The organism is Herbaspirillum sp. Sphag64 (assembly GCF_014192645.1).
GTDB lineage: Bacteria > Pseudomonadota > Gammaproteobacteria > Burkholderiales > Burkholderiaceae_D > Herbaspirillum.
The window spans coordinates 57672-288357 of sequence record NZ_JACHYE010000004.1 but is presented as its reverse complement, the minus strand read 5'-3'; the positions used below and the strand labels follow the sequence as shown (position 1 = coordinate 288357).

Here is a 230686-nt window from a genome sequence, read left to right as displayed (position 1 = left end):
CTGTCTGCGTAATCCAGCGACCATCCACGGCATCTGTGAAGACTATCGTGCCAGTGCCAGCATTGACCTGGAGCATGAGCGCGCCGATCTGGCGGCAGGCAACAAGATCAACTGTGACATGCGCGTCTATTGGGGCAAGCAAGGCGTGATCGAACAGTGTTTTGATCCACTGGTGGAATGGCAGCGCCTGGCCAGAAAAGTCACCGGCCATGCGCTCGACTGCGGCCACTACGTTCCTGAAGAAGCGCCGGAAGCCTTGCTGGCAGAAGTGCTGCCATTTTTTGCTGACTGAATGGCTGCCTGAGCGCGACGTGCGCTGCGCTTACGCGCCCAGATCAATACGCCCGTCACACTCAGCACAGCCACTGTAAGGCCCATCAAGGAAATAAGAATACGTCCTGGCAGCCCCAGAATGCGTCCCGAATGCAAGGGAAACTGGGCCTGCAAAAACAGGTCGCCAGCACTCCCTGTTCCCGGAATTTTACTGCCCACGAGTTGCCCGTTGCGCGCATCAAAATACAGCCACGCATTGCCCAGACCGGCATCACCGTGATCGTTGCCGAGCTCGAAAAATCCAACACCATACAAGCCCGCTGCGGAGGAATAAAAAATCCCGCCAACGGGCAAACGCCAGCCACGTCGCTGCCGCTCGCGCTCTGCCAGTTCAACAATCTGCTCGCGACTTAATGACGCCACCTCGGCAGATGCGCCCGGAGGATGCGCAAATGGATCCGGAGATAAGGTAGAAAAGACCTGCAACAGAGGGCGAACTACTGGCCGCTCGAGATTCATCGACACCGATGTCACAGCAAGGATCAGTAGCAAGATCCAACACCAGACACCGCCGGAACGATGCAGATCAAAATTGAGCTTGTGTCCCCCTGCCTGCCAGCGAAACGCCAATGATTTGCGCCAGCTACGCCAGTTGGGAAACGAGAGCCACAAGGCCACCAGACAATCGACTGCCCACAACAAGCCGATGATTCCCATCAGCCAGATACCAATTTCAATGCCACCAGCCTGCGGCAAAAACATCGTGTAATGCAGCTTGTAGAGAAATGGCAGCAGGTTTTCCCGGCGCAGAGACAATTCACCCCAGGTACGTTGCCCCTGTATTTCCCCCGTGACCGGATCAACCGCAATCTGGTTGAAACCCAGTACAGCAGGCAAGCCTGTCTGCGGATCAGTGCGCCCCTCCACCATCATGCTGCTGGTATGACCTGGCTCTGTCTGGGTCAGCACATAGGTCACCCGCATCTGCGGATGGGCGGCCTCAAGCTGATTCGCCAAGGTCAGTCCAGGCAAGACTGGCCCCGGCAACTGCTGCCCGGCACTCCGTGCCTGAAACAACTGCGGATTGAGCAAGGCATCAAGCTCGTGATCCCAGGAGATGATGGCGCCGGTCAGTCCAGCGATGAACAAAAATAACGCCGCACTCAAGCCAAACCAGCGGTGCATGATCACCAGCAATGGACGCAGCATCTTCATCACCGACCCGCCTAGTACTTCCAGTTGATGGAAACGCTGCCGTTGATCGGCGCACCGTAATAAGCCTGTGACCAATACAGGCTGGAGAGGTATTTCTTGTTGGTGACGTTGTTCAGATTGGCACTGACGCTGACACTTTTACTGATGTCATAGTGCACCATCAGATTGAGCAAGGCGTAAGCCGGCTGCACGGTCGTGACGGTCGTACTTTGCGTGTACCGGGTCTCACCCTGCCAGTTCAGGCTGGCACCGACCTTCATCTTTTCCATCCACGGTAATTGATAGGTGGTTGCCATCCGCACTAGCTGATGCGGCACATAGGTACGGGCATCCTGTCCCTGATCGTTCTTGATGGTCATCGTGGTATAGCCAATGCTGCCCTGCCAGCCCTTGCCCAGTTCACCTGAGAGCTCCATTTCAAGCCCTTCGGAATGGGCATTGATGCCGGTGTAATAGGCAGTGGCACCAACGTAACCGGCTTGTTCGGCGGCATTGTTCTGCTCGACCCGGAACACGGCAATGGACGCATTCAACTTGCGATCAAAGAGCTCACTCTTGAGGCCGGTTTCGTAACTCTTGCCGGTCACAGGTGCCAGCGTCGCGCCGCTTGCATTCCTCTGATATTGCGGGCTGAAGATACCCGCATAGCTGGCATAGGCCGACAGATTTTTGGTCAGGTCGTAGACCAGCCCTGCATAGGGCGTGGTATCGCTGGCACTGGTCTGGTGGCTGACACCGTAGGCAATGCCGCTGCTATTCGCATTGGTGTAATTAAAGCCCAGCAAGAGCTTGAGGTTATCGGCCAGATTCAAACGGGTTGCGGCATAGACGGTCTGGCGACGGTCGGTATAGCTGCTGCCATCGATAGAAGCGTCGAAGCTTGGTTCCGCATAGCTGCCATCGAAGGCACCAGTCGCACTCAAGGCAATACCGGATTGCCCATAGTGCGAGATGTCATCCAGCGTCGAGCGCGACCAGCCGACACCCAGACTCAGATCGTGCTCACGGCCTGCCAATGTGTATTTACCAGTGACATTGCTATCAATGACGGTTTGCCGGTTTTCACTGTTATACAACGAGGGATAGCTATACAAGCCCAGTCCGGTACTCTGATTGGGTGTGCCATACACGTAGAACAGCGCACTATCGGAAGTCAGCTGGTTGCAGCCGAGCGTCGTCTTCCAGCTCCAGTCATTGGCCAGCTTATGCTTTACCTCGACGAAGCTGCGTTGCTCCTCCGTGTTGAAATAAGACCAATCCGCCGAGGTACTCGTACCCACACCATAATTGGTCGGATTGCCATTGGTGTAATACAGCGGCAACGCCCCCCACATGGCACCGGTCGATTTGTTTTTCTGATAGCTGTAGCCAAGCGTGAGCAGCGTATCGTCACTCAGATTAGCCTCTACCACACCATAGAATCCGGTCTTGCTGGGACGATAACGGTCGAGATAGGAATTGCCATCCTGCTGCATCACCACCAACCGTCCTGCAACTGTCCCAGCACTATTAAGTGGACCTGAAATATCAGCATCCAGCCGCCGCGTGTTCCACGAGCCATAGGTCAAGCCCACCGAGGATTCAACGTCATACGTCGGACGCTTTCGGACAAAATTCACGGTCGCAGAGGGATTCCCGGTGGACGACATCAACCCATTGGCACCACGCACGACTTCGATCCGGTCGTACATCGCCGTGTCGATATCGCCATACTGGTTGCCAAAAGTGAGCGGCACACCAACACCATCGAACTGGAAATTGGTGATATCGAAACCACGCGCCGTGTAATAGGTGCGATCGGTTTCCACCTTCTCCACGGTCACGCCAGTGGTATTGGTCAACACCTCATTAATGTTGCTCTGGTGAAAGTCGTCCATCTTGGCCCGCGTGACCACGGTCACCGACTGCGGTGTCTCACGCAACGACATCTCCATCCGGGTGGCGGCGGTACTGTCATTGACTGTATAGGCACGGGTTTTCTCGGTAGGTTGTTGTTGCTCACTGGTCCCTTGCACAGAAATTTCTGGCAAGGCGGTATCCGCTGCTGCCTGCTGAGCCAATGCTGGCGTGACAGTCGCCGCAACAGTCGCTGACAACACCATCAGCAAAGCCAGACGTAAAGGCTTCAAAGGAAACGAAGAACAGGCGAGGTGTAGTGGTGTCGATTCAACGTAATGACGGCGCAATGGCAGCGCAGGAAGACTAGGCATTTCTGGATCCGTAAGCAGTCGTAAAAGGGTGAAAATGTTTCGTTACAACACTAAAGGCTACGGATAATAATGCGAATGATTATTAATTGCAAATGATAATGATTCTATTTAAATGAAGAAAAATAGACTCTTGTTCCTGATGCCATCGCAACAATACCGAGCCAATAGAGACCGGGCGTCACATATGGATATGCAATTTCCTTCGTTCCAGAACATCCCGTGGATGCCTATAGTGTTTGACTCTCACGGCATACCGCCCGAACCCGTTGCTGAAGATTTCGTATGCGCCCTTCCCGATTATTGGACAGCCTTTTTTCTCCTGTTATACCGCTGCTCACGGCAATCCTGCTGATCATGGTCAGTAACCAGGCCCGCGCCGATGCCACCCTCGACAAAATCCATCAACGCGGCAAAATCATTGTCGGCGTGCTGCTCGACGGCACCTATGGATCGATTGACCCGGCCACCCGCAAACCTCAGGGATACAGCGTCGAACTTGCCGAAAGCCTTGCTAAACATCTGGGCGTAACTCTGGAAACGGTTGCCGTCGTACCGCCCAACCGGGTGCAGTTTCTGCAGCAAGGCAAAGTCGACGCGCTTATCGCCAGCATGCAATACACCAAGGAACGCGCCGAGATCCTCAGCTACGTGCCGACACCATTTGAAGAAATCGGTGGCTCCGCCATGGTACGCAAAGACAGTGGCATCAAGAACTGGAGCGATCTGCGCGGCAAACCCGTCTGCGTCTCGCAAGGCAGTAACTACAGCAAACCACTGATCGAACAATACGGTGCCGAGGTCAAGGGTTTCAAAGGCATGCCCGAAGCGCTGCTCGGCCTGCGCGGTGGTAACTGCGTCGCCTCGGTGCATGTCACGCCCGGCATTCAGTCGCGCCTGCGTAACGATGCCGCCGAATGGAAGGACTACGAGTCGCCCATGCCGGTGCAACTGATTCCCTCACCGTCTGTGATCTGGGTGCGCAAAGGCGAAACCGATACCGTTGCCGCCTTTGACAACATTGTGCAGGACTGGCACCGCAGCGGCTTTCTGATCAACGAAGGCAACCAGCACAACATGCCACCCTCAGCCTTTTTGCTGAGCCAGCACGACAAATTCAAGAACCTCGTCCAATCCAAGCAATGACGCAACAAACACCACGCCAGATGCATCTGGGCCTCTTCCTGCAAGGCGCAGGGCATCACGTCGCAGGCTGGCGCCATCCCGATGCCGACTCCGGGAGCGAAAATCTGGCCCTGCTGCAACGCGCAGCACAGACTGCCGAACGCGCCAAATTTGATATGGTCTTTCTGGCCGATGGTTTAACCAGCGGTGCCGACGCCCATCCGTCGTTTGCGGTGCGCATCGAGCCACTCTGTCTGCTCTCGGCGCTGGCGATGGGCACTACCCACATCGGTCTCGCGGCAACTGCCTCCACGACCTACAGCGAGCCGTTTCACATTGCCCGTGCATTTGCCTCGCTTGATCATTTGAGCAATGGCCGCGCAGCGTGGAATGTGGTTACCACCTCCTACGACAAATCAGCCGCCAACTTCACACGCGGCAATCACCCTGCACATGAACAACGCTATGCCATGGCAGGCGAGTTTGTCGATGTCGTCAGAGGATTGTGGGATAGCTGGCAAGACGGCGCAGTACTGCGCGATAAAAGCAGTGGCGTCTATTTCGATGCCAGCAAGGTTCATGCACTCAATCATCAAGGTCCTTTCTTCTCGATTCGTGGCCCGCTCAATGTTTCACGCGCACCGCAAGGACATCCGGTCCTGATTCAGGCAGGTTCTTCCAGCGATGGTCAGGAACTGGCGGCACGCACGGCCGAGATTGTCTTCACGGCGCAGCAGACGCTGGAATCAGCGCAGGCTTTTTATCGTGATCTCAAATCGCGCTTGAGAAAATATGGCCGGCAACCGGAGCACTTGCATGTGATGCCGGGCATTTTCCCGGTCATCGGCAGTAGCGAACAGGAAGCACAAGATAAATATGCGCAGTTGCAAAGCTGGGTCGATACCACGGGTGAATTATCGCCGGGCGCGCTGGCATTGCTGTCAGACCGTCTTGGTCATGACATCTCTGGTTATCCACTGGATGGTCCCTTGCCAGACTTGCCTGAATCAAATCAAAACAAGAGTCGCGCCAAGCTACTCACTGATCTGGCGCGGCGCGACAATCTGACACTGCGTCAGCTCTATCACGTGGTCGCTGGCGCACGTGGTCATCGTATCGTCTGCGGCACGCCAGTGCAGGTGGCGGATGCATTGGAAGAGTGGTTTCTGAAGGACGCTGCCGATGGCTTCAACATCATGCCGCCCTACTTTCCGACTGGGCTGGATGAGTTTGTGGAATTGGTCGTACCGGAGTTGCAGCGCCGTGGCTTGTTCCGTACCGAGTATCAAGGACGCACGTTGCGTGCGCATCTGGGACTGACAGTGCCAGCGAATCGCTACGATTGATCAGACTTTCCGTCGAGCTTCAGAAACAGGTCACGATCCGGCGAAAAATTGGCATACAGTGGCAGCAAGGCACCACCGATGGCACGCGCATCCGAGCCAATGGTGCCGGCCAGCAAACGGGGGCGGTTGACACCTTCCCAGTTGTAATAACCGAGCGCGGTTTCCACCTCAACCAGCAATCTGTCGAGCAGACTACGGTCACAAGAGCCATCAATGATGATCTCACCGAGATCGAGCAAGCATGCCGTGCTATTGATGGCCAGTGCAATCGCGCGCGCAGCATCGTCAAGCCAGGCTAAAGTGTGCGTCAGCCAAGGCACTTGCAAGGCACGCGCATCGCCGCAGGCTGTTTCATCCAGACCAGTGGCACTGAACAATTGCTCCAGCTTGAACAGGGAAGCATCACTAAGCAACTGCTCTGGTGCAGTGTCACGACCATTTTTCGCCAGCCCCAGCGGAATCGAGGCCAACGCGCCGGCATTGCCATGCAGGCCGCCACGCAGATGGCTATCAATCACCAATCCACCGCCGATGAAGGTATCAATGAAGATGTACAGATAGGTTCGGATGCTGCGACCTCGGCCTGCCACCAACTCGGCAACACAGGCAGCAGCGGTATCCTTGGCAAACTCCACCGGCAAATCCGTCATGGCTTGTACCTGCCGGCGAATATCCAGGTGATTCCATTTGTCGGCCTGCTCAGGAACAATGCCAAGCTGCTTTTGCCAGCCACCTAGGCGCAACGGTGCTGCAATTCCAATGCCACTCAAACGCTGCACGCGCGCAGGTCCAAGTCGAAGATACATGCTGTCAAGCTGCCGCTCGATTTCTGCAAACAGGGTATCGGGATCAGGAAATGGATACGACACCGATGCCCGTTCACGCGGCTGACCAACGAAGTCCAGAAGCAATATATCCATGCTTCTGCGACCAATTTTGATACCAATCGAGAATGCTCCCTCCGGGTTGAGCGCAATCGGCACTGACGGCTGCCCCACCTTACCGCGTAATGGCGGCAACTTGACGACTAGTTGTTCCTCCAGCAAACGATTGATGATCAGCGATACCGTCTGCGTACTCAGATTTGTCAGTCGCGCCAGATCCGCCTTGGGCATGCTGCCGTGAAAGCGTATCGCCTGCAACACCACGCGCTCATTGAACTGGCCCATACCGAGCTGGTTCGAGCCGCGCGGTCTGAGCCAGTTGCTGTTCGCTTCGGTGGCAACGCTATCCATCGGTTCCATATTGACTGTACTGCCGGTTAAGCAGCAGCCTCCTCTGCGAGGATGACGCCTTTTTTAAAGATGAAGTTGGCATAGGGTTGCATTTCGCCGGTTTGCACGATCACGTAAGCCTGCTTGACACGCTCATAAAAACTGAACCGCTCCATCGCCTCGCACTGCTCCGGCTGCGCGACGTCATTGTCTTTTAGCAAATTCACAATCGAGGTTTGTAAACCGGTCAGATAACCTGACGCCGTATTGCACACCTTCATATACGCCACCGGTTGTGCCACGGCAGCATCCAGCGGAAAGACGCTCAGCACAGCCTGACAGGCACGATGCAAATCATTCCCCGGCAAGCGGATAATCGGCTTGCCGCGCCCCAGTGAAGCTGCCGTAAAATTGGCATCCACCACCGCGACTTCATCGCCATGCCCCATCTCGCACAATACCTTGAGCAAGTCGGGCGACAACAGCGGATCGATTCCTTTAAGCATGCGCGTTCTCCGGTAAGTCCTGCGGATTCTTGGCCCCGGTCATGACTGCCACGGTATCCGACATACTGATCGTTTTAGGATTCACTACCGCCACGCGCTTGCCGAGACGTTGGATGTGAATACGATCAGCGATTTCAAACACATGTGGCATGTTATGGCTGATCAGGATGACCGACAAGCCGCGATCGCGTACCCGGCGAATCAGCTCCAGCACCATATTGCCCTCCTTCACGCCGAGTGCAGCAGTTGGCTCATCCAGAATCACCACATGCTTGGCAAAAGCCGTGCTACGCGCTACCGCGACACCCTGACGCTGGCCACCAGATAAGGTTTCGACAGCCTGACTCATGGAGCGAATGCCGATTTTAAGATCCTGCATGTGACGAATCGCCTCGGACAACATCTTCTTTTTATCAGTCAGCCGGAATAGCTTACCGAGCAAACCCGGCTTTAATATTTCGCGTCCCAAAAACAGGTTTTCCGCAATTGTCATTGCCGGTGCCACTGCCAAGTCCTGATAGACCGTCTCGATTCCATGCGCACGCGCATCGATCGGTGAGCTGAAATGGACCGCTTTGCCAGCTAGCAGCAATTGCCCCGCATCGGGAATCACGGCACCTGACAACGCCTTGATCAGCGATGATTTACCGGCACCGTTATCGCCAATTACCGCCAGAATTTCGCCAGCGCGCAACTCAAAGTCAGCACCATCCAGTGCCGTGACCTGACCATAACGTTTGACCAGACCGCGCGCCTGAAAAATGATCTCAGTAGTGGTTGTCATCTCTCAGCCCTTTTTATGTGTCAGTTGATCGGTAGCGACAGCAAGAATCACCAGTACGCCCGTGACCAGGACCTGAAATACCGACGGTACGCCCATCAAGGTCAGGCCATTGCGAAACACACCCACAATCAAGACACCAATCAAGGTACCAGTAACGGAACCGCGTCCACCGAACAGGCTTGTGCCACCCAGCACAACGGCGGTAATACTATCGAGATTTTCGGTCTGTCCAGATTGCGGATCACCCACCCCCATGCGCGCCACCGACAGCAGTGACGCCACGCCATACAGCAAGCCCGCCAACATATAGACCTTGACCAGCACACGATCCGTTGCGATCCCGGTCAGACGCGCCGCCTCGCGGTTATTACCTACCGCATAGATATGCCGTCCGGGCGCGGTATTGCGCAGATAAAACCAGACCAGCGCATACAACGCCAGCATCAGCAAGGTACCAAAGGTGATACTGGTTTGACCAAACTGAAAGGTATTACCCAGAAACTGCAAAGTCTCCGGCAGATCAGTCACCGTTTGCGCACCCGAATACAGTTGCGTAATGGCAAAGACGATATTCATCGTGCCCAATGTCACAATGAACGACGGTAGCTTGATCTTGGTCACCAGCACGCCATTGACCAGTCCGATCAAAGTGCAGGCCAGCAAGCCGCAAGCGACTGCCAGATAAGGATGCAAGCCCAGCTCGGTAGCAAATTTACTGATGATGATGGAGCCCAGCGCCATCGCCATCCCACAGGACAGATCAATCCCGGCAGTCAGAATGATCAACGTTTGTCCGATGGCAATCACACCGACCACCATGACTTGTTGCAGGATCAGCGAAAAATTCTGGCCGCTGAAAAAATGTGACGACTGGGTAGCAAAGAAGAAGCATGCCGCCAGCAATGCCACTAATGGCCCCAGCGACGACATCGGGGGCAGACGATCAGAGGGGAATTTCATGAAGAGGTCTCGCGGTAGATTCAGCAAAGGGAGTGGCCGCCTGCCAAGGCAGCAACACTCCGGTTTCAATCTTATTTTTTACCCCAGCAGGCATCGAGGCCGAACTGAGTGTCTTTGCTGGTAACGTCTTTTTGTGGATGGTCCGTAATCAGGGTCACGCCGGTATCCACATAACCACTGATCTTTGTCCCGTTTTTGGCGTAGTTGACGCCGGCGTCCACACCGAGCGCAGCCATCTTCAACGGATATTGTTGCGAGGTTGCCGCAATCATGCCCGCCTTCACGTTACGCACACCTTCGCAGCCACCGTCAACGGACACGATCATCACGCTCTTTTCTTTGCCGGCTGCCTTAAGCGCCTTGTATGCACCAGCGGCGGCAGGCTCGTTGATGGCATAGACCAGATTGATATCGGGATTCTTTTGCAGACAGTTTTCCATCGCGGTCTGGCCTTTCGCCTGATCGCCATAGCTATCCTGCATGCAGACCAGCGCCGGGTCGCCCTTCTTCACACCGACCCCCTGCAGGAAGCCATCATGGCGCGCGATACCGACCGGATGTCCTGGAAACAGATCTAGTGTCGCAATCTTCAGTGGCTTGTTGCCCAGGCTGGCCTTGGCATACTGACCGATCAAGATGCCAGCCTTCAGATTGTCGGTAGCAAACAAGGCATCGGCAGCTTCTTGCGGATCAGTCGGGCTGTCCAGCGTAATCACCATCACACCTTGAGCGCGCGCCTTCTTGAGCGACGGCACGATGGCTTTGGAATCGCTAGGGGTAATCAAAATGGTTTTGGCACCGGCGGCGATCATGTTTTCAATGGCGGTGACCTGACCGGCATTGTCGCCATCGGATTTACCTGCAGCAGTCAGCAGTTTGGCACCTTTGAGTCTTGCGGCTTCTTGTGCGCCTTCCTTCATCTTGACGAAAAAGGGATTGGTATCGGTTTTGGTGATCAGGCCGATGATGGGCTGGTCGGCTGCTGCAGCAACTGAAGCAGCGGATGCAACCGCTGCCAGCATTGCCAGCGCAATGCAGTTTTTCAATGTCATGGATGTCTCCTCCGGTTAACAGGCGTGAGATCAAGCCATAAATTACCTGCAAGCAACGCCGTGATTGATTTTTTTCGTGCTCTGGCACCGGGCGCTGCTGACTTGATCTCGGATCAAAATATATGCCGCGCCAATTAATAAATCAAGTTGTTTTATTAATTAAGGTATAAACGGTGCCCAATACAAACAGCGCCCGGCAAGAGGCGCTGCTACAAATCGGGCTTGGGCGTGCGGTTATGCCGGTTCACTCTTCACTTCAATCTCTTCTACCTGCCGCCGCGCTTCATCGCGCAACAAACCTGCACAGGTAACAGCGAGTCGCATCAGTTGATCAGCATGGACGATGCCGACGGCGGGTGGTGCGGTCTCGCCTTTGAGATCCTCTGCATGCTGGCAGACGTCGCCATACTCGCAATAGTAAAGCGTAGAAAAGCATCACACCTGATAGGCACTGCGCCGTTACTGATGCTCAGTAATCGCATAAGGATTGTTGAAATTGATCGTTGTTCAAATGTCAGCCAATTCGCATACTTTGCACAGGTACGTAACTCTGCGCACCGCTGAACCGAGATAGGAACTGACGATGAAAATTACAAAAAAATTATTCAGTGCGGCCGTGGGCGCACTTTTGCTGGCTGGCACAGTCAGCGCCATCGCTGCCGACAAGACCGTTGTGGTCGGTTATCAAACCGATGCCTTGCCTTCCTCGCTGGCCATTGCCAACGGTGACTTTGAAAAGGCAACCGGCACCAAGATTGACTTCCGTAAATTCAACTCCGGTGCAGACGTGATCGCCGCTATCGCTGGCGGTGACGTGCAAGTCGGCTACGTCGGTTCGAGCCCGTTTGCCGCTGCCGCATCGCGCGGTCTGGATGTCAAGGCGTTCTATCTGGCTTCCATCTCCGGTACCGACGAAGCATTGGTCGTACGTAACGGCTCCGGCATCAATGGTCTGGGTGACCTCAAGGGCAAGAAGCTCGCTGCAGCACCGGTTTCGACCGACCATTATCAATTGCTGGCATTGATCAAGAACCAGGGCCTGACTGAAAAAGATGTCCACATCTTTGCCATTCCCCAACCAGAAATCGTCGCAGCCTATAACCGTGGCGATATCGACGGTGGCTTCGTCTGGGACCCGGCACTGACTGAACTGAAAAAAGGCGGCAAGGTATTGGTAACCTCGAAAGATGTCGCCGAAAAAGGTGCACCAACCTTTTCCGCATGGATCGCTACCGGCACCTTTGCCAAGGAACATCCTGAATTTCTGAAGGCTTTTAGCAGCGTCGTGGATAAAGAAACCAAGTCCTTCATCAACGACAAGGCGGCATGGAGCAAAGATAGCGAGAACGCCAAGCAATTGGCAAAGCTGCTCGGTGGTACCCCTGCTGATCAAGCTGCGGGCCTTCAGAACCTGAACCTGGTGCCAGTCACAGCACAAGCATCCGATATCTGGTTGGGTGGCGGTGAAAACTCCGGTATTGCAAAGATCCTCAAGGAAACCTCGGCTTTTCTGAAGGAGCAAAAGAAGATTTCTGACGTCCTGCCCAGCTATGCGTCATTCGTGACACCAACAGCGGTATCGTCACTGAAATAAGTAGCACAGTCACCCCAACCGACCGCCGTGCCGATAGGAACCTATCGCACGGCGCTTGCATTTTCTGGAGCAAAGAGACAAAGCGATGTTGAAAGTAGATAACGCCAGCGTATTTTTTTCCGCGCGCGACGGCCAGGTCGTCCATGCCCTGGACCGGGTGTCGCTGGATATTCCTAACGGTAGTTTTGTGGTCGCATTGGGCACATCCGGCTGCGGCAAATCCACCTTGCTCAATGCCATGGCAGGCTTTTTACCACTCTCCGAAGGAAGTATCACGCTCGATGGCGTACCGGTCACACAACCTGGTGCCGAACGCGGTGTGGTGTTTCAGAAGGACAGTTTGCTGCCCTGGAAATCCGTACTGGAAAATGTCGCACTAGGGCTGAAATTTGCCGGCCTCTCCAAAAGCGAACGCAACGAGCGGGCGCAAGAGCTGCTGCGCTTGGTTGGCCTGCAAGACTTTGCCCACTCGGCTCCCTATGAACTCTCCGGCGGTATGCGCCAACGTGTTGGTCTGGCACGGGCATTGGCCCCGGACCCGACAATTTTATTGATGGATGAGCCCTTTGGCGCACTCGACAGCATGACCCGCGAACAGATGCAGGAGCTGCTGGTATCGGTGTGGGCACGCACCGGAAAGCAGGTATTTTTTATCACCCACTCCATCGAAGAGGCACTCTTCCTTGGCACGCAAGTGATCGTCATGTCGCCACGCCCGGGCCGTATTGTGGCGCGCTTTGAACCAGACTTTGTGCGCCGCTTTGCCGCCGAACGCGATGCCCGTGCCATCAAAACCTTGCCCGCCTTTGCCGAATTGCGCGAAGAGATTCGCGCCATTGTTCACCAAACCGAAGACCTTGTGACACTATGACCGAACAAGCCCAATCCCTACCCCTGCTGCATCAGGCCGAGTCCAGCGCCGGCTCGCAGCAAACGTTATCGACGTCGCCCAAGCTGGTCAACATGCGCAGCTTTGGCATTGGCGAAGGTTCCACCGCGGCGATCAGTGCGGTCGCAGGCATCGCTATTCTGACGCTGTGGTGGCTGCTCTCGCAAACCGGCTGGGTATCCCATCTATTTCTGCCGACACCAGCCGAGGTGCTCACGATTGCGCAGAGTATCTGGGAAGATGGTTATGCCAATGCGACCCTGTGGGAGCACGTCTCAGCGAGCCTGCTCAGAATTCTGTCGGCTGCCGGGATTGCTGTTGTGCTCGGCATCCCCGTGGGCTTGCTGATGGGATTGAACCGCTGGGTCAAGGGTGTACTCGATACCCCAATCGAGTTTTACTGGCCATTGCCACCGCTGGCTTATTTACCCTTGATGATTATCTGGCTAGGTATCGGCGAAGCCTCCAAGATTACCCTGCTGACCTTGGCCATGTTTGCCCCGATCGTGCTCTCGGCGCAGGCAGGTGTGCGCTCGTTACCGCAAGAGCGGGTCAACGCAGCGCTGTCGCTGGGTGCAACGCGCTGGCAATTGCTAACGGAAGTCGTCTTGCCCTCGGCCTTGCCAGAAATTCTCACTGGCATCCGTATTGCACTGGGTGTCGGCTGGAGCACACTGGTGGCAGCTGAACTGATCGCCGCCAATCAGGGCATCGGCTTCATGATCATGTCGGCCTCACATTTTCTGGCCACCGATGCGGTGTTCGTCGGCATCGCCGTGATCGCCGCGTGCGCGTTTGCGTTCAGCTACGGGATGCGCTTGCTGGAGCGAGCGCTGGTTCCCTGGAAAGGGAAAAGCTAGGGCTGGCGCGTAGTCAATCGTGAAGGCAAAAAACCTCGCTATTACAAGGCGAGGTTTTTTTGTTATCTGATGCCGGGAGCAAACTTAACGCTCACCACCCACCAAACCGCTCCCACACCTGTAACTCATTCCCCACCGCTGGCAGCACGACATACCGTTGATGCTGCGCCCCGGTGGCACAAGCGTGATTGGGCACAATCCGCAACTGTGACCCAATCGGGAATTTCTGCGCGATATTGGTCTGCGCTTGACCATCCCATTGCAGTACGCCGTGCTCCTGATTGGCCTGCGTGAACGCCAACTCCGGAATCACCTTGCCAGCAACATCGCACACCATGCCGTAACCGAAATCGTGCTCCTGCTTCTGTGTGCCACGGTCACGGCTCATCGCCATCCAGCCACCGTCCGTAATAATCCAGCCGTTCGCTGGACGATGACCGATCACTGTGCACAGTACACTGAGAGCGATGTCTTCCTTGCTGCAGATACCCACACCCGCCATCACCAGATCAAAGAAAACATAAACACCGGCACGCACCTCGGTCACGCCGGGCAGAGACGTCGCGCTCAATGCCGTCGGCGTCGAGCCGATACTGACGACTTCACACGGGTAGCCAGCCGCACGCAGGTTTTCTGCCGCCAGCACACAAAGTGAACGTTCTTGCTCCGCCATGGCGACCAGTGCTTCGGGAGTACGTAGGTCATAGGAGCTACCGGCATGAGTCAGTACGCCTTTAAACCGCGCGCCCTGCTTGCCATCGTTTTGCAATGTAGAGGCTACCTGCAGCAGCAAGGGATCAGCGGGTTCAATACCGGAGCGATGGCCGTCAGTATCGACCTCGATGAGCACCTCATAGCAAACACCATTGGCACGACCATGCTGGCTCAGCATCTCGGCAGCGGCAACCGATTCCACCAATAAGGTCAGATGCAACCCGGCACGCAATAGTTGTAAGGCATGCTCAAGCTTGTTTGGCACCATCGCCACGGCGTAAAGAATGTCGTTGAAGCCTTGGCCGAAAAATTCTTCCGCTTCCTTCAGCGTCGATACAGTAATACCTGTCGCACCAGCGGCAAGCTGCCGCCGCGCGACTTCGGGACATTTACTGGTTTTGACATGCGGGCGGAAAGCCACACCCAAACTGTTCATGCGTGTTTGCATGCGCACGATATTGCGCTGCATTGTTTGCTCGTCGAGCAGTAGCAGCGGCGTTTCCAGTGTTGGCAGGGATTGCCATGTTAAAGCAGCATACATGATGGTCTCAATCGATCAAAAAATTACCAGGGCCATGCAACGTCGATACCAACGCCGCTAGCAAGGGCACGTTGGTAGATAAGACGGGCGACCGTTAAGTCTTGCAGCGCCAGCCCGGTCATGTCGAACAGGGTAATGTCGTCCGGCTGGCGCTGCAGTTGAACTGCACCACGTAACAAATCACCAATCTCGTGGCAAGGTGTTTCGGGCGCCCATTGCGTCTCGCCAATCTGTCGCGCCTGAATGGCGTCATCGACTACCAGCCGCACCCGAGGCAAGACGCCCTCTGGTAACTCGCGCTTGCCTTTGGTGTCGGTACCGACGCAATTCAGGTGGGTTCCCGGCTGAATCGCAGCAACGTGAAATAGCGCTCCCAAACCAGGTGTTGTGGTAACCACAATCTGGCTGGAGGCCACGGCGGCATCGGCATCAGTGGCGTGCTGCAGGCTGACTTGGTCGCGGAACAAGGCTTCAAAGCTAGCGCTGGGTTGGTGATCGGCACTGAGGTAAAGCACCTTACGAATATCAGGCCGGACCTGCAACGCATAACGCAGCTGCGCACGCGCCTGCACACCTGTGCCAAACACGCACAGCTGACTGACATGCTCTGGTGCCATCTGTTGCAGACCGATAGCCCCCGCTGCGCCGGTACGCGCCGTGGTAATGGCATTACCATCGATGATGCATTGCGGACGACCCGTCGCTGGATTGACCAGCATGATCGTGGCTTGATGTGGCTCGCTGCCGAGGGTGCGATTGTCTGGCCAGAAACCAGCGGCCTTGAAGCCGAGCAGACTATCGATCTGCACATCACCGGCCTTGATACCGAAGATACCGCCAGTGGCAAGCTTCTCGCGGATGACAGGGAATACCCGGCCCTTGCCTTCGCTGTGCAACAGAAAGGCATCGCGTACGGCTTGCAAGACATCGTTCGGTTGCAGGAAGGACGCCACGACATCGGCGTTGAGCAATAGCAAGCGAGCGTTATTTGACATAGGTATAGACCGAGGCGCGTGACACGCCGAGATGTTCGGCGATGATTTCCATCGACCGGCGTACTTCCAGCAAACCGGACTCTTTGAGTTCTTGCAGCAGTTGCTTGCGTTCGCGCGTTTTGAGGGTGCGCGGCGAACTGGCCAGTCTGGCGGCAAACTGATCAATGCGGGCGCGAATCGCATCGGCACCTGCCGGATCGAGTGACTCGCCGGGTTTCTTGGCAGAGTCGATTGCCAGGAACTGGTTCATGGCATTCTGAAAACCATGGAATAAGGTCAGATCAACATTCATGCACAAGGCGGCAATGTAATTGCCGCTCGTATCCTTGATACCAATCGAGGTACTTTTGACCTGCCGGCCATCGGCAAACTTGTTGGGATAATTGGCAATGATCTGATCAAAATCAGGATCGATGATGCGTGCCAGACCAAGCTCGGTCGCTGGCTGGCCGATATCACGCTGCGACAGGTTATTGTGAATGGCCAATACCGCATGCTTTGGGTCCAGCAGATCATGCACCACCACTTCGCAAAACGGCGCAAAGGTCTGACCGAGGCCATCGGCAATCTGCTTCACCTGTTCCAGCAACTGGAGTTGTTCGGTGCTCTTTTTCATCGTGTTCGTAACATTCAAGCCAGTAATTGCGACAAAACCGGCAAATCCACATTACCACCACTGACAATCACGCCAACGCGCTTGCCTGCAATCGGATAGGCCTGTTGCAGCGCGGCTGCCGCCCCCAGACAACCGGTTGGCTCAACCACGATTTTCATGCGCTCGGCAAAGAACTTCATGGTGCTAATTAACTGTGCATCATCAACGGTGACGATGTCTTTGACATGCTGCTGAAAGATCGGGAAATTATGTTCGCCCACGTGGGTGACCTTGGCACCGTCAGCGATCGTGTCCGGCACCGGAATATGAATGATCTTGCCGGCACGGAAGGATTGCTGGCCATCATTGCCCAGCGCAGGCTCGACACCAATCACTTCACATTGCGGCGACGCCCCCGAGGCGGCCAGTGCCGAACCTGCCAGCAAACCGCCACCGCCAAGACAGACCAGCAACACATCAAGCTGCCCCACTTCTTCAAACAGTTCCAGCGCTGCGGTGCCTTGGCCACAGATGACATCTGGATGATCGTAGGACGGAATCAGCGTCATGCCGCGACGCTCAGCCAGATCGCGCCCGATCGCTTCGCGATCTTCGGTGTAGCGGTTATAGGTTTGCACTTCCGCACCATATTCGCGGGTGGCCGTGATCTTGGTCTGCGGCGCATCGTGCGGCATCAGCACCAGCGCCGGGATGTTCAGCAGGCGCGAGGCCAAACCGATGGCTTGGGCATGATTGCCAGATGAAAAAGACACCACGCCAGCCTTGCGCTGCGCTTCGGTGAATTGCGACAGCGCATTGTAGGCACCACGAAACTTGAAGGCACCGACGCGCTGAAAGTTTTCACATTTGAAAAACAGTTCCGCACCGGCAAGGGCATTGGCGGTCTTGGAGGTCAGTACTGGAGTGCGATGGGCAACACCGGCGATACGCTTGGCGGCGTCTTGAATATGGCGGAACTGGAGAGGTGAGGCGACGGTCATGATGTGCTCCGGAATGACTGATCGAGAAATCAGAGGGTGAGATGGCTTTGATATGGATAATTTATCCATTTCTGGATAAAAAATCAAATTAAATTCCATATTCAGACAAATCGTCCAGAACGATCTGATCATACAGCAATAAAAAACTCTGCAAATCAATGACTTGCAGAGTTTCTGCCGCAACGGTCACAGCAGTGGCAATGGCTCAGTCAGAGACAGGAGGCTTCGCGTCTGCTTTGGCATTGGATACCCGTGTTTGGCTTGGCGCCAGCACCAACCATACTGCCAGCGCAATCAGACCGCCGCCTTCCAGATGCGCCAGTGTGACCTGCTCCCCGAGAAACAGAAATCCCCAAAGCACGCCAAAGGGAGGAATCAGAAAAGTTACCGTCAGTGACTTCACTGGGCCGATATCCGCGATCAAACGGAAGTAGAGAATATAGGCAAACGCTGTACAAAAAACCCCGACCCCAAGCACCGCCAGCCAGACATGCATATCGCCCCACGACGCCATCGGTGCGATCAATGCCGCGCCACCAAAGATCGGTGCCAGAAAAACGGTAGCACCAATCTGGCTACCAAAAGCTACCAATTTGGCGTCTAGCCCACCCTTTTCCGAAATCCAGCGCTTGGTCAAAAATCCAGCCGTGCCGTAGCAAGCCGTTGCTACCAGACAGGCCAATGCCCCCAGAACCACGGTGCTGCTAATGGTGACCGGACCGGTTGCGGTCAACAGGCTGACACCGGCAAGACCGGCAATGACCCCGCCGATTTTCTTGCCGCTGAGGGTTTCCTGAAAGAAGAGGTAACCGATCACCACCCCCATCAACGGGGTCGTCGCATTGAAGATGGCCGAATAACCGGCAGGCAGCAGCTTGGCTGCCAGGCAATACATCAAAAAGGGAATGCCGGAATTGATCACGCCCAACAGCATCGTCGACTTGAACTTGCCCTTGAAGACCCACGTTGTGCGCATCAATGCCAACAATACGGCCAGCCCGATGGCACCAAACAAGACCCGGAAGAATGCCGTCGGCAACGCCCCCAGCACCGGTGCTGCAATCCGCATGAGCAAGAAGCTTGCTCCCCAGATCGCCGCTAGTAGAACCAGTCTTGCATAGTCTGCCACCCGCATCCTTTTCTCCTTAAGTTGTTTATCGATTCACCATGCTGATGATCGGTAGCATGGATTAAACGCTGCTTCTCAGGAATTCTCAATCCATTTATTGCTTTCAAATCAAGCCTGTCTTGCAAAACTGCAAAGGAATCCACACTCCTTCCACACTAGGCGGATCAAGGCCCACCTTCACTGGTAAGATCGAGAATCTAGCGTCACGCAACGGCACAATTACCATTCGCTCTACGCGCGTTGACTCGCACTATTCTCAAGCAATAACAACAGACAGCGACTACATCGCCCGCTGCTTCTAAAGGACAAACATGGCCGTCAGCGTTTTCGATATCTTCAAAATTGGCATTGGCCCCTCCAGCTCGCATACCGTTGGCCCCATGCGCGCAGCCTTGATGTTTGCAAACCATCTGCAAGACGAAAACAAACTCGCTGACGTCCACACCATCCGCATTGCCCTCTATGGCTCACTGGGCGCCACCGGCAAAGGGCATGGTACCGATAAAGGCGTCATCCTTGGCCTGATGGGCCATGCGCCGGATAGCATCGATCCTGATCTCGCCAATGGCTACCTTGTGGACATGCGCCAGAGCAGCACCTTACGCATTCTTGATCAGCATCCGGTGCGTTTTACGGAGAAAGAACACATTCTCTTCTACCGCCGCGAAGCCATGGCAGAACACCCAAATGGCATGAAATTCGAAGCCCTTGATGCGCAACAGCAGGTAGTAGCTGCGAAAGCCTACCTGTCTGTCGGCGGTGGTTTCGTCGTCACTGCCGGCGCACCCAACACACAGGTGATGGCAGCTGCACAGCAATTACCCTATGGCTTCAAGACTGGCGACGAGTTATTGGCCATCTGCGCCAGTCACAACATGACGGTCGCGCAGATCATGCTGGAAAATGAGAAGACCTGGCGCAGCGCCGACGACATTCGCAGCCAGCTTTTGCATATTTGGAGCGTCATGCAAGCCTGTGTGGACCGCGGCTGCCACTCCAGCGATCCGATGCCCGGCCCGCTCAAGGTCCGTCGTCGTGCGCCCGATCTGCTTCAGCAACTGAGCAAACGCGGTGAGCGCGGCCTTGCTGATCCCTTATCCGTACTGGACTGGCTGAACCTGTACGCCATGGCCGTCAATGAAGAGAACGCCTGTGGTGGCCGTGTCGTGACAGCACCAACCAATGGTGCCGCCGGCATTATCCCGGCGGTGCTGCATTACTACGACCGTTTCTGTCCGGGTGCCAATGAAGATGGCATTGTGGAGTTTTTACTGACTGCCGGTGCGATTGGCATTCTCTACAAACTCAACGCTTCCATCTCCGGTGCCGAGGTTGGCTGCCAGGGTGAAGTCGGCGTTGCCTGTTCGATGGCTGCAGGGGCATTGTGCGCCGTCACAGGTGGTTCGGTAGCGCAGGTCGAGAACGCTGCCGAGATCGGCATGGAACATAATCTCGGTCTCACCTGCGATCCCGTCGGCGGCTTGGTGCAGATTCCCTGCATAGAACGCAACGCCATGGGTGCCACCAAAGCCGTCACCGCTGCCCGTATGGCATTGCGTGGTAATGGGCAACATTTTGTCTCACTCGATTCGGTCATCAAGACCATGAAGGAAACCGGCGCCGACATGAAGACCAAGTACAAGGAAACCTCACGCGGCGGGCTGGCGGTGAATATCGTTGAGTGTTGATGACATTGGTGCCATTGGTACCGACAAGAGATACAGCAATGAACATCCTCGTCATTTCCGGCAGCCGGTATAAAGCAGTGAAACTGCAACAAGCAGTAAAGACCTGCTAATGCCTATTGGCTTACGTCGTATTACCATGCTGGCGCTGTGTTAATCAGCCACATAATATGACTATAGATAATCCCTTATGTGCCTTAAAGAACTATCTATAGCACTAAAAAATCATGCCAAAGAAACTCATCTCCACATCTGACAAGTATCCAACTCTAGTACTGGAACGCTGTAGGCTCTGGGGTGAGGTCATCAAATCGCAACGCCTGACACAACGCATCACGGGAGCCGAACTTTGTCAGCGTGCGCAAATTTCCAAAAACACACTGGGGCGCATCGAACGCGGCGATCCTGCTGCTGCCATTGGTGCCTATCTATCGGTATTGAATGTGCTCGGAATGCTATCGGTACTAGTGCCAACACCACCAGCAACAGCTTTGCCTGAACTGATCACGGATGCACGTGGCCGTGCTCGGCGGGTAAGACATCCAACACTGGAACGGTCCATAACGATGACTATTTCTAAGACATTCGACTAGTGTGTCTACGTCTATAGGCTATAGACGGCATTGAACGCTATACATTGCTCAGAAAGTTAAGTGACAGTCCAATTTTTTGCAATTTGGGCTGCCGCTTTCTTTATATGATCAGCTAAGAAAACTATTGGTATTACGTTACCGGATAAGCCTCATGCGTGAAGTTTCCGCTCTCCCTGCTTGAACCAGGCATTCACGATTTTATTTCTCTCGACCTCGTAAATGCAGATCACCTCGATCTCCCCTGGTCCCTCAGGGAAGGTTCGCGTCACGGTTTCGTAATCAACCATCATGTTGCCGACTACGATACGGTTGTGAAGACTTCCATAGAGATTCGACTCCTTGAAGCGCTCAATATGTCGCTCACAAATCGCAGCAATACCATCGGCAACAAGCGTGGAGGGGAAGACATAATATTTACAGTCATCCGCCCACCACGTCATAAAGCTGTCGATATCACGCGCGTTTAGGCTTCAAGCTGCTTCTGCAAGATCCTCCACCTGCCGCCTTGCCTCATCACGCAACAACCCTGCTGATGCAATCGCCATCCGCATCAATTGATCGGCTTGCACTACGCCGACTACCGGGGTGGCTGGTGTATCTGCATCGGCATCCTCATTGGCCGCACGCTCAAGTGCACTGGCGTACACAATTTGCAGACAGGCGTGAATGCCTGCTGAAACATCGAGTGTGGTTTCCAGAAGATTGCCGTAGAGGCTACCCTGCAACTCGCCGTCGACCCAATGAAAATCCTGATGGATCGTGGAGTCTGCTGCGCGTGTGGATGTGTCTGCGGATGTATCTGATGAAGTGTCGTTGGTGCTGGCGGAACTGCTGTCGTTGTCGATCATGGAGCCTCCGTTAAGGTACACAAGTGAAGTACCGGCCAGCTCCTCAACATGACGAGGGTGGCGGGCACAAGACAGGGTTGACAGACCGGGAACCATACCAGAACCGGCACACCCGAAGGTGTCCCTGCCAAGGCCCGCCATAGAGACGTGCGAAAGCAGGGCGAAAAAAACGCGTCACAAAGACGCGGCCTTTCGCCGGTACGATTCACAGGCTGTCAAACCTGATCCCATTCTTTTTTAGGGATGCGTTCAGAATACCGTTCGATAAAACGATGGTCAACGTTTATTGCCCAATTACATGTCTTCGCTGATTCTTGCTGTTCCTCGGACGACCTAGCCGGGGGTGGCCCGGCAGCCACTCACTTTTCTTGCTTCGCCAAGAAAAGTAAGCAAAAGAAGGCGACCGCAATTTACGTCGCCCCTTCGGGGTTCCCGGCACCGTGCCGCATCAATCGGGACCGATGCAAACTCGCTTCGCTCAGACAAGCATCGATCTTCTTCCGATTGCTGCAACACAGTACCGGCGACTCCACATGCGGGATTCCCAAACCGCTCGCTTCGCATCGCGCTGACGAATGCACGCAAATTCAGACTTGGCATTCACGCTAAAAAACACAGCGAAAAATCTCACAATAAATACTGTCGCATACCGCCCTACCAAGGCAATGCGTAGCGAGCCGGCAAAAAGAATTCCGCATGTGGAGTCGCCGCTGATGCGCTGCGGCAATTGGAAAAAGAGAAGCGCTTGTCTGAGCGTAGCGAGTTGTGCGCTTCTCCCGATTGACGTGGTGCAGCGGCGGGCCCCCCGCAGGGGCGACGTAAGTTGCGGTCGCCTTCTTTTGCTTACTTTTCTTGGCGAAGCAAGAAAAGTGAGTGGCTGCCGGGCCACCCCCGGCTAGGTCGTCCGAAGAACAGCAAGAATCAGCGAAGAAAGAGCAATCCAACGCTAACAAGCTCACCATGAGCTAAAAAGGGACATCTCTACTGAGCGCAACCACGAATATTGCCAAATAACCATTTTTGAGTACCGCACCTGATTTACCAAAACTTGATACGATCTGCCCTGCTCAAGTGCGGCCGAATATCCATCATCCGCATCCACCGTATGCACGAACCCAAGGGAGAACACATGAAGACCAAAGCAGCCGTCGCATGGAAAGCAGGCGCACCACTGACCATTGAAGAAGTTGATCTCGCCGGCCCGCGTACCGGTGAAGTGCTGGTCGAAATCAAGGCCACCGGCATCTGCCATACCGACTACTACACCCTCTCCGGCGCCGATCCGGAAGGCTTGTTCCCAGCCATTCTCGGCCACGAAGGTGCGGGTGTGGTTCTCGAAGTTGGACCTGGCGTGAAGAGCCTGAAGAAAGATGACCACGTCATCCCGCTCTACACACCCGAATGCCGCGAATGCAAATTCTGCCTCTCGCAAAAGACCAATCTGTGTCAGGCCATCCGCTCGACCCAAGGCCGTGGCTTGATGCCAGACGCCACCAGCCGCTTCTCGCTGGATGGCAAGCCGCTGTTCCATTACATGGGAACCTCAACGTTTTCCAACTACATCGTGGTGCCTGAAATCGCCCTCGCAAAAATTCGCGAAGACGCCCCCTTCGATAAGGTTTGCTACATCGGCTGTGGCGTGACCACAGGCGTCGGCGCGGTGCTGTTCACCGCCAAGGTGGAAGCTGGTGCCAACGTGGTCGTGTTTGGTCTGGGCGGGATCGGCTTGAACGTGATTCAGGCAGCGCGTATGGTCGGTGCCAACAAGATCATCGGCGTTGACCTGAATCCGGGCCGTGAAGCAATGGCACGCAAATTTGGCATGACCCATTTCATCAATCCCAAGGATGTTCCGAATGTCGTCGATGCCATCATTGGCCTGACCGACGGCGGTGCCGACTACAGCTTCGAATGTATCGGCAACACCACCACCATGCGTCAATCGCTGGAATGCTGTCACAAGGGCTGGGGCCAGTCGATCATCATCGGCGTCGCTGCTGCCGGGCAGGAAATCAGCACCCGCCCGTTCCAGCTGGTAACCGGCCGGGTCTGGAAGGGTTCTGCCTTCGGCGGTGCACGTGGTCGGACCGATGTCCCAAAGATTGTCGACTGGTACATGGAAGGCAAGCTCAACATCGACGACCTGATCACCCACAAGCTGCCGCTGGAGCGGATCAATGAAGGTTTTGATCTGATGAAGAGTGGCGAGTCCATCCGTTCTGTCGTCGAGTTCTGATATGGCCATCGAACTGCTCAGTGAACACGCCTGCTTTGGTGGCGTGCAACAGTTTTACCAGCATCACTCCACTGAAATCGGCCTGCCGATGCGCTTCTCGGTCTTTGTGCCACCGCAGGCGGCACAGGGCAAGGTACCGGTGCTGTTCTATCTGGCCGGGTTGACCTGTACTGAAGAAACCTTTGTCATCAAGGCTGGCGCGCAACGCGTAGCTGCAGAACTGGGGATCATGCTGGTGTCGCCCGACACCAGCCCGCGCGGGGCGAATATCGTCGGCGAAAGTGACTCCTGGGACTTCGGCGTGGCCGCGGGATTCTATGTCGATGCAACCCAAGCACCATGGAGTAGCCACTACCGGATGGAGTCGTATGTTACAGGTGAACTGCGACAACTGGTATTGCAGCAGTTTGCAGCGAATCAGGAGCGTATCGGGATCTTTGGCCATTCGATGGGTGGGCATGGCGCATTGACACTGGCATTGCGCCATCGCGATCTGTACCACTCCGTCTCGGCATTTGCACCGATTGCGGCACCGTCGCAATGCCCCTGGGGTGAAAAGGCTTTCAGTCATTATCTCGGCAACGACAAGGCAGTATGGCAGCAGCATGATGCCAGCGCGCTGATGCGCAACCTGCAGCGGCCGTTCCCCAAGGGGATTTTGATTGATCAGGGCCTGAGTGATAAATTCCTCGCGGAGCAACTGCTCCCGGAGGAATTTGAATCAGCCTGTGTGGCGGCTGCCCAGCCACTGCGCCTGCGACGGCATGCAGGTTACGATCATGGGTATTACTTCATCTCCAGCTTCATGGAGGATCACCTGCGGTTTCATGCAGAGGTGTTGGGTTAGGTTAAAGGGAGATTACTGTCTGCAGCATGACCAATGTGGTCTCGCATGGCAGGTTAGTAATCCCTCAAAATACGCTGCAACTCGGTCGTACTGCATTCGCGATTCAGACTGAGTGCCACCATCATCAGGATGCGGGCCTTATGCGCAATCTGGTCTCCGACCACCAACCAATCGTAGGCGTCATCGGGTTGCGCACCATTGCGCACGACCACGCCACTACCTGTGCGTGAAGCGCGCACAATATGGATACCGCGGTTGCGCGCCTGCCGCAGGCTATCCACCAGCGATTGGGCAACATTACCGTTGCCAGTACCAGCGTAGATGATCGCGCTGACGCCACCATCGATCATGGCCTTGATCAAGCCTGGGCGCACGCCACCGTGGGCATACACCACACCAACTTCGGGTAGCGTGGCGATCTGTTCTATCGACCAGTCTGTGTGGACTGTATGCGGTCGCACAGGCGCGCGGTAGAACAATGCCTCACCCTCCACCACTACACCCAACGGACCGTACGGCGAGCTGAAGGCTTCCAGTTTGAAGGTATTTTGCTTGGAGACGTCGCGTGCGGTATGAATCTCGTCGTTGCAGACCAGTAGCGTCCCTTTGCCACGTGCCTTGGGGCTGGAGGCAACTACGATGGCGTTATACAGATTCAATGGACCGTCACCACTGAGTGCCGAGGGCGGCCGCATGGCGCCGACGAATACCACGGGCTTGTCGCTGTCGAGCGTGAGATGCAAAAAGTAAGCGGTCTCTTCCATGGTGTCGGTGCCATGCGTGATGACGATGCCGTCAACGTCATCACGCTTGAGCAAGGCAGAGACACGCTTTGCCAGCGTTAGCAATTGCTGGCTGCCAAAGTTTTCAGAACCCATCTGAAACAGTTGCTCAGCACCAATATGCGCAATCTCTGAGGCGGCTTCGACACTGGCAAGAATCTCTTCAATCGGTAACACCGAGCAATCGTAGGCCGATGCATTTACGGTGCTTTCACCGCGTCCAGCAATAGTGCCGCCGGTGCCGATGAGTACGATATGCGGTTTATGGTGGGTGATCGTCATGGGAGAGCAATGATCCGATTCATGGGAGGTCTCGACATTGTTTAATTACCGACGCGGCGCAGATCACGACGCAGACGCTTTTCCAGCAGCCGTGCCAGCATCGACAACGGCCACGCCACGGCGAAATAAAACAGACCAGCCAGGATGAAAATCTGTAGTGGCAGAAATGATTCCGAAGCAATCGCCTTTGCCGCTAGCATCAACTCATCAGTGGCAATGAGCGCACATAAGGAGGTATCCTTGAGGAGCGAAACGAAGGTGATCATCAGCGGTGGCAACATGCTGCGTGCCGCTTGCGGTAGCAGAATGTGCAGCATTGCCGCACGCGGTGTCATCCCGGTTGCAAGCGCTGCCTCACGCTGCCCGTGATGCAGGGCAGTAAGGCTGCCACGTACGATTTCAGCAATGTAGGCGCTTCCGATCAGCCCCAATCCCAGTACGCCAGCATCGAAGCCACGCAAGGTAATCCCCAGCGGTGGCAAGCCGAAATAAAGTGATAACAACAGCGCCAGTAAAGGAATTGCCCGCATCACCTGGACCAATGCCATGGCAGGAGACCGAACCCAGCGACGTCGGTTCATCAGCGCCGCAGCAAGTAAGCTTCCGAGTAGTAAGGCAAGCAAGAAACCCAGTATCGATAGCGCTGCGGTTGTCCTGACACCTGCCATGAGACGTGGCATCCAATCGGCCAGGTAGTCTTGATAGTGCAACATAAATTCAAGCATCACACCCTCCTCCAACGACGTTCATGCCGTAATACACCTGCACCGATAGGCAAGATCATCACGATATAAATCAGGATTACCGCGAGGTAGATCAGTGAGGTATCGAAGGTCGATGTCACCAGATTGCGCGCAAAGAACATGATTTCCGGTGCGGCAATAGCCGAGGCTATCGAAGTGTCCTTTACCAGTTGTGCCGCGTAGTTGCTGAGCGGCCCGAGCGTGTTGCGCAACACTTGCGGCAGCATGATGTAGCGCCAGTTCTGGAACGGCGTCATGCCGATTGCCAGCGCTGCCTCGCTCTGTCCAACGTGTAGTGAACGAAACCCTGCCTGAAACACGTCTGCCAAGACGGCTGTCCCGATCATACCAAGACCGATGATGGCGGCGCTCATGGCGCCCAGCCGGATGCCCACGGCCGGTAAGCCGAAGTACAGAATAAACACGTGTGCCAGTGCGGGGACATTGCGCAACCATTCACCATAGGCAGAGATCAACCACTTGAGCCAGCGTGATCGGGCGAAGGTGGCGGCAGTACCTACGAGCAGGCCGCCGATACCAGCAACCACAAACGCCCCCACGGCTATCTGCAAGGCGGTCCATGCGCCGGAGATGAGTAGCGGCAGAATGTGTAGCAGCCGTATGCTGACAAGCTCATTCATACCGTAGCTCCCTGCAGATCGTAGCCGCTCTCGAGTTGTCCGAGAAAGCAGCGAGTGCGCTCATGTTGGGGATGGTCAATCACCTGCTGTGGCGTACCCTGCTCGATGATCTTGCCACCATCCATGAAAATCACGCGATCGGCAACTTCGCGGGCAAAGCGGATTTCATGCGTGACCAGAATCATGGAGCGATCTTCCTGCGCCAGCGTTTTGATCACATTGAGAACCTCGCCAACAAGTTCAGGATCAAGTGCGGAAGTGGGCTCATCGAACAGGATCACCTTGGGCTGCTGCGCGAGTGCCCGGGCGATGGCCACGCGTTGCTGCTGTCCACCGGAGAGGCGATCGGGATAGGCATCTGCCTTGTGACGCATTTGTACTTTGTCGAGCATGGCATCAGCCAGTTCGTATGCTTGTTCACGTGACAGGCCACGTACCTTCATCGGGCCGATGGCGACATTGTCACGTACCGTGAGATGAGGCCAGAGATAAAAAAGCTGAAACACCATGGCAATTTCCTGACGTTGTGGTGCCAGTTCGGTGTCATTCATACGACGCAGGCTACCGTCACGCAGCTTCTTTTCACCGATGATTTCTTGCTCAAGATAAATGTGACCGATGCTCGGCAGTTCCAGATAATTGATGCAGCGCAGGCAGGTCGATTTACCGGAGCCGCTAGGACCGATGATGGCAACTGTCTCCCGTCGCATCAGGTCGAAGGAAATACCTTTGAGGATTTCCACATTTCCGTATTGCTTGTGCAGGTTATCGACCCGCAACAGTGGCATGTTCATGATAGTGAACTCATGGAGATCTTGCCGGTATCCGCCCACACAGGGCGCGCGGACACCTGACTTTTATTGTGATTGTGATCGCGATGACGGATGTCAGGCGGCGCTTATTGGCAGGTTGGCAAGGACCAGTTGGCAGGTCGGTCAACGCCGGCACGGAAATTCTTGCCGTCCGGCTTGTACCAGACATCCTGCGTGAGGCCGTAGCGTGCGCCGATTTTCTTCAACTCGCAGCTCTTCCATAACTTGGCGATTTCGCCGTTGACGGCTTGCAGCAACGAGGGGTTATCCTTGTTGATGCCGAACACCACCTGCCCCAGACCGGTCAGCAAGGGATAGTCAGGATTGTTGTCACTGAAGGCATTGAAATGCAGCTTCCATTGCGGATTGCGCGAGATCGCGTATTGCATGACTGGCGGATCGCCGATGACCGCATCAATACGGCCAGCAATCAGGTCGCGCACAGCGGCGTCTGAAGTATCGTAAAGGGACAGTTGCAGACCGGAGATCTTGCGTAGTTCAGGAATAAAGGAAAAGCCGGTGATGGTGCCCACCTTTTTGTTTTCCAGATCGGATAGCCGTGTCCAGTTAGTGCCGGCAGTTTGCGTGATGCCATTCTTGAAATACATGATAGGATCGGTCAGCAGCATGATCCGGGAGCGCTGCTCAGTCCAGCCCATGGTGCCCCCCATGATGTCGACCCGTTTCGATTGCACCGAGGCGATGGTGGCAGACCACTCCATCAAAGCCGGGCGGATCTTCAACTTCAGGGCATCGGCACTTTGCTGCAGCACTTCGCCATCGAATCCAACCATCTTCCCGTCCTGGTAACCGGTGCCAGGCATATCGCCGGTGAAGGCAATGCCCAGCGTGCCGGCGTCGATAGTGTTGGCCGTCTGTGCTGAAGCCACCGCCATGGCTGCACAACTGAGCATACAGACCATCAGTCTACTTGTGAACTTGATCTTCATTGAACCCTCCCTGGATGAATTTGACCGCATGGAATCTTCCATGACGGGATCAACTTTATGTCAGGGGAACGCTCTGGGAATTGCACCTTATCGCAAAAAAATAGAACGTTTAGGACATCCAAACTTCTCATGAGAGTTGCTTGCATAAAAATGAAAAACGGACCGCTACGTCAGGCGTGGTGGTCTCTGGCAGCGAACAGTGAGGGGATTATTCGGAAGTGTGGTCGCTGACGGCGCTGCGCAGCTTGGCTGGTGGAACGCCATAAACTTGTTTGAAGCCACGGATGAAATGCGAAGCATCGGCAAAGCCGCATTCATAGGCAATGGCAGTGATTGCCTTATCCGTTGTGAGCAGTAGCCAGCGTGCATAGCGCAAACGCATCAGACGATAAAACTCCTGCGGTGCAATATCCAGCTCATCCTGAAATTTGCGCCCCAGCTGGCGCACACTGACGCCAACCAGTTCGGCCAACGTGGCGATGGTGAGCGGGGCTTCCAGATTTTCTTCCATTAGCATGACGCAATGGCGAATGCTGACATCGTTGAGTGTGAAATATCCTAGCGCCTTGCGACGTTCCACAAAAGGTCGCCCACCATGACGCGTCACTGTCATCTGATAAATGACCTTGGAGGCGCGATCAGGGCCGCAATGCAGATGAATCAATTGCGCGGCCAGTTCGATCACGGAGACACCACCGGCGCAGGTTATACGGTCGCCATCGATCAGGTAGTCCGCATTGGTAATCACTCGCAAGGCAGGGAACATTCGACGGTAGTCATCAAAATGGAAGGCGTGCACACAGGCGACGCGGTCGTCAAGCAAACCTGCCTGCGCCAGAATGAAACTGCCGGTGCACATACCGATGATCGGAATACCTGCCTCAGCGACTTGATGCAGGTATTGCCAGTAACGTTTATCGACCTGCTCCATATGCGATAACAAGCCGCCGATGACAACCAGATAGTCAAACTGTTCAGGCGCGGACAAGGATTCCTGGACGGAAACCGGGATGCCGCAGCTGGCGATAACCTGCTCATGCTCGACACCAACGATCTTCCAGGAGCATCGCAATGGACGGCTTTGATCGCCGACATCGGCAGCATGACGCAAGGCGTCGCAAAAGCCAGCTAGCGAGAACAGTGGGAAGCGCGGCCACAGCAGAAAACCAATACTGAGCTCAGCATTGTTGTCCGTGCTATTGCGCTTGCGTGATTTGACCGCGGGACTGCGATCAAGGCGGTCGATGATCTCATTGCCTGACGATATCTCAGACTCAACTGGCTCAACAGCATCATGAAACTGGCTGTCGGGATTGACGGATGCGCGCATGGTCGGATAGGGCTGGGACTAGAGCTTATTCAGATTTAGGACGGCATTGAAAGGTACTAGATCATGAGTATAAGCGCACCCAGTGCAATACGATGATACTGCCTCGCAGCAGCTTGTCACGGTAACTGCTCATGCTCCAGCCGGAACAAGGCAACCATGTCGTTCAATCTGGCTGCCTCACTTTTGAGTGTCACCGAGGCGGCTGCGGCCTGCTCAACCAATGCCGCATTTTGCTGGGTGGAATGATCCATCTCCGCGACGGCCAGGTTGATCTGACTAATACCCTGACTTTGTTCACGCATGGATACATTGATCTCATCGATGATCTTGGAGACCTGATGAACCACGTCAACAATCTCTGCCATGCTGCGCCCCGCTTCCTTTACCCGCTCACTACCAGAGGCGACGCTTGACTCCGAGACGGTGATCAATTCTTTGATTTCCTTGGCGGCAACGGCACTACGCTGAGCGAGATTGCGCACTTCATTGGCGACGACTGCGAAGCCACGACCGTTTTCCCCAGCCCGGGCCGCTTCAACCGAGGCGTTCAGTGCAAGGATATTGGTCTGGAATGCAATCCCGTCAATCACACTGATGATATTGACGATATTGTCGGAGGACTTGCCAATCTCATTCATAGTTGCAACAACACCCAGCATGACCTGCTGACCTGAAAGTGCCCGTTCGCTGGCAATTTTGGCAAGCCTGGCAACTTGCGTGGAAGCGTCGGCTGAGTTACCGACCGCGCCTGTGAGTTGCTCCAGCGAGGCGGAAGTTTCCTGCAAATTGCCTGCTGCGATTTCTGTACGCATAGACAGATCACGGTTTCCCGATTCAATGTCATTCGTTGCCATCGATACCTGGGCGCTACCTTCACGAATCTGCTTCATCACGCCGGCAATTTTCTCGACGAAGGTGTTGAACGATAACGCTATCTGCGTGACCTCGTCGCGTCCTGTCACCGGGAGTCGGCGCGTCAAATCGCCAGTTCCTGAGCTGATTTCTTCCATTGCATTGCGTGCCTCGGAAAGCCGACGGAATGAACGTGCAGTTAACAACATACTGAGCAAACTTGCTGCCGTTGCCAATACCAGCACAGCGATGATGGATGCTCTCAGCACACTGCGCATACCTGCACTCGCTTCGTAACGATCAAGCGACACAATCAATAGCCAGTCTGTTCCCGGAATTGAACGTATCCGTATTAGTTTGCCTTTGCCCTCCAGGTCGGCTTCCAGCAACTGACTGGTTGCCGCCATGGATGCTAATGTCGATGGCGTCAGCGCCGGCACCAGCGCGCTAACAGACTTGAGAAGCTGTTTTTCATCAGGATGGGCAATGATGAGCCCGTCACGATCAACGACGAAACCAATACTGGATGGCGTCGGATGTATCGAAGCGACGACTTTACTGACCTTGTCCAGCGATACGCCACCACCGAGAGCCCCATCAGCTCTGCCTTCACGCATTATCGGAGAGGTAAATGAGACCAGAATGACGCCAGTTGCAGATCGATAAGGTTTGGTGATCTGGGATACCTGATTGCGCAGGCTCTCTTGGTACCAAAGACGTGTGGTGGGATCAAAGTCCTTGGGCAAACCGGGTGTGGTGGACGTATACGACTTGTCTTTCCAGCCGGCGGCGACAACGGAAAATCCCCCTGATTTCATCAAACTCTTGACCAGCATTCGCGGGTCCCCTGGTTCAAGCTCTTCCGCAATCGCAGCCACGGCAGTTGCCTTGGCTGCGCTCCACTCACCGACAGCAAGCGCGTTTGCTGTCGTTATCGACTCCAGATTCTGATGAATCGCTTTTTGACTATCCAAACGCACCAAGATATAAATCGCGCTGCTTGTTAAGGCCAGTGAAAAGATCACCGTGCTCGTCATGATGAGCAGGATTTTAGAACGGATCGAGAACGACATATCAACCTCCAACCGCCTATCGCGGGGAATCAGAACCAGAAAACTGCCATCAGCATGCGCAAGGTGTTAGAACTTGTACATCATGCCCAGCGTCACCCCGACACCACGTGAATCATTGGTCGACTTCCCCGTCACTCCAGCGGCATTTCCCTTCCACTTGGTATAGTCAGCTTCGAGATAAACGGATGTTTGTTTGGAGAGTGAATATTCCAGGAATTCAAAGGCACGATCAAAGCCGTCTTGAATATATCCAGTACTGTTTCGCGTTACCTGATAATAGGCAGTGGTCAGCAATAGCGCGGAATTAATGGCATAAGTGACCCCAGCCGAGGTAATACGCGCCTTGGTTTGGGTGTTGTTGCCGGTATTGGCGACGTTGTAGCCATAATTAGCTTTAAGGGTAAAGGAACCCATGTTGTAGGCCGCGCCGATGGTGTAGGCATCCAGCCCCAGATTGGCATTATTGCGAAAGTTCATGAAGGCGCCAGAAATTGCCAATGGCCCATTCTCGTAAGACAATCCTCCACCGATCGTCGACAGTGCCTCGGTGCTGCCGGCCACCTCGCCAGCCGAATACGTCAGCCGTGTGGTGAGCGGCCCGTTTGTCGTGCTGTATTTGAGCATATTGTCCAGCCGGTAGTAGCTATCGTTGTAGCCGCTGGTGCCATATTGTGTGCCCAGTGAATGGGTACCAAAAGCAGTATTGCTCAAGGCGGTCATTGTGATGTTCGGATTGAAGCTGGCGTCACGCATACCCAGCGGATCAACTGTGGACAGGGCATCAGCCAGGATCGTGGCTTGGCGACCGATGGTCAGCGTCCCGAGGCCGGATTGCATGCCGACATAAGAGAGACGGTCAAATAATTTATCGGATTTTGCTGTCGCGCCAGTGTCGGCAAGAAAGCCGCCTTCTAACTGAAACAAGACTGCCAACCCGGACCCGAGATCTTCGAGCCCTTTTACGCCCCAACGGCTGGTGTAATCAATGCCACTGCCGATCGACAAAACGGATTGTGCTGGAATGGCGGCATTACTCGCATTGATACCATTGCTGTAGCGGATACCGAGGTCAGTAATACCGTACAAGGTAAGAGAGCTATCAGCATGCGCTGCGCCTGCAAGCAGGCAAAGTGTGGGAAGAACTATTTTATGTTTCATTTCATCTCCTGGTTATAGATACACCTGTGCCTCGCACACGTAGCGAAAATAGATCGGTGATTGGATTGCCCTGGCGTTAACCAAGGTGGGATTGATTCAAATCTGGACGGCACCGCATAAAACACTCACAAGTAGAACCGCGAGCGCGACCAGCCATGTTCTAAGAAATGCATGTCGGATATGATGTCCGAAGTCGACCTCTGCCAATCCCGCCGCCAGGTAAGCACTTGCGATCATTGGACTGATCGCGAAGCCAACGTTTTCGCCGATCATCATTGCGCGTGCCACTGTCTCAGGGCTAATACCGAATGGCGCCATGACCTTTACCAGGAGAGGAAGAATGCCGAAGTAATAGGAGTCAGACCCTACACCCATACCTATTGGTGTCGCCAATACGCCGAGATATAAGTGCAGATAACGTGCTGCCGAAGCAGGCAAGACAGCAACCAGTTGAAGTGAGAGTTGATCCAGCATGCCACTTTTGGTGATAACGCCGAGAAAGACTCCTGCACACAACAATACGGTGGCCAGCAATAATGCTTCAGCAGAATGACGCTTCACCATCACCATCTGCGCGCCAGCAGAGCGATAGTTGACTAGCAGAGACAAGGCCAGCCCAACCATAAATACCAAGACACTCGGGATGTAGGGAAAGAACAGTAATGTGAGAATGACTGCCAATGTCAGGCTGAAGTTAAAGAAATAGCGCCAGCCAATCATTTTTTTGGCTGATGCAGTTTTGCCTGTTTTGTTTGCTTCGTCCACTTCAGCTGCCACCGCGGTGATCGTTACAGGAGTGGTGGCCTCAATAGGGTGCAGCGTCTCCCGTTTGCCGATCCACCAAGCAATACAGACGACGATCAATATCCCGACAGCCTGAGGTATCGCCAGCGGACGCCACAACGCAACTGGATCCATCTTGATCACACTCGCAGCACGTAGGGTCGCAGCAGTCCAGGGAAGCATATTCATGATCCCTGCACTCATCCCGGTGAGCATTGGGAGATGAAGTGTATTGATACCAATGCGTCGATAGATCGGCAGAAACGCGGTGATGGTAATGACATAGGTTGTTGCACCCGCACCATCAAGATGACAGATCGCGGCGACAACGACGGTAGCAATCATGACCAACGAAGGACTACTACCGGCAAAGCGAACTACCCAGTTCACCAGGGGATCAAAGAGGCCCTGTTCATTCATGGTGCTGAAAAACAGGATCGCAAAGATGAACAGTGCAACAATCGGCGCAACGATTGACATCCCGTGGGACACAAATCCAAGTATCTGATCAATGGAAAATCCAGCGATCACTGCGGCGCTCAGTGGTACCGCAATGAACGTAAACAGTGGCGAAGCACGCCCGCTCATCAGCAGCAACAATGTGATTAATACCGTCAATACAGCAAGCCACGACATATCCATGTCCCCAAATATTTTTGTAATTACGGTGAAGCCGTCCCACCGCACAGCTAGCAATACCGATGCAGCAAACGAACCTGGTTAATACACACCGCTCAGCCAGGAAATCGTGCGTCGTGCCAAAAACTCTGCGTTACTGTCCATCATCAGAAAATGGGTATTGCCTCGAATACCCTCGTCTGGAAGGTCTATCACATCAACGTGCACTTGACATCCACGCAGTGAAGCAACATAAGCGTCTACCGTATTTTTGTAGCGAGACCAGATCGGATGCTCCGTAATGTGATCACCCCACATGATCAGGTGCGCATGCGGATTAATCGTCAATGCGGCTGTTTCTGGCGCCCCAGATGGTTCCAGGGCAACGGTTGCCCGCACCAGATGCGGAAGTTCTGCCGCAGCCTTCAATGCAAACCCACCTCCCTGACTATGGCCGATGATGATCGCCGGACCTGTTTTCTCAAGGAGAGATCGATAGGCATTCATGGTCAATACCTCGTGATCAGCCCAGCGGGGCACCCACTGGCAGGCAAACTGATCGAAGTAGTCGAGCGGAAACAACATCTCCTGATAACTGACGCGCTGCGCGGGATCGGTGTGATAGCCCTCTCTCGTGCCGAGACGAAACATATCCCACGCTTCATTCTTGGTGCGGAACAACGGTGTGTCTGTATAAATATCGGGGAAGGCATTCCATCCTGCCCGACCACGTTCAACGGCGTCACAGACATACACATCGAAGCCCCCCTCCAGAAAGTAGTGGAGCCAGCCGGGCCTGCCATCCGGCGTTGTCTCCCAATTGACACCAGTCATTCCACCACCGTGCCACAAGATCACTGGATACGGATGCACAGGGTGTGCCTGCAGATATCCCTGAACATACATTTGCCCGGACTGGTAGTCGCCGTTGGGATCAATCGCTCTAGGCGTTCCACCTTGGGCTAGCCTACGCATCTCAGTTGGTCTCCCATGGAGAGAAACATTGCGGCTGCCAATATGGAAACTGAGAATATTTTTTAAGTGAAAAGCCATTTAATTCCTCGCGAAAAGCTGTTCGCTTTTTTGAGGAAAGCAACGAATACGTGGATGAGAGAGCCCCAGCAGAGACACTACGGCCTCCTCCATTTGCTCCATATAGCGGCTCATGACCGACGCATCACGTTTGGCTGATTCACGATAACGCAATTCGAGATAGATATCGCGACCATGAGATGAGGTCATTGTCGATAGCAACTGAATCTGTATCTTGTCGGCATCTGCGTTCAATGTGGTTTGGCATATCTGCGCTGCGCGCGCAACAAACTCTGCCATGGCGGCTTTTGAGGGTAGTTTTTCGGATGAAATAATCACGTTCAGGATAGGCATGACAGTCTGGTGAAGGGGTCGCTTGCGTGGATTTAAGTGGATTGATTTGAACGGATTGTATAGTCGGCAATTGGTGCGTACAATCGCAACTTTCTCATTAATTATTGCGTTATGAGCATCAATTACGATCTAGCGGAGTTACGCGCTTTTCTTGAAGTAGCCCACCGAGGAAGCTTTCACGATGCAGCCAAGAAGTTGAATCTTTCGAGCTCGGCGGTAAGTCGTCGAATTGCGGCGTTGGAAGAAGGACTCGACACACGACTGTTGAATCGGAGCACGCGCTCCGTTGTGTTGACTGATGCAGGAAGGAATTTATATGCATTAGCCATTCCGCTCATCGCGGCGCTTGATTATTCAGTGCGCGACAGCGTGCAGCAGGGATTAGGCTTAGGTGGGACGCTGACAGTTTCTGCAATCAGTACTGCCGCATTTTCGATTGTGCCGCAAACACTGCCTCGCTTTCGCGAACAGTTTCCCAATGTCCGATTGCATCTGTACGACGACACAGGCAAGCGTGTTCTCGATAATGTGCTTTCACGCAGTGTGACCTTTGGTGTCAATACCATCACGGAGCTTCATGCCGACATATTGTCCGAAGAGGTCATTGAAGATCCTTATGTGCTGGTCTTGCCCAGAGCGCTTCTTCCTGCGCGCCGTAGGGCATTGAATTGGAATGATCTGAGCAAGCTCGGCGACACCCGCATCCGTTTGGCCGGACTAGGAATATCTAGCGCGAACAGACAGCAAATCGACCAGACGCTGAAAAAACATGATGTAAACGTCCCTTGGTTTGACGAGGTCGAGAACCTGACAGCGATGCTCGGTCTTCTTCGCGCCGGCAACACGGTGGCCGTGATGCCGCGTCTGGCACTGGTTGCCTGTGAAGAATGGGGATTGACAACAATGGCACTGGATAAGCCCGGTATTGCCAGAAAAATTGGATTGATCCGTCGCCATGACACACCACTTTCCAAACCTGCGGAAGTCATGTGGAATTTACTGCGAGAGGCATTATTCCAGTATGCAACGACGGCTTGAATCTTGATCTGATTTGAAGACAAGGAACTATGTCGATAGTCGCCCAGAAGATACTCTAGAAAGTATTACCGGTCAGCACCTGCATCAGCCTTACCACTTGCCGCTCGGCTTCTGCAAGTGAATCAACGTTGGTAAAGCCCACCATCAAGGCGTGATGACGCGCATCACCTTTGGTCCATACGGACAATGCCTGAATACCAAAACCGGCTGCCTGGGCAGCTTGCGCCATGAGCCGATCATCTTGTCCGGCAGGGATATCCAGCAACAGGTGCATGCCACCATCATGCAGGCGTACCTTGAAGCCGTGCGCCTCGTAAGGCGTTAATGCTTCCACCAAAAATTCGCGGCGGCTTGCGTACAACGCTCTCATACGCTTGATGTGACGAGAGAAATAGCCATCCACGATAAATTCTGTGACGGCAGCTTGCTGCAGCTCTGGGCAACCGCCATAGACGGCATGATTGGCAGCGATGGTAAACGCCTCGACCAAGCTTGGTGGCACCACCACATAAGCCAGTCGCAACCCGGGAAACATGACCTTACTTAACGTGCCACAATAAATTACACGCTCGGCATCATCCAGACTTTTGAGTGCGGGCAAGGGATGCCCGCGGTATCGATACTCACTGTCGTAGTCGTCTTCTACAATCCAGCCCCTCTGCTGTGCAGCCCACTCCAGAAGCGACCGACGGCGCGACAAGCTGAGCGCGACACCGGTCGGACTTTGATGCGATGGCGTCACGATGGCGAGCTTTGCTTCCTGGTAGTGCTGCTGCGCATAAGCGACATCCAATCCTTGATCGTCAACCGGTATGCAACACGGCTGCACACCCAGTTGTTGCAGTACTCTTGCTGTCGGTGGATAGCCGGGATTTTCTATCCATGCCTGGCTACCGCTGAGACCGGCTTCACCGGCGTTGAGCGCCAGCGCATTGATGGTCAGCGCCAGCCCGGCCCTATACGAAGGGATAATGAATAATTGTGCAGGCGTCGCCTCAATGCCACGGGACGCGCCAAGGTAACTGATCAATGCGCTACGCAGCGGCGCATACCCCATCGGTGATGGATTGGTCAACGCGTGCGAATGCGCAATCTGACGTGCCATCAGCCTTTGCCACAACTTGCGAGGGAATGCATCCAAGGCAGGCAAACCGAGCTGCAGTGCCGCCGGTACTGCACCACCAAAGTCAATTTTCACTTCCCGCGCAGCAAGAACATCCACGCCGCTCGCGGGTCGGGGGTCTGTGGCATGGAGTGCATGGTGTTGTCGGGCCTGTTGCGCAAGCTGCGCGGCAGCGACAAAGGTACCTGCCGGGCCGCGCGCAACCAAATAGCCCTCGCCAATCAGACGATCGTAGGCGACCTGAACCGTACCGCGGGCAACCCCCAGCTCAACGGCCATCGTCCGCAACGACGACACGCGCTGTCCGGCCTTTAACTGCCCTTGTTCAATCATGTTGCGGAGGCGGCTGTAGATTTGCGCATGCAGATTCCCGCTGGTGGTCGATTGATCTTTGCTTATCTTGCTCATGGACTAGTCGAAATGACAAAACATGTGCCTGTTGTCTTCATCAGGGATCTCCGATACTCGCGTCTTGTCCTGCATATAACGCAATGGACCAGATCGTATGTTAATTCGAAATTTCATCGACCTTCTTCTACTCCATGGTAAATAATTTAACACTTAGACACGCGGAAACAGAAGCTGACATCACAGCCTGTTTTACCGTCATGCAACAGTTGCGCCCAAAGTTAAAGAGCGCCGACGAACTCAGCCAACATCTATCAATTCAGCAGCGTCAAGGCTACCGCTTGCTTGGGCTGTGGCGTCAAGAGCGGCCGGTCGCACTGGCCGGTTATCGTCAGCTCGACAACCTGATTCATGGACGTTTCATTTACGTTGACGACCTGGTTACCGCTAGTGATGAGCGTGGACACGGACACGGTGAGCGGCTTATCGAAGCATTATGCGACATCGGCCGCGATCAGCAATGTGACCGACTCGTACTCGATACTGCGCTATCCAATTCGCTGGCGCAACGCTTCTATTTCCGCGCAGGCTTGTTGGCGCTTGGACTTCACTTCACTATGAACTTGTCATGAAAACACTTCGCACTCTGGTCATCGATTGCAGCCCGCGCGGCGGCAATGCGACCAGCCGCCATCTGACCAAACTCTTGTTACCCAAACTGGCTGACTATTTTGGACAGCCCGTGACAACCACCTATCGACGCCTCGGCGTTACACCGCCAGAGCCAATTTCTGCCGATTACGCTGATTCCCTGCTGATTCCCGTCACGCAGGCCAAGGAGCAATATGGCGCGGTATTGACAGGCTCCGATACGCTCATTGAAGAGCTCAAGAACGCCGACGTACTCTGGATTTCCACCCCGGTACATAATTTTACTGTGCCAGCAGTGTTAAAGAACTGGATTGACCTGGTGGTTCGTAAGGATGTGACATTCGTGACCACCGAGACCGGCAAACATGGCTTACTGCCTGACCGCCCTGTCTTCGTTGCCGTCACTTCCGGCGGTAGCATGTTTGCAGAACATTGCGGCCAACCAGATTTCTTTCGGCCTTACCTGCGAGCGATTCTTGGTGTCATTGGACTGACCGATATCACCTTCATTCCGGTGACCGGACTGGCACGAGAAGCGTCACCTCTAGAGGTAGTAGCGACGCGTGCTGCGGAATTCTTGAAACCGACAGCATCTCAGTGTGGTTGAGATTACGACACCCAGAATAAAAGCCAGCACTCTGCAGAGGGCTGGCTTTTATTGGGCACCAGGGTCTCATGAGCGCAACAGCAAACGAGAATGGGAATAACGAGGGCAAACAACGATACCGGACCAGGTAAGTGATCTTGGCCCCATATCAGCAATGTCCAGGTTGAACGGTAGGGGGCAAATTATTCCGGCGTCTTGCCCACCATCTTTGCCGCGCGCAGGAAATCAAAATCCACCCCCTGATCAGCCTGCGTCACTGTATCCAAAAACAGCTTCGCATACCCACGTTCAGCAGTAGGAATCACCACCGGTTTTTCTTGCGTACGTCGCGCCAATTCCTCGTCGGATACCAGCAAGGTAACCTCTCGCTGCTTTACACTCAAACGGATCAGATCGCCGCTGCGCACGTATGCCAACGGACCGCCAATCGCGGACTCAGGTGTGACATGCAACACGATTGTGCCGAACGCAGTACCGCTCATGCGGCCATCTGAAATGCGCACAATGTCTTTGACACCAGCGCGTGCAAGTTTGCGCGGAATGGGAATGTAACCAGCCTCCGGCATACCTGGCGCCCCCTTGGGACCGATGTTTTTGAGTACCAGGATATCGCGCTCCGTGACGTCCAGTTCGTCACTGTCGATCCGGTTAGCCATGTCTTCGATATTCTCAAAGACTACCGCACGTCCTTCATGCTCCATCAGTTGCGCGTTGGCGGCAGACTGTTTAATGATCGCACCACCGGGTGCCAGATTCCCACGTAACACCGCGATACCACCTTGTGGAAAAATCGGGTTGCTGGCGGGCCGAATGACGTCTTGTGGAAAGGGCTTTCCGGCAAGTTCGATTTCCTCACCCAAGGTGCGTCCGGTGACTGTTAAGGCGTCAAGGCGTAGCAACGGCTTGAGCTCATGCAGCAAGGTCGCCATACCACCTGCGTGGTGAAAATCTTCCATGTAGTGTTGACCTGAAGGCTTCAAGTCCAGCAATACTGGCGTCTCACGCCCCATGCGATCAAGTGCTTCAAGATCGATTTCCAGCCCCATACGGCCAGCGATCGCAGTGAGATGCACAATGCCATTGGTCGAGCCACCGATGGCCAGCAAGACCCGCATGGCGTTTTCGAACGCCGCAGGCGTCAGGATTTTATCGATCGTCAACCCGTCACGCGCCATCTGTACCGCCTGCGCACCGGTTTCTTCCGCGATGCGGATACGATCTGCGGTCACGGCCGGTGGGGAAGCACCGCCAGGTACCGTCATGCCCAGGGCTTCGGCAATGCAAGCCATGGTGCTGGCAGTGCCCATGACGGAACAAGTACCGACACTGGCAACCAGTTGATTGTTGACCTCTGAAATTTCTTCAGCATCAATTTCTTCAGCACGGTATTTACCCCAATAGCGCCGGCAATCAGTGCATGCGCCTACGCGTTCGCTGCGGTGACTCCCGGTCAGCATGGAACCGGTAATGAGCTGAATCGAAGGGATACCTGCTGAGGCCGCGCCCATGAGTTGCGCCGGCACAGTCTTGTCGCATCCACCAATGAGTACCACTGCATCCATCGGTTGTGCACGGACCATTTCCTCGGTGTCCATGGACATCAGATTGCGCAGGTACATGCTGGTCGGTGCGGAGAAACTTTCGTGGATCGAGATAGTGGGAAAGTCCATCGGCAAACCGCCGGCCAGCATCACGCCTCGCTTGACCGCTTCGATCAGCTGGGGTGCATTGCCATGGCAGGGATTGTAGCTGCTACCAGTATTGACAATGCCGACCACCGGACGCTCCAGCGCCTTGTCGGTGTAGCCAGCGCCCTTGATGAAAGCTTTCCGGAGAAACAGCGAAAAGCCTTGATCTCCGTAGTTGGTCAGTCCCTTTTTTAAACCTTTTTGTTGGGGTTTCATCTATCTTTCTCCTCGCTGCATGGTCACCATAGCCGGCAGGTATCGGCTGATCACTGGATGCCATTATTGTTAAAACCCGCGATGAACGTTCTGTTCCTCGTCAGGGTACGGATGTTGATTCTGAGCACTTTCATTACGAAAAACAATTTGGCATTGCTTGCTTAAAAAGAAAATATTTTTTACTATCGAAAAATGGACATCCGATATATACAAAGCTTCGTCACCACCGTGGAATGCGGCTCCATCGCTGAGGCTGCACGACGTCTGGACCTGACTTCTGCCGCGCTCGCCGCCAGAGTGAGAGCGCTCGAAGAAGAATTAGGCACGCCACTGCTGAAGCGCTCCGGGCGGTCGGTAAAGCCAACTGCGGTTGGGCTCAACATTCTCGATAGCGCGCGCAGCATGTTGCGCGAAGAGCGCGACCTGCGTGCGATGGCGATCAAGGGCTTGCCAGTCGGGGAATTACGCTTGGGCACCTTTGTCTCGGCACTGACCACCGTACTACCGCCTGTATTGCGCACACTCTATGCCCAACACCCCGATCTTTCGGTGTCAGTCGTATCCAACGCATCGATCGAACTGTGCCGCATGGTAGCCTCCGGCGAACTCGATGCAGCAGTGGTCGTCGAACCCCAATTTGCCATTCCAAAAACCTGCGAGTGGTCTCCACTGATGGACGAGCCACTCGTGGTTGTCGCCCCTCTTGATCTGGCCGATCGCGATCCGCATGATTTGTTACGTACCCAACCATTCATTCGCTATGACCGCTCCGTCTGGGGCGGCCAGCTCGCTGATCGCTACTTGCGGGATCACGGTATTCGCCCACATCAGCGCCTTGAAATTAACGGACTGATGTCAATTGCGGTCATGGTCGACCATGGACTTGGCGTGTCGCTGCTACCCGACTGGTCGGCACTATGGTCGGGAGGACTGTCGATTGCTCGCGTATCCTTGCCCCGGCAGGCACCCGTCCGACGAATTGGATTTATCTGGGGCGTACAAAGCCCTCACTCTCATCTCGCTGAACTGTTTCTGGAACACGCTGAAGAGGTCTTTCGCACGAAGAGCAACAAACGTAAGCCGCGTAAGTAGTGCCAGCGACATAAGTCGCCGGCAGCGACTAAGTACTAACGATTCACGAGGCGACTTGGAATGCAGGCCCAGATCAATAGAGCCGCCAAGGTCAAACTCACGGCCACCAGATACAAGCCTGAAGATAGCGTACCGGTGAGCGCCTTGAGTGCACCAATAGCAGTGGGACTGATGAAGCCAGCGAGGTTGGCCGTTGCATTAATCAGCGCGATGCCGGCGGCGGCACCGGCCCCGCCAAGAAACGAGGTCGGTAACGCCCAGAACATCGGCAATGCACTGACTACGCCCATCGCGACCATCGTCAATCCAGTCATCGATAGCATCGAGCTGTGTACGCTGTTGGCACATACAACGAATCCGCAAGCTGCAAAAAGTGCCGGGACGATGACATGCCAACGACGCTCGCGATGCCTGTCAGCGCTGCGCCCCATCAAGATCATCGTCACCAGTGCTGCGGTATAGGGGATGATCGTCAATAAGCCAATCAGCTTCGGATCCGTAATACCGGTCCCCTTGATGATTGTCGGCTGCCAGAAACTCAGTGCATACGAACCCATGATGATGCAGAACAAAATCAATGCCAGTAACCAGACGCGACCAGATCTAAATACATCGGTGACCGATCCATGGGTCTTGACCTTATTGTCGAGATCAATATCACGTTGAACCATCGCCCGTTCTTCCGCGCTCAACCATGCGGCATCAGCGACGCGATCATTCAGATGGCGCAACACCATGAACCCGAGTAAAACACCGGGAATGGCTTCGAGAATAAACAGCCACTGCCAGCCATGCATGCCCATGACGCCCGCCATGGAACTCATCAAAAATCCGGATAACGGCCCACCCAACATACCCGACACGGGATTACCCGCAGTCAGCAAGGCGACCATGCGCCCACGGCGATGTGCAGGAAACCAATAGGTCAGAAAGAGCAGCATTCCTGGGTAAAAACCCGCCTCCGCAATCCCCAGCAAAAAGCGTATGACATAGAACTGCAAAGGGCTGGATACCCAGGCTGTGCACATGGACAGCAGGGACCATGTGATCATGATACGAGCGATCCAACGACGTGCACCGAGCTTATGCAGCAAAAGATTGCTGGGCACTTCAAAGAGAAAATAGCCAATGAAAAATACGCCTGCACCCAGTCCGTAGATTGCTTCGCTGAATTGCAGATCATTGAGCATCTGCAGCTTGGCAAAGCCGACGTTGACGCGATCAAGGTAGGCCATGACATAGCAGGCGAACAGCAACGGGATGAAACGTATTGCAATGCGCTTGTAGACGGCACCAGCAGTATCAGCAGTAACTTCCGGATCGATATGGACGGCAACGTCCCTGACATCGTCGCCGACTTTGTCGACGAGCACCCTTTCCTGATTGATGGAATTCACATCTGTCTCCGCGTGTTATGTATTGGAATAATTAGAAACCGGTATCTGAGCGCAGTAGTGTCACTGATACACGGTTTTCAATACAGCAGCTAGTATCAGGTTCAGACCAAAAAATGTTTTTGGTTTGTAGATGCAGGAGGGATGTCTGGTAACGAAGATAAGCGTTCACACTGCCTTCTCTACGCTGACGGACTCTAAAGCTTAGTAATAAGCTAGCATAGGGAGAAATGCTAGCTGCTAGCAAAACAGCAACAGCTGCAAAGTAACATCTAGACGAAGCAAGACTAATTCAACCCGGCCAGCTTCGCCGCACTCACCTCACGGTCATAAGTGGCTGCATCGAGCAAACCCAGCGACAAGGTCGCCGCGCGGGGCGTGATGCCCTCTGCCAGTGCCTTCGCGGTAATCTGTGCGACCTTGTCGTAACCGAGAATCGGATTCAGCGCGGTCACTTGCAGTAGCGCATTGTCGATATTCGCTACCAGCCGCACCGCATCTACTTCCAGTCCCTGCACCAGTCGCCGTGCAAACACGCGTGCGGCATCCGCTATCACACGAATCGACTGCAACAGATTGTTAATTAATACCGGTTTGGCAACGTTCAATTCAAAATTGCCGGAGGCGTTGGCGATGGTGATCGTCGCGTGGTTGCCCATCACTTGCATGCAGGCCTGTGCCAATACTTCTGCAATGGTCGGATTACGTTTGCCGGGCATGATCGAGCTGGTAAGGCCGTCGTCAGGAATTTTTAATTCACCGAGACCACAACGTGGCCCGGAACCGAGCCAGCGAATGTCGTTGGCAATCTTGATCAATGACGTCGCCAGCACATTGAGTGCACCGGATACTTCGACCAGTGCGTCATGCGATGCCATTCCCTCGAACTTGGATGGATTGGGAGAAAAACAGTGATCGGTCAGGGCACTGATTTCTTCACAAAAAAGGTGATCAAAATTGGGGGGAGCATTCAACCCAGTCCCAGCTGCCGTACCACCTTGCGGCAAAGACAACAGGCGTGACATGGTCGCATCCAAACGATCAATCGCATGACCGATCTGATGAGAAAATGCGTCGAAACTCTGTCCCATCGTCATGGGAACGGCATCCATGAGATGCGTGCGTGCGATCTTCAACACATCGGCGAAAGCAGTCGCACGCTCTTGCAGGCTATCGCGCAACAATGCCAGCGCAGGCTTGAGCCGCTCCTCCAACTCCAGTAAGGTAACCAGATGCATCACTGTCGGAAAGCTGTCATTGGAAGATTGCGAGGCATTGACATGATCATTGGGGTGAACTGGCGATTTCGTGCCCAAGGGCTGTCCCAACAACACATTAGCCCGATTAGCGATCACTTCGTTGGCATTCATATTGGTTTGCGTGCCCGAACCGGTCTGCCATATCGTGAGCGGAAAGTGCTCATCGTAGCGCCCCTCCCGTAACTCACTTGCGGCGCTGATGATGGCATTCGCGATCGTGGCCTCAAGCACACCGCAGCGCTGGTTGGCACGTGCTGCGGCCATTTTTTGCAATCCGAATGCATGCAACAGACAGGCGGGAAAACGTTCTTCACCAACCTCAAATACGGCCAACGCGCGCTGTGTCTGCGCGCCCCAATATTTATCGGCCGGAACGTCGACAGGGCCAAAAGCGTCATATTCGATACGTGACTTGATCATGTTCAATCCAGTGCAATTCAATACAATGACGATGCATCCACTCAACAGGACGACAGTGCAATGATTTAGCGAGAGAAAACAGACAAGCCGTCAGCGCTGTTGTATTGAAACTTCGCAACCGCCCCTTGCAACGTCCGCGCCTGCTCTTGTAGCGACATTGCTGCTGCCGCCGCCTCCTCCACCAGTGCGGCATTCTGCTGGGTGACTCCATCCATTTGCGCTACCGCCTTATTGATCTGATCGATGCCGTCTTTTTGTTCATCGGAGGCGAGTGAAATTTCGCGAATGATGGCGCTTACTTTGCGCACGGCATCGGTGACTTCCTGCATGGTGACACCAGCCTGCTCCACCAGCAAAGTACCGCTGTCGACTTTATCAACCGATGCGTCAATGAGCTGCTTGATCTCTTTGGCCGCGATGGCAGAACGTTGCGCCAGGCCTCGCACTTCGCTGGCGACCACTGCGAAGCCCCGTCCTTGCTCGCCGGCGCGTGCAGCTTCGACGGCAGCGTTGAGCGCAAGAATATTGGTCTGAAATGCAATGCCGTCAATCACGCTGATGATGGCCGACATCTGGTTTGAACTGCTTTGTATGTCGCGCATGGTATGCACTACCTTATCGGTCACTTCTCCACCGCGCATAGCAATCGATTCGGCCTCGCTGGCGATGGTGTTTGCCTGACGCGCGCTCTCCGAATTCTGTCGCACAGTACCGGTCAATTCTTCCATGCTGGCAGCGGTCTGCTCCAGCGAGGCGGCCTGCGCTTCCGTGCGCTGAGAGAGATCAGCATTGCCTGATGCAATCTGACTTGTCGCCGTTGCCATCGAATCGGTCGACTGGCGCACGGTAGTGACAGTGGCACGCAATCCATCTCGCATGTCTTTCAGACCGCTCATCAATTTTCCCATTTCATCTTGGGACTGGATGGAAATATGCCGGCTCAGATCTCCTGCTGCGATCGCTGAAAAATGCAACAATGCCTGATTCAGAGGACGCGCAATGGCGCGCTGCAAACCCCATCCACAAAGCACTCCGACGACAATGCCGAGGACGATCATGCCGATGGAGATGAAACCCACGGTGCGAAACTCGCTACTGAAACCATCATAATTTTCCTGACCATGCCTGAGAAGATACTGATCAAGTTGGGTTCCCCCTTTGGTGAACGCCAACGCCAGAGGCGGAGCAATCTGCATGGTGATCTTGTCAGCCGATACCGTGTCCTTGCTCAACAATGCGGCCAACGTGGGCTCTATCGCCTGTTGAATGAAGGTGTTGCGTTTGCTTGTCACATCGTCAGCGATAACGCTCTCTTCTGCGGACTTGGGCAACTCCAGATAACGACGCCAGGCCTTGTCGGACACCTTCAGGTAATCTCTGGTCTTGTCGACCAGTGCCTTGATGTCACCTGATTCGGGATGCAGCAAGGCTCGATCAATGGCGATGCGGGCAACGGTAAGGTTGTACTTGGATTCACCGATCGCCAGTGCCGAAGCCAGTTGAACGGAATAGGTTTCATGCAAGGCCACTTCACCTGCCCGATTGGATATCTGACCGATCACACCGACGACGATCAGCAGTAATACCAGCGTAGAAATGGCGCCGGTGATGCGTGCTTTGATCGATATTCTTGACAACATTTTCTGCCTCACTGAGGCGCTCACGATGAAAAGAAGCGCCATATCCGAAAGAGTTAGGGATAAAAACCGATCAATCCTTCGGTGGTTAAACGATAGGACAGACCGGTTCGCTTTATCGCGCGTTGATCAACCAGCACTACATGTTGACGTCTTGCGGTTGACTGATTCTGCTCACGCTCATCGCGTCATTGAGGCTATTAAAACCTTCATCCACCTCCGCCATCTGCGGATAGCGTTCCGGATGGAGATGCTGATCCGCCGCAGCGGCATCGAACGTCCCCGACCATTTCGCCACGACAACGGTTGCGACGCTGTTACCGATCGTGTTGCAGGTGGCAATTGCCATCGACAAGAAACGATAGACGCCAAAAATAACCGCCAGACCTTCCAGCGGAAGAACGCCGGTCGACGTGACGGTCGCGGCAAACACCACGAAAGAACCTCCCGATACCGTCGCGGCGCCTTTGGAGGTCAACAACATCAGCAGCAAAATGCCAATCTGTTGATCCAGGCCGAGAGGAATACCATACGCGTGCGAGATGAACATCACTCCCATTGCCATGAAAATCGAAGTGCCGTCGAGATTGAAGGCGTAACCGGTAGGCAGCACCAGGCCGACCGTCTGTTTAGCGCACCCCAGACGTTCGAGCTTGATGAGCAGACGCGGCAAGGCACTTTCAGAAGATGCCGTACCGAGTACGATGAAGATCTCTTCCTTGATGTAACGCAAGAAGCGCCACAGGCTGAAACCCGCAAGCCTGGCGATAGAACCGAGCACCACCGCCAGAAATAGAATGATCACACCATAGAAACCCAGCACCAATTGTGCTAACGCCACCAACACGGCCGTACCATTGCTACCCACGGAATAGGCAACTGCACCGAATGTGCCAATGGGTGCCAGTTTCATCACCAGATTGATGAAAGAAAACAGCACTTCCGAAATGTAATCCAGCCCCACATTGACTTTTTCTCGACGTGCATCGGGAATAGCCAGAATCCCGATGCCGACCATCACGGCCAGCACCACGACTTGCAACAGTTCGCCCTTGGCAAAGGCCCCGATGAAATTGTCCGGCACAATGTGCATCATGAACGACAGGAAGCTTTGCGTTTGCGCCTTCCCCACGGCCGGTGGCACTGCGCCTGCGGTCAGGTGGCTCATGTTGCTGCCAAGTTCAAGCAAATTCCCCGCTAGCATCCCGATCACCAGCGCAATCGTTGAGACGACTTCGAAGTAGACGATGGAGCGCCAGCCAACGCGGCCTGCGCTCTTGACGTCACCTGCAGAGGCGATCCCGTGGACAATGGTCAAGAAAACCAGCGGTGCCACACCAGCTTTGATGAGAGATAGAAACATATCTCCCAGTAGTTTTAGCTGTATCGAGAATGTCGGGAACAAAAAGCCGACCGCGATGCCGAGTACCAGCGACACCAACACTTGCATACCGAGCTTGCGATACCAAGGTATTTTTTTAGACGTTGTATTCATTATGTCTCCTCCGCCCCGATCAGGCCTTGACCTCACGGGATAACTTAAGGGCCTGATCCACCATGTGTGGAGCGAGACCCAGATAGTTTTCAGGGTTCGTCAAACGATCAATCGTGGCCCGATCAAAATGCTGCGTCACCTGAGGCATCGCGGCCAGCGCATCGGCCAGCGAACCACCGTTTTCGTTGGCACTGCGACAGGCGTCGTAGACGATATCGTGCGCCTGCTGGCGACCGATCAACGGTGCCATGCCCATCATCACCGCTTCGGCAACAATGAGGCCCTTGCTGATGCCCAGATTGGCCTTCATCCGCGCGGCATCGACGATCAAGCCACCCAGTGCGAATTTGGCTTGATGGAGGGCACCAGCGGTCAGGATAAAACTCTCGGGGATGGCGATCCATTCAGCATGCCATGGTCCTGTGGCGCGCTCGAAGTCCTGCACCATGGCGTCGACCATCAGGCCTGCATGCTGGCGTACGGCCTTGGACGCGGCCAGCATCAGTTCGCTGGAAATTGGATTGCGTTTTTGCGGCATGGTGCTGCTAGCGCCGCGACCTTTGACAAAAGGCTCATAGACTTCGCCGAATTCAGTCGATGCCATGATCATGATGTCGAGGGCAATCTTGCCTAGTGAACCGGTGACCAATGCCAGTAAATTGATAGCCTCTGCAAACCCGTCACGAGCGACATGCCACGTCGTCGCCGGTACGCCGAGATCGAGCTCTTCGGCCAACGCACGCTGCACTTCAAATCCTTTGTCACCCAGCGACGCCAGCGTTCCTGCCGCACCGGCAAATTCAACCACCGCAACGCGTGGATACAACTCGGCCAGACGCTGCTGATGACGGTCGAACATGGCCAGCCAGATCGCCACCTTATAGCCGAATGTGACCGGCAAAGCTTGCTGCAGGTGGGTGCGCCCCGCCATCGGCGTGTCACGATGCCTGGCCGCCAGATCGGCCAATATCTTGCGCAGTTCGCGCACTTCGTCGGCCACGATCAGCAGCGCATCGCGCACTTGCAGTGCGACCGCCGTGTCCATGATGTCTTGTGTGGTCGCGCCCCAGTGTACATAGCGCCCGGCCTCACCACACATGGCCACCAATTGGTGTACCAGCGGCAGAATGGGATAACCGACGATGTCAGTCTCATGACGCATATGTTCAAAGTCGATACGTTCGATGGTCGATTCTTTGGCGATGACCAGCGCTGCGTCTGCCGGGATCACACCAACGCGGGCTTCCGCTTTCGCCAGGGCGACCTCCACATCAATGTAGCGTTGAATCAAGGCGTGGTCAGAGAACAGCTTGCGCATCGCCGCCGTCCCAAACGCATCACGAAACAAAATGGAGTCGACAACCGTGCTAGCTGTCGGAAAAGCTGAAATCGACATAAAAGGCCTATGTATATGTTGAAGCATGTAAGAACAACGCAAGGAATTGGTCTCGTCCGTGAATTTTTATTATGTTCGGACATAATAAATATAATATGTTCGAACATATAACGCAACACGTATTTAGACTTCCGCGGCATAATTGCCTTATGAACTCTTTGCCAACAAAATCCAATTTCGTCGATATTGCGCAGCACCTGACTGAAAGCATCAGCTCCGGACGCTTCCCCGTCGGCAGCCTTCTCCCTACTGAAATGGAGCTGTGTCATCACTACGCGACCAGCCGCCATACCGTACGCGCCGCGTTGCACGAATTACAACAACTAGGTCTGGTGTCTCGTAAAAAAAATGTCGGAACGCGCGTGGAATCGGCCCGGCCGACCAATGAGTTCAGGCCATCGCTCGCATCGCTGGACGACCTCATTCAGTTCGGCAATACCCACGTGCGCAAGCTGCAAGGCGTAGCGAGTAAAAAAATCGAAGGGGATCTGGCGAAAGACCTGCGGTGTGAGGCGGGAAGTTCATGGATATGCATCTCCAGCCTGCGCATGAATAGCGCCAATGATCGCTTACCGGTTGGCTGGACAGACGTCTACATTGCGCCGGCTTACGCAGAAATTGCCGAGATCGTCCGCCATTCGCCGGGTGTGCTGATCAGCACATTGATAGAAACACGCTACGGCAGGCGAATAGAACAGATAGAACAGGAAATCCGTGCCGTGACGATAGACGAACCGATGGCGCATTCGTTGCAGGTGGCTGTCGGCACGACAGCACTAAAGATCATCCGCTGGTATTCGGATGCGACGGGAAGTGTATTCGAAGTCTCGATATCAATTCATCCAGCGGAACGATTCTCCGTATCCATGCTGTTGAAACGGTCGTGACGTCGAGGCTCCTTAAAATTCAGATGAAATTTCATCAATGCACCAGTCGGCTATCGACAGGTGCATATATCTGTTTGATGCTATTGCTTCACGTCGGTACCGGCTCCCGATGACAAAGGAGCGGGATTGGCTCCGATACTATTGAGAAATGGTCCGACGTCTTTCATCCATTCTGGCGCGTTTTTAATCGCATCGAAGAAGGCATGTCCATCGGAGCCGTACCAAGGCAATTGGACAAAACGAACATCCACATGCTGATCGAGATAAGCATTGAGCAAGCGCTTGGCCAGTGCTGGACCAAAGAACCTGTCATTTTTGGCGTACAGCCAGAGCATAGGTACATGCGTGGTGCTGGCATAGCGAGAAAATGATTCAACCAGACGGTCTTCATTGCAAACAAAACTGGCAGTTTGAGAACCCCGACCACCGGCAAAGTTGATCACACCAATCACGCCAGGCTTGTTAAGGCTGGCCGTTGCCAGCACGGCCACACCACCGGTTGATTTACCTAATAACACGATGCGGTTGGGGTCGACATAGGGCTGGGTCTTGACGTAGTCGATGACAGCACTGATATCACGGGCGCTACCCAGACCTGCCTCAAAGTAATATGGATCATCACAAGTATGATAGCCGTCATTGCCTGGACCATCTGACTTACCGTAGCCACGTCGAATCGGATTGATGACAACAAAACCCATGGCCGCAAACAGATGAGCCTGTTCCTGATAAACGTCCGTCGTGGAAATGCGGTCATTACCGTTGCGCGGTGTGCCATGATTGATCAGCAGCACGGGAAAGGGACCATTACCCTCGGGGCGGTATAAAGTGCCGACCAGATTCAGGATGGTGGGCGAGCCCTCTTTCAACTGGACAGGGATATTGATCTGTTGTTCGGTAATTTCCGCGACGGCGGCATTGCTGAAAAATAATCCAGCGGATAAAACACATAAGGCATAGAGCAAGAAGCTATTTTTTTTCATGAGTGGATTCGATCTAGTTATTGCTACCTTGTGGGTAAGTTGTTCACGGCAAAAATAAGTTTTACCTATGCGGTGATGCATTTTCTGATGTATTACTCTGATTAGGTTTGCCGTACTGTATCCGTAAAACTTCTTCAGGCTTATAAAGATTGTTTTTCACCAATATATTGACATGAGCTTTCAAAAGCATGACTGAATACTGAAAACATCCTGAATTTACAATGTTTTTCGATATGAAATAATTAAAAATACTACTCAGCATCTCTTAGTTAGACTTCTATCGGATTATTTTTTCAGCATTGAATCAATTCGAATATTTCTTTAATTAAGATGATGAGAGAAATTGCGAAACATTAAATGACAAAAACACACATATATTCAATTACTTGTATTGACCGGACATCGGGTTTCAAATCAAAAAGGTAATACGCTAATAGAAAATTATCACTTCGAAGTATTTTGGATATGTAAACGGAAAACGGCTCAGATACTGTATATCTGAGCCGTTTTTTACAGAATGAGAGCAGGTATCGATTAGAACGGAATATCGTCATCCATATCAGAGAAGTTCGGTGCCGGGCGATTAGCCGCTGGTGCACGTGCCGGAGCACCGCCACCACCACCCGCATTTTGACGCGCTGGAGCTGGCGCACCGCCACCATAGCCGCCATCATCAGATGCGCCACCACCCATGCCTTGACGACCACCCAGCATTTGCATGGTGTCGGCAATAATTTCAGTGGTGTACTTTTCCACGCCATCCTTGTCGGTCCATTTGCGTGTTTGCAGACGGCCTTCAACGTAGACTTGTGAACCCTTCTTCAGATACTGACCAGCAATTTCTGCCAGCTTACGATAGAAGGTAATACGGTGCCACTCGGTGAGTTCTTTCTTTTCGCCGGAGTTCTTGTCTTTCCAGCTTTCGGTCGTCGCCACGGCGACGTTGGTGACGGCGTCGCCATTCGGCATGTAACGCGTTTCCGGATCACGTCCGAGGTTACCGACGATGATGACTTTATTGACCGATGCCATTGTTTCTCCTGAATTTCAAATTAAGCAGTCGCACTCGCCGCCGGCAGGCCGCGACGAGGCAGGTTTTTCATGTTAGATGCGATTATAAGCCAGGTCAGGGTCGCTACCCCACACATCAGGAACACCGACGATGCGCCACAGTATTGCTTGAGCACACCACCCAGAGCACCGCCGCAGAACATGCCGAGCGACTGCAAGGTGTTGTAGACGCCCAGCGCCGTCCCTTTGGCAGCCGGTGGCGCGACCCGCGAGACCAGCGATGGCTGACAGGCTTCGAGGATGTTGAAGGCAATAAAGAAAGCCAACAGCAAGGCGACCAGAATCCACCAGTTCACGACCGTTTGTGACAAGGTTGCCCACATGCCGAGTTGCACCAATAACAACAGAGAGATAGCGCCGACGAAGATTTGTTTCATCATGCCGCGCTTTTCGCCGATGAAAACCGGCGGCAACATGAAAATGAAGGAGATCAAAACCACCGGCAGATAAATCTTCCAGTGTTCGGCCACCGGGATGCCAGCATATTGCACCAGTGCAGCAGGCAGCACGACAAACATGGCCATCTGCGTCATGTGCAATGCAAAGACACCAAGATTCAACCGCATCAGCTCTGCGTGGCGCAGAACTTCTCCAAACGGCACGCGCGTCGCCTTGACCATTGGCGCATTCGGCACCACGAATAGCACCACCGCAATCGCAGCCAGCGCCAGCACGCCGGTGATGGCGAAAATACCGGACATGCCGATCACCTTGTAGAGCAACGGCGATATAACCAGCGAGACCGCAAAGGTCAGTCCAATCGAGGCGCCAACCATGGCCATGGCCTTGGTGCGATGTTCTTCGCGGGTGGAATCGGCGATCAGCGCGGTCACAGCGGCTGAAATCGCACCTGCGCCCTGAATCGCACGACCGATGATGATCCAGTGGATATCGGTCGCGCCAGCGGCAATGAAAGAGCCCAGCGCAAACAGCAACAGACCAGCCACAATCACCGGTTTACGGCCATATTTATCGGATGCAATGCCGAACGGAATCTGACCAAACGATTGCGCCAGACCGTACATCCCCATCGCAAGACCGACCATCATGGCGCTCTGTCCGCCGGGCAGCGTATGCGCATAGACCGCAAATACCGGCAGGATCAGGAACAGGCCCAGCATGCGCAAGGCAAAGATCGATGCCAGTGAAGCGCTGGCGCGGACTTCGGCGCCGGACATGTCGGCGTGCAGATCAGACTCGGACTGGGGTGATGTCATGGATGTGGTGATACAAAGACTTTTGCTGGCTATGACGGTTTTTAATACTTATTTCAACATTTTTACCAGCTTTTACTGAATTCACTGGCTCACACTGACTATTGCTCGTCTGCACTATCGAGGTATTAAACGGTAGCGCAGGCAATCAAGTCCGCCATGTTATCAGCAAACTTTGCCGCTCTTGCATCTTTCACATGCAGCAGGGGTAATCGCAGTGGCAAGGAGCCTGCCCTGTTTGGTGAGTCCTGATATAGTACTAGGTTGATCCTCCCGCGCTGCTCTGTCGACCTCAGAAATTGCATCGGGATACTTACGCTGAAGGCATCCATGGAAGAAATTCGCATTCGCGGCGCACGCACGCACAATCTGAAGAACATCAGCCTTGACCTGCCCCGCAACAAACTGATCGTCATTACCGGGTTGTCCGGTTCGGGCAAGTCGTCATTGGCATTTGATACGCTGTATGCCGAGGGCCAGCGTCGCTATGTGGAATCACTGTCGTCGTATGCGCGGCAATTTTTGCAACTGATGGAAAAGCCGGACGTGGACATGATCGAAGGTCTGTCGCCGGCCATTTCGATTGAGCAAAAGGCAACTTCGCACAACCCGCGCTCAACTGTGGGCACGGTGACCGAAATCCATGACTATCTGCGTCTCTTGTATGCACGCGTTGGCACGCCGTATTGCCCTGACCATCCTGAGAACCCGCTGGCAGCGCAATCGGTATCGCAGATGGTCGATGCGGTGCTGGCGATGCCGGAAGATACCAAGCTGATGATTCTGGCGCCGGTCGTGGCTAATCGCAAGGGCGAGCACGTAGACCTGTTTGAGCAGATGCAGGCACAAGGCTTTATCCGCTTCCGTGTGCAAAGTGGCACGGGCGCTGCCAAGGTGGTTGAGATCGATGACTTGCCCAAGCTCAAGAAGACCGAGAAACACACGATTGATGTCGTGATTGACCGCATCAAGGTCAAGGCGGACATCAAGCAGCGCCTGGCCGAGAGTTTTGAAACCGCACTGCGTCTGGCGGAAGGTCGCGCCATTGCGGTGGAGATGGATACCGAGAAGGAACATCTGTTCTCCAACAAGTTTGCCTGTCCAACCTGTGGCTATTCGCTGCAGGAGCTTGAGCCGCGTCTGTTCTCGTTCAATAATCCAATGGGAGCCTGCCCGGAGTGTGATGGTCTGGGCCATATCGAGTTCTTCGATCCGAAACGGATTGTGGCCTTCCCGAATCTGTCGCTGGCCAGTGGCGCGATCAAAGGCTGGGACCGCCGCAATCAGTTCTACTTTCAGATGCTGTCGAACCTGGCGGCTTTCTATGAATTCGACATCGATCAACCGTTTGAGCAATTGCCGGAGAAGGCGCAGCAAGTCATTCTGTATGGCTCCGGTCGGCAGACAGTGCCCTTCACCTATGTCAATGAGCGTGGTCGCACGGTAGTGCGCGAGCACACCTTTGAGGGTGTCGTGGTCAATCTGCAGCGTCGCTACCGCGAGACAGATTCGATGGCGGTCAAGGAGGAGCTGGCCAAGTTCATCAATGAGAAAGAATGCCCCTCCTGCCATGGTGCTCGCCTGCGAGTGGAAGCCCGCTTTGTGAAGATCGGTACTGGTCGTCAGCAACGTGCGATCTATGAAGTGGCGGCAACCCCATTGCGCGAGACGCTGCACTTTTTCGAGCATCTGAAACTGACCGGTGCCAAGAAAGAAATCGCTGACCGTATCATCAAAGAAATTGTGTCGCGCCTGAAGTTTTTGAACAACGTCGGGCTCGATTATCTATCGCTGGAACGTAGTGCAGATACGCTCTCGGGCGGTGAAGCGCAGCGTATTCGTCTGGCCTCACAAATTGGCTCTGGCCTGACCGGCGTGATGTATGTGCTGGATGAACCATCGATTGGTTTGCATCAACGCGATAACGACCGCCTGATTGCTACGCTCAAGCATTTGCGCGACATCGGCAACAGCGTGCTGGTGGTCGAACATGATGAAGATGCCATTCGTACTGCCGACTACGTGGTCGATATGGGCCTGGGCGCGGGGGTCCATGGCGGCGATATCATCGCGCAGGGTACCCTGGACGACATCCTCAAGAACAAGAAGTCACTGACTGCCAAGTATCTCAATGGCACACTGGAAATCGCTGTCCCCAAGAAGCGCACTGCACCGGACCCGGAGCGTCAGCTGACCATCACCGGTGCCACCGGTAACAACCTGAAGAACGTCAGTTTTGATTTACCAGTTGGCTTGCTGACCTGTGTGACGGGCGTATCAGGCTCGGGCAAATCAACACTGGTCAACGACACCCTGTATCTGGCTGCGTCACGCCATCTGTATGGTTCGCAAACTGAACCAGCTGAGCATGAAAGCATCAGCGGTCTGGAACATTTCGACAAGGTGATTTCGGTCGACCAAGCGCCGATTGGCCGTACACCACGCTCCAATCCGGCGACTTATACCGGCCTGTTTACGCCGATCCGCGATTTGTTTGCAACGGTACCGGCGGCCAAGGAACGCGGCTACAGCGCGGGACGTTTTTCGTTCAACGTCAAGGGCGGTCGCTGTGAAGCGTGCCAGGGCGACGGCGTGATCAAGGTGGAAATGCACTTCCTGCCGGATGTGTACGTGCCTTGCGATGTCTGCCACGGCAAACGCTATAACCGTGAAACACTGGAAGTACAGTACAAAGGCAAGAACATTACCGAGATTCTGGAAATGACGGTCGAAGATGCGCATACCTTCTTCCTGCCGGTGCCGTTGATTGCCCGTAAACTGCAGACTTTGCTGGATGTCGGTCTGGGTTATATCAAGCTGGGGCAAAGTGCAACCACGCTCTCGGGTGGTGAAGCGCAGCGCGTCAAACTGTCGCTGGAACTGTCCAAGCGCGATACGGGACGGACCTTGTATATCCTTGATGAGCCGACCACGGGCCTGCATTTCCACGATATTGATCTGCTGCTGAAGGTGATCCATCGTCTACGCGACCAGGGCAATACCGTGACCATCATTGAACATAATCTGGATGTGATCAAAACGGCTGACTGGATCATTGATCTGGGCCCCGAGGGGGGCGCAGGTGGAGGCAAGATCATCGCAACAGGTACACCAGAAGATGTCGCGAGTAACCCGGACAGTATCACCGGTCAGTATCTCGGACCTTTGTTGAAAAAGAAAAAGTAAGGCAGGAATTGGTCATGAATACTTTGCTCTCCGCAGCCCAGATCGACAGTTTCCGTCATGATGGTTTTCTGCTGCTCAAAGCGTTCGTCCCGGAGCCAACCTGCGATGAACTGCTTCACGTCACGCAGGAGCACATCCGGCAGGCAATAGCACCGCTGGAATACGAAGCGGAAGTTGGCTATGACGGTGCACCGGCCTCACTGGATGCACCTGGTGGGCGCACCGCACGGCGGCTGCGCGCAGCATGGCAACGCGATGAACATTTTCAGCGCTGGGGTTCCGATCCAGCGCTGGTGGCGGTTCTGCATCAATTGTTTGAAGAGCCGGTATGCGTCACACTCGCCCATCACAACTGTGTGATGACCAAACATCCAACCTTCGGCACGGCGACGGGCTGGCATCGGGATATCCGTTACTGGTCATTCCCGCGTAATGAGTTGATTTCGGTATGGCTGGCACTGGGTCCGGAAAATGCGGATAACGGTGGGCTGCATTTCATCCCCGGCTCGCACAAGCTGCAGTTGCAGCCAGAGCAGATGGATGAGCTCGATTTCCTGCGACCCGATGTGGCGGCTAATCAGGCGTTGTTTGCGCAAGGTATTTCACTGCCGCTGGAGCAGGGTGATGTGGTGTTGTTCCACAGCGGACTGTTTCATGCCGCTGGCAAAAACAACAGTGATCAGGTCAAGGCATCGGTGGTCTTTGCTTATCATGGTCAAAGTAATCAGCCTCTGCCGGATACCCGTTCATCGGCATCGCCGGATATCCTGCTGGATTGATTGCTGCCCCTTGGCTTCATCAAAGCATCGACAAAAGAAAACCGGGGTATTGAGGACTTGAGGTACGCGGCCATCTCCGCATTCATATGCATTGCGCACGTAAGAGCAAAGCAATGGGCTTACGGCGAGAACGCATGCCGCGGTACCAGATAACCACCACCTTCGCGTAGCGTCATGGTTTGCGTGGTGATGAGGCTACTGCGCAATTCCCTGGCGTCGCTGTCTTTAAGTAGTGGGAAGATCGGCTGACCGTGGGCATCCTGGGTCAGCAGGTTGGCTTCTTCGTCGGTGAAGGTCATATCGCGCTGTATTTCTTCCATCTCACCGATACGGCCTTGCAAGCGTGATTTCTGCGCCTGTCGTAATAATTGCGCTTTGCTGTCCAAGATGGCTTGCAGCGCTGGATTGGCAGCCTTGGCTCTCTGAAAATTCTGCCACGCCTGATACCGGTAGCGCTCATTGGGCGATGGTGGTGCGCTTTGCCATTCCCGCAGCTGCTCGGCTTTCTCTTGGGCGGTTTGGTAACCAGCCAGATAAAAGCCTGCCAGCGAATCGTGTACCTGTTCCTCCAGCAAAGCGATTTCATCCAATCTTAGTCGCCCCTTTTGATGTTCAAATTCATGCAGCACCATCATTTCCCAATCATCCGGCGTGGCGCGTAGATCTGCACGCAGCAACTGTAATTGATTGGCGAGATGTTCATTGCCTACCGCATGCAGGGCGATGATCTGATTACCATCATCACGCTGCCACGGGCGGCCACCGTTGGCGCGCTGCGCCAGTAGCTGCATATCGCCTTTGAACAACTGGTCGTAACTGATCATGTCCTGCTGTTCCTGACGGGTGGCGCGCTGGCAGGCAGGCAGTTGCGCCATGCGACCGATCCAGCGGGCACGGAAGCGGTAGTACAGCCGCATATGCTCGCGTCTCTGGTCTTCATAGGTGCCGGTAAAATCACCTGCCGCCATATAGGCATTCCAGTTAGTCGCCAATTCGGGGCTGAGCGCGTAATCGGCTTGCAGATCGGATGACATCTGGCGATAAGTCACCAAAGGCACTCCCGCCAGACGTGCCGCCTTATGCATATGCAACAGCGGCACCTGACAGATCATCTGGTCCATACGCATGCCACGCCCCTGCGTGCCGGGGCAATAACGACCACCGACATCAGAATGGACACCAGGGTAGGGTACTTCCACCACATTCTGACCTTTTACCCGTGTGATCGGGAAGTTCATGCGTTGCTCATGCGCGGCAATGTAATGCACGGTTTGCTTGACCAGTGACGGCAATGGTTTGAGCGTTTCGGCTGCCCAGCTGAAGTGACCATCCGCGAAGAATAGAGGCGTGGTTTTTGCTGCAGAGTGGGCGAGACCGACTGAAGCGACGGAGTCAAACAAACCAAGGAAATTGATTTCAATCGGCATGCCAGCCAGGGTGTTCTTGCCACCTAATGCGGCATCCAGCCAATAGCAGAAACTGCGTGCCTGAATCGCCCCGCGAGAAAAGCCGAAGACGGCGACACGAATGAGGGGGATGTGCGGCTGCCGGATCAGGTCGCGGGCTGTTTGTAGTCTGTCGTTGAGTTCATCGCGTAGTTGTGTGAACCACTGTTGGCGGCGGACTTGTTCGGGGTACTCCTTGTCGTAGTTGTGTTCGACGTCGCGGGTGTAGCTTTTTAGTTTGGCGGTGATTTGATCCGGTTCGTAAAGTGGACGATTGTCATTAAACGCACGATGTACAGCGTTATAGACCTGCAAGATGCCGAATAGAATTCGAGCCTGTCCACTTTTACCCATGGCTTTACCATCCTGCGATTCGCTCCATTCCTGATTTTCCGGAAAACGGGTTCCAACGCCGGGAACATAAAAGCAATAAGAATCAATGTCCTTTAGCTTGTTCAAACGTCGGGCATCTTTGTGCGTCTTAAATAATTTAACAATATTGGTATGTCCATTGAGGGGTTCGTCTCTGTCTCGATTGTTATTGGTACCATCAAAGAAAAGGCCAATCTTCACCATCGATTGACACGAAGGCATTCTTTGGCCATTAGGTTTATATATAGGAGGCTCTCTCAGTAAGTCAGCCAATCGTCGCTCTTCCTCTTTCGTTGTTAACATTTCCTGTGAGGCGTTATCAGAAATTGCCAGCGGTGCAGAATAAATTTGTAAGCTCATGATTATTCTTCCTCCGGAGGGGGAACAGTAACATTTTCTAGAATTGGATGATTTTTACTTTCTGGATAAGGCAATGCCGAAACAACTCTGACTTGATCATCTTTGAAAAAATGGACGTATAGATCCCCTATCGCGTCGTATCGCATAATGTTGGTCGTCTTTTCTACATAATCCCGCCCATTGGGCTTCCAGCGCACCTTGACTTTCATTCCTGGATGCCAAGTCTTGGGTAAGGCATAGCCTGCCGCGATCAGTCCCCCACAACTTGATCCATGCACCATTCTTCCGCCTAATGGCCCGCTTGCAATTGGTTCTTCAATAGAAAAATCATAAATATAGGAAACGCCTTCATGTTCAATACAAGACATCGATACATATGATCGAGGTATGTGTACATACGGCTTTTCTACATTGCTCTCGGTCGTTATTGGCCTGGTTGTATTGCAGCCAGCTAATCCAACCAGACTCACGATCAACACCATCTTCTTGATCGTGACATTTATTCCCGCATTAAAAATTGGCACACGCATGATGACGATTCCTCCAGTGACGGCCTTCGTGATGACTTCATTGAAAGTTCGTGATGCTAGAGGTCTTTTCTTGCACTGTGCGTGGCGAACTCTCGAAAAGCGTTCACATTCGAAATAGTCCGAGACAAGGCATTCGTTTTTTGATGCTGCGCGCTCTCTTTATTTTTTTTTAGTTCTGCGCTTATGTTGATCTCCATCACAACATTGCCTCATCAATCGCAACAAGCTCACGTCCACAACTCATCCAATTCCGTCTCTCCAAACCTTGCACGACTTTGAGGCGGCGGGTGCGGCATGCCGGCTATCTTCGGACGGCAGAAGAACTGGCACTGGCGTCTAGTGCGATTAGTCAGCGTATCGTTCGACTCGAGAAATATTTGGGCGGCATCAAGCTGCTTGTTCGCAAAAGGCAGTAAATGCTACCAATTGATGCTATGCAGACGTCGGTCGTAGAGCTGCATGCGGTGTTGTTACAACTCGCGGCTGGTCTTGACTGGCCGGAGTCGTTGTAGGGATCGGTATATGAAGATGACCGCACCTTGTTGTAAGCCGCCGCAGCCGAGCAGGGTATTGTCTTGGCGCGGGCAGCGCTAGCGTTCAATGATCTGGTTGCCGGGCGGCTGATGCAAGTCAGTCAGGTTTCCATTGAGGACGATCTCAGCTGACACCTGGCCTGACTTGGCAATACCCCGGCTGCATTAATTCATACGTACTTCTTGATCCAGTGCGCGATACATTGCAGCTTAAAACTGCTCCCAATCATCCGATTGGTCGAGCTTCGGTGCCGCGGCCAATACGGGAGTGGGAGCCTTGGCCGGCAACGCTGGTTTGCTCGGCGTGATCGATTTGGCGGGCTTGTTGGTGGCCTTATTGCCAGATGTGGCACGCTTGACTGCTGGCGCTGATGCGCTGGGTGCGGCGGCCGGGAGAGGACTGGAAGAGAATTGCGTACTGTCGATCTTGAAGACACTGACCGCCTGCGTCAGACGCACGGCCTGATCCTGCATCGATTGAGCCGCCGCAGCAGCTTGCTCAACGAGCGCAGCATTCTGTTGGGTTGCCTGATCCATCATGCTGATGGCGCGATTGACTTCTTCAATACCAGAGCTTTGTTCCTGGCTGGCGGCAGTGATTTCACCCATCACGTCGGTCACGCGCTTGACGCTGGAGACGACCTCGTCCATGGTGACACCAGCCTGCGCTACCAGCTCACTACCCTGACCGACCTTGCTCACAGAGTCGTCGATGAGTGCCTTGATTTCCTTGGCGGCAGCGGCTGAGCGCTGTGCCAGACTGCGCACTTCGGATGCCACCACGGCAAAGCCACGGCCTTGCTCGCCGGCACGGGCTGCTTCGACCGCGGCATTGAGGGCGAGAATATTGGTCTGGAAGGCGATGCCATCAATTACGCTGATGATGTCTACGATTTTCTTGGAAGAGTCGTTGATGTTGTTCATCGTCGAGACCACCTGGCTGACTACCTGCCCCCCCTGCACCGCCACCTCGGCTGCGGAAGCCGCGAGTTGATTTGCCTGACGGGCATTGTCGGCATTCTGTTTGACGGTCGAAGTCAGCTCTTCCATGGCTGAAACCGTTTCTTCCAGCGAGCCGGCCTGTTGTTCGGTACGCGATGACAGATCCAGATTGCCGCTGGCAATTTCGCTGGATGCCGTGGCGATGGTATCGGTACCCATACGTACTTCACCGACAATCTGCTGCAGACGTTTATTCATGGTTTGCAGTGCTTCCATCAACTTACCGGCTTCATCTTTTGAATGCACCCGGATTGATTGTGTCAGATCGCCATCGGCAACTGCCTGCGCTACCTTGACCGCTTCATCAAGCGGACCGGTGATCGCCCGTATGAGCCAGATACCGACAATCAGCGCAACAGACAAACCCACCACGATGGCGATGATGGTCAGACTGATGAAGGTGTGATAACGCGACTGTGAATCGGCGAAGAGCAGCTTCCCATTGTCTTGCTGTTGCTGCATCAAGGCAGTCATGGTCGTGTTGATTTGCTTGAACACAGTCAGCAGGGGACCATTGAACAGTTCACCAGCGCTCTGGAAGTCACGATTGTTCAGCGCTTCGATGGCCGGTTTGACACCTTCAGTGATGAATTTTTTCTGCTGCTCGGTGAATTGATCGGCAAGCTTGCGCTCTTCCGGCGTCAGATTGGTGGTGAGAAACTGCTTCCAGATCTCGTCACCCTGTTTCATGGTTTTGTTCAGGTCGGCAACCGTCTTGTCGATATCACCGGAGTCACCAACCATGGCACTGGAAACGGCATAGCGTCCAGTATTGATACCGGCAATCACCTGTTGTAATTGTGCCAGTGCAACAAGACGATCTTCATACATCGATTGAAGGTCGGCATTCGCCCTTTTTTGGCTGAGTAGACCTACGGCACCAAAGATAGCGAGCAGTAATGACAAGAAACCAACAACAAAAATCAGTCGCGCCTTGATGGACAGATTGTTAAGCATGGCAAACATCCTTACAAAAAAACCGGACTACGAAAAAAAACAGTGCAGGATCGCCACACCATTCATTGACTATAACAAAAGCATTTCTCATACCAACTCAGGCGCCATAAGGCGGCCAACCCAAGTCGGTTAATGCATCGCGGCTGGCAAGCCCAGCCATAAACCCAGGGGTACAAAAAACAGGGCTGCCAGGTTACCCATCAATACGATCGATGCGACCTTGTCGGGCTCCTGGCGATATTGTTCTGCCACCATGAAACAGAGCACTGCTGGCGGCAACGCAGAGAATAAATACATTTGCCCTCTTTGTGCCACCGTCAAAGGTAAAAACTGATCAAGCAGGCAAGCCATGATCAGGCCGACTACAGGACATGCTATGGCGCCAACAAGCCCAATGCCCCAGCTTTTAAAACGGATATCAATCAGGCGTATTCCGAGCACAAACAGCATGACGGGGATGCTGGCGTCGCCCAAGAGTTTCATGGCCGCATATAGCGGCCGTGGCAACGGCAGGTGTAACAATGCAAACAAAACGCCGAGGATCATGGCAACCATGATCGGACTTTTGAACAGCGCAAACAATGTGGCACCGCGATGTTGCTGATGTCCGTGCTGCAGCAGTCGTACACCAAAAGAAAAATAGACAAACGTGGCCGCCGTGAACAGCGCCACCGCTGCCGACAAACTCTCAGGACCGAAGGCCAGCACTGTCAGGGGCAAGCCCATGTTGCCACTGTTGTTGTACATCATCGGCGGCACAAAGGTGCGCTTGTCGTAACCCAGAAAACTGGCCAGGGGCCAGGCCAGCACAGCTGAACCGAGTGAAATAAGCACGCTGGCAAGAATCAGCCAGCGATTGTGGGCCAGATCAAAATCCTTGGATGCTAGTGCAGAAAATACCAGCAATGGCGCCAGCACTTCCATACAGACGCGGTTGACCGCTGCCATATCTGCACGCACTGTCTCGCCGCGCCAGTGTGCGTAGCCAAAGCCGATGAGGATGACGGAAAACACCGGAAGGATGATGCTGATAATCCGCGCAAAAATATCCATGCACTATTTTTTCAAGAGACGCTGTTCGGCCCGGAGAATATTCTCTGCGGTACCTCGAAGAACCACAATATCACCCTGCTGTAGCACGGTATCGGGCTGCACATCAACACGCAGCTTGCCGCGTCGCAGCATCGTCACTTCGGTATCGAACTGCACCAGTGCCATTTGCCACAAGGTCTTGCCGATGGCATGCGCGCCTTCGATCAAGGCCACTGACTGCAGGCGGACACTGAGATTGTCATTGTCGTCCGGCACATCGGAGGCACCGTGGAAATAACCACGAAGGGAGGTGTAACGCTCGTCACGGGCAGTCTGCACCCGATGCACCACACGTCGTAGCGGCACGCCAAGCATCACCAGTGCGTGCGAGGCCAGCATCAGACTGCCTTCCAGTGCTTCTGGCACGACCTCGGTGGCACCGGCTGCGAGTAGCTTGTCCAGATCGGTATCGTCGTGACTACGAACAATGACGGGCAGGCTCGGCACCAGCTCGTTGGCGTGGTACAGCACTTTCAGCGCCGATGGGGTGCTGGCATAAGTGACCACTAATGCCGATGCACGATGGATACCGGCGGCGACCAGGCTCTCGCGTCGTGCTGCATCGCCATAAGAGACGTTGGCACCGGCATTGCGGGTTTCCTGTACCAGCTCAGGGTCCATTTCCAGCGCGTGGTAGGGAATGCCCTCCTCATCCAGCAACTTGGCCAGACTCTGACCACTGCGACCAAAGCCAGCAATGATCACGTGTTTCTGGCTGGACATGGTGCGCGTAGCCAACTGCGTCAGCGCCAGCGATTGCAACATCCACTCGTTGGCTGAAAGCTTCATGACAATGGCATCGGCATTGGCGATTAAAAACGGCGCTGCCAGCATGGACAGCACCATGGCAGCGAGAATGACCTGAATCAGCAGCGGGTCCATCAATTGCAAGCCCCCCGCCTGATTGAGTAGTACGAACCCGAATTCACCTGCCTGTGCCAGTGCCAGCCCGGTGCGCAAGGCCACCCCGGTGGAAGACCCGAACAATTTGACCAGCCCGGTGATGAGCCCGAACTTGAGCAACACCGGTCCCAGCAATAACAGCAGTACCAGCCACCAATGTTGCAACACCAGATGGATGTTGAGCAGCATGCCGACGGTAATAAAGAACAAGCCCAGCAAGACGTCGCGGAAAGATTTGATGTCTTCTTCCACCTGATGCTTGAATTCGGTTTCGGAGATCAGCATGCCAGCGATAAAGGCACCCAGCGCCATCGACAGCCCCGCCTTCTCGGTCACCCAGGCAGCACCCAGCGTGATGAGCAGCAGGTTCAGCATGAACAGCTCCTGGGAGCGTCGCTTGACCACGATATTGAACCAGCTGCGCATGAGCTTGTGACCGGCAACTAGCAGTAGCGTCAACACCACCAGCGCCTTGATACTGGCCCAGGCCAGCGTAACCAGCAGGTTGCCGGAGCTCTTGACCAGCGCCGGCACAATGATCAGCAGTGGCACCAGTGCCAGATCCTGAAATAGCAGAATGCCAAGAATGCGACGACCATGTTCGCTCTCCAGCTCCATGCGCTCGGTCAGCATTTTGGACACGATCGCCGTCGATGACATAGCCAGCGCCCCGCCGATGGCAAATGCAGCGGGCCAACTGATGTCATGCAATTGTGGCAACACAAAGGCCACGCCCCAGCCAAAGACCATGGCTACGACAATCGTCCCGAGCACCTGGGCCACGCCCAGGCCAAACACCAGGTGGCGCATCGCAGAAAGCTTGGGCAGAGAGAATTCGAGACCGATGGAGAACATCAGGAACACCACCCCGAACTCGGCCAGCGCCCGTGTGGTTTCGCTATCGTCGGCAAAGCCCAAGCCGTGTGGGCCGATCAAAATGCCCGCCACCAAATAACCGAGCATAGGCGGCAACTGAAACATGCGGAACACAACGACACCCAGCACAGCCGCGCCGAGCAAGAATAAGGTGAGCTCTAAACCGGAAAACATGTAATAGGAAATCCCAGCATTTTTATGATTGAAAGCCTGACGGCGACCTATACCCAGTGATACTAACCCGTATCTGTCGCAACCTTGCCGGTACCATGTATCAATCGTGTTGGCTGGTTACATCTGGCAAGTTTTTTGCTTTAGGAATTCGTTTATACTTCGGTTATGAGTGTAACCGAACATAAAATCCCGCCAAAAGCTTTTTCTGCCGAGAGCGCCCTGCGCGCGGTGGAACTTGCCCGTGAAACCCTGCAAATCGAGGCTGATGCGATTCTGGCCTTGAAAAATCGCCTGCAGAACAGCGTTGACGATCCGCTGGCTCGTGCTGTCGCAGCGTTGCTACAGTGCAATGGACGCGTCGTCGTTTCTGGCATCGGCAAATCCGGCCATATTGGCCGCAAGATTGCCGCCACCTTTGCCTCCACTGGTACGCCGGCATTGTTCATGCATCCAGCAGAAGCCGCCCACGGCGATTTAGGCATGGTCACCGCCAACGACGTCTTCATCGCCATTTCCAACTCCGGTGAAACCGCCGAGCTGATGGCGATCGCCCCGATCATCAAGCGTATGGGTGCCTATCTGATTGCCATGACCGGCAATGATGATTCCAGCCTGGCGCGCCTGGCATCGATTCATCTCAATGTCGGCGTTGCTCAGGAAGCCTGTACCCTCAACCTGGCACCGACGGCAAGCACTACCGCGACGCTGGCCATGGGCGATGCGCTGGCAGTATCGCTGCTGGATGCGCGCGGCTTCAAGGAAGAAGACTTTGCGCGCTCTCATCCGGGCGGCGCGCTGGGACGACGACTGCTGACCCACGTCCGTGACGTGATGCGCAGTGGCGATGCCGTTCCTGCGGTCAAACCAGATGTTTCGCTATCGGTGGCCCTGATGGAAATCACGCGTAAAGGTATGGCCATGACCGCGGTGGTCAATGACGCCAATGAGCCTATCGGCGTGTTCACTGATGGTGATCTGCGCCGCCTGCTGGAGCAAGGCAAGGACTTTACCCAGTTCTCGATCGCCCAGGTGATGCATTATGGGCCACGCACCATCCATCCAGACCAGTTGGCTGTCGATGCGGTACAGGTCATGGAAGAATTCCGTATCAATCAGTTGCTGGTGGCTGATTCCCAAGGGAAGCTGGTCGGTGCCTTGCATATCCACGATCTGACCCGTGCCAAGGTGATTTGATGACTGCCCCCGTACCAGCCCGCTTTGCGGATGTCGCTTCTGACGCGCTGAGCAAGGCTGCTCAGATAAAGATCATGATTTTTGATGTTGATGGTGTTCTCACCGATGGCGGTCTTTACTATGGCGCCGATGGGGAGCCAATCAAACGTTTTAATGCGCTCGATGGGCACGGCATGAAGATGCTGGTGCAGCATGGCATTGCGACGGCCATCATTACTGCTCGTCAGTCACCAATCGTGTTGCGTCGCGCCAAAGATCTTGGTGTGAGCCATGTATTTCAGGGGGTGCACGACAAACGTACAGCCTTTGCCCAACTGCTGGAACAGACTAGCCTGAGTGCTGCTGACTGTGGTTATATCGGCGACGACGTCATTGACCTGCCGATTATGAGCCGTGCCGGATTTACCGCCAGCGTTGCCAATGGGCACGCTGCCGTCAAGGAACGGGTGGACTATGTCGCAACGGCAAGTGGCGGCAATGGCGCAGCACGTGAAGTCTGCGATTTGATCCTGCATGCGCAGGGATACTATGAGACGGCACTGGCCGCCTACCTGGCATGAGTGACAACGCCCGCACTGCGCACAATATCCGGCTCGGCATTATCGTTGCCGTGCTGGTGGCGCTGGGCCTGGGTAGTTTCTGGGTATTGGAAGTAGTGCGGCGCGACGGCACCAATGCCCAGTCGGAACGGGTTCCCAACAAGCCAGACTATTACGTCGAGAAATTCAATTACGTCAAAATGGCTGAATCGGGTCAGCCACGCTTCAGTATTACCGGCGACAAGATGGTGCATTTCCCGCAGGATGACTCGTTTGAAATCACCATGCCTGTGATTACCGGACTGGATCCTGCCAAGCCAACCATGGTCTTGCGCTCCAAGCGTGCACGTATTGAAGATGACAACAGCAAGGTGCACATGTACGACGATGTGAATGGCAATCGTGCTGCCACCAGTACCAGCGAAAATATGCACCTTAAGACTGAATACCTGCTGGTGCTGCCCGATGATGATATCGCCAAGACTGACAAATATGCCGAAGTCACAATGGGTAGTTCATTCATGACTGGTACCGGCATGATCATCAACGACGCCATCAAGCAGCTCGAGTTCTTGCATGATTTCCATGGCTATTACGAGCCACGTCCGAAAGATACGGGCACTGCGGCACAACCCGTTAAGAAATAAACAGCTAATTGCGCAGGATGATATGAAACCAAATTTTTATAAGCTGTCCCTCCCTCTGCTAACTGCGTTGCTCATGAGTGCTAGTAGCCTGGTGCACGCTGAGAAAGCCGATACTGACAAGCCGACGCGTATCGAAGCCGATCAGATGGTCTATGACGATGTGAGACAGGTGAAGACCTTCACCGGCAACGTTGTGCTGACCCGTGGCACGCTGCTGATCAAGGCTGGCAAGGTCGTGTTGACTACCGATCCGGCAGGCTATGAATTCGCGGTGCTGTATGCAACGCCAGGTGGGCTGGCCAGCTTCCGTCAGAAGCGTGACGGCGGACCGGATCTATGGATCGAGGGTCGCGCGGAGCGTATCGAATATAGCGAAAAGACAGAAATCTCGAAATTGTTTACGCGCGCCCACATGCAACGAATGGATGGTCAGCGGATCACCGATGAAGTCAACGGTGAGTTCATTTCCTACGACAGCCGTGCCGAGTTCTATTCCGTCAATAACACCAACACCGGTGAAAGCAAACCGGGTGGCGGTCGTATCACTGCCATCATCCAGCCGCGTACTGATTCCTCGAATGCACCGTAACATGACAGTCAGCTCCCTGGCCGTGCGCGGCCTGAAGAAAAGCTATGGTGCCCGTCAGGTGGTACGCGATGTCTCCCTGCAAGTGGCCAGTGGTGAAGTGGTCGGTCTGCTGGGCCCCAACGGAGCAGGTAAAACGACCTCGTTCTACATGATCGTCGGTCTGGTCCCTTCGGATGGTGGCGAGATCGATCTCGACAATACCGATATCTCACGCTTGCCGATTCATGAGCGTGCCACCATGGGCTTGTCCTATCTGCCGCAGGAAGCATCGGTGTTTCGCAAGCTCACCGTGGAAGACAATATCCGTGCGGTGCTGGAGTTGCGCAAGGAAAACGGCAAGCCACTGAGTCGCGATGAAATCGAAGGCCGACTCAATAGTTTGCTACACGAGCTGCAAATTGAAAAGCTGCGGGAAAGTCAGGCCTTGTCACTGTCCGGCGGTGAACGTCGGCGCGTGGAAATTGCGCGTGCACTGGCGACCGATCCTCGCTTTGTCCTGCTCGATGAACCGTTTGCCGGTATCGATCCGATTGCCGTGATTGAAATTCAGCGTATCGTGCGCTTCCTCAAGGAGCGCGGTATTGGTGTGCTGATCACCGACCACAACGTACGTGAAACGCTGGGCATCTGCGATCGCGCCTACATCATCAATCAGGGTACTGTGCTCGCCAGTGGCAGCCCGGATGACATTATTGCCAATGAATCCGTGCGCCGTGTCTATCTAGGTGAACATTTCCGCATGTAGCGGCAAGGTACAGATAACTCAATGAAACAATCGCTTCAGTTACGCACGTCGCAGCATCTGGCATTGACGCCGCAATTGCAGCAGTCGATACGCTTGCTGCAATTGTCGACACTGGAGCTGCATCAGGAACTGGAACAGATTCTCTCTGACAATCCGTTGCTGGAACGGCTTGATGACGCGCTCGACAATTCGGTGCGGCTGCTGGCTGATGGTGCCATCAGCGGCACGCCTGCCACGCAGGCAGAAGCGGCCGATACGGTTGTCAGCAGCAGCCCGGGTGAAGCCGAAAGCCCAGATGGCAGCGAAGCCCTGGGTGGCGATGAGCAAGGCAGCGGTGATGCGGAATGGAGCTTTGACGACGTTGCCCGCAGCGGCAAATCCAGCGACGATGAAGATGCACGGCCACAGCTGGAAGCCCATAACGTCACCTTGCGCGAGCACCTGCTGGAACAGGCGCGTCTAACGATTCGTAGCTTGCGCGACCGGGCACTGGTTGAGCTCTTGATTGATGCGCTCGATGAACAAGGCTATCTGGAAGAGTCACTCGAAGAGATTCATGGCCGACTGCCGCACGAGCTGGAAATTGACATCGATGAACTCTCGATTGCATTGAAACTGCTGCAGAGCTTTGAGCCAGCAGGCGTCGGTGCGCGTAGCGCCTCGGAGAGTCTGGCGCTGCAGGTCAAACGACTCGACAAAGTGCCGTTTGTCACGCGGCGACTGGCTCTGACCATCGTTGAAGATTACCTGTCCTTGTTTGCACAACGGGATTTCAACAAGATCAGGAAGGCAATCGGCTGTGATGATGAAGACCTGCGCGAGGCGCAGGCAGTCATCCGTCGCTGTGACCCTCATCCCGGCTCGGCATTCTCGTCGGGTGCGGCTGACTATGTGGTGCCGGATGTGATTGTCAAAGCAACAAAGGATGGCTGGCAGGTACTCCTTAATCACGACGTCATGCCGCGACTGCGCGTAAACGCCATGTACGCCAATGCCTTGAAGCAATCCAAGGGAGACGGCTCGCTTGGCTCACAGTTGCAGGAAGCCAAGTGGTTGATCAAGAATATGCGCCAACGCTTCGATACGATCCTGCGTGTTGCACAGGCGATAGTAGAGAGACAACGTAACTTTTTCTCGCATGGTGCAGTCGCCATGAGACCCCTTGTGCTGCGCGAAATTGCTGATACACTGGGTCTACACGAGAGCACAATCTCTCGCGTGACAACTCAGAAATACATGCTGACGCCGCATGGCATGTTTGAGTTGAAGTACTTCTTCGGCAGCCACGTCGCAACGGAAGCAGGCGGTGAAGCATCTTCCACAGCAATACGGGCTCTCATCAAACAACTGATAGGAGCAGAAGATCCCAAGAGTCCCCTTTCTGATAGCAAGATTGCAGATATGTTGGCAGAACAAGGCATGGTGGTTGCACGCAGGACAGTCGCAAAGTATCGCGAAGTGCTGAAAATTCCCCCAGTCAATCTCCGCAAATCTCTTTAAGTTTTTCTGTAGTAACTGCACCTGTTGCTGTGTTCTTGTGTCAAGTTCCAGAACCAACCGAAGCTTGCGCTGGAACCGCCAGCAATCTTACGATAGGAGTGCTGTATGAATCTGACCATTAGTGGCCATCACCTCGATTTGACCCCCGCCATCCGCGAATACGTGCAAAACAAACTGGAACGCATCAAGCGTCACTTTGATCATGTCATCGATATCAGCGTGATTTTGAGCGTGGACAAATTGACAGAAAAAGAAAAACGTCAAAAAGCGGAAATCAATGTTCATATAAAGGGTAAGGATCTACATGTCGAAAGCATCGCGCACGATCTCTATGCGGCAATTGATGCCTTGATCGACAAGCTGGACCGCCAGGTCATCAAGCATAAGGATCAGGTACAAAATCATCACTCGATGGCAAAGCGTTTGCCGGAAGAATTTACCTCCGCATCGGCCACGTGATCATCCTTAACCGGCGGCAGTGACCGCCACAGAAAAAAGGGCGCATGAGCGCCCTTTCTTGTTTACCGTTCTGCCATCAATCACGACTGCAAGACAGCTTTGTTGCGACTGGCAGGACGATGAAATACCAGAACATTGCCCGCAAGCACCAGTACCAGCCCCGCCAGCGCAGCCGGTGTCCAGCGATATCCTTCAAACAGGACGGAAATATTGAGCGCGACAACCGGGAATAATACTGTGCAATACGCCGCACGCTCCGGCCCCCAGCGTCCGACCAGCATCAGATAGGCGGTAAAGCCAATGACCGAGCCAAACACGGCCAGATACCACAAGGCTCCCTGATAGCGCAGCGAAAAATCCATCGTCATGGGTGCCCCTTGTGCCAAACTGATGATCAGCAAAATGACGGCGCCACACAACATCGCCCAGGCATTGGTTTCCAGTGGTTTCAGCCCGAGCGACTGAAGCCGGCTGGAGAGCAGATTGCCGGTTGAAAAACACAAGGTACCTAGCAAGGATAGACCGAGACCGATCAGCGTTCCGCCGTCGGCATCATGATGTGCGATTTCCGGCCAGAACATGGTCAGGATACCAACCAATCCCAAGCCACCTCCGGCCAGCACCTGCGGCGCAATGCTGCGTTTGAAAAAAATACGGGCAAACAGCGCATTCCAAAGTGCCGCCATGGAAAACACCACTGCAATCAAACCGCTAGGCAGCGTACGGCTGGCGAAGTAGAAGCACAGAAAATTACAGCAAAACAGACACAGTCCTTGCGCCAATATCAATTTACGAGCTTCTCCGCGCGGCACGCGCACCTGCTTCTTCCAAAGCAGGATGGCAAACAGGATCGCCGCAGCGAGCAAGAAACGGTAAGCAATCGACTGGGAAATCGGTACCGGGCCCTGCTGCCATTTGATGGCAATCCAGGTACTTCCCCAGATCAATACGGTGGTGAGATATAGCAGAATATTCATGGTTGCTCCGGCGCAGAAAATCGAACGGACAGTGTCGTTGCAATACCGTCATCGTGATTGCAGATTTCTGCGCTTTTTATGATTGCGGTCAGCCAAAACCTGCGCCGCAGTAGTAAGCTTTCTGCTGTTCAATAAGGATCATTGTCATGCTCGGCTCTGCGCCACGTCCCATTTTTGACACACTTACGCACACGCGTGCCACCCAGATGAGCTCGACCATGTTCAATGATGAACTGAAAGCAACATTGTGGCATCGGCAACATCTGGAAAATACTCACTATCTGCGTCCTGGGCACCATACCCTGTCGTTTTACCTGGCTGGTGGCTTCGATATCTGCCGCCGCAATCAACCTAGCTTACGCGGTGCGCCTGGTAAATTCTGCATCTTGCCGGCGCAGCACGAGTCCGATTGGTTGATCGGTGGTGAAATCCGCTTTCTGCATTTGTATTTTTCCGAAGCCTTGTTTGCCGACTTTACGGTGCAATTGCTCGATTGCGAGCCCCGTGAGCGCCAATTGCTGGAGCGTACCTATATCGATGACCCGGTGCTGGCGCAGTTATGCCAGCAGTTCATCGCGCTTGACTGGAGCTTGCAGGACGGCAAACTCAGCGGCCATGCGTTGGCGCATGAAGTGCTGGCGCACCTGATCATGACCCAGACCGCTCGTCCGCAGCAGATCATCGCCAAAGGTGGTCTTGCACCACGACAACGACGCGGCGCACTGGAAATGATCGAAGCCCACCTTGACTCGCCGCTCACGGTCGCAGCACTGGCGCAGGAGCTGGGCTTGTCGGAATATCATTTCGCGCGCATGTTCAAGTCGTCACTCGGCTTTGCGCCACATGCCTGGATCTGTCGGCGCCGTCTGGAACGGGCGCGCCAGACATTGAGCGATACCCGGTTGCCGCTGGCCGATGTGGCCGCCGCCTGCGGCTTCTCCAACGCCAGTCATCTGGTCAATCGTTTCCGTGCAGCCTATGGTGTTACCCCGAGTCAATACCGGCACTGGGCAAGTAATTAAGGACGCGAATCGTCGCTGAAGCTTGGACTGCGATCCAACGCAAGAACGCGCTTTTCCCTATAATGTCGAGATTGAGAACTTTTTGAAGGTAGTGTCATGAGCGATGTGCAATCCTGGATCAAGGAAACCGTTACCCAAAACCCTGTCGTGCTGTTCATGAAAGGGACCGCGCAGTTTCCACAATGTGGCTTTTCGGGCAAGGCTATCCAGTTGCTCAAGGCCAGCGGCGCTGAGAATATCGTGACCGTCAACGTGCTGGAAAGTGCTGACGTACGTCAAGGCATCAAGGAATACTCCAACTGGCCAACCATCCCGCAACTGTATGTCAAAGGCGAATTCATCGGCGGCTCTGACATCATGAGCGAGATGTACGAATCGGGTGAACTGCAAACCCTGTTCAAGGCAGAATAAGTCGCGCATGTCGAGCGTACCGACAGCATCTCCTACTCGTCTGATCATCGCCATCACCGGTGCAACCGGTGTGGCGTATGGCGTGCGCCTGCTGCAGGTGTTGCGTGAGACCCCAGTCGAAACCCATCTGCTGATCTCCGAAGCGGGCGTGCTGAATCTGCATCAGGAACTCGACATGAAACGCAAGGATGTCGAAGCGCTGGCGGATGTCGTACATCCGGTACGTGATGTTGGCGCCTCGATTGCCAGCGGCTCATTTGCCTCCAGCGGCATGATCGTTGCGCCCTGCTCCATGAAGACACTGGCAGCGGTAGCCAACGGCTTGTCCGACAATCTGATCACACGTGCCGCCGATGTGGTGCTCAAGGAGCGCCGTCGGCTGGTACTGATGGTGCGCGAAACACCGTTCAATCTGGCGCATCTGCGCAACATGACCGCCGTCACCGAAATGGGCGGCATCATCTTCCCGCCACTGCCCGGCTTTTACCAGCGGCCGCAATCCATTCAGGAAATGATCGACCACACCGTGGGTCGTGTGCTGGATCTGTTTGCCATTGAGCATGCATTGACGCCACGCTGGAATGGCATGAAGCATCCCGCCAATTAGGCCAGCGAAGCCAGTCAGGTGATTGCTGCCCGACTGACGCCTGTTACTGCACCGAGCCTTACCTGCTTAGCCGCGACCGATAAACGGCATCTTGGTCGCCATCACCGTCATGAATTGCACGTTGGCATCCAGCGGCAGGCTATCCATATACAGCACTGCCTTGGCGACATGCGCCACATCCATGGTTGGCTCAACCTGGGTCGAGCCATCGGCCTGCAGGATTCCTTTCTTCATCAACTCGGTCATATCGGTCGACGCATTGCCGATATCAATCTGACCACAAGCAATATCGTAGCGCCGTCCATCCAGCGAAGTCGATTTGGTAAGCCCGGTAATGGCATGCTTGGTCGCCGTATAGGCTGCCGAGAATGGCCGCGGCACATGCGCGGAAATCGAACCGTTGTTGATGATGCGACCACCATGCGGCGATTGCTGCTTCATGATACGGAAGGCCGCCTGCGTGCATAGAAAAGCGCCCGTCAGGTTAATGTCGACCGCTGCCTTCCAATGTTCGAGACTGAGCTCCTCAATTGAGGTCGGCGGCGCAAATACACCGGCATTATTGAACAACAGATCAAGTCGTCCGAAATGCGAAGCGGTCTCCTCAAACAAGCTGCTTACTGAAGCAGGATCACTGACATCGGCGGTAACAACCAGCGCATTCGCGCCGAACTCAGCGGCCGCCTGTACAGTATCGTCAAGCGCAGCACGACGCCGGCCGGCGAGTGCAACGCCATAGCCATCGCGCAATAGCGCCAGTGCAATATGGCGACCAATGCCAGAGCCGGCGCCGGTGACCAATGCAATGCGTTTCGGTGCTGCCATCTACTCTTCTCCTTGAGCTGGTTTCCGTGAGCCAGATTCAGTGAACTTGACGTCCCGCAGAAGGTTTTACTATACCAGCAGCACCTGTGATACTCGATACTAAACAGTGCTTGGCAAGGGTTTATCCAGATCAATACCAAGCGTAACAGCCGCCTGCTGCCAGTGCGCAGCATCACCCGGCCAGACTTCGGTCACGGCCGTGTAGGCAATCCAGCGCGCGTCCACTTCAAAGAAATCGCGCAGATTGGCACGCGTATCACTACGACCAAAACCATCGGTCCCGAGCGTGACAAACGTTGCCGGCACGTAGGCGCGAATACTCTCTGGCAGACTGCGTACATAGTCACTCACCGCAATGACCGGTGCCGTACTCTGCTCCAGTTGGCTACGCACGTATGCTGGTGCGTGGCTGCCTGGCATCAGACGATTGGCGCGATCTGCCGCAATGCCATCGCGTGCCAGCTCGGTGAAGCTGGTGACACTCCAGACTTCAGCGCAGATACCAAAATTCGACTGCAACAGTTGTGCTGCCGCCAGTGCTTCCTTGAGCAAGGGGCCCGCTGCCAGCAGACGTACCTGCGCAGCTGCTTGTGTTTGCAGGCAGTACATGCCGCGCAGAACACCTTCGCGCAACTGTGGATCACCCGGCAGATTGGGCTGGATTTCGTTTTCGTTGGTAACGGTCAGGTAATAGAAGACATCTTCATTACGTTCCAGCATGCGGCGCATGCCCTCATCGACGATGATCGCCAGTTCATAGGCATAGGCAGGATCATAGGCAACGCAATTGGGGATGCCGGCGGCCATGATGTGACTGCTGCCATCCTGATGCTGCAAGCCTTCACCACCAAGCGTGGTGCGCCCTGAGGTGGCACCGATCAGGAAACCCCGGGCACGTTGATCCGCAGCGGCCCAGATCAGGTCACCGATGCGCTGGAAGCCAAACATCGAGTAATAAATGTAGAACGGCAGCATCGGCAAACCATGCACGGCATAACTGGTCGCTGCTGCGGTCCAGGAAGAGATTGCACCGGCTTCAGTGATTCCCTCCTCCAGAATCTGTCCGTCTTTGGCTTCGCGATAATAGAGGATGGAACCGATATCCTCCGGTTCGTACAACTGCCCTTGCGAAGAGTAAATACCAACCTGCCGGAACAGATTGGCCATGCCAAAGGTACGCGCTTCATCAGCGACGATAGGCACGACATGGCTACCCAGCGCCGGATCCTTGAGCAGGCTGCCAAGTATCCGTACCAGTGCCATGGTGCTGGACATTTCACGCCCCTGAGCCTCCAGTGCGAAGCGCGCATGGGTCTCCAGCGGCGGCACCGTCAGCGGCTGATGAGTGGTCGTGCGACGTGGCATATAACCGCCCAGCGCCGCACGTCGCGCCAGCAGGTGGCGCATCTCGGCGCTGTCAGCGGCAGGCTTGTAGAAAGCCAGATTGGTACATTGCTCATCGCTCAGCGGTAATTTGAAACGATTACGGAATGCAATCAAGGCGTCTTCATCGAGCTTCTTTTGCTGGTGCGTAGTCATCTTTCCTTCCCCTGCAGCGCCCATACCGTAACCCTTTTTGGTCTGCGCCAGAATCACGGTCGGCTGACCTTGATGACCGGCAGCGGCATGATAAGCGGCATGAATTTTCTTCATGTCGTGACCACCGCGCCGCAGCCGGTTAATCTCTTCGTCGGTCAGGGTAGCGGCAATCTTGCGCGTAGCCGCATTCTGTCCAAAGAAATGCTCGCGGTTGAAGGCCCCATCATTGGCAGCAAAAGTCTGCAACTGGCCATCTACCGTGCGATTGAGAGCATCCATCAAAGCGCCATCGGCGTCGCGTGCAAACAGGCTGTCCCAGTCGGAGCCCCAGAGCAGCTTGATGACATTCCAGCCAGCACCTGCAAACAGGGTTTCCAGCTCATCGACAATATGACCGTTGCCACGCACCGGACCATCGAGTCGCTGCAGGTTGCAGTTGACCACGAAGATCAGATTGTCGAGTTTTTCACGTGCAGCCAGGCTGAGTGCCGCCAATGACTCAGGTTCATCCATTTCACCATCACCAAACACGCCCCACACCTTGCGTCCCTGGTCCGGCAACAAACCCCGATGCTCCAGATAGCGCAGGAAGCGTGCCTGATAAATCGCATTGATCGGACCAATGCCCATGGACCCGGTAGGAAACTGCCAGAAATTGGGCATCAGCCAGGGATGCGGATAGGAAGACAACCCTTGTTGCCCGCGTTTTTTTGCTTCAATCTCGCGTCGATAAAAATCCAGATCCTGTTCGCTCAGGGCACCTTCGAGGAAAGCCCGTGCATAAATACCCGGTGCAGAATGCGGCTGAAAGTAGACCAGATCGCCCGCAAAGCCACCCTCGGTTTGCTGATCGCGCGCACGGAAAAAATGATTGAAACCAACCTCAAACAGATCCGCTGCCGACGCATAGCTGGCGATGTGACCGCCCAGTTCGCCATAGGCGCGGTTGGCGCGCACTACCATCGCCAGCGCATTCCAGCGCATGATTGACGCCAGATGCTCTTCCATGACCTGAGCGTCAGAACCGCCAGGGAATGGTGGCTCCTGCTCAACGCGTACCGTGTTGATATAGGGCGTATTACGTGCATCACGCCAGTTGACACCCCATTGCTGGGCCGCCGCGCTCAGACGTGACAGCAGGAAACGCGCCCGTTCAGGGCCGACTTCCTGCAACACGCTTTGCAGCGCTTGCAGCCATTCTTGGGTCTCTTGTGCATCGAGATCAATCTCTTGTCCAATGCCTGCGCTGGATGACATAGCCACGTTCTCCTTCTATTTTTTTGATCGACATACTTTACGCCCGATCCTCAGGAATGGGTCACTGAAAGCAGGTCAGCAAACACGTTTGTGGAGAAGGAAATACGTCAAAATAGAGCTCTGGAAGAACAAAATCCTGCGGCGTTGGATGGCATGTCGTCAAACGAGATAATAGGAGTACAAAAAAAAGCGGTCTGCAATAAATTGCAAACCGCTTAAAGTGCGCCGATGCTCGTCACATCGGCTGTAAGGCCTTGCTTGCGCACACTGCACCTCACTCGCTCACCCCACTACACAAACTTGCCGTACTGCATTACCGGTAATTCACTTGAAACTGTTGATGAGTGAATTGTCTGCCACAGCTCGGCTTGTCGATATAGGAGTTTTCCTGATATGTGAACATGCAACTACAGCGCTTCATTTCCATAGGGAAATTTTGAGAGGATACGCCTCACAACGCCAGGTAGGCTTGTTGTACGGCAGGTTCGTTCAACAATTGCTGCATCGATCCCTGATAGCGCAAATGGCCACTTTCAATCACACAGGCACGATCACTGACCAGCGCCGCAAAATGCAGGTTCTGCTCCGACAGCAATACAGCCATACCAGCGCGTTTCAATTGCAAGATCATTTCAGCCATCTGCTCGACGATGACCGGCGCAACCCCTTCGGAGGGTTCATCCAGCAGGATCAGATAGGGGTTGCCCATCAGGCTGCGGGCTACCGTCAGCATCTGCTGCTCGCCACCACTCATCTGCCCGCCTGGACGACGCGGCATGTCGCCCAGAGTGGGGAACAGGGCAAACAGCTTTTCTGGCGTCCAGTGCACGGCATCAACACGCACTGGCTGACGCCCGAGGTCGAGATTTTGTACGACACTGAGTTCGGTAAAGATCCGACGGTCCTCAGGAACATAAGCCATTCCGAGACGGGCAATCTGGTGCGCCTTGAGCCGTCCGATGTCCTGATCACGGAAGATGATCTGCCCTTGTGACCCTGCCAGCAAACCCATGATGGCTTTCATGGTGGTCGATTTTCCCGCACCGTTACGCCCGAGCAAGGCCACCACTTCGCCACGCTGCACCTCGAGATTCAGATCAAAGAGTACCTGTGCCCGGCCATAAAACGCATGCAGGGCTCGAACCTGCAACAATGGGGCTGCAAGATGCTTATTCATAGGTCGCCTGCTGCGGCAAATGTTTTACCACTGCCAAAATATACCTGCTGCACCAGCGGATCCCGGCGGATGGTCTCTCCGTCACCACTGGCAATCTGCTTGCCACGCGCCAGCACCACCATGTGATCGGCGAAGGCAAACACGACATCCATGCTGTGCTCGGTAAACAGCACCGCCAGTTCGCGCTCGTCGACCAGTCGACGGGTCAATGCCATCAAGGCATGACGCTCGGCAGTGGCCATGCCGGCGGTCGGTTCGTCCATCAACAGCAGACGCGGCCGATGCGCCAATGCCATCGCTAGTTCAAGTCGTTTGACATCGCCATAGGCCAATGCACTGCTAGCTCTGCCGGCCTGTTCAGCCATACCAACCTCGCCCAGCAGCAACATGGCCTCGTCGCGTGCTGCGGCATAGACCGCAGCAGTGGCAGCAGGTCGCCACAGATGCCAACTCTTGCGCTGATGCGACAACAGCGCGGTCAATACATTCTCCAGCACGGTCATGCTGCCGAATGTCGTGGCGACCTGAAAGGTGCGACCAACGCCCAGCCCCCAGATCTGCCTCGGCGAAAGCCCAGCAATGTTCCGGCCCGCCAGCAAGACCTCGCCGGCATCAGCACGGGTCTGACCATTGATGATATTGAAACAGGTCGACTTGCCAGCGCCATTGGGCCCAAGCAAGGCCAGTAACTGACCGGCAGGCAGGTCGAAAGAAACATCGTCGAGCGCCTGAACACCTCCATAAGATTTTTTGAGATGGCGCAATTGCAGCAGGCTAGGCTGAGGTTGCTGAAGTTGCGGAGTTTCTTGATTCATGACGTCTCCCGCCTGATAGCGCGCTGAAATAGTCTGGTGAAACCACCCGCCAGCCCGTCCGGAAACAGCATGACCAGCGCCAGTATCGTCAGCCCTAGCAATGCACGCCAATAATCGGTCTCGCGCGCAATCAGATCCTGCAACCAGGTAAATAATGCGGCACCGACAACTGGCCCCAGCAGACTTTGTACGCCGCCCAGCATGACCATCACAAGACCATCGACTGAACGCCCGATGCTCACTGCATCAGGGGAAATGCTGCCCTTTGAGAAAGCAAACAAGGCCCCTGCCAGACCACACACCGCACCAGCCAGAATGAATGCCAGCCATTGCGTGCGCCGCCCGTCAATGCCAATTGTCTCGGCCCGCATCGCGGCGTCACGCGTTGCACGCAGTGCTAAGCCGAACGGTGCAAACACGACGCGTCGCAGTAGCAGCACACCCGCTACGCTCATGCCCAGCGCCAGATAGTAGAACACCACTGGTGAGGCGGCCCAATCATCCGGCCAGATACCGATCAAGCCATTGCTGCCACCGGTCACGTCATCCCACTGAAAAACGACAGCCCAGGTGATCTGGGCAAACGCGAGCGTCAACATCGCCAGATACACACCTGACAAGCGCACGCAGAACCAGCCAAATAATAGGGCTGCCAGTGCGCCAAACAGCGGCCCCATTGCCAACGCGACCAGCATTGGCTGATGTAGCCGGATCAACAGCAGCGCAGCAGCGTAAGCGCCCGCGCCAAAATACGCCGCGTGACCAAACGAATGCATGCCACCGGGCCCCATGATGAAGTGCAGGCTGACCGCGAACAGAATGGCAATCAGGATTTCTACCAGTAATACCGTCAGATAAGGAAACTGCGGCGACAACAAGGGTGCGGCGATCAACAGTAGCAGCAACAGCACGCCACCATGGCACTGCCAGCGGCTTGCTGCATGCAAGGGTGGATCAAGATCAACCCGGCTGCGTTGCGTTGACTGCGGCTTGCCACATAATCCCCAGGGGCGCCAGACTAGAACAATGGCCATCACCAGAAACTCCACCACCAGAGTCAGCTTGGAAAATACGATCGTGGTGTCTCCCAGTGTCACTGTCCCAAGAGCAACGCACAGTGCCTTGACTCCAGCAATCAGCAGCGCCGCCAGAAACGCACCATTGAGCGAACCCATACCACCCACCACCACGACCACGAAAGCATTGCCGATCGTATCCAGATCCAGCGACAGCGTGGCCGGTACACGCGGCGACTGCAACGCGCCACCAAGCCCAGCCAGCAAGCATCCGAGCGCAAACACACTGGTAAACAGCCAGGCCTGATTGACACCCAATGCCGCCAGCATTTCCCGGTCCTGGGTTGCCGCCCGGATCAGCGTTCCCCAGCGCGTGCGATTGAGCAGGAGCGACATCAGGGCCAGAATCAATGGTCCGATGACAATCAAGAGCAGATCATATTGCCCCAGCCGCTGTCCGGCGATCATTACCGCCCCGGCCAAGCCCGGCGCACGTGGCCCAAACAGATCTTCGGCCCCCCATAACCACAGGCTCGCATCTTTGATCACCAGCACGAGCGCAAAGGTCGCCAGTAACTGCAGTAACTCCGGTGCACCATACAAGCGTCGCAATATCAATACCTCTACCACTGCCCCTAACACAGCCACGGTGAGCGCTGCCAACCCAATCGCGCCCCAGAAACCCCACGGGCCGCCACCAAGGTGCGCGACCAGGGTATAGGCCAGATAAATGCCCAGCATGTGAAACGAGCCATGGGCAAAATTGACGATCCGCGTCACACCAAAAATCAGCGACAGACCTGCCGCCACGAGAAATAGCGTAGAGGCCTCGGCGAGACCATTCATCAGTTGAGCGAGGAGACTCGATAGTGTCATGGGAACAATGCTGGCCATCACGGCCGTGAGCGCGTCTGCGCGAACAGAGCGAAGTATACCGGGGGTACTGTCATTACGTGTTAGGCAATGCACGCATTCAGTCAGGGTAGTAGTTTGTATACCCGTATCGTTACCTGCCTTGTTAGTGGTTGCACGGCTGTCTATGATCGGCAGCAGACATTACTTCAGGAAATCTGCTCATGAACATTGCCATCTTGCCGGGCGACGGCATCGGTCCGGAAATTGTGCGTCAGGCGGTACGCGTACTCGACGTTTTCAAACAGGAAGGATTACCGATCACATTGGAAGAAGCATCCATCGGTGGCGCTGCCTACGACCAGCATGGCAGCCCTTATCCGCCGCAGACACGCCAGTTGTGCCAACAGGCCGATGCGATTTTGCTGGGTGCAGTAGGCGGGCCACAATACGACCAGTTGCCACGTCCAATGCGCCCCGAAAGTGGCTTGCTGGCGATCCGGCAGGACCTCGCGCTGTTTGCCAACCTGAGGCCGGCGGTATTGTTTCCGGAGCTCATTGATGCTTCGCCGCTGAAAGCCGAGATCGTCAGGGATCTCGACATCATGCTCATCCGTGAGCAGGTCGGCGATGTTTATTTCGGCCAGCCGCGCGCGATCGGTCGGCATGACGATGGCCAACGGCATGCCTTCAATACCATGTGCTACAGCGAATCGGAGATCAGCCGGATTGCCCATTTTGCCTTCCGCTTTGCTGCTAGCCGGCCACGCAAGTCACTGTGTTCGGTCGACAAGGCCAATGTGCTGGAAACCAGTGAGCTGTGGCGCACCATATTTACCGAGGTTGGTCTGCACTATCCGGATGTGACGCTTACGCATCTCTACGTTGATAACGTGGCCATGCAACTGGTACGTGACCCGCGTCAGTTTGATGTCATCGTGACCGCCAATCTGTTCGGCGACATCCTTTCAGACGAGGCAGCCATGCTGACTGGCTCCATCGGCATGCTGGCGACGGCATCACTCAACGAGCGTGGACAAGGCCTGTATGAGCCGGGGCATGGATCGGCACCAACGATTGCTGGCAAGGACATGGCCAATCCGCTGGCAACGATCATGTCGGTTGCCATGATGCTGCGGCACAGTCTTGGTCAGAAAAACGCGGCGCAGCGAATCGAATCCGCCGTCCGACAGGTACTGAAAAACGGCTGGCGTACGGCGGATATTGCCAGCAAGGGTGACAACATCATCTCCTGTTCGCGGATGGGCGATCTGGTGCTGGAGGTATTACACTAACGATTTTTCAGCCATCAGCATCAGTCATGGATATTCGCCAGTTAGCCCCTTCCGAATTGCCGGCCCTGCTGGCCTTGTATGCGCAACTGCATCCCGCCGATGCGCCTTTGCCGCCGATGGCAGAACTGCAAGCAATCTGGCAGGAGTTACTGAACAATCCCCGTCATCGCACATGGGGAGTCTATGTCGATGACGCGCTGGTCGCTACCTGCAATATCACCATTATCCCCAACCTGACGCGCGGTGGTAGTCCATTTGGCTTGATTGAGAACGTCGTCACCGATCATGACCATCGTGGTCACGGCTATGGCAAGGCCGTGCTACAGGCAGCGGTGGCTTTTGGTTTGTCACAGGGCTGCTACAAGGTCATGCTGGCAACCAGCCGCAAGGACCCTGGCACGACCGCGTTCTATGTCGCGGCAGGATTTGATTGTCACGACAAGAACGCTTTCGTCATCCGCGCGCCTGCCGCGGTATGAATCAAGTCGCCAACCACCCTCCTGCTAGCGCACTGAGCAGTACGACCAGCCATGGTGGGCATTTCCACCAGACCAGCAACAGCAAGGCAAGTAAGCCTAGACAAAAATCAGTGGGCGTATGGATGGCACTGGTCCAGACCGGTTGATAGAAAGCACTCACCAGGATGCCGAGCACAGCGGCGTTGACACCCAGCATGGCACGTCGCATCCTGAGTGCATGCCGCAGTGAGTGCCACCATGGCATGGCCGCAGCCACCAGCAAAAAACCCGGTAGAAAAATGGCCAGCGTCGCCATTAGCGCACCCAGCCAGCTATTGGGATTCTGCGTCGACATCGCGCCGAGATAGGCGGCAAACGTAAACAACGGCCCCGGAACAGCTTGCACGGCACCATAACCAGCCAGGAAGTTATCGTTGGAAACCCAGCCGGGCGGCACAACCAGTGCCTGCAACAACGGCAAGACCACATGTCCGCCGCCAAACACCAGGGCACCACTTCGATAGAAGCCGCTCATCAGATGCAGCAAATAGCTACCTGACTTCTCCGCCACTACCGGCAATAACGCCAGTAACACCAGAAACAACAACAGGTAGAGCAGGCCAACAAATCGCCCATGCATTCGGTCGGATGGCACCACCGCCCGCTCCTCGGAGGATGGCGATCGTATCGATGTATCAAGCAGGAGGATGCCTGCTCCTGCGGCCAACATGATCACCACAATCTGTGCCGATGGTGACGGCATGACGGTGACCATCACCGCGGCGGCAACTGCAATGCTGGCACGCCGGGCATCGGGCGCCATGCTCTTGCCCATGCCCCACAATGCCTGTGCCACCACCGCGACTGCGACAATCTTAAGGCCATGCAGCCAGCCACTTCCCCAGTGTGCGGCGACGTCGTGCAGTCCCAGTGCAAAAAGCACCAGTAGCAATGCCGATGGCAGGGTGAATCCAGCAAAGCTGACCATCGCCCCGGCTATTCCGGCACGCTGCATACCGATGGCCATGCCGACCTGGCTACTGGCAGGACCAGGCAGAAACTGGCATAGCGCGACCATGTCGCTATAGGCCTGTTCATCGAACCAGCGGCGCGTGACCACGAATTCCTGACGGAAGTAGCCAAGATGCGCGACTGGTCCGCCAAACGACGTGCAACCCAGCTTGAGAAAGATGAAGAAGAGCCGAGCCAGCTCGTCAATTTGACTGCAGCGTGTCATACGCGAAATACCTCTCTGCGGTGGCCGAACCGGCCTTTTGTTTTGGGAGTAATATCATCGCCGAGACCTGATGACAGGTTCGCCGACACGCTGGTTTGACGATCGGCTAATAACAATACACCAATAAAAAAAAGGGAGACAACACATGAAAGCAAAACATGTCCTCAGCGCGCTGGCCTGGTTGGCACTGATCGCCTGTGGCAATGCAGTGCGCGCACAAGACAGAATGCCGTTACCGCCGATAGATCAGCTTACCGATGCACAACGGCAGGCAGCACAAGAGATCATCAACGGCCCGCGAAAAGCCTTGTATGGTCCCTTCATCCCCTTGATACGCAGTCCGGAATTAATGGATCGCTCCTCGAAGATGGGAGAATATCTGCGTTACAAGAGCGCCATTGGCAACCAACTCTCGGAGCTGGTGATTCTGATCGTGGCACGTCACTGGACGCAGCAGGTCGAGTGGTATCTGCATGAGCCGATCGCGCTGAAAGTCGGTATCAACCCCGAGGTCATTGCTGCTATTGCAGATGGACGTACGCCAGATGGTCTGAGTGAAGACCAAAAAATCGTGTATGACTTTTCGATGGAAATCAACACTAACAAAAGTGTCTCCGATGAGACCTACGCGCGTGCCCTAAAGCGTTTCGGTGACAAGGGCATCATCGACATGCTGGGAATCAATGGTTACTACAATTTCCTGGCAATCATCATGAATGGTACGCGCACAGAAAATCCCGATCAGGCGGTAGAACCACTCAAACCATTCGTCCGATAAGTTCTCTGACATCATGACCAGCACGTCTACTTCTACTTCCGCCACTCTGACTACGGCCACCAGTCCCGATCCCCGTGCCGGGCGCCGTCGTGCCTTGCTGGCAGCTTGTAGCGCACATGCCATTCACGATGGGATGACCGATCTGATTTACGTGCTTTTGCCAATCTGGCAGTCACAGTTTGGTATCAGCTACGCCTTGGTTGGCCTGTTACGCGGCTCCTATTCGGGCACGATGGCAGGCTTTCAGTTGCTCGCCAGCAGAATGGCCCGACGCTGGGGCCGCGAGCGTCTGCTGGTCGGCGGCACTGCATTGGTCGGGCTAGCTTACCTGAGCGTCGCCCATGCTTCCGGACTGTCGTGGCTACTGGTAGCGCTGGTACTGGGTGGTCTCGGTGCGAGTACACAACATCCGCTGGCATCGTCGCTGGTCACCGACAGCCACGAGGCAGGTGGTGGTGTCAAAGAGGCGCTGGCGCAGTACAACTTTGCCGGCGATATCGGCAAGACCTTGATCCCCGGACTGGTGGGTCTGTTGCTGGTGGTTGTCAGCTGGCAAGCCAGCGTCACGCTAATCGGCTTGATGGGTCTGGTTGCCGCCGCGCTGCTGTGGTGGCTGATTCCTGCGCAGTTACGCGGTGACGCGCATTTAGGGGAGCAAAAACGCAAGACTAGCGCGGGTAGTGGTTCCGTCTCCGGTCTACGTGCGTTGCTCTTCACCGGCACGCTCGACAGCGCCGCCCGTATGGGATTTTTAACCTTCCTGCCTTTTTTGCTTAAGGACAAAGGTGCAGGCACTGCAGGTATCGGCATTGCCTTGTCGCTGCTCTTTGTCGGTGGCGCATTCGGCAAGCTGTCTTGCGGCTATCTGGGAGCGCGCATCGGCATGATGAAAACGGTGTGGGTGACCGAATCAGCGACGTCATTGCTGATCGTATTGTCATTGTGGCTGCCCCTGTGGGGCTTGATGGCAATGCTACCCTTGCTCGGGCTGGCACTCAATGGGACCTCTTCAGTGCTCTACGGCGTGGTTCCTGAGCTGGCGGAAAGCGGAAAGCGAGAACAGGCGTTCGCGCTTTTCTATACAGGGACCATCGGTGGCGGCGCATTGTCACCGGTCCTGTTCGGTCGCCTGGGTGACCTTGCAGGCATCCCCTCGGCCCTGATCTGCCTGGCTGTACTGCTGTTACTGACCCTGCCGTCATCATGGAAAGTTCAGCAAAGCCTAGACAGTTAGGCCACCAGATCTCGCCCTGTTTCTTCGCACCTCAGACAGCAAGCCGCTTGCGGTTACTGTGCCCTGGGAGAACCGGTGCCGCCCGCGGTACGCTGGCTACATCGCCAATCAGTTTGAAGATACTGACCGCCTGCGACAGCCTGCTGCTTTGCTCCGCCAGACTTGCCGCTGCCGCCGCAGCTTCTTCTACCAAGGCAGCATTTTGCTGGGTCACCTGATCCATTTGGGTGACTGCATCATTGACTTGATTGATCCCGGTACTTTGCTCACTCGATGCGGCAGAAATTTCGCTGATGATGTTGCTCACCAGCTTCACCGAAGAGACTACCTCGCTCATGGTGGAGCCGGCTTGCGTCACCAGTTTCACACCATTGTCGACTTTGGTCACTGAGACATCAATGAGCTCCTTGATCTCTTTTGCCGCTGTTGCAGAACGCTGTGCAAGGCTACGCACCTCCGTAGCTACAACCGCAAATCCACGTCCCTGCTCACCCGCACGGGCCGCTTCCACCGCGGCGTTAAGCGCCAGAATATTGGTCTGGAAGGCTATCCCGTCAATGATGCCAATGATGTCCACAATACGCCTGGCTGAATCACTGATTTCACCCATGGTGGTCGTTACCCGACTGACGACTTCACCACCAGTGACTGCGATCCCTGACGCCGAACTGGCTGAGTGTCGTGCCTGCGATGCATTGTCGGCATTCTGCTTCACGGTTGAGGCCAGTTGTTCCATGCTGGCTGCGGTTTGCTGCAGGCTGGAGGCCTGCGCCTCGGTTCGGCCTGACAGATCCATGTTGCCACGTGCGATCTCTTTGGTGGAGACCTGAATCGAATCCACGTTGTTACGCACATCACCGATGATGGCAACCAGGTTCACCGTCATTTGCTGCAATGCGCGCAAGAGCTGACCGGTATCGTCATTGCGTGTGGTTTCAAACTTGCTGGTCAGATCGCCACCGGCGATCGAGCGCGCGACATCTGTAGCTACCCTGAGTGGCTCAATAATCGACGACTGTAGCGAATACCAGGCCCATGCTGCCAGGAACATCCCCAACAATGCAGCCCCACTAGCCCATACCTTGAGGCTCGCATCGCTCGCCAATGCAGACAGGCAAAACCCTGCCAGGCTGGTGAACAACAATATCAGTGCCCCCATGATCAAGCTGATACGTCGCGACAGTGACATCTCACCAAGCTTGCGCAAGCGCGTGACCACCCCGGTGCTGACAACCGCGCCCTGTTCAATGGCCAATCCCTGCGCCTTACCTTCCCGGAACAGGCGATATACCTTGCTGGCTTGCTCAACTTGTTGACGGGACGGTTTGGTACGCACCGACATGTAGCCCACTGCTTTGCCGTTTTCGCGTATCGGCGTCACATTGGCCTGTACCCAATAGTTGTCGCCGTTCTTGCAGCGATTCTTGACCAGCCCGGTCCAGGGAATGCCAGCTTTCAGCGTGCGCCACATGTCAGCAAACGCCTCGACCGGCATATCCGGGTGACGGACAATATTTTGCGGTTGCCCCAGCACTTCCTCCTCAGAAAAACCGCTGATCTCGAGAAAGTAAGGATTGATGTACAAGATGTTGCCTTGCAGATCCGTCTTTGAAACAATCGACTGCCCATCCTTGAATTGCTGTTCGACATTCGTGACAGGTAAATTTGTACGCATGACAAGCCTCGCTCTCGCTGAATACCATCAGGTTTTCGTGCCAGGAACGGAACTGTCGATATGAGCTCCGTCATGCTTTGTATCATAGAAACAAAAAACCCTAAGAATAATAGGGTTTTTCCTGAGTGCTCAAAAAACGACAGGCACGAGAATCCTGCGGGGCATGTCAGGCCTGACAACAAAGGGTCAAGGCAAGCTTGCGACGAACTCACGAATCAAGCGTGTCACTTCCTCTGGTGACTCCAGCATCGACAAGTGACCGGTACCCGGCACAACATGCAAACGCGCATGAGTAACCCGTGACAGTAGCTCCCGTTGCAGTAAATCAACGCTATCAACCCGGTCCGCTTCCCCGGCAATCACGATCGTCGGCACCTTGATTGCCGCAACCTGCGAGGTGATATCTTCCAGACTGGTCGATTGCGGCCAGGCGACTTTCGCTTGTGTAGCGCCGCGCAGGCTGTCCTGTATGACCTGCTCACGATCCGCCGGCGACAATGGCTTGGCTGTCAACACGTGGTTAATGGACATCTCGACGTTGATGCGCGTTGTGTAAGCATCGGTCATCATTGCGCGCGCTTCGGGCGGCATGGACAAGGGTTGTGGTGGCGATGGCGCGACCAGCACCAGACCAGCAAGACCAGCAGGTTGTTGTGCTGCCAGTAATTGGGCGACCTTGCCGCCCATGGAGTGCCCAACCAATACATAACGGCGCAGATTCAGCGCATCGATCACACCTTGTGCGTCGGCAGCAAGATCGGCGAGTCCATACCCCTCTTCAGGTGCATCAGATTGCCCCCAGCCACGATGATCCATACAAATGGTCCGGTATGCGTCCGACAATGCATGCGTCACATGATGCCAGGTACGGGTCGAGCCACCCCAGTAATGCAGGAACACCAGTGGCAAATCGCCTTGCCCCTGTTCTTCTACAAAAATACGAATACCGTTTGATGCGATTTTCATGTCGTTTCTCCTTGAGTGAATGCGCACCGGCATGACAACAATTGGTCTTGCCAGGGCAGGAGAGAACAATAAACCTTGTACTCAAAATTGATAATCCACCATGTATTATCATCAGTTGATAACCATTAGATCGAATAGGAGCTCAACATGGATCGTCTGACCAGTATGGCCGTCTTTGTTGCTGCCGCTGAAGAGGGAAGCCTCAGTAGCGCGGCCCGGCGCTTTGGTCTGTCAGCATCGATGGCCGGGAAACATGTTTCAGCAATCGAAACCGAGCTGAAAGTACGCTTGATGCAACGAAGCACACGTCAACTCCGCCTGACCGATGCCGGGCAAACGTATCTGGCACGTTGCAAACGCATCCTTGAAGAACTTGACGATGCCAATCGTGAGGCCAGCGCAACGCAGCAGGCAGTGCGTGGCGTATTACGCGTGGCGGCACCACTGACCTTTGGCGCGTTGCATCTGGGCAACGTCACGGCCAGCTACCTTGCCAGCTATCCGGAGGTGAATGTAGAGATGTTGCTCAGCGACCGTTACGTCGACTTACTGGCGGAGGGAATTGACGTCGCCATACGTATTGGTCGGCTACAGGATTCGGATCTGGTCGCCCGGCGTCTGGCACCCTGCCGTATGGTGTTTTGCGCAGCGCCCCGGTTTTGTGAGCAGCATGGCACACCACGCGACATGGACGCGCTGCGCCACGCACCACGCCTGGTATTCAGTGATGTGGTATCGGACGGCGACTGGACTCTGGTGGCTCCCGACGGCAGAACCGGGCGCATTGATGGTCCGGTGCGCATGTCGTCCAATAACATGCAAATGCTGCTGGCTACGGCATTGGCGGGCGGCGGTATCGCTTACGGCCCGAGTTTCGTGTTTGGTGAGCACATTGCCCGTGGCGAACTGATCCAGCTGCTTCCCGATCACCGCAATGCAGATTTGGCCATTCATGCGGTCTACCCTTCAAAACGCCATGTCTCGCTCAAACTGCGTAGCTTCATTACTCATCTGGCCGAGGGTTTTGGCGACACGCCCTCCTGGGATCTGGCGTTGCCATCGCAACTGCCAGTCCGGTAATTGACGTGCCACCGCGGATAAAGCCCGTCTACGGTTGTGCCAACAGATTCTTGATGGTCATTTCGGTCTGCGAGTACTGACCTTCGCCAAAATGGGTGTAGACCACTTGTCCCTTTTTATCGATCAGATACAACGCTGGCCAGTACTGATTGTTGTAGGCACTCCAGGTGGCATAGCGATTGTCCTGAGCAACCGGGTAAGTCAAGTCAAAGCGTTTGATGGCAGCCTTGACGTTATCGGTATTGCGTTCAAAAGGAAATTCAGGCGTATGCACACCGATCACCACCAGCCCCTGATCCTTGTACTTTTGATGCCAGGCTTTGACGTAGGGCAAGGTATTGATGCAATTGATACACGTATAGGTCCAGAAATCGACCAGCACTACCTTGCCACGCAATTGCGCCATACTTAACGGTTCACTGTTGAGCCATTTGTCGATACCAACGAATTCCGGCGCCGCAACGCTCTTGTTAAATATCCCTGCAAAAGCCGGGGTGGCCCCAGTAGTGGTCGTAGCCGCAAGCAGAACGCTCACTACAGTCAGCATCTTTAATCGAGAGAACATGATGTATTCCTTTACAGAGAATGGGAAGAAAACAGGGAGGACAACCAGACCGTGACCAGCACATCGTATTGCAAATAAATGGCACATGCGGTCACGATCACCAGCACACCAAACAGTTGTTGCAGACGCTCGCTATAGCGCGCGATGACACGTACCTGGCTGCTCATGTATTGGCCGCCGTACAGAATGGCAAGCATGGCAAGCGCCGCACCAATCGCATACATCAGCAAGAGCAGGCTCGACCAGCCAAGGTCTTGCGCCTTGACCACCAGCACCAGAATGGAAGCCAGAACCGGGCCGGCACAGGGAGTCCATACGGCACCCAGCGACATGCCAAGGATGAATCCCCCGGTGCTGCCCGGACGTGGTTCCGGAGACACCGATCCCAGTCGCTGCAGCGGTATCCGCAATTGGGCTACCAGCCATTCATAAGGGCGCGGCCACAGACGCAACAGCCCAGTGAGCGCCAACAAGGCAATGGCGATGTTACGCAAGAACTCCTGTGCTATATGGATACTGCTGGAAACAGCACCAAGCAACATGGCAAAAGCAGAGAAACTCAAAATGAAGCCAGCAATAATAAATAATGGCCGTGTACGACTGGGCGCCTCTCCAGAAGGGCTGATCGCCGTGCCCAGTAATATTGGCAGCACGGGCAGCACACAGGGTGAGGCAATGGTCAACAGCCCGGCCAGCAAAGCTAAGGGTGTTTCGATAAGGTTATGCATAACGTCATTCCATCAAGAGTTGGTTTGACGGTATTGGAATCCACAAAGGTATCTGGCTTGTGTCAACAATGTGATTGCAATGCACTATTTCTGGTGCGGGTATGCCGGATACAGTTGGACATAAATTCCAGCGCGATTTGTCTTATAAAGCCTTCATTACCATCGTCCCGATAGGGAGAAAACACAATGAAGAATGAATTGCTCAAGGGATCCGCCCAATGTGACTCGACCACTCTGCGCGCCGCAGGCGGCAAGAGACTCCTGAACCGCCTGCTGGCGATCCTTGCCTTTGTGGCAGGTGGCCTTGTCACAGAGTTGAGCAGGCCGGTGTATTGCACGCTGCTCAACGTAACCAATGCTGCGCCAGCGCGCAAACATGGGCACAACCGTAGGCGCAACAGCAAAGATGCCTGATTGGGCATGCTGTCGTCGTGCGCTCGCCTGACTGCCATCACCCAAGACAAACTGACAAGGTCTATCAATATTTGGCATAAAATTGGCATTTACTGCCAACCAGAGCCATCATGGACGATAAAGACAGACAAATCATCGCAGCGCTACAAGCCGATGGCCGCTTAAGTAATCAGGAATTGTCGGAACGGGTCAACCTGTCGCCCTCCCCCTGTCTGCGCCGCCTGCGCATGCTGGAAGAGTCGCAGGTCATCCGTGGCTACACCGCCATCATTGACGAAGAAGCCTATGGATTGCCAATCACAGCGTTTGTGCGCGTACGTCTGCAGCGTCATAGCGCCGAAGGCGTGAAGGATTTCGAAGCGGCGATTCAGACAATTGACGCCATTCTCGATTGCTACGTCATGACCGGCAGCGACGACTATCTGCTGCGCGTGGTGGTAGAGAGCCTCAAGGACTATGAACAATTCGTGCGCTCCCGACTGCATCGCATTGCTGGCATCGCCTCCATCGACACCAGCTTTGCCTATGGCGTAGTGAAACGCGCGGCCGTTTTCCCTAAAATCCGGAGCAAGTAGCCAGCGTGCCGGCGTCCGGATGTGCGCTATTCAATTTTTTAGCAGTATCTGCCAAAAATCGCCTTAATCTAGGGTGAAATTGGCATAATCTTCCCCTGCCATTGGCCCAAAATCTGTACTTACCCTTTGATTTTGGAGCACGCATGACACTCTCCAGCAGCACCTCGGTCGCCCGCGCTGAGACCTCACCCCGACTCAGTCGCAGCCAGATTGGCTGGATTGCGATGGGTATCACCGTTCTGATCTGGGCAGGTTTTTCCGTATCACTGCGCGCCATCAGTCACTCGACGCTGAGCTCGGCCGATGTCGCCTTGATTCGTTTCCTGGTCCCTGCAATTGCCTTGCTGCCCTTCATTCGTGCGCGCTTCGCTGCGCTCAAGGCAATGCGACCACTGCATGCACTGATGATTGCCACCGGTGCCGGCCTGCCGTTTTTCCTGATTGCGGCAGCGGGTGGACGCCTCACTTCCGCGGCCCATGTGAGCGTTCTGGTCGCCGGCACGGTACCGCTCTCGGTGGCATTGTTAGCCCTGGTGTGCTGGCGCGAGCCGATCCAGTCCGCTCGGCGGCTCGGTTTGCTGGTCATTATCGCGGGTGTGCTGTTGATGGTGGCAGGCCTTGGCGCCATGCAATTGCCGATGCTGCAAGGCGTCGCACTGCTACTGATCGCCAGCCTGCTGTGGGGAATGTACACACTGGCACTGCGCAAAACGACTATCGACCCGGTCGGCACCCTGATGCTGATTACTTACCCTGCGGTGTGTAGCATCGCGATTTTGATGGCAACTGGCGCCATGGAAAGTCACCTCGCACAGGCCAGCTTCAACGACATTGGCTGGTTCGTGCTGGTGCAGGGCATTTGCGTCGGAATACTCTCGCCGCTGGCCTATGCGGCAGCAATCCGCTGTCTCGGCAGCGTACGCAGCTCCACGGTTGGTGCACTGGCACCGGTGATTGCAGCCCTGATCGCCATTCCGGTGTTGCATGAAATACCGACCCTACTCTCTGTCGCGGGAATCCTTGCCGTTACGACCGGCGTCGTTTTGACAAATCGCAATGCCAAACGAGGCACATGATGTTTCTTGATTTCACCAACCCACCACGCGATCCCTTATGGACGCTGACCAGTGCATTTCGTGCTGACCATCGCCCCGAGAAGCTTGATCTCGTACTTGGCGTTTATCGCGATGAAACGGGTATTACCCCTGTCATGGCCGCAGTGCAAGAAGCGGAGATCCACCTTGCCAAAGCTGCCGCCTCAAAGACATACCGCGCGCTGTCGGGCAATGCCGACTTCAACCTTGGCATGACACGTCTGTTGCTGGGACAGGACAACGAGGCCACTGAGCGTGTCGTCACCATGCAAACGGTTGGCGGTACCGGTGCGCTGCGGCTGCTGGGAGAGCTGATTGCCGCCGCGCACCCCGGCGCGACCATCTGGCTCTCCAACCCTGGCTACATCAACCATCGCCCCATCATGCGCGCCGCAGGTCTGGCCGTTGCCGAGTATCCGTGGCAGGAACGTCATGGCAGGCTGGATCTGGCCGCTGTCCTCTCTGCACTGGCGGATGCCCGAACCAATGACGTCCTGTTGCTGCAGGGGTGCTGTCACAACCCGACCGGAATCGACCTGTCGCCAATCGACTGGGAAATCATTGCCGATGTCTGCCGCGCCCGTAACATCATCGTACTGGTCGACATGGCATACCAGGGGTTAGGCGACGGGCTAGAAGAGGATGCCGCCGGCTTGCGCCTGCTGGTCTCCCGACTTGATACCGTACTCGTTGCCTCCAGCTGCTCCAAAAACATGGGCTTGTACTGTGAACGGACCGGTGCTGCTACCGTCATCGTGCAGAAGGCCAGCGCATTGCCGTCCATCAGAACCGTCATGGAAGGTATTGCGCGCTGTAATTACTCGATGCCGCCAGAGCACGGCGCCGCCATCGCTGCCACGCTCATGGCCGAACCAGCACAATGGCACGCAGAACTGCAACAAATCCGTACCCGTATTGCCGGTATCCGCAGCGCGCTGGCAAGTGCCTTGCGGGAGGCCGGTGCACCACAGTCCATGCAGGCGGTGTTACGTCAGCGCGGCATGTTCTCGATACTGCCACTGGATTCGCACGCCATGCATCGCCTACGCGAGCAGTTCGCGATATATGGGACAGCCGAAGGACGCATCAATGTTGCCGGTCTGACTGAAGACAAGATTGGGCATCTGGCACAGGCGCTTGCCGCAGTGTCATTACCAGACGCTGCTGCTGAACTAGCTGCCTGAAGCCCATGCACAATCGTGCACGCGTAAGCCGGTATTCTCACAGTACCGCTTCGCGCACCTGGCGAATCCGACAGACGCTCACGGCAGTTGCTGTCATCGTTGCGGCAACGGCAACCCACAATGCCAATCGAATCGCGTCGATATCTTGCACAGCATTAGTGGATAGTTCACCGTGAACGACTGCACCTGCGGCATAGACAGAGAGAATGATCCCCAGCAACGACGCACCGAGGCATTGGCCAAATGTCCGCATGATGGCCAGCACACCGGAGGCGTTGCCACTGCGTTCGCGTGAGGCATTGGACAGCATTTCACGGTTATTCGGGCTTTGAAAAAAACCAAACCCGATTCCGCACACCAACGCCCGCCAGCTGATATCCCAGGCCGCAGGCTGCGCAGGCAAGAGCGCCAGCAATCCCAGACCGACTGTGAACACTGCCAACCCGAGCGTCGACAGCAATGCCGGCGAATGACGATCGGCAAGCCGTCCGGCGTGCGGAGCAACGAGCACGATGCCGATCGGCCACGGTGTAAAGAGCAGCGCCGACTGAAAGATGCTGTAGCCATACACGCTCTGGAACAGGAACGGCAAAGCGACAAATGCAATACCTTGCCCAACGAACGAGGCCAGCGATGTCAGTGCGGCTAGCGAGAACCGTGCAGAGGAAAACATATCGAGTGGCAGCAAAGGCTCGCGAGCGCGGCGTTGATCATAGACAAATGCCACGCTTGCACCCAATGCGACAACAGCATATGCGGCAGCAGTCAATAACGCCTTATGATGCTGCGCCCCCTGTGAGAGCTCGGCACAGGCGTCCGCCGCCATGATCAATGCGCCCATCGCAATTGCGGAGAGCACTGCCCCAGCGATGTCAAATGGTGCACGCGTACCGCTACGATTGTCTGGAATGGCACGCCAGGACAACCATATCGAAGCCATCCCCAATGGCACATTCATGGCGAAAATCCACCGCCAACTCAGCATGGCCAACAGCGTGCCGCCCAGAACCGGGCCGATTGCCGTACTGGTCGCGATGAGCACCGCATTCAATCCGAGAATGCGCCCGAGCAGACGATTGGGAAATATCGTGCGATGAATCGCCGGCGCAATGCTGAGCATGGCGGCACCACCAAATCCTTGCAACAGCCGCATGAAAATCAGCATGGCAATGGTCGATGACAGCGCGCACCCCAGAGAAGCCAGCGTAAAAACAATCAAGCCCGCGGTGAAGAGCCTGCGAAACCCTATTCTGCTGGCCAGCGATGCAAACGTCGCCAATGTCATTGCCACCGCAAGAAGGTAGCCGTTGGCAACCCATATTGAGGTGCCGGCAGACGCGTTCAAAGCCAGACTGATTTGGGGCAGCGCGACATTGACGATGGTCCCGTCAAACACCGCCATCGTTGTCGCGACCATCACGGCAATCATTGCCTGACGTCGCGGTACGCCGGGGAGCCCCTCGTCGTCGGGCATGTCTGAAAATAATTCCATTTTTAATCCATCCTGGGAGTGCATTTGTGAGTGCAATATAACGAGTTAGCAGACATGACGGAAGACGCATCGCTTGCATTGAATACCTGCACCAAACGCCTGATCTGATAGCAGCATGCTAGGATAGTTATATGTCAGAACCCGATCTGAACCTGTTAATTGCACTAGACGCATTGATCACCGAGGCGAGTGTCGCCGCAGCCGCACGCCGTTTGGGCCTGAGTGCGTCGGCAATGAGCCGCACCCTGTCCCGGCTACGTACGGTGACGGGAGATCCTTTGCTCGTAAGAGCTGGTCGGAGGATGGTGCTGACACCGGGTGCTGAGGCATTACGCGAACGCACCAGAAATATTATCCACGAGGCAAGATCAGTCCTTCGCCCCTCGATGTCTACACCAGATATCTCGACCCTCAGACGCACCTTCACGATCCGCGCAAATGATGGCTTTGTAGAAGCGTTCGGCGCAGTCCTGATCGGAGCGATCGGCAAGGATGCACCATTTGTACGTCTATGTTTCGCGCCAAAGGCAGAGAAGAGCTCGCAGCACCTGAGGGAAGGTAGCGCCGATCTGGAGATTGGCGTGGTCAGTGACATGGGACCAGAAGTACGCCTGCAAACTTTATTTCGTGATCACTTCGTCGGTGCAGTGCGTCCCGGGCACCCGCTCGAAACCATCGGCGATGTCACGCTTGCGCACTACGTGGCCTGCGGCCACGTCATTGCATCTCGTCGTGGGCGCAGCAGCGGCCCCGTGGACCAGGCATTAGCTGCCATCGGCCTGAAACGCAACATCGTTGCCATTGTGCCGAGCTTTCCGGCAGCGCTGGCGATCGCACGGACATCAGACCTGGTGGCATTGGTGCCGGCATCCTTCCTGCCAGCTGCACAACGAGCCTCGAAGGTTGGCTCTGCCGAAGCGTTCTATCGTTTCGAGCTACCGGTGGCAACCGAACCAATCACCATTTCACAGATGTGGCACCCGCGTCTGGAGCGCGATCCAGTCCATCGCTGGCTGCGCGAACGGATACTTGAGGTCTGCAGAGCCGTTGCGCCCCTGCAGAGACCAAAGTCATATTGAGGTATTGCGCCTATTGACCTCTGCAACGGACACCAGCCTGCGCGCAGGCAAATCCCACAAAATATTTCTCAATGCAGCGGGAATCTCAAACAATCCCACGCGCGTTACGCCTGCAAACAAGTGCTGAAACTCATCGTGGCAGGCCGCGAGCCGATAGTTGGGAACGCTGGCGCATAAATGATGCACATGGTGATAAGCGACGTCTGCGGTGAACCAGTTTAGCCAGCGTGGCAAAACCAGAAAGCTCGTACCATGCAAGTTTGCCTCGTCCCGGTCCCAGTCCTTATCCTCGCTGGCGTAGGCATGATCAAAGTTGTGCTGGACAGAAAAGAGGACGATACCAAACGCCCCCCCCAGTGATCCGCTCACCAAATAACAAATAAAAAAAAGCCACGAACCAAGTCCCCAGACCATCAGACCACAGGCCGCAAACAGCAGTAGATTGTTGCTCAGCATATAGCGGTAGTGCACCATGGATGTTCCCTCCTTCAAGGAGGCACCGACATTCACGTTATTTTCACCACGTCGTGCAAAAAGACGGAATGCCAGCTGATAGCTGGCGCGCAGCCACGTGATGCGGGGATTGACCAGGAAGTAGAGACAGCCCGCAATTGGTGACAGCAGAATATGGCGGTTATAGCGGTAACTGCGCTTTTGACTTGCGTTCATGGCAAGGTAATCCGAGACACAGACAACATTCAACGGCCCTCGATACTTCTCCCAGTTGCCGTTGGTAGCGTGATGATATCGATGATTCTCCGCCCAAACCTGTTGCGGTATCCCAGCGAGTACCCCCAACAAAAAACCACCGATGCGGTTCAGCGATTTGCTACGAAACAGACTGTTATGCCCGCAGTCATGCATCAGCACGAAACCGCGCAGCAGAAACAAGCTGAGACAAACGGTCGCCGCTACAACGAGCAAGATCGACACCTGCGAGGCCAGATAGATTGTGTACCAGAGCCCGGCGATTGGCACGATGACTGAAAGTAATTGCAGTGCCCCGCGACGATTGGTGGATACGGTGTAGCGATCTACGATCGCGCGCTTGGAGACTTGCCATTCGACTTGGGTGAACATGATCGACCTTGATGATGTGCATGATCACCGTTCCTGATTGGAATTCAGGCCAGATTAATCACCGAATACGATGAAGAGTAGATTCGCCGGCAAGCCCTCTTTACATGCGGGTTTGAGGAGAAGTCCTCCCGATCATTCAATTACTCCAATACAATCAACAAAAAATTATTTGAAGAACTCTATCACAACAACATTCTTATTATTAAATTTATTTAATTTGATTTTTATTGGTGATTTTGATTTTTTAGCCTTTTTCAACCCACCTAAACCAAGAGCATATTGCAGGCATGATAATTTTGCGACCTTGACATGTGCCATTGCGCAAGCCTATCCATCACGCGTCAGTAGTGCGACATCGTCAGCGAGAGCAGCTTGATCTGTAAAGAACAAAAAACGCGCACCACAGAGCAACGTGAATGCGTCCGACTCTTTAGCATGGCAGCTTCTGTCACCAAGGAGTCACCATGACTTTCAAACTTTCACGCCGCGATGAGTGCCATGCTTGGCCACACTATTTTCTGGTGAACGGACAGCCGAAGCGATTCTTTGATGAAAGTGCGGTACGTGAACTCTGATGGCTCTTTGGCAGCACGCCATACCGCTTCTGCCACATCCCTCGTCTCAGTAACTGGAGAAGGTTTACCCCATTCTGCGAAGGTATTCTGCGCCAAATCAGCATACGACTCAGGAATCGTACTTTGCATACGGGATCGTGCGTTTTCGCCAAAACGTGTTGTCGGCGCCCGTCCCGGCAGTACAAGATTCACGCGCACATTGAATTGTTCGAGTTCCAGCGCAAGCGACTTGGTGAACGAGTTAACCGCCGCCTTGCTCGCGGTGCACACCGACAGCAAGGGAAGAAACTTCACAGTGACGGACGATGTGACATTGAAAATGACGCTCTCCCGACGTTGTCTGAACTGTGGGAGCACTGCTTGTATCAACGCCATCGTGCCATAAGTGTTTGTCTCAAAAATCTCACGCACAGCAGTCATCGAGATACCTTCCAGAGCGCCTGGCATGCCGATTCCTGCATTATTCACCAAGACTTCGATTTCTCCTGCTGCCTCAACGGCCTGATGGATACTGCTCGGATCGGTGACATCCAGAGCAAGTACACGTAACCGATCACAACGCGGCAGAAGATCTGCACGCGGCGTACGCATTGTTGCGATGACATGCTTGGCCGTATATGCATCAAAAATGTCGCCATTTATTCAGCCGGAGTTGAAATGAAACGAATGACTTTTTTGAATTTATGTTAAAAAATTCTCGATGTGCGAAATGTGTTTGAGGTCGTCTTAACGATTCGCATATTTTGTATGTACACCTGATTTTTAAGGAGATATTTATGGCTGCTAGCGCGACAGAGAGAATCGTCGTACAAACGAGTGCCCAAGAAAAGTGTGCAATTCTATCGAAGGCCAACAGGCTTGGCCTATCTATCTCAGAGTTGATGCGAAGAGGTGCATCAACATACGAGACTGACGATACTGATCAAGCGCTTAACAACTTGGCTGACCGTGTTATCGCAATTTCAAATCGCCTAGACAACTCACTGCATGAGGTCCTGATATTTGTAGATGAAAGCAATAAACGCATCGAACAAATGGAGGCTGCCGCAAAGGCAAGAAAGGCACAATGGGAAAAAGAGGCATCGTCATGTTAGCCACCGAACGATTGTGGTCCGCCTTGACCTCAATGATCAAGTTACAGGACAAAGTGATTCGTCACAATGACGTGATCAGAGATCAGCAAGCCAAGATAGAGAATTTGACAGAGAGATTGATCAAGGTCGAAACAATCCTTGAATTGCTCATGCGGGCGGGTGACGTAAGGACCTTGAAATGAGCGGAGAGATATGTTGGCTGCCACGTCGATGGCAGCACTCTTCATAAGGGAGATCGTAAGACCGAAACAGCAAGTACTAAAGTAAGTCGCGGACTACATGAGTTGGCGCTCAAGTGATCCCCTACCTCCCCATTTATCCGCCATGGCCGCATTCTCATTAGCGACTGGTTCAAGGCGTTCCAACGTCACTGGTCTAACGTGGTCGAAGATCAATTTCAAACGGAAACTGGCGCGATTCGAAGCTGATGTGATGAAGGCGGGCAATCCGCAAATCGTTCCATTAAATCAGGATGCTATGCGCATCTTACTTACCCGCAAAAACATACATCCTGGCAACCTCACCAAACACCCCCTCAATTACGATGTGAAAATATGAAATATTCTAGATTTGTACAGACAAATGCCGAGTTATCGAATCGGAATTTTGAACGTAAAAAAGGCCCACCAAGCGGTGGGCCTTTTGTATTCTGGTGCTGGCTGCAGGACTTGAACCCGCCACCCCCTGATTACAAGTCAAGTACTCTATACAGGTCCCAATCCCGCTTGGGGAGCGAGTTATAGGCCCATTCGTTGCCATCCTCCACCGTTACGTTTTTCAATATTTCTTCTTAGCCCCCACCTTCCCCACCGAGTTTTTCAACGGAATTTATCGCTCAGTCATGGTTCGGTTTTGGCGTAGCCATCACACGAATAAAGTTGGATTGATTTGACTCTGACCACAGCGCTTACTAAACACACCTGCAATATTTTGACTATTGACAAATAGCAATTGATAAATATTTCCCAATGGAAATAAAAAATCAAGTTAACTAACATGCAGCCCAGCAATTACACAAAGTTTCCAAATTGACAATTAAAAATTGTCTATAGCTACTCCCACATGTCTGTTGTGGGCATCAAAAATTGTCAGCTGTCGCATGCAAAAAAATGCTGCTGCAAACATGAATTTCTAGCGACAACGCCCTATTTCTTCCGCTCATCCTGAGCAGTTGTGCGGCCCCAGTAAGGCCAATTGTTTTCCCCCTCTAAAGGAAACCGCATGGACCAGAAGCACCACATCACTATCGCCGGTATCAAAGTCATCGAATACAAAAGCAAGCGTACCGGCTTGCCCGAGCAGATGAAATTCGCGCAATGCGTCGTCACTTCAAGCGACGAAGTAAAGGGGGAGCAAGTCTTGGTCGGTGAGTTGATTCTTCCCAAACATCTGCATGACGCACCCAAGGGGGAATACTTGGCAGAGTTCGAACTCTCGGTGGGTCAGGATCTTCGTATCGGTGCGCGGCTGGTGCATCTGCATCCAGTCAATATGTCTGCTCGTCCATCACCCACTGCATCTAAACCAGCTGCGGCTCCACGGAGCTAACAATGCTGCCTTCAGACGATGAAACGACAATCCAAATCGCAGTGACGCCGCCGCCACTGACCGAGCAAGAAATACGCGTCATCGCAAGGCAAGAAATTCAGGCAACAGGTGCCACTTCAGGTCTTCAGCCACTGCTTGAAATGACGCCAGATCAAGCCATTGCCATCAGTACTGCAATTGCACTCCTATGGGCAACGGCTTGGTGCTTTAAACAAGTGGTTAATTTTTTAAAGGAAAAAGATCATGAAGATTCTTGATAAAACCAAACGGCTTGTCATTGCGATTCCCCTCTTGGCTGCCAGCGCTGCACATGCTGTGGCCGTCGATGTCACTCCTGTGACCGCTGCCATCGCAGACGCCGGAAAAGCCATTGGTGTCGTTGGCGCAGCCGTCCTGGTGATGGTCGTCGGCATGAAGGTATGGAAGTGGATTCAGCGTGCGTTGTAAGCCGATTCACTAAAAAGGCATGGTTAGCGCTGACCATGACTTTTTTCTCTTGATGGGGATCAAATTGGGATTGATCGTACTTGTCGCAGTCGTCGGCGCATTTTGGATTCTCTTTCAAGGGTAAGTCACTATGCGTACACTTTATTTTCTTCTTTTATTTACCTATTCAACAGCCACTTACGCAGCGAATGTTTATATGTTGGAGTATTACGAACCATTCTTTAAAACACCTGACGATGCCTGTGTTTACTATAGAGACGTTGTACTACGAACAGGATTGAGCGGCTATAAAATAGTTAGAACATCACAAGATTTATGGTGCTATGTAGAATATTCAAGACCGGGGTCTTTCACTGGCACAATTCTCGTCACGAGGACTGAGAATGACCCATGGCTCGCAACATACCGCAAAAGAAAAAAACTATGCGTCGCCAATTCCACCGAGAAAATCACGTTATATGTTGGTTTAACTAATGAGCAGCGGAAGCTGGAAGAGGAGTATTCCTATCCGACCAGCTTTAATGGTTGCGACATCGAAGTTACGAAAATTACAGATTGCTGGTCTTTTAAAAATGAAATAAAAAATGAGCCCAATAGACCTACGTATTGTGAATTCGTCGTTCAATACCTTGGTACGAATACGCCGAACAATAATGCCGATGGCCAAAGCTCAAATTCTGGAAACACGGGGGCATACGGTCGCTACGAAAGAACAGAAACGAGAGAAGATGGTTCAATCGAAACCATTCTTGTTGAAGAAAATATTATAAAAAATCCAGATGGAAGTTTGCGAAAAATAACCGTCGAAACGCGTACATTGCGTCGACCAGATGGCTCCACAGTAGTTAGTCCTAGTACGCTCACATCGAAAACTATTGGGGACGAAAAGAACCATATTGACGGTGGTTTCGACTTTTCCGGCGGTAATACAAATGACCAAAATGGCACGCAGAGCGGTGATGGAGCCAATAACAACGGCGCTAGTGGTGGTCAGAGCGGTGGTGAAACAAATAGCAATAGCTCAAGTGGCGGTCAGAACGGTGGGGGAACAAATAGCAACGGCTCAAGTAGCGGTCAGAGCGGTGGGGGAACAAATAGCAATAACTCAAGCAGCGGTCAGAGCGGTGGCGGAACAAATAACAACAGCTCAAGTGGCGATCAGGACGGCGGCGGAACAAACAACCATGCAACCGATGATCAGAGTGACAAAGACACGAATAATAAAAACCCAGACCTAGAAAATCTGTGCAAGTCGAATCCACATCTAACACTCTGCAAAGAATCCAAAATCACTGCGAACTGCATCAGCTTTTCCTGCGAAGGCGATGCGATTCTATGTGCAATGACCCGCCTTCAATATGAAAATGCATGTCGTACACAGGAAGATCGAACGTCTCTAGAGAAAGCGCCTTACACATCGCTAGGCGATCAACTACTGGCCGGACGTGATCCCCTGCAGGATCGACTACCAACCCCACAAAATGGAAAAACTATCTCGCTAGGTAAGCTCGACAATTCCGGCTTTCTCGGTAGCGCGCAATGCCTGCAAGACAAAAATCTTGTCGTTGCCGGACAAACCATTGTCATCCCCCTCTCAGGCAGTTGCCAATACTTTCTCATCCTGCGTCTTGTGATCATGGCCACGGCCTCCCTGGTAGCAATGCGCATCATCACCGGTGCCGTCAGAAGATAACCATGCCTCTATTCATTTCTGCTCTATTAGGAGGGCTCGCTACCGTCCTCACTTCCTTGGTGGGCCGCGTTCTATTCGCCCTCGGCATCAGCTATATCAGTTTCACCGGCATCACCACCATGAGTGACTACGCCATGTCGCTAGTCAAGGAGAGCATCAGCGGCCTCCCCGTCGAAATACTCAATCTTGTCGCCTACATGTGGATCGATAAAGCGATCACCTTAGTGTTCTCAGCCGTGGTCGCCTCGTTCGCGCTCAGGCTAGGTGGATCGGACACGCTCACATCGATGATCATCAAAAAATAGGATGCCCCCATGCTACAGCTCATCACCGGTTTGCCCGGCAATGGCAAAACGCTCTATGCGCTCGCCTATATCAAGCAATGGGCGGAAAAAGATCACCGTACCGTCTTCTATTCCGGCATCGCAGAACTCACACTAGACTGGACCGAGATCGAGGCAGAAAAATGGTATGACTGCCCACCCAATAGCATTGTCGTCATCGATGAATGTCAGCGCGTTTTCCGGCCACGTTCACTAGGATCACAAGTACCCGAACACGTCGCACGACTCGAAACCCATCGACATCAAGGACTCGATATTGTCTTGATCACCCAGCACCCCATGCTGGCTGACACAGCAATTCGCCGCCTCGTCGGCAAACACATGCACATCGTGCGCAAGTTCGGCACGCAAAACGCCACGATCCATGAATGGGGAAGCGTCAAAGACAATTGTGATAAGCCAGCCGCAAAGAAAGACTCCATCAAGCACCACTGGCGCTACGACAAAAAATTATTTAGCGTCTACAAGAGTGCAGATGTTCATACGGTCAAGCGCAGCATTCCCATGAAAATCTACTTCTTTGCAGCCATCCCGTTTCTTCTGGCCGCAGCAGTCTGGTACCTGTATCAGTTCGCCCAAAGCAAGATACAAGCGCCATCCCTCAATACCTCACGTCTACACACAAAACAAGAACCGCCCCTATCAGCCTTTGCCCACGAATCGCCGAATTCGCAATCACTCAACAGCCAAGAACATCGCCGTCTTTATCAAAACGCCGTAGAGGATGCCAAACAATATATTTATGAGCGCACCCCACGCCTTGAGGGGCTGGCATTCACGGCACCGCATTACGACAAACTCACCCAGCCAGTCCGTGTACCTCGACCGTCAGGCTGTCTGTCAAGCATCGATCAATGCGCGTGTCATACCGAAGACGGAACGCCCCTAAACATGCCTGAAAACGTCTGTAGAAACATCGTCAACAAGGGCCTCTTCATCGACTTTTAGGTGGCAAGAGCGCATGCATATTGAAGGCCCTATAGAACGCATGAGAACGCCTCCGCTCGCGGTCATGTGCCGTGCTGTGGGTGTTGTTCTTCTGCCAGACAGCGCAGCCGACAACGATCCTCGGCTGCTCATTTCCAAAACATGTCGCGTGCGGCCGCAGGCCGATGGTTGCCGTAGCTGCCGGGTCGGTAGACCTTCGCGAAGCGAACAGCGTAGCCGGCAACCAAGCATGTTTTGGCGCACAGGTGGTCGCGCATCGCCATCGGCTGTCGCGCGCCGCTCGTCGGCCGCTTGCGGCGACGGCGGCATGGCACGAGCGAAGCGAGTGCCTAAACTTGTATTAGGGACACTTAACGGAAACCACACCAAAACCGTGAGTGAATTGAAATAGAAAAAGGGCGCGAATCCTGCCAGATTCCGCCCTCGTGATCAACGCCAATGTAGAAAGACACCGTCGATGGACCTCACTGTATTCGATGATCTAGAAACAATCAATGATTTGCTGCCCGAGGGATGCCGGGCCGCGACCAATGAAGAGACCGCACGCTGGCTACTCGATGATGGTCCCGTACTCAAAACCACCTGGACAATCTACGACCGCAAGTTTGCAGATGGTCAGCGCGAACTCTGTGCCACCCGAACCACCAGAATCAAACAGAGCGGCCCACTCCCCTATCCCAATCACGCGCAACGCGGCGAATCCGAGAATCGCGATGAGAACGACGATGACAGCGCCAAGCGTGCCAAACAAACCGTCAGATTACGTTGTAAGGCCATTTCTGCCGATAGGATGATCACACTCACCTATCGCGAGAACATGCAGGACATCGTGCGATTAAAGAAGGATTGGGACAGTTTTAGGCGGCGCATGGGCAAGTGCAAACAATTTCACTATGTCGCCACCATCGAGCGCCAAGAACGCGGGGCCTTTCACATCCATGTCGCAGTCAGAGGACGGCAAGTTTATCAACTAATCCGCTCGATCTGGCAACGCATCGTCGGCACCACCCAAGACGGCAAATCAAATGGACAAATTAATGTCCGCGATCCGCATCGATTTGGATTCGGTCAAACCGGTTCGCACAAGCTCGCCGCCTACATCGCCAAATACATCACGCTGGATGCGACGGGCCACACCCTCAATGCAAAACGCTACTGGACCAGTCGCGGCATTGTCGTGCCAGAAAAGAATTTTTATCAATTGCCCTACGGGGCAACGGCATCAACCGCGTTCGCGCACGTCATGACCCTAGCGGCTGATCACAATAGCCACGGCATGACGTTTTTTAGTAATCAGGCTCTCGGGGTATGTTGGGTGGCGACTGAGCCAATTGATCGGAGGTAATGCAATTGTTGTTGGAGACGACCAAGACCTGGGACGAAGCCGTCAAACGCTGGCTTCTCGAAAAAGCAAAAAAGAAATCACTACAGTCCGACGAATTTAACATTCGTTGGCTCAATAAATATCTTGCCTGTGTACCGTTAGAAAAGATCGATCGCAGTGTGGTCGCCACCTTAAAAACGGAAAAGATGGCAAGCGGCGTCTCGAACGCCACGGTCAATCGCATGCTAGCGCTGTTGCGTAGCATTTTAAGAGTCGCCGTATCTGAGTGGGACTGGATTTCCTCCGCTCCTCCGATCAAATTGCTTCGGGAGCCATCGCGACGGATTCGCTACCTGTCTTCCGCACAGGCGATTCGACTTTTGTCAGAGCTAGAGAACTTGACAGAGAGATTGATCAAGGTCGAAACAATCCTTGAGTTACTCATGCGTGCAGGTGATGTACGGACATTGAGATGAGCGGAGAGATATGTTGGCTGCCACGTTGATGGCAGCACTCGTCATAAAGGAGATCGTAAGACCAAAACAGCAAGTACTGAAGTAAGTCGCGGACCACATGAGTTGTAGCTCAAGTGATCCGCTAACCACAACCAACTAGCAGGAGTTGATAATGGCTAAGCAAAATCATACGCGAAAAATATCCGCGTCTCAAAACAGTAAACAAGTGCGTTTTTTAACAGTGCAGCTTTCGAACTCAAAAGCACCATGGCTTCGTTTGCACGGTTTATGGCTGCAACAAGCTGGATTTTTACCAAGATCTCGCGTTCAGGTCCGCGTTATGGATGACTGCTTGGTGATCACACGAGAGCAAGCCCCACCAAATTTGGATGATGCCTGCACGAACACGCTTACTGAGATGCTCCGGAAAATTAAGCTTCGCAAAGCGGGTTAGATTCTTGGGTCGCTCACTCGGCCCAGTTGCACTGAACTGACGAAAGCGAATGGGAGTAGGCAGGACAAACAAAGGAAATAGGAGCTCATAAATACAAATGGCCCACCGAAGCGGGCCATTCTAACTCTCTTGTTTCTGGGGGGAGGCTTACGCCAACAAGTCCCAAAACACACAGGGCGGATTATATACCCTTTCGAAAGCACATACAACCGAACAGAAGCGCACCGACCATGGCACTTTCACAGCAACAAATCGCAGCCATCACAAGCGCGATGTCCCCAGCACGGATGGATACTTACCTAAACGCTAGGGGTTTTGGCGTTGGAGCGACTGCACTTGACATATACGTCTGGAACGCATTGATCTCCGGTGCCTTCTTTTCGTCTTTACACATTCTGGAAGTTGTTATCCGCAATGCGATTGCGCATGCACTTGAGTTGAAATACGGTACCAACTGGCCTTGGAATAGTGGCTTCGAGCGAACACTATCAGATTGGTCGAAAGAAGAACTGCAATCCGCAAGACGCGGCATAAGTATCGGCTTCACAGGCAAAGTCATTGCAGAATTGAAATTTTCATTCTGGTGCAATTTATTCACTGCAAGGCAAGATCAGCATCTTTGGAATGCATACATGCGCACCGTGTTTCCCAATCTACCGCTTCCCCTCTCTGTGCCAGCTGCCAGAAAGATGCTTTATAACGACATGGCGACACTACGCGTTTTTCGTAATCGTATCGCTCACCATGAGCCGATCATTGCATACCCGCTGGTAGAACATCGAGATCGCATACAACGCTTACTCAAGTTACGCTGCAAAGACACCGAAGCATGGATGTATCAATGGCAAATCGTGAACGCCACTTTGTCAACGCGTCCGTAGCGCAATTCCATGCAAACAAGATTTTTATCCTGATTTTTTTTAAGGACTAGTCTAATATTTTAGATAATGGCAGAATTTTCGAATAGTCGCAGGTCCTTGGACAGTGACTTATTAAATGAGAATATATTATGAATTTCGAAAAACTAACTTTGAAGGGTTGGCAACAATTCGCTGAGATTGATATTTCTTTCCATCCGCGAGCAACTATCATCACGGGTGCAAACGGTAGCGGAAAAACTACAATCCTCTCTTTTTTGGCGAGGCATCGAGGTTGGCAACAATTTTCTCTCGCGACGCCTAAGACCGACATAATCACCAATGTGCTCAGATATTTTTCTTTGATCACGCGCCCCGAAAAAAACGAGAGTTCAGACCGTTCGATTGGTACATTGACATACACGAATAACGTAATTGCGACATTTTTGGTACCAGAGGCAGGGGGCGCTCAATACCAAGTACAAATTCAGAATCAACAGCCTGCTAGATTTTTCTATATTCCTTCGCATCGCCAAACCTTCTCATATAGACGTGTCGGGCACGTAAATACTAGCCGCAAAGAAAGGCAGGCTGCCTTCGAGGAAATTCAGGCTAATCATATTAATCGGCATACAGGTCAAAGTGGTGAGCCGAGTAGCCTTCTAATGAAAAATACGCTGTTGAGCTGGGTGATCAACGGTTACGGGGTGCATAGTGAGAGCAGAACTATCATGCCTTCAGACCCGCAACAAGTGAGAAATTTTGAGGGCTTCCGTGACGTACTTAGAATCATATTGCCCGTATCGCTAGGTTTCGAGGATCTCGAAGTTAGAGATTATGAGATCGTTTTTTGTTGCAATGGCGGTGCAAATGAATTTCTTTTGGAAACGGCTTCCGGGGGTATTTCTGCGCTGATTGACATTGCATGGCAAATTTATATGTTCGACTCTGATGCTAAAGAGCCCTTTACCGTTGTGATTGATGAGGTTGAAAATCACTTGCATCCAAGTATGCAGCGAGCGCTTTTACCAAATTTATTATCCGCATTTCCTCATGCAAAATTTATTGTCTCGACTCACAGCCCGTTAATTGTCACCTCAGTCGAGGACGCGAATGTATATGCACTTCGATATGATCATCGTCAAAAGGTACACTCGCATTTGTTAGACTTCAAAAGTGAAGTTAAGAATGCAATCGATGTGTTGGATGAGGTCCTCGGCGTGTCAACAACCATACCTGCATGGGCTGTGGACAAACTTTCAAACATTCTGGCGAAACATACTGCAAGTGATCCCACTTCAGAGTCGCTATTAGCTTTACGAGTAGAACTCAGGGATGCGGGGCTTGGGAGGTTATTTCCAGACGCTGTAGCAACGGTTGCGGAGGCTCGTAAATGAGACGACTCCATCGCCCACCGTGTCCGAACCCAGATGCTCTGAGGACCAATTACAAACATCCCGAGAATAAAAATGCCTTATTGAAAGCGTCATATGGGAAATGTATGTATTGCGAAAGCCACGTAGCGCATATCTACTTTGGCGATGTCGAGCACATTCGCCCCAAGGCTGAGGGGAAATACCCTCATCTAGAATTTGAGTGGACAAATCTTGGTTATTGCTGTGCGCGGTGTAACAATGCAAAAAAAGACCAATACGACGAGATGTGCTCACTAATCGATCCATACACAGAAGATCCCTCAACCCATCTTCTCGCGTTCGGTACAACGGTCAGGCACAGAGCCGGAAGCGAACGCGGAGCTATAACAATAGCTACTATCGAATTAAATCGACCTGAACTTATCGAGCGACGGGCAGTCCGCTTGAATCAGCTTCAACATGCTTTAGACGCTTGTTACCGAACAAAGAGTATTGCGATTCGAGAAGTATTGCTTACGGCTCTAGAAGAAGAAGGCAATATAGATAAAGAATTTTCGATGTTCGCAGCAGCCTTAATTGAGGCTAATCAGAGAAAATGAGTACTATTTATTAAATTATATCGAGGAAGTTCGTTCAATATGTAGGCATACGCTCCCGTATGCAAAAATCCTGATAATCTAAAAAATCAACAATTCAAAGGAAAAGCATGAAACTGCCGACCACTATCCTTGAGAAATTTGGTAGGTATTCTCAAAACACTCGAATGTAGAATGACGATCTGATCGCATTCCGTAGGAAAAACGACGTTGGTATGCCGTCGGAAAAATTAATCTCAATTGACTGTGGTGGAGTTTGTCAGGGTTTCATCGGTGAAATTGGAGCAAGCGTTTGGGAACAAACATTCGCAGGTTAAGTTCAGGTGATTTAACTAAAACGCTTCACCTAGCTTGGGTTGATTCGAACACAAAACTATCAGCTTAGAACAAGAAATAATAAGACTGCCATCAGCTGCGGACTAGGGGTCATCGATAAAACTTTGTCCAGTTGTTTTCCTAATGAACAGATCCGGCGGACGCCTGATAGTGCGATTGATACTCAATGCACATTGAACCACTTGCTCATCCCCTAAAATGAATCAAACCACTAGTCAAACAGGCTGATATGTCGAAATTCGTAAATATAAAATCACTATTGCAAGCAAAAGATTCATTGTCGGATGAAAGTTTCAAAGGATTCTTAAAACACTATGGCATAGAAATCAGAGGCGCAGAAATTGAAGATCTAAGAGCTTTAGTCAAGGCCGTGAACGACATTGGTTGCCGCATAGGGGCACTAGACCGGTTTTATGTAAGTTACAAAATTCCTCAGATTGGGAAAGAATTTGACCTGTTGCGATTTGGTGAGAAAAGTATCCTAAACATAGAGCTCAAGCGCAAAAGTACAGATGAAAAAATTAAGACTCAATTAATACGCAATAAATATTACTTGAGCTTCATTGGTAGAAAAATTTATGCCTTCACCTACGTGTCGGAATCGCAAGATTTGTACTTCCTTCGGGATGATGATCAACTTGAAAAGACAAAAATTGAACATCTGCTGGAATTACTCTCCAACCAGGAAGTAGGCAACCCTGAGGCACCTGATGCATTGTTCAACCCGTCTGATTATCTAGTATCGCCTTTCAATTCCACAGAAAGATTCTTAACGGGGAAGTATTTTTTAACGAAGCAACAAGAAGAGATAAAGAATAAAATCGTCAATTCCTGGACGTCGTCCGAGAGAGCGATATTTATTTCAATCACAGGAAGTGCTGGTACGGGAAAGACTTTGCTGACATATGACATCGCGATGAATATGATGGGCTACAAGAAGAAACCGCTCATAATTCACTGTGGAATGTTAAATCCTGGTCACGCTGCGTTGGTGGAAAATGGCTGGGTGATTACCCCGATAAAAACTTACGGGAACCACGATTTTGCAAACCATAATTTGATTATTATCGACGAAGCTCAACGAATTTATCCCAGCCAACTTGATGCCATCATCGAAAAAGTAAAGCTAGAAAAATGCTGCTGCATCTTTTCTCACGACAAACTTCAAACGCTGGCACGCTTTGAGGAAGAAAGAGATATAAGTACGAAGATTGCTTTAATTGAATCAATCGCTGAATATAAATTGTCGGAGAAGATAAGAACAAACAAAGAAATAGCTGCATTCATAAAAATGCTCTTTAATAAAAATAAATCCGTGCCAATAATCAGTGACGGAAACATTGAAATAAATTATTTTAATGCTAACGATGATGCAAAAAAATATCTCGATGCACTGGATGAAAGTAAATGGGAAATATTGCGCTTCACTCCATCGCAGTACAACAAAGAACATCACGAACAATACTCGGAAAAAACCAATAGAACATCACACCAAGTAATCGGACAAGAATTTGATGGCGTAGTAGTAACGATTGATAGTTTTTTTTCCTATGCCGACAACGGCGATCTGATTTACAAAGGTAATGTCTACTACGCTCCAACTAAGATGCTTCTTCAAAATATCACGCGATCCAGAAAAAAACTGAATATTGTAATTATAGGAAATGAAGAGTTGCTAAATAGATGTATCACTATTCTGCAATAGCCTAGCCGCAGATACTTCTGCAAGATACCTTCCGCAGGTACGGCGAAGATTAAAGCGCGAGGAAAAAACATATGCAGCATTCACGCCGTAATGAATTGCATGCTTAATCCAGTCGTAAAATACGCCTGTTTGGGCCTGCTCAATGCTAACTAATCAGAAGACCACAGGCGAAATTTGAATGCCTCTGGGTCATCCTTTGGGCGGATACCAAGATCAGCTCTTATGGCTAAAATTAGTTGGTTTAAGCATCTGTCATGCTCACTTGGAGAAGTGTTTGTATTACTTTTTGATGTCGCCTCTTGAAACTGCCATAGGGCGGCTAAGACTGTTTGAGACGCTACTAACCCAACGGTATTGCATGCCTTTGCCCAGCGGAGATGATTTTCTGGGGGTAAGTTTTTTTTTCGAATAACCACCCCGTTCAATGCTTCTAAAAATTCGCGGTAATGTTCCAGTTTCTGCTTTTTCCAATCAGCTTCACGTTCTTTTCTTTTTGTCAGGAAAAAAGTTAGCCCCGCGACCGCAATTGATGCAGAAGCCGAGATTATCGAAACTAAAATTGCCGCATCCATTTTTCCCCTTATTGCTCTTTTTTCACGCTGTGACCCACTTTTTTACTGATAGTACCCGATCCTGCAAAGTTGTTAATAAACACTTTATAGGTTCGTTAAAATCAATACCGTCCGACCTGGCTCCTATGCCACGTCGGGCTTACTTTTGGCAGTGATGCAAATTTGAGTCAAAAAAAAGCTATTTAGCCTCCAGGCGCGGGTTGGGGGCAACTCCGCGCAAAGACCTAAGAGAGACTGATATACTGTTTTTATATACAGCATTATGAGTATCTTTATGGAAATTTTTCTTTCTTCAGCGCTTGCGCAGCTTGGCTGTGAGCAGTTCCCGATACCGGCTGCTCTCTTCTCCAATGCTGACACCCTGCCCCTGCACATCATCCATAAGATATCGGCAGGATTTCCCAGCCCAGCTGCTGATTACACAGCCGAACCGCTCGACCTGAACAAATACTTGATAGAACGTGCAGCAGCGACATTTCTGTTTACGGTAACCGGCGACAGCATGAACGGTGCCGGGATTTTTGATGGAGATAAGGTGGCGGTTGATCGCTCTCTTCCGCCGCGCCATGGCGATATCGTCATCGCCGTCGTGAATAACGAATTTACGATCAAATGGCTGTACACAGTCCGTGACGTGATCGAATTACGACCAGATAATCCAGCCTTTTCAACGATCACATTCAAGGATGGTGAAGAAATGCAAGTCTGGGGTGTCGTCGTCGGCGTCGTTCGCAAGGTGCTTCATGGGCGTTAACTCTGAGCCATTGTTTGCACTGGTTGACGTCAATAACTTCTACGTATCCTGCGAGCGTGCGTTTAATCCCCATCTCGAAGGAAAGCCTGTTGTCGTACTGTCCAATAACGATGGCTGTGCCGTCTCACGTTCCAATGAAGTCAAAGCCCTCGGTGTCAAAATGGCGGCCCCCTGGTTCATGCTGCAAGACCTCGCACAACAGCACGGCATCATCGCACTGTCTTCCAATTACACGCTCTACGCTGACATGAGCAATCGCGTGATGACGATCCTGCGAACCTACAGTCCACACGTCGAGGTTTATTCCATCGATGAAAGCTTTCTGGATCTGAGCGGCATGGCAAGCCAATGGCCAAACATGACACAAATGGGTCGGGCCATCAAAACGCAAATACAAAATTGGACGGCATTGCCCGTCTGCGTTGGTATTGCCAGCACAAAAACACTAGCCAAAATGGCCAATCACATCGCAAAAAAACAACCAGAGTTTGAAGGTATCTGTGACCTGTCGAGCATGAACCCAGCACGGATTGATAACATCCTCTCAGAGATTGATGTAGGCGAAATCTGGGGAATAGGAAGACGTATCAGCGAACGTCTGCATGCAATGGGTATTGCATCTGTCCAAGACCTGAGAGAAACCCCCTCAAAAGCCATGCGTGAACAATTCGGCGTAGTCGTCGAAAGAACCTGCAACGAATTACGCGGCATCTCCTGCATTGCGCTAGAAACGATGACTCCCCCACATCAGCAGATCATCTCATCCCGCTCATTCGGGCAACGTGTCAACACACTGCGCGAGTTAGAAGAAGCGGTCACCCTCTATGTCGCACGCGCGACAGAAAAGCTGAGAACACAACACGCCCAATGCGGTGCCTTGCATGTCTTTGTTCAGACGGATCGATTCAAAACAGACGAACCACAATACAACAACGGCCGCACCATCCAGCTACCAAGCCCCAGCGCCGATCTTCGTGTACTGAACAAAGCCGCCCTATGGGGCTTAAAAAAAATATTCACACCAGAATTACGCTACAAAAAAGCAGGTGTCATCCTGATGAACCTCGAGCCGCGCAAGGCAATGCAAGGGATTTTGTTTGAAAACGGTGTATCAAAACAAGACTCCCCTGCCTTAATGAACGCCATGGATGCGATAAACAAGCGCTACGGACGCGACACCTTACGCTTAGGGTCTAGTGTCGGTTTTGGACGATGGAAAGCCCGTTTCGACAATAAAACATTCCACTACACGACGGATTGGTCTGAGCTACCAAAAGCGTTTTAGTAAAAACAGTTGATACAGCTATTTTTAGCCGTGAACTTCACCGAAGCATGCTGCTGATATTTGTTTGATTGGCAATGGCGTGCAAATTTCGAACATCAAAACTTTACTAAAGGTCTGGTAGGAAGCATAACCGGAAAAGAGATAGTAAATATCTTCGTCGGCAACTCATCAAAATCCCCTCCAAATCACGAGACTTCCATACTGAATTATTCAGAATTTATCTCGGCATGCGCAGGAAAACCGCATCGAAAATTTTTCGAATTTTTAGACGTAAAAAAAGGCCCTCACAAACGGAGGGCCTTTTTTTAGTAATACTGGTGCTGGCTGCAGGACTTGAACCCGCCACCCCCTGATTACAAGTCAGGTGCTCTACCAGATGAGCTAAGCCAGCGAACTAACCAAGACCGCTACTATACACTATTTAATTCGAGTTAGTACAGGTCTTCCACCTTTTTTTGGCGGTTCCGGATCTTCTTCCGGCGAGGCATCTGATTCGGCATTTGTTTTTTCGCCCGTTGGCACTGATGTCAACCCGCCGGCAACACTGATTGGCGCGTCGGTCGGCTCTTGATTTTCTTCTGCGGAACCGGTGACAACAGGAACTTCAAAGGCCATGCCCTGACCGTTCTCGCGCGCATAAATCGCCACGACGTTATCGACCGGCACGGAAATGTCACGCGATACGCCGCCAAAACGGGCACTGAAATTAATGAAATCATTATCCATCTTGAGACCACTGGTGGCTTCAAAACTGATGTTGAGGACAATTTCGCCATTCTTGACGAATTGCATCGGCACACGCGTGCGCCCATCCACCAATACCGTGATGTACGGTGTGTAGCCGTTGTCTGTGCACCATTCATAGATGGCACGCAAAAGATAGGGTTTGGTAGACACTTCTTGCATGACTTGAACCAATCTGGAAAACCATTGCTAGCAGCAATTTGCCTCGACCAAGCGTCAGGCAAATCAGCAATGCAGCAATCTAAAAGGCATTCGCCGATTGTCCTCTCTCAGGAGCACAACCGGCGAACAGGATGACGCAAAAACGCAGTCAAGAACTGCAGGTGTTGCGTGAATTAACGACGCATGACCTTTTCGGATGGGGTCAGTGCTTCGATATATGCTGGACGCGAGAAGATACGTTCAGCGTACTTCATCAACGGCGCGGCTGTCTTGGACAGTTCGATACCATAGTGATCCAGACGCCACAGCAATGGCGCCAACGCCACGTCTAGCATCGAGAACTCGTCGCCGAGCATGTACTTGTTCTTGAGGAACAGCGGTGCCAGTGTGGTCAGACGATCGCGGATTTCATTGCGCGCCTTTTCATGAGACTTCTCCGCGGCCTTGCTCTTCTCGTTTTCCAGCGTATGCACGTGGATAAACAATTCCTTCTCGAAATTGAACAGCATCAGACGCGCACGGGCACGCATGAGAGGATCAGCCGGCATCAGCTGCGGGTGCGGGAAACGCTCATCAATATATTCGTTGATGATATTGGATTCGTACAGAACCAGGTCACGCTCGACCAGAATCGGTACTTGTCCATAAGGATTCATGACCGAAATATCTTCTGGTTTGTTGAATAGGTCAACGTCACGAATTTCAAAATCCATGCCCTTTTCAAACAGGACCAGACGGCAGCGTTGCGAAAATGGGCAGGTTGTGCCCGAGTAGAGAACCATCATTGTTGTAGTGCCTTAGAAACAAAGGGGGCGAGACGACAGCCGTCTCACCCCGATACGACCGTCCGCTAACTGCGCGGACACGAAACCTACTTTATCAAAAACCAAGTTGAAAACCCGGTTGGCGCCCTACCTCACCTCTTTCCAGAAGGAAGCATTCAAGCGCCACGCCAGTACCAGGAAGCCGCCAAGGAACAGCAACACCCAAACTCCCAGGCGTTTACGCGTATTTTGCGCGGGTTCACCCATCCATTGCAAGTAGCCAACCAAGTCTGCCACTGCATTATCGTACTCAACTTCGCTCATTTTGCCCGGTTTCAGCTGTTCAAAACCAGTAAATTTGTGTATCAGCTTGCCTTCTTCGTGTGGATCTTTCTCATCAGCAAATTTTGCAGCGCGAATACCTTGCAGTTCCCACAACACATGCGGCATGCCAACATTCGGGAAAACCAGGTTGTTCCAGCCGGTCGGGCGGCTGTCATCCTTATAATAACTGCGCAGATAGGTATAGAGCCAGTCCGGACCAGAACCGGCTTCGGATGCCTTGGCCCGGGCAATCACGGACAAATCTGGCGGCACCGCACCAAACCAGGCCTTGGCATCCTGCGGCAGCATGCTGGTTTTCATGAGATCACCAACTTTTTCGCCGGTGAACAACAGATTATCCTTGATTTGCTGTTCCGTTAAACCAATATCACGCAGCCGGTTATAGCGCATGGATGATGCCGAATGGCAATTCAGACAATAGTTGACGAATAGCTTGGCACCGTTTTGCAGTGCAGAAATATCGGTCGTGCGATCCGGTGCCTTGTCCAGAACTAGTCCCCCCTCACTGGCCAATGCGACCGCCGGAAGCAGCACAAGTGTTGCAATGAATCTTTTGAGCAATGTCATTTTTATCCTCTTGGCTGGCTCTTAGTGCGGATGATAAGTAACACGATCAGGCACGGGCTTGAATTTTCCTGCCCCACTCCACCACGGCATCAACAAGAAGAATCCGAGATAGATGAACGCACAGATCTGACTCACGGTCTGAGCGATGTCGGTGAGCAGAATCTGTTCTCCTACACGTAGGCTACCCCATACACCAGGAGGCTTGACGCCCAGATAACCAAGCACCAGGAAGGAAATGCCAAAAAGGATGTAGATATACTTGTGCCAGCTCGGACGATAGCGGATTGACTTCACCTGGGAATGATCCAGCCATGGCAGGCCACCCAGAATCACAACCGATAATCCCATCAATACCACGCCCCAAAACTTGGCATCGAACTTCAGCATACCCACGATAATAGCCAGACCAATAATCACCGCAGCGATCTTGAAGACGCCACTACGACGCGACTTCACCAGTAGCAAGGCAACATAGGCGGCAACTGCGGCAATCAGGTAACTCATGAAGGCCGACGTCGTGGCGCGCAAAATCGAGTAGAACGGCGTGAAATACCAGACTGGGGCAATGTGCGGCGGCGTCTTCAGCGAATCGGCAGGAATGAAGTTGTTGTACTCCAGGAAGTAACCACCCATCTCCGGAGCGAAAAACACCACTGCACTGAATACCAGCAGGAATACCGACACCGCCATGATGTCGTGCACCGTGTAGTAAGGATGGAAGGGGATGCCATCGAGCGGAATACCGTTGGCGTCGGTCTTTTCCTTGATCTCGATGCCGTCGGGATTGTTGGAGCCAACTTCGTGCAGCGCAACGATGTGTGCCACCACCAGACCGATCAGGATCAAAGGAATCGCGATCACGTGGAAGGAAAAGAAACGGTTCAACGTGGCGTCTGAGACCACATAGTCACCGCGAATCCACAACGACAGATCTGGCCCGATGAAGGGAATTGCGCCAAACAGGTTGACGATGACTTGTGCGCCCCAGTAAGACATCTGCCCCCATGGCAGCAGATAGCCCATGAACGCCTCGCCCATCAGGCACAGGAAAATGGCGACACCGAACAGCCACACCAGCTCACGCGGCTTGCGGTAAGAGCCATACAGCAGCCCACGCACCATATGCAGATAGACCACGATGAAGAAGGCCGAGGCGCCGGTTGAGTGCATGTAACGCACCAGCCATCCCCAGGGGACATCACGCATGATGTATTCGACCGAAGCGAAAGCCAGCGTGGCATCGGGCTTGTAGTGCATCACCAGGAAGATCCCGGTGACAATCTGGATCACCAGCACCAGCAATGCCAACGAACCAAATGCATACCAGAAGTTGAAATTCTTGGGCGCGTAATACTCGGTGATATGCGCCTTCAACGTCGAGGTCAGCGGGAAACGCGCATCAATCCAATTGAGTGCCTTGGCAGAAGCTGGTGCATCCGCGGGCAATTCCTTTTCGTGAAATGCAGCCATGCTTATGCCTCCCCTTTCTCATCTTTGCCGATCACCAGTTTGGTGTCGCCCTCAAACATGTAGCGCGGCACCTGCAAGTTATCAGGGGATGGCTTGTTTTTGTAGACCCGTCCGGCCAGATCGAAGGTCGATCCGTGACACGGACAGAGGAAACCGCCCTGCCAGTCATCCGGTAAGGACGGTTGCGCACCGGGCTGAAATTTGGAACTGGGAGAACAGCCGAGATGCGGGCAGATCCCCACAACCACGAGCAAATCCGGTTTAATGGAGCGCCATTCATTGAGCGCATATTCCGGCGTGGTCGAAAATTCGGTACGTTCGGACTTCGGATCGGCAACCTGGGCATCGACTTTCTTCAGCGAAGCCACCATCTCTGGCGTACGCTTGAGAATCCAGACGGGCTTGCCGCGCCATTCCACTGTCCGCATTTCCCCTGGTGTGAGGGTAGAAATATCGACTTCAACCGGTGCCCCTGCAGCTTTCGCCCGTTCCGACGGTTGAAACGTGGAAACAAACGCCCCCGCTGTAGCAAGTCCGGCAACACCACCTGCCGCGCAAGTCGCGACAAGCAAGCCACGTCGATTGGAATCGACCTGTTTTTCGTTACTCATACCAACCCCAAATTAGTGAAAAGACGAAAACTGCGAGACTTTTACAGCGGCCGCTGATTATAGCGAGGCGTAAAGGTCAATTAAAGCGACTTACAGTAACTTCATTCGTGAATAAAACTACCGACGGCATGCTTACCCACCCTGCTGCACTGCAGAAAATCTGGTTTTGTCTCAATTAATTCTTTGAATCCTGCAATCTGGAAAAAAATTGCAGCTAATTTACTTTTTTATCGGAGCACGATATAACCGTGCGCAAGGTTTTGCAACAATTTCGAGGAGAAAAATATGGGCATGATGCAAGAATTCCGCGCTTTCGCACTCAAGGGCAATGTAGTCGACCTCGCTGTCGGTGTCATTATTGGCGGTGCATTTGGAAAAATTGTCGAATCTTTGGTACAAGATATCATTATGCCGCTGGTCGGCAGGATTGTCGGCGGACTGGATTTTGCCAACTACTATCTACCACTGAACGGACAGGATTCACATCTGACGCTGGTCGAAGCGAAGAAGGCCGGCGCTGTTTTTGCCTATGGTAATTTCCTGACCATCCTGATCAACTTCCTGATTCTGGCCTTTATCATCTTCCAGATGGTGCGCGCTATCAACAAGGCGCGTGATCTGGCGCTGCGCGCCAAGACCGAAGAAACACCCGCAGCACCGACGGTAACACCGGAAGACGTCTTATTGCTGCGCGAAATCCGTGATGCCCTGAAAAAGTAAGGCTGTTATAGGCTTATACCGGATTATCAATATCGATGAAGTGGTGTTCGATCCCGAAACGCTCGACCAATTGTGCCGCCAGCGCCTGCACGCCGTAACGTTCGGTCGCGTGATGCCCGGCAGCGATGTAGGCGACCCCTGCCTCGCGGGCCAGATGCACGGTAGGCTCTGAAATCTCGCCGCTGATGTAGACTGATGCACCTGCGGCAATGGCGTCTCCTAGCATACCCTGGGCAGCACCAGTACACCACGCCACTTGCCTTAGCGGGACATTGCCGTCACCAATGAGCAATGGCGTGCGTCCGAGACGCTGCGCGATCGCCTGTGCCAGATCTGCTACCGTCTGCATACCAGTTGATGTCGAGACATGACCAAGCCAGCCCAACTGCTCATCGCCGAAACGGCTGCTACCTTCGAGTCCGATAATACGGGCCAGTTGCGCGTTGTTACCCAGCGTCAGATGTGCATCCAGAGGCAAATGGTAGGCAAACAGGTTGATATCGTTCGCCAGCAGGGTCTTGAGACGTTTGTGTTTCATGCCGATGACGCGAGCATCCTCACCGCGCCAGAAGTAACCGTGATGTACCAGCACTGCATCAGCCTTCAAATCGACTGCTGCATCGAGCAATGCCTGGCTGGCGGTGACGCCACTGACAATCAAGCCAATCTCGCTGCGCCCTTCCACCTGTAGCCCATTTGGGCAATAATCGCGGTATTGTGCGACATTAAGTGTTTGTGCCAGATAAGCGGCCAGTTCATCCCTTGTAGTCGTGCGCAGGGTCATCTTTTATCCTCATCTTTCATTCAATATGCGACGTTTTTGGCTGTTATTTGCACAAACCGTAACGGTCGGCTTGGCGATCTGGTTCATTGTAGCGACCTTGAAGCCCGATTGGGTCACTGGCATCTTCGGTGCGCGTGTACGCCCTGCGGTCTCTTCCGTGCAAATGCAGGAGGTTACGCCGGGTGTGCCTGCACCTAACTCCTACCGCGATGCGGCACGTCAGGCGATGCCCTCGGTAGTCAACATCTTCACCACGACCGAGGCGCGACCGCAAAAAAGCCCTTTCATGGACGATCCGTTTTTCAAGAAATTCTTCGGTGATCAGCAAGACGACCAGCAACAGGACGATAAACAGTCCAGCCTGGGCTCAGGTGTCATCGTCAGCCCACAGGGTTACATCCTGACTAACAATCACGTGGTTGAGGCTGCTGATGAAATTGAAGTTGCGCTTACGGACGGCCGCAAGGCATCGGCCAAGGTCGTCGGTGCAGACCCGGAAACCGACCTCGCAGTGATCAAAATCGATCTGCCCAATCTGCCTGCCATTACCCTGGCGCATGCTGAGCAGGCAACCGTCGGCGACGTGGTACTGGCCATCGGCAATCCGTTTGGAGTCGGTCAGACCGTGACCATGGGTATCATTTCTGCGCTTGGCCGAAATCACCTTGGCATCAATACGTTTGAAAACTTCATTCAGACCGATGCGGCAATCAACCCTGGTAACTCGGGTGGCGCGCTAGTGGACACCAATGGCAATCTTCTGGGCATCAATACAGCAATCTATTCACGCACGGGTGGCAATCTGGGCATTGGCTTTGCGATTCCGGTATCCACCGCAAAGACCGTGATGGAGGAAATCATCGGTCATGGTCAAGTGGTCCGGGGCTGGATTGGCGTCGAACCTCAGGACATTACGCCCGAACTGGCGGAAAGCTTTGGGCTCACAAAAAAAACCGGAGCCATCATTGCAGGCGTACTAAAAGGAGGTCCAGCAGACCGCGCGGGGATGAAACCTGGTGACATTTTAATCAGCGTGGAAGGCAAACCGGTCGCGGATACAACCGAGATGCTCAATCTGATTGCCCAACTGACTCCGGGACAAAAGGCAAAAATGAATGTCCTGCGCAAAGCTCAGGAGACCTCGCTGGAAATCGTCGTTGGCAAACGTCCGCCGCCAAAACCCGAGGAAAATCAGTAAAGAGCTGCGTTATTGCTACCATGCCAGACTGAGATATCGATCAAAATCTACACACATTATGCATATTCGTGACCTGACCCAATTCCTTGCGGAGCTTTCCGAAAATAACAATCGCGCGTGGTTTGTGATGAACAAACCACGCTATGACATCCTGCGCGCCGAATTTCTGGAACTGGTGATCACATTGATCGCTGACATCAGCAAATTTGATCCAGCCATTGCGGATTGTAATCCAAAGAAGGCGCTATTTCGGATCAACCGCGACATGCGCTTCTCGCATGACAAAAGTCCCTACAAGACGCACTTTTCGGCGGCCATTACCTCTAGCGGTCTGAAAAAGCCAAGCCAGGGCGGTGGCCCTTCCTACTATTTCCATATCGATGCAGCAGGTCAGTTATTGGTAGCTGGGGGCGAGTATCTGCCACCTTCTGATCGCTTGAAGGCGATCCGCCAACAGGTGATCGCGGATGCGGCTGGCTTCAGCAAGGTCATCAAGAGCAAGTCCATCAAGGATGGTTTTGGTGGCTTGCAGGAAGAAGGCAAGCTCACACGTCCGCCCAAGGGGTTCGATGCCGACAGTGCGCATATCGAATATATCAAGCTCAAGAGCTTCATCGTGTGGCAAGAAACCAGCATCAAGAAAAAGATCCCCACTGACCTCGGCAAAGAACTGGTGAGTAGCTTTAAGGATGCCTTTCCTTTGGTGAAGTGGCTACGTGAAGTGCCATTGGTCATTTCTGAATAGCCACGTTGCAGGCTGATCTGACGACAAAGTCTGACAATAAATAAAAAGGCCACGTGGCGATGCTCACGTGGCCTTTTTACTAGGATTGATTGCGCATCGACACACCCTGATGCACACTCACGACTCAGGATTCGCTAGTCGCCTCATCTTGTGGCGCACGTGTCGCACGCTCAAAGATTGGCGCCACAAAGAGACCGATTTCATACAGCAGGCAAAGCGGCACTGCCAGCATCAACTGGCTCATCAGATCAGGCGGTGTAACAACGGCGGCGATCACAAAGGCGCCAACGACCGCATAGGGCCGAATCTGCTTGAGCTTGGCCAGCGGCACCAATCCCATGCGCACTAGCACGATCACGACAATGGGTACCTCGAAGGTCAGGCCGAAGGCGAGAAACATGGTCAATACAAAATCGACGTAGCTATCAATATCTGGCGCGACGGAGACTGACTTTGGCGCAAAGTGATTGATGAAGGGGAAGACCGCGCCAAACACAAAGAAATAGCAGAACGCGACGCCAATGATAAATAACAGTGACGAAGAAATGACCAGCGGCGCGATCAGCCGCTTTTCATGTGCATAGAGACCCGGTGCCACGAAAGCCCACATTTGGTACAACACCCACGGCAAGGCAATAATCAGCGCCAGTAGCAGCGTGACCTTGATGGGAATCATGAACGGCGTTATGACGCCGGTCGCGATCATTTTGCTGCCAGCTGGCAGCGCATGAATCATGGGGTAGGCCAGAATATCAAAAATATTGGCGGCCCAGGGCAACAGACACACGAAGACAATCAGTATCGCTGCGGATGCCTTGATGATACGACTGCGCAGTTCGATCAGGTGCGAGATGAAGGTTTCTTCAGCACCTGCAGTATTTTGTTCTTCGGCCATGGAATGACTACGGGAGAGAAATGACAAGCGCTGCCATCTGGATTAGAAAAAACCGCCGGGTTTACCTGTGCCGCCAGAACGGAATTTTGCCACGCGAGCAGCAGCGGAAATAACCCGACTACGTGCTCCGTGCTGATTTTTGTACCAGGCAGGTAATGCAGAGTTGCGCGCCAATTTCTTTTGACGAAAGCGCCTGGCCTTCAACGCCACCGCTTCAGGGCTTGGTGTACTGCGCCAGTTGTGATCGCTATCGCTACCCTGCCACGTACCATTGATGCCCTCCTGGGTGTCAGAGAGGCCTCCGGCGATACTGTTTTCTACCTCGTGAGCGGCGTCCTGCATATCAGTCTGCATCTTGCGCAACTCGTCCAGCTCAATCTCACGCGTGACTTCAGTCTTGACATCATTGATGTAGCGTTGTGCACGACCAAACAACGTCCCCGCCATACGCGCCACCTTCGGCAAGCGCTCTGGCCCGATCACGACCAGCGCGACCACACCGATTAACGCCAATTTCGAAAGGCCAATATCTATCATTGAACAGGAGACTCTTGCGGTGGAGAAACAGACAACATCATAGGCTGCGACGCTTGCTTGCACGCGTCGCACATAAGAGAACTGACAATACCTGGCATTGGATCAGTTGCCAGACTTTTCCTTGTCCTTGGCTGGCGCATCAATCGTGGTCTGTTCCTTGGCAGCAGGCTTTTCTTCCTCGCCCTTCATTCCATCTTTAAATCCCTTGATGGCTTTGCCCAGATCAGAGCCGACGTTACCGAGCTTCTTGGTGCCAAACACCAGCATGACAACGACCAAGACAACTATCCAGTGAATCGGACCCCATGCACCCATCATCTTCTCCTAGCGAAACTTGAATCTTGAACGGCCACACCACTTGTGTAGCATAGGCCATGAATATATCACTGCTGCACAAACTTCACACGCCACGGGTGGGGGCCACCAATGACATGCATATGCAGGTGATAGACCTCTTGACCACCATCTGGTCCGGTATTGAATAGGGTTTTGAACCCCCCGCGCTTTTCACCGTCGGCATCAGCCTGGTAGCCACAGCCTAGTTGCTCGGCCAGACGCGGCGCCAGCAACGCCATCTTGCCCAGCAACGCGGCATGTTGATCGCCACAGTCTGCCAGCGTAGCAACATGCTGCTTGGGCACAATCAGAAAATGGACCGGTGCAGCGGGATTGATGTCGTGAAAAGCAATCACGTCATCATCTTCATAGATGGTCTTGGACGGGATCTGCTTGGCGGCAATTTTGCAAAAAATACAATTGTCCATACGATTTTCCTGATGAATGGCAATAAGTACTGACGGCGTTTCAGAGATGCGCTGCGGCGGCTATCTGCTCAGGAGTCCTTGCGACTGGCTTTTTCTTCCAGTCCAGAAAGACCTTCACGGCGCGCAAGTTCGTTGAGCACATCTTGTGGCTGGAGATCAAACTGGGCCAGCAGTACCATCGAGTGGAACCACAGATCGGCGCATTCGTAGAGCACCTTGGAGGCATCACCGCTGACGCGCGCATCTTTGGCCGCCATGATGGTTTCAGCAGCTTCTTCGCCGATTTTCTTGAGAATGGCGTCATCGCCCTTGGAAAACAGGCGGGCAACATACGACTTCTCCGGATCACCACCATTGACCAACTTACGGGAGTCGATCACCTCGGCGAGGCGACGCAATGTTTCGCTCATAGTGGCGCCTTGGGAGTGACTTTACGGGTACGTTTGGGCTTTTCCTTCTCGGGCGCGGCGTCCAGATCCTTCAATACCGGTTCGACAGTCTGCCATTCACCTGTTTCGGCATTACCTTCGAATTTTTGGAAGAAACAGGAATGTCGGCCAGTATGACAGGCTATACCCGCGACCTGCTCAACCTTGAGCAAGACTACATCCTCGTCGCAGTCCAGACGCACTTCGTGGACTTTCTGGAAGTGACCAGACTCCTCGCCCTTGTGCCATAGCTTCTTGCGCGAACGACTCCAGTAGACTGCTTCGCCGCTTTCAACCGTTTTGGCCAGCGCCTCGCGATTCATCCAGGCAAACATCAGTACGTCATTGGTCCCGACCTCTTGGGCAATCACAGGCACCAGACCGACTTCGTCCCACTTTACCTTGTTCAACCATTTCGCACTGATGCTCATGCCAACCTCATTGGAATATCTTGCGCAGCCATGAACCGCTTGGCTTCCTGGACCGTATGTTGTCCATAGTGGAAGATGCTCGCAGCCAGTACGGCGTCAGCTTTACCCTGCTTGATGCCATCGGCCAGATCCTTCAGGCCGCCTACACCGCCGGAAGCGATTACAGGGATCGACACGGCCTCGGAGACAGCCCGGGTCAGTGCCAAATCAAAACCACTGCGTGTGCCGTCGCGATCCATACTGGTCAGCAGGATTTCTCCTGCGCCCAGTTGCGCCATCTTGCGCGCCCACTCAATCGCGTCCAGTCCGGTCGCATTGCGACCACCGTGGGTGAAGACTTCCCACTTACCTTCGCCGGTACGTTTGGCATCAATGGCAACTACAATACATTGCGAGCCGTATTTGCTGGCGGCATCGGCCACCAGTTGCGGATTGGTTACAGCGGAGGTATTGATACCAACCTTGTCAGCGCCGGCATTGAGCAGTCGACGCACATCCTCCACCGCACGTACGCCACCACCGACGGTCAGCGGAATGAACACCTGCGAGGCGACTGCTTCGATGATGTCGAGGATCAGACCTCGGCCATCGGAGGACGCTGTAATGTCCAGAAAAGTGATTTCATCCGCGCCCTGCTCATCATAACGGCGGGCGATCTCAACGGGATCCCCGGCGTCACGCAGTTCGACGAAATTGACGCCTTTGACGACGCGTCCAGCCGTCACGTCGAGACAGGGAATAATGCGTTTTGCGAGTGTCATGATCAGGTGCCGTCTGTCCCTTCGGAAGGCAGCGACAAGTTGGTTTCAGTCAGTTCGTCAGCGCGCAGCTGAGCCGAATTCAGGTCCAGTGTGCCTTCGTAGATGGAACGGCCACAGATAACGGCTTCAATACCCTCATCCTGCACATCGCACAAGGCTTCCACATCCTTGATGCTATGTACGCCGCCGGAGGCAATGATCGGAATCGATACCGCTTGCGCCAGGCGCACGGTGGCTTCGATGTTGACGCCACCCATCATGCCGTCACGACCGATATCCGTGTAGACGATGGCTTCACAGCCGTACCCTTCGAATTTCTGGGCGAGGTCGACCACTTCGTGACCGGACAATTTGCTCCAGCCATCGGTGGCGACCTTGCCGTCCTTGGCATCGAGACCGACGATGATCTGACCGGGGAAGGCACTGCAGGCATCATGGAGAAAACCGGGATTCTTGACTGCTGCGGTGCCGATGATAATGTAGGACAATCCACCGTCGAGATAACGCTCAATGGTGTCCAGATCGCGAATGCCGCCACCCAGTTGGACCGGGATTTCATCAACATCATTTTCAGCGGCAAAGTCGCGCACTGCCTTGATGATGGATTTGACTGCGGCTTCGTTCTTGGGCTTGCCGGCAAAGGCGCCGTTGAGGTCAACCAGATGCAGACGACGTGCACCCTGCGCCAGCCAATGACGCGCCATCTCGGCGGGGTCCTGGGAAAATACGGTGGCTTGGTCCATATCGCCTTGCTTCAGGCGAACGCAGTGACCGTCTTTCAGGTCGATGGCAGGTATCAGCAGCATGGCTACAGTTATGACAATGTAAAAAGAAATAAAAAATCAGAAAAAGTCACGCGAGAAGATCGCGACTTGCCGGGTAGACAAATATTCAGGGTTTCCAGTGTACGAAATTCCGATACAGCTGCAAACCCGCAGATGCACTTTTTTCCGGATGGAATTGTGTTGCAAAAATATTATCGCGCGCCACGGCACAGGCAAATGCTTGCCCGTAGACCGTTTCGCCTATCGTATGCGCGGTATTTTGTGGTTGTGCGTAGTAGCTATGCACGAAATAGAAGTAGGCTTGATCATCGATGCCATCCCAGAGCGCATGCGGAACATTCTGACGGACACGATTCCAACCCATTTGCGGCACCTTGAAGCGTGAGCCGTCTTCTTGTGTCAGACCATCAAGCTGGAAGCGCACCACCTTGCCGGGCAGCAATCCCAGACCTGGCGTATCGCCTTCTTCGCTCCAGTCAAACAGCATCTGCTCGCCAACGCAGACACCAAACAATGGCTTGTTGCGGGCGGCAGTCAAGACCGCTTCCTGCAGACCTGATTCGCGCAGGCAGCGCATGCAGTCTGGCATGGCGCCCTGCCCTGGCAGGACGATACGATCCGCCGCATTAATATCGGCAATCTTACCGGAAATCCGGACATCTGCTTCCGGCGCAACATGGCGCAGAGCTTGTGCGACCGAGCGCAGGTTGCCCATTCCATAATCCACTACAACAATTTTATTCATATAGAGAAATGCAAAAGCACGGGAAGTGCAAATGGCGCAGTCAGTGACTACGCCCGCCGATCACAGACTGCCCTTGGTGGAAGGAATTGTTCCTGCCGCACGTTGGTCGAGTTCGATGGCCATGCGCAGCGCACGACCAAAAGCCTTGAATACGGTTTCGCATTGATGGTGCGCATTGATGCCGCGCAAATTGTCGATATGCAGCGTGACCTGCGCATGATTGACAAAGCCATGAAAGAATTCGCTGGTCAGATCGACGTCAAAACCGCCAATCATCGAGCGGGTAAACGGGATGTGATATTCCAGACCGGGACGACCAGAAAAATCAATCACCACACGTGACAACGCTTCATCAAGCGGTACATAGGCGTGGCCGTAGCGGCGGATGCCTTTCTTGTCGCCGATCGCCTTGGCGAAAGCTTGTCCCAGCGTGATGCCGACATCTTCCACCGTATGATGCGCGTCGATATGCAAATCACCCTTGGCCTCGATATCGAGGTCAATCAAACCGTGTCGTGCGATCTGATCGAGCATGTGATCGAGAAACGGCACGCCGGTATCGAGCTTCTGGAGGCCAGTACCGTCGAGGTTGATGGCGACGCGAATTTGCGTCTCATTGGTGTTGCGTACGACTTCTGCAGTTCGTGGAGTTGACATGATCAGGGTAAAACAGACATTTCTAAAATGATTGCTGGCAGCGTATTGATCTTGCTCACTTGGCAGTGCGCAGAATCGCCTCTTTCAACGCTGCCAGGAATGCGGCATTTTCTTCAGCGGTACTGACATTGACGCGCAAGCAATTGTGCAGCAATGGATGCATTTTACCGGCATTTTTGACTAATACCTTACGTTGCAGCAGTTCGGAGAATACTTTATCCGTATTTGCCAGCCGAATCAGCAGAAAATTGGCGGCCGAGGGAAATACTTCCACGCCATGCAGCGCTGCCAAGGCGTCGCTGAGCGCGGTGCGCGCAGCGCGCAGTTGCGCTGCCTGAAGCTCCAGCACATGACTGTGATCGAGCAAAAACTCGGCAGCGGCCTGGGTCAGCACATTGATGTTGTAGGGGGGGCGCACTTTGTCGAATTCCTGCAACAAAGCAGCGTTGGCCGCCATATAACCAAGACGGATGCCTGCCAGCCCAAGCTTGGAGACTGTACGCATAACCACCAGATTGTTGAACTCTGGCAAGCGCGGCATGAAGCTATGCTGCGCGAACGGCTGATACGCCTCATCTACCACCACGATACCTGTGTCGCCGACGGCACGCAGAACGGCCTCAATGTCGGATTCCCGATACAGCGTGCCGGTCGGATTATTGGGATAAGCGAGATAGGTAATCGCCGGTTTGTGCAGCGCAATCGCATCCAGTAAAGCATCAATATCGAGCGTAAAGTCTGGATGTAACGGTACACCGACATACTCCAGCCCGGCCAGCCTTGCCGATATCTGGTACATCACGAAACCAGGTTCCGGCGCCAATACCTTGGCCCCAGGTTGCGCACAAGCCACTGACAAAATCGAGATCAACTCATCCGAGCCGTTACCCAGCATGACATCAAAGCCGGATGGCACACCCAGATGGCAGCAGATCTGCTGCTTGAGATGCTGGTACGACGGAATCGGATAACGATTGAGAGCAACCTCCGACAGCCGCTGCGCCAGTTGCTGACGCAGATCCTGCGGCAGTTCGTAGGGATTTTCCATCGCGTCGAGCTTGAGCAGGCCAGTCGCATCCGGGACTGCATAGGCGGTTTGAGCGCGCACGTCGGCGCGAATGATGCGTTCAACCAGAGACTTGCTCATGGGAGTTCCGATTCGAGGGTTGTTGGTGTTGTGCCGGCGACGTCTGCTGACGTTGTCGGCACCGCATTCAGATCTCCCACGCGCTGTTCGATCAATGCGCAATAGGCCGGATTCAATTCAAAGCCAACGAAGTGGCGACCACAGCGGCGTGCGGCAACGGCTGTCGTACCACTGCCCATGAACGGATCAAGGACTACCCCACCCTCGGGGCAGGATGCTTTGATCATGCGTTCGATGATTTCCAGCGGTTTCTGGGTCGGATGATCAGCGCGTTCCTTGTGCTCACGATGCAGTCGCGACACGCTCCAGACATCTTTGGGGTTGTAACCCAACTCCAGCCATTTGGCGCCGACGAAGATCGAGCGTGAGCGTGCCTTTTTGGTCTGAGCGTCGTAGGGAATCCGAATCGCATCGAGATCGAAGTAATAATCCTTGGCGGCCACAAAGAATCCGACAGTGTCATGTACCGAGGAATACTTGCGCGTGGTCCCGCCCATGGAAGGCACACGGCGATCCCAGATAATCTCATTGATCATGGTCATGCGCTGTTTGAGCATGACAAATATTTCCGGTGAATAACGCCAGGTCAGAAAAATGTAGAGGCTGCCGTTGGGCTTGAGTTTAGGCAGTGCCGCGGTAATCCATTGCTCGGTCCAGCGCAAATAGGCTTCGGTATCGAGCTTGTCGGAGTCATTCCCGTAATCCTTACCTAGACCATAAGGCGGATCGGCAATGAGCAAATCCACCTGCCCATCAGGAATACGCGCCAGCCCTTGCAGCGCATCTTCACAGAAAATGCGGTCTCGCCAACTCATGGCCGGACGGGCTTGCGCACAGCCGTCATCATTTCAGGCGCAGTTCAGCCGAGCGGGCATGCGCCTGCAAGCCTTCACCATAGGCCAGTTCGGCGGCAATCTTGCCAAGCGTTTGCGCACCTGCCTGACTGACATTGATCACACTGGAACGCTTCTGGAAATCATACACACCCAACGGCGAAGAGAATCGCGCAGTGCGTGAAGTCGGCAATACGTGGTTCGGACCGGCACAGTAATCACCGAGGGACTCGGATGAAAAGCGCCCAAGGAACATGGCTCCTGCGTGGCGAATCTGATCCGCCCACTGCTGTGGCTGCTCGGCGGAAATTTCCAGATGCTCGGCAGCAATCATGTTGGCGATGGCACAGGCTTGCGACATATCACGCACCTTGACCAGCGCCCCACGATTGGTCAACGAGGTACGAATCACCTCCTTGCGTGGCATCGTATCAAGCAACTGGTTGATACTGGCTTCGACCTTGGCGAGGTAATCAGCATCAGGACACAGCAGGATCGACTGCGCCAGCTCATCGTGCTCAGCTTGCGAGAACAGATCCATGGCGATCCAGTCAGGGTCGGTACTGCCGTCGCAAATGACCAGAATTTCGGATGGCCCGGCAATCATGTCGATGCCAACCACACCGAACACCCGGCGCTTGGCAGCAGCGACATAGGCGTTGCCGGGACCAACAATCTTGTCGACCGCAGGAATCGTCGCCGTTCCGTAAGCCAGCGCACCGACCGCTTGTGCACCACCGATGGTGAAGACGCGGTCAACGCCGGCGATTGCGGCTGCCGCCAACACCAATTCGTTCTTCACACCGTCCGGAGTGGGGACGACCATAATGACTTCCTGCACCCCTGCCACCTTGGCAGGAATCGCATTCATCAGCACCGAGGAGGGATAGGCAGCCTTGCCACCAGGAACATAAATGCCAACCCGGTCGAGCGGCGTGACTTTTTGCCCCAGCACCGTACCGTCAGCTTCGGTATAGAGAAAGCCATCGGAACCACATTCCTGCTTTTGCCGCTCATGATAGGCACGCACGCGATCCGCGGCAGTCTGCAAGGCAGCACGCCGGGTCGCAGGCAAATCATCCAGTGCCCGCTCCAACTCGGCCTTGCCAATTTCCAGAGCGGCAACATTGGTGACATGGAGTCGATCAAACCGCGTGGTGTACTCTAGTACCGCGACATCACCACGCACCTTGACGTCGGCCAGAATACTGGCCGCGGCGCGGTCAATCGCTTCGTCTTCGCTGGCTTCAAATGCCAGCACAGCAGAGAGCTTTTGCTCAAAGCCAGCTTCAGCAGAATCGAGTTTGCGGATATTGATGCTCATGATAATGTGGCCTTGATTCGAATGTGTGTCCAAACTTCTGGTTGCCATTGCAACGATCAGGCAGCGGCCTGGGAGGCCTTTTCAAATGCGGCCAGAATCGGTTGCAGGCGCTCGCGCTTGAGTTTCAGTGCTGCCTGATTAACAACGAGGCGCGAGGAAATATCAATGATGTGCTCGACCTCGACCAACTTGTTGGCGCGCAAGGTGCCACCAGTACTGACCAGGTCAACAATGGCGTCAGCTAGACCAACCAGCGGGCCCAACTCCATCGATCCATACAATTTGATCAGATCAACGTGGACGCCCTTGGAAGCAAAATGCTCGCGCGCGGTCTTCACGTATTTTGTCACCACCCGCAAACGCGCACCCTGGCGAACGGCGTTGGCGTAGTCAAAACCATCCTGTACCGCGACCGACAGCCGGCACTTGGCAATATTCAGGTCAATCGGCTGGTACAGCCCTTCGCCGCCATGCTCCAGCAGCACGTCCTTACCAGCGACACCAAAATCTGCCGCGCCGTATTGCACGTAGGTCGGCACATCCGAGGCGCGCACAATAATGACGCGCACAGCGGGATCATTAGTCGGCAGGATGAGTTTGCGCGACGTTTCAGGATCTTCGGTAACGATAATGCCTGCGGCCTGCAACAGCGGCAGCGTTTCTTCGAAGATGCGTCCCTTGGACAGTGCCAGCGTTAGTTGCTGGGGAGCTTGTTCAGTCATTTTCAACACCAGTTATTTAACGCGCTCAATCTGGGCGCCAACCGACGACAGCTTGGCTTCCATGCGGTCGTAACCGCGATCCAGATGGTAAATGCGCTCGATCAGCGTTTCGCCTTGTGCTGCCAGACCAGCGATCACCAGCGAGGCCGATGCCCGCAAGTCAGTTGCCATCACCGGCGCACCGACAAATTTTTCGACGCCTTTGACAATCGCGGTATTGCCTTCGATATCGATAGCAGCACCGAGACGGTTGAGTTCCTGCACATGCATGAAGCGATTTTCAAAGATGGTCTCGGTCACATGGCTGGTACCCTCAGCGATGCAGTTGAGCGCCATGAACTGCGCCTGCATATCGGTCGGGAAGCCCGGATATTCCGTTGTACGGAAGCTCACCGCCTTGGGACGACGCGCCATCTGGACGCGGATCCAATCCTCGCCTGAAGTCAGAATCGCACCCGCTTCACGTAGCTTGTCCAACGCAGCGTCGAGGAAATTACTACGCGTGTTCTTGAGCGTGACATCACCACCCACGGCTGCCACCGCGCACAGGAAAGTCCCGGTTTCGATACGATCAGCGATGACATGATGGGTGGCGCCATGCAGCTTGGCCACGCCCTGAATCACCAGACGGTCAGTGCCTATTCCTTCAATCTTTGCGCCCATGGCGACCAGCAGATGTGCCAGATCACTGACCTCTGGTTCACGCGCAGCATTTTCCAACACGGTTTCACCATCTGCCAGCACGGCGGCCATCAGCAGATTTTCGGTACCGGTGACAGTAATCATGTCAGTCACGATACGCGCACCCTTGAGGCGCTTGGCCTTGGCATAGATATAACCGGCATCGATCGTGATTTCAGCGCCCATGGCCTGCAATCCCTTGATGTGCTGATCGACCGGACGCGAACCGATGGCGCAACCGCCAGGCAAGGACACCTTGGCTTCACCGAAACGTGCCAGCAACGGCCCCAGTACCAGAATCGAGGCGCGCATGGTCTTGACCAGCTCATACGGTGCTTCAAGCTTGGTGATGTCGTTACCATTGAGCGTGACCTGATGACCATCCTGCTCGACACGCAGCCCCATCTGACGCATCAGTTTGAGAATGGTGGTGACATCCTGCAGATTCGGAATGTTCGACAGATGCAGATTATCGGCGGTCAGCAGACCGGCGCACAGAATCGGCAGGGCTGCGTTCTTCGCACCCGAGATGGTAACGTCACCAGAGAGGCGATTTCCGCCGCGAATTAAAAGCTTATCCATAGAAAATAGTGGCCTTATTTCTGAAATTCATCAGGGGTGAGGGTTTTCATTGAAAGTGCGTGGATTTCCTCACGCATACGATCACCGAGCGCAGCATAGACCAACTGATGGCGCTGGATCAGTCGCTTGCCGGCAAAGGCCTCCGACACAATCACGGCAGTGAAATGCTGGCCGTCACCTTCAACATCAAGGTGCGAACAGGTGAGGCCGGCGGCAATGTAATTTTTAACAAGTTCAGGTGTGGGTAGCATGGTGCAGCTCTTCACAAGGGTTCAATGGGAGCCGGCGCGCAGCTTGTAGCCGCGTTTAAGCATGGTCACCGCGAGCGAGGCCAGCGCGATGAAAAAGACGGCGACGATGGCAAGGCTGACGAAAGGATCAATATCCGATTGTCCGAAAAAGCCGTAGCGGAAGCCGTCGATCATATAAAAAAACGGGTTGAAATGCGAGACTGCCTGCCAAAAAGGTGGCAGCGAGTGGATCGAGTAAAACACACCAGCGAGGAAGGTCAACGGGACAATCAGGAAGTTCTGGAACGCGGCAAGCTGATCAAATTTTTCAGCCCAAATACCGGCCACCAATCCCAACGTACCGAGAATTGCCGCTCCCATGATGGCAAAGATTGCAATCCACCATGGCGCTACAAAACTAAGATGCCCAAACCAGGCCGTGACCACAAACACCCCTGCACCAACAATCAATCCGCGCGCGATGGCAGCGAGAACATAGGCGCTGAAAATTTCCCAATGGGAGAGTGGAGTCAGGAGAACGAACACCAGATTGCCGGTAATTTTGGATTGAATCAATGAGGACGAGCTGTTGGCGAATGCATTTTGCAAGACACTCATCATCACCAGACCAGGAATCAAGAAGCCCGTGTACTGTACGCCCGGATAAACCTGCACACGATCTTGCAGAACATGGCCAAATATCAGCAGATACAGCATCGCCGTCATGATCGGCGCAGTCACGGTCTGCGTAGCGACTTTCCAGAAACGCAATACCTCTTTGTAGAACAGAGTTTGAAATCCAGTCATTTGCTGCCTTCCATGATCTGTATGAACACATCTTCCAGATCGGCTTGTTGCAACTGCATGTCGTCGATCACAGCACCACTGGTGCGTAATGCCGCCAGAATTGGTTCAACCTGGCTGTAATCGGTCACACGCAACTGATACTGACCATTGACCGCAGGCCCGTCTGATGGAATGAGTAAATTCTGTAATTGCTCTGGCAAACCACCGTGCTTGAGCCGCACTACCAACTGTGAACCAGAAATCCGTTTGATCAATGCCTCAGTTGAATCGAGTGCCACCACCTTGCCGAATTTCAGCATCGCAATCCGATTGCACAAGGCCTGCGCCTCTTCCAGATAATGCGTGGTCAGAACAATGGTATGCCCTTCCCGGTTGAGTCTGCCGATAAACTTCCACAAGGTCTGACGCAGTTCGACATCGACACCAGCGGTGGGCTCATCCAGCACGATCACGGGCGGCCGGTGAACCAATGCCTGAGCCACTAGCACACGACGCTTCATTCCTCCGGACAAGGCCCGCATATTGGTATCTGCCTTGTTGGTCAGATCCAGGCTCTCCATCACTTCGTCGATCCACTTGTCATTGTTCTTCAGCCCGAAATAGCCAGACTGCATACGCAAAGTCTCACGCACCGTAAAAAACGGATCGAACACCAACTCCTGCGGCACAACACCGAGATTGCGACGTGCTGCACGATAATCGGTGACAACATCATGTCCGTGAATCGCAACCGAACCCGCATCGGCACGATTAAGCCCCGCGACAATCGAAATCAGCGTGGTCTTGCCCGCCCCATTGGGACCGAGCAAACCAAAAAACTCACCTTCCTCAATCGAGAGCGAGACACCACCTAGCGCTTGCAGCGACTGGTAGCGTTTTTGGACATTAGTAATTTGAAGAGCAGCCATTTTGCCTGGGTTACTTAGGTTGAGTTGAGTTTGACTCGATCGACCTGCAATACCACTGTAAAACCCACTCCGTCGCGATTTGCAAATCGGCAACGAATTGAGTAGCGAAACATTCGATTATAGGGGATTTCCGGCACGGCAGCCGGATTGGTCAGACAGACTGCGTGCCGCCTAGCTCAACTGCACATTGGCAGCATTGACTCAGACTAGTCTATCGGCGAGCTGTTAGTGCGAGGAGGTGGGATGTCGATCAGAAGCGGAAGTAGGTGCATCCAGTAGTGCCGATGCACCATACAGGTCTGCGAGGCTTTGCAGGTTTGCTGGCAGCACACCCAACTCCAGGGTGCGCCCTTGATGCCGGGCAGCACGCTGCCAAGCAAGGACTGTCGCTACCGCAGAGGAATCCACATTGATCAGCGCACTCAGGTCAATGCTGGACTGACCTGCTGCAATTGCTTGCAAGCCTGCGGCCAGCACATCGCTGGCGTTATCAACGGTTAAGCTGGCAGCAGGCTTAAACATGAGATTTCCTTGGTTTACCGGATAAAGAGAGGAGATTACTTCTTGGCTGCAGAACGGGCTGCAAGCTGCGCATTCTTGTCTGTCAGGGTCTTTATCAAACCATCGATCCCGCCCTTGGAGATTTCGTTGCTGAAAGTACCTTTGTAAGCGTCGACCAGCCAGGCCCCCATGACATTGATGTCATACATTTTCCAACCCGATGATACCTTTTCCATACGATAGCTCAGCTGGATCGGATCACCGCGGGATTGCACCAACTGGGTCCGCACTTCCACCTCAGTGTCGTTTGGATCAGCACGCAGGGGCTTATATTCGATCTTCTGATCACGCACTTGGGACAGTGCACCCGCATAGGTATAGATCAGCAACGTACGAAACTGGGTTGCCAGTTGTTGTTGTTGCTCAGGTGTCGCCTGGCGCCAGAAACGTCCAGCTGCCAGAGCAGTCATGCGATCAGAGTCAACGTAGGGAACGATTTTTTCCTGCACTAGTGCCACGATGCGATTGACATTCCCGGACTGAATATCCTTATCGGCCTTGGCAATAGTGAGCACTTCATCACTAATGCGCTTGACCAATGCATCGGGGGCCTCCTGTGCGAAAGCGGCGGAGGAAAAAATCAGTGCAGAGACTGACGCGACGACAGCGAGAAATCTTGTGAATATATTCATTGTTTATTGATCCATTGTTAGGAGTAAGCACTATGCCCCGCAACACAGGTGCCAGGGCCAGGAGCAGATCATCTGCATTGACCGCCGGATGTGCAACACTTCAATTGCAAAAGTTGCAAACAGTTGTATCCAGGGCCGACGATGCAGATAGATGGGGACATCAACGTTAAGTTCAAGAATGACCAAAAGTCAACACTTCCTCTTGTATCCCCGATCAAATCACATCATCGCCTGACAACCACACTTTACGGCTTGCTCTCATCCGACTTGCCGCTGGAAGCAGCGTCAACCTTGACAGCTTTGTCCGCCTGATCGTCGGGGTGCGGCTTCGCCGCATCAATTTGAGACTGGCGACGTTGCAAATAAGCATCTCGGATGAAATCATAGCGATCCAGCGCGACATCCTCGAGCAGATTGGAAGCATCCAGCAATTGTGCACGACGATCAATCAAATTGATCGCTGTGCCAACGTTACGCCAGTCAACTGGCCGCTTGTGAGACCAGGGATCGAAGGTAACATCAACCGGCAGTGCCGCTGTATCTCGCAACGTCGATGGTCCGAGTAACGGTATGACAACATACGGACCGGAACCTACACCCCAGCGCCCGAGAGTCTGACCAAAGTCAGATTTTTGCCGCGACAGACGCATCTCGGTACTGACATCAAGCAGCCCCCCGATACCAAAAGTCGTATTGATTGCCACACGCATGAAAGAGGTGACACCAGCCTCCACCCGCCCTTGCAACAACTGGTTTACAGCCGACCACAAGTCGCCGAGGTTACCGAAGAAATTACCTACGCCAGTTTGGACGAAGTTAGGGGTCACATATTTGTACGCCTCGGCAACTGGCTTGACGATGGCCTTGTCGGCAGTGTCATTGAAGCTGAAGACAGCACGATTGAAACCTTCAATTGGGTCATTGGGATTATTGGATGTAGCGCAGCCAGTGAGCGTAACCGCCAATACCAACGCAGCGATGCGATTCACGTTAATCATTTCGCGTCATCCTTTCCATCAGCCGCTTTGCTGTACAAGAACTGACTGATGAGGTTTTCCAGCACGATAGCTGATTGTGTCATTTTAATGTTATCTCCGGCAGCCAGGTTTTTTTCATCGCCACCTGGTTCCAGCCCGATATATTGATCTCCCAGCAAACCCGAAGTCAGAATTTTGGCTGAGCTATCTTTCGGGAACTGGAACTTCTGGTCGAGATTCATGGTGACCAGCGCCTGAAAAGTCTTGTCATCAAAGGTGATCGAATCTACCCGCCCAACAACGACGCCAGCGCTTTTAACAGCGGCACGTGCCTTGAGACCACCGATATTGTCAAATTTGGCTGTTACAGCATAGGTCTTCTGGCTCAGCGAAAGCGAACTCATGTTGCCAGCCTTGAGCGCCAAAAACACGAGTGCTGCTGCACCAAGCAACACAAACAATCCAACCCACACGTCCAATATTTTTCGTTGCATACCTGCCATCCTAAATTCAATTGCGTTCCACGTCTGCATTGACGTGAACAATGTTTGTCACTTGCCGAGCAACAATCAGCTGAACATCAACGCTGTCAGCAAGAAGTCGAGTCCCAACACCAACAGCGATGCAATCACTACTGTACGAGTGGTCGCACGGGCTACCCCCTCTGGAGTAGGCTTCGCTTCATAACCCTGATACAGAGCCACGAAGGTAACCGCGATACCAAAGACAACACTCTTGATTACGCCATTGGCGATATCGTTCCATACATCGACACCGGCCTGCATCTGTGACCAGAAGCCACCCTCATCAATACCAATCAGCAACACGCCTACCACGTAGCCACCAATCACGCCGACCGCACTGAATATTGCTGCCAGCACCGGCATCGCCACCACACCTGCCCAGAATCGCGGCGCAATGACGCGTTGCAGTGGGTCAACGGCCATCATTTCCATCGCAGCCAACTGCTCGCCCGCCTTCATCAGGCCAATCTCTGCGGTGAGCGAGGTCCCCGCCCGCCCGGCGAACAGCAAGGCGGTAACTACCGGCCCCAATTCGCGCGTCAATGATAAGGCAACCAACAACCCCAATGCCTGCTCGGAACCGTATTTGTTGAGCGTGTAATACCCTTGCAGACCAAGCACAAAGCCGACAAACAAGCCGGAGACCGCAATGATGACCAGTGAATAATTGCCAATAAAGTGAATCTGATCACTGACCAACCGTGGTCGCCGCAACAATCCACCTGAAGAGCGTATCACTGTCCAGAACATCCGGGTGGCAAAGCCAAGTCCTTGCAGAAACTCGCGTGTACCGCGACCAAGGGCACCAAATGCATCAAGAATCATGCTTGCCCTCCACGGCTGCTGTCGCGCGGCAGACCGAGGTCATCGGCCAGCGTTGTTCCCGGATAATGGAAAGGCACCGGGCCATCGGCTTCGGCATGCACGAATTGTTTGACATAGGGGTCTTGTGAGGCACGCATGTCTTCGGGTGTACCTTGCGCCACAATCTTTCCCTGCGACAGAAAGTAAACATAATCAGCAATCGCAAAGGACTCATTGACGTCATGCGACACCAGAATCGAGGTCGACCCCAGCGCATCGTTGAGCTTGCGAATCAGATTTGCCGTGACGCCCATGGAAATCGGATCAAGCCCTGCAAATGGCTCGTCATACATGATCAACGCAGGGTCCAGAGCGATCGCACGCGCCAGCGCAACACGCCGCGCCATCCCCCCGGAAATTTCAGAAGGCTTCAACTGTGCTGCATTGCGCAAACCAACGGCGTTGAGCTTGAGCAAAACGAGATCACGAATCAGCTCTTCCGACAGATTAGTGTGTTCACGCAGCGGAAAGGCAACGTTATCGAACACGCTCATGTCGGTAAACAAGGCACCATTCTGGAACAGCATCCCCATCTTGCGACGCAATTGATAGAGCCCGCTGGTGTCAAGAGAAGGGACGTTTTTCCCGTCGACTTCAAGCGCGCCGGACTGGGCGCGCAACTGGCCGCCGATAAGGCGCAGGATCGTGGTCTTGCCTGAGCCTGAACCGCCCATGACGGCAATCACTTTACCGCGCGGGAAGTCCATGTGCAGCCCTGTCAGAATAGGGCGATCACCATATCCGAAATGCAAGTCGCGGATTTCAACAATGTTAGACAAAGGAATACCCGGAATTCTGTAAAGCCGCCATTGTAAAACAAAAACAACAGTTGCCCTCCGTAACGTCATAGCAAGATGCGATAAATGATGGCCACACAACAGACACAAAGCACATGCGCAGCATCTTGATTTCAAAGCCAATTTTCGCACCAAGTTTCCAAGCAGCAATGCGAGACGTGCCAAGCCTGCGCAGAATGATGGTGGCGAGTCTGTCCTTGTTACAATACGGGTTTTGATCAAGAAAGAAAGTTGTCATGAGCCTCAAATGTGGCATCGTGGGTCTGCCCAACGTCGGTAAGTCAACCCTGTTCAATGCGCTGACCAAGGCGGGCATTCCTGCTGAGAACTACCCATTCTGTACCATCGACCCCAATGTGGGCATGGTGGAAGTACCCGATCCTCGTTTGCAGGCGCTGGCAGAAATCGTCAAACCGGAGCGCATATTGCCGGCCACAGTTGAGTTCGTCGACATCGCCGGACTGGTAGCTGGCGCCTCCCAAGGCGAAGGCCTCGGCAATCAGTTCCTGTCGCATATCCGTGAAACTGACGCTATCATCAACGTGGTGCGCTGCTTTGAGGATCCGAACGTAATCCACGTGGCAGGTCGCGTGAGTCCGCTCGATGACATCGCCGTGATCGAGACCGAACTGGCGCTGGCCGATATGGGTACGGTAGAAAAAGCGATCCATCGTGAAAACAAGAAAGCACGTTCCGGCGACAAGGATGCAGTCAAACTGGTCGCACTGCTGGAACGCATCATGCCAGCACTCGATAAAGCCAAACCGGTGCGTGCGCTGGGTCTGGATGCTGAAGAAATGGCCTTGATCAAGCCACTGTGCCTGATCACTGCCAAACCGGCCATGTACGTTGCCAATGTTTCTGACTCCGGGTTCACCAACAATCCTTTACTGGATCAACTGACTGCTTACGCAAACGAACAAAAGGCACCGATCGTTGCGATCTGCGCAGCCATTGAAGCAGAAATCGCCGATCTCGACGATGCCGATAAAGGTGCATTCCTGGCTGACATGGGAATGGAAGAGCCTGGCCTGGATCGCCTCATTCGCGCCGGGTTCAAGCTGCTCGGCCTGCAGACCTATTTCACAGCCGGCGTCAAGGAAGTGCGCGCCTGGACAGTCCCTGTAGGCGCTACCGGACCTCAGGCTGCTGGCGTAATCCATACCGACTTCGAGCGCGGCTTCATTCGTGCCCAAACGATCGCCTACGAAGACTTCATTGCCTTCAAGGGAGAAGCTGGTGCCAAGGAAGCCGGCAAGATGCGGGCTGAAGGCAAGGAATACGTGGTCAAGGATGGCGACGTGATGAACTTCCTGTTCAACGTCTGATCGTTGCGCAACACGGCATGAACAACAAGAAAAAAATCGCATCGACCAAGGCAGGCACCAGTGCTCCCAAGACTGGCGCCGATCAGCTGGAGTTGCGTCCCGGGCAATCGGTTGAACTGCTCAAGGAACTGCATATCCTGACACGTGATGGCAAGCTCAATCAGGACAGCCGGCGCAAGCTCAAGCAGGTCTACCACCTATACCAGTTTATCGAGCCGCTGCTACAGGAGTTGCGCCTGTCGCATCCCGACCTGAGTCTGGTAGACCATGGCGCAGGCAAGTCCTACCTGGGTTTCATCCTGTACGACTTGTTCTTCAAGACACTGGAAGGCAATGCGCACATCTATGGCATTGAAACCCGCGAAGATCTGGTACAGAAGTCTGCAGAACTTGCCAAACGCCTGGAATTTCCGGGCATGTCCTTCCTCAACCTCTCAGTAGCAGAGTCGACTGATTCTGCGGCCTTGCCACCTACTGTTGACGTCGTTACCGCGCTACATGCATGTAATACAGCTACCGACGACGCAATCGACTTTGCACTGAAAAAGCAAGCCAAAGCCATTGTACTGGTGCCCTGCTGCCAGGCCGAGGTGGCCTCGGTACTGAATCGCAATAAGGGAAAATCGCTCGGCCGTACCTCCCTGACAGAACTGTGGCGTCATCCATTGCATACACGCGAGTTTGGTAGTCAAGTCACCAATGTGCTGCGCTGCCTGCAATTGGAGGCGCATGGCTATCAGGTCAGCGTCACAGAACTAGTGGGCTGGGAACATTCCATGAAGAATGAGCTGATCATTGCCCGCTACAAGGACTTGCCACGCAAACGACCTGCCGAACGGCTACAGGAAGTCCTGCAATCGCTCGGTCTGGAGGAGTTGCAGACTCGCTTTTTTGTACCAGCCTGAACGGTGTAAAAACCGATGCAACAGGCTTACCAGCGCGCTGGCAGTGGTGGTAAGCTTGGATCCTGGTCCGAAGCAGGCAAGAATGTGTACAGTAACAGGGGGCGTCGCGGTGAGTATGCGGCGCTGAGGATAGGCGGCTGTATAAGCGGAACAACATGAATAGCGCTGTCGATACGAACGCACTGATCGAAGAAAATCAGCAATTGCATGCCGAGCTGCAAGACCTGCTGGAGCAGGCACGGATCAATCAGCAGATCATGCAACGGCATCAAGCATTCGATCTGCGACTGATCAGTGCCAGTGAATTCCGCGATCTGATCGAGACCGTTTCGCGCCTCATGCCACAGACCTTCAGCCTAGAGGTCGTCACGCTCACACTGATCGATTACGATTTTGATATCCGGCGCATTCTCCACGAACTGCAGATTGGTTTGGACGAATACCAGAATCTGCTGTTCCTGACCGATCCGACAGCCATCGCACCGATGGACAAACCAATACTGGGGCCGTATCGCGCCGTACATCACCGTACATTATTCCCGCATTATCAGCCCGCCAGTATCGCAATACTGCCACTGACCCGACATCAAAAATCAATCGGTTACCTAGCATTGGGCAGCGCGCACGAAGAGCGTTTTACCGGCAACCTGGCAACAGATTTCATTGAGCGACTAGCTTCCGTCGTCACTATCTGCCTGGAAAACGTGATTAACAACGAACGCCTCAAGCACATCGGACTCACCGACCAGCTGACCGGCGTCAATAATCGTCGTTACATCGAACAGCGTCTCTTCGAGGAAATCGCCCGCGCCCAGCGCGAACGCTCTGCACTGGCTTGCCTGTATATCGATATTGATCACTTCAAACGCGTCAATGATCAATATGGCCACCAAAGTGGCGATGAAGTGCTGCGCGAAGTCGCCACCCGTATCAAAAAGGAATTACGTCTGAGCGATGCCCTGGGACGTTTTGGTGGCGAAGAATTTGTAGTGCTATTAGTACAAGCAACCCTGCTCGATGCCGCACGTATCGCTGAGCGCATCAGGGCTAGTGTTGCCTTGAAACCGATCAGGATCGCCGGCAGTAACGAGAGTGGTGAGGAAAATAGCGGCGCAACCGAGCTACAAATCACTGTGTCGATCGGAGGATCTGCACAAACGCCCCCAGATAGCTCAATTCCGACAGATACCGCGCGCGCGCGACTGCTGGCACAGGCAGATCAAGCACTCTATCGCGCCAAGGAAAGCGGACGCAACCGGGTTGTTGTCGGCAAAAAGTAATCCTGTAGGCGCTCCACCGGGCGCCTCTATGGCTAAATGACTCTGAAGCCGTGCGTCCCATCCCGACCTAACTGCTCCACCAAACCGAATTCCCAATCCAGATAGGCTTGCATTGCCGAGGCCGGATTGTCAGTACCTTCATAGGGACGGCGATAACGATCTATCCTCGGCGATGCCAGTCTGGTTTCGCCACTTTCAAGTGGCAAGCCTGCTGCTTTCCAGGCGGCATTTCCACCATTGAGCAGAAACACCGGTAAATCCGTGATTCGCGCCAAATCAGCGGTGGCATACGCAGCCAATGAACCACTACCGCACGTCAGCACATAACGCTGTACACGCTGCCATGGCAATTGCTTCAAGGCTTGCTGCAATTGCGAACGCAATACAAACCACGCACCGGGAATATGCTGCTTCACATAGTTGGCACTCGCGGAAACATCCAGAACAACGGTCGCATCAGACTCTTGCAACCAGCGCGATAACGTTTCCGGCGTAACGATTTCACTGACAGGCACGGGTGGCAGTAGCGGTCTGGCCCGGCCAGTTTCATTGAAATGAATCTGATCGACACCATCCAGGACGGCCACTTCCCACCCCATTTGCGCGAGCCAGGATCCAGTCATATTGGCACGCACACCATCATCGTCAACCAGCACGATACGCGCACCGCGCACGGTCGCATTGGCTTCTGTTTCCTGCACCAGCTGCCCTCCGGGCGCACTTAAAAAACCACTGATGTGACCGGCTTCATACTCCCCCGGTGTGCGCACATCAAACTGATAAGTGGTGCGTGTCAATTCCTGACGCCACACCTGCAAGTGTTCCCAGCTCAGCTGCAGAACGCCGGCACGATCAGCGACGGCGCGTGCATCATCGACAGCCTGGCGAGCGGTCTCTGGATTAGTCCCCTCAGGAAAGCACCGATCACTGCCATGCTCCAGTTTCTGCCCGGCCAATGTCCAGCCAATGGTTCCATTGCGCAGTGCATGTACCTGATTAGGAATACCCAGATTCACCAAGGATTGGGTCCCGATGATGCTGCGCGTGCGACCGGCACAATTGACGATGACACGCGTCTTTGGGTTCGGCGCCAAAGTACGCACGCGAAGTGCCAGCTCGGCGCCGGGCACGCTGACCGAGCCAGGTATATTCATGTTCTGATATTCGTCGAAACGACGGGCATCAAGTACGACCAGGTCTTCGTTAGCATCGAGCAAGGCTTTCACCTCCTGCGCCGACAACGAAGGGGTATGACTGCGACTCTCAACCAGTTCACCGAAGGCCTTGCTGGGCGCATTGACGTCCTGAAACAACTCGCCACCAGCTGCCAGCCAGCCACGCACACCACCTTCGAGAATACTGATGTCACTGTAACCAAGCATGTGCAAGCGCTGCGCAGCGATCTCTGCCAGCCCCTCACCATCATCCAGCACGACGACGGTAGTATCGCGTCGCGGCACTCGTGAATAGATCAGCAACTCAAACTGTGATAATGGCAGATTCGCAGCGAATAGCGGATGTGCCACCGCATGTGGTGCTTCTTCTCGGACATCCAGCAATGCAATTTCATGACGCGCAAGCAACGCTGAGCGGACTTGCTGATAGCTGATGTGAGCAAAATCGATAGAGGTGGAAGGGAAAGTAGCGCTCATTGTACTTTTTGCTCCCGCGAGACATCCCAGATATTGGGCAAAGTCGTGTTGGAATAGCCGGAGATAAACTCCTTCCGGGTGCCATCTTCGAGATAAACCGAACGTCGTACCGCACCGATATTGGCGCCATAGACATGAATACTGATCGAGACGCGATCATCATAGAGATTGCGCACTCGATGGATATCGTGCAAGCCCGCGATCTGAGGCGCCACTGCCTCGACGTCACCAGGCGACAAGCGCACTGGTTCACCATGCGGCACCAGCTGATCGTTTTCCCAGCGATAGGATTGCGAATCTTCTGCACCCCGCAACATGCCAATCAAGCCCCAGACGGTATGATCATGTATCGGGGTCTGCTGACCAGGCCCCCAGACAAAGCTGACGATACTGAACCGCTCAGCCGAGTCGGCATGTAGCAAATATTGGGAATAGCGTTCAGGATGCGGTTGCGCATAGGCCTCTGGCAACCAGTCGTCCACAGCCACCAACTGAGCCAGCAAGTCACCGCCAGTGCGAATGAGCTGCTCCTGCTCAAGACCGCGATCGAGCAAGGCTGAAAACGCGATAACAAAATGGCGCAGGCGTTGTTGCGCAAGAATCGGGGAAGATGGAATTGGGCTCGTCATGGCAATTGCGGTGGCATCAATACCACTGATCATACCGCGCCTGCCTGTGACTGTTGAAATACCAATTTTCTATATGCAAAAACGATCTGCAATAGCATCAGGACGACAATTGTCACTGCGTCGATAGCAACAAATAACCAGAAGAATTCTGGCGACCTGCGCAGGGTATATCAGTTTTTTGCAGCGGCCTGAAGCTGCTCATATTTGAGCATCAGTTGCTCATTCGACTCGCGCCATGCAGGATTGAACGGAATACAACTGACCGGACAGACCTGCTGACATTGCGGCTCATCAAAGTGACCGACACATTCTGTACATTTGTGGGGATCGATTTCGTAGATTTGCGGCCCCATGGTGATCGCCTCGTTCGGGCACTCGGGCTCGCAGACGTCGCAGTTAATGCAATCATCGGTGATCATCAGTGCCATTTCAAACTCCGCTTTCTATCCATGCTGCGATATTGCCTGTCCGCTCCCATTGAAGAAGCATGCCGACGGGCAATATTTTTATTGTAAATCCAACTTGGCCATCTTTTCCTTGAGCCATTTTTCGACTGAAGGAAACACAAATTTCGAGACATCGCCGCCAAGCAAGGCAATCTCTCGTACGATGGTGCCCGAAATGAATTGATATTGATCCGAGGGCGTCAGAAACAAGGTTTCGACGTCCGGCAACAGATACCGGTTCATACCCGCCATCTGAAATTCATATTCAAAGTCCGACACCGCACGCAATCCGCGCACAATCACGCGAGCATTGTTTTGCCGCACGAAGTCCTTGAGCAGGCCGGAAAAACTTTCCACCTGAACATTGGGGTAGTGCCCCAGCACTTCATTGGCAATCGACAAACGCTCTTCGAGGGAAAAAAACGGCTTCTTGTTTTTGCTGTCCGCTACCCCCACCACCAACTTGTCAAACAATCCAGAAGCGCGGCGGACCAGATCTTCATGGCCGCGCGTCAGCGGATCGAATGTTCCCGGATAAACTGCTGTTACCATCAGGGTCTCTCCTCCCAGCTAAGCAATCAGAACGCGCATTATGCCTGAATTAGCCGATGTTTTTGCGCCGCAATAAGTGATAAAACACCATCCCTGCCTTATCAGCCCTGACAATCTCCCATGCCGCCATCCACTCAGGTGCATCGTCCCCATCCAGAGCAAACTCGGATTCTACGTACATCAATCCCTGTGGCGCCAACAATTGTTGGCACAAAGGCATGATCTTTGACAACCAGTTCAGATGATACGGCGGATCGGCAAAGATCAGGTCATAGCGCTGACCGCTGCTGCGTCCGAGCATGCCTTGCAGCAATGCCAGTGCGTCACCTCGCAAAATCTCGACCTGATTCGCCTGCAGCTTATCCTTGTTCATCTGTAACTGCCGTACTGCCGGCGTATGCTGTTCGACCATTTCCACGCTAGCGGCACCTCGGCTGGCGGTTTCGAAGCCGAGCGCTCCAGTGCCTGCAAACAGATCCAGACAGCGAAGCGTCCCCCAGTCACCATCAATCAAATGGGTGATCCAGTTGAACACCGTTTCACGGACCCGGTCCGGGGTGGGACGCAAACCTTCTGCATCGACCACTGGCAAAGGCGTTCTCTTCCACTGACCGCCGATGATGCGCACCTGATGGAGCACACGCGCTGGCGCAGGAGTTGGCGCGGCATATTTTCTGACTGTTCTGCTCATGAATGATCTGACGTTGATTTCATTTCGATTGTGCTTCTGCACCGCTTTGCCCGACCACGATCGTATTCAGATTGCCGAATGCAAGCTTACGCTGGAAAGCCGCCTTGATCTGCGCAATGCTGACCTTGCTGATATTACGGGTCCAGGTATCCAGATAATTCAGCGGCATCTGGTAAAAGCCAATCACGGCAAGGGTATCAAGCAGCTTGCGATTATTGTCGATGCGCAGTGCAAAGCCACCAGTCAGATTATCCTTGGCAGCCTTCAGCTCGGCATCAGTGGGACCATTTTTCAGATAGCTAGCCACGGTCTTTCGAACCACGGCGAGCGCTTCATCAGTTTGCTCCCGCTTGGTTTGCAAACCAATCTGGAAAGGTCCAGGTTGAGCCAACGGCGAAAAATAACTGTAGACACTGTAGGTCAGCCCGCGCTTCTCCCTTACCTCACTAGTCAGACGGGAAACAAAGCCGCCACCACCGAGGATGTAATTACCGACCGTCAGCGCAAAAAAATCCGGATCGCCACGCACCAATGCAGGCATGCCAATGAGAATATGTGATTGCGAGGCAGGATGAGCAATGCGCAACTCAGAGCCCGCTGCCACGGCAACTATAGGCAAGGCGGGCAATGCCGCCCCCTGTGAAAGCTGCGCGGTCAGACGCTGAGCAATCTGATCCGCATCAGAGCGCGTAATATCGCCGATCATGGTGATCACTGCACGGTTGGCAACGTAGTGCTGGCGATGAAAAGCGACCAGATCTTCGCGCTCAATGGTGGCGACGGATTCAGCTGTTTGCTGGTGCGCGTAGGGATGATCTCCGTAGAGTGCTGACCAGAATGCGCGGGACGCGATTTCCTCAGGCTTGGTCTGGGCTTCTCGGATCCGTGCAATAGTGCGCGCCTTGTCACGGTCGAGTGCCGCTACCGGAAAAGTTGGCTGCGCCAGCAAGCGTGCAAGCAAGTCCAACGCTATTTGCCGCTCTGCGAGGCTGGACAATGTCCGCAAGGTGATGCCGGCGCGATCTTGACTGACACTGTCACCACGCTGCGCTGCAACGTCGGCTAAACCGTCGAGGATCTGCGATTCATTGAGCGCAGGCTGCTCACCGCTGGCGGCAACACCGCGAGTGAGCATGAGATTGGTGAGCGCAGCAGTGCCCGCTTTGGTCGCAGGATCACGCCGCGTACCGGCATCAAATTCGATACTCACATCGAGCATTGCGATCGCATGATTTTCGACAAACAGGACGCGCGCACCATTACTCAAGGTCCATGACTGGATCTGTAAGGCCGCGCAAGCCGCCAGAGGCAGCGCACTCAACAGCAATGCAAGCGCAAACGAACCAAAGTGGTATGACGGTTTTTTCATTTAACGATTTCTAAAAAATCTCGCAACGCGCTCGACACATTTCAGCCGCTGACTTCAGCCGCATGCGTGGCAGTTTTCGTCGTCACGTGCGCGGCAGCAACCGACGCCCCGTTGACCCAGGAAATGATCGGCTGCCATTGCTCGATATCACGCTGTACCCGCGATGCAGCAACATCCCAAAGAGTCAGACCATGTGCTGCCAGTTGCACATAATTCTGGGTATTGCGTAAATGGCTCAGTAACGGCAACTGCAAGCCATCAATGAAGCGCTGCAATTGCTCTGCCGATCGCGTCCGAGCATCGACCCGCATACCGACGATACCAACATCGATCTGCCCTTCTCTGACAGCCCGCTCATCGGCCAGTCGGCGCAAAAAATCCTGGGTCGCCAGAATATCGAACAGGGACGGCTGTAATGGCACAACAACCTTGTCAGCGATCTTGAGTACATCATTCAAGCGCCAGCCATGCAAGCCTGCCGGTGTATCAAGCACCACATGACTGGTACCTTTGGGTGGTCGGGCAATGAAATCTTCACTAATTTCCCAGGTGCTGATCGGCGCAGCCTGTAGCGGGCGCAAATCGAGCCAGGCACGAGCCGAATGCTGGCGATCGATATCTCCCAGCAGCACCGCATGCCCCCGGCTGGCAAAATAACCGGCCAGATTGGTAGACAACGTACTTTTCCCGACACCGCCTTTAGGGTTGGCAACGACAATCACCGGCATGTCTATCCTCCATCAAAGTAGCGCATCACACCCATCACACGTACCAACGGCATCAACGCAACATCCCAGGTAATGGAGCAAACCTCTTGGGAGCCGTCGATAAGGGTAAAGGTAACAAGGTTGCAACCGTCAACGCATCGTCCCCGAAGTATTTCCGGGCAACCGCCTGTATCTGATCCGAAGTCACTGACTTGAGCTTTTCAACAATACGATCGGCGTTCTTGTAGGAAATACCTGCCATTTCCATCACCCCGATTTCCATTGCCTGTCCAAAGATAGAGTCACGTTTGTACACCTGGCTGGCAATCAACTGCGTTTTGACACGTTGTAGCTCTTGCTGCGAAACCCCGTCACTGGCAATGCGCGCCACTTCGGCCCGTAACGCTGCCTCCAGCTGCGCAACAGTGACGCCGCTGACTGGACTGCCCTCCAGCGCAAACAAGGTCGGGCCACGTGTGAAATCATCATATCCAGCACTTACACTGGAGGCGATTTTGCCAGTGCGCACCAGACTTTCGTTGAGTCGCGCATTGTCATAACCATCCAGTACCGCCGCAAGTACATCTAGAGCATAGACGTCGTTGTCCTTTTCCACATCACGCAAGGTTGGGACCTTGAAAGCCAGCACCACATAAGGGTTTTCGGCAGGCGTCTTGACGATCACACGACGCGTGCCATGTTGATCGGGCTCATTCTGTGGCTTGCCACGAATGATCGGGCGAGCAAGGATAGAACCGAAATATTTCTGCGCCAGTACCAATACCTTTGCCGCACTGACGTCACCAGTAACAACCATGGTGGCGTTGTTGGGGGCATACCAGCGCTGATACCACGAGGCAACATCAGCTAAGGTCATCTGCTGCAGATCATCCATCCAGCCGATCACCGGATGGTGATAGGGATGCGCGACAAAGGCACTCGCGGCCAATGCCTCATTGAGCAGACCTTGCGGCTGATCATCGGTGCGCCAGCGGCGCTCTTCCATGACTACCCGGATTTCCTTGGCAAACTCACTCTTGTCAAATTGCAAATTGCGCATACGATCTGCTTCCAGCGCCATCACCGCTTCCAGGTTGCTTTGCTCCACTTGCTGAAAATAGGCGGTGTAATCTCGATTGGTGAAGGCATTTTCACGCCCTCCCAACTTGGCAACCAAACGACTGAAATCGCCCACTTTGTGCACCTTGGTACCCTTGAACATCATATGTTCCAAGGCATGTGCAACACCTGTGGTGCCATTGCTTTCATCGATCGAGCCAACCTTATACCAGATCATGTGAACGGCCGTCGGCGCACGATGGTCTTCCTTGACGATGATTTTCATGCCATTTCCCAGGACAAATTCAGTCCCTTGCACAGCGCCCTGCGCAGCCGATTGGGCTTGACCCATCGCGGCTTGCGTGACCAAATAAGTCAGCAACAGGAAACGCGGCAAGATTGTTCTGATCTTCAATGTCATTGGCGATGCTCTGTTAGAATGCTGGGACTCGGCGGGTACGGCGAAAATGCGGTGAGAATGCCCTGCACAGGGCGCTAATGCGCACTGATAGGGGCTTATACAACCAGATAACCGGCCAATTGTACCTTGATCACGCTCCTTGCCAGCCAAGAACAGCAAGGCTGGGAAAGCCGACCTGCGATCCCGGACTGCATAATCAGTCTGGCCCGATGAACAGCGCTGTACAACAGCCATTACAAAGCCATCCAAGCAACCGATGTTTAGTTTTTTCAAGAAAAAACCTCAGCCAGAACCTACCGTCGCCAAGCAAACAGTGCCGGCACCGGTACCGCCCGCAGGATCCAATACCGACGTTGAGAACACGGCATCAGAGGCCGTTTCAAGCGTTGTCTCAACCGCAGTAGCCGCGAGCGAAGTTATTCCCGCCGCCCCGGCTTCGGCTGAAGCCAAGCGCTCCTGGCTAGCTCGCCTCAAGAGCGGCCTGTCCAAGACATCCACCAATCTCACCACCCTGTTCGTTGGTGCCAGAATCGGTGACGAGCTCTATGAAGAGCTGGAGTCTGCGCTGCTGGTGTCTGATGCAGGTGTTGAAGCGACGCATTTCCTGCTGGATGCACTCAAGAAAAAAGTCCGTGATGACAAGCTCACCGAAGCGGATCAGGTCCGTCAGGCACTCCGGCAACTGCTGATTGATTTGTTGCGCCCTCTACAAAAACCCTTGGTATTGGGTCGCCATCAACCGTTGGTAATGATGATCGCAGGCGTCAACGGAGCGGGTAAAACAACAACCATCGGTAAACTGGCAAAGCATATGCAGGCGCATGATCAATCGGTGCTACTGGCAGCCGGCGATACCTTCCGTGCGGCCGCGCGTGAACAACTGGCGATCTGGGGTGAGCGCAACAATATCACCGTGATTGCCCAGGAATCAGGCGATCCTGCCGCCGTAGCGTTTGATGCCGTGCATTCGGCGCAAGCGCGCAGCACCAACGTCGTCATGGTCGACACCGCCGGACGCTTGCCCACCCAGCTGCACTTGATGGACGAACTCAAGAAAATCAAACGTGTCATCGGCAAGGCCATGGACTCTGCTCCGCATGAAGTTCTGCTGGTGATTGATGGCAATACCGGCCAAAATGCATTGGCGCAGGTCAAAGCCTTTGACGACGCGCTTGGACTGACTGGACTGGTTGTGACCAAGCTCGATGGCACCGCCAAAGGCGGCATCCTGGCGGCAATTGCCAAAACCCGTCCGATACCGTTGTATTTCATCGGCGTCGGTGAAACAATTGATGACTTGCAAGCTTTCAACGCCGAAGAATTCGTTGACGCCTTGCTGAGCTGATGCGATTTGTACTGCATTCCAAGGTGTTCCTCCGGCCCCAAGCGTACTGACAAGAAAAAAGGCAGACAACCAACGATGATTGAATTTGCCAAGGTCTCAAAACAATATTCGCGCAATGTCTTTGCACTGCGTGACATTACCTTGTCCATCCCAAAAGGAGAGCTACTGTTTCTGGCAGGCCCTTCTGGCGCTGGCAAATCAACTGTCCTGAAGATGATCGCAGCGATCGAGCGACCAAGCGGAGGCACCCTCACCGTCAGTGGTCACAGTATCAACACGATACGCCCGTCGGCCATGCCTTATTTACGGCGTAATCTTGGATTGATTTTCCAACACCAGCGCCTGCTTCAGGATCGCACCATCGTGGCCAACGTCATGCTGCCGCTTGTGGTAACCGGCGCCTCCCGCTCCGATGCTGAAAAGCGTGCACGCGCTGCACTGGATAAGGTCGATCTGCTCGACAAGGCCAACGCCGAGCCGCAGGAGCTCTCCGGGGGTGAACAACAACGGGTCGCCATTGCACGTGCCATCGTCAATCGGCCGCAAATCATTCTGGCTGACGAACCGACAGCCAACCTTGATCGGGAAAACGCCAACAAGGTACTGGCGGCACTCAAGTCGTTTCATGGCGTCGGTGTGACCTGCCTGATTTCTACCCACGATGATCAATACCTGAGTGGAGCGGATCGGATCGTCTATCTCGACCGAGGCCGCATCGTTGACGGCTGGCGCGGCGCTGAGCGCTACCCGGATGAGGAGCAGGCATGAACTGGCTACGCCAACATTTCTTTGCGCTGGGCGATGCTTTTACCCACCTGATGCGCTCTCCCGGCAACTTTATCCTCAATGTACTGGTCGTCTCGATCGCACTGGCGCTGCCTTTTGCGGGGCTGACCGTATTGCAGAACGTGCGCCCGGTATCCGAGCAGCTGGCGGTTGAACCAGAAATCAGTGTTTTTCTCAAAATGGACCTGAGCCGGGAGAAAGCACGCGCATTCGAAGATTCCATCCGCTCCACCCTCAAAGACAACAGCAGCGCAGCACGCCTCGAATTCATGCCCAGAGAAAGAGCCTTCGACACGCTCCGCAGCAAGACCGGGCTGAGCGACGTATTGGCTACGCTGGGTGAAAATCCGCTCCCTGACAGCTATGTATTGAAGATGTCAGGGTTCGAAAACGCCATGGACGCAGGCCGCATTGACAATATTGCGCAGGAACTGAAGACCATGCCGGAAGTGGATTCAGTACAAATTGACTCGGCCTGGGTCAAACGTCTGGCTGCGTTACTGCGCATCCTGAGGCTGGTCTTGCTGTTTCTCGGCATTACGCTGGGCGCGGTAGTGGTCGCCGTCGTGTTCAATACGATCCGGCTACAAGTCATGACGCAATACGAGGAAATCGAGGTATCCAGGTTGCTGGGTGCCACCAATGCCTTCATTCACCGGCCGTTTTATTACACTGGCGCCCTACTCGGTTTATGTGCAGGCGCGCTGGCGCTTGCGCTGGTAGCACTGGCACTGCAACCGCTGAACATCGCGATTGCTGACTTCGCGCGCCTGTATGCCTCTGAATTCAGACTGGCACCACCCAATCTGGCAGCCACAGGATTTTTGCTCGGCGTTAGCGCACTACTAGGCCTGATCGGCGCGATGCTGTCGGTTAAGCGCCATCTATCAAGGCTAGCCTGAGGCTTATCCCAGGCAACTATTAGCGGGTAATGGCGCCTCTTCAGGAAGCGCCATCGCAGATTTAAATTTCCCTGCAGTAATTGTTACAGCTTCTTTCTTGAAGCAGGCAACTTTGCGCCCAAACTAGGCTCTAAATGCCTTACTTAATGCAATTGCAAGAGTAACAACCATAGGTATCCGCTATCAGATCGTTCAAATTTGGTTATTAGCACTCTCCATGAAGGAGTGCTAGAATACCCGATAGAAATACTCCGACATTAAGGAATGGGCTTCATTTGTGAAGCTTCTTTCCGAACTCAGGAACAAGGAGAATCAATGAAATCAGCGTCTACACAAACCGCACTTATGCCTGTTGAAACCAATGCGCTCGCGCTTGGGTTCTCTGGTAGCCTGGGCAATCTTGACGCTTATATTTCGGCTGTCAACCGCTTGCCCATGCTGACCCACGACGAAGAAATGTCGCTGGCGCGCAGATTGCGCGATCACAATGACCTTGCTGCAGCACAAAAAATGGTCTTGTCGCATCTGCGTCTGGTGGTGTCGATTGCACGTGGTTACCTGGGCTACGGCTTGCCACATGCCGATCTGATTCAAGAAGGCAATATCGGCCTGATGAAGGCAGTCAAGCGCTTCAACCCGGATCAGAATGTGCGCCTGGTGTCCTATGCAATGCACTGGATCAAGGCTGAAATGCACGAATACATATTGAAGAACTGGCGCCTTGTCAAAGTAGCAACCACCAAGGCGCAACGCAAACTGTTCTTTAATCTGCGCAGCCACAAGGAAGGTCTCGATGCCATGACACCGGCACAGGTCGATGCATTGGCCAAGACACTCGATGTCAAGCGCGAAGAAGTCATCGAAATGGAAACCCGTCTTTCCGGTCGCGATATCGCACTGGAAGCACCAACCGATGATGAAGACGACAAGTTCGCACCGATCGCCTACCTGTCTTCGGACAACAACGAGCCGACCCGGGTAATCGAAGCACGTCAGTATGATCGCCTGCAGTCAGAAGGACTGGAAGCCGCGCTGAGCAAACTGGATGATCGCTCACGTCGGATCGTAGAAGCCCGTTGGTTGGCCAATGACGATGGTAGTGGCGCTACGCTGCACGAGTTGGCAGATGAGTTTGGCGTGTCGGCTGAACGTATTCGTCAGATCGAAGTCGTTGCACTGAAGAAGATGAAGGGTTCTCTGCAGGCATTTTCATAATGCATTACTGAACCTCTTCTCAAGTAAAAAAGGCGCTCCAACGAGCGCCTTTTTGTTTGTATCGTCAACAACTGAGTAGCGGTAGTGCCTCTGTATACCGTCTCAGGACAGCAATATCTTCAGATCGTGTACCAATGGCTCCGGACCTTGTCCATGCTTGACGAAAAGCCGGATGTGCCCTTGCGGATCGAAGACGTAGCTACCCGCAGTGTGGTCCATCGTGTAGGTGCCGGGGGTCTTGCCCGGCACCTTCTGATAAAAGACCTTGAATTCCTTGGCAACCTTCGCAATTGCCGCATCGTCGCCATACAATCCGAGGAAGCGTTTGTCGAATGCTGGTACATACTGCGACAAAATCTGCGGTGTATCCCGCGCCGGATCGACCGTAACGAACAAGACCTGTACCCGATCCGCCTGTGGCCCCAGTGCCTGCATCACGTTGGCCATCTCCGCCATGGTCGTTGGGCAAACATCCGGGCATTGGGTATAGCCGAAGAACATGATGACAACCTTGCCCTTGAAATCTGCGAGGGTACGTGGCTTGCCATTGTGATCGGTCAGCGCAAAGTCCTTGGCGTAATCGAGGCCGGTGACATCCGTGTTAATGAATTTTTCATTGCTGCCGGATGAGCAGGAAACCAGGGAGAACATCAGCAACGCTGCAAGTGCCAGAGCAAAAAAGGAATACCAGCGTTTCATCAAAAGCTCCTGAACAGCAAATAGTGATCCAGCAGCAATGCTGCAAACAGGATCGATAAATAGATAATTGAATAGGCGAATGCCTTGCGGGCGATCAGATCGGTGTAATGGCGATAAATCTTCCACGAAAAATGCAGGAAGATCGCTCCCAGCACAATCGCAAATCCCAGATAGATCAAGCCACTCATTCCGACCGCGAAAGGCAGCATGGTCGTTGCAAACAGGGCAATTGAATACAGCAGAATCTGTAGTTGCGTGAATTTCATACCATGCGTGATGGGCAGCATCGGCAAACCCGACTTGGCGTAGTCATCTCGACGGTATAGCGCCAGCGCCCAGAAATGTGGAGGTGTCCAGATGAAGATGATGAGCACCAGAATCCATGCCTGCATAGGTACATCATTGGCAATAGCAGCCCATCCCAGTGCAGGCGGCATGGCGCCTGCAAGGCCACCGATCACAATGTTCTGTGGCGTGGCAGGCTTGAGAATGATGGTGTAGATGATGGCATAGCCAAGAAAGGTGGCGAACGTCAGCCACATGGTGAGCGGATTGACCAGGCTGTACAAGACCCACATTCCCAACCCACCGATCACACTCGAGAAAACCAAAGTCTGCCCGACCGTAATCTCGCCGCGTGCCATTGGACGGCGCGCCGTACGCGCCATGCGCGAATCAATCTCACGCTCGACCAGACAGTTGATCGCAAACGCAGCGCCTGCAAGAAGCCAGATTCCCAGCGTAGCAAACACGACGCGGCGCCAGTCCGGCAAATCCGGGGTGGACAGGAACATGCCGATAACAGCACAAAAAACCGCGAGTTGGGTTACCCGCGGCTTGGTCAGGGCCCAGTACTGGGCCAGTCGATTGGTGTGGACAGTCAATGTGGTCATATCAGGAGATTGGCACGCGATACAAGCCACCAGCAGGCAGGGGGAATGCCGATGCCAGCGGCGCATGCCACAGCTTGTAGTTTAACATGACCAGCAATAACAGCATGAGGGCTGCACCGCCATTGTGCACGACCGCGATCGCCAACGGCCAGTTGAAATAGATGGTCGACAGGCCGGTTGCCAATTGCAGGCAAATCACAATCAGTATCCAGCCGGCCGTTTGCCGCAGTCCATTGTCACGTCGGGCCAACGCCGCAAGAACAAGGAGGTAAGTGGCTACGATGAATGCAAATGAACGATGCACCCAGTGAATTGCCGTCAATGCAGGAAAAGGCAAGTAATTACCATCCGCCGTTTTCCCAAGATGTCGCCACAGGCTGAAACCGTTTTCAAAATCCATGTTGGGTACCAGGGTTCCGTGACACAACGGAAAATCGGTACAAGCCAGTGCCGCATAGTTGGTACTGACCCAACCGCCCAAGGCTATTTGCACTACCAACAGCGATAGTCCCAGCAGCGCAGGAACCTTCAACATTCTGACACTCAATGCTACTGGGGTATGGTCAGTCTGGCGCGCTGCCACCCAGGCAAGCATCGCCAGGAGACTCAAACCCAGTAGCAAATGCGTGGTGACAATTACCGGCTGCAGCTTGAGCGTGACAGTCCAGGCACCGAATGCGCCCTGCAGGCAGACCAGCAATAAAAGTGCCGTCGGCCACCATGGCTGAAATTTACGCTCGAGTCGCTGCGACTTGATCCAACGCCACCAGGCAATCACGACTTGCGCAATGATCAAGACGCCAACAGCCATGGCCAGATAACGATGAATCATTTCAATCCAGGCTTTACCTTGCGTGACTGGTCCGGTCGGCATCGCTTCCTGCGCGGCGCTAATGGAAGCATGTGCCAGCAAAGGATTGGCGTGACCATAACAGCCGGGCCAGTCAGGACATCCCAGCCCAGAATCGGTCAGGCGCGTGAATGCACCAAACATGACCAGATCAAAGGTAAGAAACAAGGTGATCCAGATCAACTTACGATACTTGTTGGAATCGTTGGAGACCCAGACCAGCGTCAGCGGTATCAGCGCAACCAGCAGTCCGGTCAGGGCGAGTTGAGGCAACATGTTGGCTATCCTATGCTGGAAGCACGCAGTAAGCGGGCGATATCTTTTTTCATTTTGTCGGGATCGCCATCTTTCGGGAAGCGCATCATCAGGTTGCCGCGAGGATCAATGATGTAGATGTGATCCGAGGCCATCGTCCCCGGCTCGGTTGGCAACCATATCCTGAGTACGCTGGCATCCACGCGCAACATTTCGGTGCCGTCATATTCGCGCAGGATCAAGGTTTCCAATGGCTGATCGTCAGTAATCAACCAGACTCTTTCAATCCGATCCATCTCCTTGCCCTGCATCAGGCGCAGTTGTCGCATCGTAAAAAGACGAGACTGACATGCTGTATCGCAATCACTGCCAGCCACCTGCAGCATGATCCATTTTCCCTTGTAATCCTCAAGACTGGCCGGCTTGCCATCAAGCCCCTTGCCATGCAGTTGCGGCAAGGGATACTGCTGCGGGTCAATCAAGGCACCGTAATTGGTACGACTTTGTGGCTTGATCACGTAATAAGTTAGATAGGACGCAATCATCGGTGCGGCGCAAATGGCAATCACCAGGAACAATTTCCAGCGCCCCCGGGAACGCTGACTTGCGGGCGTCTGCGCCAAAGGCAAGGTAGATGATGCTGCTACGCGCGGTTGCTTATTTTTTTCCACTGCGAAATCCTGTCACAACAAAGAAAATAATGGCCATCAGGGCCAGTGCATACCATTGGACGGCATAGCCACGATGACGTTCGATGCCCAGCGATGCTGGCGGCCAGTCGCGGACCAAACCATCGCTGGAATTGTGTACATCCGGGCGCTGCTCAATCACGAATGCCAACAGAGATATGCCACTGACGTTGGCAAAAGCGGCGATATCCAGATTTTGCAGCATCGCCCCTGCACGGATCGGTTCCGGGCTACCCAGTTGCAGCAAATGACCCACACCAAGACGCAGCACGCCCTCAATTTCCAACTCACCCTGTGGGGTAGGCAACACCGGCAATTTGCTGCGGTCGTTCAAATCGCGTGAAATCCAGCCACGTTCAATGATCACTGCACTATTGGTGCCCGCTATTTTAAACGGTGTCAGGACATAAAGCCCGGGCCGCCCCTGATAGGGACGATTGTCGAGATACACAGTCCAGTCGGGTAGAAACTGCCCGCGCAGCCGGACACGTCGATATTCGCCTTGCGCGGGATCCAGGTGATCCACTGCGCCATCCAAGATCATTGCCGGTGCACTCGAGCGCTCGCTCATCCTTGCCTGGATTGCCTGCTTCTCGTCGCCACGACGTGTTTGCCATTGCCCCAGTAAGACACCACTGATTGCAACAACCAAGGTCGCCGCCAATGCGATCCAGCGCCCCTGAAAACTGAACCCTGCGCCGAATTTTCCACCGAATTTCAAACTGAATCTCCTTCCGATTGGCATTACAATGAACTAGCACTTGCCGCAGCGTCGTTCAGACGCTATACCTTAGGTAATCGTCGGCTCCTGCTACGAACAAAAAATCAATAACAAACCATCACGAGACAACGCCTTCCTGAGGGCTCTATTTTCCATGAAAATCATCGTCGCCATCGCTTTCCTGCTCATCATTGGCAGCCTCGCTTTCGCTTTACTGTTCATGATGCGGGATAAAGGCAGGAGCAACCGAACTGTCAATGCACTGACCTTCCGGGTTGGATTTTCGGTCTTACTGTTCCTATTGGTATTGATTGCGTATCACTTTGGATTGATTCAACCAACAGGGATTCATTGAGGCGCTTTTCAAACCTAAAAAAAAGCCGCACCTAAGTGCGGCCTGATGGCAGGTTTGTTGAATCCCTGCGAATGCTGTTTTGGTGTTGGTCACAACCAGTAAACCACCACATACAAACCTAGCCAGACGACATCCACGAAGTGCCAATACCAGGCAGCGCCTTCAAATGCAAAATGACGTTCTGGTGTGAAGTCGCCGCGCAACACACGATACAGCACAACCGACAGCATGATCGCTCCCATCGTCACGTGAAAACCATGGAAACCGGTCAACATGAAAAAGGTCGACCCATAAATACCGGACGTCAGTTTGAGATTGAGCTCATGGTAAGCGTGGGTATATTCGAACGCCTGAAAGCCGATGAATATCGCTCCCAGCAATACCGTCGCAAACAGCCATAACGCAGTCTTGTTGCGGTGACCGGCACGTAATGCATGATGTGCAATCGTCAGAGTCACACCGGAGGTCAACAGTAACGCGGTATTGATCGTGGGAATCGGGAATGGCCCCATCGTCTCAAACGGCTCAACGGTGCCGGCCGGACCACCACTACCCCAGTGCCCGGCAAAATCTGGCCACAGAACCTTGTGATCAAGATCCGCCAACCAAGGCATGGTGATGCTGCGTGCATAGAACAAGGCACCAAAAAATGCGGCAAAAAACATCACTTCCGAAAATATGAACCAGCCCATGCTCCAGCGAAATGACGCATCGATACGGTCGTTATATTGCCCCGATTCGGACTCTCGAATGGCCTGACCAAACCATTTATATAGCACCGCCAGCAGCGAGACGATACCCAGAATATTAAAGAATGCCCCCCATACATGGCCATTCACCCAGGCCGAGGCGCCAATCATCGTGCATAACAAGGACATGCCTGCAAGCACCGGCCATTGTGATGGGCCAGGTACAAAGTAATACGGTGCCTTAGCGTGTTGAAAACTCATCTTCATCTCCCAGTACGGAATTCGAATTTTTATGATTTTTGATTTCTGTTATTTCAAGCTATCGCAATCCTGTCATCAGACTGCGCCCCCCTACGCATTGAACATGGAGTCAATGCGCCACGACCATTTTCACAATCAACAACAACACCAGCACGAAGATCGCGGCACCAATGACACCGGCAATCAAGACATGCACGGGGTTAAGATTGGAGGCGTCACTTTCATAATCACTGCGCTTGCGTACCCCGAAGAACGACCAGAACACGGCCTTCATCGTCGCAATAAAAGAACCCTTGCGCTGGCTTGCCTGTTTCAAATCATTCATAGGTCGTTCATCCTCAACTTTCCGCTGCATCCGACCGACGGCTGATTGCATTGACGCCATCAGCTACTTTGCTTGACCTGTCCGCCAACCTCGAAAAAAGTATAGGAGAGCGTAATCGTTTTTACATCCTTGGGCAGGGCAGGATCAATGTAAAACACGACCGGCATCTGCCGGGCTTCATGTGGCCCCAAGGTTTGCTGGGAAAAACAGAAACATTCAATTTTCTTGAAAAACGCAGCTGACTGTTGCGGCGCATAACTCGGAATCGCCTGCGCATCAACCGTACGGGCTTGCGTATTGACTACCTCATACAACACCTGCTTCATCTCACCAGGATGGACAGTCATGCTGGTCACCGTCGGACGAAAACGCCAAGGCCCCTGCGCGTTGCCATCGAACTCGATTGTCACCGTACGGGTCATGTCAACCTGCGAGTTGCTTGGCGCCTGCACGGTTTGATCCTTCGGCGTGAGGAAGTTGACCCCGGTAACCTCACAGATCTTTTTGTAGACCGGAATCAACGCGTATCCGAAGCCAAACATCATGACCGCAATCACCAGCAACTTGCCGAACATCTGCAAATTGAGGCGACGTTCACCAGCATCCTGCTTGCGTTCAGTCATCCGTGCACCAACAAACGGTTGATGAATATACCGACAAAAAATCCCAACGCAACCAGTCCCAACAACAAACCAGTGCGCACATTGTTCGGCTTTTTACGATCTGTCATGGCATTCAACGGCAAGAGACTTGCCGATCCTTTTATTGAACGGTAGGTGGAACTTCAAAGGTATGGAACGGCGCAGGACTCGGCACCGTCCACTCTAGTCCTTCTGCACCATCCCATGGCTTGGCTTCCGCCTTCACGCCGCCCTTGATCGATGGAATCACGACGAAGAACAGGAAGTAGACCTGAGTCAGGCCAAAACCGAATGCACCAATCGAGGCAAGCATATTGAAGTCAGTGAATTGCGCAGGATAATCGGCAATACGGCGTGGCATCCCTGCCAGCCCGAGGAAGTGCATCGGGAAGAAAGTCACGTTGAAGAACACCAGCGAGGCCCAGAAATGAATCTTGCCGCGTGTTTCGTTGTACATGAATCCCGTCCACTTTGGTCCCCAATAATAGAATCCGGCGAACAGCGCGAACAATGAACCAGCGACCAGCACATAGTGAAAGTGCGCCACAACGTAGTAGGTATCCTGCATCTGGATATCAATCGGCGTCACCGCCAGAATCAATCCGGTGAAGCCACCCATGGTGAACACGAAGATGAAGCCAATGGCAAATAGCATCGGCGTTTCAAAGGTCATCGAGCCACGCCACATGGTGGCGATCCAGTTGAATACCTTGACCCCGGTTGGAACCGCGATAAGCATGGTGGCGTACATGAAGAACAATTGCGCTGTCACTGGCATACCGGTGGTGAACATGTGGTGAGCCCACACAATAAAGGACAGAATCGCAATCGACGAGGTCGCATAGACCATCGATGCGTAGCCAAACAAAGGCTTGCGGGCAAACGCCGGGATAATCTGCGAGATGATGCCGAAGGCCGGCAGGATCATGATGTAGACCTCGGGATGGCCGAAGAACCAGAAAATATGCTGATACATCACCGGATCACCACCACCGGCAGCATTGAAAAAAGAGGTTCCGAAATGGCGGTCCGTGAGGGTCATGGTGATCGCTCCCGCCAGTACCGGCATGACGGCGATCAGCAGGTACGCGGTGATGAGCCAGGTCCAGCAGAACATCGGCATCTTCATCAGCGTCATGCCAGGTGCACGCATGTTCAGGATAGTGACGATGATGTTAATCGACCCCATGATCGAAGAGGCACCCATGATGTGCATGGCAAAAATCGCCATGTCCATGCCTGGCCCCATCTGTGTCGACAGCGGTGCATACAGGGTCCAACCAGCGGCAGTCGCTCCACCTGGCACCAGAAATGACGTGGCAAGCAGCAGAGCAGCAGGTGGCAAGAGCCAGAATGAAAAATTGTTCATCCGCGCAAACGCCATGTCAGAGGCGCCGATCTGCAGCGGAATCATCCAGTTCGCGAAGCCGACAAAGGCCGGCATGATGGCACCAAACACCATGATAAGACCGTGCATGGTGGTGAGCTGGTTAAAAAATTCAGGCCGGAAAAACTGCAAGCCCGGCTGGAATAGTTCGGTACGGATCAACAGTGCCAGCACACCGCCAGAAAGCAGCATGGTGAACGAAAACCACAGGTACAAGGTACCGATGTCCTTGTGATTGGTGGCGAAAACCCAGCGACGCCAGCCGTGCGGATGGCCGTGCTCATGCGAGTGATCATGATCGTGTGCATGATCATGTGAATGGTCGTGACCTTGATCCACTACCGTTGTGCTCATTTCAATCTCCCAATGCCAATTTCAGAGGCGCCCTGGTTTTTTTATGGCGCTAAGTCCAGCGATAAAGATTTACTTGCGATCGGCAAGCACTTCCGCTGGTTGGACGATATTTTCCTGTGCCTTGTTAGACCATGTGTTGCGGGTATAGGTAATGACTGCCGCAATCTCGGTATCGCTGAGCACGGCCTTCCACGATGGCATGGCGTTTTTACCATTCAACACAAGATGAATCTGGGTGTCCTTTGGTCCGTTGACGATCGGATCGCCATCGAGCGCCGGGAAAGCGCCGGGAACACCTTTACCAGTCACCTGATGGCAGGCGACGCAATTGGCACCGTAGACTTTAGCGCCACGCTCGGTGAGCTCAGCGATCGTCCAGACCTTATTAGGATCATCAGCCTTGGCAGCCATTTCCTTTTTCTTGCCATCGACCCAACTCTTGTAGTCAGCATCACTGACCACTTTCACCACGATCGGCATGAAGCCGTGATCCTTACCACACAGCTCAACACACTGGCCACGATAGGTACCGATCTTTTCAGCCTTGAACCAGGTGTCGCGAACAAAACCGGGAATGGCATCCTGCTTCACGCCAAAGGCTGGAATGGTCCATGAGTGAATGACGTCATTGGCGGTGGTGACCAGACGGACCTTCTTGTTCACCGGCACGACCAGCGGGTTATCAACTTCCAGCAGATAATTGTCATCCTTCTTCACGGAAGAATCCGCGATTTGCTCGCGCGGCGTCGACAAACTGGACAAGAAGGCAATACCCTGTCCTTCACCGTTGAGATAATCGTACCCCCATTTCCACTGCATCCCGGTCGCCTTGATAGTGATGTCTGCATTGGAGGCATCCTTCATCGCAACAACCGTCTTGGTTGCTGGCAGCGCCATCCCGATCACGATCAGGAAAGGAATCACGGTCCATGCAATTTCAACCGTGGTGCTTTCGTGAAAAGTGGCTGGTTTGTGCCCTAGCGACTTGCGATGACGCAGAATGGAATAAAACATGACGCCGAACACGGCGACAAAAATAATCAGACAGATGATCAGCATCATCGTGTGCAGATCGTAGATCTGTGCAGCAATCTGGGTAACCGGTGGCTGGAAGTTGGTCTGCAACACGGCAGGACCACCATCACTATCAACCACTGCCCATGACGGCAGAGCAGCCGTCAGGAGCGATGCACCAAGCAGCAACGATTGGAGGCGCTTCGCAAGTATCATGATTTCCTCAAAAGCCCAAAATAATTATAAGAATTTTGTCCGCTACCTGACGACGCACCCTGCGAATAACGCACTTTCCAGCTCCTGTGCGAACTCGCGTCTCTTCCACTGCGTCAGATACCGCCCCACATCGATACGTGTCCCCGAAGAGACCAATGTGACCAGATTCTTCCCTGGTCGCATCGGTTCTATGCGCACCTGATGCAGGTCAAGCTTGAAGCAACTCTTTTCTCCTGCCAGCACCACTTCAACTAGCAGGTAATTCCCGACAATCGCAAGATACTCACGATCCGTCGCGTGACGTGCATAAATCAGAAAAGCAAAACCGACTGCTGACAACTCCAGTACCGAAAAAAATAGAATGTACCAGGCCCCATGCAAAGTGAAGAATAACGCTATCGAGAGAGATGTCGCACACAAGATCGTGAAAATCTTCACCAATTGGTGCGGCGCAACCGAGCAATTCCGCCTCAACAACCACTCACGCTGTACCACGATTCGCCTCCAGACCTTACTGGCGCAGCACGTCCGCACACGTTAAACAGGACCGAGTATAAGAGTGAAAGGCAAATGTTATCAAGCGGAATAAGAGCGAAATAAGAGCAGCTCTCCCCGTTTTGGGGCAGTCATTATGGTAAGCCGCACACCCTATATGCCGGCACGTATACGCTGCCGACAATGTCTCTGGTATGTTGTTTGAACGCGGGTGGTATTGTTAATTTTTTATTTTCGTGGCAAATCGAAACGAATGATCGATTCCCCACTGGAAGTCGTTTTAGGCACGGGTCTGAATGCGTGCCCATAAATCACTTCAAATGTGAGCGCAATTTTGCCGTCGGCGCCGCGCATCTGCTCAAGTGCGCGCAAAACCTCAGCATACGCGGATCGGCCAAGCAAACCCTGGCGCCGGCTCTCCAATGGATTGCCGCCCCATGCACGAACATCGGCAAGCAGGCGCTGAGGTGTCTGATAGGTGACGCGTATGTTTTCCATGTCCATGACAGGTGTTGAAAAACCGGCGTTGACCAGCATGTCACCGAAGTCGTGCATATCCACAAACGGCAAAGTATGTGGCATCGTGTCGACACCTTCAAATGCGCTACGCAGTTCCTTGAAGGTATCCGGACCAAAACAGGAGAACATGAGCAAACCCTCGACCCGCAAGACTCTGCGCCATTCGGCAAAAACCCGGTCGGGCTGTGGGTGCCAGTGCAAAGCAAGATTGGACCAGACCATGTCCAGCGCGTTGGCGTCCAGTGGAAGCCGTGCAAAATCGCCACAAGCGAGGTTGCTGCCGCCACTTGCATTGCCATTCCCTGACGGTAGCAATTTGTTGATCGAATTGAACAGCCGATTGACAGCAGACTTTGCAGCAAGCTGTCGCTGCCGTGCCAAAGAAACCATACTCCAGGCGCCATCAAGGCCGATCACCTGGGCCTCGGCGTAGCGTTTTTGCAGCGCAACAATATCGGTCCCTTCTCCACAGCCAGCATCCAGCACACGCTCTGGAGAAATCTTTACCAGCGCCAATTTTTCCTGCATGCGGGTGGAGATTTCGCGCCGCAAAAAATCTGACTCGGCAACCCGTTCAGGACGTGCAAAAAAACGACGGACCAGGGGCAGATCGATGGGCGCGCTCAATTTAGCGCTGGCGTTGGGAGCAGGCAAAGACATGAAAGTAGACGAGAAAATAAGCCTTGCAGGCGCAACATGGCGCAAGCTGGCACAACTAAGTGAGATAATCGTTGCTAGTTTAGTCGAATTCCCTGTCCGGAGTGCAGAGTACGCAGGAAACAAAGCACCCTGAAAATCACACGCCACCAAGCAGCCAGAGCGGTGCACAGGATCAGAGTCAAGCAACGAATATACTGGCTGCACTAATGCACATTCCCCTATTTGATGATGTTTTTGCCACTGCGCCACGCCACTCAGGGCCTGCTGCGATTGCCTTCCTGGCTATCACAGCGTTGTCTGCCCTCGTCCTGCGCCCTGTGTGGACAAACAGGGTCGGCCGTATTGTGCGCTGAATGCCGGCAACGCTATTTTTCATCGCGGCGACGTCGTTGTGTGCAATGCGGCATTGCCATGACGTCCAATGCAAAACAGGCAATCGAGGCACGCTGCGGAGACTGCCTCAAACACAAGCCGGCATTCGACTCAACCATCGTCGTGACTGATTATCTTGCGCCTGCCGACCAACTGGTACTGGCATTGAAGTTTGGTGCTCGCCTGGCGTTGGCACCGGCGTTTGCAGAGATGATGGCTGATGCAATGCAGCAGCAACATATGCAGGCGATGCCCGTCGTACTAATGCCGGTGCCACTGGGTCGATTTCGCCTTCAGGAGCGTGGTTTCAACCAGTCACTGGAGATTGCGCGGCCACTGGCGGGGCGCCTCGATATCGAGCTGGTGCCCCAGTTGATGCTGCGTGTGCGCGATACGGCGCCGCAGTCTACGCTGCCAGTTGATGAGCGGCACCGCAATATGCGACGTGCCTTTGTGGTGCCAAGTACGTCGATGAACCACGTTCGCGGCCGTCATATCGGCGTAGTCGATGACGTCATGACGACCGGTGAAACGCTTGGAGAAGTTGCTGCCACGCTCAAACATTTCGGTGCAAGACGTGTGACCAACATTGTCTTTAGCCGCACCCCGTCAAAGTAATCAAGTCACTTTTGTTTCAAGGAGATTGCATTGTTTCACGTCGTTCTGGTCGAGCCGGAGATTCCACCCAATACCGGCAATATCATACGTTTGTGCGCCAATACCGGTGCACAGTTGCATCTGATCGAACCACTGGGTTTCCCGCTCGATGATGCCAAGATGCGCCGCGCCGGGCTTGATTACCATGACTACGCGACCATGCAGGTTCATCCAAACTGGGAAGCATTTCTGGCAAAACGCCAGGCCGATCCGCAGTTTGATGCCAGCCGCATGTTCGCCATGACGACCCATGGTTCAACCCCTTTTGCCAGTCAGTCCTTCCGTCCCGGAGACCTGTTTATCTTCGGCGCAGAAACACGTGGACTGGCGCCGGAATTGCGCGAATCGTTTCCTGCCACCCAACGTATTCGCTTACCCATGCGCCCGGATAACCGTAGTCTCAATCTATCCAATACTGTTGCCGTCGTGGTCTACGAAGCATGGCGACAAAATGGCTATGCTGGCGGCGCATAAAGCAGTTGCTTGATGAGCAATAAAAAAGGCGACCAGGTCGCCTTTTTTATTTACCTAAAATCACGCTTAGCAGCTGTAACCGCCTCAACCGAGCAACAATGCATCGTCGGACAAGGCTTCGCCCCTGGTCTGCTCAAACATCTTGAGCAAATCAGGCACATCGAGTCCAGCGCGCTCTTCTCCAGAAACGTCCAGCACCACCTTGCCCTGATGCAGCATGACGGTGCGATCACCATAGTCCAGCGCCTGTCGCATGCTGTGCGTCACCATCATCGTTGTGAGCTTGCTTTCCTTGACGATACGGGCGGTCAATTCCAGCACAAAGGCAGCAGTCTTCGGATCGAGTGCCGCAGTATGTTCGTCCAGCAGCAGAATACGCGAAGGTTGCAGCGAGGCCATCAACAGGCTGACTGCCTGACGCTGACCGCCAGAGAGCAGACCGATACGGTCGGCCAGGCGCTTTTCCAGGCCGAGGTTAAGGATCGCGAGCTTTTCACGAAACAACTCACGCGATGCGCGATTGATGGCAAAGCCAAAACTGCGCCGTTTGCCACGTGCCATTGCCAGTGCCATGTTTTCCTCGATGGTCAGCGCCTCACAGGTGCCGGCCATTGGATCCTGAAACACCCGTGCCACCATGCCTGCACGATCCCAGGCCTGCTTGCGGGTCACATCCACGCCATCGATTTCGATACTACCCTGGTCCACCAGCAAATCGCCCGAAATGGCGTTGAGGAAAGTCGATTTGCCAGCACCGTTAGAACCAATCACTGCAACGAACTGTCCCGTTGGAATTTCCAGATCGAGACCACGCAACGCCGGATTTTCAATCGGCGTACCAGGATTGAATGTAATTCTGAGGTCTTTTGCCTTCAACATGTCAGGCCCCCTTCTTGAGCAGCTTGAGTTTGCGCTTGCCCATCGGCAATACTAGTGCCAGCATGACCAGCACCGCCGTCACCAGATTCAGGTCCTGAGCTTGCAGCCCGATGAAGTCACTGTTCAACGCCACAGCAATGAAGAAGCGGTAGAGGATGGCCCCCAGGATCACCGCCAGTGTTGTCCATACCAGACGTCGCGCTGGCAGAATGTTCTCACCAATGATCACTGCCGCCAGACCAATCACAATGGTACCGATGCCCATGGAGATATCAGCACCACCCTGAGTCTGCGCAAACAGTGCACCGGCCAGCGCCACCAGCGAATTGGCAAGCGCCATGCCGAACAAGGTCGCCCGACCAGTCGCAATACCCTGTGCGCGCGCCATGCGCGCATTGGCACCAGTGGCACGCATGGCGAGTCCGATTTGTGAAGAGAAAAACCAGTCAAGCAAGAGCTTGACCAACACGACCACCACCAGCAATACCAGCGGCCGTTCGACATAATCAGGCATCCAGTCTGGCAAGAGAATGGTAAAAATGGTGGCTTCATTGATCAGCGGTACATTCGGCTTGCCCATGACCCGCAGATTGATGGAGTACAACGCAATCATCATGAGGATACTGGCGAGCAAGTCCATGATCTTGAGACGGACATTAAGCCAACCTGTCACGAAACCAGCAAATGCACCTGCCAGAATGGCAACGCCAGTGGAGAGGAAGGGATCATAGCCAGCCGCAATCATCGTCGCAGCAACAGCGCCACCGAGCGGGAAACTGCCATCCACGGTCAAATCGGGAAAGTTGAGAATGCGGAATGAAATCAGCACTCCGAGGGCAACAAGACTGAAAATCAAACCGATTTCCAGTGCGCCCAGCAAGGTATACAGCGACATAAATTAAATCCTTAAAAAACACATTCGGCATCGCGGCATGTGGGTAACATGCTCGCCAATGCCGAATCTCCTCTGGAAATCACGTCTGGCCGTGCGGATCGCGGCAGTACGCTTTCAAGGTTTTACCAATCTCTACAGCACTCAGTCGATCACTTTGGTCGCAGACTTGATAAACGCAGGCGACAGTGTCACACCCTGCTTTTGTGCGGCGGCGGGATTGACGTACAACTCCAGATTCTTGCTGGTAGACGATGGAATATCACCCGGCTTTTCACCCTTGAGGATACGCGCAACGACCTTGCCCGTCTGACGACCCAAATCATAAAAATTCACACCCAGTGCGGCAATTGCTCCTCGCTTGACGCTACCAGTATCAGAGGCAATCAGTGGGATTTTGGCTTCATTACACACCTTGGCCAACGATTCGAACGTTGCAACCACATTGTTATCTGTCGTGGTGTACATCACATCAATCTTGCCCACCAGGCTCTTGGCAGCAGATGCCACATCCACCGAACGTGGTGCTGACGCTTCCACCAGAGTCATGCCCTGCTTTTCCAGCACACCCTTGATATTGTTGAGTGCCGACACCGAATTTGCCTCGCCGGGATTGTAGACGATACCCACGCGCTTGGCATTGGGTACCACCTTCTTGATGATCTCAACCTGCTTGACCGGGTCCAGCATGTGGGACAAACCGGTAACATTGGTACCGGATGGGCCCCAATCCTTGACCAGTTGGGCGGCAATCGGATCAGCAATGCCTGAATAGACGATAGGAATGGTTTTGGTTGCGGCCACCATCGGCTGCGCCGACGGTGTAGCGATGGCGATAATGACATCGGGGTTATCGCCGACGAATTTCTTGGCAATTTGACCGGCGGTCCCAGCATTGCCTTGAGCGCTCTGGAACTCCCATTTGAATCCCTTGCCCGGCTCGTAGCCTTCCGCCTTGAGCTCGTCCTTGGCACCATCACGAATGGCATCCAGTGCCGGATGTTCAACAATCGATGTCACCAGCACGGTCTTGTCTGCCGCCAGCGCTGCAGTCGCGCACACTGCCGAGAGTGACAGTGCAACGCTCACCGTACACAGATTTCGCAGACTTTTTGCCATTGTGAACATGTTCTCTCCCTTTTTTACCGACACAGCCCGGCAGTGCCACGGCCAGCGACAGTGCGACTGTATCGGTGTTTTAATAACTGACTCAATGAATGACTTGCCGATTCAATTGAACACCGAAATAACTGAAATAACCGGAATAAGCCGATCAGACATTACTTATTTGATCACTGACTTGGCCGATTCCACCAACTCGGGTGACAGGGTTACACCCTGCTTCCTCGCAGCGCTCGTGTTGACAAACAGTTCCAGCTTGTTGCTGGTTGCGGAGGCAATATCTCCAGGCTTTTCACCCTTAAGAATGCGTACAACAACTTTGCCAGTCTGGCGACCAAGGTCATAATAATTGACACCCAGTGCGGCAATTGCACCTCGCTTGACGCTATCGGTATCGGAGGCAATCAGGGGAATTTTGGCATCATTGCCAACCTTGACTAACGCCTCGTAGGCAGAAACCACATTGTTGTCGGTGTTCGTGTAAATCACGTCAACCTTACCGATCAGACTCTTGGCTGCTGAACCAACGTCCACCGAGCGAGGTGCCGCAGCTTCCACCAGCTTCATGCCGGACTTGGACAACAATTCCTTCATTGCCTGCACGACAACAGTCGAATTTGCTTCGCCCGGATTGTAGACCATGCCCACACGCTTCGCATTGGGCACCACACGCTTGATCAGGTCGATTTGCTTGCTCAGCTCTAGCAAGTCTGAAATACCTGTCACATTGCTACCCGACGCCTTCCAGTCCTTCACCAGTTGCGCCGCAACCGGATCTGTTACCGCCGAATACACGACCGGAATCGTCTTGGTGGCTGATACGACGGCCTGCGCCGATGGTGTGGCGATGGCAACGATCACGTCCGGATTGTCGCCAACGAACTTGCGTGCGATTTGCGCTGCTGTGCCAGTATTGCCCTGGGCACTTTGATATTCCCACTTCAGGTTCTTGCCTGCATCAAAACCTTCGGCTTTGAGTTCATCCTTGACGCCATCACGAATAGCATCCAGCGCGGGGTGCTCGACAATGGCCGTCACCAGTACCGACTTGGTGTCAGCTGCGAAGACTGATCCGGCGCACACTGCGGCGAGCACCATGCCGCCGACCATCGCACGCAAGGGCATTTTTTTCATGTAGGACATCAAGGTCTCCTGAAATTATTCTGCAAAAAACGCAAAAGACGACAAGTCTAGCTTACAGGCACCCAACAATCAATTTGGGAAGTCGTGCATGTGTAGAAAAACGATCCGCATATTTGGCAAAATTGCAGAATATTTATCTAGCAAGCCAACATCGTTACCGTCATCAATCTCGCCATGGCTTGCATCACCAAGCTTGCTCCATTGCTATAATCTGCCACCTATGCCACGCCTTCTTCGCCCCTGTTTCGCCTGGATTGCTCTGTCGCTGATGATTTTGGGCAATCTGTTGCCCATGAGCAGCGTGACGGCGGCCAGCCTGACGGAGCAGGCCGATATTTGCTCAAGCAGCAATACGTCTGGGCAACAACCTGCGCTACCGGCACATGGACATTGCAGTTATTGCACAATGTGCCAGGCTCTGGTGCTGGATGTTCACAGCAGTGAGCCGATTCCCTATCGTGCCAATCTGTCTTACTACGTGGCAAGAGCAACGATCCAGTCGGTCATCGTTGCGCAACGATATCTTGATCCATGGGCAAGAGCGCCACCGGGTTAAACAGCCTCAACAATTCCCGGCATTACCTCTTCACATTTATTTCCAAAGGATCATCATGTCATTTCGCAACTACTTCTCCCTTCGCCATGTCGCCACTTTGCTGGCTGGCCTCGTCATTGGCATTGCTGCAAACGCCCACGAATACAAGGTCGGCGATTTGAGCATCGAGCATCCCTGGGCTCGCCCTACCGTGCCTGGGCAGCCAGCCGGCGGTGCCTATCTGAATATTGAGAACAAGGGCAAACAAACTGACACCTTGCTCGGCGCCAGCTCTGCTGCGTTCAAGTCAGTTGAAATTCACACCATGTCAATGGATGGCAACGTCATGAAGATGCGTGAAGTTGGCAGTATCGACATCAAGCCTGCGGAAAAAATCACGATGCAACCAGGCAATGGTTATCACATCATGCTGATCGGCCTTAGCAAACAACTTAAAGCCGGAGACAAGATCCCGCTGACCTTGACCTTTGCCAAAGCAGGTAAGGTGGACGTCGTCCTGTCCGTTGAAGATCAGAGTGCTGCCAAGGACAACACCATGGACCATATGCACAACTGATCTGAAGCTGGTTCCAGTCAATGCTCCAATGAAAAAGCGGCCTTCAGGCCGCTTTTTGCATTTCTCATCCCAAGCTCAGTTCACTTGCGCACTTTAGCGAGCAGCTTTGTGGTGGAGCGATCGTGTTCAAATGCAATGGCCACGGCACGCCCGCCATAGGCCGTTACAGCTTGCCCCTCGGGAATGGCAGTCATATCGTAATCACCGCCCTTGACGTAAATCTGCGGACGCGCCTCTTGCACTACTTCCAGTGCAGTATCTTCATCAAATGGCACCACCAGCGACACTGACTCCAGCGCCGCCAGCACCGCCATGCGGTCTTCGCAAGTGTTGATGGGACGATCATCACCTTTGCCCAATCGCTTGACCGAAGCATCGGTATTGGCGGCCACGACCAATGACGCCCCTTGAGCACGCGCCTGTGCAAGATAGGTGACATGACCACGGTGCAGGATATCGAACACGCCATTCGTCAGTACAACTGGTTGCGGCAAAGCCGCTACGCGTGCCTGCAGCTCAACCCGGCTGCATACTTTTTTCTCGAAATCAGTCATGTGAATAGTCAGTTAAAACCGTTTAACCAAGTAAAAAGCCGCAACGTCGTGCGGCTTTTATTCGCTTGCGCTTTACTTCCTTGTCGCTTGTCCTATGTTTTCGACGCCAGTTCCAGGATCAGGCGTATGACAAACAAAACAATCAGGCAGCTGCCACCGATGCAATTCCTGGCGCCATACGCAGAACCACTTCCTTGCGGTAACGGTTCAGCTCTTGCACGCTCTCGAATGTACGTTCAAACAACAGGGACATGTTGTGCAAAATACGATCGACAACCTTCTTTTCCCACTCGCTGTCGAACTTGATCTGTGCATCGAGCCAGTGCTCAAGCCACTCCGGATCAGGCAGGCGACTTTGCACCGTATCATTCGGAAACAATGCCTGATTCACATGCAGATTGGTCGGATGCAAAGGCTTTTCAGTACGTCGCGCCGATGCCATGAGCACACCAATCTTGGCAAATGCCGCACGCGCTGTATCACCGACTTCAGTAAGCGCCTTCTTCATGTAACGCAGATAAGCACCGCCATGACGTGCCTCATCCTGGCTAATGATTTTATAGATCTGCTTGATGACCGGCTCAGTGTGCCAGTCGGAAGCACAGCGATACCAGTGATTCAAACGAATTTCACCACAGAAGTGCATCATCAGCGTTTCCAGCGGCGGCGCCGGGTCGAATTCGAAACGAACGTTATGCAACTCTTCTTCGGTCGGGGCAAACTCTGGCTTGAATCGGCGCAGATATTCCATCAACACTAGCGAATGCTTTTGCTCTTCAAAGAACCACACTGACATAAAAGCAGAAAAATCACTATCACCACGATTGTCGCGCAGAAACATCTCTGTCGCGGGCAATGCCGACCATTCCGTAATCGCATTCATGCGAATCGTCTGGGCTTGCTCGTCGGAGAGCATAGAAGCGTCGAATTTATCCCATGGAATATCTTTTTCCATATTCCAGCGGACTTGTTCGAGCGATTTAAACAGTTCTGGGTACAGCATCGTGACCTTGCAAATAAGTTGACTTGTAAATTCTACCAAGAATGTCTACGGTTCTCATACTAAAACCGCATCATGTCAAAGTGATGACAAGTTTGATGGCGCTGCCTCGGCAGGCCAATTTTTGTTGTTTTATGCGGACGATGGTGTTTTAGCCTTACGCGACACTGGCTTGGAGTGCCCAGATTGTACAACACCCGGTTTAGCGCGTGTTCCGGGTTTGGCCGCGGCTTTGGGTTTTGTTGTTTTTTTCGGGGCAGCTCTGGAAGCCACGTCTGGCTTGACCGGTGTAGCGCCACCTTGATCCGCCAACACATTGCCAACCGCTTTTTGAAACTGATCCTGCAATAGATTCCACCAGGCATTGGGATTGACCATTGCCGCATGCGGATCAGCGGACGCTTTCGCTGCTGCAGCAGTTGCAGTAGCCGAAGCAGCGGCATCCTCTTCAGCTTTCACCTGCGCCAGATCAGGAGGCGCACCCCAGTCACCGTTATCCTCTTCCATCTCTTCGACTGTCGGCTCAGGCTCAGACGGACGAGCGTCAGCCTTGGTAGTTGCCGCTGCGCTATCTGGTGTCGAATTAGGCCAGCCTGAGAATCCGAAAGGCGATGCGGCAGAAGCGCTCTCTTTCTGGGCATCCTGCTGGTTCGGCGTCAATATGGCACCCATTGCTTGCAAGGTCGACAAGGTTGCACTTTGCACCTCCAGTGTCTGGATGGTGGCGCGCAACATGTTCATGTTGAGCTCCAGCCAGGATGCCACGGTCTTGAGATCGGTAATTTTCTTGTTGATTTCCTCCACTGACAACGTTGGGATGCCCATCGATGGCGTGCCCATGCTGCTCCACATCTTGCGCATGAATTCCATGGTGTCGGAAATTGACCCCGCTCCGGGCATATTGTTGTGGTTCAGCATTGCGGTCTCCCATTGGTAAATGTGTCGAACGGATTGCAACCTTGATATTGTACGTCGTTTGTTCTCACTGACTGCACGCTTGATGACTGCTTTTGGCATGGCAGGCCGAGCACCCGCTGCTACACTTGGAGGATGAGCCACACAGAGGAAGAAGCGAAGGAATTTCAACAGCCACGCCGCAAGCGAGCAATCGCGCCGGTGGTCTTTGCGTTGCTCCTGGCGGCTCTGCTCCATCTGCTGGCGATTGACTGGGGACAAAGGCTTATCCAGCATCGCACGACCAAAGATGCCGCAGCAGCAAAAATCAATGTTGCGTTGCTACCGGTTGCACCACCTGCGCAGCCAGTCATTCTGCCGGGAACAGTGGCGCCCAAGTCTGAAAAAAGAGCCAAACCGCCCAAACCAAAAGCCGTAGTGGCGACACCGCCGGTCGCTACGCCGCCAGCACCTGCCACGACCGACGTACCTGATATGCCATCGTCGAAGACTGACAGCGATGTGCATCAAGATCCGCAAAGTAGCGCAATACCAACCGTACCCACTGATACTCCTGACGTCGCGACAGCCTCAGACAGTGCCTCGACACAAGCTGTCGCAACGCCGCCGGAGACCAGGGCAGCGGGGGCACACTATGCCTTTTCACCACCCCCCCCTGCCGCGCTGGATTATCAGGTACTGGCTTTCTCCAACAATCTGGAATGGCATGGCACGAGCAAACTGACCTGGCAAACCGATGGCGAACATTACAGTGTGGTCGGTGAAGTCTATACCCGCTTTTTTGCCAAGATCATTTTCCTCAACTTTCTCAGCAGCGGCGACATCGATGCTTTCGGCATCGCTCCCGAGCTCTATACAGAAAAAAAGCGCAACCGCGCTGCCACCAACACGCACTTTAACCGGGAGCGCAACAGCATCAGCTTCTCGGCTTCCGACCTGAGTTATCCGCGACTTGGTGGCGAACAGGATCGTGCCAGTGTCATCTGGCAATTAGCCGCCATAGGCCGCGGCGATGCCAGCCAGTTCGACGCTGGCAAGGTGATTGACATGTTTGTTGCAGGCGTACGTGATGGCGAACTCTGGCGCATGCAGATTATCAACCAGGAAGAAATTCGATTGCCCACCGGGCAGATCAACACCTGGCACGTGGTGCGCCAGCCGCAGCCTGGTTCCTATCAGCAACGGCTGGATATCTGGCTGGCACCGGAGATGGAGTGGTATCCGGTACGTTTGCGATTTACCGAAACCAACGGAGATTATCTCGAACTGACGATGGATGATCTCAAAAGTCTATAAACTATCGCCTTTGGCCTGTACCGTGCACGACAAGAATGCGGCTGTCTGCCGGTGAAAACATCGATCCACCCTGTGCTGCCTGACTTGATGCAGGCTTGCCGCAGCTCACTTCTTCAATGATTACCATGTTCATGCTTTTCTCACTCCGCGCGCCCAAACGCGCAACGCTGCGCCTGTTAGCGGGCTGCCTGATGGCAACAACGCTGGTCGCTCCAGCCTTGGCCACCGATGACATCCCCCATCCTGTCATCAAACGACGTGTCAATCTGCCACCATCGGCGCAACTGCACTATGCCATCGAAGCCCAGCAAAACGGCTTGCAGATCAAGGGTGAGGCCCTGGTGAACTGGAACACTACCGATGGCAAATATCGTGTCACGGCAGAAACCCGCGCCAGCTTCGTCGGCAAGCTGCTGGAGGCCAGTAGTGAAGGTACGGTCGACAGCTTCGGTCTGGCACCGAACGTATTCGTCGACAAGCGCTTCCGGCGCGACCCAACCACAACCACCTTTAACCGCGATAGCAATACCATCACTTTTACGCAGTCAAGCGAGTCCTATCCCTTGCTGGGAGGTGAGCAGGATCGCAGCAGTATCATCTGGCAGCTGATCTCGGTAGCACGCGCCAATCCCGGCAAATTTGTCGCCAAATCCGAATGGCTGTTCTTTGTGGCAGGCCCTCGTGACGCAGAGCAATGGAGCTTTACTGTCGTCGGCCGCGAAAAGATCAAGACGGCACAGGGTGACGTCAATGCTGTGCATGTCTTGCGCGCACCACCACCAGACAACAAGGGCCAGAAGCTCGACATCTGGCTGGCACCTGGATCAGAATGGTATCCAGTTCGCCTGCGCTTTACCGATCCCGATGGCGACTACATTGAACAGACTCTGGACAAGCTGACCAAGTAAGCGCCTCAAAAGTAATAACACGCACGGATAGAAAAATGAATCAATTCACATCTCCCCGACCAAGTCTGCCACACGGTGCATTAGTTCTGTTCAGCGGCGGACAGGATTCCACCACTTGCCTGGCATGGGCATTGTCACGCTACGAAAAGGTAGAAACCATTGGTTTCGACTACGGCCAACGCCATGCCATCGAGCTCGCTGTGCGCCCTGTGTTGCTGGAAAGGATGCGGAGCTTCTCTGCCGAATGGAATAGCAAACTAGGTGAAGATCACATGATTGATCTGTCCCTGATCGGCAACATCTCCGACACCGCACTGACCCGTGATGTCGCAATTGCAATGCAAGAAAATGGTTTGCCCAATACCTTCGTACCGGGACGCAATCTGCTGTTCATGACAGTCGCTGCGACACTGGCTTATCGGCGTGGTCTTGATGTGCTGGTAGGCGGAATGTGCGAGACCGATTTTTCCGGCTATCCCGATTGTCGCGATGACACCATGAAGGCGCTGCAAGTAGCACTTAACCTCGGCATGGCAACCCAGCTCAAGGTCGAAACGCCGCTGATGTGGATCGACAAGGCTGCTACCTGGCGTCTGGCGCATTCGCTTGGCGGTCAGGCACTGGTGGATCTGATTCGCGCCGAGACGCACACCTGCTATCTCGGCGAACGTGGTGCGCTGCACGACTGGGGTTACGGCTGCGGCACTTGCCCCGCCTGTGATCTGCGAGCACGTGGCTATCAACAATTTGCTGCTGATACTGCGGTCTGATCAGACAATCAAACCCTGAATGATGCCGCCGGTAATGCCGGAACAAAAAGGCAAAGCAAAAAGAAAAAAGGGGCAGAATATTTCTGCCCCTTTTGCTTTCCGCGTCAGAACAACTCGTTCTTCATCTGATTCCGGCTCTTCTCTTCCTCCGGCGTCGCCGGCAATCCATGATCATCCAAGCCCAGATCACGTACGCTGGCATTGGGCGGATACTCGGTGTAGTAATACTCTCCATTGACCTCAATCACGCCGTTGGGCACGGCCCGATCCACCATCGGCTCATCCTTGAGCGCCTTTTGCATATAACTGATCCAGATTGGCAAGGCGAGCCCGCCACCAGTCTCCCGGTCCCCCAGACTCTTGGGCTGATCGTAACCAATCCAGGCAATCCCCACCAGATTTGGCTGATAGCCAGCAAACCAGGCGTCCAGCGAGTCATTGGTGGTACCCGTCTTTCCTGCCAGATCAGTACGTTTGAGCGACATGGCTTTGTAAGCCGTGCCATGACGCACCACATCACGCAGCATGCTATCCATGATGAACGCATTGCGCGGATCGATAACACGGTTGCTCTCGTCACCAGCCTTAGCAGGCTGCACCTCCGACAGAACTTTGCCATTGCTGTCCGTGATCTTGGAAATCAGATAGGGATTGACCTTGTATCCGCCATTGGCAAACACCGAATAGGCGCCCACCATCTGCAATGGCGTCACCGCACCTGCACCCAGCGCCAGCGTCAGATAGGGTGGATTCTTGTCGGCATCAAAGCCAAAGCGGGTGACGTATTCCTGTGCATACTTGACACCGACCCGTTCCAGAATACGAATGGACACCAGATTGATCGACTTTTGCAACGCACGACGCATTGAAATTGGCCCCTCGAACTTGCCGCCATAATTCTTTGGCTGCCAGATCTGCCCACCGGTTTGGGTAAAGGTCAGCGGTGCATCATTGATGATGGTCGCCGGGGTCAAGCCTTTTTCCAGAGACGACGAGTAAATGAACGGCTTGAACGACGATCCCGGCTGCCGCCAGGCTTGGGTCACATGATTGAATTTGTTACGATTGAAATCAAATCCACCGACCAACGCACGAATGTGCCCATCATTGGGATCCATCGCGACGAACGCGGATTCGGCTTCCGGCATTTGCGTGACAATCCAGTTCTTGCCATCCTGAAAGACGCGAATGATGGCACCCCGCTTGATCCGCTTCTGTGGCGGCGCCTTTTCGCTCAGAAGGTTACCGGCAAAGCCAAGACCAGCCCCTGAAATCTTGATTTCATCGCCGTTCGACAAGACTGCAGTAATTTCTTTCGCGGTCGCTTCCAGTACGACAGCGGACACCAGATCATCACTGTCAGGATGGTCCGCCAATTCCGTTTCGATGGCATCCTCAGCCTCTTCCTTGGAAGAGGTCGGGATATCCATATAGCCCTCTGGCCCACGGTAGCCATGGCGTCGCTCGTAATCGATGATGCCGCGGCGCAGCGCCAGATAGGCCGCATCCTGATCGGATTTGGTGATGGTCGTAAACACATTCAGACCACGCGTATAGGTCTCATCCTTGAACTGCGCGTATACCAGTTGACGCGCCATCTCTGCAACGTATTCAGCGTGTACACCAAAGGCACTGCTATCGGTCTTGATCTTCAGTTGCTCGTTCCTGGCAGTCTGATACTGCTGGTCAGTGATATATCCGAGCTGACGCATGCGCGAGAGGATGTATTGCTGTCGCGCGTGTGCACGATTCGGATTGACGACCGGGTTATAGGCCGACGGCGCTTTTGGCAATCCTGCCAGCATGGCACACTCGGCTATCGTCAACTCCTTGAGTGGCTTGCCAAAATAAATTTGCGCCGCCGAGGAAAAACCATAAGCGCGCTGCCCCAGATAAATCTGGTTCATATAGACCTCAAGGATCTGATCCTTGGTCAGATTGCGTTCGATCTTCCAGGCCAGCGGAATTTCATAGAGAAATTTGCGCGACGCTTTTTGCAGGAAGGTGGGTTCATTACTGGTCAGGAAGAAGTTACGCGCCACCTGTTGGGTGATGGTACTGGCCCCGCCACCGCCGCCAGTCAGATTAGCAAACGTTGCCCGGACGATCCCCTGATAGTCGACGCCGCCGTGCTCATAAAAGCGATCATCCTCAATCGCCAGCACCGCCTTTTTCATGACATCAGGAACCTCCTTGATGCGCACCAGATTACGACGCTCCTCACCGAACTCGCCAATCAGGACCCCATCGGCTGAAAACACACGCAGTGGAATTTTGGGGCGATAGTCAGTCAAGGAGTCCAGATCCGGCAATTTGGGATAGGACAAGGTGACCACAAAACCAAGTCCGAGCACGACCATCACGACCAGTGCGGCCAAGGTGCCAAGCGTCCCGAGCACTACGCGCAAGACAGGATGCAAGCGCTTGCGCGGAGTTGGTGGAGTCTGCGGCGGCCGCGGTGATTTGGACGAGCTCGATGTCTTGGCCGCCTTATTACCGCCTTTTGCCTTGGCTGCATCAGGCGACGCCGGTTTTGGTGTGGTCGAGGCAGCTGGCGCTTTGCCCTTGTTGTCTGGGGTGGTCATGCTGATCGATGATTGAAGCTTGAATCGGAAAGTTCGCATTATAACGACTTGGCGTATCGCAAAATCCGGTAATGCGCAGGAGCACTGTCAGTGCGATGCCCCTATCACGCATCTTGCAGGCGCTTATCGGCGAGCGCGCGGTGCATGATGAGGCGTAATCACCACATTTAGTTGCGAAATTTCGCCTCAATAAAATTTCCACAAGGAAATGAATTGCAGCCAACCCATGTTGTTGCTAGGATAACAATTGTATTTTTAACAACATACTACTACCGCACCTTACGGACTTTGCTGGCATTACGCACCTCGTCGAGAACCATCCTTGTTTACGCTGCCCCGCCTTCTATCACGCACCAAACCAACGCTAACCGGGCTCGACATCAGCAGCCGCGCCATCCGCCTGGTCGAACTGCATATCACCGCCAAAGCCCCCCCGGTCATTGTGCGACATGCCTCTGAAGCATTGCCAATGGATGCCATCAACAATGGCCATATCGAAAAAATCGATCTCGTGATTCAAACCTTGCGTGACTTGCTGGAAAAATGTGGCAGTACAGCGCGTGAAGTCGCCATGAATATTCCTGCGTGCCTGACAACGACGGTATTGCTCCCCGTGGAGCAACGGGTTACGAAACCCAGGCACACACAATTGACCGTTATGGCACAGCAAGCATTAGCAAGCCTTGTCCCCTATCCAATACAACAGGCTTGTATCGATATTCAATTGCCTGAATCCACGCAGGGGAATGCCCATCAACACGTGCTCGTTGCCGCAGTCCACAGAGACTGCGTTGATGATCGGCTCGCCATTGCCGAAGCAGCAGGACTGGATCTGCTCGCGATCGAACCAGACTGTTATGCACAATATGCCACCTGCCTGCGCAATCCAGGCCACGGCCTTGGCAACACGGCGAACTGCACCGCGCAGCTAACCGGCATACTTTGCATTGATGGAAATGCATTACAACTGGCCCTGTTCATCAGTCCAAACGCCTCACCCCGAATGGTTTCTCTGTCAGCACCGCTGCCTCAATCGCAGCGAACGCCAGATGGTCTGGCCAGACTACTACCGGGCCTATGGCAACGGAGTCTGGAACTGTTTGCAACCAGCATGCCGTCTACAACGCACAACAGCTTATCCGAAAAAATAATTCTGACAGGCCCGCAACTGGCGACACCAGCCTGCCAGAAGCAAATGCAATCCGTATTGCCACCAGCCGTCGAGGTCAGTATCAGCATGCCATTTTTCGGCATGACGCTCATCGGGGACGGCGACACGAGCATCCTGAAGGAGCATGGATCACCGTATTTAACCGCCTGTGGTTTAGCTTTGGGCTTGCACAGACAAAAGGCTGCACGGTGATCAGATTCAATCTGCTACCGCGACATGAACGACGTAGTCGGCGCGAGCAACAGCGCTATCAGCGCTGGCTAGCCGTGCTATTGATAAGTGCCAGCGTCATCATCCTCTGCAACTGGCTAATCCTGGAACAGCAGCACGAACGGCAGCGCGAGCGACTGCAACTGTTACGGCAGGCACACCAGCAGCAGGATCAACACATTGCGCTTCGTCAACAAATACAACAAGACATTGTTCAACTAAGCAAGCAACGTGCAGCACTCGATAGCGTGCAGCAGCAACGCACCGCAACAGTGAGCCTACTGACGTTGCTGGCGATGAACACACCACCCGGCATCGTTCTCGAGCAGCTCAGCGAAGAGAAACAGCGCTTGTCTCTGCAGGGACTGGCCGATAGCCATCAGGATATTGCCGACCTGCTCCATGCCCTCCGGCAGCAATACCCATCAAGCCTCGTCGACTTGCAACACACCACCAAGTCTGGCCAACGACAGGCATTCCTTATCAACGTAGTCACCCAGAACAAGGAACATGATTCATGATCAGCATCCCAGAATGGGCACAAGCTTTCGCATCGCCCGGCACACTTTCCTTGCGCGATCTGATACAGCGTCATCCGGCAAGCTGGCACTGGTTGCCACGCACCAGCCTGAATGCGATCATTTTTCTTTTATCTCTACTGATGGGGTGGTATTTTTTGCTCATCCCGGCGCAGCATGTGATCAACGATCAGCAACAGGACGAGGCACAGCTCAAACTGGATTACCGCAACAAGTTGCAGCGAACGTCAGATCTTGACCAGCTACGCGTTGAACAGGAGGAATTACGACAACGCATTGGCTGGTATCATCAGCAATTTTCCGACCACGACGATCCGGGTCTTCTATTAGGCGAAATTGCCGCCATCGCGACACAGCATCAACTGACGCTTGAGATGGCACGGCCAGCCGCCCCTGTAAACACACCGTATTATCAATTGTTACCGCTACAGCTGCGTCTGCTCGGCCGTTATCACGACATCGGTCATTTTGCAGCAGCACTGGCCGCATCGCCGAGACTCTTCGTGCTCGGAAAATTACAACTGAATAGCACCGGCGAAGCCAAGGACTTACTCCAGCTTGAAACCAGCATCCTGAGCTTTCGTCGTGCGGCAGCGCCAGCATCGACCAAAGCCGGGAGCTGATCATGAAGCTGATCATGATGCAGCTCATCACCGTCGTGCGAACTTGCCTATCGCCACTATTGCTGCCGTTGTTACTGCCGTTATCGCTACTGCTGACCGCCTGCCAGGAGCAGGAATCAAAAGAACAGCTCAAGGACTGGCTCAGCCAGGCAGCACAACAATCAGCCCAGACCAGTTCCAATCAACCCAACCAATCTGCAAATTTGTCTGCTGCTATCGAACCAGCCCCGCCTCCTTATCTGAGTGCTCAGATAAGGAGTCCTTTTTATCGTCACCAGCCCGATGATGAAGAAACAGATTTCGTCGCATTGGCTATCAGACCACCTCAACGTGGTCCTCGTCAGCCATTAGAAGACCATCCACTTGAGTCAATCACACTGGTCGGGACTTTATTGGGCGCTGCTGGCAATAACGCGCTGATACGCACTGACGGCAAGGTGTATCGCATCAGAATCGGCGACTATCTCGGTGCGCATTTCGGGAGGATATTGCGCATCTCGGCGAACGCGCTGGAGCTGGAAGAACTATTGCCCCAAACCGATGGCAGCTGGAGCGTCCATCTGCGCCAGCTGCACTTCGCGGGTGTAACGCCATGATGCACTTCTGTGTTACCTGTCTGCTTGGCATCTACGCTGCCCTAACGTGTCTGACTGCGCATACACAAGAGGTAGAAAATGCCATTATCGCAATCGATGCCATGACTACGGCACAGCAGATCGAGATCACAATCACACTAGACAACGACAGGGGCAATGACAATGAGAATAAACAGACCATACGTCACTTTTCGACTGAAAGCCCCGCAAGGATTGTGCTCGACTTACCGCACAGTGCCATTGATGTTCGTTCCCCCAACAATGCCAATACCTTCTCATCCAGGGCACAAGGCAGCATCCTCCAGAGTTACGCAATTGCACACGCCGAGGACAGGACACGTCTGGTCTTCAATCTCAGCCGCACAGCGCCCTATACCGTTATCACAGGAACGCGCACCATCCTGATCCGTATCGATCCTAGCCAGAACGACACCGCCAGCATCGTTACAGCAGCAACATCCAACGAGCACATTGCACCCCAGGAAGCTGCCAGCTTATCGCTCAATTTTCAGCAAGCCGATATCCGCGCAGTCCTACATACCTTTGCCGAATTCACGGGGATCAATATCGTGGCCAGCGATAGTGTGACCGGCACAGTGACGCTACGCCTGCAAAACGTTCCCTGGCCGCTTGCGCTGGACGTCATTTTGCAAGCCCGAGGACTCGCAATGCGACGCCAGGATTCCGTCATCTGGATTGCACCGCGCGTCGAAGTTCTGGCCAAGGAAAAAAGCGAGCGCGAAGAGCAGGAACAAACAGCCGCAGTCGAGGCGCTACATACCGAAGTATTTCAGCTCAATTATCAAAAAGCGGACATCTTCCGCAAACTCTTCGGTGTCGGCAAAAGTGGCGATGTCGATGTCCATCCGCATATGCTGTCACGCCGAGGCAGCACGTTGGTTGACGCGCGTACCAATCAACTTTTCGTGACCGATACGCCCGCCGTACTGGATAAAGTCCGCGATCTGCTCAGCAAAATCGATGTGCCGGCACGACAAGTCCTGATTGAAGCGCGCATCGTAGAGGCGGATGACAGCTTCAGTCGCAATCTCGGTGCGCGTCTGGGCTTGTCGTCTTCCTTCGCAAGCACGGCAGCAGCAGGCTCCAGCAATCATCCCGGTATCGATTTACCCGCCGCATCACTGAATGCATTTGCCGCCGGCAGCGTTGGCCTTAGCCTGTTCAGTGCCGGTGCCAATCGATTGCTCAATCTCGAACTGTCAGCACTGGAGAGCGATGGCAAAGGACAGATCATCTCGAGCCCACGCGTGATTACGGCAGATCAGCAAGCGGCCTTGATTGAGCAAGGCGAAGAAATTCCCTTCCAGCAATCCACCACCAGCGGTGCCACCTCAGTGGCCTTCAAGAAAGCCAACCTGAAACTGGAAGTCACGCCACAGATCACGCCAGACGGCAATGTAATCCTCAGTGTTGACATCAGCAAAGACAGTCGCGGCATCTCCACACCTGGCGGACTGGCGATCAACACCAAGCATGTCAAGACGCAGGTTCAGGTAGAAGATGGCGGCACCGTGATCATCGGCGGCATCTATACCAAAACCGAGTCAGATACGACCACCAAAGTACCGCTTCTGGGCGATCTGCCGCTTCTGGGACGCCTGTTCACCAATACCGCAAAAGTGGAAGCCAAGACAGAATTGCTGATTTTTCTGACTCCCAGCATTGTCGCCATCGACGATTTACCGCATTAACAGGTCAAAACAGGGGTTTTAAGCCGAAAATTACCCGGATAATTTCACGACAAGGCAGCAACAAACGGTAAAATCGCCTGTTACAGTCAGTCCTGCTTGGCAAAATAACAATCTCGAAGAGATGTCTGCCAGGCAACTGCCCGGATAATCCCGCAGCGAATAACACATATGAGTGGAAGCATTTTTCTTGTCGGCCTGATGGGCGCCGGCAAGACAACCATAGGACGTGCCCTGGCGAAAAAGCTGAACAAGCGTTTCATCGATTCAGATCATGAAATCGAAGCGCGTACCGGCGCCTCCATTCCCGTCATTTTTGAAATCGAGGGTGAAGAAAGCTTTCGCAAGCGCGAGGCAGAAGTCATCCGTGAACTCAGCGCACTGGAAAATGTCGTTCTGGCTACCGGCGGCGGCGCTATCCTGCGCGAGGAAACCCGCGCCATTTTGCAAGAGCGTGGGACGGTCATCTATCTGCGTGCCAGTATCAATCAAATCCTGCAACGCACCGGGAGAGATAAAAACCGTCCGTTGCTGCAAACCGCTGATCCACGTCGCAAACTGGAAGAATTATCGCGGCAGCGCGAACCTTACTATCGTGAAGTCGCCGATTTCATTATTGAGACCGGCCGCCCCAACATTCAGTATCTGGTACAGGCCATCATGAGCCAACTGGAACTGACACCCAAAGCCAGCCTTGTGACCATGTCCGAAGCCTATTCCATTGATCTCGAACCCGCCGCTACCGGTCTTGAGCACGCCACTGCCGTGCGCTCTGCTCCCGCGGTTTCCTTTGCCCGCCCTGCCATGACGACCTCTACCTCCAGCTACATCGCCCTGCATGTTGACCTCGGCGAACGCAGTTATCCGATTTCGATTGGTCACGGCCTGCTGTCCTCTACCGAACTGCTGACGCGCCACGTACAAAGCAAACGCGCAGCGATTGTGACCAACGATGTCGTGGCACCGCTATATCTGGCAAAAGTACAAAAATTGCTGGAAGACGCTGGCAAACAGGTCACCACCATCGTCTTGCCCGACGGCGAAGAAGAAAAGACCTGGGCCAGCCTGATGAAGGTGTTCGATGTGCTGCTGGCAGAAAAATGTGATCGCAAGACCACCATGATCGCGCTCGGTGGCGGCGTCATCGGTGACCTGACCGGATTTGCAGCAGCATCCTACATGCGCGGCGTGCCGTTCGTACAGATCCCGACCACCCTGCTGTCACAGGTTGACTCCTCGGTTGGCGGCAAGACGGGTATCAATCATCCGCTAGGCAAGAACATGATCGGCGCGTTCTATCAGCCGCAGGCTGTCATCGCCGATACGGCTACCCTGCACACCCTGCCAGCACGGGAACTGTCGGCGGGACTGGCAGAAGTGATCAAACATGGTGCCATTATCGATGCCGCCTTCTTCGACTGGATTGAAGCGAACATGGAGCGTCTGGTCGGCGGCGATGATAGCGCTCTGGCCTACGCCATTCAGCGTTCGTGCGAAATCAAGGCAGATGTGGTGCGCCAGGATGAACGCGAAGGCGGTCTACGCGCCATCCTCAACTTCGGCCATACGTTTGGCCATGCCATCGAGTCCGGACTCGGCTATGGTCAATGGCTGCATGGTGAAGCAGTCGGTTGTGGCATGGTAATGGCAGCCGATCTGTCGTATCGTCTCGGCTTTATTGACCAGCACACCAAAGAGCGTGTGACTGCCGTCGTCAAAGCGGCCGGTCTGCCGGTGCAAGCTCCCAATCTGGGGCAGGCGCGCTGGCTGGAACTAATGGAAGTCGACAAGAAGAATGAAGGTGGCCAGATCAAGTTCATCCTGATCAAACCACTCGGCAAGCCACTCATCACGAGTGTGCCGCAAGCGCTGTTGCTGGAAACCCTGAGTGCCTGCTGCATGCAATGACATCCTGCTGGTCGTCTTTGCAAAGGGCTGTTGAAAACATTGATGAAATGAGTTTCTGCCATGACCCAAGACGTACAACTCGCCCCACTGAAACTGGCTCCCTATGCCGCGCACGACAACCATTCTGCAGGTCGGCGCTACGCTGAACCAGCGCCTGGTTCGCGCACCGAGTATCAGCGCGATCGTGACCGTATCGTGCATTCCACTGCATTTCGCAGACTGGAATACAAGACGCAGGTCTTCGTCAATCACGAAGGCGATCTGTTTCGTACGCGCCTGACGCACAGTATTGAAGTGGCACAGATTGCCCGCTCCTGCGCCCGCAATCTGCGTCTCAATGAAGATCTGGTGGAAGCGATTTCGCTGGCGCATGATCTGGGCCACACACCCTTCGGCCACGCTGGTCAGGATGCACTCAACGCCTGCATGCAAGACTATGGTGGCTTCGAACACAACCTGCAAAGCCTGCGTGTGGTCGATGATCTGGAGCAGCACTACGGCGGCTTTGATGGCCTGAACTTGATGTTTGAAACGCGTGAAGGCATCCTCAAGCACTGCTCGCTGACTAATGCCCGCCAACTCGGCGCAATTGGTCAACGCTTCATCGACAAGAAGCAACCCGGGCTGGAAGCGCAACTGGCCAATCTGGCCGATGAAATTGCCTACAACAATCACGACATCGACGACGGTCTACGCTCGGGCTTGCTCACCGTAGCGCAGCTTAATGAGGTGGATTTCTTTGCACGACACCGGCAACAGGCAGAGGCCGTATTCCCCGGCATCAGTGGCCGGCGTGCCATCAACGAAACGGTACGTCGCATGATCAATACGCTCATTGTCGACCTGATCGGCACATCACGTGCCAACATCGCCGATGTTGATCCGCGCAACATTGAACATGTACGCAATGCCCCGCCGTTGATTGCCTTCTCGGAAAAGATGCAACAGGAAGCCGCGCTGCTGAAACAGTTCTTGCGCCAGAACCTGTACCGTCACTATCAGGTCAACCGCATGACCAGCAAGGCCCGCCGCATCATCATTGAGCTCTTCGACGCTTTTTTCAAGCAGCCGAATCTGCTGCCGCCCGACTATCAGGTCCAGCTGCGCGCCAGCGAAACCGAAGACGAACTGGCGCGCCGCCAGGCGCGTCAGGTTGCTGATTACATCGCCGGCATGACCGACCGCTATGCCATGCGTGAGCACCGGCGACTGTTCCTGGTCGAAGAGTTGTAGCCTTCCACGACTTATCGACCGATTCGCTTAACCATTTTCACCCCTGATTTAACAATGATGTATTCACGACTGCTGGCGATTTCGCTACTCGGCTTTTTTCTTCACACCAGCAGCCATGCTGCGGAAACCATCGTCATGCTGCGGCATGGTGAAAAGCCCGAGGGTGGATTGGGACAATTGAATTGCCAGGGATTGAACCGGGCGCTGGCACTGCCCGCTGTTTTGCAAAAGAAATTTGACAAACCCGCCGCCATTTTCGCGCCGAATCCGGGCGTACAGAAACGTGACGGCTTGCAGCGCTACAACTACCTCCGCCCGCTGGCGACCATTGAACCGACCGCCATTGCACTGAACATGCCGGTCAATACCGACTTTGGCTGGGAAGACACCGACCAGTTGCAAGCCGCTTTATTAGCGCCGCAATACCAGAATGCGACCGTCTTCGTGGCTTGGGAACATCACTTGCTGGAACGTGCCGCACGCAAAATAATGGCGGACAATGGCGGTGATCCGGCGCAGGTGCCGGTGTGGAAGAGCAGCGATTTTGACAGTCTCTACATCATCACCATCAACACCAACAACAGCACCGGCAAACCCAGCGCCAGCTTCCGTTACGACACGGAGGGACTCAATCAGTTACCGACTACCTGCCCCGCTCACTGATCTCATTGAGCGCAGTGAACGGACAGGCAAGCAAGCTCAGCCCTTCAATTTAGCAAAGGCTGCGGCCATGGCACTGTTGGCCGGTGCTGCTTGGCGTTGCTGCTGATTCTGATGTTGTGACAAGCGTCGCGCATCGTTACGGTCGCCACGCTGCTCCGGTTTGCTACCGGCCACAGGCGCGCTGTCCGACAGGCGCATCGTCAACGCAATCCGCTTGCGCTTGGCGTCAACTTCCAGCACCTTGACCTTCACCACCTGCCCTGCTTTCACCACGGTATGCGGGTCTTTGACAAAGGTATTCGACAAGGCCGAGATATGCACCAGACCATCCTGATGCACACCGATGTCGACGAAAGCACCAAAAGCCGCCACGTTAGTGACAACACCTTCCAGAATCATCTCGGGACGCAGGTCACTGATTTCTTCCACGCCTTCCTTGAAGGTTGCCGTGGTGAATTCCGGACGCGGGTCACGACCAGGCTTTTCCAGTTCTTTCAGAATATCGGTGACCGTTGGCACACCGAACTTTTCATCCGCATATTTTGTGGGATTCAATGACTTCAGCAAGCTGGCTTCACCAAGCACGCCTTTGACGTCCTTGTTGATGTCCGCGAGGATCTTCTGCACCAGCGGATAAGACTCCGGGTGCACCGCAGAGGCGTCCAGCGGGTTCTCACCATTCATCACCCGCAGGAAGCCGGCAGCCTGTTCGAACGTTTTCTCGCCTAGACGCGGCACTTCACGCAATGCAGCGCGCGAGCGGAACATCCCCTTCATGTCACGATACGACACGATGCTTTGCGCAACGCTCGCATTCAAGCCCGACACGCGCGCCAGCAGCGGCGCCGATGCCGTATTCACGTCCACACCAACGGCATTGACGCAGTCTTCTACCACCGCATCCAGCGAGCGCGCCAGCTGGGATTGACCAACATCATGCTGATATTGACCGACACCGATGGATTTCGGATCAATCTTCACCAACTCCGCCAGCGGGTCCTGCAAGCGTCGTGCAATCGATACTGCACCACGCAAGGAGACGTCCAGCTCTGGCAGTTCCTTGGAGGCAAATTCGGAGGCCGAATAGACCGATGCACCGGCTTCGGAGACGACGATCTTGGTCAGCTTCAGCTCGGGTCGTAGCTTGATCAGGTCTTGCGCCAGTTTGTCAGTTTCGCGCGAAGCAGTGCCGTTACCAATCGAAATCAGTGACACCTTGTGCTTCTCGGCCAGCAGCGCCAGCGTGTGCAGCGAGCCTTCCCAGTCGTTACGCGGCTGGTGTGGATAAATGGCGGTGGTATCGACCACCTTGCCGGTGGCATCCACCACCGCCACCTTCACGCCGGTACGCAAGCCAGGATCGAGCCCCATGGTGGCACGCGGGCCAGCCGGTGCCGCCAGCAGCAAATCCTTCAGATTGCGGGCAAAGACATTGATCGCCTCGGCTTCAGCGCGCTCACGTAGACTGGTCATGAGCTCGGTTTCCAGATGCATGAACACCTTCACGCGCCACGCCCAACGTACCGTATCGGACAGCCACTTATCCGCCGCACGGCCCTTGTTGCTGACGCCAAAACGCTGCGCAATGCGATTCTCGCAAGGATTATGCGGCGCATCCCACTTCGGCTTTTCTTCTTCACTATCCAGACGCAGCGTGACCGTCAGCATCTCTTCGCGACGACCGCGGAACAGTGCCAGAGCACGGTGCGAGGGAATCGTACCGAGGGTTTCAGAATATTCAAAGTAGTCGGCAAATTTCTCACCGGCGTCCTGCTTGCCCTCAACCACTTTCGACTCGACCACGCCATGCTCGGTCAGATATTCACGCAGCGCCTGCAGCAACTGCGCATCTTCGGCAAAGCGCTCCATCAAAATCTGGCGCGCACCATCGAGTGCCGCCTTGGTATCGGCCACACCCGGGTTATCGCCATTGTCAGTGGTAAAGGCAGGCTTGAGGTACTTGGCGGCTTCCTCTTCCGGGTTCAGCGACGGGTCAGCCAGCAAGGCATCCGCCAGCGCAGTCAAACCAGCTTCCGCAGCAATCTGCGCCTTGGTGCGGCGCTTGGGCTTGTAGGGCAGATACAGGTCTTCGAGACGGGTCTTGTCTTCGGCGTGCACAATGGCATCGAGCAAGACCGGCGTCATCTTGCCTTGTTCTTCGATGGAAGCAATGATGGCCGCACGGCGGTCTTCCAGCTCGCGCAGATAGCGCAGACGCTCTTCCAGCAAACGCAATTGGATATCGTCCAGACCACCGGTCGCTTCCTTCCGGTAACGCGCGATAAAGGGAACTGTTGCCCCCTCATCCAGCAGCGCAATCGCGGCAGCAACCTGCACCGGCTTGGCGGCGAGTTCAAGGGCTAATCGTTGTTCGATCGAAGGCAACATGGCAATGAATCCAGAATTGAAAAACAAGCGTTGGATGATACGCAATTCAACTGTCCGCGCCAATCTTGACAGCCCAGAAATCACGATAAAGCGCCGAATTATTTCAGATTCCCGAGCAGGACCCGGCACCGGGCTTGCCTGCGTAGCAACAAACCACGCCGCAGGCTGGCAAGGAATCGCAAAGCGCTGCAAAGTGCCAGCAAAAGCGACGCAATGTCGGCGCAATGTGGACGTATGCGCGCGATATCCGCGATAATCTGCGCTTATCGTTTTTATCGTTGAAGACCCAAACGCATGTCCATCCGCCTTATCGTCGGCCTCGGCAATCCCGGCCCGGAATATGAACAAACCCGCCACAACGCAGGCTTCTGGCTGGTCGACAATCTGGCCGGCAGTGTCCGTCTGAACCGCGAAGCACGCCTCAATGCCCTGATGGCAAAGACTGTCATCAGCGGCCAGGAAGTCTGGTTGCTGGAACCACAAACCTACATGAATCGTTCCGGCCAATCGGTCGGCGGTCTGGCGCGCTTTTACAAGATCGCCGCCGAAGAGGTACTGGTGGTGCACGATGAGCTCGATCTCGCGCCTGGCGTTGCCAAGATCAAAAAAGGCGGCTCCTCTGGCGGCCACAATGGCCTCAAAGACATCACCGCCGCGCTCGGCACGCAGGATTACTGGCGTCTGCGCATTGGCATCGGCCATCCGCGCACCCTTGGCCTGCAACAACCGGTTGCCGACTTCGTGCTGCACCGGCCACGCAAGGAAGAACAAAACCTGATCAACGACGCCATCGACAAAAGCCTGAGCGCGATTCCGCTGCTGTGCGAAGGCAAATTTGAAGCTGCCATGATGCAGCTACATACCGGGAAATAAGCTCAAAACAAGCTAAAAATAAGCCCCATCTCCATCCCGACAGCCCATAAAAAAACGGCGTTACGCATCAAGCGCAACGCCGTTTTTCTTTTTTGCTGTGGTATTTCACCGCATTTATTTCACGGTCGTCAACTTCTCTTCCAGCGCCTTCGCATCGATCGCGCCCGGAATCCGCGAGCCATCCGCAAAAATAATCGTCGGAGTCCCGGTAACCTTCAACTTCTTGCCCAGTGCCAGCACCTTCTCATGCGGTGCAGTGCAGCTAGCCGGTGCAGCAGGCGCTTCCTTAGCGTCGCTCATCCAGTCGCTCCAGGCCTTGCCGGGATTCGGCGCACACCAGATGTTGCGCGACTTGTCGATAGAGTCTGCCGCCAGAATGTTGTACTGGAAGGTATAGACAGTGATGTTATCGACTTCCTTGAGGGTCTTCTGGAAGCGCTTGCAATAGCCGCAATTCGGATCTTCAAACACCGCGATTACGCGCTTGCCATTACCCTTCACGGTCTTGATGGCCAGATCCAGCGGCAGGTCAGAGAAGCTGACCTTGTTGAGCGACTGAATCTTTTCCTTGGTGAAATCGTGATAAGTCTTCGAATCGACAACGCGACCAATGAACAGATATTGCGCCTTGGCATCGGTATAGATGACATCGCCATCAATCTGCACTTCATACAAGCCCGCATAAGGCGTCTTGGTCACCGAATCCACCTTGGCACCCTCACCCAGACGCGGCTCAATCAGTTTTTGAATGGTCGCTTCGGTACTATCAGCGCAAAACGCCACGCCGCTCACACATGCCAACACCACACCAGCAGTTGCTGCAGCAATAAAAGCAGAAATCTTCTTCATGTTCTTCCAGTAATAAAACAAAAACGCAGCCTATGCCGCGCACGGGGTCAAGTCAGATGCAACAGCCTGATGTAACCGCTAGGCTCACAGCCTATCACGCACCCTTGCCAAGCGCATGGGCCATCAGGCGTCGCTTTAAGACAGGCAAATGATTGACCAGGTTCAAACCAATATTGCGAATTGCTCGTAAAGGTTCGACATCAACCTCAAACAATCGCGCCAATCCATCGGTCGTCAATTGCATCAGCAATATATCTTCTTTTCGGGATCGGGCGTAACGACGCAACATTTTAGGGTCGCCGCAGTCGCGATAGGGCTCGCGCTCAGCAATCTGCTTCAGCAACCCGGCAACATCCGCAAAACCGAGATTCATCCCATGCCCGGCTAGTGGATGCACCACGTGCGCCGCATCGCCAATCAATGCCACGCGCGGCGCGATGATCGCATGCGGCTTGATCAGTCGCAATGGAAACTCCCGAACCAGCTCAGGCAACAACGGCGTCAGCTGCCCCAGGCTTGGTTCAGCGTAACGTGCCAGCTCCTGTGCCAAATGTGCGGCAGGCTGCCGCATCAGCGTATCAGCCAGCGCATCCGGCGCAGACCACACCAGCGACACCTTCTGCCCCGGCAACGGCAACAAGGCCACGATCCCTTCGGCGGCCGTGAACCATTGACGGGCAATGCCGTTATGCGGCTTCTCACAGGCGAAATTACTCACAATGGCGCGTTGACCATAGGAGCGGTAGTCCAGCCCGATATCGCATTTCCCGCGCACCCACGACTGCGCGCCATCCGCGCCCACAATCAAATCGGCCTGCAACGTATCGCCATTCTCCAGTTGCAGCCATGCACTCTGCGGATCAGCCTGCAAGGACTTGGCACGCGCCTGTATCACCCGCACATTCGGTGCAAATTTAAGCGCAGCATCAAGCGCCTGATTCAGATTACGGTCCTCGATAATCCACGCCAGCGCATCCACCCGAGATGCATAAGCATCAAAAGACAACTGCCCGGGATTGGACTCGGCATCACCCACCACATCCATACCGGTCACCGGCGCGATCCGCTCTGCATCAAGCGCATCCCAGACCTTGACCGATGCCAGCAAGGACTGACCAACCTGATTGATCGCATAGACCCGCACGTCCCAGCTTGCCTGCTCCCCCTGTGGCGGAGCAGAGGGCGCTGCCAGCAGGTTCACCCGCAAGCCAGCCTGCGCCAATGCCAGCGCCGCCGTCTTACCGATGGCGCCGGTACCGACGATACAGATATCACAGGAATGCGTCGGTGCCGGACGACCCGCAGCGACGGAAGAGGAAGTAGTGTGAGCGTTCATGGTGGAACATTATAATCGGCTTCCCGGATTGCCTTTCCTTGATCTCCATCATCGGAATTCACAACAGTTTGTTCTTTTAAACGACGCGGTTTTGAGGAAAAGGGGAAACATTTTACGAAAAACAAAAATACTTCTTGCATTCTTCAAATATCTTGCTATACTTCTCCGTCTTGGCCTGGTAGCTCAGTCGGTAGAGCAGAGGATTGAAAATCCTTGTGTCGGTGGTTCGATTCCGCCCCGGGCCACCAAGAATATAAAGGCTTAGCTTCGGCTAGGCCTTTTTTTCGTATAAATGTTTTCGCCCACTTAGAAGACGACATTCTCGCGAGTGCCCATCAAAGTTATAAAAATGACGTCGGGCAATATCGAGAAGCCTTACGAGTGCATGCTGATGAGACCGTTGATAGCCCTCATTTTTTCAGGAAGGTCAAATGGGTGATTGACCAATTTAACGAAACGATAAGTCGATCAAGCTTCTCTGATGAGTTCAGAATCTCCATGGGAAATTATTGAAACTCCCTAATAGATGAATTGCGTTTTCTCGTACTTTTTATGCCTCCGCTCTGCGCTGATCCGGTGGCATGTTCCAAAATGGAACATACCACTTCTTCTTGTAGCTCATTGCTGAACTACGCCTCAACCTTAATCGAGCCATGAGGCGGTGTGGCGCAAAAATTCCGACGTTTCATCCCGCAGCGTAAGATTGTGCATGTGAAGATGACTCGAATTAGCACACCGACAACGACTCAAACTAGGAAGCCAGCCTTCTGATCGAAGTCTTAGTTGCAAAATAAATCCTCGCCATAATCTTGAATCAGGCTGCGATCTTTTGCTCTTCAATTTTAAATGTTCGAATTGACTCTGGAACACGCAACTTGGGATCCAGCACCATAAGTTCTGTGCCAACCCTTTTTGTCTGTGCAGAATAATTCAAACTACTGCTAAACATAGGATATTTTTTATATAAATCACGTATTTCGGAGGCATCGTCGTACGTAACCATCCAGCGCCGCGAGATCTTATGGACAGACTTTGCTAGCAAGGCATGGTCCTTAGCAGTATAGAAATTCGCGTACAACTCGGGGCCTTTACCAAAATAAGGCGGATCAAGGTTTACCAATGTTTTTTCTGCGGTTTTTGGCAAGACGTTTTTAATAAAATCAACAGCATCTAAACAAGTTAATGATATCTGCTCTCGATAGCCTGCTATGCGCCTTATCTTTCGAATCAATTCAGGCTTGATGAAGCGGCAGTCCATCTTATAGTTGCCTGTTTGAGCCAGCCCCCCAATTACGCCCGCCTTAATAATTCCAGATCGATTTGTACGATTTAAGAAAAGCGTAGCAAATCCCTTGCTGACTACATCTTCGTCATCAGAAAAATACACTGTGCGCTGTTTATGCCACTCATCCATATCCACCTTGGTGCTCTCAATTTTGCTGCACAGCGCATCGGTGTGATTAAGAGCGGCAGACCAAAATGCATAAATTGCAGGGTCAAAATCATTCAGGTAAATTTTGTCGACATATCCATCTAGCAGCAAACTCACGGCTATGCCTGCCCCGCCTGCAAACGGTTCTGCATATTCGCCATAAAACAGATCATTCTCTCGAATGAGCTCGATGATAAATGGCACCAATTGGCTTTTCCCGCCTGGATACCTCAAGGGTGTATTTGTGATTGGCATTTCTACGTAAACCAATTAAGCGCTAACCAATGACAGGACCTGCACTCTATGCAATCTTCCGCAATAGAGCAAGCAAAACGTGCTCGATGGAATCCCATGCTTTGATAGCGTAAGTCTTCGTAGGAATCATTCCGCCATGGACAAAATGTCCAATAGAATCAGGCGAATATCTACTATCTTTATCATTCGCCATCACCCTCAAACTTTTCAATTCGCGCTCCGTGAATCCGTCAGCTGACAATAAATCAGCAACAATTCCCAGCCGCTGGTGCAACTCTTTCGGCGCCGCCCGACCATTCTTCTTGAGATAAATAGTTGCCGCCTGTTCAATCACAGCCCTCAGGAGATATGTTGCCGAAAAACTATATTGTTCCGCATCTATTGCCCTTAGCTCATCGTACAGACGCTTCAGTATTTTGTCGGTAATTCGTGCTGAGAAATCGGAGGGAATCACAGATCTCCTCTTATCTGGACTAGGATTGTTGCGAACAGAAGGAAGAACTGCCTCACCGCCTTTTTCTGTTGAAGAACTGTCCCTAGGCTGACGTGTGCCTAAATCCACAGGGGTAAGTCCATAATTCGACGGCGCCACTCCATCATTGCGCAGTTTCTCACCATAAGCCTTGCGATCTGCTGCGGTACTTCGCGATCCCACCTCGCTGGCTGGATCCAATGCGTCGTTTAGAAACTTTATCACGACGCGATTAAACTCTTCCACAGCTACACTAATCGTGAGAGTTTTGGTATCGATCAGCCCGAGAACGTGTCTAAAGACTGGATTGCTCAAATATCGAGTCAGCGTGGTAATGCTAAGTTCATCTATGCGATCCGCCTTAAGCAAGTGTTCCCTTCGGGCATATTCGATTAAAAGAGAAGCCTGAATATTAGGGTTAGATGCCCCCTCTGACTGCGCATTAAATCGCGTGATTTGCCTTGCATCCCATGTGCGTGTGCCGATACCATTTTGTTCGCCCTCGTGCCGCAAAGATATCCAGCTTCGTGACTCTTTTCTATCCTCGAATACGACCATTTCGAATGCGTTCGGCACCCTCTCCATATTGGCGGCCAACTTCCGAAAGTATTTTTTATTCGCCTCAGTATTTGCTTTATCGGGATCTGCCAATAACTTAAAAGCACAAACGCGGCGATTCCCCTCTGCCGCAATGAAAGCATCTTTTATTTTTGGATGTGGGAATACAGCAATCCGCTCAAGCGGACTAGTTCCACCGACTTCCGAAATATGTCTCGCAAGCTGTTTCACGTTCTCTTTTTCAATGAGATACGCAATTATTTCCAACTCATTTTCAATCGGATCGTGTCGCGGATTAGCATTATCCAAATAAACACGACTCAGCTTTATCTTCTTCACGGCATACGTCATCAATCCCCCCTACATCCTGATATTTCCGATAAAGCATACAACAACCTATGCCACCTGCGAGTGTCTAATAAATCGGCAAATGAATTCTCACCTCATGCAGCGACAAGGGGTAACCCCTTTCGAGTATTAATAAGGTTGATCCGCTCAACAAACATTTTTACAAAAATCTCGCGCTCTCCAAGCTGGGCGCAATAGTAAGTGACATACTTCTTAAAATCTGCCTCGTGCCTTTCGACCCATTTTTTGCACTGACCGATGGCGACCTTCTTTTCGTCCATCACATCAGCTATCGTGAGAGACGAAACTCCAGCTCTCTTCATATCATTTAGTATTGCGGTCTTCTCACGCCTAAAGCGCAAGAAGAATTCATGGTCGTTAGGCAATCCGAGAATAAAACAGATTATTCGTCGCTCCAGCGCGAGCTTGTCAGCATCAGGGACGAGCATAAAGGTACCTTTATCTTTAATGGCCTTGGTTACGCCTTCGGGAACATCAGCATCGAAGATAACGAATGAATTCTTGAGTAGGAGGGAGAAGTTCTTACATAGACTTGCCAACGACGAGTATGGCGTACCCTCATTGCTAGTTTCTTGATTGAGGTTGCTGTGAAAGGACACCAACTTCAGCACTTCCGAACTCTTAATCAGCCGCTTGACGTAATGAATCGCGATAGGATCTTCGCAAAAAACATCGATTTTTTGCGATTCAGCGACATCCTCAGGACGTACAAGGGTTAGCTCTTGATACGCTAATTGATATTCTGGGTTAACAATGATTGGGTAGTTTCGGTCTTCTGCAGCAGAGGATCCACTAACAAAATTAATAACGACTCTTTTTGAGTCCAAATTATGTTTATGATTCAAATAGATGTCCTGTATTAGATGAAGAGAATGCGTCGTTATTACGATTTGAACACGATATCTCGCTGACCAATCATACAAATATCGAAATAGATTTAACTGGGCTACGGGGTGAAGACTGCTTTCAAACTCATCTATGCAGAATATTCCATTCCCAACATTGCCAGTTTTCGGAAACGCCCTCTGAAACCCGATTAATTTGTTGAAGATCGCACCTAGATTATCTTCGCCCGAAGAAATCGATTCATAATCATATCTAGCATTTTCACCAGTCGGCGCAAAAGTTGTCTTTTGACCTTTTTGATGAATCGGCGCAAACACACCATAATCGGTGCTTGGCAGAACAAATTCATAAAAATTCTTCTGCTCAGCCCGCTCTCTTTCGGTGAGAGAAAATTCCTCCCCCATATCTGGTCTAGCTTTTGTGTCAACCAAAGGGAGAAGACGCTTTAGATTCAAAAACGACGTATTGTATGAAAAATTTCCGTCCCCTTTTTCCGCTCCAGACATCACAACACGATGTCGATTGGTAGAGTTTGCGACGTAGTAAATCTTGACTTCCTCTTTGAGAAGCTCTTCTTCCTTGGTGGTTTTTACGATCAAGTTATAGGAATAATCATTTCGATCGTAGATTTCGGATAGCTTGAATACCTCTTTGAGCGTTGTTTTTAGCTCACGACCGAAGGCATCTTTCGACTCACTGGAAAATGGATGCGCAATGAGCCCCATCAATGAAGTCTTCATCGAGCCATTGCGACCAACAAGCACCGTGATATGGCTACCTAATTCGACCGTGCGGTTACTAAAAGACCTAAAGCGCCCGATTTCAATTGCTTTTATCAACTCGATTTGAATTTCTTTGTTGTCTGTATACCCGAGTTCTTTTTTTGACTTTGCAATGTACCCCATAGCCCCCGCCAGTGATTGTTTGATATATCTGAAATATCTTCGCACCAAATAGTTACGAAAATTTTATCATTGAATGATTTCTCGGTATCGCGGGCGACAAGGGTTAGTGTGTAAATTACCCTGGCAGGTTGCATGTCCTCAAAAAGCTCGAAAAAATATCCGCCTCAAAAATTCTCTTACATATAGTGGGTCTCATTTGTCTACTCCCAATAAAGCCGCGTAAACATGGAGTTTCGCGGGTAGCTCGGGCCTATACATAATTTTGTGTAAACGAACTATTGACAGGAAACTGTCGCCTTGTCCGGAGCAACAATGAGTAAGAAGAAACACGACGTACAAGAAGAACTACTGGCTGGATTGCTAGCCAATTACAAGAATCCAGAAGATTTAATAGGTGAAGAAAGGCCTGTTGAAACATCTCACCAAGCTGATGCTGGAACGGGCGCTTGAAGCCGAACTGAGCGAGCACCTCGGTCATGACAAGCATGGAAGCGTCTCCAATGATATGGACAACACGCGGAACGGCAAGAGTCGCAAGACGCTCAAGGGTGAATTTGGTGAGCTGCCGATTAAAATTCCCCGCGACGGTCATGGCAGCTTCGAACCGAAGCTGGTGTCCAAGCATCAGACGCGTTGGGCCGGGTTCGACATGAAAACGGCATTCAACCATTTTTCACTATTACCTCAAGCAACAGTGCTTAAACAACGGCGCTTGACGCCTCCAGATCAATCAATCCATACTGTACACGTCCCGGAAAAAGACGGGACCGAGTTGGGAAGCTCGATGAAAGTAACGGCGAACGAGCCGCAATGCGGCTATTTTTTTGTTCGTTTGTCCAGGCACGTCTATTCAACGGCGGGTCTTGGCAGAGAAGCCTTCGGGCTTGCCGATGGTCGTTGCTTTCTCGGTACTTCCCACTTTGTCATGCACCCGCCACCTCATTGGGAAGTGAGGTACGGGTCTCTTGTGCAATTAATGGAGGCTATGTGACCAATACCACCGCATCAAATCAACACCCTATCCCACCAACCCACGAAGATTTCCGCTGGATTCACGGCCCCGGTCGTGAGGAAAAATTCGCTGACTTCATCGAACTCACCCGCGACATCAGTGCCGGCATTACCTCCTGCATGCAAATCGTCTATGCGCGTGATCTGGCCAATGAATTGAATCAGGATGCGGATGCCGATTCTGAACCGGAGGCCGCGCCATCGATTGGGAAGTCCGATAGCGTTAACCTGTATCGCCTCTCGCTGGCAGCAGCGACCTTGTTGCGTGATGTGTCTGAGGAACACATTGCGCGGCTGAACAAGTTTTGGGATGAATAATTGATATTCCGGGAGGGGCTTGCACGGTGCGGAGAGACCGTGCAAGTTTGTGGTTTGCCAAATAACCACGGCGAGTTGACGGCAATCAGCGCAACGAATAGATTGGCAGCACCGGGCCGCTACCGTCCGTAGCTTGATACAGAGACGTTTTTCCTACTCCCCACAATGGAACGCACTTCATGTCGACTCTTTTCAGTATTGCCAGCGCCACGCACTCCGCTGACCCCACGACAAAGCCATTACATTATTATAAAAAGTACCAGCAATTCCTGAGTCACCATGGCATTTCACCCCGTAGCATTTTAGAAATCGGCACCTATCAGGGAGAAAGCACGAAAGTGTTTTCGCGTGCATTTCCCGAGGCAAAAATCGTGGCGCTGGATATTGAATTGCGCAATATCGATTTTTCCGCCTTTCCCAATATCACCTATTTGCAGGCAGATCAAACCAAGGCGGCTCAGCTTGCCGAGATCATCTTGACGCATTTCCCGGAGGGCATTGATCTGGTGATTGAGGACGCCTCGCATTTTGGTTATTTCTCGAAGTTAACCTTCGATGCCGTCTTTCCGTTTGTGAAAAAAGGCGGTGCCTATTTCATTGAAGATTGGGGAACCGGTTATTGGGATAGTTTTCCGGATGGCTCCAGATTTCAAGAGTTCCCCATCGCGGTGCATGCCAACAATTTACCTAAACGGCTGCCAAGCCATGATTTCGGTATGGTCGGTTTTGTGAAGTCGCTGGTTGACCTGACTCATGAAACCGCGATCAAGACTACGCAGCAGGCTGAATCGAAATACCAGTCGAGAATTGACACGCTGGAATTTGGCGAGGGTATTTGCATGGCGCTGAAAGCTTGATCGGAGCACTGAAGCGTTTTTATCGCGCAGTGTTAGAAAAGGAGTGACATCAAGGGGCCAAGCGCCCCTTTTTTCATGGTACTTCCCCGCTGCGGCTACCTGAACCACAGTCGCACTCTCCTTCAGACAAATTTTAATCATCAGTCGCTTGAGAATCTTTCAATTCGGATGTTGATGGAGTGTCGATAATGCTCGCCGAGGTGACGTCGATCATCGGTCACGGCGAGCCCTATCTCTGCTCGCCGGGCAGCGTACTACAACACTACACAACAACAAAATCAAAACAGTCATTGGGAGATCTTCATGAGTTGGCAACAGATTTACGATCCATTCGGCAATATGCTTGTCTCTACGCTGCTGGCCGCCGTGCCAGTGGCGGTGATGCTGGTGTGCCTGGGTTTTTTGCATATCAAGGCCCATATCGCTGCGGCGCTGGGTTTATGCAGTGCTTTGGCAATTGCCGTGCTGGGCTACGGCATGCCTGCTGCGATGGCGGGCAAGGCGGCATTTCTGGGCGGTTTAACCGGGCTGCTGCCGATCGGCTGGATTGTGCTGAACATCATCTTTCTGCAGCAACTGGCGGAGCAAAATGGCAGCTTCAAGATTCTGCAGGATTCACTCTCCAGTATTACCAAGGATCGTCGTCTGCAGTTGTTGCTGATTGCGTTCTGCTTCGGCGCTTTCTTTGAGGGGGCGGCGGGCTTTGGTACACCGGTCGCGGTGACTGCCGGCATTTTGATCGGCCTGGGCTTTTCGCCACTGGCCGCTTCTGGCCTGACGTTGATCGCCAATACTGCACCGGTTGCCTTTGGTGCTTTGGGCACACCCGTCATTACGCTGGCGAAAGTGCACGGCTACGATCTAAGTGCTGTGACGGCAACGATTGGTATTCAACTGGCGTTTTTCTCGCTGCTGATTCCGTTCTGGCTGATCTGGGCATTCGCTGGCCGTAAAGCCATGCTGGAAATCTGGCCTGCGATTCTGGTGACAGCGGTCAGCTTTGCGGTTCCGGAATATCTGGTGTCCAACTTCATTGGGCCGGAGCTGGTCGGGATCATCTCGGCGATTGTGTCGATGGCGAGTCTGATCGGCTTTCTGCGTATCTGGCAACCCAAACAGATCTGGACGTCCGTGGCGCTGCGTGGCCATGCAGAGGAAGCGACTGCTTCTGCTGCTGCAGCAGAATCGGCAACGGCTGTTACCCGATACAGCAAGGGTGAGCTGGTGCGCGCCTGGACGCCGTGGATGATTCTGACGGTTTTCGTCTTTATCTGGGGTCTGCCGTCGGTAAAAGCTTATCTCGACCATCTCTTTATTGCCAAATTCCCGATCGATGGATTGCATAACATGGTGCAGAAAGTGGCGCCAGTGGTGAGCAAGCCGACCAATGAGGCGGCCATCTATACCTTGAACCTGCTCTCTGCGACCGGTACCGGCATTCTGTTATCAGCGGTCGTAGGGGCCTTGGTGATGAAGTATCGTCCGTGGCAAGTGGTCAGCGTGTATCTGCGCACTTTCTGGCTGGTCCGTTATTCGTTGATGACCATCGTGTTGATGCTGGGCCTGGGGACGCTGACCCGTTATTCAGGCACCGATACCACATTGGGTCTGGCGTTCGCGCATTCGGGAGCGCTTTATCCGTTCTTTGGTACCTTGATGGGCTGGATGGGCGTTGCCATGACCGGCTCAGATACGGCCAGTAATGTTCTGTTCGGTGGGATGCAGAAAGTGGCTGCGGAGCAGCTGGGCTTGCCGGCCAATCTGATGGGTGCTGCCAACAGCGCTGGCGGTGTGATGGGCAAGATGATTGATGCGCAGTCGATCGTGGTGGCTTCTACCGCAACCCGCTGGTTCAATCACGAAGGCGATATTCTGCGCTTCGTCTTCTTGCATTCCGTGATTCTGGCGTGCCTGGTCGGCATTCTGGTGACGCTACAAGCCTATGTCTGGCCGTTCACCTTGATGGTCATTCATTGATCACTGACTATTGATCAATGCCCTCTGACCGCTAACGTCCAGGCATTGCCGTTTTGTTCGCCGCCTCAGAAATGATGCTCAGGGACTGATCTCTGAGGCGGTCATCGCGCGGCGGATTGCCTGGCGTAGTTTATCGGCCTGGAATGGCTTGATGATGTAGCCCTTGGCACCGGCTTCGAGCGCATCGAGGACGGTATTCTTTTCCGCATGCGAGGTGACGATCAGGATGCGGGCCTCCGGGTGCCTACCCAAAATCCAGCGCGTGGCGGCGATACCGTCCATTTCCGGCATGGTGATGTCCATCGTGACCAGATCAGGACGGTAATGTTCGTAGGCTGTGAGCGCCTTGGTTCCGCTGTTGGCGGCGGCAACAACGGCATGCCCCAGTTCTTCCAGCGTTGCAATCAGTTTTTTCTGACTTAGCAACGCATCATCAACCACCATGATTTTTAGCTGCTTCATGTACTCTTTCCCCTTGCCTTCAATCCATTCGATACTTTTTCAAACAACGCATAGGGCCAGATAATGCTCAAGACCAGGTAACCAAAGTCGGTCACCAGCGCAACACTGGTATAGGCTGCACTATGCGCCTGGTGCATGCTGCCGACATTCTGTATCACCACCGGCGGTGACATGGAGATTCTGCCACCTTCTGCATCCAGCCGGTTTGCCATCATGTCCTCCAGATAGGCAAGACAGTGCCCGAGGATGACATTGGAAATTTCGGCAGCAGCTTCGTTCATGTACAAGTCATGCTCCTCAGGTGGCACGACCAGTCCTTCCATTTCCTGCTTGAGCAGGTACGCCAGCAAGGCATGATCAAAACTGACCGTGACCAGATTGCTGATGGCCCCACCCAGTCCAATGATCGCCGTCACATCGCGCAATGCAAGCGCATCGGCCTTGCCGCTGACGGCTGGCTGGGCAACACACTGAATTCGATGTGTTGATTTTAAATATTTCTGCGCATCAGACGCAACGATTTCAATTGTCTTGTGAATGTCACTGCTGCTCAAACTCATGCATCTGCCTCCATTCCTGCTGTGCCAGACCAACGATTAACTGCGATGGAATACTGAAACGGAATTCGGTGCCACGGCCGGGCTGCGTCACGACCGCCACTGACCCGCCCAATTTTTCTATCTCCTGAAGTGTAGCTGCCAATCCGATGCCGCGCCCGGAAATCTGCGTGACTTGATCACGGGTCGAGAAGCCATCCAGGAATATTAAACGTAATGCCTCTTCGTCGCTCAGGGCCGCAGCTTCGATTGTGGTCAACAAACCCTTTTCCACGGCGCGACCACGGATGTCATCGCTGTCCATACCATAGCCGTCGTCGCCGATACACAACAGGACCTGTTCGCCATCTTGCTGGACCCGGCAATGGATGCGTCCCATCTCATCCTTGTCAGCACGCAATCGGGTTTCTACGTCCTCAACGCCATGATCGACACAATTACGGAAGACGTGCACCAGCGATTTGCAGAACGGTGACAGCAGGCGCGGATCAACCATCACATCGTCGCCCTCGAAGCGCAACGGTGCCACATGCTTGCCCAGACGTTCCCCAAGCTGTGCCGCCGCCTTAAAATGCGGCAACAGCAACGCCGACAGCGGTTGACTGCAGGCCTCCTGCAGTGCCTCGGCCAATTCTGTCCCGATTGCAATGCGGGCGTCGATGACGGCCTGTATCGCTTTCTCGATGCGTTCGAGCGCACTGACCTTGATCTGAATTAACTTGTCCGCGGCAAAATAGGCCGCGCCGAGCTTTTCACGCAAGAGGGCCAGATCGTTTTCCATCGGCGTGCGCAGATCGCTCAGGTCGAGCGTACGGATCAGTGTTTCCTTATCGATGTCGTCATGCTCAGCAAGATCGGCGAGTGCATCCTCCAGCTCATGCAATACGACAGGCATGGAGGGCAGGCCTTCTTGGGCGAACAATCCTTTGTAAGTATGAATTTCGCGGTGTATCTCAATGAGCAGCTGGTCTGCCGGTGCGTCGCTATGCAACAGTGATGGCAGGACTTCTTGATGGAACTGCTGCCATACCTGCAGGGTGTCGAGCAGATCGTTGCGGTTTTCCATCGCATTGACCAGGAAGTCGAGGCGCTGGCGCTCCTGCTCGATCCGTTCCTGCAAGGCCTTGGCATCGCTGATGTCGGTGAGGATCATCATGATCCGATGGTCGCTGAGATAACGGTATTTGGCGTCGTAGTCACGACCGTAGAGACGATATTCGGTCGGCAGTAATTCCATGTAGATTTCACGCCGGTTCAGATCGTCACCGCAACGGAAGACATGGGTCAGATTTTTTTCGATATAGGTGCGCTGCTTGTCATCGTCATACAGCAGCCCCGGAAGGAAGACATCCTCAATGCCGCGATCAAAGATCTTGTGGCACTCGAGACTATATTCAGGATCCACCCGCAGATTGGCCGCAAAGGACAAAAAGCCCTGTCCCGAGTTATCCAGCAAGGTACTGACCTGCGTGCTCTTACGCTCGGCAACGGCGCGTGCTGCAGTCGCTTCAGCGGTACGTTCGAGCACCAGCTTTTCGAGGCGGATCTGTTGCTGCGCGAAGTGTCTGATCCGTGCACGATAGGCTAAATAGGTACTCCCCAATACGATCACGGCAACCAGCAGACGGAACCACCAGGTTTTCCAGAACGGTGGTGTAATCACAATGATCAGGCTGGCGCCCTGCTCGTTCCAGCTGCCCTCCTTGGTTGCTGCCTTGACCCGGAATACATACTTGCCAGGTTCCAGGTTGGTATAGGTGGCGACCCGGTGGTTGGCATCGGTATAGACCCAGTTCTTGTCGAAACCGTCCAGCTTGTAGGCGTAACGATTGTGTAACGGGTCCGCAAAATGCAGCGCCGCGAACTCGATCGAAAAGACGGAGTAGCGATAGGACATCGTGACTTTGCCCGCATGGTTGACCGCACCATCGATGCTGAAGCCATTCATGTCGCCAGCACCACGTACTGATTTATTGAAAATCAAAAAGTCGGTCAGTACCACCTGTGGCTGTACGTTATTGTCGCGAATGGCTCCGGGATCAAAGATGTTCAGGCCGCGCGTACCGGCGAAGTACATCCGGCCATCCTGATCCTTGAACGTGCCACCGACCATGTAGGTACCATCAATGAGGCCATTGGCAGAGGTAAAGTTACGGAAGCTCTCATGGACCGGGTCGAAGCGTGACATGCCGGTATTGGTGCCCATCCACAGATATCCCTTGGCATCTTCCTGAATATCCAGAATGACGTCATTTTCCAGGCCATCCTTGACTGTGTAATGCTTGAAACGGATCCGCCCTTGCGCATCACGATAGACGCGATTAAGACCTGTGGTCGTCGTTACCCACAGCGTACCTGAACGGTCTTCCAGCAATTGCGTGACGGTATTCTGGCTCAGGCTGGTGGGATCTTTTTCGTCGCGCTGAAAATGCTCTGCACGACCGGTCTTGCGATCAAACAGATCCAGCCCGCTGGAAGCCGTTCCTACCCATAGATTGTGCTTGCTATCTTCCATCAGGGTGAACACCCAGGGATTGGCGATACTGGTGGGGTCATCCGAGCGATGTGGAAAATGCTGGAAGGTCCGGCGCGCCGGATCAAAACGATCCAGGCCAGCATCCATGGTACCGATCCACAATATGCCTTGATGATCAAACATCATCGTGTAGATCTGATTGGAGCCAAGACTATTAGGGTTGGTTGGATCGTGTGTGAAATGAGTGAAGCGACCAGTGGCCGGGTCGAGCAGATCGAGGCCGCCGGCACTGCCAATCCAGACACCTTCGGCATTGACTTGCACCGCTCGCACGGTATTGGAGCTCAGACTATTCGCGTCTCCCGGCCGATGCATGAAGGACTCGACTTCGCCGGTGCGGCGATCCATGCGATTGAGTCCATTTTCAGCGGTACCCATCCATATCTTGTCATGGTCTGCGACGGCAAAACCCTGAATGCGACCTTCGCCAATCGTGTGTGCTTCACCGGCCAGATGCACAAAGCGGTCAAAGCCACCACCCAGCAAATCGACCCGGCTGATCCCGCGATTCCAGGTGCCTACCCACAATACCCCGGATCGATCCTGCAGCAAGGTAACGATACGATTATCGGCCAGACTGTGCGGGTCGCTGGGCTGGTTGCGATAGGACTGAAAATGCTCCGCACTCGGATCCCAGCGCTTCAGACCATCAGTCTGTGTGCCAACCCAGATAGCCTCGTCCTGGTCCTGATAGAGCGCGGTAATGATGCCGGGTTGCAGGCCTTCCTTGGTGCCAAAACGCCGCTTGCTGCCGTTGCTGGACCATAACTCGACGCCGGCAGCGGTACCGATCCAGAGTCCGCCATTGCGATCTGCCATCAACGAGCGAATATCGTTGAACTTGCTATCGGCCATGGCACCGTCATCCAGACGGAAGTGCTCGAACGTCGTCGCGCCTGGCGCCAGCCGATCCAGTCCGATCGGCGTCGCAACCCACAGGTTGCCGCGCGCATCCAGTACCAGATCGCGTATTTCATCACTCAAGAGACTTGTTGTCTGATTGGGATCGTGGCGCAAAACCGAGAATTTACCGCTGTCGATATCAAGATGCCAGAGGCCGTCCAGGGTTGCCAGCCAGATGCCATGCGTACCATCTCCCTTGATCGCGAGAATCTGCTTACTAGCAGAGGGGGCGTGATAGTCCTTGGTATCGTTGCTGTAGCGGATAAAGCTTTCATCTGCCGGGTTGTAGCGCATCACGCCACCGCCCCGCGTGCCAACCCAAAGTTCACCCTTGGCATCCTGGAACAGCGCCGTTACCCAGGGCGCAGCAAGACTGGTCGGTTTATTTACATCGGAGCGGTAATAGGTAATGCTCATCCCGTCGTAACGGGCCAGCCCACTCTGGGTGCCAATCCAGATGAATCCCTGCCGGTCTTGCAGCATCGTCTGCACCAGCTCGTGTGGCAAGCCCTGTTCGATACCTAATTGCTGAAAGCGCGGATACTTGAGCGGCGCTCCCGTTGCAACGGTGCAGCAAAGTACCAGCATCCACGCGCCGAGCAAGGATTGGCAAAGGCTGCGCAGTTCTCGTTGCAGCAAAAAGTATCGAGCGGTCATGTTCTGTACACAGTATTTTTGTTATCAGACTAGCTGATGTATTTCATGCTCGCCGCTACCTTTGCAGGCGACGGCGAGCAACCATTCCCCCACCGAAAAGCGGCCAGTCAGCACTGATCGCTTTTCGGCTAACCGGTCAATACGTGATCGGCTGATGTAATGCTGCTTGCAGTGTTGCCGGTAATGCGACCTGCTGTTCTTGCTTCAGACTCGGTGTGACCTCCTGGGCAAAACGGAACGCATTGCTGGGGTCGTATTTCTGCTTGACCGCATACAAGGCGTTCTGCGCATCCCCCCAATAACGCCAGCCATAGTCATCCTGATTCAGACGTGGATAGTTCTGATAGATATGGCCATTCGACATCGGTTCGAACAAGGCAATCCAGCCATCCAGGAATCCCTGTGCCAGCGGCTTTTCTTCGTCGGTCCACCAGAACACGTCGAGCACGACGTCAAACGCCGCATTGCGGTGAATGAACGCACTGTCCTCAACCGGATAGTCATTGATGGCGCCGCCATAGACTTCCAGATAGGCATAGGAATACTGGTTCGGCGTGCGCTTGTAGTAATCCAGAATCGAGCGCCATTCCTGCGGCGACAAATCACGCGCGACATAACGCGAGGCCTTATCCTCAGGCGGCCAGCTGATGTCTGGTGCGAAGCATGGCATGCTGTAGGGCACATTGAGCAGCTTCTCGTTGAGCTCGTTGAAGTCGGTATACATGGTCCATTGCGTGATCGCGCCAGGCAGTTTTTGTAACGGTGCAATCGCCTCCATACCAGCTGTGTCAGTGCCCACATAAAGACCGCGCACCAGCAGGTAAGGCTTCATGTTCTCGAGTGGCAAACCGCCTTCGACGCCGGGCTGGAAGCACAGTGAAATTTGCACATTCATCTGTCGTGAAGAATTGCGCAGCATGTAATTGGCCTGCAGTTCCAGCAAGGCACCGGTGGCATTCTCCAAGTCCTGCTCGGTCTCCAGTGCCCAGATGATGGCCCAGCCGAACACCTTGCCCAGCGGGCGCAACTGGTAACGCACACTCAGCAGAACACCGAAGTTACCGCCCGTGCCGCCGCGCACCGCCCACCAGAGGTCGCGGTTGACGGTCGGGCTGGCGGTCACGATGCGGCCATTGGCCAGCATCACGCGCACATCGATCACGTTGTCGCAGTTCATGCCGTAGGTGACCGAGGTAAAACCATAGCCGCCTCCCTGCACAAACCCGCCGACACAGACGTCTTCGCATTCGCCAATGGGTACGTGCAAACCGTAGCGTTGCATCGCATCCGAGAATTTACTGAACGGGCAACCACAGCCCACCGAAGCAAACTGGCGCTCGGCATCGATGTACACATCGTTGAGCTTGCTAACGTCAATGAGCACGCCACTTCCGGCCGAGAACCCCGCGGTGCAATGGCCACCCGAACGTACGGTAAACGGCAGGGTTGTGTGTTGCGCCAATGTCAGGGCAATCGCGACATCACTCTCGATGACGCAATAGATAATCATGGATGGATGAGGATCAAAGGCGGCGTTTGATAGCTTGCGGTCTTGATCGTATTGCGGGTCGCCCGGCAGAACAATGTAGCCCTGCAGGGATAACTGGGCAGACTTGACCTGCTCGCGACTCAGGTTAAAGCGCTGGAAGTGCTCTTCCTGGTGTTGATCCCATTGCGCCAGGAGGTTCTCATCGCGTGCACGCTTTTTGGTAAAACTGCTTGGCATTTTTTCTCCATATCAGATTAACAATCACAACCGCAAATCGTGCTCGATATTCTCTCCGATCTCAGACCTGACGCGGTTATCATTTCGCAAACATATTGATTAAAATGCAAATAAATTCAAATTGATGCTCGTTATTTAGCCAGAAGACACGCGAAATTAGATACTACTAAGAATTTTGTTCAGCGGGAATCTTGGCGTGATATTTAGTTACGTAACGGGGAATAGAATCAACATACTCTCGCGTACGTAGTAAATGGTCGCTTTAGCGATTTGCCGCGATCAGTTGATCCAGCACCGCTGGACGATAGCGATGCGGTGCCGTAATGGCATAAAAGTGCTCTTTCAGCTCGGTGGCCACGCCAACCATCACCAGCAAGCCATTCTGCAATTCGTCCTGTACCACCACTTCCGGCAGGAGAGCCAGCCAGCCGCTGTCACGCGCAAGCAAGCGCAGCATCGCCATGTCATCCACTTCAGCGCGCACTTGCGGCACCACGCCAGCAGCATTGCATAGCGCATCAAACTGCGAACGCACCACATGGCGCGGACCTGGCAGCGCCATTTCCATCCCATGTAAATCCTCGGGGATGCGCAACTGTTGCCCCTGCCAGCGCTGCGCCCGACCCACCAGCGAGAGCGACTGGCTAGCCAGTAACCGGCAATGCAGCGGATGATCTGGATTGACCGGTACCGCCTCGTTGGCCAGCACGACATCGAGTTGATGATGTAACAAGCGATCGAGCAAGCCATTGAGCAGGCCAGACTCCAGCGTCAGGCTCAGCTCTGGATCGGTCAGGAGCGGTTTGAGCCAGTTTTCCTGATAATTGCGTGACAGAGTTGCCACACTGCCAATACGCAGGCGTGTTGTGCCCTGACGACGGCCATTGAGACGCTCCAGCAGTTCTGCACTCAAGTCAAAGATACCCTCGGCATATTCCAGTACCAGATGCCCTGTATCAGTGAGCTTCAAACTACGCCCTTCGCGCTCGAACAAGGCCTCACCGAGACGCTCTTCCAGCTGCCGTATCTGTGCCGAAAGCGCCGACTGCGAGACATGCAAACGCTGGGCGACGCGACTCAGATGCCCCTCCTTGGCCACACACCAGAAGTAGTGCAGATGGTGGAAGTTGAGGCGGGACAAACCCAATTGTTCTCTTTTATGCTCAATATTGTTCATATATATCTATTTTACAGAATGAATCAACACCAGCAAGATAGCATCCATTCTCACTGCTGAAACGCTGCTCATGTTGACCGACCACTGGTTTATTCCGCTTATGCTCACGCTGGCACTGTTGCCTGCTGCACTGATGTTGCTCTGCGCCGCGCTGGCCTGGCGACTCGGCAACCGCATGCCGGCTGGCTGGCCTCTGCTCAAGGGAATCAGCCTGGTGGCGACGGTGGTTGCTGCACTAAGCCTGCTGTTGCAATGGTGGAGTGGATCAGCTGAAACTTCGGCGAGCAGTCAGCCACTGCTGCCGGGATTGTGCATCAGCCTCAGTGCGGCCTGGGTCGGCTTGCTGGTACAGGCACTGGGAACGGTGATCATTAGCTTTTCTGCACGCTATCTGCAGGGTGAATCACGGCAGGCGCGCTACGCGGCGGCATTGTGCGGCGTATTAACGGCGGTGCATCTGTTGCTGCTGGCGGATCACTGGGCACTCCTGATTGCGGCCTGGGCTGGTGTCGGTCTGGCCTTGCATCCGTTGCTGTGCTGCTACGAAGACCGCCCTTTCGCGGCGCTGGCCGCCCACAAAAAATTCCTTGCGGACCGCCTCGCCGATCTGCTGCTGATCGCCGCTGCCGTGTTGGCAGTCCAGTCTACGGGCAGCGGCACGATTTCAACTTTGCTGGCACAGGTACAAACCCATGGTGCCGATGTGAAGTTGCAATGGTGTGCGGTTCTGCTGGCATTGGCGGTTGCCATCCGCACCGCCTTGCTGCCTTTACATGGCTGGCTGATTCAGGTGATGGAAGCACCCACTCCGGTCTCGGCGCTGCTGCATGCCGGTGTCGTCAATCTGGGGGGCATGGTGTTGATCCACTTTGCACCGCTGCTGGCGCAGGTGCCGGTAGCACGTTACCTGCTGCTGGTGCTGGGCTTGCTGAGTACAGCGCTGGCTGGCTTCGTGATGCTGACCCGGATCAGCATCAAAGTACGGCTGGCATGGTCCACACTGGCACAAATGGGCTTCATGCTGCTCGAATGCGCGGTTGGTCTGCATCAACTGGCTTTGCTGCATTTACTGGGACATTCGTTATATAAGGCGCACACCTTTCTGAGCGCCGGCAATGCGGTCGAACAAGCCGGTCTGAGAGACTTGCAAGGCACTTCCGTGCCGCGTGTCTGGAGCCTGTTGCTGGCACCGTTGCTGTGTGGGGCAGTGCTGAGCGCGGTGAACTGGAGCCCGTCGTTAATGGCCGGTTTTGTCACCAACATGCACGGCACAGAAAGTGTCTGGCCGTGGTGGTGGACAGTGGTGCTGGCATTGGCGTGGGCACCGATGCTCTGGTTGCGCAATACGCAGAACAGTCAGCTTGGTGGGCAACAACTATTCCACCTGCTAACAGGACTACTGCTAGCGACGCTGCTGAGCTTGCTGGCGCTCCTCGCACACGCTTTGCCACTGGGTGTCGTCAGTACCCCGCACGAACCCGATGGCATGATCGTAATTGTAATCATGAGCCTGATCTATCTCGGCACGGCATTACTGCAATTACCAGCCTGGCGTGCGCGGTTGGAACCGCTGCGCCGCCAGAGCTATGCCGGCTTTTACCTGGACGAGGCAATCACCCGATTGACGCTATGGCTGTGGCCGGTGCGCTTGCCCCCCGCGAGCCGACGAGATGGCAGCCATGTGAGTCCCCAGGCAATGGCCCAGCCCCTTGCAGCCCAACCTACATTGATCAGGAATTAAGCGATGATACTAGCGACCAGTCTTGATCACGCCATCAATGACGCCATCAATCATGCCTGCCAGCGCGCCTGTTCCGCGATTGCGCCAAGCTGGCCACTGGATCGGGCAATCGCAGTCAATCCGCATTGGGGCCGGATTGATCGTCCGCTACATAGTGTCGCGGCGCGTCTTGCCTTGCTCGGCGGTGTGCAAGTCTATCCAAACCGGCAGCAACAACGGGCGGCGTGGTTACGTGGACAAATCACGCCGGCCGATCTGCAGTTAGCGATTGCACAGTGCAGTGGCAACAGTCACCACGGTCACACCGTACTCACCGCACAACAATGTATCAATGCGCTTGAAACCGTGCCGGATTTACCGGCACTGCCACTGCTGATTGATCTGCTCGATCAGCGTGAGCCAGAGCTAACCCGTGAACATCGCCTGCCATGGCGACAGGCGATCACGCATCAGGTGAGCCAGACCTGCGCCGCGTATTTTGACAATCACCAAGCAGACTGGCGCCCGCAAGGTAACACCGGTTTGTATGCCTTCTGGCGTGACACCCTGCTGCACGATCACGGTATCGGCATCCTGATGGGCCTGCCCGATCTCGGGCAACGACTTGCCAAGCTACCGGCTACGCCAGCCCAAGCAGAATCATGGGTACTTCAGCGGCTCGGCCTGCCACAATCGGTCTGGCCGGATTACCTCGAAGCCTTACTGCTGACGATCAATGGCTGGGCCTCCTGGTGCGCCTATCTGCACTGGCAGGCACAACAGGAAGGACGTGCCACTGAAGATACGCATCTGCGCGAATTGCTGGCCATCCGTCTGGCATGGGGTGCGATAGTGTTGCCTGAGTCGGCCACAGCAGCGACCGACGCCGCCTTGCGCACATTGCAGGATGACTGGCGCAACAGCCACGTACGGCTTGCCGAGGCAGAAGCAGCACTGGCAGTCGACGAAGTATGGCAACTGGCGCTGGATATCAGCTACCAACGGCAACTGGCGCAGCGTCTGATCGCTCTACCAGCTGCGCCATCGCACAAAATGCAGAACCCAGAAACACCGCCACGAGTGCAGGCCGTGTTCTGTATCGACGTGCGCAGCGAACCCTTGCGACGTGCCATGGAGACCTGTCTGCCACAGTTGCAGACGGTTGGTTTTGCCGGCTTCTTCGGCCTTCCGGTCAGCTACACGCCGCTCGGTAGCAGCGCAACACGACCGCAATTACCAGGCCTGCTGGCACCGGTCACCACCACCACCGATGTACTGACACCTGCTGCAATAGTACAAGGCAGCACCGTGGCTTCACTGGCTCATGTCCGCCAGCAGCGCTTTGCGATCGGCGAGCAATGGCACGCTGCAGCACGCTGGCCTGCCAGTGCAGTATCGTTCGTGGAAGCATTCGGACTGATCTACGGCAGCAAGTTGCGCCACTGGTTGTGGGCGCGCCCACAAGCCCGTCGCAGGCAACATTTGACGGGACTGAAAGCACGCGAGCGGGCTCAGCTACAACCAGCACTCACCGCCCTGGATACGGATAGCAAAGTCAAACTGGCAGCCGCGATGCTACGCGGCATGGGACTGCGGCAGACCATCGCACCGCTGGTCTTGCTGATCGGTCACGGCAGTCAGAGCAAGAACAATCCACAATCTGCCGGTCTGGAATGCGGTGCCTGCTGCGGCCAGAGTGGCGAAGTCAATGCCCGGGTGGCGGCACATTTGCTGAATCAACCCGAGGTACGTGCAGGTTTGGCGCTGCAGGGAATTGATGTACCCGCTACCAGCCACTTCATCGCCGCCTTGCACAACACGACGACCGATGAACTGGAGTGGTTTGATCTGGAGCAATTGCCGGCCAATGTCGCCACCCAACTTGATGCCCTGCAAAGCGGCTTCGCGCTGGCATTGGATCAAGTCCGCCGTGAGCGTGCACCGCGACTCCAGCTTGACCCCAGCCAGTCAGCCAGGAAGTTGTTGCTGGCGCTGCAGCAGCGTGCCAGCGATGGTGCACAGACACGTCCTGAATGGGGATTGGCAGGCAATGCGGCGCTGGTCATCGGCCGCCGTGCGCGTAGCCGCGGCATCACGCTGGATGGTCGCAGTTTTCTGCATGACTACGATGCCGACAACGATCCTGACGGCAGCTTGCTGGAATTGTTGATGACCGCGCCCATGCTGGTGGCACACTGGATCAACTGGCAGTACCACGCCTCTACCTGCGATCCGCTGTACTACGGTAGCGGCAATAAATTACTGCATAACGTCGTCGGTGGCCGTATTGGCGTGTTTGAAGGCAATGGCGGCGATCTTCGCATCGGCCTGTCCAAACAATCACTGCACGATGGCATCCAGTGGATGCATGATCCGGTGCGACTGACCGTGGTCATCGAGGCACCGCAAGAGAGAATTGACACCGTGCTGAGCAAGCATCAGGGCGTGCGCCAACTGGTGGAACATGGCTGGCTGCATCTGTGGCAATGGCAGGACGGTCAGTTGAGCAGTCTGCGGCAAGGAATCTGGCAGGGAGCGTTGCACTAAGCATGGCTGTTTCTTTCGACAACGAACACATTGCGCTACTGACGCAACATGGCAAGGAACGTGTCATTGCACCGGTGCTGGAGCCGCTCTTGCACTGCCGGATTGAACACGTCAGCGGTTACGACACCGACCAGCTCGGCAGCTTCTCACGCGATATCGCCCGACCTGGCTCCCAGCTGGAAGCGGCACGACGCAAGGCACAAATCGGCATGCGCTTGTCAGGACTGCCGCTGGGGCTGGCCAGCGAGGGCAGCTTCGGGCCGGATCCGTTCACTGGCATGTTCCTCTGGAATATCGAGATGGTCGTGTTGATCGACAGTCGCCATGATCTGGAAATTGTCGGTATCGCACAAGGTCAGGCGCGCAGTGCAGACAAGTTGGTGAACAACTGGGAAGCTGCCGCCACCGTTGCCAGTCTGGCAGGATTCCCCGAGCACCAGATGATGTTGCGCCCTGATCATGCGGATGATCCGCGCGTGTGCAAAGGTATCGCTGACTGGGAGTCTTTGCAGCAGCAGTTTGCATTAACGTTGGCGCAATCTGCATCGGGTCAGGTGTTTATCGAATCCGACCTGCGCGCCCATGCCAATCCGACCCGGATGGAAAACATCCGACTGGCGACCATTGATCTTGGCAAGCGTTTGAGCTCCTACTGCCCACAGTGTGCGACACCGGGTTATGGTCCGGTCAAGGCGATCACCGGTTTGCCTTGTGGAAGTTGTCACCGGCCAACGTCGCTGGCACGTGGCGAACAATGGCATTGCAATCGATGCGGGCATGACGAAACGATCTGGCGCAGTGATATTAAGGAGGCCGACCCCAGGCATTGCGATCACTGCAATCCCTGAGTGATCGCAATGCCTTGTCCAGATAGCCATCGGTACCGATCTGGTTGCCATCAACATTGCGCTAGTGATGTACCTGCTGCACCAGCGCCCGAAATAACCAGAGTAGGTTTTAGCGCGCAGCGAATATTTGTCATTTCACATGCCAGTCGCACCGATGTGGAATAATGCTGCCGTCTCTTGGCTTGGCGACTCAGCCTTAAGAGGCTTCCGACAGTATCATCGATGGAACAATTTCAATTCCATGTAGCCACTGGCGCGACGCATGGGCGCGTGTATTTTAGGGATGACTAATATGGGTTCGGCCGTAGAAAACGTGGAAACTGGAGAGGAAGAGCTCGAGATTGAGGAGTTTTACCTCTCCCGCCAGCCCATTCTGAACCGCAAGGAAGAACTGATCGCCTATGCGTTGTTGTTTTATACCCATGACAGCGAAAGCTACGCCGGCGATGCGTTGAGCCTGACCGCCACCACCGTCGACGATGCCGACGAGGTCGGTACACGGCGCATCATCCGGTCTTCTCAGGCTTTCATGAGCGTCAACCCCGAAGTGCTGATGGGCAATACAATCTTTACGCTGTCCAGACAGCGTCTGGTCATGGAGATTCCGGGCTCGATCGAGCTCACTGATGAACTCCTCAACCGAATCGCAACCTTTACCACCGCCGGTTATCAGTTTGCCATCGCCGATGTCACCGAGCTTTCGCCGCGTATCGACAAACTCATGCCATTTGCCAAAGTGATCAAGATCAATGTCACTGACATGGCAGAAGACAACATTGCAGCACTGGGTAAATATTTCAAATCAAAACATAAGCTCCTGCTGGCCAATGGCGTCGATACACACGACAAGTTCAACATCTGCAAAAAGCACTACTTCGATTTGTTCCAGGGCTTCTTTTTCACTCGCCCCGACAAGAATGCCGTCCAGCGGCCAAGCCAGCTGACGTTGCGCTCAATCTATCTTTTGACGATGATTCTGAACGGCGAAAACAATTTCGACATTGTCCAGAACATCGATCAAGATCCCTTGCTCAAAAAAATGCTGCTGCACCTGTTGAATTCGCCGCTGCATGGCCTGACCCGAAAAATCGATTCACTCGACCATCTTTTGCTGGTACTTGGCCATCGCATATTGAAGCGCTTTTTACAGATGGTCATGTATGCCAAACCAGATGAACCCAGCCCTTTATTGACGCTCGCAGCAACCCGCGGAAAGATGTGTGAGTTGCTGGCAGAAAGCGCTCCGAGTCATTTCCAGATCAAGCCGCACGTGGCATTCACGATTGGCGTGATGTCATTTGCGGATGCCCTGCTCCAGCTCGACATCGCCAAAGTTCTGGCTCAGATTGGCGAAACCGACGAAGTATGCGATGCCATGCTCTCGCACTCGGGTGACTATGGCGAGCTATTGGAATTGGTGGCGTTATACGATGCACCGCAGTTGTTTGACACTGAAAAAATTGATCAATTACTGGATAAATTTGAGTTGTCCACGCTCGACTTTTTTAGTCTGCAACAACAGGCCTTCTCTTGGGGCGAATCAATTTCTGAACACATTGCGACCAAATCCCGTCGCTAGGCAAGCATCAGTCTGCGCCATGTCGTTGAAGCAGATAAAAAAACGGCACCCACCTTGGGGTGGATGCCGTCAGCAAAAACGCCAATCAATCTTAGAATGTGTTTACGATCTGTAGCGAGCGGCTCTCAGTGGCCGTCAAACAGCGCGGAAACACCGGAGTGTACTCAAGTACATGAGGATGTTGAGCACTGGTTGGCGGACAATCAGGGCCGCGCAGTAAGATCATAAACACGTTCTTAGCGCGGTGTCAGCGTCGTCAAACCTTGTGCCGCCAATGCACGTAACCAGCCCAAACCAGCCGACGTTGCCGCTGCTGGCACATACTCGCAACCGATCCAGCCCTGATAGCCAAGGCTGTCGATCAGTTTGAGCAGGTAGGGATAATTCAACTCACCGATATCCGGCTCGTTACGTTCCGGCACACCGGCGATCTGGATGTGGCCGACACCAGCCATGTCACGCTTGAGCTTGACTGCCACGTCGCCTTCGACGATCTGGCAGTGATAACAGTCAAACTGCACCTTCAGATTCTCGGCACCGATTTCGGCACAGATTGCCTGCGCTTCATCCTGGCGATTCAGAAAAAAGCCAGGAATATTGCGCGTGTTGATCGGCTCGATCACCACGGTCACCCCGGCTGCGTCGGCATGATGTGCGGCATACGACAGATTATCCAGATACACGGCACGATGACGGGCGCGATCCTGATCAGGCCGAATCAAACCAGCCATGACATGCAAGGTCTTGTTGCCGATCACACTGGTGTAGTGCAGTGCCTGCTCGATGCTGCGCTTGAAGTCATCCTGCCGGTCTGGCAACGAGGCAATCCCGCGTTCACCTGCGGCCCAGTCACCCGGAGGCGCATTGAACAGCGCCTGCGTCAAGCCATGCGCATCCAGACGCGCACGAATTTCAGTGGCCTCAAAGTCATACGGGAACAAATATTCGACACCCGCAAAGCCATCCTTGGCAGCGGCTGCAAAGCGGTCGAGAAAGGCATGCTCGTTGTACATCATGCTCAGATTTGCGGCAAAACGCAGCATCGTGATCTCCTGGGAACGTTGATAATATCGGCCTAGTTACTCTTTACTTGTTGACCAGCTTGGGCGAAGTCACCAATACCGCAATTGAACCAACGACCAGCATCAGCGCCAGCATGTACATACCGGTAGCGCCACTGTGGGTCAGATCCTTGAGGTAGCCAATCAGATAAGGACTGACGAATCCGGCCAGGTTACCCACCGAGTTGATCGCCGCAATCCCGACCGCAGCGGCGGCGCCAGATAGAAACGCCGTTGGCAGTGACCAGAACAAGGGTGCGCAGGTCAGTACACCGGCAGCAGCCAGCGACAGAGACGCAATCGAGATCGCCGTATTGTCGGCGAATACCGCTGCGCCCACAAAGCCGACCGCCCCCATCATGGCAGGCACAATCAGATGCCAACGACGTTCGCGACGCGCATCCGCGCTGCGTCCGATCAGGTTCATGGCGATGATTGCGCAACCGAAAGGAATGGCACTGAGCAAACCGATATGCAGGTTGCCGGTCACACCGGTCGCCTTGACCAGCGTCGGCATCCATAATGTCAGACCATATTGGCCCATGACGAAGCAGAAATAGATCAGGCACATCAGCCAGACACGTTTGTCGAACACGATATCGGCAAAGGAGCGCACACTTTCCTTGCCCTTTTGATCGAGATCGATTTCCGATTGCAGCAATGCCTTCTCGTCATCGCTAAGCCATTTGGCCTTGGCAATACCATTGTCCAGATAGAGCAGCGTTGCCAGACCGATCAACACCGCCGGCACCGCTTCAATGACAAACATCCATTGCCAGCCCTGCATACCACTGCTGCCATGGAATGCATCCATGATCCAGCCAGACAGTGGATTACCGAGAATGCCCGCAACCGGAATGCCAGACATGAACACGGCAATCACCTTGGCGCGACGGTGCGATGGATACCAGTAGGTCAGATACAGGATGATGCCTGGATAGAAACCAGCCTCCGCCAGGCCCAGCAGGAAACGCAACACATAGAACTGGGTGGGCGTTGAGACAAACATGAAGGCCGCCGACAGCACGCCCCAGGTAATCATGATGCGGGCGATCCAGATCCGCGCACCGACCTTGTGCATCAGAATATTGCTTGGCACTTCGAACAGGAAGTAGCCAATGAAAAACACACCGGCACCGAGTCCGAACACCGTTTCGCTAAAACCAAGATCGACCGACATCTGTAGCTTGGCGAAACCGACATTAACGCGATCCAGGTAGGCAATCACGTAACACAGCATCAGAAACGGCATGATGCGCCAGAACACCTTGGCGTAGACACGGGTCTGTTCTTGCTCACTGGCGCGAGGTTGCGCACTGACAGGGATTGATACACTCATACTTGATTATCTCCTCATTGCTTATATTGGATCGGCTGCCGGACGACTCCGGCGACCGCTGATAGTCATGTCGAGCACGCAGGCGTGCTGCTGCATAGGCAGCGTGACAAGACAGTAAAAAAGCAAGGGCGGAAATTGTTGTTGTATACCCTTGCCAACGACATCGAACCCTCACCAGCGTGCGTTGAAAACCTCACGCAATTCCTGCAAGGCAGTATCGTCAAGGGGCGTCACATTACCACCGGCGAGATGCCAGAGCTTGGCCGTTTCTTCCAGCTCTTCGAGGGCGTACGCCGCCTTCGATACCGAGCTTTCCCAGACCACCGGTCCCAGACGTTCAAGCAGCACTCCACGAACCCTGTTGGCCAGCTTGCTGACCTGCGCTGCTACTTCAGGGGCGCCGGGACGACGATAGGAAATCAGGGGAATATGGCCGACCTTCATCACGTAATAGGGCGTGATCGGCGGCAATACATCGTCTTGCGACCAGACGCCACGAATGCTCAGATTGACCAGATAGGTCGAGTGCGTATGCACCACACCCTGTGCCTCGGGATTGTTGTCGTAGACCATGCGATGCAATGCCAGTGTCTTCGACGGTTTGTCGCCAGCGACCCAGTTACCGCCCAGATCCACCTTGGCAATACGCGCCGGATCGAGCTCACCGAGACAGGCATCGGTCGGTGTAATCAGCCAACCATCGGCCAGCCGGGCGCTGATATTACCTGCGCTGCCAACGGTATAGCCGCGTTGGTAAAGGCTACGACCGGTGCGGCAAATTTCTTCGCGCAGCTGACTTTCGGTACTCATGCCGATGCTCCCTGCAATACGCGCAAGGCCTTTTCAAAGAAATCGACAGTCCCGAAATTGCCGGACTTGAGCGCCAGTGCCAGTGGTTCGGCATCGAGTGTCGCTGTGGCGGGTACGCCCGGATCAATCTGCTGACCAATACGCAAGGCGCGTACGTCAAGGGCCTGTACCACCGCACCCGAGGTTTCACCACCGGCCACGACGAAGCGACGCACACCTCGGGCACGCAAGCCTTGGGCAATTTCTGCCAGTGCCTGCTCGACCAGATGACCGGCACGGGAGACGCCCAGTTCTTGCTGCACCGCTTTGACTTCATCCGGTGTGGCGGTGGCGTAGATCAAGACCGCTTGTTGGGTGATCAGGCCATCAGCAAACGCCAATGCCTGCTGCACGACATTTTCGCCACGCGCCAGTGCCAGCGGGTCGATCCGGAAAGCAGGACGGGACTGCTTCCACGCAGCGACCTGTGCATTGGTTGCCTTGGAGGCGCTACCAGCGAGCACGACCGACAAACCCGCGACATGGGGTAATTGTGTTGCCTTGCCAACGGCCGTCAGCAAACCGGCGCGACGGAAATTCTCAGGCAAGCCGATGGCGATTCCCGAACCACCGGTGACCAGTTTCAGCGCAGCGCAGGCTTCTCCCAACACATGCAGATCGTGATCAGAAACCGCGTCGGCAATCGCCATTTTGACGCCATCGGCACGCAGCTCACCGATACGCTGTTCAACCGCCGCAACGCCCTTGGCAACCGTGTCGTAACGCAGCAGACCGACCTTCGAGGCGGTCTGGCGTTGCAGCACACGCAGCAGATTCGGATCGGTCATCGGCGTCAGTGGATGATTTTCCATGCCAGACTCGTTGAGCAAGGCATCGGCCACAAACAGATAGCCACGATAGATGGTGCGACCATTTTCTGGAAACGCGGGGCAGGCAATCGTGAAATCCGCACCCAATTCCTTGAGCAAGGCATCCGTGACCTGGCCGATGTTACCGGCGTCGGTAGAATCAAACGTTGAGCAATATTTGAAAAAGAATTGTCGGCAGCCTTGTTGCTGTAGCCAGCGCAAAGCCTGCAGAGACTGTTCGATGGCTTCCGCCACCGCAATGGTGCGCGACTTCAGCGCAATCACCAGCGCATCAGCGGCGACGTCTGGCATCTGCTGTGGCACACCAATGGTCTGTACGGTGCGCATACCGCCGCGCACCAGCATGTTGGCCAGGTCGGTAGCACCGGTAAAGTCATCCGCGATACAACCCAACAGCGGACGAGATTGAGCTTCAGTCATGCAGGCCTCCCAATTATGCTTTTTGTGCTTTGGCCGCTGGCAACTCAATGCCAGGGAAAATTTTGATCACGGCGGAATCATCCTCGCCACCATGACCTGCGGTTGATGCCATCATGAACATCTGATGTGCTGCGGCCGACAAGGGCAGCGGGAATTTGCTACGACGTGCCGTATCAAGTACCAGCCCCAGATCCTTGACGAAGATATCAACCGCCGACAGCGGAGTGTAATCGCCCTTGAGAATGTGTGGCACACGGTTTTCGAACATCCATGAGTTCCCGGCACTGTTGGTAATCACTTCGTAGAGCGCGTCCGGATTGACACCTTCACGCAAGCCCAGTGCCATGGCTTCTGCGGAGGCAGCAATATGCACCCCGGCCAGCAACTGGTTGATGATCTTGACCTTGGAGCCGATGCCATGCTGATCGCCCAGGCGATAGACCTTGCCAGCCATGCCAGCAAGGACGTCTTCGATCTTGGCGTAGACCTCGGCTGGTGCGGAAGTCATCATGGTCATTTCGCCGGAGGCGGCGCGCGCGGCACCGCCAGAGACTGGCGCATCCAGCATCAGCAAACCTTGCTCAGCCAGACGCTGACCCAGCGCAATCGCAAAATCCGGTGCGACGGTGGCACTGGAGATCACCACACTACCCGGCTTGAGCGTGGCGGCTGCGCCGTTCTCGCCGAACAATACAGTTTCGGTTTGTGCAGCATTTACCACCAGCGTGACCACGACATCCACGGCACGTCCCAGCTCAGCCGGATTGGCACAGGCAATACCGCCTTCAGCGGCAAACTTGTTCAATACTTCCTGACGTACATCACAGGCATGCACCTTGAAACCTGCGCGCAATAACGAGCGGGCAACGCCCAGACCCATCGCTCCCAAACCGATGACACCGACATTCTTGGACATGAATTCTCCTGATTACGGCCGCACCTTGCTCACAATGCGCGTGCCGGGTTGAAGTAAATGAATTGTGGTTAAAGCAAACTTCCTGTGATCACGCCAGTTCGGCTCAGCGATCCCCGGCCTGACCAAGGCGTCGGGCGGCGTTGAACAGATGGGTCTGCGCGGCGGCTCGGGCGGCCATCTCGTCGCCGGCACGAATGGCGGCAACAATGGCTTCATGCTCTTCCCGCACCTGCCGCGAAAAGTCATCACGGCGCGCCTCATTGCCACGCGTGACCGTGGTGGCGGCTTCGAGGTACTGGCTCAGGAATTCCAGCGTCTTGATGAAATAGGGATTGCGGGTCGCGCTGGCCAGCGCCCGGTGAAACGCGACATCAGCGGCCACACCGTCACCACCGGCGCGCACATCCTCGCCAATCCGGGCCAGTGCGGCATCGATGGCATCCATGTCGGCATCGGTGCGGCGCTTGGCTGCCTGCGCGGCAACTTCGGCTTCAATAGCACGACGTAATTCGACAATCTGCAATACCGCCTGTGGTGAACTGACTTCGGTGTAATCGATACGCAATGGCTTGATCCCGGCCTGCTCGGTGACGAACACACCACTGCCCTGACGTGGCTCGACCACGCCCTCATGCTTGAGGCGCGAAATCGCTTCACGCACCACTGTGCGACTGACACCGAACTCCTGCGCCAATACCACTTCGGTAGGCAATTTACCGCCGCGCGGGAAAGCGCCGATATCGATTTTTTCCAAGAGTTGCCGGGCGACGGTATCGCTGAGCGCCTGTGCCGGAATTTTCTGAAACATGCTTGTCTCTGCTTATTATCATTAGGTGATCCGGTCATCATACAAATTTATGTAGTCGCTTGCAATCACTCGCTACAAAATTCTTTATGGAAATAAATATTGATTAATGGCAGATCAAGCACCACATTTACCTGCTGATAAAAGAATTTGACGACAAATGCAAATATCAACCATGTTGTTGACGTTTTGACATCTCGTCTGAAAAGTTGATTTATGTAGGAAGCGTTGTCGAGTGAACGCTACAAAATGCTTCTATGGCACACTGCCAAGGTATGTAATTACCACTTTCAGGTTTATCTATCGACTATGGCCTACGATCTTTCCGGCATGCTGGTTATCGGCATTTCTTCACGCGCCCTGTTTGACCTTGAACACGAAAACACCATCTTCAACGATGAAGGTGTGGAGGCTTATAGCGCTTATCAACGGGAGCATGAAAACGATCCCTTGCTGCCTGGCACCGCGTTCCCGCTGGTCAAGGCGCTGCTCAAGCTGAATCAGCTGATTCCAGGACGCCGTCTGGTCGAAGTGGTGGTCATCTCTCGCAATACACCCGATACCGGCTTGCGTGCCTTCAATGCGATTGAGGCGCACAAGCTCGACATCAGCCGTGCCGCCTTCACCGGTGGCGAGCCCATCGTGCATTATCTGCAGGCCTTCAAGATTGACCTGTTCCTGTCGCGCGAAAAGGATGATGTGCAAGATGCTATCGATGGCGGTGTTGCAGCCGCTCAGCTCTACACCGCACCGACCCATTACGTGGCACCGGAAGATCAGATCCGTATTGCCTTTGACGGTGATGCGGTGCTTTTCTCTCCGGAGTCGGAGCAGATCTACGCCGAAAAAGGACTGGAAGCGTTTGTCCGGCATGAGCAACGCCATCGCCACAAGGCAATGAAGGAAGGACCGCTGGCCAAGTTGCTTTTTGCCCTCTCGGAAATCCAGAAACAGTTCACACCCGACACCTGCCCGGTGCGCATTGCCATCGTCACGGCACGCAACAGCCCGGCACACAAGCGTGTGATTCATACCTTGCGTACCTGGAATGTGACAGTCGACGAGGCCTTCTTCCTGGGTGGACTCCCCAAAGCCGATGTCTTGCATGCGTTTGGCGCGCACATGTTCTTTGATGATCAGGAAGGACATGTGCAACTGGCTTCGACGGTTGTTCCCTCTGGTCGCGTGCCCTATGAAGGCGGTGCGCTAGGCGCCAAAACTCATCGCCGCCTTGCAGGCAAAGCAACCGCCAGTGCCGAGCAGGAAACGACAGACAACACGGTCAAATCAGGTTGACGTCGCGCCCCGCAATGGGGATCTTGCATGGCACACTGGTATACAAGATGCACCATCTTAGTGACTAATCTGGGTAGTTGCTGGCCGTCAAGCCGCACGACGAGTCCATGAGGAGCGCAATGTGTCCGGAGTTCACACTTGTATATCAGACTGGCATACAACTTGCTGCACAGGAGGCATGAACACCGATGCCACCAAATCTTCGTTACAGATCGCCAATCGCATTCTGGAAGCGATTCTCGCCAAACAGCTGGCGCCCGGCACCCGCCTGGGCGAGCAACAGTTGTCGGATCTGTTTGGGGTAAGCCGCACGCTGGTGCGCGAAGCCCTGACCCGACTGGTGACACGTGGTGTGGTGACCGTCAGCGCCCGGCGCGGCTGGTTTGTAATCGAGCCCACACCGAGTGACGCACGTGAAGCATTCGAAGCGCGCCGCGTGATCGAGCTGGGCCTGCTGCGCCACGCCCGTCCGCTGACGCAACCAGCCATTGCGCAGTTGCGCGCGCACATCGCACGCGAACAGGCCGCTATCGAGGGCGATGATATTGGAGCACGCAGCTACCTGCTGGGCGATTTCCACGTCTGCCTGTGTGAATGTCTTGGCAACCGCCTGCTATCGGATACCTTGCGTGATCTGACCGCTCGTACCACGCTCACCGCCATGCTGCATCAGTCCTCAGAACAGGCCGAAGAATCCTGCAGTGAACATGTGCATATCGTCGCAGCGCTGGAGCGCGGCGATCTGGCAGCAGCCGAAACGCTGATGCACGCCCATCTGCAACACGTTGAAGCAGGTCTGAACAAGACCACATTGCATGATCCACTAGCACCACTACGCAATGCACTCGCGCCGGTCTCGGCAGTGAGCGTCAAGCCCATTTCCAAGCGCAGCAGAACCACTGCTGCGGCCACCATAACCCTTCCCATCCACCATGGAGAATCATGATGAAACATCCGAAACTCTTGCTCGGCCTGCTGGCAGCCGCCCTCTTCTGTAGCGCCACCGTTGCCCGCGCCGATGCGCTCGACGATATCCAGAAACACGGCGTGCTGCGCGTGGCCGTCCCTCAGGACTTCCCGCCGTTTGGTTCGGTCAATGCCGATCTCAAGCCGCTGGGGCTGGATATCGACGTCGCCACGCTGGTCGCCAAGAAGCTCGGCGTGAAAGTTGAACTGGTGCCCGTAACCAGTGCCAATCGCGTACCTTATCTGCAAACCAAGAAAGTCGATCTGGTTATTTCCAGCATGGGTAAAAATCCAGAGCGTGAAAAAGTGATCGACTTCAGCGCTGCCTATGCGCCCTTCTTCAATGGCGTATTTGGCCCCGCTGACCAGAAAATCGCTGGCCCCGCCGATCTGAACGGCAAGACCATTGGCGTGACTCGTGGCTCGGTAGAAGATCTGGAACTGTCCAAGATTGCCCCGGCCGGCACCACCATCAAGCGCTATGAAGATAACAACGGCACCATCAGCGCCTTCCTGTCGAACCAGGTACAACTGGTGGCAACCGGTAACGTGATTGCCGCCGCCATCATCGCCAAGAATCCACCGAAGAAGCCTGAAACCAAGTTCCTGATCAAGGATTCGCCTTGCTACATCGGCTTGAACAAGGATGAAAAGAAGCTCCTCGACAAGCTCAACGCGATCCTCGCCGAGATCAAGAAAGATGGCGAACTCAATGCACTGACCGAGAAGTGGCTGGGTCTGCCGCTGCCGGCCAATCTGTAAGCATTGACTGTGAACATTGCGTCTGTGCAGCGCCCTTCATCCCCTTCGCGAAAATGAACCGCCATGGCCTATCATTTTGATTTTCTGTCGACCTTCGACTACACCGATGTGCTGGTCAAGGGTGTA

General features: G+C 53.9%; 221 protein-coding genes, 2 tRNA genes and 4 pseudogenes (2 of these 227 only partly in view). 96 read left to right on the top strand and 131 right to left on the bottom strand.

Going from position 1 to position 230686, the window contains the following annotated elements; genetic code table 11:
- A protein-coding gene (locus FHW66_RS10000; RefSeq protein WP_183379626.1) for an alpha/beta fold hydrolase crosses the window boundary here: on the top strand, positions 1 to 292 show its 3' portion. It extends 587 nt beyond the left edge of the window; only the last 292 of its 879 coding nucleotides appear in the window; the start codon falls outside the window, past its left edge; its stop codon occupies positions 290 to 292.
- Here the strand turns inward: FHW66_RS10000 and FHW66_RS09995 are convergent.
- Both FHW66_RS09995 and FHW66_RS09990 read right to left on the bottom strand, forming a co-directional pair.
- Entirely contained in the window at positions 229 to 1479 is a 1251-nt protein-coding gene (locus FHW66_RS09995; protein ID WP_183379658.1) for a PepSY domain-containing protein, read from the bottom strand. The two genes, FHW66_RS10000 and FHW66_RS09995, sit on opposite strands and share 64 nt — an antisense overlap.
- 20 nt (positions 1480 to 1499) lie before the next feature.
- On the bottom strand, positions 1500 to 3698 hold the full coding sequence (locus tag FHW66_RS09990) for a TonB-dependent siderophore receptor (RefSeq protein WP_183379625.1): 2199 nt from the start codon (positions 3696 to 3698) through the stop codon (positions 1500 to 1502).
- A 282-nt stretch (positions 3699 to 3980) separates the two neighbouring features.
- Here FHW66_RS09990 and FHW66_RS09985 point away from each other — a divergent pair, with 282 nt between their 5' ends.
- Positions 3981 to 4841, top strand: coding sequence for a transporter substrate-binding domain-containing protein (locus tag FHW66_RS09985; RefSeq protein ID WP_183379624.1), 861 nt, complete (start codon positions 3981 to 3983; stop codon positions 4839 to 4841).
- On the top strand, positions 4838 to 6166 hold the full coding sequence (locus FHW66_RS09980) for an LLM class flavin-dependent oxidoreductase (protein ID WP_183379623.1): 1329 nt from the start codon (positions 4838 to 4840) through the stop codon (positions 6164 to 6166). Before FHW66_RS09985 ends, FHW66_RS09980 begins: the two co-directional genes overlap by 4 nt.
- Here FHW66_RS09980 and FHW66_RS09975 read toward each other — a convergent pair.
- From FHW66_RS09975 to FHW66_RS09955, 5 genes are all read right to left on the bottom strand, one after another.
- Positions 6157 to 7410, bottom strand: coding sequence for an ROK family transcriptional regulator (locus FHW66_RS09975; RefSeq protein WP_183379622.1), 1254 nt, complete (start codon positions 7408 to 7410; stop codon positions 6157 to 6159). The genes FHW66_RS09980 and FHW66_RS09975 overlap by 10 nt on opposite strands.
- Before the next feature lie 17 nt (positions 7411 to 7427).
- On the bottom strand, positions 7428 to 7886 hold the full coding sequence (locus tag FHW66_RS09970) for an RbsD/FucU family protein (protein ID WP_183379621.1): 459 nt from the start codon (positions 7884 to 7886) through the stop codon (positions 7428 to 7430).
- Positions 7879 to 8670 carry an ATP-binding cassette domain-containing protein gene (locus FHW66_RS09965; protein ID WP_183379620.1) on the bottom strand — a complete coding sequence of 264 codons (792 nt, stop codon included), beginning with the start codon at positions 8668 to 8670 and terminating at the stop codon, positions 7879 to 7881. The genes FHW66_RS09970 and FHW66_RS09965 overlap by 8 nt, the downstream gene beginning before the upstream one ends.
- Positions 8671 to 8673: 3 nt before the next feature.
- Complete coding sequence (locus FHW66_RS09960; protein ID WP_183379619.1) at positions 8674 to 9630, bottom strand: ABC transporter permease; 957 nt, start codon at positions 9628 to 9630, stop codon at positions 8674 to 8676.
- A 71-nt stretch (positions 9631 to 9701) separates the two neighbouring features.
- Complete coding sequence (locus FHW66_RS09955; protein ID WP_183379657.1) at positions 9702 to 10652, bottom strand: sugar ABC transporter substrate-binding protein; 951 nt, start codon at positions 10650 to 10652, stop codon at positions 9702 to 9704.
- 613 nt (positions 10653 to 11265) lie between these two features.
- On the opposite strand from FHW66_RS09955, the gene tauA reads away from it, so the two are divergent.
- The 3 genes from tauA to FHW66_RS09940 all read left to right on the top strand — a co-directional run bounded on the left by tauA (position 11266) and on the right by FHW66_RS09940 (position 14025).
- Positions 11266 to 12276: a taurine ABC transporter substrate-binding protein gene (gene tauA, locus FHW66_RS09950; protein ID WP_183379618.1), complete on the top strand. Its 1011-nt coding sequence runs from the start codon at positions 11266 to 11268 to the stop codon at positions 12274 to 12276.
- A gap of 85 nt (positions 12277 to 12361) precedes the next feature.
- Positions 12362 to 13147, top strand: coding sequence for a taurine ABC transporter ATP-binding protein (locus tag FHW66_RS09945; RefSeq protein ID WP_183379617.1), 786 nt, complete (start codon positions 12362 to 12364; stop codon positions 13145 to 13147).
- Entirely contained in the window at positions 13144 to 14025 is an 882-nt protein-coding gene (locus FHW66_RS09940) for an ABC transporter permease subunit (protein ID WP_183379616.1), read from the top strand. Before FHW66_RS09945 ends, FHW66_RS09940 begins: the two co-directional genes overlap by 4 nt.
- A 91-nt stretch (positions 14026 to 14116) precedes the next feature.
- On the opposite strand, the gene FHW66_RS09935 is transcribed toward FHW66_RS09940, so the two are convergent.
- The 5 genes from FHW66_RS09935 to FHW66_RS09915 all read right to left on the bottom strand — a co-directional run bounded on the left by FHW66_RS09935 (position 14117) and on the right by FHW66_RS09915 (position 19006).
- Positions 14117 to 15280: an alanine racemase gene (locus FHW66_RS09935; protein WP_183379615.1), complete on the bottom strand. Its 1164-nt coding sequence runs from the start codon at positions 15278 to 15280 to the stop codon at positions 14117 to 14119.
- Positions 15281 to 15303: 23 nt separating this feature from the next.
- The gene (locus FHW66_RS09930; RefSeq protein ID WP_183379614.1) at positions 15304 to 16275 is read right to left on the bottom strand and encodes an ornithine cyclodeaminase family protein; all 972 of its coding nucleotides are present in this window, start codon (positions 16273 to 16275) and stop codon (positions 15304 to 15306) included.
- Positions 16265 to 16891 carry a transcriptional regulator gene (locus FHW66_RS09925; RefSeq protein ID WP_183379613.1) on the bottom strand — a complete coding sequence of 209 codons (627 nt, stop codon included), beginning with the start codon at positions 16889 to 16891 and terminating at the stop codon, positions 16265 to 16267. The genes FHW66_RS09930 and FHW66_RS09925 overlap by 11 nt, the downstream gene beginning before the upstream one ends.
- A gap of 14 nt (positions 16892 to 16905) precedes the next feature.
- Positions 16906 to 17871, bottom strand: coding sequence for a threo-3-hydroxy-L-aspartate ammonia-lyase (locus tag FHW66_RS09920; RefSeq protein WP_183379612.1), 966 nt, complete (start codon positions 17869 to 17871; stop codon positions 16906 to 16908).
- 205 nt (positions 17872 to 18076) lie between these two features.
- Entirely contained in the window at positions 18077 to 19006 is a 930-nt protein-coding gene (locus FHW66_RS09915; protein WP_183379611.1) for a DMT family transporter, read from the bottom strand.
- Positions 19007 to 19311: 305 nt separating this feature from the next.
- Between FHW66_RS09915 and FHW66_RS09910 the strand changes: the two genes are divergently transcribed.
- Complete coding sequence (locus FHW66_RS09910) at positions 19312 to 20688, top strand: L-serine ammonia-lyase (protein ID WP_183379610.1); 1377 nt, start codon at positions 19312 to 19314, stop codon at positions 20686 to 20688.
- 224 nt (positions 20689 to 20912) lie between these two features.
- The gene (locus FHW66_RS09905; RefSeq protein WP_183379609.1) at positions 20913 to 21278 is read left to right on the top strand and encodes a helix-turn-helix domain-containing protein; all 366 of its coding nucleotides are present in this window, start codon (positions 20913 to 20915) and stop codon (positions 21276 to 21278) included.
- Positions 21279 to 21427: 149 nt separating this feature from the next.
- Here FHW66_RS09905 and FHW66_RS09900 read toward each other — a convergent pair.
- Positions 21428 to 21733, bottom strand: a pseudogene (locus FHW66_RS09900) (metal-dependent phosphohydrolase); the annotation flags it as partial.
- Positions 21734 to 21748: 15 nt separating this feature from the next.
- A complete protein-coding gene (locus FHW66_RS09895; protein WP_183379607.1) occupies positions 21749 to 22126 on the bottom strand; it encodes a hypothetical protein in 378 nt (125 codons plus the stop codon).
- Positions 22127 to 23255: 1129 nt separating this feature from the next.
- Between FHW66_RS09895 and FHW66_RS09890 the strand changes: the two genes are divergently transcribed.
- Together FHW66_RS09890 and fghA are read left to right on the top strand one after the other, a co-directional pair.
- Complete coding sequence (locus FHW66_RS09890) at positions 23256 to 24362, top strand: S-(hydroxymethyl)glutathione dehydrogenase/class III alcohol dehydrogenase (RefSeq protein WP_183379606.1); 1107 nt, start codon at positions 23256 to 23258, stop codon at positions 24360 to 24362.
- Position 24363: 1 nt separating this feature from the next.
- A complete protein-coding gene (gene fghA / locus FHW66_RS09885) occupies positions 24364 to 25209 on the top strand; it encodes an S-formylglutathione hydrolase (protein WP_183379605.1) in 846 nt (281 codons plus the stop codon).
- A 53-nt stretch (positions 25210 to 25262) separates the two neighbouring features.
- On the opposite strand, the gene FHW66_RS09880 is transcribed toward fghA, so the two are convergent.
- The 11 genes from FHW66_RS09880 to FHW66_RS09830 form a co-directional block, all read right to left on the bottom strand.
- Positions 25263 to 26273: an asparaginase gene (locus FHW66_RS09880; protein ID WP_183379604.1), complete on the bottom strand. Its 1011-nt coding sequence runs from the start codon at positions 26271 to 26273 to the stop codon at positions 25263 to 25265.
- A gap of 41 nt (positions 26274 to 26314) precedes the next feature.
- Positions 26315 to 26998 (bottom strand): amino acid ABC transporter permease, encoded by a 684-nt coding sequence (locus FHW66_RS09875; RefSeq protein WP_183379603.1) that lies wholly within the window; start codon positions 26996 to 26998, stop codon positions 26315 to 26317.
- Positions 26998 to 27657 (bottom strand): amino acid ABC transporter permease, encoded by a 660-nt coding sequence (locus FHW66_RS09870; protein ID WP_183379602.1) that lies wholly within the window; start codon positions 27655 to 27657, stop codon positions 26998 to 27000. The genes FHW66_RS09875 and FHW66_RS09870 overlap by 1 nt, the downstream gene beginning before the upstream one ends.
- On the bottom strand, positions 27654 to 28451 hold the full coding sequence (locus FHW66_RS09865; protein ID WP_304607809.1) for an amino acid ABC transporter ATP-binding protein: 798 nt from the start codon (positions 28449 to 28451) through the stop codon (positions 27654 to 27656). The genes FHW66_RS09870 and FHW66_RS09865 overlap by 4 nt, the downstream gene beginning before the upstream one ends.
- A gap of 104 nt (positions 28452 to 28555) precedes the next feature.
- Complete coding sequence (locus FHW66_RS09860) at positions 28556 to 29419, bottom strand: ABC transporter substrate-binding protein (RefSeq protein ID WP_183379601.1); 864 nt, start codon at positions 29417 to 29419, stop codon at positions 28556 to 28558.
- A 208-nt stretch (positions 29420 to 29627) separates the two neighbouring features.
- Complete coding sequence (locus FHW66_RS09855; RefSeq protein WP_183379600.1) at positions 29628 to 30749, bottom strand: GlxA family transcriptional regulator; 1122 nt, start codon at positions 30747 to 30749, stop codon at positions 29628 to 29630.
- 116 nt (positions 30750 to 30865) lie between these two features.
- Entirely contained in the window at positions 30866 to 32674 is a 1809-nt protein-coding gene (locus FHW66_RS09850) for a methyl-accepting chemotaxis protein (RefSeq protein WP_183379599.1), read from the bottom strand.
- 66 nt (positions 32675 to 32740) lie between these two features.
- Positions 32741 to 33832: a porin gene (locus tag FHW66_RS09845; protein WP_183379598.1), complete on the bottom strand. Its 1092-nt coding sequence runs from the start codon at positions 33830 to 33832 to the stop codon at positions 32741 to 32743.
- 96 nt (positions 33833 to 33928) lie between these two features.
- Complete coding sequence (locus FHW66_RS09840; protein ID WP_183379597.1) at positions 33929 to 35251, bottom strand: CitMHS family transporter; 1323 nt, start codon at positions 35249 to 35251, stop codon at positions 33929 to 33931.
- An 84-nt stretch (positions 35252 to 35335) separates the two neighbouring features.
- Positions 35336 to 36208 carry an alpha/beta hydrolase-fold protein gene (locus FHW66_RS09835; protein WP_255458898.1) on the bottom strand — a complete coding sequence of 291 codons (873 nt, stop codon included), beginning with the start codon at positions 36206 to 36208 and terminating at the stop codon, positions 35336 to 35338.
- A gap of 78 nt (positions 36209 to 36286) precedes the next feature.
- Positions 36287 to 36619, bottom strand: coding sequence for a hypothetical protein (locus FHW66_RS09830; RefSeq protein ID WP_183379595.1), 333 nt, complete (start codon positions 36617 to 36619; stop codon positions 36287 to 36289).
- Positions 36620 to 36730: 111 nt separating this feature from the next.
- On the opposite strand from FHW66_RS09830, the gene FHW66_RS09825 reads away from it, so the two are divergent.
- Complete coding sequence (locus FHW66_RS09825) at positions 36731 to 37657, top strand: LysR family transcriptional regulator (RefSeq protein ID WP_183379594.1); 927 nt, start codon at positions 36731 to 36733, stop codon at positions 37655 to 37657.
- Positions 37658 to 37712: 55 nt separating this feature from the next.
- On the opposite strand, the gene FHW66_RS09820 is transcribed toward FHW66_RS09825, so the two are convergent.
- Entirely contained in the window at positions 37713 to 39188 is a 1476-nt protein-coding gene (locus tag FHW66_RS09820) for a PLP-dependent aminotransferase family protein (protein ID WP_183379593.1), read from the bottom strand.
- Positions 39189 to 39388: 200 nt separating this feature from the next.
- Here FHW66_RS09820 and FHW66_RS09815 point away from each other — a divergent pair, with 200 nt between their 5' ends.
- On the top strand, positions 39389 to 39760 hold the full coding sequence (locus tag FHW66_RS09815) for a GNAT family N-acetyltransferase (RefSeq protein WP_370543439.1): 372 nt from the start codon (positions 39389 to 39391) through the stop codon (positions 39758 to 39760).
- A complete protein-coding gene (locus FHW66_RS09810) occupies positions 39757 to 40386 on the top strand; it encodes an FMN-dependent NADH-azoreductase (protein WP_183379591.1) in 630 nt (209 codons plus the stop codon). The genes FHW66_RS09815 and FHW66_RS09810 overlap by 4 nt, the downstream gene beginning before the upstream one ends.
- Positions 40387 to 40568: 182 nt before the next feature.
- Here the strand turns inward: FHW66_RS09810 and FHW66_RS09805 are convergent, their stop codons facing one another.
- Positions 40569 to 42290: an IlvD/Edd family dehydratase gene (locus FHW66_RS09805; protein WP_183379590.1), complete on the bottom strand. Its 1722-nt coding sequence runs from the start codon at positions 42288 to 42290 to the stop codon at positions 40569 to 40571.
- A 192-nt stretch (positions 42291 to 42482) separates the two neighbouring features.
- On the opposite strand from FHW66_RS09805, the gene FHW66_RS09800 reads away from it, so the two are divergent.
- Positions 42483 to 43382 carry a LysR substrate-binding domain-containing protein gene (locus FHW66_RS09800; protein ID WP_183379589.1) on the top strand — a complete coding sequence of 300 codons (900 nt, stop codon included), beginning with the start codon at positions 42483 to 42485 and terminating at the stop codon, positions 43380 to 43382.
- A gap of 35 nt (positions 43383 to 43417) precedes the next feature.
- Here the strand turns inward: FHW66_RS09800 and FHW66_RS09795 are convergent, their stop codons facing one another.
- The 5 genes from FHW66_RS09795 to FHW66_RS09775 all read right to left on the bottom strand — a co-directional run bounded on the left by FHW66_RS09795 (position 43418) and on the right by FHW66_RS09775 (position 50983).
- On the bottom strand, positions 43418 to 44707 hold the full coding sequence (locus FHW66_RS09795; protein WP_370543441.1) for an MFS transporter: 1290 nt from the start codon (positions 44705 to 44707) through the stop codon (positions 43418 to 43420).
- 356 nt (positions 44708 to 45063) lie between these two features.
- Positions 45064 to 46455: a lyase family protein gene (locus FHW66_RS09790; protein WP_183379588.1), complete on the bottom strand. Its 1392-nt coding sequence runs from the start codon at positions 46453 to 46455 to the stop codon at positions 45064 to 45066.
- A gap of 65 nt (positions 46456 to 46520) precedes the next feature.
- Complete coding sequence (locus FHW66_RS09785; protein ID WP_183379587.1) at positions 46521 to 48095, bottom strand: methyl-accepting chemotaxis protein; 1575 nt, start codon at positions 48093 to 48095, stop codon at positions 46521 to 46523.
- Between the two features lie 136 nt (positions 48096 to 48231).
- A complete protein-coding gene (locus FHW66_RS09780) occupies positions 48232 to 49587 on the bottom strand; it encodes a cation:dicarboxylate symporter family transporter (RefSeq protein WP_255458897.1) in 1356 nt (451 codons plus the stop codon).
- 19 nt (positions 49588 to 49606) lie between these two features.
- Positions 49607 to 50983: an adenylosuccinate lyase family protein gene (locus FHW66_RS09775; RefSeq protein ID WP_183379586.1), complete on the bottom strand. Its 1377-nt coding sequence runs from the start codon at positions 50981 to 50983 to the stop codon at positions 49607 to 49609.
- Positions 50984 to 51132: 149 nt separating this feature from the next.
- Between FHW66_RS09775 and FHW66_RS09770 the strand changes: the two genes are divergently transcribed.
- Complete coding sequence (locus FHW66_RS09770; RefSeq protein WP_183379585.1) at positions 51133 to 51870, top strand: GntR family transcriptional regulator; 738 nt, start codon at positions 51133 to 51135, stop codon at positions 51868 to 51870.
- Between the two features lie 80 nt (positions 51871 to 51950).
- Here the strand turns inward: FHW66_RS09770 and FHW66_RS09765 are convergent, their stop codons facing one another.
- The 3 genes from FHW66_RS09765 to FHW66_RS09755 all read right to left on the bottom strand — a co-directional run bounded on the left by FHW66_RS09765 (position 51951) and on the right by FHW66_RS09755 (position 55102).
- Positions 51951 to 52853: a S9 family peptidase gene (locus FHW66_RS09765; protein ID WP_183379584.1), complete on the bottom strand. Its 903-nt coding sequence runs from the start codon at positions 52851 to 52853 to the stop codon at positions 51951 to 51953.
- A gap of 534 nt (positions 52854 to 53387) precedes the next feature.
- Complete coding sequence (ssb, locus tag FHW66_RS09760; protein WP_183379583.1) at positions 53388 to 53885, bottom strand: single-stranded DNA-binding protein; 498 nt, start codon at positions 53883 to 53885, stop codon at positions 53388 to 53390.
- A 20-nt stretch (positions 53886 to 53905) separates the two neighbouring features.
- Positions 53906 to 55102, bottom strand: coding sequence for an MFS transporter (locus FHW66_RS09755; protein WP_183379654.1), 1197 nt, complete (start codon positions 55100 to 55102; stop codon positions 53906 to 53908).
- Between the two features lie 366 nt (positions 55103 to 55468).
- Between FHW66_RS09755 and uvrA the strand changes: the two genes are divergently transcribed.
- Together uvrA and FHW66_RS09745 are read left to right on the top strand one after the other, a co-directional pair.
- Positions 55469 to 58324, top strand: coding sequence for an excinuclease ABC subunit UvrA (uvrA, locus tag FHW66_RS09750; protein ID WP_183379582.1), 2856 nt, complete (start codon positions 55469 to 55471; stop codon positions 58322 to 58324).
- Positions 58325 to 58338: 14 nt separating this feature from the next.
- The gene (locus FHW66_RS09745; RefSeq protein ID WP_183379581.1) at positions 58339 to 59103 is read left to right on the top strand and encodes a phytanoyl-CoA dioxygenase family protein; all 765 of its coding nucleotides are present in this window, start codon (positions 58339 to 58341) and stop codon (positions 59101 to 59103) included.
- A 119-nt stretch (positions 59104 to 59222) separates the two neighbouring features.
- Here the strand turns inward: FHW66_RS09745 and FHW66_RS09740 are convergent, their stop codons facing one another.
- The 5 genes from FHW66_RS09740 to FHW66_RS09720 all read right to left on the bottom strand — a co-directional run bounded on the left by FHW66_RS09740 (position 59223) and on the right by FHW66_RS09720 (position 67347).
- Positions 59223 to 61124 (bottom strand): DUF2235 domain-containing protein, encoded by a 1902-nt coding sequence (locus FHW66_RS09740; RefSeq protein ID WP_183379653.1) that lies wholly within the window; start codon positions 61122 to 61124, stop codon positions 59223 to 59225.
- 158 nt (positions 61125 to 61282) lie between these two features.
- Positions 61283 to 61810 (bottom strand): DUF3304 domain-containing protein, encoded by a 528-nt coding sequence (locus tag FHW66_RS09735; RefSeq protein ID WP_183379580.1) that lies wholly within the window; start codon positions 61808 to 61810, stop codon positions 61283 to 61285.
- A gap of 743 nt (positions 61811 to 62553) precedes the next feature.
- Complete coding sequence (locus FHW66_RS09730; RefSeq protein WP_183379579.1) at positions 62554 to 64302, bottom strand: methyl-accepting chemotaxis protein; 1749 nt, start codon at positions 64300 to 64302, stop codon at positions 62554 to 62556.
- Between the two features lie 129 nt (positions 64303 to 64431).
- Positions 64432 to 65355, bottom strand: coding sequence for an AEC family transporter (locus tag FHW66_RS09725; RefSeq protein WP_183379578.1), 924 nt, complete (start codon positions 65353 to 65355; stop codon positions 64432 to 64434).
- A 3-nt stretch (positions 65356 to 65358) separates the two neighbouring features.
- A complete protein-coding gene (locus tag FHW66_RS09720; protein ID WP_183379577.1) occupies positions 65359 to 67347 on the bottom strand; it encodes a cation:proton antiporter in 1989 nt (662 codons plus the stop codon).
- Between the two features lie 165 nt (positions 67348 to 67512).
- Here FHW66_RS09720 and FHW66_RS09715 point away from each other — a divergent pair, with 165 nt between their 5' ends.
- From FHW66_RS09715 to hpf, 7 genes are all read left to right on the top strand, one after another.
- Positions 67513 to 68541, top strand: a complete 1029-nt coding sequence (locus FHW66_RS09715; RefSeq protein ID WP_183379576.1) for an SIS domain-containing protein — start codon at positions 67513 to 67515, stop codon at positions 68539 to 68541.
- Positions 68541 to 69101, top strand: a complete 561-nt coding sequence (locus FHW66_RS09710; RefSeq protein WP_183379575.1) for an HAD family hydrolase — start codon at positions 68541 to 68543, stop codon at positions 69099 to 69101. The genes FHW66_RS09715 and FHW66_RS09710 overlap by 1 nt, the downstream gene beginning before the upstream one ends.
- Positions 69098 to 69727, top strand: coding sequence for an LPS export ABC transporter periplasmic protein LptC (gene lptC, locus FHW66_RS09705; RefSeq protein ID WP_183379574.1), 630 nt, complete (start codon positions 69098 to 69100; stop codon positions 69725 to 69727). The genes FHW66_RS09710 and lptC overlap by 4 nt, the downstream gene beginning before the upstream one ends.
- Positions 69728 to 69800: 73 nt before the next feature.
- Complete coding sequence (gene lptA, locus FHW66_RS09700) at positions 69801 to 70316, top strand: lipopolysaccharide transport periplasmic protein LptA (protein ID WP_370543438.1); 516 nt, start codon at positions 69801 to 69803, stop codon at positions 70314 to 70316.
- A 1-nt stretch (position 70317) separates the two neighbouring features.
- Positions 70318 to 71061 carry an LPS export ABC transporter ATP-binding protein gene (lptB, locus tag FHW66_RS09695; protein WP_183379572.1) on the top strand — a complete coding sequence of 248 codons (744 nt, stop codon included), beginning with the start codon at positions 70318 to 70320 and terminating at the stop codon, positions 71059 to 71061.
- Positions 71062 to 71082: 21 nt separating this feature from the next.
- The gene (locus tag FHW66_RS09690) at positions 71083 to 72561 is read left to right on the top strand and encodes an RNA polymerase factor sigma-54 (RefSeq protein ID WP_183379571.1); all 1479 of its coding nucleotides are present in this window, start codon (positions 71083 to 71085) and stop codon (positions 72559 to 72561) included.
- A 105-nt stretch (positions 72562 to 72666) separates the two neighbouring features.
- Positions 72667 to 73020: a ribosome hibernation-promoting factor, HPF/YfiA family gene (gene hpf / locus FHW66_RS09685; protein WP_183379570.1), complete on the top strand. Its 354-nt coding sequence runs from the start codon at positions 72667 to 72669 to the stop codon at positions 73018 to 73020.
- Positions 73021 to 73100: 80 nt separating this feature from the next.
- On the opposite strand, the gene FHW66_RS09680 is transcribed toward hpf, so the two are convergent.
- Complete coding sequence (locus tag FHW66_RS09680; RefSeq protein WP_183379569.1) at positions 73101 to 73997, bottom strand: DMT family transporter; 897 nt, start codon at positions 73995 to 73997, stop codon at positions 73101 to 73103.
- A 146-nt stretch (positions 73998 to 74143) separates the two neighbouring features.
- Here FHW66_RS09680 and FHW66_RS09675 point away from each other — a divergent pair, with 146 nt between their 5' ends.
- The 3 genes from FHW66_RS09675 to FHW66_RS09665 all read left to right on the top strand — a co-directional run bounded on the left by FHW66_RS09675 (position 74144) and on the right by FHW66_RS09665 (position 76037).
- Entirely contained in the window at positions 74144 to 75019 is an 876-nt protein-coding gene (locus FHW66_RS09675; protein WP_183379568.1) for a helix-turn-helix domain-containing protein, read from the top strand.
- Between the two features lie 96 nt (positions 75020 to 75115).
- A complete protein-coding gene (grxD, locus tag FHW66_RS09670; RefSeq protein ID WP_183379567.1) occupies positions 75116 to 75430 on the top strand; it encodes a Grx4 family monothiol glutaredoxin in 315 nt (104 codons plus the stop codon).
- A gap of 7 nt (positions 75431 to 75437) precedes the next feature.
- Positions 75438 to 76037: a UbiX family flavin prenyltransferase gene (locus FHW66_RS09665; protein ID WP_183379566.1), complete on the top strand. Its 600-nt coding sequence runs from the start codon at positions 75438 to 75440 to the stop codon at positions 76035 to 76037.
- Positions 76038 to 76103: 66 nt separating this feature from the next.
- Here the strand turns inward: FHW66_RS09665 and FHW66_RS09660 are convergent, their stop codons facing one another.
- From FHW66_RS09660 to FHW66_RS09640, 5 genes are all read right to left on the bottom strand, one after another.
- On the bottom strand, positions 76104 to 76862 hold the full coding sequence (locus FHW66_RS09660; RefSeq protein WP_183379565.1) for an SDR family oxidoreductase: 759 nt from the start codon (positions 76860 to 76862) through the stop codon (positions 76104 to 76106).
- A 99-nt stretch (positions 76863 to 76961) separates the two neighbouring features.
- Positions 76962 to 79658 carry an alpha-ketoglutarate dehydrogenase gene (mdeB, locus tag FHW66_RS09655; RefSeq protein ID WP_183379564.1) on the bottom strand — a complete coding sequence of 899 codons (2697 nt, stop codon included), beginning with the start codon at positions 79656 to 79658 and terminating at the stop codon, positions 76962 to 76964.
- 451 nt (positions 79659 to 80109) lie between these two features.
- Complete coding sequence (locus FHW66_RS09650) at positions 80110 to 80835, bottom strand: ABC transporter ATP-binding protein (protein WP_183379563.1); 726 nt, start codon at positions 80833 to 80835, stop codon at positions 80110 to 80112.
- Positions 80832 to 81650 carry an ABC transporter ATP-binding protein gene (locus FHW66_RS09645; protein WP_183379562.1) on the bottom strand — a complete coding sequence of 273 codons (819 nt, stop codon included), beginning with the start codon at positions 81648 to 81650 and terminating at the stop codon, positions 80832 to 80834. The genes FHW66_RS09650 and FHW66_RS09645 overlap by 4 nt, the downstream gene beginning before the upstream one ends.
- Positions 81647 to 83542 (bottom strand): ABC transporter permease, encoded by a 1896-nt coding sequence (locus FHW66_RS09640; protein WP_183379561.1) that lies wholly within the window; start codon positions 83540 to 83542, stop codon positions 81647 to 81649. Before FHW66_RS09640 ends, FHW66_RS09645 begins: the two co-directional genes overlap by 4 nt.
- Before the next feature lie 194 nt (positions 83543 to 83736).
- Between FHW66_RS09640 and leuB the strand changes: the two genes are divergently transcribed.
- Positions 83737 to 84813 carry a 3-isopropylmalate dehydrogenase gene (gene leuB, locus FHW66_RS09635; RefSeq protein WP_183379652.1) on the top strand — a complete coding sequence of 359 codons (1077 nt, stop codon included), beginning with the start codon at positions 83737 to 83739 and terminating at the stop codon, positions 84811 to 84813.
- Between the two features lie 26 nt (positions 84814 to 84839).
- Positions 84840 to 85292 (top strand): GNAT family N-acetyltransferase, encoded by a 453-nt coding sequence (locus FHW66_RS09630; protein ID WP_183379560.1) that lies wholly within the window; start codon positions 84840 to 84842, stop codon positions 85290 to 85292.
- A gap of 1 nt (position 85293) precedes the next feature.
- Here the strand turns inward: FHW66_RS09630 and chrA are convergent, their stop codons facing one another.
- Positions 85294 to 86508 carry a chromate efflux transporter gene (gene chrA / locus FHW66_RS09625; RefSeq protein WP_183379559.1) on the bottom strand — a complete coding sequence of 405 codons (1215 nt, stop codon included), beginning with the start codon at positions 86506 to 86508 and terminating at the stop codon, positions 85294 to 85296.
- Positions 86509 to 86653: 145 nt separating this feature from the next.
- On the opposite strand from chrA, the gene FHW66_RS09620 reads away from it, so the two are divergent.
- Together FHW66_RS09620 and FHW66_RS09615 are read left to right on the top strand one after the other, a co-directional pair.
- Positions 86654 to 87286: a carboxymuconolactone decarboxylase family protein gene (locus FHW66_RS09620; RefSeq protein WP_183379558.1), complete on the top strand. Its 633-nt coding sequence runs from the start codon at positions 86654 to 86656 to the stop codon at positions 87284 to 87286.
- 13 nt (positions 87287 to 87299) lie between these two features.
- Positions 87300 to 88520 (top strand): MFS transporter, encoded by a 1221-nt coding sequence (locus FHW66_RS09615; RefSeq protein WP_183379557.1) that lies wholly within the window; start codon positions 87300 to 87302, stop codon positions 88518 to 88520.
- Between the two features lie 31 nt (positions 88521 to 88551).
- Here FHW66_RS09615 and FHW66_RS09610 read toward each other — a convergent pair whose 3' ends face one another.
- Positions 88552 to 90195, bottom strand: a complete 1644-nt coding sequence (locus FHW66_RS09610) for a methyl-accepting chemotaxis protein (protein ID WP_183379556.1) — start codon at positions 90193 to 90195, stop codon at positions 88552 to 88554.
- Between the two features lie 186 nt (positions 90196 to 90381).
- Complete coding sequence (locus FHW66_RS09605; RefSeq protein ID WP_183379555.1) at positions 90382 to 91161, bottom strand: alpha/beta fold hydrolase; 780 nt, start codon at positions 91159 to 91161, stop codon at positions 90382 to 90384.
- A 147-nt stretch (positions 91162 to 91308) separates the two neighbouring features.
- Here FHW66_RS09605 and FHW66_RS09600 point away from each other — a divergent pair, with 147 nt between their 5' ends.
- The gene (locus FHW66_RS09600) at positions 91309 to 92241 is read left to right on the top strand and encodes a LysR family transcriptional regulator (RefSeq protein WP_183379554.1); all 933 of its coding nucleotides are present in this window, start codon (positions 91309 to 91311) and stop codon (positions 92239 to 92241) included.
- Positions 92242 to 92269: 28 nt separating this feature from the next.
- Here the strand turns inward: FHW66_RS09600 and FHW66_RS09595 are convergent, their stop codons facing one another.
- A complete protein-coding gene (locus FHW66_RS09595) occupies positions 92270 to 92806 on the bottom strand; it encodes a thioredoxin family protein (protein ID WP_183379553.1) in 537 nt (178 codons plus the stop codon).
- Positions 92807 to 92817: 11 nt separating this feature from the next.
- Positions 92818 to 93534, bottom strand: a complete 717-nt coding sequence (locus FHW66_RS09590; RefSeq protein WP_183379552.1) for a cytochrome c biogenesis CcdA family protein — start codon at positions 93532 to 93534, stop codon at positions 92818 to 92820.
- Between the two features lie 186 nt (positions 93535 to 93720).
- Here FHW66_RS09590 and FHW66_RS09585 point away from each other — a divergent pair, with 186 nt between their 5' ends.
- The 4 genes from FHW66_RS09585 to FHW66_RS09570 all read left to right on the top strand — a co-directional run bounded on the left by FHW66_RS09585 (position 93721) and on the right by FHW66_RS09570 (position 96801).
- Positions 93721 to 93948, top strand: coding sequence for a hypothetical protein (locus tag FHW66_RS09585; protein ID WP_183379662.1), 228 nt, complete (start codon positions 93721 to 93723; stop codon positions 93946 to 93948).
- Positions 93949 to 94058: 110 nt separating this feature from the next.
- The gene (locus FHW66_RS09580; protein WP_183379551.1) at positions 94059 to 94523 is read left to right on the top strand and encodes an Lrp/AsnC family transcriptional regulator; all 465 of its coding nucleotides are present in this window, start codon (positions 94059 to 94061) and stop codon (positions 94521 to 94523) included.
- Positions 94524 to 94666: 143 nt separating this feature from the next.
- A complete protein-coding gene (locus FHW66_RS09575) occupies positions 94667 to 95599 on the top strand; it encodes a DMT family transporter (RefSeq protein ID WP_183379550.1) in 933 nt (310 codons plus the stop codon).
- Entirely contained in the window at positions 95596 to 96801 is a 1206-nt protein-coding gene (locus tag FHW66_RS09570) for an aromatic amino acid transaminase (RefSeq protein WP_221196965.1), read from the top strand. The genes FHW66_RS09575 and FHW66_RS09570 overlap by 4 nt, the downstream gene beginning before the upstream one ends.
- A gap of 37 nt (positions 96802 to 96838) precedes the next feature.
- Here the strand turns inward: FHW66_RS09570 and FHW66_RS09565 are convergent, their stop codons facing one another.
- Positions 96839 to 98293 (bottom strand): DHA2 family efflux MFS transporter permease subunit, encoded by a 1455-nt coding sequence (locus FHW66_RS09565; protein ID WP_183379549.1) that lies wholly within the window; start codon positions 98291 to 98293, stop codon positions 96839 to 96841.
- Between the two features lie 131 nt (positions 98294 to 98424).
- On the opposite strand from FHW66_RS09565, the gene FHW66_RS09560 reads away from it, so the two are divergent.
- Positions 98425 to 99372, top strand: coding sequence for a LysR family transcriptional regulator (locus FHW66_RS09560; protein WP_183379548.1), 948 nt, complete (start codon positions 98425 to 98427; stop codon positions 99370 to 99372).
- Here FHW66_RS09560 and FHW66_RS09555 read toward each other — a convergent pair.
- Both FHW66_RS09555 and FHW66_RS09550 read right to left on the bottom strand, forming a co-directional pair.
- Positions 99364 to 100452, bottom strand: a complete 1089-nt coding sequence (locus FHW66_RS09555) for a fatty acid desaturase (protein ID WP_183379547.1) — start codon at positions 100450 to 100452, stop codon at positions 99364 to 99366. The two genes, FHW66_RS09560 and FHW66_RS09555, sit on opposite strands and share 9 nt — an antisense overlap.
- 479 nt (positions 100453 to 100931) lie before the next feature.
- Positions 100932 to 101630: pseudogene (locus tag FHW66_RS09550) on the bottom strand (SDR family NAD(P)-dependent oxidoreductase); the annotation flags it as partial.
- A 173-nt stretch (positions 101631 to 101803) separates the two neighbouring features.
- On the opposite strand from FHW66_RS09550, the gene FHW66_RS09545 reads away from it, so the two are divergent.
- The 17 genes and pseudogenes from FHW66_RS09545 to FHW66_RS09475 all read left to right on the top strand — a co-directional run bounded on the left by FHW66_RS09545 (position 101804) and on the right by FHW66_RS09475 (position 114204).
- Positions 101804 to 102121: a hypothetical protein gene (locus tag FHW66_RS09545; protein ID WP_183379545.1), complete on the top strand. Its 318-nt coding sequence runs from the start codon at positions 101804 to 101806 to the stop codon at positions 102119 to 102121.
- The gene (locus tag FHW66_RS20730; RefSeq protein ID WP_183385581.1) at positions 102115 to 102303 is read left to right on the top strand and encodes a hypothetical protein; all 189 of its coding nucleotides are present in this window, start codon (positions 102115 to 102117) and stop codon (positions 102301 to 102303) included. Before FHW66_RS09545 ends, FHW66_RS20730 begins: the two co-directional genes overlap by 7 nt.
- Before the next feature lie 97 nt (positions 102304 to 102400).
- Positions 102401 to 102679 (top strand): tyrosine-type recombinase/integrase, encoded by a 279-nt coding sequence (locus FHW66_RS09540; RefSeq protein WP_183379544.1) that lies wholly within the window; start codon positions 102401 to 102403, stop codon positions 102677 to 102679.
- A gap of 663 nt (positions 102680 to 103342) precedes the next feature.
- The gene (locus FHW66_RS09535; RefSeq protein ID WP_183379543.1) at positions 103343 to 103669 is read left to right on the top strand and encodes a cellulose synthase; all 327 of its coding nucleotides are present in this window, start codon (positions 103343 to 103345) and stop codon (positions 103667 to 103669) included.
- A gap of 2 nt (positions 103670 to 103671) precedes the next feature.
- On the top strand, positions 103672 to 103926 hold the full coding sequence (locus tag FHW66_RS09530; protein WP_183379542.1) for a hypothetical protein: 255 nt from the start codon (positions 103672 to 103674) through the stop codon (positions 103924 to 103926).
- Positions 103913 to 104116, top strand: a complete 204-nt coding sequence (locus FHW66_RS09525; RefSeq protein ID WP_183379541.1) for a major capsid protein — start codon at positions 103913 to 103915, stop codon at positions 104114 to 104116. Before FHW66_RS09530 ends, FHW66_RS09525 begins: the two co-directional genes overlap by 14 nt.
- Before the next feature lie 130 nt (positions 104117 to 104246).
- Complete coding sequence (locus FHW66_RS09520; protein WP_183379540.1) at positions 104247 to 105809, top strand: hypothetical protein; 1563 nt, start codon at positions 104247 to 104249, stop codon at positions 105807 to 105809.
- Between the two features lie 2 nt (positions 105810 to 105811).
- Entirely contained in the window at positions 105812 to 106114 is a 303-nt protein-coding gene (locus FHW66_RS09515; protein WP_183379539.1) for a DUF2523 domain-containing protein, read from the top strand.
- Between the two features lie 9 nt (positions 106115 to 106123).
- Positions 106124 to 107101 (top strand): zonular occludens toxin domain-containing protein, encoded by a 978-nt coding sequence (locus FHW66_RS09510; protein WP_183379538.1) that lies wholly within the window; start codon positions 106124 to 106126, stop codon positions 107099 to 107101.
- Between the two features lie 457 nt (positions 107102 to 107558).
- A complete protein-coding gene (locus tag FHW66_RS09505) occupies positions 107559 to 108446 on the top strand; it encodes a hypothetical protein (RefSeq protein ID WP_221196964.1) in 888 nt (295 codons plus the stop codon).
- Positions 108446 to 108901, top strand: coding sequence for a hypothetical protein (locus tag FHW66_RS09500; protein WP_183379537.1), 456 nt, complete (start codon positions 108446 to 108448; stop codon positions 108899 to 108901). Before FHW66_RS09505 ends, FHW66_RS09500 begins: the two co-directional genes overlap by 1 nt.
- A 151-nt stretch (positions 108902 to 109052) precedes the next feature.
- Complete coding sequence (locus tag FHW66_RS09495; RefSeq protein WP_183379536.1) at positions 109053 to 109334, top strand: SymE family type I addiction module toxin; 282 nt, start codon at positions 109053 to 109055, stop codon at positions 109332 to 109334.
- A gap of 230 nt (positions 109335 to 109564) precedes the next feature.
- Positions 109565 to 110215 (top strand): hypothetical protein, encoded by a 651-nt coding sequence (locus FHW66_RS09490; RefSeq protein WP_183379535.1) that lies wholly within the window; start codon positions 109565 to 109567, stop codon positions 110213 to 110215.
- 128 nt (positions 110216 to 110343) lie between these two features.
- Positions 110344 to 111588 carry an AAA family ATPase gene (locus FHW66_RS09485; protein WP_183379534.1) on the top strand — a complete coding sequence of 415 codons (1245 nt, stop codon included), beginning with the start codon at positions 110344 to 110346 and terminating at the stop codon, positions 111586 to 111588.
- Positions 111585 to 111827: pseudogene (locus tag FHW66_RS21215) on the top strand (HNH endonuclease); the annotation flags it as partial. The gene FHW66_RS09485 and the pseudogene FHW66_RS21215, both read left to right, overlap by 4 nt.
- 183 nt (positions 111828 to 112010) lie before the next feature.
- Complete coding sequence (locus FHW66_RS20930) at positions 112011 to 112166, top strand: hypothetical protein (RefSeq protein ID WP_255458915.1); 156 nt, start codon at positions 112011 to 112013, stop codon at positions 112164 to 112166.
- A 562-nt stretch (positions 112167 to 112728) separates the two neighbouring features.
- The gene (locus tag FHW66_RS09475; RefSeq protein ID WP_183379532.1) at positions 112729 to 114204 is read left to right on the top strand and encodes a DNA/RNA helicase domain-containing protein; all 1476 of its coding nucleotides are present in this window, start codon (positions 112729 to 112731) and stop codon (positions 114202 to 114204) included.
- Positions 114205 to 114353: 149 nt separating this feature from the next.
- Here FHW66_RS09475 and FHW66_RS09470 read toward each other — a convergent pair whose 3' ends face one another.
- On the bottom strand, positions 114354 to 114776 hold the full coding sequence (locus FHW66_RS09470) for a hypothetical protein (protein ID WP_183379531.1): 423 nt from the start codon (positions 114774 to 114776) through the stop codon (positions 114354 to 114356).
- A gap of 274 nt (positions 114777 to 115050) precedes the next feature.
- Here FHW66_RS09470 and FHW66_RS09465 point away from each other — a divergent pair, with 274 nt between their 5' ends.
- Both FHW66_RS09465 and FHW66_RS09460 read left to right on the top strand, forming a co-directional pair.
- The gene (locus tag FHW66_RS09465) at positions 115051 to 115530 is read left to right on the top strand and encodes a LexA family transcriptional regulator (protein ID WP_183379530.1); all 480 of its coding nucleotides are present in this window, start codon (positions 115051 to 115053) and stop codon (positions 115528 to 115530) included.
- A complete protein-coding gene (locus tag FHW66_RS09460) occupies positions 115520 to 116815 on the top strand; it encodes a Y-family DNA polymerase (RefSeq protein ID WP_183379529.1) in 1296 nt (431 codons plus the stop codon). The genes FHW66_RS09465 and FHW66_RS09460 overlap by 11 nt, the downstream gene beginning before the upstream one ends.
- 315 nt (positions 116816 to 117130) lie before the next feature.
- Here the strand turns inward: FHW66_RS09460 and FHW66_RS09455 are convergent.
- The 6 genes from FHW66_RS09455 to petA all read right to left on the bottom strand — a co-directional run bounded on the left by FHW66_RS09455 (position 117131) and on the right by petA (position 121478).
- A tRNA-Thr gene (locus FHW66_RS09455) sits at positions 117131 to 117206 on the bottom strand.
- Between the two features lie 26 nt (positions 117207 to 117232).
- Positions 117233 to 117721, bottom strand: a complete 489-nt coding sequence (locus FHW66_RS09450) for a ClpXP protease specificity-enhancing factor (protein ID WP_183379528.1) — start codon at positions 117719 to 117721, stop codon at positions 117233 to 117235.
- 173 nt (positions 117722 to 117894) lie between these two features.
- On the bottom strand, positions 117895 to 118506 hold the full coding sequence (locus FHW66_RS09445; RefSeq protein ID WP_183379527.1) for a glutathione S-transferase N-terminal domain-containing protein: 612 nt from the start codon (positions 118504 to 118506) through the stop codon (positions 117895 to 117897).
- Positions 118507 to 118632: 126 nt separating this feature from the next.
- Positions 118633 to 119397 carry a cytochrome c1 gene (locus FHW66_RS09440; RefSeq protein WP_183379526.1) on the bottom strand — a complete coding sequence of 255 codons (765 nt, stop codon included), beginning with the start codon at positions 119395 to 119397 and terminating at the stop codon, positions 118633 to 118635.
- A 21-nt stretch (positions 119398 to 119418) separates the two neighbouring features.
- Positions 119419 to 120867, bottom strand: a complete 1449-nt coding sequence (locus tag FHW66_RS09435; protein WP_183379525.1) for a cytochrome bc complex cytochrome b subunit — start codon at positions 120865 to 120867, stop codon at positions 119419 to 119421.
- A gap of 2 nt (positions 120868 to 120869) precedes the next feature.
- Entirely contained in the window at positions 120870 to 121478 is a 609-nt protein-coding gene (gene petA, locus FHW66_RS09430; protein ID WP_183379524.1) for a ubiquinol-cytochrome c reductase iron-sulfur subunit, read from the bottom strand.
- A 285-nt stretch (positions 121479 to 121763) separates the two neighbouring features.
- Between petA and mscL the strand changes: the two genes are divergently transcribed.
- The gene (mscL, locus tag FHW66_RS09425) at positions 121764 to 122198 is read left to right on the top strand and encodes a large conductance mechanosensitive channel protein MscL (protein WP_183379523.1); all 435 of its coding nucleotides are present in this window, start codon (positions 121764 to 121766) and stop codon (positions 122196 to 122198) included.
- A 13-nt stretch (positions 122199 to 122211) separates the two neighbouring features.
- Here the strand turns inward: mscL and FHW66_RS09420 are convergent, their stop codons facing one another.
- A complete protein-coding gene (locus tag FHW66_RS09420) occupies positions 122212 to 122982 on the bottom strand; it encodes a Nif3-like dinuclear metal center hexameric protein (protein WP_183379522.1) in 771 nt (256 codons plus the stop codon).
- Positions 122983 to 123007: 25 nt separating this feature from the next.
- On the opposite strand from FHW66_RS09420, the gene FHW66_RS09415 reads away from it, so the two are divergent.
- Together FHW66_RS09415 and FHW66_RS09410 are read left to right on the top strand one after the other, a co-directional pair.
- Positions 123008 to 124180, top strand: coding sequence for a Do family serine endopeptidase (locus FHW66_RS09415; protein ID WP_183379521.1), 1173 nt, complete (start codon positions 123008 to 123010; stop codon positions 124178 to 124180).
- Positions 124181 to 124238: 58 nt separating this feature from the next.
- The gene (locus tag FHW66_RS09410; RefSeq protein ID WP_183379520.1) at positions 124239 to 124925 is read left to right on the top strand and encodes a DUF2461 domain-containing protein; all 687 of its coding nucleotides are present in this window, start codon (positions 124239 to 124241) and stop codon (positions 124923 to 124925) included.
- Positions 124926 to 125049: 124 nt separating this feature from the next.
- Here FHW66_RS09410 and tatC read toward each other — a convergent pair whose 3' ends face one another.
- The 24 genes from tatC to FHW66_RS09290 form a co-directional block, all read right to left on the bottom strand.
- Entirely contained in the window at positions 125050 to 125820 is a 771-nt protein-coding gene (gene tatC, locus FHW66_RS09405; RefSeq protein ID WP_183379519.1) for a twin-arginine translocase subunit TatC, read from the bottom strand.
- A gap of 42 nt (positions 125821 to 125862) precedes the next feature.
- On the bottom strand, positions 125863 to 126357 hold the full coding sequence (gene tatB / locus FHW66_RS09400; protein ID WP_183379518.1) for a Sec-independent protein translocase protein TatB: 495 nt from the start codon (positions 126355 to 126357) through the stop codon (positions 125863 to 125865).
- A gap of 102 nt (positions 126358 to 126459) precedes the next feature.
- Positions 126460 to 126672 carry a Sec-independent protein translocase subunit TatA gene (gene tatA, locus FHW66_RS09395; protein ID WP_183379649.1) on the bottom strand — a complete coding sequence of 71 codons (213 nt, stop codon included), beginning with the start codon at positions 126670 to 126672 and terminating at the stop codon, positions 126460 to 126462.
- Between the two features lie 68 nt (positions 126673 to 126740).
- A complete protein-coding gene (locus FHW66_RS09390; RefSeq protein WP_183379517.1) occupies positions 126741 to 127121 on the bottom strand; it encodes a histidine triad nucleotide-binding protein in 381 nt (126 codons plus the stop codon).
- A 68-nt stretch (positions 127122 to 127189) separates the two neighbouring features.
- Entirely contained in the window at positions 127190 to 127531 is a 342-nt protein-coding gene (locus tag FHW66_RS09385; protein WP_183379516.1) for a phosphoribosyl-ATP diphosphatase, read from the bottom strand.
- Positions 127528 to 127980: a phosphoribosyl-AMP cyclohydrolase gene (gene hisI, locus FHW66_RS09380; RefSeq protein ID WP_183379515.1), complete on the bottom strand. Its 453-nt coding sequence runs from the start codon at positions 127978 to 127980 to the stop codon at positions 127528 to 127530. Before hisI ends, FHW66_RS09385 begins: the two co-directional genes overlap by 4 nt.
- Positions 127977 to 128741, bottom strand: a complete 765-nt coding sequence (hisF, locus tag FHW66_RS09375; protein WP_183379514.1) for an imidazole glycerol phosphate synthase subunit HisF — start codon at positions 128739 to 128741, stop codon at positions 127977 to 127979. The genes hisI and hisF overlap by 4 nt, the downstream gene beginning before the upstream one ends.
- A gap of 2 nt (positions 128742 to 128743) precedes the next feature.
- Positions 128744 to 129547 (bottom strand): 1-(5-phosphoribosyl)-5-[(5-phosphoribosylamino)methylideneamino]imidazole-4-carboxamide isomerase, encoded by an 804-nt coding sequence (gene hisA / locus FHW66_RS09370; RefSeq protein WP_183379513.1) that lies wholly within the window; start codon positions 129545 to 129547, stop codon positions 128744 to 128746.
- Positions 129548 to 129632: 85 nt separating this feature from the next.
- Complete coding sequence (hisH, locus tag FHW66_RS09365) at positions 129633 to 130271, bottom strand: imidazole glycerol phosphate synthase subunit HisH (RefSeq protein WP_183379512.1); 639 nt, start codon at positions 130269 to 130271, stop codon at positions 129633 to 129635.
- A gap of 60 nt (positions 130272 to 130331) precedes the next feature.
- The gene (gene hisB, locus FHW66_RS09360) at positions 130332 to 130928 is read right to left on the bottom strand and encodes an imidazoleglycerol-phosphate dehydratase HisB (RefSeq protein WP_183379511.1); all 597 of its coding nucleotides are present in this window, start codon (positions 130926 to 130928) and stop codon (positions 130332 to 130334) included.
- Between the two features lie 55 nt (positions 130929 to 130983).
- Entirely contained in the window at positions 130984 to 132075 is a 1092-nt protein-coding gene (gene hisC / locus FHW66_RS09355; RefSeq protein WP_183379510.1) for a histidinol-phosphate transaminase, read from the bottom strand.
- Positions 132072 to 132890, bottom strand: a complete 819-nt coding sequence (locus tag FHW66_RS09350; RefSeq protein ID WP_183379509.1) for a site-specific DNA-methyltransferase — start codon at positions 132888 to 132890, stop codon at positions 132072 to 132074. Before FHW66_RS09350 ends, hisC begins: the two co-directional genes overlap by 4 nt.
- A 28-nt stretch (positions 132891 to 132918) precedes the next feature.
- The gene (hisD, locus tag FHW66_RS09345) at positions 132919 to 134232 is read right to left on the bottom strand and encodes a histidinol dehydrogenase (protein WP_183379508.1); all 1314 of its coding nucleotides are present in this window, start codon (positions 134230 to 134232) and stop codon (positions 132919 to 132921) included.
- 56 nt (positions 134233 to 134288) lie between these two features.
- On the bottom strand, positions 134289 to 134954 hold the full coding sequence (gene hisG, locus FHW66_RS09340; RefSeq protein WP_183379507.1) for an ATP phosphoribosyltransferase: 666 nt from the start codon (positions 134952 to 134954) through the stop codon (positions 134289 to 134291).
- A 12-nt stretch (positions 134955 to 134966) separates the two neighbouring features.
- Complete coding sequence (murA, locus tag FHW66_RS09335; RefSeq protein ID WP_183379506.1) at positions 134967 to 136217, bottom strand: UDP-N-acetylglucosamine 1-carboxyvinyltransferase; 1251 nt, start codon at positions 136215 to 136217, stop codon at positions 134967 to 134969.
- Positions 136218 to 136231: 14 nt separating this feature from the next.
- Positions 136232 to 136468: a BolA family protein gene (locus FHW66_RS09330; protein ID WP_183379505.1), complete on the bottom strand. Its 237-nt coding sequence runs from the start codon at positions 136466 to 136468 to the stop codon at positions 136232 to 136234.
- Positions 136469 to 136489: 21 nt separating this feature from the next.
- Positions 136490 to 137254 carry an ABC transporter permease gene (locus FHW66_RS09325; RefSeq protein ID WP_183379504.1) on the bottom strand — a complete coding sequence of 255 codons (765 nt, stop codon included), beginning with the start codon at positions 137252 to 137254 and terminating at the stop codon, positions 136490 to 136492.
- On the bottom strand, positions 137251 to 138162 hold the full coding sequence (locus FHW66_RS09320) for an ABC transporter ATP-binding protein (protein WP_183379503.1): 912 nt from the start codon (positions 138160 to 138162) through the stop codon (positions 137251 to 137253). The genes FHW66_RS09325 and FHW66_RS09320 overlap by 4 nt, the downstream gene beginning before the upstream one ends.
- 225 nt (positions 138163 to 138387) lie before the next feature.
- On the bottom strand, positions 138388 to 138684 hold the full coding sequence (locus FHW66_RS09315; protein ID WP_183379502.1) for a lipid asymmetry maintenance protein MlaB: 297 nt from the start codon (positions 138682 to 138684) through the stop codon (positions 138388 to 138390).
- A gap of 35 nt (positions 138685 to 138719) precedes the next feature.
- Positions 138720 to 139355, bottom strand: a complete 636-nt coding sequence (locus FHW66_RS09310) for a phospholipid-binding protein MlaC (protein ID WP_183379501.1) — start codon at positions 139353 to 139355, stop codon at positions 138720 to 138722.
- A 245-nt stretch (positions 139356 to 139600) separates the two neighbouring features.
- A complete protein-coding gene (locus FHW66_RS09305; RefSeq protein ID WP_183379500.1) occupies positions 139601 to 140353 on the bottom strand; it encodes a VacJ family lipoprotein in 753 nt (250 codons plus the stop codon).
- Complete coding sequence (gene mlaD, locus FHW66_RS09300; RefSeq protein ID WP_183379648.1) at positions 140350 to 140826, bottom strand: outer membrane lipid asymmetry maintenance protein MlaD; 477 nt, start codon at positions 140824 to 140826, stop codon at positions 140350 to 140352. The genes FHW66_RS09305 and mlaD overlap by 4 nt, the downstream gene beginning before the upstream one ends.
- Positions 140827 to 140901: 75 nt before the next feature.
- Positions 140902 to 141681, bottom strand: coding sequence for a lipid asymmetry maintenance ABC transporter permease subunit MlaE (gene mlaE / locus FHW66_RS09295; RefSeq protein WP_183379499.1), 780 nt, complete (start codon positions 141679 to 141681; stop codon positions 140902 to 140904).
- Complete coding sequence (locus FHW66_RS09290; RefSeq protein ID WP_183379498.1) at positions 141678 to 142499, bottom strand: ABC transporter ATP-binding protein; 822 nt, start codon at positions 142497 to 142499, stop codon at positions 141678 to 141680. The genes mlaE and FHW66_RS09290 overlap by 4 nt, the downstream gene beginning before the upstream one ends.
- Positions 142500 to 142753: 254 nt before the next feature.
- Here FHW66_RS09290 and ychF point away from each other — a divergent pair, with 254 nt between their 5' ends.
- From ychF to FHW66_RS09275, 3 genes are all read left to right on the top strand, one after another.
- On the top strand, positions 142754 to 143845 hold the full coding sequence (gene ychF, locus FHW66_RS09285) for a redox-regulated ATPase YchF (RefSeq protein ID WP_183379497.1): 1092 nt from the start codon (positions 142754 to 142756) through the stop codon (positions 143843 to 143845).
- A 17-nt stretch (positions 143846 to 143862) separates the two neighbouring features.
- Entirely contained in the window at positions 143863 to 144750 is an 888-nt protein-coding gene (locus FHW66_RS09280; protein ID WP_183379496.1) for an SAM-dependent methyltransferase, read from the top strand.
- Positions 144751 to 144905: 155 nt separating this feature from the next.
- Positions 144906 to 146030: a sensor domain-containing diguanylate cyclase gene (locus tag FHW66_RS09275; protein WP_183379495.1), complete on the top strand. Its 1125-nt coding sequence runs from the start codon at positions 144906 to 144908 to the stop codon at positions 146028 to 146030.
- Between the two features lie 32 nt (positions 146031 to 146062).
- Here FHW66_RS09275 and FHW66_RS09270 read toward each other — a convergent pair whose 3' ends face one another.
- From FHW66_RS09270 to FHW66_RS09235, 8 genes are all read right to left on the bottom strand, one after another.
- Positions 146063 to 147682: a rhodanese homology domain-containing protein gene (locus FHW66_RS09270; protein WP_183379494.1), complete on the bottom strand. Its 1620-nt coding sequence runs from the start codon at positions 147680 to 147682 to the stop codon at positions 146063 to 146065.
- Positions 147679 to 148311: a cysteine dioxygenase gene (locus FHW66_RS09265; protein ID WP_183379493.1), complete on the bottom strand. Its 633-nt coding sequence runs from the start codon at positions 148309 to 148311 to the stop codon at positions 147679 to 147681. The genes FHW66_RS09270 and FHW66_RS09265 overlap by 4 nt, the downstream gene beginning before the upstream one ends.
- Positions 148312 to 148481: 170 nt before the next feature.
- On the bottom strand, positions 148482 to 148739 hold the full coding sequence (locus tag FHW66_RS09260; RefSeq protein ID WP_183379492.1) for a YfhL family 4Fe-4S dicluster ferredoxin: 258 nt from the start codon (positions 148737 to 148739) through the stop codon (positions 148482 to 148484).
- Positions 148740 to 148817: 78 nt separating this feature from the next.
- The gene (gene coaD, locus FHW66_RS09255; protein ID WP_183379491.1) at positions 148818 to 149309 is read right to left on the bottom strand and encodes a pantetheine-phosphate adenylyltransferase; all 492 of its coding nucleotides are present in this window, start codon (positions 149307 to 149309) and stop codon (positions 148818 to 148820) included.
- A 49-nt stretch (positions 149310 to 149358) separates the two neighbouring features.
- Positions 149359 to 150000, bottom strand: coding sequence for a 16S rRNA (guanine(966)-N(2))-methyltransferase RsmD (gene rsmD / locus FHW66_RS09250; protein WP_183379490.1), 642 nt, complete (start codon positions 149998 to 150000; stop codon positions 149359 to 149361).
- Positions 150001 to 150019: 19 nt separating this feature from the next.
- Positions 150020 to 151369, bottom strand: a complete 1350-nt coding sequence (locus FHW66_RS09245) for a pitrilysin family protein (protein ID WP_183379489.1) — start codon at positions 151367 to 151369, stop codon at positions 150020 to 150022.
- Positions 151370 to 151410: 41 nt separating this feature from the next.
- Complete coding sequence (locus FHW66_RS09240; RefSeq protein ID WP_183379488.1) at positions 151411 to 152097, bottom strand: ParA family protein; 687 nt, start codon at positions 152095 to 152097, stop codon at positions 151411 to 151413.
- A gap of 52 nt (positions 152098 to 152149) precedes the next feature.
- Positions 152150 to 153556: a pitrilysin family protein gene (locus FHW66_RS09235; RefSeq protein WP_183379487.1), complete on the bottom strand. Its 1407-nt coding sequence runs from the start codon at positions 153554 to 153556 to the stop codon at positions 152150 to 152152.
- A 256-nt stretch (positions 153557 to 153812) separates the two neighbouring features.
- On the opposite strand from FHW66_RS09235, the gene ftsY reads away from it, so the two are divergent.
- From ftsY to rpoH, 4 genes are all read left to right on the top strand, one after another.
- Complete coding sequence (ftsY, locus tag FHW66_RS09230; RefSeq protein WP_183379486.1) at positions 153813 to 154901, top strand: signal recognition particle-docking protein FtsY; 1089 nt, start codon at positions 153813 to 153815, stop codon at positions 154899 to 154901.
- Positions 154902 to 154976: 75 nt separating this feature from the next.
- The gene (locus tag FHW66_RS09225) at positions 154977 to 155669 is read left to right on the top strand and encodes a cell division ATP-binding protein FtsE (RefSeq protein ID WP_183379485.1); all 693 of its coding nucleotides are present in this window, start codon (positions 154977 to 154979) and stop codon (positions 155667 to 155669) included.
- The gene (gene ftsX, locus FHW66_RS09220; protein ID WP_183379484.1) at positions 155666 to 156589 is read left to right on the top strand and encodes a permease-like cell division protein FtsX; all 924 of its coding nucleotides are present in this window, start codon (positions 155666 to 155668) and stop codon (positions 156587 to 156589) included. Before FHW66_RS09225 ends, ftsX begins: the two co-directional genes overlap by 4 nt.
- A gap of 315 nt (positions 156590 to 156904) precedes the next feature.
- The gene (gene rpoH / locus FHW66_RS09215) at positions 156905 to 157804 is read left to right on the top strand and encodes an RNA polymerase sigma factor RpoH (protein WP_183379483.1); all 900 of its coding nucleotides are present in this window, start codon (positions 156905 to 156907) and stop codon (positions 157802 to 157804) included.
- Between the two features lie 102 nt (positions 157805 to 157906).
- Here rpoH and FHW66_RS09210 read toward each other — a convergent pair whose 3' ends face one another.
- The 5 genes from FHW66_RS09210 to FHW66_RS09190 form a co-directional block, all read right to left on the bottom strand.
- Complete coding sequence (locus tag FHW66_RS09210; protein WP_183379482.1) at positions 157907 to 158503, bottom strand: SCO family protein; 597 nt, start codon at positions 158501 to 158503, stop codon at positions 157907 to 157909.
- The gene (gene cyoE, locus FHW66_RS09205; protein ID WP_183379481.1) at positions 158503 to 159396 is read right to left on the bottom strand and encodes a heme o synthase; all 894 of its coding nucleotides are present in this window, start codon (positions 159394 to 159396) and stop codon (positions 158503 to 158505) included. The genes FHW66_RS09210 and cyoE overlap by 1 nt, the downstream gene beginning before the upstream one ends.
- A 1-nt stretch (position 159397) precedes the next feature.
- A complete protein-coding gene (locus FHW66_RS09200; RefSeq protein WP_183379480.1) occupies positions 159398 to 160522 on the bottom strand; it encodes a heme A synthase in 1125 nt (374 codons plus the stop codon).
- Between the two features lie 5 nt (positions 160523 to 160527).
- On the bottom strand, positions 160528 to 161046 hold the full coding sequence (locus FHW66_RS09195; protein ID WP_255458912.1) for a cytochrome C oxidase subunit I: 519 nt from the start codon (positions 161044 to 161046) through the stop codon (positions 160528 to 160530).
- Positions 161047 to 161158: 112 nt separating this feature from the next.
- Positions 161159 to 161911 (bottom strand): SURF1 family protein, encoded by a 753-nt coding sequence (locus tag FHW66_RS09190; protein WP_255458895.1) that lies wholly within the window; start codon positions 161909 to 161911, stop codon positions 161159 to 161161.
- Positions 161912 to 162065: 154 nt separating this feature from the next.
- On the opposite strand from FHW66_RS09190, the gene FHW66_RS09185 reads away from it, so the two are divergent.
- Positions 162066 to 162266, top strand: a complete 201-nt coding sequence (locus tag FHW66_RS09185; RefSeq protein ID WP_183379478.1) for a twin transmembrane helix small protein — start codon at positions 162066 to 162068, stop codon at positions 162264 to 162266.
- An 89-nt stretch (positions 162267 to 162355) separates the two neighbouring features.
- Here FHW66_RS09185 and FHW66_RS09180 read toward each other — a convergent pair whose 3' ends face one another.
- The 7 genes from FHW66_RS09180 to FHW66_RS09150 all read right to left on the bottom strand — a co-directional run bounded on the left by FHW66_RS09180 (position 162356) and on the right by FHW66_RS09150 (position 168827).
- Positions 162356 to 163216: a cytochrome c oxidase subunit 3 gene (locus FHW66_RS09180; RefSeq protein ID WP_183379477.1), complete on the bottom strand. Its 861-nt coding sequence runs from the start codon at positions 163214 to 163216 to the stop codon at positions 162356 to 162358.
- A gap of 109 nt (positions 163217 to 163325) precedes the next feature.
- Positions 163326 to 163541, bottom strand: coding sequence for a DUF2970 domain-containing protein (locus FHW66_RS09175; RefSeq protein ID WP_183379476.1), 216 nt, complete (start codon positions 163539 to 163541; stop codon positions 163326 to 163328).
- A gap of 59 nt (positions 163542 to 163600) precedes the next feature.
- Positions 163601 to 164164, bottom strand: a complete 564-nt coding sequence (locus tag FHW66_RS09170) for a cytochrome c oxidase assembly protein (RefSeq protein ID WP_183379475.1) — start codon at positions 164162 to 164164, stop codon at positions 163601 to 163603.
- Positions 164165 to 164303: 139 nt separating this feature from the next.
- The gene (gene ctaD / locus FHW66_RS09165; protein WP_183379474.1) at positions 164304 to 165923 is read right to left on the bottom strand and encodes a cytochrome c oxidase subunit I; all 1620 of its coding nucleotides are present in this window, start codon (positions 165921 to 165923) and stop codon (positions 164304 to 164306) included.
- Positions 165924 to 165992: 69 nt separating this feature from the next.
- The gene (gene coxB, locus FHW66_RS09160; RefSeq protein WP_183379473.1) at positions 165993 to 167153 is read right to left on the bottom strand and encodes a cytochrome c oxidase subunit II; all 1161 of its coding nucleotides are present in this window, start codon (positions 167151 to 167153) and stop codon (positions 165993 to 165995) included.
- Between the two features lie 42 nt (positions 167154 to 167195).
- Positions 167196 to 167591, bottom strand: coding sequence for a DUF2244 domain-containing protein (locus FHW66_RS09155; RefSeq protein ID WP_370543437.1), 396 nt, complete (start codon positions 167589 to 167591; stop codon positions 167196 to 167198).
- A gap of 285 nt (positions 167592 to 167876) precedes the next feature.
- Positions 167877 to 168827 carry a methyltransferase domain-containing protein gene (locus tag FHW66_RS09150; RefSeq protein WP_183379646.1) on the bottom strand — a complete coding sequence of 317 codons (951 nt, stop codon included), beginning with the start codon at positions 168825 to 168827 and terminating at the stop codon, positions 167877 to 167879.
- Between the two features lie 234 nt (positions 168828 to 169061).
- Here FHW66_RS09150 and FHW66_RS09145 point away from each other — a divergent pair, with 234 nt between their 5' ends.
- Together FHW66_RS09145 and trmL are read left to right on the top strand one after the other, a co-directional pair.
- The gene (locus FHW66_RS09145; RefSeq protein ID WP_370543440.1) at positions 169062 to 169817 is read left to right on the top strand and encodes a phosphoribosyltransferase family protein; all 756 of its coding nucleotides are present in this window, start codon (positions 169062 to 169064) and stop codon (positions 169815 to 169817) included.
- 30 nt (positions 169818 to 169847) lie between these two features.
- Positions 169848 to 170330, top strand: a complete 483-nt coding sequence (trmL, locus tag FHW66_RS09140) for a tRNA (uridine(34)/cytosine(34)/5-carboxymethylaminomethyluridine(34)-2'-O)-methyltransferase TrmL (protein ID WP_183379471.1) — start codon at positions 169848 to 169850, stop codon at positions 170328 to 170330.
- Positions 170331 to 170414: 84 nt separating this feature from the next.
- Here trmL and FHW66_RS09135 read toward each other — a convergent pair whose 3' ends face one another.
- From FHW66_RS09135 to FHW66_RS09120, 4 genes are all read right to left on the bottom strand, one after another.
- Entirely contained in the window at positions 170415 to 171209 is a 795-nt protein-coding gene (locus FHW66_RS09135; RefSeq protein ID WP_183379470.1) for an ABC transporter ATP-binding protein, read from the bottom strand.
- A 1-nt stretch (position 171210) separates the two neighbouring features.
- Positions 171211 to 172104 (bottom strand): ABC transporter permease, encoded by an 894-nt coding sequence (locus FHW66_RS09130; RefSeq protein WP_183379469.1) that lies wholly within the window; start codon positions 172102 to 172104, stop codon positions 171211 to 171213.
- Between the two features lie 141 nt (positions 172105 to 172245).
- Entirely contained in the window at positions 172246 to 173229 is a 984-nt protein-coding gene (locus FHW66_RS09125; protein ID WP_183379468.1) for an ABC transporter substrate-binding protein, read from the bottom strand.
- A gap of 156 nt (positions 173230 to 173385) precedes the next feature.
- Entirely contained in the window at positions 173386 to 174366 is a 981-nt protein-coding gene (locus FHW66_RS09120) for an ABC transporter substrate-binding protein (RefSeq protein WP_183379467.1), read from the bottom strand.
- Between the two features lie 220 nt (positions 174367 to 174586).
- On the opposite strand from FHW66_RS09120, the gene FHW66_RS09115 reads away from it, so the two are divergent.
- A complete protein-coding gene (locus tag FHW66_RS09115; RefSeq protein WP_183379466.1) occupies positions 174587 to 174922 on the top strand; it encodes a DUF2946 family protein in 336 nt (111 codons plus the stop codon).
- 55 nt (positions 174923 to 174977) lie between these two features.
- Complete coding sequence (locus FHW66_RS09110; RefSeq protein WP_183379465.1) at positions 174978 to 175478, top strand: copper chaperone PCu(A)C; 501 nt, start codon at positions 174978 to 174980, stop codon at positions 175476 to 175478.
- An 80-nt stretch (positions 175479 to 175558) separates the two neighbouring features.
- On the opposite strand, the gene rfaE2 is transcribed toward FHW66_RS09110, so the two are convergent.
- The 3 genes from rfaE2 to FHW66_RS09095 all read right to left on the bottom strand — a co-directional run bounded on the left by rfaE2 (position 175559) and on the right by FHW66_RS09095 (position 177950).
- Positions 175559 to 176032 carry a D-glycero-beta-D-manno-heptose 1-phosphate adenylyltransferase gene (rfaE2, locus tag FHW66_RS09105; protein WP_183379464.1) on the bottom strand — a complete coding sequence of 158 codons (474 nt, stop codon included), beginning with the start codon at positions 176030 to 176032 and terminating at the stop codon, positions 175559 to 175561.
- A gap of 142 nt (positions 176033 to 176174) precedes the next feature.
- Positions 176175 to 177035 (bottom strand): diiron oxygenase, encoded by an 861-nt coding sequence (locus tag FHW66_RS09100; RefSeq protein WP_183379463.1) that lies wholly within the window; start codon positions 177033 to 177035, stop codon positions 176175 to 176177.
- Positions 177036 to 177164: 129 nt separating this feature from the next.
- Entirely contained in the window at positions 177165 to 177950 is a 786-nt protein-coding gene (locus FHW66_RS09095) for a PhaM family polyhydroxyalkanoate granule multifunctional regulatory protein (RefSeq protein ID WP_183379462.1), read from the bottom strand.
- A 132-nt stretch (positions 177951 to 178082) separates the two neighbouring features.
- Here FHW66_RS09095 and FHW66_RS09090 point away from each other — a divergent pair, with 132 nt between their 5' ends.
- The 3 genes from FHW66_RS09090 (at position 178083) to queC (ending at position 180921) form a co-directional block, all read left to right on the top strand.
- A complete protein-coding gene (locus tag FHW66_RS09090) occupies positions 178083 to 179243 on the top strand; it encodes a DUF3108 domain-containing protein (RefSeq protein WP_183379461.1) in 1161 nt (386 codons plus the stop codon).
- Between the two features lie 131 nt (positions 179244 to 179374).
- The gene (locus tag FHW66_RS09085; RefSeq protein WP_183379460.1) at positions 179375 to 180151 is read left to right on the top strand and encodes a DUF3108 domain-containing protein; all 777 of its coding nucleotides are present in this window, start codon (positions 179375 to 179377) and stop codon (positions 180149 to 180151) included.
- Between the two features lie 35 nt (positions 180152 to 180186).
- A complete protein-coding gene (queC, locus tag FHW66_RS09080) occupies positions 180187 to 180921 on the top strand; it encodes a 7-cyano-7-deazaguanine synthase QueC (RefSeq protein WP_183379459.1) in 735 nt (244 codons plus the stop codon).
- A gap of 104 nt (positions 180922 to 181025) precedes the next feature.
- Here queC and FHW66_RS09075 read toward each other — a convergent pair whose 3' ends face one another.
- Complete coding sequence (locus FHW66_RS09075) at positions 181026 to 183341, bottom strand: penicillin-binding protein 1A (RefSeq protein WP_255458910.1); 2316 nt, start codon at positions 183339 to 183341, stop codon at positions 181026 to 181028.
- A gap of 487 nt (positions 183342 to 183828) precedes the next feature.
- On the opposite strand from FHW66_RS09075, the gene pilM reads away from it, so the two are divergent.
- From pilM to FHW66_RS09035, 8 genes are all read left to right on the top strand, one after another.
- Positions 183829 to 184869 carry a type IV pilus biogenesis protein PilM gene (gene pilM, locus FHW66_RS09070; protein ID WP_183379457.1) on the top strand — a complete coding sequence of 347 codons (1041 nt, stop codon included), beginning with the start codon at positions 183829 to 183831 and terminating at the stop codon, positions 184867 to 184869.
- Positions 184866 to 185408, top strand: a complete 543-nt coding sequence (locus tag FHW66_RS09065) for a PilN domain-containing protein (RefSeq protein ID WP_183379456.1) — start codon at positions 184866 to 184868, stop codon at positions 185406 to 185408. The genes pilM and FHW66_RS09065 overlap by 4 nt, the downstream gene beginning before the upstream one ends.
- Positions 185405 to 186049 (top strand): type 4a pilus biogenesis protein PilO, encoded by a 645-nt coding sequence (locus FHW66_RS09060; RefSeq protein ID WP_183379455.1) that lies wholly within the window; start codon positions 185405 to 185407, stop codon positions 186047 to 186049. The genes FHW66_RS09065 and FHW66_RS09060 overlap by 4 nt, the downstream gene beginning before the upstream one ends.
- Positions 186050 to 186051: 2 nt before the next feature.
- The gene (locus FHW66_RS09055) at positions 186052 to 186645 is read left to right on the top strand and encodes a pilus assembly protein PilP (RefSeq protein ID WP_183379454.1); all 594 of its coding nucleotides are present in this window, start codon (positions 186052 to 186054) and stop codon (positions 186643 to 186645) included.
- Positions 186642 to 188357, top strand: coding sequence for a type IV pilus secretin PilQ (locus FHW66_RS09050; protein ID WP_255458892.1), 1716 nt, complete (start codon positions 186642 to 186644; stop codon positions 188355 to 188357). The genes FHW66_RS09055 and FHW66_RS09050 overlap by 4 nt, the downstream gene beginning before the upstream one ends.
- A gap of 168 nt (positions 188358 to 188525) precedes the next feature.
- Positions 188526 to 190262, top strand: a complete 1737-nt coding sequence (gene aroKB / locus FHW66_RS09045; protein ID WP_183379453.1) for a bifunctional shikimate kinase/3-dehydroquinate synthase AroKB — start codon at positions 188526 to 188528, stop codon at positions 190260 to 190262.
- Positions 190263 to 190322: 60 nt separating this feature from the next.
- The gene (locus FHW66_RS09040) at positions 190323 to 191495 is read left to right on the top strand and encodes a deoxyguanosinetriphosphate triphosphohydrolase (protein WP_183379452.1); all 1173 of its coding nucleotides are present in this window, start codon (positions 190323 to 190325) and stop codon (positions 191493 to 191495) included.
- Between the two features lie 54 nt (positions 191496 to 191549).
- On the top strand, positions 191550 to 192158 hold the full coding sequence (locus FHW66_RS09035; protein WP_183379451.1) for a hypothetical protein: 609 nt from the start codon (positions 191550 to 191552) through the stop codon (positions 192156 to 192158).
- A gap of 36 nt (positions 192159 to 192194) precedes the next feature.
- Here FHW66_RS09035 and FHW66_RS09030 read toward each other — a convergent pair whose 3' ends face one another.
- Positions 192195 to 194546 (bottom strand): Tex family protein, encoded by a 2352-nt coding sequence (locus FHW66_RS09030; protein ID WP_183379450.1) that lies wholly within the window; start codon positions 194544 to 194546, stop codon positions 192195 to 192197.
- Between the two features lie 294 nt (positions 194547 to 194840).
- Between FHW66_RS09030 and pth the strand changes: the two genes are divergently transcribed.
- Entirely contained in the window at positions 194841 to 195419 is a 579-nt protein-coding gene (gene pth / locus FHW66_RS09025) for an aminoacyl-tRNA hydrolase (protein ID WP_183379449.1), read from the top strand.
- A 114-nt stretch (positions 195420 to 195533) separates the two neighbouring features.
- On the opposite strand, the gene FHW66_RS09020 is transcribed toward pth, so the two are convergent.
- Together FHW66_RS09020 and FHW66_RS09015 are read right to left on the bottom strand one after the other, a co-directional pair.
- A complete protein-coding gene (locus FHW66_RS09020) occupies positions 195534 to 196268 on the bottom strand; it encodes a DsbC family protein (protein WP_183379448.1) in 735 nt (244 codons plus the stop codon).
- 94 nt (positions 196269 to 196362) lie between these two features.
- A complete protein-coding gene (locus tag FHW66_RS09015) occupies positions 196363 to 197604 on the bottom strand; it encodes an FAD-dependent monooxygenase (RefSeq protein WP_183379447.1) in 1242 nt (413 codons plus the stop codon).
- A 172-nt stretch (positions 197605 to 197776) separates the two neighbouring features.
- On the opposite strand from FHW66_RS09015, the gene FHW66_RS09010 reads away from it, so the two are divergent.
- Positions 197777 to 197852 (top strand) — tRNA-Phe (locus tag FHW66_RS09010).
- 566 nt (positions 197853 to 198418) lie between these two features.
- Here the strand turns inward: FHW66_RS09010 and FHW66_RS09005 are convergent.
- From FHW66_RS09005 to FHW66_RS08995, 3 genes are all read right to left on the bottom strand, one after another.
- Entirely contained in the window at positions 198419 to 199291 is an 873-nt protein-coding gene (locus FHW66_RS09005; RefSeq protein WP_183379446.1) for a DNA adenine methylase, read from the bottom strand.
- Positions 199292 to 199337: 46 nt separating this feature from the next.
- On the bottom strand, positions 199338 to 200672 hold the full coding sequence (locus FHW66_RS09000; protein ID WP_183379445.1) for a hypothetical protein: 1335 nt from the start codon (positions 200670 to 200672) through the stop codon (positions 199338 to 199340).
- Between the two features lie 92 nt (positions 200673 to 200764).
- A complete protein-coding gene (locus tag FHW66_RS08995) occupies positions 200765 to 202441 on the bottom strand; it encodes an AAA family ATPase (RefSeq protein ID WP_183379444.1) in 1677 nt (558 codons plus the stop codon).
- A gap of 312 nt (positions 202442 to 202753) precedes the next feature.
- Here FHW66_RS08995 and FHW66_RS08990 point away from each other — a divergent pair.
- From FHW66_RS08990 to FHW66_RS08975, 4 genes and pseudogenes are all read left to right on the top strand, one after another.
- Positions 202754 to 203096, top strand: a pseudogene (locus FHW66_RS08990) (transposase); the annotation flags it as partial.
- A 332-nt stretch (positions 203097 to 203428) separates the two neighbouring features.
- Entirely contained in the window at positions 203429 to 203770 is a 342-nt protein-coding gene (locus FHW66_RS08985) for a hypothetical protein (protein ID WP_183379443.1), read from the top strand.
- Between the two features lie 179 nt (positions 203771 to 203949).
- Complete coding sequence (locus FHW66_RS08980; protein WP_183379442.1) at positions 203950 to 204627, top strand: class I SAM-dependent methyltransferase; 678 nt, start codon at positions 203950 to 203952, stop codon at positions 204625 to 204627.
- 303 nt (positions 204628 to 204930) lie between these two features.
- Positions 204931 to 206604, top strand: a complete 1674-nt coding sequence (locus FHW66_RS08975; RefSeq protein ID WP_183379441.1) for an L-lactate permease — start codon at positions 204931 to 204933, stop codon at positions 206602 to 206604.
- Positions 206605 to 206682: 78 nt separating this feature from the next.
- Here the strand turns inward: FHW66_RS08975 and FHW66_RS08970 are convergent, their stop codons facing one another.
- From FHW66_RS08970 to FHW66_RS08950, 5 genes are all read right to left on the bottom strand, one after another.
- Positions 206683 to 207066, bottom strand: coding sequence for a response regulator (locus FHW66_RS08970; protein WP_183379440.1), 384 nt, complete (start codon positions 207064 to 207066; stop codon positions 206683 to 206685).
- Complete coding sequence (locus FHW66_RS08965; RefSeq protein WP_183379439.1) at positions 207063 to 207626, bottom strand: chemotaxis protein CheX; 564 nt, start codon at positions 207624 to 207626, stop codon at positions 207063 to 207065. Before FHW66_RS08965 ends, FHW66_RS08970 begins: the two co-directional genes overlap by 4 nt.
- Positions 207607 to 211719 carry a two-component regulator propeller domain-containing protein gene (locus FHW66_RS08960; protein WP_183379438.1) on the bottom strand — a complete coding sequence of 1371 codons (4113 nt, stop codon included), beginning with the start codon at positions 211717 to 211719 and terminating at the stop codon, positions 207607 to 207609. The genes FHW66_RS08965 and FHW66_RS08960 overlap by 20 nt, the downstream gene beginning before the upstream one ends.
- A gap of 136 nt (positions 211720 to 211855) precedes the next feature.
- Complete coding sequence (locus FHW66_RS08955) at positions 211856 to 213445, bottom strand: FAD-binding oxidoreductase (protein ID WP_183379437.1); 1590 nt, start codon at positions 213443 to 213445, stop codon at positions 211856 to 211858.
- Between the two features lie 262 nt (positions 213446 to 213707).
- Positions 213708 to 214592, bottom strand: a complete 885-nt coding sequence (locus FHW66_RS08950; RefSeq protein WP_183379643.1) for a LysR family transcriptional regulator — start codon at positions 214590 to 214592, stop codon at positions 213708 to 213710.
- A gap of 100 nt (positions 214593 to 214692) precedes the next feature.
- Between FHW66_RS08950 and FHW66_RS08945 the strand changes: the two genes are divergently transcribed.
- The 4 genes from FHW66_RS08945 to FHW66_RS08930 all read left to right on the top strand — a co-directional run bounded on the left by FHW66_RS08945 (position 214693) and on the right by FHW66_RS08930 (position 221316).
- On the top strand, positions 214693 to 216363 hold the full coding sequence (locus FHW66_RS08945) for an NADH-quinone oxidoreductase subunit L (protein ID WP_221196962.1): 1671 nt from the start codon (positions 214693 to 214695) through the stop codon (positions 216361 to 216363).
- Positions 216364 to 216366: 3 nt separating this feature from the next.
- Positions 216367 to 218889 carry a YbcC family protein gene (locus FHW66_RS08940; protein ID WP_183379436.1) on the top strand — a complete coding sequence of 841 codons (2523 nt, stop codon included), beginning with the start codon at positions 216367 to 216369 and terminating at the stop codon, positions 218887 to 218889.
- Positions 218890 to 218891: 2 nt separating this feature from the next.
- Positions 218892 to 219737 (top strand): DUF6671 family protein, encoded by an 846-nt coding sequence (locus FHW66_RS08935; RefSeq protein WP_183379435.1) that lies wholly within the window; start codon positions 218892 to 218894, stop codon positions 219735 to 219737.
- Between the two features lie 292 nt (positions 219738 to 220029).
- Entirely contained in the window at positions 220030 to 221316 is a 1287-nt protein-coding gene (locus tag FHW66_RS08930) for an EAL and HDOD domain-containing protein (protein WP_183379434.1), read from the top strand.
- 236 nt (positions 221317 to 221552) lie between these two features.
- On the opposite strand, the gene otnI is transcribed toward FHW66_RS08930, so the two are convergent.
- The 6 genes from otnI to FHW66_RS08900 form a co-directional block, all read right to left on the bottom strand.
- On the bottom strand, positions 221553 to 222359 hold the full coding sequence (gene otnI, locus FHW66_RS08925) for a 2-oxo-tetronate isomerase (RefSeq protein ID WP_183379433.1): 807 nt from the start codon (positions 222357 to 222359) through the stop codon (positions 221553 to 221555).
- Between the two features lie 43 nt (positions 222360 to 222402).
- On the bottom strand, positions 222403 to 223716 hold the full coding sequence (locus FHW66_RS08920) for an MFS transporter (protein WP_183379432.1): 1314 nt from the start codon (positions 223714 to 223716) through the stop codon (positions 222403 to 222405).
- Between the two features lie 171 nt (positions 223717 to 223887).
- The gene (locus FHW66_RS08915) at positions 223888 to 224526 is read right to left on the bottom strand and encodes an aldolase (RefSeq protein ID WP_183379431.1); all 639 of its coding nucleotides are present in this window, start codon (positions 224524 to 224526) and stop codon (positions 223888 to 223890) included.
- Positions 224523 to 225815 carry a 3-oxo-tetronate kinase gene (gene otnK / locus FHW66_RS08910; protein WP_183379430.1) on the bottom strand — a complete coding sequence of 431 codons (1293 nt, stop codon included), beginning with the start codon at positions 225813 to 225815 and terminating at the stop codon, positions 224523 to 224525. Before otnK ends, FHW66_RS08915 begins: the two co-directional genes overlap by 4 nt.
- Positions 225816 to 225828: 13 nt before the next feature.
- Positions 225829 to 226731 (bottom strand): L-threonate dehydrogenase, encoded by a 903-nt coding sequence (gene ltnD, locus FHW66_RS08905; RefSeq protein ID WP_183379429.1) that lies wholly within the window; start codon positions 226729 to 226731, stop codon positions 225829 to 225831.
- A 103-nt stretch (positions 226732 to 226834) separates the two neighbouring features.
- Positions 226835 to 227539: a FadR/GntR family transcriptional regulator gene (locus tag FHW66_RS08900; RefSeq protein WP_183379428.1), complete on the bottom strand. Its 705-nt coding sequence runs from the start codon at positions 227537 to 227539 to the stop codon at positions 226835 to 226837.
- A 306-nt stretch (positions 227540 to 227845) separates the two neighbouring features.
- Here FHW66_RS08900 and FHW66_RS08895 point away from each other — a divergent pair, with 306 nt between their 5' ends.
- The 4 genes from FHW66_RS08895 to FHW66_RS08880 form a co-directional block, all read left to right on the top strand.
- Positions 227846 to 228832: a 5'-nucleotidase gene (locus tag FHW66_RS08895; RefSeq protein WP_183379427.1), complete on the top strand. Its 987-nt coding sequence runs from the start codon at positions 227846 to 227848 to the stop codon at positions 228830 to 228832.
- Between the two features lie 178 nt (positions 228833 to 229010).
- Positions 229011 to 229778, top strand: a complete 768-nt coding sequence (locus FHW66_RS08890) for a GntR family transcriptional regulator (RefSeq protein WP_183379426.1) — start codon at positions 229011 to 229013, stop codon at positions 229776 to 229778.
- Positions 229778 to 230560 (top strand): transporter substrate-binding domain-containing protein, encoded by a 783-nt coding sequence (locus FHW66_RS08885; protein ID WP_183379641.1) that lies wholly within the window; start codon positions 229778 to 229780, stop codon positions 230558 to 230560. The genes FHW66_RS08890 and FHW66_RS08885 overlap by 1 nt, the downstream gene beginning before the upstream one ends.
- Positions 230561 to 230623: 63 nt before the next feature.
- Positions 230624 to 230686, top strand: the 5' portion of a protein-coding gene (locus tag FHW66_RS08880; RefSeq protein WP_183379425.1) for an amino acid ABC transporter permease. 609 nt of this gene lie beyond the right edge of the window; only the first 63 of its 672 coding nucleotides appear in the window; it begins with the start codon at positions 230624 to 230626; the stop codon falls past the right edge of the window.

What these genes read in the sequence shown, in the direction of transcription:
- FHW66_RS09890 (WP_183379606.1), top strand. Translation starts at nt 23,256, where the DNA reads ATGAAGACCAAAGCAGCCGTCGCATGGAAAGCAGGCGCACCACTGACC.
- FHW66_RS09310 (WP_183379501.1), bottom strand. Translation starts at nt 139,355, where the DNA reads ATGAATATATTCACAAGATTTCTCGCTGTCGTCGCGTCAGTCTCTGCA.
- FHW66_RS09815 (WP_370543439.1), top strand. Translation starts at nt 39,389, where the DNA reads ATGCAACAGTTGCGCCCAAAGTTAAAGAGCGCCGACGAACTCAGCCAA.
- FHW66_RS08920 (WP_183379432.1), bottom strand. Translation starts at nt 223,716, where the DNA reads ATGAGTGTATCAATCCCTGTCAGTGCGCAACCTCGCGCCAGTGAGCAA.
- FHW66_RS09020 (WP_183379448.1), bottom strand. Translation starts at nt 196,268, where the DNA reads ATGAAGAAGATTTCTGCTTTTATTGCTGCAGCAACTGCTGGTGTGGTG.
- FHW66_RS09845 (WP_183379598.1), bottom strand. Translation starts at nt 33,832, where the DNA reads ATGAAACATAAAATAGTTCTTCCCACACTTTGCCTGCTTGCAGGCGCA.
- hisF (WP_183379514.1), bottom strand. Translation starts at nt 128,741, where the DNA reads ATGACACTCGCAAAACGCATTATTCCCTGTCTCGACGTGACGGCTGGA.
- FHW66_RS09665 (WP_183379566.1), top strand. Translation starts at nt 75,438, where the DNA reads ATGTCGAGCGTACCGACAGCATCTCCTACTCGTCTGATCATCGCCATC.
- FHW66_RS09280 (WP_183379496.1), top strand. Translation starts at nt 143,863, where the DNA reads ATGAACAACAAGAAAAAAATCGCATCGACCAAGGCAGGCACCAGTGCT.
- mlaD (WP_183379648.1), bottom strand. Translation starts at nt 140,826, where the DNA reads ATGCAACGAAAAATATTGGACGTGTGGGTTGGATTGTTTGTGTTGCTT.
- FHW66_RS08970 (WP_183379440.1), bottom strand. Translation starts at nt 207,066, where the DNA reads ATGAAGCAGCTAAAAATCATGGTGGTTGATGATGCGTTGCTAAGTCAG.
- FHW66_RS09710 (WP_183379575.1), top strand. Translation starts at nt 68,541, where the DNA reads ATGACTGCCCCCGTACCAGCCCGCTTTGCGGATGTCGCTTCTGACGCG.
- queC (WP_183379459.1), top strand. Translation starts at nt 180,187, where the DNA reads ATGAATCAATTCACATCTCCCCGACCAAGTCTGCCACACGGTGCATTA.
- rfaE2 (WP_183379464.1), bottom strand. Translation starts at nt 176,032, where the DNA reads ATGACTGATTTCGAGAAAAAAGTATGCAGCCGGGTTGAGCTGCAGGCA.
- cyoE (WP_183379481.1), bottom strand. Translation starts at nt 159,396, where the DNA reads ATGACCACATTGACTGTCCACACCAATCGACTGGCCCAGTACTGGGCC.
- FHW66_RS09585 (WP_183379662.1), top strand. Translation starts at nt 93,721, where the DNA reads ATGAAGAATGAATTGCTCAAGGGATCCGCCCAATGTGACTCGACCACT.
- FHW66_RS09200 (WP_183379480.1), bottom strand. Translation starts at nt 160,522, where the DNA reads ATGTTGCCTCAACTCGCCCTGACCGGACTGCTGGTTGCGCTGATACCG.
- FHW66_RS09940 (WP_183379616.1), top strand. Translation starts at nt 13,144, where the DNA reads ATGACCGAACAAGCCCAATCCCTACCCCTGCTGCATCAGGCCGAGTCC.
- FHW66_RS09735 (WP_183379580.1), bottom strand. Translation starts at nt 61,810, where the DNA reads ATGCGTGTGCCAATTTTTAATGCGGGAATAAATGTCACGATCAAGAAG.
- FHW66_RS09035 (WP_183379451.1), top strand. Translation starts at nt 191,550, where the DNA reads ATGATGTATTCACGACTGCTGGCGATTTCGCTACTCGGCTTTTTTCTT.
- FHW66_RS09320 (WP_183379503.1), bottom strand. Translation starts at nt 138,162, where the DNA reads ATGGCTGCTCTTCAAATTACTAATGTCCAAAAACGCTACCAGTCGCTG.
- FHW66_RS09620 (WP_183379558.1), top strand. Translation starts at nt 86,654, where the DNA reads ATGAAAGCAAAACATGTCCTCAGCGCGCTGGCCTGGTTGGCACTGATC.
- FHW66_RS09540 (WP_183379544.1), top strand. Translation starts at nt 102,401, where the DNA reads ATGAGTTGGCGCTCAAGTGATCCCCTACCTCCCCATTTATCCGCCATG.
- FHW66_RS09875 (WP_183379603.1), bottom strand. Translation starts at nt 26,998, where the DNA reads ATGCTTGAATTTATGTTGCACTATCAAGACTACCTGGCCGATTGGATG.
- FHW66_RS09150 (WP_183379646.1), bottom strand. Translation starts at nt 168,827, where the DNA reads ATGTCTTTGCCTGCTCCCAACGCCAGCGCTAAATTGAGCGCGCCCATC.
- FHW66_RS09985 (WP_183379624.1), top strand. Translation starts at nt 3,981, where the DNA reads ATGCGCCCTTCCCGATTATTGGACAGCCTTTTTTCTCCTGTTATACCG.
- FHW66_RS09545 (WP_183379545.1), top strand. Translation starts at nt 101,804, where the DNA reads ATGGCTGCTAGCGCGACAGAGAGAATCGTCGTACAAACGAGTGCCCAA.
- FHW66_RS09125 (WP_183379468.1), bottom strand. Translation starts at nt 173,229, where the DNA reads ATGTTCACAATGGCAAAAAGTCTGCGAAATCTGTGTACGGTGAGCGTT.
- FHW66_RS08955 (WP_183379437.1), bottom strand. Translation starts at nt 213,445, where the DNA reads ATGCCAAGCAGTTTTACCAAAAAGCGTGCACGCGATGAGAACCTCCTG.
- hisG (WP_183379507.1), bottom strand. Translation starts at nt 134,954, where the DNA reads ATGACTGAACAAGCTCCCCAGCAACTAACGCTGGCACTGTCCAAGGGA.
- lptC (WP_183379574.1), top strand. Translation starts at nt 69,098, where the DNA reads ATGAGTGACAACGCCCGCACTGCGCACAATATCCGGCTCGGCATTATC.
- rpoH (WP_183379483.1), top strand. Translation starts at nt 156,905, where the DNA reads ATGAAATCAGCGTCTACACAAACCGCACTTATGCCTGTTGAAACCAAT.
- FHW66_RS09510 (WP_183379538.1), top strand. Translation starts at nt 106,124, where the DNA reads ATGCTACAGCTCATCACCGGTTTGCCCGGCAATGGCAAAACGCTCTAT.
- coaD (WP_183379491.1), bottom strand. Translation starts at nt 149,309, where the DNA reads ATGGTAACAGCAGTTTATCCGGGAACATTCGATCCGCTGACGCGCGGC.
- FHW66_RS09860 (WP_183379601.1), bottom strand. Translation starts at nt 29,419, where the DNA reads ATGAAGATCAAGTTCACAAGTAGACTGATGGTCTGTATGCTCAGTTGT.
- hisI (WP_183379515.1), bottom strand. Translation starts at nt 127,980, where the DNA reads ATGAGCATCAGTGCGAAATGGTTGAACAAGGTAAAGTGGGACGAAGTC.
- FHW66_RS09580 (WP_183379551.1), top strand. Translation starts at nt 94,059, where the DNA reads ATGGACGATAAAGACAGACAAATCATCGCAGCGCTACAAGCCGATGGC.
- FHW66_RS09740 (WP_183379653.1), bottom strand. Translation starts at nt 61,124, where the DNA reads ATGGTGAAGATTGGCCTTTTCTTTGATGGTACCAATAACAATCGAGAC.
- FHW66_RS09305 (WP_183379500.1), bottom strand. Translation starts at nt 140,353, where the DNA reads ATGATTAACGTGAATCGCATCGCTGCGTTGGTATTGGCGGTTACGCTC.
- FHW66_RS09040 (WP_183379452.1), top strand. Translation starts at nt 190,323, where the DNA reads ATGACCCAAGACGTACAACTCGCCCCACTGAAACTGGCTCCCTATGCC.
- FHW66_RS09410 (WP_183379520.1), top strand. Translation starts at nt 124,239, where the DNA reads ATGCATATTCGTGACCTGACCCAATTCCTTGCGGAGCTTTCCGAAAAT.
- FHW66_RS09225 (WP_183379485.1), top strand. Translation starts at nt 154,977, where the DNA reads ATGATTGAATTTGCCAAGGTCTCAAAACAATATTCGCGCAATGTCTTT.
- FHW66_RS09775 (WP_183379586.1), bottom strand. Translation starts at nt 50,983, where the DNA reads ATGTCGATTTCAGCTTTTCCGACAGCTAGCACGGTTGTCGACTCCATT.
- pth (WP_183379449.1), top strand. Translation starts at nt 194,841, where the DNA reads ATGTCCATCCGCCTTATCGTCGGCCTCGGCAATCCCGGCCCGGAATAT.
- FHW66_RS09990 (WP_183379625.1), bottom strand. Translation starts at nt 3,698, where the DNA reads ATGCCTAGTCTTCCTGCGCTGCCATTGCGCCGTCATTACGTTGAATCG.
- FHW66_RS09835 (WP_255458898.1), bottom strand. Translation starts at nt 36,208, where the DNA reads ATGCGTAGGCTAGCCCAAGGTGGAACGCCTAGAGCGATTGATCCCAAC.
- FHW66_RS09770 (WP_183379585.1), top strand. Translation starts at nt 51,133, where the DNA reads ATGAACTCTTTGCCAACAAAATCCAATTTCGTCGATATTGCGCAGCAC.
- FHW66_RS09520 (WP_183379540.1), top strand. Translation starts at nt 104,247, where the DNA reads ATGCGTACACTTTATTTTCTTCTTTTATTTACCTATTCAACAGCCACT.
- FHW66_RS09485 (WP_183379534.1), top strand. Translation starts at nt 110,344, where the DNA reads ATGAATTTCGAAAAACTAACTTTGAAGGGTTGGCAACAATTCGCTGAG.
- FHW66_RS09645 (WP_183379562.1), bottom strand. Translation starts at nt 81,650, where the DNA reads ATGAATCAAGAAACTCCGCAACTTCAGCAACCTCAGCCTAGCCTGCTG.
- FHW66_RS09865 (WP_304607809.1), bottom strand. Translation starts at nt 28,451, where the DNA reads ATGAACATGCCACTGTTGCGGGTCGATAACCTGCACAAGCAATACGGA.
- grxD (WP_183379567.1), top strand. Translation starts at nt 75,116, where the DNA reads ATGAGCGATGTGCAATCCTGGATCAAGGAAACCGTTACCCAAAACCCT.
- FHW66_RS09595 (WP_183379553.1), bottom strand. Translation starts at nt 92,806, where the DNA reads ATGTTCTCTCGATTAAAGATGCTGACTGTAGTGAGCGTTCTGCTTGCG.
- FHW66_RS09830 (WP_183379595.1), bottom strand. Translation starts at nt 36,619, where the DNA reads ATGCCTATCCTGAACGTGATTATTTCATCCGAAAAACTACCCTCAAAA.
- FHW66_RS09275 (WP_183379495.1), top strand. Translation starts at nt 144,906, where the DNA reads ATGAATAGCGCTGTCGATACGAACGCACTGATCGAAGAAAATCAGCAA.
- tatC (WP_183379519.1), bottom strand. Translation starts at nt 125,820, where the DNA reads ATGGCCGAAGAACAAAATACTGCAGGTGCTGAAGAAACCTTCATCTCG.
- hisC (WP_183379510.1), bottom strand. Translation starts at nt 132,075, where the DNA reads ATGAGCAAGTCTCTGGTTGAACGCATCATTCGCGCCGACGTGCGCGCT.
- ychF (WP_183379497.1), top strand. Translation starts at nt 142,754, where the DNA reads ATGAGCCTCAAATGTGGCATCGTGGGTCTGCCCAACGTCGGTAAGTCA.
- FHW66_RS09525 (WP_183379541.1), top strand. Translation starts at nt 103,913, where the DNA reads ATGAAGATTCTTGATAAAACCAAACGGCTTGTCATTGCGATTCCCCTC.
- tatA (WP_183379649.1), bottom strand. Translation starts at nt 126,672, where the DNA reads ATGGGTGCATGGGGTCCGATTCACTGGATAGTTGTCTTGGTCGTTGTC.
- FHW66_RS09175 (WP_183379476.1), bottom strand. Translation starts at nt 163,541, where the DNA reads ATGAATGATTTGAAACAGGCAAGCCAGCGCAAGGGTTCTTTTATTGCG.
- FHW66_RS09675 (WP_183379568.1), top strand. Translation starts at nt 74,144, where the DNA reads ATGCTCGGCTCTGCGCCACGTCCCATTTTTGACACACTTACGCACACG.
- FHW66_RS08890 (WP_183379426.1), top strand. Translation starts at nt 229,011, where the DNA reads ATGAACACCGATGCCACCAAATCTTCGTTACAGATCGCCAATCGCATT.
- FHW66_RS09435 (WP_183379525.1), bottom strand. Translation starts at nt 120,867, where the DNA reads ATGGCTGCATTTCACGAAAAGGAATTGCCCGCGGATGCACCAGCTTCT.
- chrA (WP_183379559.1), bottom strand. Translation starts at nt 86,508, where the DNA reads ATGACACGCTGCAGTCAAATTGACGAGCTGGCTCGGCTCTTCTTCATC.
- FHW66_RS09920 (WP_183379612.1), bottom strand. Translation starts at nt 17,871, where the DNA reads ATGACCGTCGCCTCACCTCTCCAGTTCCGCCATATTCAAGACGCCGCC.
- FHW66_RS09115 (WP_183379466.1), top strand. Translation starts at nt 174,587, where the DNA reads ATGCCACGCCTTCTTCGCCCCTGTTTCGCCTGGATTGCTCTGTCGCTG.
- FHW66_RS09980 (WP_183379623.1), top strand. Translation starts at nt 4,838, where the DNA reads ATGACGCAACAAACACCACGCCAGATGCATCTGGGCCTCTTCCTGCAA.
- FHW66_RS09810 (WP_183379591.1), top strand. Translation starts at nt 39,757, where the DNA reads ATGAAAACACTTCGCACTCTGGTCATCGATTGCAGCCCGCGCGGCGGC.
- FHW66_RS09060 (WP_183379455.1), top strand. Translation starts at nt 185,405, where the DNA reads ATGATCAGCATCCCAGAATGGGCACAAGCTTTCGCATCGCCCGGCACA.
- FHW66_RS08900 (WP_183379428.1), bottom strand. Translation starts at nt 227,539, where the DNA reads ATGTTTCAGAAAATTCCGGCACAGGCGCTCAGCGATACCGTCGCCCGG.
- FHW66_RS09535 (WP_183379543.1), top strand. Translation starts at nt 103,343, where the DNA reads ATGGACCAGAAGCACCACATCACTATCGCCGGTATCAAAGTCATCGAA.
- ssb (WP_183379583.1), bottom strand. Translation starts at nt 53,885, where the DNA reads ATGGCATCGGTCAATAAAGTCATCATCGTCGGTAACCTCGGACGTGAT.
- FHW66_RS09465 (WP_183379530.1), top strand. Translation starts at nt 115,051, where the DNA reads ATGGAAATTTTTCTTTCTTCAGCGCTTGCGCAGCTTGGCTGTGAGCAG.
- FHW66_RS09385 (WP_183379516.1), bottom strand. Translation starts at nt 127,531, where the DNA reads ATGAGCGAAACATTGCGTCGCCTCGCCGAGGTGATCGACTCCCGTAAG.
- FHW66_RS09500 (WP_183379537.1), top strand. Translation starts at nt 108,446, where the DNA reads ATGCAATTGTTGTTGGAGACGACCAAGACCTGGGACGAAGCCGTCAAA.
- FHW66_RS09210 (WP_183379482.1), bottom strand. Translation starts at nt 158,503, where the DNA reads ATGAAACGCTGGTATTCCTTTTTTGCTCTGGCACTTGCAGCGTTGCTG.
- tatB (WP_183379518.1), bottom strand. Translation starts at nt 126,357, where the DNA reads ATGATAGATATTGGCCTTTCGAAATTGGCGTTAATCGGTGTGGTCGCG.
- ftsY (WP_183379486.1), top strand. Translation starts at nt 153,813, where the DNA reads ATGTTTAGTTTTTTCAAGAAAAAACCTCAGCCAGAACCTACCGTCGCC.
- FHW66_RS09170 (WP_183379475.1), bottom strand. Translation starts at nt 164,164, where the DNA reads ATGACTGAACGCAAGCAGGATGCTGGTGAACGTCGCCTCAATTTGCAG.
- FHW66_RS09245 (WP_183379489.1), bottom strand. Translation starts at nt 151,369, where the DNA reads ATGAAAAAACCGTCATACCACTTTGGTTCGTTTGCGCTTGCATTGCTG.
- otnK (WP_183379430.1), bottom strand. Translation starts at nt 225,815, where the DNA reads ATGACTGAAGCTCAATCTCGTCCGCTGTTGGGTTGTATCGCGGATGAC.
- FHW66_RS09100 (WP_183379463.1), bottom strand. Translation starts at nt 177,035, where the DNA reads ATGCTGTACCCAGAACTGTTTAAATCGCTCGAACAAGTCCGCTGGAAT.
- FHW66_RS09460 (WP_183379529.1), top strand. Translation starts at nt 115,520, where the DNA reads ATGGGCGTTAACTCTGAGCCATTGTTTGCACTGGTTGACGTCAATAAC.
- FHW66_RS09975 (WP_183379622.1), bottom strand. Translation starts at nt 7,410, where the DNA reads ATGGAACCGATGGATAGCGTTGCCACCGAAGCGAACAGCAACTGGCTC.
- FHW66_RS09415 (WP_183379521.1), top strand. Translation starts at nt 123,008, where the DNA reads ATGCGACGTTTTTGGCTGTTATTTGCACAAACCGTAACGGTCGGCTTG.
- FHW66_RS09565 (WP_183379549.1), bottom strand. Translation starts at nt 98,293, where the DNA reads ATGGAATTATTTTCAGACATGCCCGACGACGAGGGGCTCCCCGGCGTA.
- FHW66_RS09945 (WP_183379617.1), top strand. Translation starts at nt 12,362, where the DNA reads ATGTTGAAAGTAGATAACGCCAGCGTATTTTTTTCCGCGCGCGACGGC.
- FHW66_RS09955 (WP_183379657.1), bottom strand. Translation starts at nt 10,652, where the DNA reads ATGCTGGCAGCGGTTGCATCCGCTGCTTCAGTTGCTGCAGCAGCCGAC.
- FHW66_RS09470 (WP_183379531.1), bottom strand. Translation starts at nt 114,776, where the DNA reads ATGGATGCGGCAATTTTAGTTTCGATAATCTCGGCTTCTGCATCAATT.
- FHW66_RS09450 (WP_183379528.1), bottom strand. Translation starts at nt 117,721, where the DNA reads ATGCAAGAAGTGTCTACCAAACCCTATCTTTTGCGTGCCATCTATGAA.
- coxB (WP_183379473.1), bottom strand. Translation starts at nt 167,153, where the DNA reads ATGATACTTGCGAAGCGCCTCCAATCGTTGCTGCTTGGTGCATCGCTC.
- FHW66_RS09605 (WP_183379555.1), bottom strand. Translation starts at nt 91,161, where the DNA reads ATGAAAATCGCATCAAACGGTATTCGTATTTTTGTAGAAGAACAGGGG.
- FHW66_RS08940 (WP_183379436.1), top strand. Translation starts at nt 216,367, where the DNA reads ATGATACTAGCGACCAGTCTTGATCACGCCATCAATGACGCCATCAAT.
- FHW66_RS09600 (WP_183379554.1), top strand. Translation starts at nt 91,309, where the DNA reads ATGGATCGTCTGACCAGTATGGCCGTCTTTGTTGCTGCCGCTGAAGAG.
- hisH (WP_183379512.1), bottom strand. Translation starts at nt 130,271, where the DNA reads ATGAATAAAATTGTTGTAGTGGATTATGGAATGGGCAACCTGCGCTCG.
- FHW66_RS09195 (WP_255458912.1), bottom strand. Translation starts at nt 161,046, where the DNA reads ATGATTGCGTCCTATCTAACTTATTACGTGATCAAGCCACAAAGTCGT.
- FHW66_RS09440 (WP_183379526.1), bottom strand. Translation starts at nt 119,397, where the DNA reads ATGACATTGCTCAAAAGATTCATTGCAACACTTGTGCTGCTTCCGGCG.
- FHW66_RS09630 (WP_183379560.1), top strand. Translation starts at nt 84,840, where the DNA reads ATGGATATTCGCCAGTTAGCCCCTTCCGAATTGCCGGCCCTGCTGGCC.
- FHW66_RS09120 (WP_183379467.1), bottom strand. Translation starts at nt 174,366, where the DNA reads ATGTCCTACATGAAAAAAATGCCCTTGCGTGCGATGGTCGGCGGCATG.
- FHW66_RS09005 (WP_183379446.1), bottom strand. Translation starts at nt 199,291, where the DNA reads ATGCCAATCACAAATACACCCTTGAGGTATCCAGGCGGGAAAAGCCAA.
- FHW66_RS09730 (WP_183379579.1), bottom strand. Translation starts at nt 64,302, where the DNA reads ATGCTTAACAATCTGTCCATCAAGGCGCGACTGATTTTTGTTGTTGGT.
- FHW66_RS09090 (WP_183379461.1), top strand. Translation starts at nt 178,083, where the DNA reads ATGAGCCACACAGAGGAAGAAGCGAAGGAATTTCAACAGCCACGCCGC.
- FHW66_RS09820 (WP_183379593.1), bottom strand. Translation starts at nt 39,188, where the DNA reads ATGAGCAAGATAAGCAAAGATCAATCGACCACCAGCGGGAATCTGCAT.
- FHW66_RS08960 (WP_183379438.1), bottom strand. Translation starts at nt 211,719, where the DNA reads ATGACCGCTCGATACTTTTTGCTGCAACGAGAACTGCGCAGCCTTTGC.
- FHW66_RS09590 (WP_183379552.1), bottom strand. Translation starts at nt 93,534, where the DNA reads ATGCATAACCTTATCGAAACACCCTTAGCTTTGCTGGCCGGGCTGTTG.
- FHW66_RS09720 (WP_183379577.1), bottom strand. Translation starts at nt 67,347, where the DNA reads ATGTTTTCCGGTTTAGAGCTCACCTTATTCTTGCTCGGCGCGGCTGTG.
- FHW66_RS09130 (WP_183379469.1), bottom strand. Translation starts at nt 172,104, where the DNA reads ATGTCGCTGTATACCTTGCTGGGCGCACTGGAAATCGGTTTGATTTTC.
- FHW66_RS09915 (WP_183379611.1), bottom strand. Translation starts at nt 19,006, where the DNA reads ATGCGGGTGGCAGACTATGCAAGACTGGTTCTACTAGCGGCGATCTGG.
- FHW66_RS08935 (WP_183379435.1), top strand. Translation starts at nt 218,892, where the DNA reads ATGGCTGTTTCTTTCGACAACGAACACATTGCGCTACTGACGCAACAT.
- FHW66_RS09270 (WP_183379494.1), bottom strand. Translation starts at nt 147,682, where the DNA reads ATGAGCGCTACTTTCCCTTCCACCTCTATCGATTTTGCTCACATCAGC.
- fghA (WP_183379605.1), top strand. Translation starts at nt 24,364, where the DNA reads ATGGCCATCGAACTGCTCAGTGAACACGCCTGCTTTGGTGGCGTGCAA.
- FHW66_RS09640 (WP_183379561.1), bottom strand. Translation starts at nt 83,542, where the DNA reads ATGACACTATCGAGTCTCCTCGCTCAACTGATGAATGGTCTCGCCGAG.
- FHW66_RS09515 (WP_183379539.1), top strand. Translation starts at nt 105,812, where the DNA reads ATGCCTCTATTCATTTCTGCTCTATTAGGAGGGCTCGCTACCGTCCTC.
- FHW66_RS09240 (WP_183379488.1), bottom strand. Translation starts at nt 152,097, where the DNA reads ATGCCGGTGATTGTCGTTGCCAACCCTAAAGGCGGTGTCGGGAAAAGT.
- FHW66_RS09490 (WP_183379535.1), top strand. Translation starts at nt 109,565, where the DNA reads ATGGCACTTTCACAGCAACAAATCGCAGCCATCACAAGCGCGATGTCC.
- ctaD (WP_183379474.1), bottom strand. Translation starts at nt 165,923, where the DNA reads ATGAGCACAACGGTAGTGGATCAAGGTCACGACCATTCACATGATCAT.
- FHW66_RS09610 (WP_183379556.1), bottom strand. Translation starts at nt 90,195, where the DNA reads ATGCGTACAAATTTACCTGTCACGAATGTCGAACAGCAATTCAAGGAT.
- ftsX (WP_183379484.1), top strand. Translation starts at nt 155,666, where the DNA reads ATGAACTGGCTACGCCAACATTTCTTTGCGCTGGGCGATGCTTTTACC.
- FHW66_RS09905 (WP_183379609.1), top strand. Translation starts at nt 20,913, where the DNA reads ATGCCAAAGAAACTCATCTCCACATCTGACAAGTATCCAACTCTAGTA.
- FHW66_RS09930 (WP_183379614.1), bottom strand. Translation starts at nt 16,275, where the DNA reads ATGTCAAATAACGCTCGCTTGCTATTGCTCAACGCCGATGTCGTGGCG.
- FHW66_RS09325 (WP_183379504.1), bottom strand. Translation starts at nt 137,254, where the DNA reads ATGACTGGATTTCAAACTCTGTTCTACAAAGAGGTATTGCGTTTCTGG.
- FHW66_RS09690 (WP_183379571.1), top strand. Translation starts at nt 71,083, where the DNA reads ATGAAACAATCGCTTCAGTTACGCACGTCGCAGCATCTGGCATTGACG.
- FHW66_RS08975 (WP_183379441.1), top strand. Translation starts at nt 204,931, where the DNA reads ATGAGTTGGCAACAGATTTACGATCCATTCGGCAATATGCTTGTCTCT.
- mdeB (WP_183379564.1), bottom strand. Translation starts at nt 79,658, where the DNA reads ATGTCATCCAGCGCAGGCATTGGACAAGAGATTGATCTCGATGCACAA.
- FHW66_RS09825 (WP_183379594.1), top strand. Translation starts at nt 36,731, where the DNA reads ATGAGCATCAATTACGATCTAGCGGAGTTACGCGCTTTTCTTGAAGTA.
- FHW66_RS09000 (WP_183379445.1), bottom strand. Translation starts at nt 200,672, where the DNA reads ATGACGTATGCCGTGAAGAAGATAAAGCTGAGTCGTGTTTATTTGGAT.
- FHW66_RS09780 (WP_255458897.1), bottom strand. Translation starts at nt 49,587, where the DNA reads ATGAATACAACGTCTAAAAAAATACCTTGGTATCGCAAGCTCGGTATG.
- FHW66_RS09910 (WP_183379610.1), top strand. Translation starts at nt 19,312, where the DNA reads ATGGCCGTCAGCGTTTTCGATATCTTCAAAATTGGCATTGGCCCCTCC.
- FHW66_RS09505 (WP_221196964.1), top strand. Translation starts at nt 107,559, where the DNA reads ATGGACCTCACTGTATTCGATGATCTAGAAACAATCAATGATTTGCTG.
- FHW66_RS09800 (WP_183379589.1), top strand. Translation starts at nt 42,483, where the DNA reads ATGGACATCCGATATATACAAAGCTTCGTCACCACCGTGGAATGCGGC.
- FHW66_RS09235 (WP_183379487.1), bottom strand. Translation starts at nt 153,556, where the DNA reads ATGACATTGAAGATCAGAACAATCTTGCCGCGTTTCCTGTTGCTGACT.
- FHW66_RS09970 (WP_183379621.1), bottom strand. Translation starts at nt 7,886, where the DNA reads ATGCTTAAAGGAATCGATCCGCTGTTGTCGCCCGACTTGCTCAAGGTA.
- aroKB (WP_183379453.1), top strand. Translation starts at nt 188,526, where the DNA reads ATGAGTGGAAGCATTTTTCTTGTCGGCCTGATGGGCGCCGGCAAGACA.
- FHW66_RS08980 (WP_183379442.1), top strand. Translation starts at nt 203,950, where the DNA reads ATGTCGACTCTTTTCAGTATTGCCAGCGCCACGCACTCCGCTGACCCC.
- FHW66_RS09030 (WP_183379450.1), bottom strand. Translation starts at nt 194,546, where the DNA reads ATGTTGCCTTCGATCGAACAACGATTAGCCCTTGAACTCGCCGCCAAG.
- lptA (WP_370543438.1), top strand. Translation starts at nt 69,801, where the DNA reads ATGAGTGCTAGTAGCCTGGTGCACGCTGAGAAAGCCGATACTGACAAG.
- hisD (WP_183379508.1), bottom strand. Translation starts at nt 134,232, where the DNA reads ATGAGCATCAATATCCGCAAACTCGATTCTGCTGAAGCTGGCTTTGAG.
- FHW66_RS08995 (WP_183379444.1), bottom strand. Translation starts at nt 202,441, where the DNA reads ATGGGGTACATTGCAAAGTCAAAAAAAGAACTCGGGTATACAGACAAC.
- FHW66_RS09095 (WP_183379462.1), bottom strand. Translation starts at nt 177,950, where the DNA reads ATGCTGAACCACAACAATATGCCCGGAGCGGGGTCAATTTCCGACACC.
- FHW66_RS09840 (WP_183379597.1), bottom strand. Translation starts at nt 35,251, where the DNA reads ATGTCGTGGCTTGCTGTATTGACGGTATTAATCACATTGTTGCTGCTG.
- FHW66_RS09615 (WP_183379557.1), top strand. Translation starts at nt 87,300, where the DNA reads ATGACCAGCACGTCTACTTCTACTTCCGCCACTCTGACTACGGCCACC.
- hpf (WP_183379570.1), top strand. Translation starts at nt 72,667, where the DNA reads ATGAATCTGACCATTAGTGGCCATCACCTCGATTTGACCCCCGCCATC.
- FHW66_RS09420 (WP_183379522.1), bottom strand. Translation starts at nt 122,982, where the DNA reads ATGACCCTGCGCACGACTACAAGGGATGAACTGGCCGCTTATCTGGCA.
- FHW66_RS09575 (WP_183379550.1), top strand. Translation starts at nt 94,667, where the DNA reads ATGACACTCTCCAGCAGCACCTCGGTCGCCCGCGCTGAGACCTCACCC.
- FHW66_RS09960 (WP_183379619.1), bottom strand. Translation starts at nt 9,630, where the DNA reads ATGAAATTCCCCTCTGATCGTCTGCCCCCGATGTCGTCGCTGGGGCCA.
- FHW66_RS09560 (WP_183379548.1), top strand. Translation starts at nt 98,425, where the DNA reads ATGTCAGAACCCGATCTGAACCTGTTAATTGCACTAGACGCATTGATC.
- FHW66_RS08930 (WP_183379434.1), top strand. Translation starts at nt 220,030, where the DNA reads ATGGGTTCGGCCGTAGAAAACGTGGAAACTGGAGAGGAAGAGCTCGAG.
- FHW66_RS09390 (WP_183379517.1), bottom strand. Translation starts at nt 127,121, where the DNA reads ATGGACAATTGTATTTTTTGCAAAATTGCCGCCAAGCAGATCCCGTCC.
- FHW66_RS09895 (WP_183379607.1), bottom strand. Translation starts at nt 22,126, where the DNA reads ATGATCGACAACGACAGCAGTTCCGCCAGCACCAACGACACTTCATCA.
- FHW66_RS09570 (WP_221196965.1), top strand. Translation starts at nt 95,596, where the DNA reads ATGATGTTTCTTGATTTCACCAACCCACCACGCGATCCCTTATGGACG.
- FHW66_RS09880 (WP_183379604.1), bottom strand. Translation starts at nt 26,273, where the DNA reads ATGACGATCACCCACCATAAACCGCATATCGTACTCATCGGCACCGGC.
- FHW66_RS09925 (WP_183379613.1), bottom strand. Translation starts at nt 16,891, where the DNA reads ATGAAAAAGAGCACCGAACAACTCCAGTTGCTGGAACAGGTGAAGCAG.
- mlaE (WP_183379499.1), bottom strand. Translation starts at nt 141,681, where the DNA reads ATGATTCTTGATGCATTTGGTGCCCTTGGTCGCGGTACACGCGAGTTT.
- hisB (WP_183379511.1), bottom strand. Translation starts at nt 130,928, where the DNA reads ATGTCAACTCCACGAACTGCAGAAGTCGTACGCAACACCAATGAGACG.
- FHW66_RS09055 (WP_183379454.1), top strand. Translation starts at nt 186,052, where the DNA reads ATGAAGCTGATCATGATGCAGCTCATCACCGTCGTGCGAACTTGCCTA.
- FHW66_RS20730 (WP_183385581.1), top strand. Translation starts at nt 102,115, where the DNA reads ATGTTAGCCACCGAACGATTGTGGTCCGCCTTGACCTCAATGATCAAG.
- FHW66_RS09265 (WP_183379493.1), bottom strand. Translation starts at nt 148,311, where the DNA reads ATGACGAGCCCAATTCCATCTTCCCCGATTCTTGCGCAACAACGCCTG.
- FHW66_RS09660 (WP_183379565.1), bottom strand. Translation starts at nt 76,862, where the DNA reads ATGGCAGCACCGAAACGCATTGCATTGGTCACCGGCGCCGGCTCTGGC.
- FHW66_RS09680 (WP_183379569.1), bottom strand. Translation starts at nt 73,997, where the DNA reads ATGAATATTCTGCTATATCTCACCACCGTATTGATCTGGGGAAGTACC.
- FHW66_RS09015 (WP_183379447.1), bottom strand. Translation starts at nt 197,604, where the DNA reads ATGAACGCTCACACTACTTCCTCTTCCGTCGCTGCGGGTCGTCCGGCA.
- uvrA (WP_183379582.1), top strand. Translation starts at nt 55,469, where the DNA reads ATGGAAGAAATTCGCATTCGCGGCGCACGCACGCACAATCTGAAGAAC.
- FHW66_RS09715 (WP_183379576.1), top strand. Translation starts at nt 67,513, where the DNA reads ATGAGTGTAACCGAACATAAAATCCCGCCAAAAGCTTTTTCTGCCGAG.
- FHW66_RS09185 (WP_183379478.1), top strand. Translation starts at nt 162,066, where the DNA reads ATGAAAATCATCGTCGCCATCGCTTTCCTGCTCATCATTGGCAGCCTC.
- FHW66_RS09475 (WP_183379532.1), top strand. Translation starts at nt 112,729, where the DNA reads ATGTCGAAATTCGTAAATATAAAATCACTATTGCAAGCAAAAGATTCA.
- petA (WP_183379524.1), bottom strand. Translation starts at nt 121,478, where the DNA reads ATGAGTAACGAAAAACAGGTCGATTCCAATCGACGTGGCTTGCTTGTC.
- FHW66_RS09315 (WP_183379502.1), bottom strand. Translation starts at nt 138,684, where the DNA reads ATGTTTAAGCCTGCTGCCAGCTTAACCGTTGATAACGCCAGCGATGTG.
- FHW66_RS09725 (WP_183379578.1), bottom strand. Translation starts at nt 65,355, where the DNA reads ATGGATATTTTTGCGCGGATTATCAGCATCATCCTTCCGGTGTTTTCC.
- FHW66_RS09445 (WP_183379527.1), bottom strand. Translation starts at nt 118,506, where the DNA reads ATGATGGTTCTCTACTCGGGCACAACCTGCCCATTTTCGCAACGCTGC.
- FHW66_RS09965 (WP_183379620.1), bottom strand. Translation starts at nt 8,670, where the DNA reads ATGACAACCACTACTGAGATCATTTTTCAGGCGCGCGGTCTGGTCAAA.
- FHW66_RS09555 (WP_183379547.1), bottom strand. Translation starts at nt 100,452, where the DNA reads ATGTTCACCCAAGTCGAATGGCAAGTCTCCAAGCGCGCGATCGTAGAT.
- FHW66_RS09135 (WP_183379470.1), bottom strand. Translation starts at nt 171,209, where the DNA reads ATGTTGAAGGCAAAAGACCTCAGAATTACATTCAATCCTGGTACGCCG.
- FHW66_RS09650 (WP_183379563.1), bottom strand. Translation starts at nt 80,835, where the DNA reads ATGAATAAGCATCTTGCAGCCCCATTGTTGCAGGTTCGAGCCCTGCAT.
- FHW66_RS09330 (WP_183379505.1), bottom strand. Translation starts at nt 136,468, where the DNA reads ATGCTACCCACACCTGAACTTGTTAAAAATTACATTGCCGCCGGCCTC.
- FHW66_RS09870 (WP_183379602.1), bottom strand. Translation starts at nt 27,657, where the DNA reads ATGAATGAGCTTGTCAGCATACGGCTGCTACACATTCTGCCGCTACTC.
- lptB (WP_183379572.1), top strand. Translation starts at nt 70,318, where the DNA reads ATGACAGTCAGCTCCCTGGCCGTGCGCGGCCTGAAGAAAAGCTATGGT.
- FHW66_RS09755 (WP_183379654.1), bottom strand. Translation starts at nt 55,102, where the DNA reads ATGTCCGGCGCCGAAGTCCGCGCCAGCGCTTCACTGGCATCGATCTTT.
- FHW66_RS09260 (WP_183379492.1), bottom strand. Translation starts at nt 148,739, where the DNA reads ATGGCACTGATGATCACCGATGATTGCATTAACTGCGACGTCTGCGAG.
- FHW66_RS09050 (WP_255458892.1), top strand. Translation starts at nt 186,642, where the DNA reads ATGATGCACTTCTGTGTTACCTGTCTGCTTGGCATCTACGCTGCCCTA.
- FHW66_RS09530 (WP_183379542.1), top strand. Translation starts at nt 103,672, where the DNA reads ATGCTGCCTTCAGACGATGAAACGACAATCCAAATCGCAGTGACGCCG.
- ltnD (WP_183379429.1), bottom strand. Translation starts at nt 226,731, where the DNA reads ATGTCCAAGAATGTCGGTGTCATCGGTTTGGGAGCGATGGGTCTGGGC.
- FHW66_RS09180 (WP_183379477.1), bottom strand. Translation starts at nt 163,216, where the DNA reads ATGAGTTTTCAACACGCTAAGGCACCGTATTACTTTGTACCTGGCCCA.
- FHW66_RS09745 (WP_183379581.1), top strand. Translation starts at nt 58,339, where the DNA reads ATGAATACTTTGCTCTCCGCAGCCCAGATCGACAGTTTCCGTCATGAT.
- FHW66_RS08965 (WP_183379439.1), bottom strand. Translation starts at nt 207,626, where the DNA reads ATGAGTTTGAGCAGCAGTGACATTCACAAGACAATTGAAATCGTTGCG.
- FHW66_RS09850 (WP_183379599.1), bottom strand. Translation starts at nt 32,674, where the DNA reads ATGTCGTTCTCGATCCGTTCTAAAATCCTGCTCATCATGACGAGCACG.
- rsmD (WP_183379490.1), bottom strand. Translation starts at nt 150,000, where the DNA reads ATGAGCAGAACAGTCAGAAAATATGCCGCGCCAACTCCTGCGCCAGCG.
- murA (WP_183379506.1), bottom strand. Translation starts at nt 136,217, where the DNA reads ATGGATAAGCTTTTAATTCGCGGCGGAAATCGCCTCTCTGGTGACGTT.
- FHW66_RS09790 (WP_183379588.1), bottom strand. Translation starts at nt 46,455, where the DNA reads ATGATCAAGTCACGTATCGAATATGACGCTTTTGGCCCTGTCGACGTT.
- FHW66_RS09765 (WP_183379584.1), bottom strand. Translation starts at nt 52,853, where the DNA reads ATGAAAAAAAATAGCTTCTTGCTCTATGCCTTATGTGTTTTATCCGCT.
- FHW66_RS09110 (WP_183379465.1), top strand. Translation starts at nt 174,978, where the DNA reads ATGTCATTTCGCAACTACTTCTCCCTTCGCCATGTCGCCACTTTGCTG.
- FHW66_RS09935 (WP_183379615.1), bottom strand. Translation starts at nt 15,280, where the DNA reads ATGTATGCTGCTTTAACATGGCAATCCCTGCCAACACTGGAAACGCCG.
- mscL (WP_183379523.1), top strand. Translation starts at nt 121,764, where the DNA reads ATGGGCATGATGCAAGAATTCCGCGCTTTCGCACTCAAGGGCAATGTA.
- otnI (WP_183379433.1), bottom strand. Translation starts at nt 222,359, where the DNA reads ATGCTGCGTTTTGCCGCAAATCTGAGCATGATGTACAACGAGCATGCC.
- FHW66_RS09495 (WP_183379536.1), top strand. Translation starts at nt 109,053, where the DNA reads ATGGCTAAGCAAAATCATACGCGAAAAATATCCGCGTCTCAAAACAGT.
- FHW66_RS08895 (WP_183379427.1), top strand. Translation starts at nt 227,846, where the DNA reads ATGGCCTACGATCTTTCCGGCATGCTGGTTATCGGCATTTCTTCACGC.
- hisA (WP_183379513.1), bottom strand. Translation starts at nt 129,547, where the DNA reads ATGCTGCTGATACCTGCCATCGACCTGAAAGACGGTCACTGCGTTCGC.
- FHW66_RS09855 (WP_183379600.1), bottom strand. Translation starts at nt 30,749, where the DNA reads ATGCGCGCATCCGTCAATCCCGACAGCCAGTTTCATGATGCTGTTGAG.
- FHW66_RS09805 (WP_183379590.1), bottom strand. Translation starts at nt 42,290, where the DNA reads ATGAAACCCCAACAAAAAGGTTTAAAAAAGGGACTGACCAACTACGGA.
- FHW66_RS08915 (WP_183379431.1), bottom strand. Translation starts at nt 224,526, where the DNA reads ATGAGTACCGAAAGTCAGCTGCGCGAAGAAATTTGCCGCACCGGTCGT.
- FHW66_RS09785 (WP_183379587.1), bottom strand. Translation starts at nt 48,095, where the DNA reads ATGTTGTCAAGAATATCGATCAAAGCACGCATCACCGGCGCCATTTCT.
- FHW66_RS08885 (WP_183379641.1), top strand. Translation starts at nt 229,778, where the DNA reads ATGAAACATCCGAAACTCTTGCTCGGCCTGCTGGCAGCCGCCCTCTTC.
- FHW66_RS09085 (WP_183379460.1), top strand. Translation starts at nt 179,375, where the DNA reads ATGCTTTTCTCACTCCGCGCGCCCAAACGCGCAACGCTGCGCCTGTTA.
- tauA (WP_183379618.1), top strand. Translation starts at nt 11,266, where the DNA reads ATGAAAATTACAAAAAAATTATTCAGTGCGGCCGTGGGCGCACTTTTG.
- FHW66_RS09350 (WP_183379509.1), bottom strand. Translation starts at nt 132,890, where the DNA reads ATGAGTTGGCGAGACCGCATTTTCTGTGAAGATGCGCTGCAAGGGCTG.
- FHW66_RS08945 (WP_221196962.1), top strand. Translation starts at nt 214,693, where the DNA reads ATGTTGACCGACCACTGGTTTATTCCGCTTATGCTCACGCTGGCACTG.